The sequence below is a fragment of the Bradyrhizobium sp. USDA 3315 genome (assembly GCF_054056795.1).
This window is the reverse complement of record NZ_JBSRYP010000001.1, coordinates 7578734-7807541: the sequence shown is the minus strand read 5'-3', so window position 1 is coordinate 7807541 and position 228808 is coordinate 7578734. Positions and strand designations below refer to the sequence as shown.

Annotated in this window: 205 protein-coding genes, 1 tRNA gene and 6 pseudogenes (2 of these 212 cut by a window edge); 111 read left to right on the top strand and 101 right to left on the bottom strand. The window is 63.6% G+C overall.

Annotation, left to right across the window (positions count from 1 at the left end; translation table 11 throughout):
* Both ACVIYL_RS36715 and ACVIYL_RS36710 read left to right on the top strand, forming a co-directional pair.
* Window positions 1–186: the 3' portion of a thiamine pyrophosphate-binding protein gene (locus ACVIYL_RS36715; RefSeq protein ID WP_253587145.1), read on the top strand. The gene continues 1476 nt to the left of window position 1, outside the view; the window shows 186 of its 1662 coding nt (coding positions 1477–1662); the start codon falls outside the window, past its left edge; the stop codon is at window positions 184–186.
* A gap of 42 nt (window positions 187–228) precedes the next feature.
* Window positions 229–1500, top strand: a complete 1272-nt coding sequence (locus tag ACVIYL_RS36710; protein WP_456780873.1) for an NAD(P)/FAD-dependent oxidoreductase — start codon at window positions 229–231, stop codon at window positions 1498–1500.
* Between the two features lie 20 nt (window positions 1501–1520).
* Here the strand turns inward: ACVIYL_RS36710 and ACVIYL_RS36705 are convergent, their stop codons facing one another.
* Window positions 1521–1754 carry a hypothetical protein gene (locus ACVIYL_RS36705; RefSeq protein WP_057019701.1) on the bottom strand — a complete coding sequence of 78 codons (234 nt, stop codon included), beginning with the start codon at window positions 1752–1754 and terminating at the stop codon, window positions 1521–1523.
* Between the two features lie 42 nt (window positions 1755–1796).
* On the opposite strand from ACVIYL_RS36705, the gene ACVIYL_RS36700 reads away from it, so the two are divergent.
* Complete coding sequence (locus ACVIYL_RS36700; RefSeq protein WP_229189756.1) at window positions 1797–2108, top strand: hypothetical protein; 312 nt, start codon at window positions 1797–1799, stop codon at window positions 2106–2108.
* A gap of 6 nt (window positions 2109–2114) precedes the next feature.
* On the opposite strand, the gene ACVIYL_RS36695 is transcribed toward ACVIYL_RS36700, so the two are convergent.
* Together ACVIYL_RS36695 and ACVIYL_RS36690 are read right to left on the bottom strand one after the other, a co-directional pair.
* Window positions 2115–2303 carry a hypothetical protein gene (locus ACVIYL_RS36695; protein WP_016848414.1) on the bottom strand — a complete coding sequence of 63 codons (189 nt, stop codon included), beginning with the start codon at window positions 2301–2303 and terminating at the stop codon, window positions 2115–2117.
* 293 nt (window positions 2304–2596) lie between these two features.
* Window positions 2597–3577 carry an NADPH:quinone oxidoreductase family protein gene (locus tag ACVIYL_RS36690; RefSeq protein ID WP_456780872.1) on the bottom strand — a complete coding sequence of 327 codons (981 nt, stop codon included), beginning with the start codon at window positions 3575–3577 and terminating at the stop codon, window positions 2597–2599.
* A gap of 374 nt (window positions 3578–3951) precedes the next feature.
* On the opposite strand from ACVIYL_RS36690, the gene ACVIYL_RS36685 reads away from it, so the two are divergent.
* The 7 genes from ACVIYL_RS36685 (at window position 3952) to ACVIYL_RS36655 (ending at window position 12436) form a co-directional block, all read left to right on the top strand.
* On the top strand, window positions 3952–4725 hold the full coding sequence (locus tag ACVIYL_RS36685) for a motility protein A (protein WP_016848416.1): 774 nt from the start codon (window positions 3952–3954) through the stop codon (window positions 4723–4725).
* Between the two features lie 28 nt (window positions 4726–4753).
* Window positions 4754–5584 carry an OmpA/MotB family protein gene (locus ACVIYL_RS36680; protein WP_016848417.1) on the top strand — a complete coding sequence of 277 codons (831 nt, stop codon included), beginning with the start codon at window positions 4754–4756 and terminating at the stop codon, window positions 5582–5584.
* Between the two features lie 112 nt (window positions 5585–5696).
* Entirely contained in the window at window positions 5697–7595 is a 1899-nt protein-coding gene (locus ACVIYL_RS36675) for a potassium transporter Kup (protein ID WP_057019703.1), read from the top strand.
* Window positions 7596–7750: 155 nt separating this feature from the next.
* Complete coding sequence (locus ACVIYL_RS36670; RefSeq protein ID WP_456780871.1) at window positions 7751–9676, top strand: potassium transporter Kup; 1926 nt, start codon at window positions 7751–7753, stop codon at window positions 9674–9676.
* A gap of 136 nt (window positions 9677–9812) precedes the next feature.
* Window positions 9813–10142: a rhodanese-like domain-containing protein gene (locus ACVIYL_RS36665; RefSeq protein WP_016848419.1), complete on the top strand. Its 330-nt coding sequence runs from the start codon at window positions 9813–9815 to the stop codon at window positions 10140–10142.
* 8 nt (window positions 10143–10150) lie between these two features.
* Window positions 10151–11320, top strand: coding sequence for an aminotransferase (locus ACVIYL_RS36660; protein ID WP_253609156.1), 1170 nt, complete (start codon window positions 10151–10153; stop codon window positions 11318–11320).
* Between the two features lie 6 nt (window positions 11321–11326).
* Window positions 11327–12436: a polyamine ABC transporter substrate-binding protein gene (locus tag ACVIYL_RS36655; RefSeq protein ID WP_253609155.1), complete on the top strand. Its 1110-nt coding sequence runs from the start codon at window positions 11327–11329 to the stop codon at window positions 12434–12436.
* 122 nt (window positions 12437–12558) lie between these two features.
* On the opposite strand, the gene ACVIYL_RS36650 is transcribed toward ACVIYL_RS36655, so the two are convergent.
* From ACVIYL_RS36650 to ACVIYL_RS36625, 6 genes are all read right to left on the bottom strand, one after another.
* Window positions 12559–13494 (bottom strand): lipid A biosynthesis lauroyl acyltransferase, encoded by a 936-nt coding sequence (locus ACVIYL_RS36650; protein ID WP_057019707.1) that lies wholly within the window; start codon window positions 13492–13494, stop codon window positions 12559–12561.
* A 17-nt stretch (window positions 13495–13511) separates the two neighbouring features.
* Window positions 13512–14789 (bottom strand): beta-ketoacyl-ACP synthase, encoded by a 1278-nt coding sequence (locus ACVIYL_RS36645; RefSeq protein WP_253609154.1) that lies wholly within the window; start codon window positions 14787–14789, stop codon window positions 13512–13514.
* Between the two features lie 106 nt (window positions 14790–14895).
* Window positions 14896–16080, bottom strand: coding sequence for a beta-ketoacyl-ACP synthase (locus ACVIYL_RS36640; protein ID WP_141340565.1), 1185 nt, complete (start codon window positions 16078–16080; stop codon window positions 14896–14898).
* Window positions 16073–16549 carry a 3-hydroxyacyl-ACP dehydratase FabZ family protein gene (locus ACVIYL_RS36635; RefSeq protein WP_141340566.1) on the bottom strand — a complete coding sequence of 159 codons (477 nt, stop codon included), beginning with the start codon at window positions 16547–16549 and terminating at the stop codon, window positions 16073–16075. Before ACVIYL_RS36635 ends, ACVIYL_RS36640 begins: the two co-directional genes overlap by 8 nt.
* 9 nt (window positions 16550–16558) lie before the next feature.
* Window positions 16559–16858 (bottom strand): acyl carrier protein, encoded by a 300-nt coding sequence (locus tag ACVIYL_RS36630; RefSeq protein ID WP_028334296.1) that lies wholly within the window; start codon window positions 16856–16858, stop codon window positions 16559–16561.
* A 181-nt stretch (window positions 16859–17039) separates the two neighbouring features.
* On the bottom strand, window positions 17040–17381 hold the full coding sequence (locus tag ACVIYL_RS36625; protein WP_253610036.1) for a hypothetical protein: 342 nt from the start codon (window positions 17379–17381) through the stop codon (window positions 17040–17042).
* 439 nt (window positions 17382–17820) lie between these two features.
* On the opposite strand from ACVIYL_RS36625, the gene ACVIYL_RS36620 reads away from it, so the two are divergent.
* On the top strand, window positions 17821–18447 hold the full coding sequence (locus ACVIYL_RS36620) for a ParB-like protein (RefSeq protein WP_057019711.1): 627 nt from the start codon (window positions 17821–17823) through the stop codon (window positions 18445–18447).
* Here the strand turns inward: ACVIYL_RS36620 and ACVIYL_RS36615 are convergent.
* The 3 genes from ACVIYL_RS36615 to ACVIYL_RS36605 form a co-directional block, all read right to left on the bottom strand.
* Complete coding sequence (locus ACVIYL_RS36615) at window positions 18408–18920, bottom strand: MgtC/SapB family protein (RefSeq protein ID WP_310880421.1); 513 nt, start codon at window positions 18918–18920, stop codon at window positions 18408–18410. The two genes, ACVIYL_RS36620 and ACVIYL_RS36615, sit on opposite strands and share 40 nt — an antisense overlap.
* A gap of 8 nt (window positions 18921–18928) precedes the next feature.
* Window positions 18929–19507, bottom strand: coding sequence for a peroxidase-related enzyme (locus tag ACVIYL_RS36610; RefSeq protein WP_310880422.1), 579 nt, complete (start codon window positions 19505–19507; stop codon window positions 18929–18931).
* Window positions 19508–19605: 98 nt separating this feature from the next.
* Window positions 19606–21354 carry an ATP-binding protein gene (locus ACVIYL_RS36605; RefSeq protein WP_253609153.1) on the bottom strand — a complete coding sequence of 583 codons (1749 nt, stop codon included), beginning with the start codon at window positions 21352–21354 and terminating at the stop codon, window positions 19606–19608.
* Between the two features lie 500 nt (window positions 21355–21854).
* Here ACVIYL_RS36605 and ACVIYL_RS36600 point away from each other — a divergent pair.
* From ACVIYL_RS36600 to ggt, 8 genes and pseudogenes are all read left to right on the top strand, one after another.
* A pseudogene (locus ACVIYL_RS36600) lies at window positions 21855–23645 on the top strand (putative bifunctional diguanylate cyclase/phosphodiesterase); the annotation flags it as partial.
* Window positions 23646–23826: 181 nt separating this feature from the next.
* The gene (locus ACVIYL_RS36595) at window positions 23827–24783 is read left to right on the top strand and encodes a catechol 2,3-dioxygenase (RefSeq protein ID WP_456780870.1); all 957 of its coding nucleotides are present in this window, start codon (window positions 23827–23829) and stop codon (window positions 24781–24783) included.
* A 157-nt stretch (window positions 24784–24940) separates the two neighbouring features.
* A complete protein-coding gene (locus ACVIYL_RS36590; protein WP_253609151.1) occupies window positions 24941–25411 on the top strand; it encodes a DUF1801 domain-containing protein in 471 nt (156 codons plus the stop codon).
* 221 nt (window positions 25412–25632) lie between these two features.
* Complete coding sequence (soxC, locus tag ACVIYL_RS36585; protein ID WP_253609150.1) at window positions 25633–26910, top strand: sulfite dehydrogenase; 1278 nt, start codon at window positions 25633–25635, stop codon at window positions 26908–26910.
* A gap of 34 nt (window positions 26911–26944) precedes the next feature.
* Window positions 26945–27442: a c-type cytochrome gene (locus tag ACVIYL_RS36580; protein ID WP_253610035.1), complete on the top strand. Its 498-nt coding sequence runs from the start codon at window positions 26945–26947 to the stop codon at window positions 27440–27442.
* Window positions 27443–27579: 137 nt separating this feature from the next.
* Window positions 27580–27888, top strand: coding sequence for a BA14K family protein (locus ACVIYL_RS36575; protein ID WP_253609149.1), 309 nt, complete (start codon window positions 27580–27582; stop codon window positions 27886–27888).
* 146 nt (window positions 27889–28034) lie between these two features.
* On the top strand, window positions 28035–29534 hold the full coding sequence (locus tag ACVIYL_RS36570) for an amino acid permease (RefSeq protein ID WP_456781924.1): 1500 nt from the start codon (window positions 28035–28037) through the stop codon (window positions 29532–29534).
* A gap of 84 nt (window positions 29535–29618) precedes the next feature.
* Window positions 29619–31355: a gamma-glutamyltransferase gene (gene ggt / locus ACVIYL_RS36565; protein WP_253609147.1), complete on the top strand. Its 1737-nt coding sequence runs from the start codon at window positions 29619–29621 to the stop codon at window positions 31353–31355.
* A 122-nt stretch (window positions 31356–31477) separates the two neighbouring features.
* Here the strand turns inward: ggt and ACVIYL_RS36560 are convergent, their stop codons facing one another.
* Entirely contained in the window at window positions 31478–31813 is a 336-nt protein-coding gene (locus ACVIYL_RS36560) for a hypothetical protein (protein ID WP_456780869.1), read from the bottom strand.
* A gap of 559 nt (window positions 31814–32372) precedes the next feature.
* On the opposite strand from ACVIYL_RS36560, the gene ACVIYL_RS36555 reads away from it, so the two are divergent.
* The 3 genes from ACVIYL_RS36555 to ACVIYL_RS36545 all read left to right on the top strand — a co-directional run bounded on the left by ACVIYL_RS36555 (window position 32373) and on the right by ACVIYL_RS36545 (window position 35691).
* On the top strand, window positions 32373–34853 hold the full coding sequence (locus ACVIYL_RS36555) for a penicillin-binding protein 1A (protein WP_456780868.1): 2481 nt from the start codon (window positions 32373–32375) through the stop codon (window positions 34851–34853).
* 181 nt (window positions 34854–35034) lie between these two features.
* Window positions 35035–35108, top strand: a tRNA-Gln gene (locus ACVIYL_RS36550).
* Window positions 35109–35283: 175 nt separating this feature from the next.
* Entirely contained in the window at window positions 35284–35691 is a 408-nt protein-coding gene (locus ACVIYL_RS36545) for a GNAT family N-acetyltransferase (protein WP_018271115.1), read from the top strand.
* Window positions 35692–35701: 10 nt separating this feature from the next.
* Here ACVIYL_RS36545 and ACVIYL_RS36540 read toward each other — a convergent pair whose 3' ends face one another.
* The 3 genes from ACVIYL_RS36540 to ACVIYL_RS36530 are packed head-to-tail and all read right to left on the bottom strand — an operon-like array spanning window position 35702 to window position 40632.
* A complete protein-coding gene (locus tag ACVIYL_RS36540) occupies window positions 35702–36256 on the bottom strand; it encodes an invasion associated locus B family protein (RefSeq protein WP_253609144.1) in 555 nt (184 codons plus the stop codon).
* A gap of 57 nt (window positions 36257–36313) precedes the next feature.
* Window positions 36314–39466: an efflux RND transporter permease subunit gene (locus ACVIYL_RS36535; RefSeq protein WP_456780867.1), complete on the bottom strand. Its 3153-nt coding sequence runs from the start codon at window positions 39464–39466 to the stop codon at window positions 36314–36316.
* A complete protein-coding gene (locus tag ACVIYL_RS36530; RefSeq protein ID WP_456780866.1) occupies window positions 39463–40632 on the bottom strand; it encodes an efflux RND transporter periplasmic adaptor subunit in 1170 nt (389 codons plus the stop codon). The genes ACVIYL_RS36535 and ACVIYL_RS36530 overlap by 4 nt, the downstream gene beginning before the upstream one ends.
* Before the next feature lie 182 nt (window positions 40633–40814).
* On the opposite strand from ACVIYL_RS36530, the gene ACVIYL_RS36525 reads away from it, so the two are divergent.
* From ACVIYL_RS36525 to ACVIYL_RS36495, 7 genes and pseudogenes are all read left to right on the top strand, one after another.
* The gene (locus ACVIYL_RS36525; RefSeq protein ID WP_016841339.1) at window positions 40815–41276 is read left to right on the top strand and encodes a MarR family winged helix-turn-helix transcriptional regulator; all 462 of its coding nucleotides are present in this window, start codon (window positions 40815–40817) and stop codon (window positions 41274–41276) included.
* A gap of 121 nt (window positions 41277–41397) precedes the next feature.
* The gene (locus ACVIYL_RS36520) at window positions 41398–41637 is read left to right on the top strand and encodes a hypothetical protein (RefSeq protein ID WP_456780865.1); all 240 of its coding nucleotides are present in this window, start codon (window positions 41398–41400) and stop codon (window positions 41635–41637) included.
* 259 nt (window positions 41638–41896) lie between these two features.
* Window positions 41897–44464 (top strand): TonB-dependent receptor, encoded by a 2568-nt coding sequence (locus tag ACVIYL_RS36515; protein WP_456780864.1) that lies wholly within the window; start codon window positions 41897–41899, stop codon window positions 44462–44464.
* A 20-nt stretch (window positions 44465–44484) separates the two neighbouring features.
* Window positions 44485–45174 (top strand): Fe2+-dependent dioxygenase, encoded by a 690-nt coding sequence (locus ACVIYL_RS36510; protein WP_253609141.1) that lies wholly within the window; start codon window positions 44485–44487, stop codon window positions 45172–45174.
* 3 nt (window positions 45175–45177) lie between these two features.
* On the top strand, window positions 45178–46224 hold the full coding sequence (gene exbB, locus ACVIYL_RS36505) for a tonB-system energizer ExbB (protein ID WP_456780863.1): 1047 nt from the start codon (window positions 45178–45180) through the stop codon (window positions 46222–46224).
* A 3-nt stretch (window positions 46225–46227) separates the two neighbouring features.
* Window positions 46228–46692, top strand: coding sequence for a TonB system transport protein ExbD (gene exbD, locus ACVIYL_RS36500; protein ID WP_076826519.1), 465 nt, complete (start codon window positions 46228–46230; stop codon window positions 46690–46692).
* A gap of 11 nt (window positions 46693–46703) precedes the next feature.
* Window positions 46704–47499 (top strand): annotated as a pseudogene (locus tag ACVIYL_RS36495) (energy transducer TonB).
* Window positions 47500–47639: 140 nt separating this feature from the next.
* On the opposite strand, the gene ACVIYL_RS36490 reads toward ACVIYL_RS36495, so the two are convergent.
* From ACVIYL_RS36490 to ACVIYL_RS36475, 4 genes are all read right to left on the bottom strand, one after another.
* Window positions 47640–48875: an ABC transporter substrate-binding protein gene (locus ACVIYL_RS36490; RefSeq protein WP_225160636.1), complete on the bottom strand. Its 1236-nt coding sequence runs from the start codon at window positions 48873–48875 to the stop codon at window positions 47640–47642.
* A gap of 196 nt (window positions 48876–49071) precedes the next feature.
* Window positions 49072–49479: a hypothetical protein gene (locus ACVIYL_RS36485; protein ID WP_026192644.1), complete on the bottom strand. Its 408-nt coding sequence runs from the start codon at window positions 49477–49479 to the stop codon at window positions 49072–49074.
* A 103-nt stretch (window positions 49480–49582) separates the two neighbouring features.
* Window positions 49583–50263 carry a site-2 protease family protein gene (locus ACVIYL_RS36480; RefSeq protein ID WP_038384092.1) on the bottom strand — a complete coding sequence of 227 codons (681 nt, stop codon included), beginning with the start codon at window positions 50261–50263 and terminating at the stop codon, window positions 49583–49585.
* An 85-nt stretch (window positions 50264–50348) separates the two neighbouring features.
* On the bottom strand, window positions 50349–51251 hold the full coding sequence (locus ACVIYL_RS36475) for a DMT family transporter (protein WP_253609138.1): 903 nt from the start codon (window positions 51249–51251) through the stop codon (window positions 50349–50351).
* Window positions 51252–51343: 92 nt separating this feature from the next.
* On the opposite strand from ACVIYL_RS36475, the gene ACVIYL_RS36470 reads away from it, so the two are divergent.
* A complete protein-coding gene (locus tag ACVIYL_RS36470) occupies window positions 51344–52216 on the top strand; it encodes a LysR substrate-binding domain-containing protein (protein WP_253609137.1) in 873 nt (290 codons plus the stop codon).
* Here ACVIYL_RS36470 and ACVIYL_RS36465 read toward each other — a convergent pair.
* The 4 genes from ACVIYL_RS36465 to gntR all read right to left on the bottom strand — a co-directional run bounded on the left by ACVIYL_RS36465 (window position 52213) and on the right by gntR (window position 56896).
* Window positions 52213–52959, bottom strand: a complete 747-nt coding sequence (locus ACVIYL_RS36465) for an SDR family NAD(P)-dependent oxidoreductase (protein WP_253609136.1) — start codon at window positions 52957–52959, stop codon at window positions 52213–52215. The two genes, ACVIYL_RS36470 and ACVIYL_RS36465, sit on opposite strands and share 4 nt — an antisense overlap.
* Window positions 52960–52971: 12 nt before the next feature.
* A complete protein-coding gene (locus ACVIYL_RS36460; RefSeq protein WP_253609135.1) occupies window positions 52972–53706 on the bottom strand; it encodes an SDR family oxidoreductase in 735 nt (244 codons plus the stop codon).
* Between the two features lie 112 nt (window positions 53707–53818).
* Window positions 53819–55657 (bottom strand): IlvD/Edd family dehydratase, encoded by a 1839-nt coding sequence (locus ACVIYL_RS36455; protein ID WP_253609134.1) that lies wholly within the window; start codon window positions 55655–55657, stop codon window positions 53819–53821.
* A gap of 210 nt (window positions 55658–55867) precedes the next feature.
* Window positions 55868–56896 (bottom strand): HTH-type transcriptional regulator GntR, encoded by a 1029-nt coding sequence (gene gntR, locus ACVIYL_RS36450; protein WP_168855702.1) that lies wholly within the window; start codon window positions 56894–56896, stop codon window positions 55868–55870.
* Window positions 56897–57104: 208 nt separating this feature from the next.
* Here gntR and ACVIYL_RS36445 point away from each other — a divergent pair, with 208 nt between their 5' ends.
* From ACVIYL_RS36445 to ACVIYL_RS36375, 15 genes are all read left to right on the top strand, one after another.
* Window positions 57105–58172: an ABC transporter ATP-binding protein gene (locus ACVIYL_RS36445; RefSeq protein ID WP_028334988.1), complete on the top strand. Its 1068-nt coding sequence runs from the start codon at window positions 57105–57107 to the stop codon at window positions 58170–58172.
* A 76-nt stretch (window positions 58173–58248) separates the two neighbouring features.
* Window positions 58249–59568, top strand: a complete 1320-nt coding sequence (locus ACVIYL_RS36440) for an ABC transporter substrate-binding protein (protein ID WP_057019733.1) — start codon at window positions 58249–58251, stop codon at window positions 59566–59568.
* Window positions 59569–59677: 109 nt separating this feature from the next.
* Entirely contained in the window at window positions 59678–60637 is a 960-nt protein-coding gene (locus ACVIYL_RS36435) for a carbohydrate ABC transporter permease (RefSeq protein ID WP_018271134.1), read from the top strand.
* Window positions 60630–61553 (top strand): carbohydrate ABC transporter permease, encoded by a 924-nt coding sequence (locus ACVIYL_RS36430; protein ID WP_016847193.1) that lies wholly within the window; start codon window positions 60630–60632, stop codon window positions 61551–61553. The genes ACVIYL_RS36435 and ACVIYL_RS36430 overlap by 8 nt, the downstream gene beginning before the upstream one ends.
* A 52-nt stretch (window positions 61554–61605) precedes the next feature.
* Window positions 61606–62592, top strand: a complete 987-nt coding sequence (denD, locus tag ACVIYL_RS36425) for a D-erythronate dehydrogenase (protein ID WP_253609133.1) — start codon at window positions 61606–61608, stop codon at window positions 62590–62592.
* A 156-nt stretch (window positions 62593–62748) separates the two neighbouring features.
* Window positions 62749–63705, top strand: a complete 957-nt coding sequence (locus ACVIYL_RS36420) for a sugar kinase (RefSeq protein ID WP_057019736.1) — start codon at window positions 62749–62751, stop codon at window positions 63703–63705.
* Window positions 63702–64352: a bifunctional 4-hydroxy-2-oxoglutarate aldolase/2-dehydro-3-deoxy-phosphogluconate aldolase gene (gene eda / locus ACVIYL_RS36415; protein ID WP_253609132.1), complete on the top strand. Its 651-nt coding sequence runs from the start codon at window positions 63702–63704 to the stop codon at window positions 64350–64352. The genes ACVIYL_RS36420 and eda overlap by 4 nt, the downstream gene beginning before the upstream one ends.
* Before the next feature lie 45 nt (window positions 64353–64397).
* Window positions 64398–65567: an acetyl-CoA acetyltransferase gene (locus ACVIYL_RS36410; RefSeq protein WP_253609131.1), complete on the top strand. Its 1170-nt coding sequence runs from the start codon at window positions 64398–64400 to the stop codon at window positions 65565–65567.
* A gap of 1 nt (window position 65568) precedes the next feature.
* Window positions 65569–67107: a class I adenylate-forming enzyme family protein gene (locus ACVIYL_RS36405; RefSeq protein WP_253609130.1), complete on the top strand. Its 1539-nt coding sequence runs from the start codon at window positions 65569–65571 to the stop codon at window positions 67105–67107.
* Between the two features lie 143 nt (window positions 67108–67250).
* Window positions 67251–67460 (top strand): hypothetical protein, encoded by a 210-nt coding sequence (locus ACVIYL_RS36400; RefSeq protein ID WP_253609129.1) that lies wholly within the window; start codon window positions 67251–67253, stop codon window positions 67458–67460.
* A gap of 163 nt (window positions 67461–67623) precedes the next feature.
* Window positions 67624–68823, top strand: a complete 1200-nt coding sequence (locus ACVIYL_RS36395) for a CaiB/BaiF CoA transferase family protein (RefSeq protein WP_456780862.1) — start codon at window positions 67624–67626, stop codon at window positions 68821–68823.
* Window positions 68824–68834: 11 nt separating this feature from the next.
* The gene (locus tag ACVIYL_RS36390) at window positions 68835–70001 is read left to right on the top strand and encodes an acyl-CoA dehydrogenase family protein (protein ID WP_253609127.1); all 1167 of its coding nucleotides are present in this window, start codon (window positions 68835–68837) and stop codon (window positions 69999–70001) included.
* Window positions 70002–70122: 121 nt separating this feature from the next.
* Window positions 70123–71259, top strand: coding sequence for a thiolase family protein (locus tag ACVIYL_RS36385; RefSeq protein WP_253609126.1), 1137 nt, complete (start codon window positions 70123–70125; stop codon window positions 71257–71259).
* Window positions 71256–71615: a Zn-ribbon domain-containing OB-fold protein gene (locus ACVIYL_RS36380; protein ID WP_092085482.1), complete on the top strand. Its 360-nt coding sequence runs from the start codon at window positions 71256–71258 to the stop codon at window positions 71613–71615. The genes ACVIYL_RS36385 and ACVIYL_RS36380 overlap by 4 nt, the downstream gene beginning before the upstream one ends.
* A 577-nt stretch (window positions 71616–72192) precedes the next feature.
* Window positions 72193–72720 (top strand): carboxymuconolactone decarboxylase family protein, encoded by a 528-nt coding sequence (locus ACVIYL_RS36375; RefSeq protein ID WP_253609125.1) that lies wholly within the window; start codon window positions 72193–72195, stop codon window positions 72718–72720.
* A 189-nt stretch (window positions 72721–72909) separates the two neighbouring features.
* Here the strand turns inward: ACVIYL_RS36375 and glsA are convergent, their stop codons facing one another.
* A complete protein-coding gene (gene glsA, locus ACVIYL_RS36370; protein WP_253609124.1) occupies window positions 72910–74769 on the bottom strand; it encodes a glutaminase A in 1860 nt (619 codons plus the stop codon).
* 22 nt (window positions 74770–74791) lie between these two features.
* Window positions 74792–76855 (bottom strand): TRAP transporter permease, encoded by a 2064-nt coding sequence (locus ACVIYL_RS36365; protein ID WP_253609123.1) that lies wholly within the window; start codon window positions 76853–76855, stop codon window positions 74792–74794.
* A 108-nt stretch (window positions 76856–76963) separates the two neighbouring features.
* Here ACVIYL_RS36365 and ACVIYL_RS36360 point away from each other — a divergent pair.
* Window positions 76964–77727, top strand: a protein-coding gene (locus ACVIYL_RS36360; protein ID WP_092083899.1) for an IS5 family transposase whose coding sequence is annotated in 2 segments (ribosomal slippage) — window positions 76964–77299 and window positions 77302–77727 — 762 coding nt in all. Because the reading frame shifts where the segments join, the coding sequence is not laid out codon by codon here.
* Between the two features lie 120 nt (window positions 77728–77847).
* On the opposite strand, the gene ACVIYL_RS36355 is transcribed toward ACVIYL_RS36360, so the two are convergent.
* Both ACVIYL_RS36355 and ACVIYL_RS36350 read right to left on the bottom strand, forming a co-directional pair.
* Window positions 77848–79011, bottom strand: a complete 1164-nt coding sequence (locus ACVIYL_RS36355) for a TAXI family TRAP transporter solute-binding subunit (RefSeq protein ID WP_310880450.1) — start codon at window positions 79009–79011, stop codon at window positions 77848–77850.
* A gap of 153 nt (window positions 79012–79164) precedes the next feature.
* Window positions 79165–79386, bottom strand: a complete 222-nt coding sequence (locus ACVIYL_RS36350) for an acetyl-CoA carboxylase biotin carboxyl carrier protein subunit (protein ID WP_016847177.1) — start codon at window positions 79384–79386, stop codon at window positions 79165–79167.
* 129 nt (window positions 79387–79515) lie between these two features.
* On the opposite strand from ACVIYL_RS36350, the gene ACVIYL_RS36345 reads away from it, so the two are divergent.
* The gene (locus tag ACVIYL_RS36345; RefSeq protein WP_310880451.1) at window positions 79516–80490 is read left to right on the top strand and encodes an IclR family transcriptional regulator; all 975 of its coding nucleotides are present in this window, start codon (window positions 79516–79518) and stop codon (window positions 80488–80490) included.
* Window positions 80420–81979 (top strand): acyl-CoA carboxylase subunit beta, encoded by a 1560-nt coding sequence (locus ACVIYL_RS36340; protein WP_456780861.1) that lies wholly within the window; start codon window positions 80420–80422, stop codon window positions 81977–81979. Before ACVIYL_RS36345 ends, ACVIYL_RS36340 begins: the two co-directional genes overlap by 71 nt.
* 105 nt (window positions 81980–82084) lie before the next feature.
* Here ACVIYL_RS36340 and ACVIYL_RS36335 read toward each other — a convergent pair whose 3' ends face one another.
* On the bottom strand, window positions 82085–83248 hold the full coding sequence (locus ACVIYL_RS36335) for a patatin-like phospholipase family protein (protein ID WP_456780860.1): 1164 nt from the start codon (window positions 83246–83248) through the stop codon (window positions 82085–82087).
* Between the two features lie 239 nt (window positions 83249–83487).
* On the opposite strand from ACVIYL_RS36335, the gene ACVIYL_RS36330 reads away from it, so the two are divergent.
* The 3 genes from ACVIYL_RS36330 to ACVIYL_RS36320 all read left to right on the top strand — a co-directional run bounded on the left by ACVIYL_RS36330 (window position 83488) and on the right by ACVIYL_RS36320 (window position 86797).
* A complete protein-coding gene (locus ACVIYL_RS36330) occupies window positions 83488–84270 on the top strand; it encodes an acetoacetate decarboxylase (RefSeq protein WP_456780859.1) in 783 nt (260 codons plus the stop codon).
* 142 nt (window positions 84271–84412) lie between these two features.
* Window positions 84413–85432, top strand: a complete 1020-nt coding sequence (locus ACVIYL_RS36325; RefSeq protein ID WP_057019751.1) for a transporter — start codon at window positions 84413–84415, stop codon at window positions 85430–85432.
* A gap of 48 nt (window positions 85433–85480) precedes the next feature.
* Window positions 85481–86797, top strand: coding sequence for a carbohydrate porin (locus ACVIYL_RS36320; RefSeq protein WP_456780858.1), 1317 nt, complete (start codon window positions 85481–85483; stop codon window positions 86795–86797).
* A gap of 28 nt (window positions 86798–86825) precedes the next feature.
* On the opposite strand, the gene ACVIYL_RS36315 is transcribed toward ACVIYL_RS36320, so the two are convergent.
* The 3 genes from ACVIYL_RS36315 to ACVIYL_RS36305 all read right to left on the bottom strand — a co-directional run bounded on the left by ACVIYL_RS36315 (window position 86826) and on the right by ACVIYL_RS36305 (window position 90446).
* The gene (locus ACVIYL_RS36315; RefSeq protein ID WP_456780857.1) at window positions 86826–88130 is read right to left on the bottom strand and encodes an MFS transporter; all 1305 of its coding nucleotides are present in this window, start codon (window positions 88128–88130) and stop codon (window positions 86826–86828) included.
* 316 nt (window positions 88131–88446) lie between these two features.
* Window positions 88447–89643 (bottom strand): acetyl-CoA C-acyltransferase, encoded by a 1197-nt coding sequence (locus tag ACVIYL_RS36310; RefSeq protein WP_456780856.1) that lies wholly within the window; start codon window positions 89641–89643, stop codon window positions 88447–88449.
* Between the two features lie 635 nt (window positions 89644–90278).
* Window positions 90279–90446 carry a hypothetical protein gene (locus ACVIYL_RS36305; protein WP_253609117.1) on the bottom strand — a complete coding sequence of 56 codons (168 nt, stop codon included), beginning with the start codon at window positions 90444–90446 and terminating at the stop codon, window positions 90279–90281.
* A gap of 162 nt (window positions 90447–90608) precedes the next feature.
* On the opposite strand from ACVIYL_RS36305, the gene ACVIYL_RS36300 reads away from it, so the two are divergent.
* The 4 genes from ACVIYL_RS36300 (at window position 90609) to ACVIYL_RS36285 (ending at window position 94868) form a co-directional block, all read left to right on the top strand.
* Entirely contained in the window at window positions 90609–91271 is a 663-nt protein-coding gene (locus tag ACVIYL_RS36300; protein WP_456780855.1) for a hypothetical protein, read from the top strand.
* A gap of 228 nt (window positions 91272–91499) precedes the next feature.
* Window positions 91500–92759: an MFS transporter gene (locus tag ACVIYL_RS36295; protein WP_431017260.1), complete on the top strand. Its 1260-nt coding sequence runs from the start codon at window positions 91500–91502 to the stop codon at window positions 92757–92759.
* A gap of 141 nt (window positions 92760–92900) precedes the next feature.
* Window positions 92901–94313, top strand: coding sequence for a sensor histidine kinase (locus ACVIYL_RS36290; protein WP_253609114.1), 1413 nt, complete (start codon window positions 92901–92903; stop codon window positions 94311–94313).
* A gap of 174 nt (window positions 94314–94487) precedes the next feature.
* Entirely contained in the window at window positions 94488–94868 is a 381-nt protein-coding gene (locus ACVIYL_RS36285) for a DUF5071 domain-containing protein (protein ID WP_456780854.1), read from the top strand.
* Between the two features lie 149 nt (window positions 94869–95017).
* Here the strand turns inward: ACVIYL_RS36285 and ACVIYL_RS36280 are convergent, their stop codons facing one another.
* The gene (locus ACVIYL_RS36280; protein WP_253609112.1) at window positions 95018–95788 is read right to left on the bottom strand and encodes an enoyl-CoA hydratase; all 771 of its coding nucleotides are present in this window, start codon (window positions 95786–95788) and stop codon (window positions 95018–95020) included.
* Between the two features lie 221 nt (window positions 95789–96009).
* Here ACVIYL_RS36280 and ACVIYL_RS36275 point away from each other — a divergent pair, with 221 nt between their 5' ends.
* Complete coding sequence (locus ACVIYL_RS36275) at window positions 96010–96561, top strand: PaaI family thioesterase (RefSeq protein WP_253609111.1); 552 nt, start codon at window positions 96010–96012, stop codon at window positions 96559–96561.
* 60 nt (window positions 96562–96621) lie between these two features.
* Window positions 96622–97233 carry a TetR/AcrR family transcriptional regulator gene (locus ACVIYL_RS36270; RefSeq protein WP_253609110.1) on the top strand — a complete coding sequence of 204 codons (612 nt, stop codon included), beginning with the start codon at window positions 96622–96624 and terminating at the stop codon, window positions 97231–97233.
* Window positions 97234–97397: 164 nt separating this feature from the next.
* On the opposite strand, the gene ACVIYL_RS36265 is transcribed toward ACVIYL_RS36270, so the two are convergent.
* Entirely contained in the window at window positions 97398–98312 is a 915-nt protein-coding gene (locus ACVIYL_RS36265) for a LysR family transcriptional regulator (protein ID WP_456780853.1), read from the bottom strand.
* Between the two features lie 121 nt (window positions 98313–98433).
* Here ACVIYL_RS36265 and ACVIYL_RS36260 point away from each other — a divergent pair, with 121 nt between their 5' ends.
* From ACVIYL_RS36260 to ACVIYL_RS36220, 9 genes are all read left to right on the top strand, one after another.
* Window positions 98434–99930 carry a CoA-acylating methylmalonate-semialdehyde dehydrogenase gene (locus tag ACVIYL_RS36260; protein ID WP_253609109.1) on the top strand — a complete coding sequence of 499 codons (1497 nt, stop codon included), beginning with the start codon at window positions 98434–98436 and terminating at the stop codon, window positions 99928–99930.
* Between the two features lie 120 nt (window positions 99931–100050).
* Complete coding sequence (locus ACVIYL_RS36255; RefSeq protein ID WP_456780852.1) at window positions 100051–101196, top strand: isobutyryl-CoA dehydrogenase; 1146 nt, start codon at window positions 100051–100053, stop codon at window positions 101194–101196.
* Window positions 101193–102275: an enoyl-CoA hydratase/isomerase family protein gene (locus ACVIYL_RS36250; RefSeq protein WP_456780851.1), complete on the top strand. Its 1083-nt coding sequence runs from the start codon at window positions 101193–101195 to the stop codon at window positions 102273–102275. The genes ACVIYL_RS36255 and ACVIYL_RS36250 overlap by 4 nt, the downstream gene beginning before the upstream one ends.
* A gap of 25 nt (window positions 102276–102300) precedes the next feature.
* The gene (gene mmsB, locus ACVIYL_RS36245; protein WP_076826580.1) at window positions 102301–103188 is read left to right on the top strand and encodes a 3-hydroxyisobutyrate dehydrogenase; all 888 of its coding nucleotides are present in this window, start codon (window positions 102301–102303) and stop codon (window positions 103186–103188) included.
* A gap of 130 nt (window positions 103189–103318) precedes the next feature.
* Complete coding sequence (locus tag ACVIYL_RS36240; protein ID WP_456780850.1) at window positions 103319–105043, top strand: AMP-binding protein; 1725 nt, start codon at window positions 103319–103321, stop codon at window positions 105041–105043.
* Window positions 105044–105056: 13 nt separating this feature from the next.
* On the top strand, window positions 105057–105536 hold the full coding sequence (locus ACVIYL_RS36235; RefSeq protein ID WP_016846543.1) for a MaoC family dehydratase: 480 nt from the start codon (window positions 105057–105059) through the stop codon (window positions 105534–105536).
* A gap of 195 nt (window positions 105537–105731) precedes the next feature.
* Window positions 105732–105878 (top strand): hypothetical protein, encoded by a 147-nt coding sequence (locus ACVIYL_RS36230; protein ID WP_225159189.1) that lies wholly within the window; start codon window positions 105732–105734, stop codon window positions 105876–105878.
* 259 nt (window positions 105879–106137) lie between these two features.
* Window positions 106138–107055, top strand: coding sequence for an SDR family NAD(P)-dependent oxidoreductase (locus ACVIYL_RS36225; protein ID WP_456780849.1), 918 nt, complete (start codon window positions 106138–106140; stop codon window positions 107053–107055).
* 2 nt (window positions 107056–107057) lie between these two features.
* On the top strand, window positions 107058–108278 hold the full coding sequence (locus ACVIYL_RS36220; protein WP_456780848.1) for an NAD(P)/FAD-dependent oxidoreductase: 1221 nt from the start codon (window positions 107058–107060) through the stop codon (window positions 108276–108278).
* Window positions 108279–108355: 77 nt separating this feature from the next.
* Here ACVIYL_RS36220 and ACVIYL_RS36215 read toward each other — a convergent pair whose 3' ends face one another.
* The gene (locus ACVIYL_RS36215) at window positions 108356–109573 is read right to left on the bottom strand and encodes an MFS transporter (RefSeq protein ID WP_310882388.1); all 1218 of its coding nucleotides are present in this window, start codon (window positions 109571–109573) and stop codon (window positions 108356–108358) included.
* Between the two features lie 93 nt (window positions 109574–109666).
* Between ACVIYL_RS36215 and ACVIYL_RS36210 the strand changes: the two genes are divergently transcribed.
* Window positions 109667–110569 carry a LysR family transcriptional regulator gene (locus tag ACVIYL_RS36210; protein WP_092081807.1) on the top strand — a complete coding sequence of 301 codons (903 nt, stop codon included), beginning with the start codon at window positions 109667–109669 and terminating at the stop codon, window positions 110567–110569.
* A gap of 111 nt (window positions 110570–110680) precedes the next feature.
* Here ACVIYL_RS36210 and ACVIYL_RS36205 read toward each other — a convergent pair whose 3' ends face one another.
* From ACVIYL_RS36205 to ACVIYL_RS36195, 3 genes are all read right to left on the bottom strand, one after another.
* Window positions 110681–111760, bottom strand: coding sequence for a D-TA family PLP-dependent enzyme (locus ACVIYL_RS36205; protein WP_225641319.1), 1080 nt, complete (start codon window positions 111758–111760; stop codon window positions 110681–110683).
* A 127-nt stretch (window positions 111761–111887) separates the two neighbouring features.
* Window positions 111888–113705: an ABC-F family ATP-binding cassette domain-containing protein gene (locus ACVIYL_RS36200; protein ID WP_456780847.1), complete on the bottom strand. Its 1818-nt coding sequence runs from the start codon at window positions 113703–113705 to the stop codon at window positions 111888–111890.
* Between the two features lie 4 nt (window positions 113706–113709).
* Window positions 113710–114210 (bottom strand): YaiI/YqxD family protein, encoded by a 501-nt coding sequence (locus ACVIYL_RS36195; protein WP_456780846.1) that lies wholly within the window; start codon window positions 114208–114210, stop codon window positions 113710–113712.
* Between the two features lie 135 nt (window positions 114211–114345).
* On the opposite strand from ACVIYL_RS36195, the gene ACVIYL_RS36190 reads away from it, so the two are divergent.
* The gene (locus ACVIYL_RS36190; RefSeq protein ID WP_456780845.1) at window positions 114346–115149 is read left to right on the top strand and encodes a hypothetical protein; all 804 of its coding nucleotides are present in this window, start codon (window positions 114346–114348) and stop codon (window positions 115147–115149) included.
* Window positions 115150–115316: 167 nt separating this feature from the next.
* Here the strand turns inward: ACVIYL_RS36190 and ACVIYL_RS36185 are convergent, their stop codons facing one another.
* Window positions 115317–117689 (bottom strand): xanthine dehydrogenase family protein molybdopterin-binding subunit, encoded by a 2373-nt coding sequence (locus ACVIYL_RS36185; RefSeq protein ID WP_456780844.1) that lies wholly within the window; start codon window positions 117687–117689, stop codon window positions 115317–115319.
* Between the two features lie 217 nt (window positions 117690–117906).
* Here ACVIYL_RS36185 and ACVIYL_RS36180 point away from each other — a divergent pair, with 217 nt between their 5' ends.
* The 3 genes from ACVIYL_RS36180 to ACVIYL_RS36170 all read left to right on the top strand — a co-directional run bounded on the left by ACVIYL_RS36180 (window position 117907) and on the right by ACVIYL_RS36170 (window position 120888).
* Window positions 117907–118950 carry a Ppx/GppA phosphatase family protein gene (locus ACVIYL_RS36180; protein ID WP_456780843.1) on the top strand — a complete coding sequence of 348 codons (1044 nt, stop codon included), beginning with the start codon at window positions 117907–117909 and terminating at the stop codon, window positions 118948–118950.
* Window positions 118951–119116: 166 nt separating this feature from the next.
* On the top strand, window positions 119117–119818 hold the full coding sequence (locus ACVIYL_RS36175; RefSeq protein ID WP_456780842.1) for an RlmE family RNA methyltransferase: 702 nt from the start codon (window positions 119117–119119) through the stop codon (window positions 119816–119818).
* A 233-nt stretch (window positions 119819–120051) separates the two neighbouring features.
* Entirely contained in the window at window positions 120052–120888 is an 837-nt protein-coding gene (locus ACVIYL_RS36170; protein WP_456781923.1) for a Crp/Fnr family transcriptional regulator, read from the top strand.
* Between the two features lie 338 nt (window positions 120889–121226).
* On the opposite strand, the gene ACVIYL_RS36165 is transcribed toward ACVIYL_RS36170, so the two are convergent.
* A complete protein-coding gene (locus ACVIYL_RS36165) occupies window positions 121227–121808 on the bottom strand; it encodes a phasin (protein ID WP_456780841.1) in 582 nt (193 codons plus the stop codon).
* 694 nt (window positions 121809–122502) lie between these two features.
* Window positions 122503–123990, bottom strand: a complete 1488-nt coding sequence (locus ACVIYL_RS36160; protein ID WP_456780840.1) for a DHA2 family efflux MFS transporter permease subunit — start codon at window positions 123988–123990, stop codon at window positions 122503–122505.
* Between the two features lie 139 nt (window positions 123991–124129).
* On the opposite strand from ACVIYL_RS36160, the gene ACVIYL_RS36155 reads away from it, so the two are divergent.
* Window positions 124130–124381, top strand: coding sequence for a hypothetical protein (locus ACVIYL_RS36155; protein ID WP_456780839.1), 252 nt, complete (start codon window positions 124130–124132; stop codon window positions 124379–124381).
* Between the two features lie 182 nt (window positions 124382–124563).
* Window positions 124564–126054: an IMP dehydrogenase gene (gene guaB, locus ACVIYL_RS36150; RefSeq protein ID WP_028335041.1), complete on the top strand. Its 1491-nt coding sequence runs from the start codon at window positions 124564–124566 to the stop codon at window positions 126052–126054.
* 75 nt (window positions 126055–126129) lie between these two features.
* Here the strand turns inward: guaB and ACVIYL_RS36145 are convergent, their stop codons facing one another.
* The 6 genes from ACVIYL_RS36145 to ACVIYL_RS36120 form a co-directional block, all read right to left on the bottom strand.
* A complete protein-coding gene (locus ACVIYL_RS36145; protein ID WP_456780838.1) occupies window positions 126130–126972 on the bottom strand; it encodes an ABC transporter ATP-binding protein in 843 nt (280 codons plus the stop codon).
* 74 nt (window positions 126973–127046) lie between these two features.
* A complete protein-coding gene (locus tag ACVIYL_RS36140) occupies window positions 127047–128372 on the bottom strand; it encodes an ABC transporter substrate-binding protein (RefSeq protein ID WP_456780837.1) in 1326 nt (441 codons plus the stop codon).
* Window positions 128373–128455: 83 nt separating this feature from the next.
* Window positions 128456–129583: a branched-chain amino acid ABC transporter permease gene (locus ACVIYL_RS36135; RefSeq protein ID WP_456780836.1), complete on the bottom strand. Its 1128-nt coding sequence runs from the start codon at window positions 129581–129583 to the stop codon at window positions 128456–128458.
* Window positions 129584–129598: 15 nt separating this feature from the next.
* Window positions 129599–130528 (bottom strand): branched-chain amino acid ABC transporter permease, encoded by a 930-nt coding sequence (locus ACVIYL_RS36130; RefSeq protein WP_080667122.1) that lies wholly within the window; start codon window positions 130526–130528, stop codon window positions 129599–129601.
* Window positions 130529–130537: 9 nt separating this feature from the next.
* Entirely contained in the window at window positions 130538–131323 is a 786-nt protein-coding gene (locus tag ACVIYL_RS36125) for an ABC transporter ATP-binding protein (protein ID WP_456780835.1), read from the bottom strand.
* On the bottom strand, window positions 131320–133290 hold the full coding sequence (locus tag ACVIYL_RS36120; protein WP_456780834.1) for an AMP-binding protein: 1971 nt from the start codon (window positions 133288–133290) through the stop codon (window positions 131320–131322). Before ACVIYL_RS36120 ends, ACVIYL_RS36125 begins: the two co-directional genes overlap by 4 nt.
* 703 nt (window positions 133291–133993) lie before the next feature.
* Between ACVIYL_RS36120 and ACVIYL_RS36115 the strand changes: the two genes are divergently transcribed.
* Window positions 133994–135016, top strand: a complete 1023-nt coding sequence (locus ACVIYL_RS36115; RefSeq protein ID WP_076826615.1) for an NADP-dependent oxidoreductase — start codon at window positions 133994–133996, stop codon at window positions 135014–135016.
* Window positions 135017–135160: 144 nt separating this feature from the next.
* Window positions 135161–135418 (top strand): hypothetical protein, encoded by a 258-nt coding sequence (locus ACVIYL_RS36110; RefSeq protein ID WP_310882417.1) that lies wholly within the window; start codon window positions 135161–135163, stop codon window positions 135416–135418.
* Between the two features lie 6 nt (window positions 135419–135424).
* Here the strand turns inward: ACVIYL_RS36110 and ACVIYL_RS36105 are convergent, their stop codons facing one another.
* The gene (locus tag ACVIYL_RS36105) at window positions 135425–136261 is read right to left on the bottom strand and encodes a metallophosphoesterase family protein (protein ID WP_456780833.1); all 837 of its coding nucleotides are present in this window, start codon (window positions 136259–136261) and stop codon (window positions 135425–135427) included.
* Window positions 136262–136650: 389 nt separating this feature from the next.
* Between ACVIYL_RS36105 and ACVIYL_RS36100 the strand changes: the two genes are divergently transcribed.
* Together ACVIYL_RS36100 and ACVIYL_RS36095 are read left to right on the top strand one after the other, a co-directional pair.
* Window positions 136651–137073, top strand: coding sequence for an MAPEG family protein (locus tag ACVIYL_RS36100; protein ID WP_456780832.1), 423 nt, complete (start codon window positions 136651–136653; stop codon window positions 137071–137073).
* Window positions 137074–137095: 22 nt separating this feature from the next.
* On the top strand, window positions 137096–138394 hold the full coding sequence (locus ACVIYL_RS36095) for an RsmB/NOP family class I SAM-dependent RNA methyltransferase (RefSeq protein ID WP_456780831.1): 1299 nt from the start codon (window positions 137096–137098) through the stop codon (window positions 138392–138394).
* A gap of 97 nt (window positions 138395–138491) precedes the next feature.
* On the opposite strand, the gene ACVIYL_RS36090 is transcribed toward ACVIYL_RS36095, so the two are convergent.
* Complete coding sequence (locus ACVIYL_RS36090) at window positions 138492–139775, bottom strand: MFS transporter (RefSeq protein WP_456780830.1); 1284 nt, start codon at window positions 139773–139775, stop codon at window positions 138492–138494.
* A gap of 115 nt (window positions 139776–139890) precedes the next feature.
* Between ACVIYL_RS36090 and ACVIYL_RS36085 the strand changes: the two genes are divergently transcribed.
* Window positions 139891–140340, top strand: coding sequence for a winged helix-turn-helix transcriptional regulator (locus tag ACVIYL_RS36085; RefSeq protein ID WP_456780829.1), 450 nt, complete (start codon window positions 139891–139893; stop codon window positions 140338–140340).
* Between the two features lie 200 nt (window positions 140341–140540).
* On the opposite strand, the gene ACVIYL_RS36080 is transcribed toward ACVIYL_RS36085, so the two are convergent.
* A complete protein-coding gene (locus ACVIYL_RS36080; protein ID WP_456780828.1) occupies window positions 140541–140873 on the bottom strand; it encodes a DHCW motif cupin fold protein in 333 nt (110 codons plus the stop codon).
* A gap of 222 nt (window positions 140874–141095) precedes the next feature.
* Complete coding sequence (locus ACVIYL_RS36075; RefSeq protein WP_456780827.1) at window positions 141096–141467, bottom strand: nuclear transport factor 2 family protein; 372 nt, start codon at window positions 141465–141467, stop codon at window positions 141096–141098.
* 137 nt (window positions 141468–141604) lie between these two features.
* On the opposite strand from ACVIYL_RS36075, the gene guaA reads away from it, so the two are divergent.
* Entirely contained in the window at window positions 141605–143215 is a 1611-nt protein-coding gene (gene guaA, locus ACVIYL_RS36070) for a glutamine-hydrolyzing GMP synthase (RefSeq protein WP_456780826.1), read from the top strand.
* A 442-nt stretch (window positions 143216–143657) separates the two neighbouring features.
* Here the strand turns inward: guaA and ACVIYL_RS36065 are convergent, their stop codons facing one another.
* The 5 genes from ACVIYL_RS36065 to ACVIYL_RS36045 form a co-directional block, all read right to left on the bottom strand.
* Window positions 143658–144455, bottom strand: coding sequence for a hypothetical protein (locus tag ACVIYL_RS36065; RefSeq protein ID WP_456780825.1), 798 nt, complete (start codon window positions 144453–144455; stop codon window positions 143658–143660).
* A gap of 53 nt (window positions 144456–144508) precedes the next feature.
* On the bottom strand, window positions 144509–144772 hold the full coding sequence (locus ACVIYL_RS36060) for a hypothetical protein (protein ID WP_456780824.1): 264 nt from the start codon (window positions 144770–144772) through the stop codon (window positions 144509–144511).
* 434 nt (window positions 144773–145206) lie between these two features.
* On the bottom strand, window positions 145207–145626 hold the full coding sequence (locus tag ACVIYL_RS36055) for a cupin domain-containing protein (RefSeq protein WP_456780823.1): 420 nt from the start codon (window positions 145624–145626) through the stop codon (window positions 145207–145209).
* 89 nt (window positions 145627–145715) lie between these two features.
* A complete protein-coding gene (locus ACVIYL_RS36050) occupies window positions 145716–147152 on the bottom strand; it encodes an MFS transporter (protein WP_456780822.1) in 1437 nt (478 codons plus the stop codon).
* A gap of 244 nt (window positions 147153–147396) precedes the next feature.
* Window positions 147397–147798, bottom strand: a complete 402-nt coding sequence (locus tag ACVIYL_RS36045) for an SPW repeat domain-containing protein (RefSeq protein ID WP_316396936.1) — start codon at window positions 147796–147798, stop codon at window positions 147397–147399.
* A 362-nt stretch (window positions 147799–148160) separates the two neighbouring features.
* On the opposite strand from ACVIYL_RS36045, the gene ACVIYL_RS36040 reads away from it, so the two are divergent.
* Both ACVIYL_RS36040 and msrA (ACVIYL_RS36035) read left to right on the top strand, forming a co-directional pair.
* The gene (locus tag ACVIYL_RS36040) at window positions 148161–148607 is read left to right on the top strand and encodes a DUF983 domain-containing protein (RefSeq protein ID WP_456780821.1); all 447 of its coding nucleotides are present in this window, start codon (window positions 148161–148163) and stop codon (window positions 148605–148607) included.
* A 76-nt stretch (window positions 148608–148683) separates the two neighbouring features.
* Complete coding sequence (msrA, locus tag ACVIYL_RS36035) at window positions 148684–149214, top strand: peptide-methionine (S)-S-oxide reductase MsrA (RefSeq protein WP_456780820.1); 531 nt, start codon at window positions 148684–148686, stop codon at window positions 149212–149214.
* Between the two features lie 7 nt (window positions 149215–149221).
* Here the strand turns inward: msrA (ACVIYL_RS36035) and ACVIYL_RS36030 are convergent, their stop codons facing one another.
* The 4 genes from ACVIYL_RS36030 to ACVIYL_RS36015 all read right to left on the bottom strand — a co-directional run bounded on the left by ACVIYL_RS36030 (window position 149222) and on the right by ACVIYL_RS36015 (window position 152475).
* Window positions 149222–149782, bottom strand: a complete 561-nt coding sequence (locus ACVIYL_RS36030; RefSeq protein WP_456780819.1) for a hypothetical protein — start codon at window positions 149780–149782, stop codon at window positions 149222–149224.
* Between the two features lie 69 nt (window positions 149783–149851).
* Window positions 149852–150385 carry a DUF1993 domain-containing protein gene (locus tag ACVIYL_RS36025; protein ID WP_456780818.1) on the bottom strand — a complete coding sequence of 178 codons (534 nt, stop codon included), beginning with the start codon at window positions 150383–150385 and terminating at the stop codon, window positions 149852–149854.
* A gap of 178 nt (window positions 150386–150563) precedes the next feature.
* Window positions 150564–151115, bottom strand: a complete 552-nt coding sequence (locus tag ACVIYL_RS36020; RefSeq protein ID WP_456780817.1) for a cytochrome P460 family protein — start codon at window positions 151113–151115, stop codon at window positions 150564–150566.
* Window positions 151116–151437: 322 nt separating this feature from the next.
* Complete coding sequence (locus ACVIYL_RS36015; RefSeq protein WP_456780816.1) at window positions 151438–152475, bottom strand: hypothetical protein; 1038 nt, start codon at window positions 152473–152475, stop codon at window positions 151438–151440.
* Between the two features lie 275 nt (window positions 152476–152750).
* Here ACVIYL_RS36015 and ACVIYL_RS36010 point away from each other — a divergent pair, with 275 nt between their 5' ends.
* The 5 genes from ACVIYL_RS36010 (at window position 152751) to ACVIYL_RS35990 (ending at window position 161088) form a co-directional block, all read left to right on the top strand.
* Window positions 152751–154445 carry a GMC family oxidoreductase gene (locus ACVIYL_RS36010; RefSeq protein ID WP_456780815.1) on the top strand — a complete coding sequence of 565 codons (1695 nt, stop codon included), beginning with the start codon at window positions 152751–152753 and terminating at the stop codon, window positions 154443–154445.
* An 89-nt stretch (window positions 154446–154534) separates the two neighbouring features.
* Complete coding sequence (locus ACVIYL_RS36005) at window positions 154535–155662, top strand: efflux RND transporter periplasmic adaptor subunit (RefSeq protein WP_456781922.1); 1128 nt, start codon at window positions 154535–154537, stop codon at window positions 155660–155662.
* On the top strand, window positions 155659–158838 hold the full coding sequence (locus ACVIYL_RS36000) for an efflux RND transporter permease subunit (protein WP_456780814.1): 3180 nt from the start codon (window positions 155659–155661) through the stop codon (window positions 158836–158838). Before ACVIYL_RS36005 ends, ACVIYL_RS36000 begins: the two co-directional genes overlap by 4 nt.
* 70 nt (window positions 158839–158908) lie before the next feature.
* Window positions 158909–159358 carry a DUF983 domain-containing protein gene (locus ACVIYL_RS35995; protein ID WP_456780813.1) on the top strand — a complete coding sequence of 150 codons (450 nt, stop codon included), beginning with the start codon at window positions 158909–158911 and terminating at the stop codon, window positions 159356–159358.
* An 8-nt stretch (window positions 159359–159366) separates the two neighbouring features.
* Window positions 159367–161088, top strand: a complete 1722-nt coding sequence (locus ACVIYL_RS35990) for a glutamine--tRNA ligase/YqeY domain fusion protein (protein WP_456780812.1) — start codon at window positions 159367–159369, stop codon at window positions 161086–161088.
* Window positions 161089–161202: 114 nt separating this feature from the next.
* Here the strand turns inward: ACVIYL_RS35990 and ACVIYL_RS35985 are convergent, their stop codons facing one another.
* From ACVIYL_RS35985 to ACVIYL_RS35935, 11 genes are all read right to left on the bottom strand, one after another.
* Window positions 161203–163410 carry a molybdopterin cofactor-binding domain-containing protein gene (locus tag ACVIYL_RS35985; protein WP_456780811.1) on the bottom strand — a complete coding sequence of 736 codons (2208 nt, stop codon included), beginning with the start codon at window positions 163408–163410 and terminating at the stop codon, window positions 161203–161205.
* Window positions 163411–163415: 5 nt separating this feature from the next.
* A complete protein-coding gene (locus ACVIYL_RS35980) occupies window positions 163416–163871 on the bottom strand; it encodes a (2Fe-2S)-binding protein (RefSeq protein ID WP_456780810.1) in 456 nt (151 codons plus the stop codon).
* Between the two features lie 91 nt (window positions 163872–163962).
* Window positions 163963–164880, bottom strand: coding sequence for an NADP-dependent oxidoreductase (locus tag ACVIYL_RS35975; protein WP_456780809.1), 918 nt, complete (start codon window positions 164878–164880; stop codon window positions 163963–163965).
* Between the two features lie 64 nt (window positions 164881–164944).
* On the bottom strand, window positions 164945–165862 hold the full coding sequence (locus ACVIYL_RS35970) for an NADP-dependent oxidoreductase (RefSeq protein ID WP_456780808.1): 918 nt from the start codon (window positions 165860–165862) through the stop codon (window positions 164945–164947).
* 470 nt (window positions 165863–166332) lie between these two features.
* Window positions 166333–166878, bottom strand: coding sequence for a carboxymuconolactone decarboxylase family protein (locus ACVIYL_RS35965; protein ID WP_456780807.1), 546 nt, complete (start codon window positions 166876–166878; stop codon window positions 166333–166335).
* A 35-nt stretch (window positions 166879–166913) separates the two neighbouring features.
* Window positions 166914–167549: a nitroreductase family protein gene (locus tag ACVIYL_RS35960; protein ID WP_456780806.1), complete on the bottom strand. Its 636-nt coding sequence runs from the start codon at window positions 167547–167549 to the stop codon at window positions 166914–166916.
* Window positions 167550–168261: 712 nt separating this feature from the next.
* The gene (locus ACVIYL_RS35955; protein WP_456780805.1) at window positions 168262–168639 is read right to left on the bottom strand and encodes a c-type cytochrome; all 378 of its coding nucleotides are present in this window, start codon (window positions 168637–168639) and stop codon (window positions 168262–168264) included.
* A 25-nt stretch (window positions 168640–168664) separates the two neighbouring features.
* The gene (locus ACVIYL_RS35950; protein WP_456780804.1) at window positions 168665–170425 is read right to left on the bottom strand and encodes a GMC family oxidoreductase; all 1761 of its coding nucleotides are present in this window, start codon (window positions 170423–170425) and stop codon (window positions 168665–168667) included.
* 11 nt (window positions 170426–170436) lie between these two features.
* Window positions 170437–171231 carry a gluconate 2-dehydrogenase subunit 3 family protein gene (locus ACVIYL_RS35945; RefSeq protein WP_456780803.1) on the bottom strand — a complete coding sequence of 265 codons (795 nt, stop codon included), beginning with the start codon at window positions 171229–171231 and terminating at the stop codon, window positions 170437–170439.
* A gap of 351 nt (window positions 171232–171582) precedes the next feature.
* Complete coding sequence (locus tag ACVIYL_RS35940) at window positions 171583–171879, bottom strand: GNAT family N-acetyltransferase (protein ID WP_456780802.1); 297 nt, start codon at window positions 171877–171879, stop codon at window positions 171583–171585.
* Window positions 171857–172177, bottom strand: coding sequence for a hypothetical protein (locus ACVIYL_RS35935; protein WP_456780801.1), 321 nt, complete (start codon window positions 172175–172177; stop codon window positions 171857–171859). The genes ACVIYL_RS35940 and ACVIYL_RS35935 overlap by 23 nt, the downstream gene beginning before the upstream one ends.
* A gap of 631 nt (window positions 172178–172808) precedes the next feature.
* Between ACVIYL_RS35935 and ACVIYL_RS35930 the strand changes: the two genes are divergently transcribed.
* Window positions 172809–174182: a helix-turn-helix domain-containing protein gene (locus tag ACVIYL_RS35930; RefSeq protein ID WP_456780800.1), complete on the top strand. Its 1374-nt coding sequence runs from the start codon at window positions 172809–172811 to the stop codon at window positions 174180–174182.
* Between the two features lie 256 nt (window positions 174183–174438).
* Here ACVIYL_RS35930 and ACVIYL_RS35925 read toward each other — a convergent pair whose 3' ends face one another.
* From ACVIYL_RS35925 to msrB, 4 genes are all read right to left on the bottom strand, one after another.
* Window positions 174439–175467, bottom strand: coding sequence for a transaldolase (locus ACVIYL_RS35925; protein WP_456781921.1), 1029 nt, complete (start codon window positions 175465–175467; stop codon window positions 174439–174441).
* A gap of 123 nt (window positions 175468–175590) precedes the next feature.
* Window positions 175591–175845, bottom strand: coding sequence for a DUF2171 domain-containing protein (locus ACVIYL_RS35920; RefSeq protein ID WP_456780799.1), 255 nt, complete (start codon window positions 175843–175845; stop codon window positions 175591–175593).
* 309 nt (window positions 175846–176154) lie between these two features.
* Complete coding sequence (msrA, locus tag ACVIYL_RS35915) at window positions 176155–176667, bottom strand: peptide-methionine (S)-S-oxide reductase MsrA (protein WP_456780798.1); 513 nt, start codon at window positions 176665–176667, stop codon at window positions 176155–176157.
* A 2-nt stretch (window positions 176668–176669) separates the two neighbouring features.
* Complete coding sequence (gene msrB, locus ACVIYL_RS35910) at window positions 176670–177122, bottom strand: peptide-methionine (R)-S-oxide reductase MsrB (RefSeq protein ID WP_456780797.1); 453 nt, start codon at window positions 177120–177122, stop codon at window positions 176670–176672.
* A gap of 298 nt (window positions 177123–177420) precedes the next feature.
* On the opposite strand from msrB, the gene ACVIYL_RS35905 reads away from it, so the two are divergent.
* Window positions 177421–178107 carry a redoxin domain-containing protein gene (locus ACVIYL_RS35905; RefSeq protein WP_456780796.1) on the top strand — a complete coding sequence of 229 codons (687 nt, stop codon included), beginning with the start codon at window positions 177421–177423 and terminating at the stop codon, window positions 178105–178107.
* Window positions 178108–178188: 81 nt separating this feature from the next.
* Here ACVIYL_RS35905 and ACVIYL_RS35900 read toward each other — a convergent pair whose 3' ends face one another.
* A complete protein-coding gene (locus ACVIYL_RS35900; protein ID WP_456780795.1) occupies window positions 178189–179247 on the bottom strand; it encodes a LysR family transcriptional regulator in 1059 nt (352 codons plus the stop codon).
* Window positions 179248–179725: 478 nt separating this feature from the next.
* Here ACVIYL_RS35900 and ACVIYL_RS35895 point away from each other — a divergent pair, with 478 nt between their 5' ends.
* The 3 genes and pseudogenes from ACVIYL_RS35895 to ACVIYL_RS35885 all read left to right on the top strand — a co-directional run bounded on the left by ACVIYL_RS35895 (window position 179726) and on the right by ACVIYL_RS35885 (window position 181872).
* On the top strand, window positions 179726–180730 hold the full coding sequence (locus ACVIYL_RS35895; RefSeq protein ID WP_456780794.1) for a helix-turn-helix domain-containing protein: 1005 nt from the start codon (window positions 179726–179728) through the stop codon (window positions 180728–180730).
* A 200-nt stretch (window positions 180731–180930) separates the two neighbouring features.
* Entirely contained in the window at window positions 180931–181476 is a 546-nt protein-coding gene (locus tag ACVIYL_RS35890) for a carboxymuconolactone decarboxylase family protein (RefSeq protein WP_456780793.1), read from the top strand.
* Between the two features lie 43 nt (window positions 181477–181519).
* A pseudogene (locus ACVIYL_RS35885) lies at window positions 181520–181872 on the top strand (DUF488 domain-containing protein).
* Here ACVIYL_RS35885 and ACVIYL_RS35880 read toward each other — a convergent pair.
* From ACVIYL_RS35880 to ACVIYL_RS35845, 8 genes are all read right to left on the bottom strand, one after another.
* Entirely contained in the window at window positions 181869–182366 is a 498-nt protein-coding gene (locus tag ACVIYL_RS35880; protein ID WP_456780792.1) for an OsmC family protein, read from the bottom strand. The pseudogene ACVIYL_RS35885 and the gene ACVIYL_RS35880 overlap by 4 nt on opposite strands.
* Before the next feature lie 19 nt (window positions 182367–182385).
* Complete coding sequence (locus tag ACVIYL_RS35875; protein WP_456780791.1) at window positions 182386–183072, bottom strand: antibiotic biosynthesis monooxygenase family protein; 687 nt, start codon at window positions 183070–183072, stop codon at window positions 182386–182388.
* Between the two features lie 250 nt (window positions 183073–183322).
* Window positions 183323–184069 (bottom strand): ferredoxin reductase, encoded by a 747-nt coding sequence (locus ACVIYL_RS35870; protein WP_456780790.1) that lies wholly within the window; start codon window positions 184067–184069, stop codon window positions 183323–183325.
* Window positions 184062–184667, bottom strand: coding sequence for a sulfite oxidase-like oxidoreductase (locus ACVIYL_RS35865; RefSeq protein ID WP_456780789.1), 606 nt, complete (start codon window positions 184665–184667; stop codon window positions 184062–184064). Before ACVIYL_RS35865 ends, ACVIYL_RS35870 begins: the two co-directional genes overlap by 8 nt.
* Window positions 184668–184778: 111 nt before the next feature.
* Window positions 184779–185192 (bottom strand): cupin domain-containing protein, encoded by a 414-nt coding sequence (locus ACVIYL_RS35860; protein ID WP_456780788.1) that lies wholly within the window; start codon window positions 185190–185192, stop codon window positions 184779–184781.
* Between the two features lie 139 nt (window positions 185193–185331).
* A complete protein-coding gene (locus ACVIYL_RS35855; RefSeq protein ID WP_456780787.1) occupies window positions 185332–185718 on the bottom strand; it encodes a DUF1003 domain-containing protein in 387 nt (128 codons plus the stop codon).
* Window positions 185719–186065: 347 nt separating this feature from the next.
* The gene (locus ACVIYL_RS35850) at window positions 186066–186347 is read right to left on the bottom strand and encodes a DUF427 domain-containing protein (RefSeq protein ID WP_456780786.1); all 282 of its coding nucleotides are present in this window, start codon (window positions 186345–186347) and stop codon (window positions 186066–186068) included.
* Window positions 186348–186579: 232 nt separating this feature from the next.
* Complete coding sequence (locus ACVIYL_RS35845; protein WP_456780785.1) at window positions 186580–187464, bottom strand: LysR family transcriptional regulator; 885 nt, start codon at window positions 187462–187464, stop codon at window positions 186580–186582.
* Between the two features lie 253 nt (window positions 187465–187717).
* On the opposite strand from ACVIYL_RS35845, the gene ACVIYL_RS35840 reads away from it, so the two are divergent.
* The gene (locus ACVIYL_RS35840; protein WP_456780784.1) at window positions 187718–194146 is read left to right on the top strand and encodes an AAA family ATPase; all 6429 of its coding nucleotides are present in this window, start codon (window positions 187718–187720) and stop codon (window positions 194144–194146) included.
* On the opposite strand, the gene ACVIYL_RS35835 is transcribed toward ACVIYL_RS35840, so the two are convergent.
* On the bottom strand, window positions 194112–194501 hold the full coding sequence (locus ACVIYL_RS35835; protein ID WP_456781920.1) for a response regulator transcription factor: 390 nt from the start codon (window positions 194499–194501) through the stop codon (window positions 194112–194114). The genes ACVIYL_RS35840 and ACVIYL_RS35835 overlap by 35 nt on opposite strands.
* A gap of 590 nt (window positions 194502–195091) precedes the next feature.
* Here ACVIYL_RS35835 and ACVIYL_RS35830 point away from each other — a divergent pair.
* From ACVIYL_RS35830 to ACVIYL_RS35790, 9 genes are all read left to right on the top strand, one after another.
* Window positions 195092–195286: a hypothetical protein gene (locus ACVIYL_RS35830; protein ID WP_456780783.1), complete on the top strand. Its 195-nt coding sequence runs from the start codon at window positions 195092–195094 to the stop codon at window positions 195284–195286.
* A gap of 266 nt (window positions 195287–195552) precedes the next feature.
* Complete coding sequence (locus tag ACVIYL_RS35825) at window positions 195553–196188, top strand: response regulator transcription factor (RefSeq protein WP_456780782.1); 636 nt, start codon at window positions 195553–195555, stop codon at window positions 196186–196188.
* Window positions 196189–196534: 346 nt separating this feature from the next.
* On the top strand, window positions 196535–196996 hold the full coding sequence (locus tag ACVIYL_RS35820) for a winged helix-turn-helix domain-containing protein (protein WP_456780781.1): 462 nt from the start codon (window positions 196535–196537) through the stop codon (window positions 196994–196996).
* A gap of 282 nt (window positions 196997–197278) precedes the next feature.
* Window positions 197279–197587, top strand: a complete 309-nt coding sequence (locus ACVIYL_RS35815; protein ID WP_456780780.1) for a hypothetical protein — start codon at window positions 197279–197281, stop codon at window positions 197585–197587.
* 289 nt (window positions 197588–197876) lie between these two features.
* Window positions 197877–198065 (top strand): hypothetical protein, encoded by a 189-nt coding sequence (locus ACVIYL_RS35810; RefSeq protein ID WP_456780779.1) that lies wholly within the window; start codon window positions 197877–197879, stop codon window positions 198063–198065.
* On the top strand, window positions 198062–198271 hold the full coding sequence (locus ACVIYL_RS35805; RefSeq protein WP_456780778.1) for a hypothetical protein: 210 nt from the start codon (window positions 198062–198064) through the stop codon (window positions 198269–198271). The genes ACVIYL_RS35810 and ACVIYL_RS35805 overlap by 4 nt, the downstream gene beginning before the upstream one ends.
* Before the next feature lie 689 nt (window positions 198272–198960).
* Window positions 198961–200028: a sensor histidine kinase gene (locus tag ACVIYL_RS35800; RefSeq protein WP_456780777.1), complete on the top strand. Its 1068-nt coding sequence runs from the start codon at window positions 198961–198963 to the stop codon at window positions 200026–200028.
* 30 nt (window positions 200029–200058) lie between these two features.
* Entirely contained in the window at window positions 200059–201927 is a 1869-nt protein-coding gene (gene nhaA, locus ACVIYL_RS35795; protein ID WP_456780776.1) for a Na+/H+ antiporter NhaA, read from the top strand.
* Between the two features lie 44 nt (window positions 201928–201971).
* A complete protein-coding gene (locus ACVIYL_RS35790) occupies window positions 201972–202373 on the top strand; it encodes a host attachment family protein (RefSeq protein ID WP_456780775.1) in 402 nt (133 codons plus the stop codon).
* A 1411-nt stretch (window positions 202374–203784) separates the two neighbouring features.
* On the opposite strand, the gene ACVIYL_RS35785 is transcribed toward ACVIYL_RS35790, so the two are convergent.
* The 5 genes from ACVIYL_RS35785 to ACVIYL_RS35765 are packed head-to-tail and all read right to left on the bottom strand — an operon-like array spanning window position 203785 to window position 209134.
* Window positions 203785–204927, bottom strand: a complete 1143-nt coding sequence (locus ACVIYL_RS35785) for a CaiB/BaiF CoA transferase family protein (protein WP_456780774.1) — start codon at window positions 204925–204927, stop codon at window positions 203785–203787.
* Window positions 204924–205940 carry an NADPH:quinone oxidoreductase family protein gene (locus tag ACVIYL_RS35780; RefSeq protein ID WP_456780773.1) on the bottom strand — a complete coding sequence of 339 codons (1017 nt, stop codon included), beginning with the start codon at window positions 205938–205940 and terminating at the stop codon, window positions 204924–204926. Before ACVIYL_RS35780 ends, ACVIYL_RS35785 begins: the two co-directional genes overlap by 4 nt.
* On the bottom strand, window positions 205940–206713 hold the full coding sequence (locus ACVIYL_RS35775; protein WP_456780772.1) for a crotonase/enoyl-CoA hydratase family protein: 774 nt from the start codon (window positions 206711–206713) through the stop codon (window positions 205940–205942). Before ACVIYL_RS35775 ends, ACVIYL_RS35780 begins: the two co-directional genes overlap by 1 nt.
* A gap of 16 nt (window positions 206714–206729) precedes the next feature.
* Complete coding sequence (locus ACVIYL_RS35770) at window positions 206730–207947, bottom strand: ABC transporter substrate-binding protein (RefSeq protein ID WP_253609035.1); 1218 nt, start codon at window positions 207945–207947, stop codon at window positions 206730–206732.
* Window positions 207944–209134 carry a CaiB/BaiF CoA transferase family protein gene (locus tag ACVIYL_RS35765; protein ID WP_456780771.1) on the bottom strand — a complete coding sequence of 397 codons (1191 nt, stop codon included), beginning with the start codon at window positions 209132–209134 and terminating at the stop codon, window positions 207944–207946. Before ACVIYL_RS35765 ends, ACVIYL_RS35770 begins: the two co-directional genes overlap by 4 nt.
* Before the next feature lie 89 nt (window positions 209135–209223).
* On the opposite strand from ACVIYL_RS35765, the gene ACVIYL_RS35760 reads away from it, so the two are divergent.
* From ACVIYL_RS35760 to ACVIYL_RS35750, 3 genes are all read left to right on the top strand, one after another.
* Window positions 209224–209865, top strand: coding sequence for a TetR/AcrR family transcriptional regulator (locus tag ACVIYL_RS35760; protein WP_253609033.1), 642 nt, complete (start codon window positions 209224–209226; stop codon window positions 209863–209865).
* Window positions 209862–210131 (top strand): hypothetical protein, encoded by a 270-nt coding sequence (locus ACVIYL_RS35755; RefSeq protein WP_456780770.1) that lies wholly within the window; start codon window positions 209862–209864, stop codon window positions 210129–210131. The genes ACVIYL_RS35760 and ACVIYL_RS35755 overlap by 4 nt, the downstream gene beginning before the upstream one ends.
* A gap of 111 nt (window positions 210132–210242) precedes the next feature.
* Window positions 210243–210914 (top strand): hypothetical protein, encoded by a 672-nt coding sequence (locus ACVIYL_RS35750; protein WP_456780769.1) that lies wholly within the window; start codon window positions 210243–210245, stop codon window positions 210912–210914.
* Window positions 210915–210924: 10 nt separating this feature from the next.
* On the opposite strand, the gene ACVIYL_RS35745 is transcribed toward ACVIYL_RS35750, so the two are convergent.
* Window positions 210925–212103 carry a class I adenylate-forming enzyme family protein gene (locus ACVIYL_RS35745; protein ID WP_456780768.1) on the bottom strand — a complete coding sequence of 393 codons (1179 nt, stop codon included), beginning with the start codon at window positions 212101–212103 and terminating at the stop codon, window positions 210925–210927.
* A gap of 64 nt (window positions 212104–212167) precedes the next feature.
* Window positions 212168–212401, bottom strand: a pseudogene (locus tag ACVIYL_RS35740) (AMP-binding protein); the annotation flags it as partial.
* Between the two features lie 118 nt (window positions 212402–212519).
* Here ACVIYL_RS35740 and ACVIYL_RS35735 point away from each other — a divergent pair.
* From ACVIYL_RS35735 to ACVIYL_RS35715, 5 genes and pseudogenes are all read left to right on the top strand, one after another.
* Window positions 212520–213251, top strand: a pseudogene (locus tag ACVIYL_RS35735) (MFS transporter); the annotation flags it as partial.
* A 907-nt stretch (window positions 213252–214158) separates the two neighbouring features.
* Window positions 214159–215601, top strand: coding sequence for an FAD-binding oxidoreductase (locus ACVIYL_RS35730; RefSeq protein ID WP_253609031.1), 1443 nt, complete (start codon window positions 214159–214161; stop codon window positions 215599–215601).
* Window positions 215602–215647: 46 nt separating this feature from the next.
* Window positions 215648–215758 (top strand): annotated as a pseudogene (locus ACVIYL_RS35725) (SAM domain-containing protein); the annotation flags it as partial.
* A 46-nt stretch (window positions 215759–215804) separates the two neighbouring features.
* Window positions 215805–216143 carry an adenylate/guanylate cyclase domain-containing protein gene (locus ACVIYL_RS35720; protein ID WP_253609030.1) on the top strand — a complete coding sequence of 113 codons (339 nt, stop codon included), beginning with the start codon at window positions 215805–215807 and terminating at the stop codon, window positions 216141–216143.
* Window positions 216140–216442, top strand: a complete 303-nt coding sequence (locus ACVIYL_RS35715) for a hypothetical protein (protein WP_253610088.1) — start codon at window positions 216140–216142, stop codon at window positions 216440–216442. Before ACVIYL_RS35720 ends, ACVIYL_RS35715 begins: the two co-directional genes overlap by 4 nt.
* A 228-nt stretch (window positions 216443–216670) precedes the next feature.
* On the opposite strand, the gene ACVIYL_RS35710 is transcribed toward ACVIYL_RS35715, so the two are convergent.
* Window positions 216671–217417 (bottom strand): molybdate ABC transporter substrate-binding protein, encoded by a 747-nt coding sequence (locus ACVIYL_RS35710; RefSeq protein ID WP_456780767.1) that lies wholly within the window; start codon window positions 217415–217417, stop codon window positions 216671–216673.
* Between the two features lie 133 nt (window positions 217418–217550).
* Window positions 217551–218990 (bottom strand): IS1182 family transposase, encoded by a 1440-nt coding sequence (locus tag ACVIYL_RS35705; protein WP_253607763.1) that lies wholly within the window; start codon window positions 218988–218990, stop codon window positions 217551–217553.
* Window positions 218991–219262: 272 nt separating this feature from the next.
* Between ACVIYL_RS35705 and ACVIYL_RS35700 the strand changes: the two genes are divergently transcribed.
* On the top strand, window positions 219263–219463 hold the full coding sequence (locus tag ACVIYL_RS35700; RefSeq protein WP_456780766.1) for a DUF6494 family protein: 201 nt from the start codon (window positions 219263–219265) through the stop codon (window positions 219461–219463).
* Window positions 219464–219693: 230 nt separating this feature from the next.
* On the opposite strand, the gene ACVIYL_RS35695 is transcribed toward ACVIYL_RS35700, so the two are convergent.
* The 7 genes from ACVIYL_RS35695 to ACVIYL_RS35665 form a co-directional block, all read right to left on the bottom strand.
* Window positions 219694–220116, bottom strand: a complete 423-nt coding sequence (locus ACVIYL_RS35695; RefSeq protein ID WP_456780765.1) for a hypothetical protein — start codon at window positions 220114–220116, stop codon at window positions 219694–219696.
* Window positions 220117–220506: 390 nt separating this feature from the next.
* A complete protein-coding gene (locus ACVIYL_RS35690; protein WP_253609027.1) occupies window positions 220507–220839 on the bottom strand; it encodes a hypothetical protein in 333 nt (110 codons plus the stop codon).
* A gap of 262 nt (window positions 220840–221101) precedes the next feature.
* On the bottom strand, window positions 221102–221941 hold the full coding sequence (locus ACVIYL_RS35685; protein ID WP_456780764.1) for a universal stress protein: 840 nt from the start codon (window positions 221939–221941) through the stop codon (window positions 221102–221104).
* A 412-nt stretch (window positions 221942–222353) separates the two neighbouring features.
* Entirely contained in the window at window positions 222354–222776 is a 423-nt protein-coding gene (locus ACVIYL_RS35680) for a hypothetical protein (protein WP_253609025.1), read from the bottom strand.
* A gap of 256 nt (window positions 222777–223032) precedes the next feature.
* A complete protein-coding gene (locus ACVIYL_RS35675) occupies window positions 223033–223206 on the bottom strand; it encodes a hypothetical protein (protein ID WP_253609024.1) in 174 nt (57 codons plus the stop codon).
* Entirely contained in the window at window positions 223203–223757 is a 555-nt protein-coding gene (locus tag ACVIYL_RS35670) for a thioredoxin family protein (protein WP_253609023.1), read from the bottom strand. The genes ACVIYL_RS35675 and ACVIYL_RS35670 overlap by 4 nt, the downstream gene beginning before the upstream one ends.
* Window positions 223758–224027: 270 nt before the next feature.
* Window positions 224028–224870, bottom strand: coding sequence for a DUF1194 domain-containing protein (locus ACVIYL_RS35665; RefSeq protein WP_253609022.1), 843 nt, complete (start codon window positions 224868–224870; stop codon window positions 224028–224030).
* A 1129-nt stretch (window positions 224871–225999) separates the two neighbouring features.
* Here ACVIYL_RS35665 and ACVIYL_RS35660 point away from each other — a divergent pair.
* On the top strand, window positions 226000–228808 hold the 5' portion of the coding sequence (locus tag ACVIYL_RS35660) for an alpha/beta fold hydrolase (protein WP_456780763.1). The gene runs 407 nt beyond the window's last position; 2809 of the gene's 3216 nt are visible here — the first part of the coding sequence; it begins with the start codon at window positions 226000–226002; its stop codon lies beyond the right edge, outside the window.

Below are 228808 nucleotides of genomic sequence, written 5' to 3'. Positions count from 1 at the left end.
AACCCGGACTTCGCGCTTTACGCCAAGGCGTTCGGCGGCCATGGCGAGCGGGTCGAGCGCACCGAAGACTTCGCGCCCGCGTTCGAGCGCGCGCTGGCCTCCGGCAAGCCCGCGATCCTGCACTGCCTGGTCGATCAGCGTGCGCTGTCGGTCGGCAAGGATTTTGCGCCGCAGGCCACGCGCTAGGACATGATCCGGAAAAGTGCGAAGCGGTTTTCCGAGGAGATCATGCCCAAACAAAAGTCCCGTCACGTCGCGATCATCGGGGCCGGCGCGGTCGGCGTGATCAGCGCCATCGAGGCGCTGCGTGCGGGCCACAGCGTAACCTTGATCGATCCGGGCGAGCCCGGCGGCACCCAGGCGGCGAGCTACGGCAATGCCGGTTGGCTGTCGTCGCATTCGGTGATCCCGCCGGCCGAGCCGGGCACCTGGAAGAAGGTGCCGGGCTATCTGATGGATCCGCTCGGGCCGCTGGCGATCCGCTGGTCGTATCTGCCGAAGGCCTTGCCGTGGCTGGTCAAGTATCTGCTGTCGAGCCGGACCGAGGCGCGGGTCGAGGCCACCGCGCGGGCGATGCGCGATCTCCTGAAGGATGCACCGCTGCTGCACCGGCAGCTCGCCGAGGAAGCCGGCGTGGGCGAATTGATCGAGCGGCGCGGGGTGATGCATGTGTTTCCCTCACGCGCGCCGTTCGACCGCGATCTCGGCTGGCGCATCCGCAAGCGCGTCGGCATCGAATGGCTGGAGCTCGATGAAGACGAGATGCGCCAGCGCGAGCCCGATCTGCATCCGCGCTACAAATTCGGCGTCGTGGTGGAGGAGGCGGGCCGCTGCCGCGATCCCGGCGCCTATGTCGCGGCGCTTGCCGCGCACGCCGTCGCGAACGGCGCCGAACGCGTCGCCGCCAAGGCAACGGGCCTCAGGCTTGCCGGTGACAGGCTGGTCGCTGTGATCACCGAGAGCGGCGAGATCGCCTGCGACGCCGCCGTCGTCGCCGCGGGCGCGCGCTCCAGGCAATTGACCGCCTCGATCGGCGATCCGCTGCCGCTGGAGACTGAGCGCGGCTATCACGTCATGATCGAAAATCCGGAATCCGGCCCGCGCAATTCGATGATGGCCTCCGATGCCAAGATGGTCGTCAACTGGACCGACAAGGGCCTGCGCGCCGCCGGCACGGTGGAGATCGCGGGGCTTGACGCCGCGCCGAACTGGAAGCGCGCCGAAATCCTGCGCGAGCACCTCTTCAGTATGTTCCCGAAGCTGCCGACGGATATTCCGCCATCGCGGATCAAGACCTGGTTCGGCCATCGGCCGAGCATGCCGGACGGGCGCCCCTGCATCGGTTATGCCCGTGCCACGCGCGATGTGGTCTACGCCTTCGGCCACGGCCATGTCGGCCTGGTCGGATCGGCCCGGACCGGCCGGCTGGTCGCGCAACTCCTGAGCGGCAAGGCGCCGGAGATTCCGCTCGCCCCGTTTGCGCCCTCGCGCTTCCTGTAGGAAGCAACGGCGGCGAAGCCTCAGCTGTCGCCGGCCCAGGCCGTGATCGCGGCCGGTGCGATCACGCGTCGCGGTGCGTGCGGATTGATCGTTCCGGCGCTGACGTCCTGCGTCTGAACGAGCAGCGTGCGCGCAAACGCCTTGGCGTCCTGCTCGGTCGTGAAGGTACGGGTCTGGCGCGCGAAGCGGTGATGTCCGGCGTCAGGATTTCGCATGGCGAACGAGACGTACCAGATGGCCTTGTCGGTCTTCATCGCGCCTCTTTGGTGGTAATCCGCCCGCGCGATCGCGACGTGATGCTCGATGCTCGATGTGCAAAAAGTGCCAAGACAAAGAATCCTGAAATACAACACATTGCGGCGAATAGGCTCCTCGGCGAACCAGCAATGCTACAGCATCGGCACGTCTACCGATACTGGCGGCATATTACCTGTCAACCGATGGGTGAAATGACAATGCGCCGTTGCGACGTTGGTTCCATCCGGCAAATTGCCATGTCGGACGAGGCGCTGGTCGCGGTCCGCGAGGGCGAAGCGGCGGCCCTGAAGCCCGTGAACTGGTGGCGAGCCGTCACGACAAGTGTCGATACTTTCGAACGCTCGACGTAGGCCTCGCTAGATGACTTGGTCCTCCTTGCGGGCTGCGTTGATGGTTTCCTCCACCTCGGCGGCAAGGGCCGTGAGATGTTCGGCGAGCTTGCTGAACAACTCGCGCTTGCGCATGTCAGTCGCCAGGTCTCGGATCAACGCACATTCCGCCGCGTCGCGGCGAAGCTTTTCGAGATGCGTCAGCATGTCCTGCATTTTTCGTCCCCGAATGCCGTACTCCGCAACGCTAAGGCGGCACAGAACCGCGTAACAATAACCTGTGATAATTTTCGCGAACCTTGGCGAGGGTCGCGTATTTTTCTGACCCTCAAGGCAAGCTTGGCTTGCGACATTCAGTGTCGTCCCTGCGAAAGCAGGGACCCATAACCACAAGCGCTGATTGGTGTGCTTCGCTGGAATGACGAGCCCTGTTCACGACGTCCGCCGCGGCGTATGGGTCCCTGCTTTCGCAGGGACGCAGCGAGGATGAGGCGATAGCGCTGCCTCTCTCACGACCCGATCCGCACCACCATCTTGCCGAGCGCCGCGCGGGTCTGCATGGTGGTGAAGGCCGCGCGAAAATCGTCGAATGCGAACACCTTACCGACAACAGGCGTCAGTTGGCCATCGTTCAGCCATGCCGACAATTGCGTCATCACGCGCGCCTGCGCCTCGGGCTCGCGCCGCGCGATCTGGGCGGCATCGACGCCGATCAGGAGGCCGCCTTTCAGGAGCGGCAGATTGAACGGCAATGCGGGAATGCTGCCGGCCGCGAAGCCGACCACGACATGGCGGCCGTTCCAGGCGATCGAGCGGAACGCCTGCAGCGAGACCTCGCCGCCGACCGGATCGAAGATCACGTCGGGGCCATGGCCGCCGGTCGCGTCCTTCAGCGCGTCGCGCCAGTCGGGTCGCGTGTAGTCGACGACCGCGTCGGCACCGAAGCTTGCGGCGAAGTTGCGCTTCTCCTCCGTCGAGGCCGCGGCGACGACGCGCGCGCCGAGCAGCTTGCCGATTTGAATGGCGGCGATGCCGGTGCCGCCGGCGGCGCCGAGCACCAGCAACTGCTCGCCGGCCTTGAGCGAGCCGCGCTCGCCGAGCGCATAGAGCGCGGTGAGGTAATTGGTGCGAAAGGCCGCGGCGGCCTCCATCGACAGTCCGTCGGGCATGATCTCGACGGCGTCGGGCGGCACCACGATGTGCTCGGCCAGCGCGCCCGAGCGCGCCGCGCCCATCACCCGCATGCCCGGCGCGATGCCGGCGACGTCGCCTGCGACCGCATCGACCACGCCGGCGAATTCCGCGCCCGGCGTAAAGGGCAGGGCATCCTTGGTTTGGTAGCGGCCCTCGACCTTCAGCCCATCGACGAAGCCGATGCTCGCGGCGTGGACCTGGACTCGGATCTGTCCGGGGCCGGGTTCGGGGGTGGCGATCTCCCTCAGCCCGATCTGATCGATGGGCGCGTATTGCTCGACGACGACGGCCTTCATCCTGTCCCGCTCATTGGTTGGTTTCCTCGAGAGCCTTTTCCGCTCCGATTGAATCGGAATGGGGCCCCGGATTCTTGTGTTGACGCGTCTTCTTCACGCGAGCCGGTAGCCAGTTCGCGCGAATACGCTTCCGGCAAACCTATCCCATGTCCGTTGTTCTACGGGGAGGGGATTTGCGCATGCGACGGCAGGCTCGCATGCGGAAAGCCAGCATCTTCAACGACATCGCGAAAAGACCGGCGTTTACCCGTTGTTATCCCTACCAAATTCGGTAACGCGTCCTTAATGGCGTTAACGTTAGGGTTTTCCACGCGGCCCGCCTTGGGCTGCGCGCCGTCCAGGACGGGCAGGTTGCGTACGCGTTGGAGTCTCCTATGGATATCATGACTGGCGCCGGGCTGTTGGCTGGCATCATCGTCATCGCGGTGATGATGTTCATGGGCGGCGACCTGCACATGTTCATCTCCGAACACGCCATGATCATCATCTTCGGCGGCTCGATCGCGGCGACGATGATCCGTTTCCCGCTGGGCGTGATGCTGCATGGGCTGCCGCTCGGCGCCAAATTCGCCTTCACGATGAGCCGGCTGTCGGCCCGCGACCTCGTCGACGAGCTCGCCCGCATCGCCGAGATCGCCCGCAAGCAGGGGCCGGTCGGCCTGGAAAAGGTCGAGACCGACGAGCCGTTCCTCGCCAAGGGCATCCGTTACGTCGCCGACGGTTACGACCTCGAATTCATCCGCGACAACATGGAGCGCGACCGCGACAACTTCCTGATGCACCTCGACGAGGGCAGCAAGATCTATCGCGCGATCGGCGACTGCGCTCCGGCGTTTGGCATGATCGGCACGCTGATCGGCATGGTGCAGATGTTCGCCAACATGACCGACCCCTCCAAGCTCGGCCCGTTCATGGCGACCGCGCTGCTCGCGACGCTGTACGGCGCGCTGGTCGCCAATTTGTTCTGCCTGCCGATTGCCGACAAGTTGCATGGCAAGCTGCTCGACGAGGAGACCAACCGCACGCTGATCATCGACGGCATCCTGATGATCCGCGACTCCAAGAGCCCGGCGCTGGTGCGCGAGATGCTGCTGGCCTATCTGCCGGAGAAGCATCGCCAGGAGGAAGGCGAGCCGGTTCCGGCCTGACCGGACCGCGCTTTCGGGAAACGCAGCGATGGCCAAGAAAAAGCGCGGCGACGCCCATACCGGAGGTCACGGCTGGTTCGTGACCTTCGCCGACCTGATGGGCCTGATGATGAGCTTCTTCGTGATGCTCGTCGCGTTCTCCACCATGGACAACAACAAGCTGAAGATCGTCGCCGGCTCGATGCGCGATGCCTTCGGCGTGCAGACCAATGTGCGCTATTCCGGCATCGTCGAATCCGACGGCCTGCCGACCCGGCCGAAGCTGAAGAACGTCGAGCACATCTCGCCGGAGGACTCCTCGGCCAATCCGACGCCGGACGAGAAGGAGCGCAGCCAGATCAACGGCGCGCGGCTGAAGATCGACCGCGAATTCGCGCTCGCCTCGGCCTCGCTTCGCCAGGCGCTGCAGGACATGCCGGAGCTGACCGAGATCTCCAAGAACATCATGTTCGAGGAGACCAAGGAGGGACTCAACCTCGAGATCGTCGACCAGGACGGCCGCTCGATGTTCGCGGACGGCTCCAGGGAGCCGTATGACCGCACCCGCCGGCTGATCCAGAAGCTGGCCGCGCCGCTGAAGGCGACGCCGCTGCGGGTCGCGATCGTGGGGCATACGGCCGCAGGCTTCGTGCCGGCGCGCAGTGATTATGACGGCTTCGACCTGTCCGCGGACCGCGCCAACGCGGTGCGGCAGATCTTGGAGCGGGAAGGGCTGCCGCCGTCGCATATTTTCGCGGTTTCCGGCAAGGCCGACGGCCAGCCGCTGTTTCCCGACGATCCGACGCTGCCGGCCAACCGTCGCGTGACCATCACGTTGATGCGGGAAAATCCGCCGCTGCCGCCGGATCTGAAGCCGTAGCTCTGGGTTACCATACTACCGTCAACTACCATTGTTGCGCGGTTGACACGCGATGCGGAAGCGTCGATAGCCGCGCGGATCAAATCAACCGATCGGGCGTTCCAACCTCGCCATGGCTGTCAGCGTCTCATCTACCGAAGCTCAGGAAGGACAACCGACCTCCAGCTTCTGGGCCCTGACACTCGGCAGCATCGGGGTGGTGTTCGGCGATATCGGAACTTCGCCGCTCTACGCATTCCGTGAGGCGGTCGGCGGCGCCGCGCACGGCCAGCCGGTCACCCGCATCATGGTGCTGGGCGTGCTCAGCCTGATCCTGTGGGCGCTGTTCACCGTCGTCACCGCGAAATACGTGCTGTTGCTGCTGCGCGCCGACAACAATGGCGAGGGCGGCACGCTCTCGCTGATGGCGCTCGGCCAGCGCGCGATCGGTCGGCGCAGCTGGCCGCTGCTCGCGCTCGGCGTGGTCGGCGCCTCGATGTTCATCGGCGATTCCATGATCACGCCGGCGATCTCGGTGCTGTCGGCGGTCGAAGGCCTCAAGCTCGCCACCCCGCATCTCGAGCACTATGTGGTGCCGCTGACGATCCTGATCCTGGTCGTGCTGTTCTCTGTGCAGAGTTCTGGCACCGCGCGCGTCGCTTCCGCCTTCGGTCCGGTGATGGTGGTGTGGTTCGCCTCGCTGGCGGTGATGGGGCTCGTTCACATCATGGACGACCCGTCGGTGCTGGCGGCGATCAATCCCTATTACGCGCTCCAGTTCATGCTGACCCACGGCACCATCGGCCTGGTGACGCTGGGCGCGGTGTTCCTCGCGGTGACCGGCGGCGAGGCGCTGTATGCCGATCTCGGGCATTTCGGCCGCAAGCCGATCCAGTCCGGCTGGTTGTTCTTCGTGCTGCCGTCGCTGCTGCTGAACTATTTCGGGCAGGGCGCGCTGGTGCTGTCCGATCCCAGCGCGATCGAGAACTCGTTCTACCGCATGGTGCCCGACGTGCTGCTGCTGCCCCTGGTCGGGCTCGCCACCGCCGCGACGGTGATCGCGAGCCAGGCAGTGATCACCGGCGCCTATTCGCTGATCAGCCAGGCGGTGCAACTTGGGCTCTTGCCGCGCTTCGAGGTCCGCTACACCTCGGAGACCCATGCCGGTCAGATCTATCTGCCGCGCGTCAACCGGCTGCTGCTGATCGGCGTGCTGCTGCTGGTGCTGCTGTTCCGCACCTCGAGCGGGCTGGCGTCGGCCTACGGCATCGCCGTCTCTACCACCATGGTCGCCGACGGCATCATGGGCTTCATCGTGATCTGGAAGCTGTGGAACTGGCGCATGGCGTCGGCGGCGGCATTGATCCTGCCGTTCGTGATCGTCGACATGACCTTCTTCAGCGCCAATCTCCTGAAGCTGTTCGAGGGCGCGTGGGTGCCGCTTCTGTTCGGCGTCGTGATGGCGACGATGATCTGGACCTGGCGCCGCGGCGCCGCCATCCTGGTCGCCAAGACCCGACGCATCGAGGTGCCGCTGCGCGACCTGATCCACAGTCTGGAGAAGCGGCCGCCGCATATCGTCAAGGGCACCGCGGTGTTCCTGACCAGCGATCCGAGCTTCGTGCCGACCGCGTTGCTGCACAATCTCAAGCACAACAAGGTGCTGCACGAGCACAACGTGATCCTGACCATCGAGACCGCACCGACGCCGCGCGTCGATCTATCCGAGCGCGTCAACATGGAGAAGGTGAGCGACAAGTTCACCGCGGTGCGGCTGCGCTTCGGCTACATGGAATCGCCGAACGTGCCCAAGGCGCTGGCGGTCGCGCGCAAGCTCGGCTGGCAGTTCGACATCATGTCGACCTCGTTCTTCGTGTCGCGCCGCTCGCTGAAGCCGTCGGCCCAGTCCGGCATGCCGCAATGGCAGGACCACCTGTTCATCGCGATGAGCCGGTCCGCCAATGATGCCACCGACTATTTCCAGATCCCGACCGGCCGGGTGGTTGAAGTGGGTACCCAGGTAACTATCTGACCGGGCGCAGGATTCTGACATTGATCGGCCGTGACCCATGCGTGATGTGCATGGCGGAGGCCTGAATCCGGGCTAACCTATGCATTCCTGCCGGGAGTATAGCGCTGCGACCCGGCATTGTGCGGTGCGGCAGAAGACAGAGGCACAGCTTCCCCATGTCATCCGAGAGTGCGATCACCGCGGCGGAAACGCCGGCGGCAAACGGCAATGGTGAGGCGCATTCAACCGCCACCTTCAAGGCCCTGATGCTCGGCAGCATCGGTGTCGTCTATGGCGACATCGGCACCAGCCCGCTTTACGCCTTGCGCGAGGCCGTCGTTGCCGCCGCCGGCGGCGAGGGCGCGGTGACGGCGCATGCGGTGCTCGGCGTGCTCTCGCTGATCCTCTGGGCTTTGATCGTCGTCGTCACGCTGAAATACGTCGTGATCCTGCTGCGCGCGGACAACAATGGCGAGGGCGGCACACTGGCGCTGATGGCGCTGGCGCAGCGCGCGGCGACCAAGGGCGGCGCCGCGATCGTGCTGCTCGGCATCATCAGCGGCGCGCTGTTCTATGGCGACGCCGTCATCACGCCGGCGCTCTCGGTGCTGTCGGCAATCGAGGGCATCAAGCTCGTCACCTCGACATTCGATCCCTATGTCGTGCCGCTCACGGTGGTGATCCTTGTCGTCCTGTTCGCGGTGCAGTCGCGCGGCACCGCGCGCGTCGCGGCCTTCTTCGGCCCGGTGATGTGCGTATGGTTCGCCCTGATCGCGGTCGCGGCGCTGCCGCAGATCGCGCGGCATCCCGAAGTGCTATTCGCGCTCAATCCGATCCTCGCGGTGTCGTTCATGCTGCATCACGGCGTGATCGGCTTCATCACGCTCGGTGCGGTCTTCCTCGCGGTGACCGGCGCCGAGGCGCTCTATGCCGACCTCGGCCATTTCGGCAAACGCCCTATCCAGACCGCGTGGCTGTTCATCGTGCTGCCGTCGCTGGCGCTGAACTATCTGGGGCAGGGCGCGCTCCTGATCGGCAATCCCAAGGGCATCGAGAACCCGTTCTTCCTGATGTTCCCGGACTGGGCGCTGATCCCGATGGTAGCGCTGGCGACCATGGCGACCGTGATCGCGAGCCAGGCCGTCATCACCGGTGCGTATTCGCTGACGCGGCAGGCGATCCAGCTCGGCCTGTTGCCGCGGTTCGAGATCCGCCACACCTCGGAAGCGCATTCCGGGCAGATCTACATGCCGCGCATCAACCGCTTCCTGTTCATCGCGGTCATCGTGCTGGTGCTGATGTTCCGTTCGTCGAGCGCACTGGCCTCGGCTTACGGCATCTCGGTGACCGGCACCATGGTGGTGACGGCGATGATGGGCTTTGTCGTGATCTGGAAGGTCTGGCGCTGGTCGCCGATCGCGGCCGCCGCGCTGGTCGCGCCCTTCCTGTTCCTCGACATCACCTTCCTGGCCGCCAACCTGCTCAAGGTGTTCGAGGGCGGCTGGGTGCCACTCGCGCTTGGCGGCGCCATGATCGTGGTGATGTACACTTGGCGGCGCGGCAGCCGGCTGTTGTTCGAGAAGTCGCGCAAGCTGGAATTCCCGCTCGCCGATCTCGTCGCGATGCTGGAGAAGCGGCCGCCGCAACGGGTCTCCGGCACCGCGGTGTTCCTGACCAGCGATCCCGTCAGCGCGCCGACCGCGCTGATGCATAGCCTCAAGCACTACAAGGTGCTGCACGAGAAGAACGTCATCCTGACCATCGAGACCGCGCCGACGCCGCGCATCGATCCGTCCGAGCGGGTGCGGATGGAGCAGCTGAGTGAGACCTTCTCCAAGGTGACGCTGAAGTTCGGCTTCATGGAACAGCCGAACGTGCCGAAGACGCTGGCGATCGCCCGCAAGCTCGGCTGGCAGTTCGACATCATGTCGACCTCGTTCTTCCTGTCCCGCCGTGCGCTGAAGCCGGCGGCGCATTCGGGCATGCCGAGTTGGCAGGACCATCTGTTCATCGCGCTGAGCCGCTCGTCGAACGATGCCACCGACTATTTCCAGATCCCGACCGGGCGGGTGGTCGAGGTCGGCACGCAGGTCACGATCTAGGACTACGATCCGGCGATTCCGCGTGGCATCTAACCCGTTTCGGACGCTTGATTTTCTCCGCGCAAGAGGCGACTTTGCGGCCCGGAACGGTGAGCCGCGCGATGCTCGCCAAAGATCATGTCGGGAGGATATTTCCGTGGCGGACCACAAGGTGGAAGATTTGTTTCCGGACGAGGTGTCGAAGGGCATAGCGGAAGGCCGCTATCTCCTGGTCGACGTCCGTGAGCCGAACGAGGTCGCCGTCGAGGCCTATCCCGATGGCGTTGTGGTGCCACTGTCGACGTTCGACCCGGCGGCGATTCCGGATCCGCAGGGCAAGCAGGTGGTGTTCGCCTGCCGCTCCGGTAAGCGCTCGGTGACGGCCTCGCTGGCCGCCCAAGCCGCGGGCCTGCCCTATGACAAGCATCTGGCGGGCGGCATCATCGGCTGGAAGGCGGCGGGACTGCCGACCAAGACCGGCGGCTGATCCCTGACATGACCTCCATGAACAAGGTCTTCGCGGACCTTCCTGTCACTATCTTCGAGGCGATGTCGCAGGCCGCGCGCGACAACAACGCCATCAATCTCGGCCAGGGCTTTCCCGACGATCCCGGTCCGGAGGACATCCGCCGCGCCGCCGCGGACGCCTCGATCAACGGCTATAATCAATATCCGTCGATGATGGGCATCCCGGAACTCCGTCAGGCGATCGCATCGCATTACGGCCACTGGCACGGACTCAAGCTCGATCCGATGACCGAGGTGATGGTCACCTCGGGCGGCACCGAGGCGCTGACCGCCTCGATCCTCTCCGTGGTCGAGCCCGGTGACGAGGTGGTGTGCTTCCAGCCGGTCTATGATTCCTATCTGCCGATCATCCGCCAGGCTGGCGGCATTCCGCGGCTGCTGCGGCTCGAACCGCCGGAGTGGCGGCTGAGCGAGGAGATGCTGCGCAGCGTCTTCAACCACAAGACCAAGGCGGTGCTGTTCAACAATCCGCTCAATCCGGCGGCGGTGGTCTATCCGCGCGAGGACCTCGAACTGCTGGCGCGGTTCTGCCAGGAATTCGACGCGGTCGCGATCTGCGACGAGGTCTGGGAACACGTGGTGTTCGACGGCCGCGAGCACATCCCGCTGATCACGATCCCGGGCATGCGCGACCGCACCATCAAGGTCGGCAGCGCCGGCAAGATCTTCTCGCTGACCGGATGGAAGATCGGCTTCGTCTGCGCCGCGCCGCCGCTGCTGCGCGTCGCTGCGAAGGTGCACCAGTTCCTCACCTTCACGACGGCGCCCAATTTGCAAGCGGCGGTGGCATTTGGCCTCGGCAAGCCCGACGACTATTTCCTCGACATGCGCAAGGACATGGCGCGGAGCCGTGACCGCCTGACCAAGGGGTTGGAGAGCATCGGCTTTCCGGTGCTGAAGTCGCAGGGGACCTACTTCCTCACCGTGGACCTGTCGCCGCTCGGGCTCAACGAGACCGATGCGGAGTTTTGCTGGCGGATCGTGCAGGACTACAAGGTTGCGGCGATCCCGGTGTCGGCGTTCTACGAGCAGGATGCGGTGACGTCGGTCGTGCGTTTTTGTTTCGCCAAGAAGGACTCGACACTCGACGCCGCGCTGGAGCGGTTGTCGGATGCCGTTCACCACCGCAAGAGGTAGGCCAGAATGCGAGAGCAGAATCGTCGTCTCGTCAGCTTCGTCGGCGCGGTCGCGACGGTCCTGCTGCTCTCGGCGTCCGCTGACGCCGAGGAGCGCACGGTCAACTTCTACAACTGGTCGAACTACATGGCGCCAGGAGTCCTCGAGGACTTCACCAAGGAAACCGGCATCAAGGTGGTCTACGATACGTTCGACGCCAACGAGACGCTGGAGACGCGGCTGCTCGCCGGCAAGTCGGGCTATGACGTCGTGGTGCCGACCGGCTACTTCCTGCAGCGCCAGATCACCGCGAAGGTGTTCCTCAAGCTCGACAAGTCGAAGCTGCCGAACCTCGCCAATGCATGGCCCGTGGTGACGAGCCAACTTGCGACTTACGATCCCGGCAATAGCTACGGCGCCAACTACATGTGGGGCACCACCGGCATCGGCTACAACGTCAAGATCGCGCAGAAGATACTCGGTCCGGACGCGAAGATCGACAGCTGGGACATGGTGTTCAAGCCGGAGAACCTCGCGAAATTCAAGGATTGCGGCATCCACATGCTGGATTCCGCCGACGACATCCTGCCGGCGGCGCTGAGCTATCTCGGCCTCGATCCGAACTCGACCAAGCAGGCCGACCTCGAGAAGGCCGCCGATCTCGTCATCAAGATCCGGCCCTATGTGCGCAAATTCCACTCGTCCGAATATCTCAGCGCGCTGGCCTCGGGTGAGATCTGCTTCGTGGTCGGATGGTCGGGCGACATCATGCAGGCGCGCAGCCGGGCGGCGGAAGCCAACACCGGCGTCGAGATCGGTTACACGATCCCGAAGGAGGGTGCGCAGATGTTCTTCGACAATCTCGCGATCCCCGCGGATGCGAAGAACGTCGCTGAGGCCTATGAGCTGATCAACTACCTGTACCGTCCCGAGATCGCGGCGAAGAACTCGAACTTCCTGTCCTACGCCAACGGCAATCTGGCGAGCCAGAAGCTGATCGATCCGAAGATCTTCAACGACAAGAACATCTATCCCGATGAGGCGATGCAGAAGAAGCTGTTCGTGATCACGGCGCGCGATCCCGCGACGCAGCGGATCATCAATCGCCTGTGGACGAGAGTGAAGACCGGGAAATGACATACTCGTCGCAGTAGCGTGCCGTTATTGCGAGGTGCGTCAGCGACGAAGCAATCCATGGCTCCGCAAGTGGCGAGATGGATTGCTTCGCTTCGCTCGCAATGACGAATGACAGTCTCCGTCTACCGCCAGCGCCGGTGCAGCCAGAGCCATTGATCGGGATACTCACGGACCCAGCCCTCGACGACGTCGGTGATCGCCTGCATGGTGCCCTGGATATCGATCTGGCCGGATGCGTCGAACACCGGCTTGACTTCCTCGGTGACCTCACCGCGGAAGCGGCCGTCGGGCAGGCGGATGATCCGCGTGCCGTGGATGGGGCAATCGATCTGCCGGCGCAGGCGCGCCAGCAGCGGATTTGCGGTGGTCTTGCGGCCGAAGAAGGTGACGGGAACGCCGTTGGTCAAATACTGATCGACCAGCATCGCGACGTGCTGGCCGTTCTTCAGCGCCTGCGCCAGCTTGAGCGGCGCGTCACGGCCGGCCGGCACCAGCGTGCCCAGATTGACCGCGCGGATGCGTTCGATGGCGCGGTCGGCGGCTTCGATGTTCGGCCGGCGAAACAGGATGGTGGCGTCGAGCCCATGCGCTGCGGCGGCAATTGGAGAGAGCTCCCAGTTGCCGAGATGTGCGGCGAAGAACAGTGCCGGCTTGCCGTCGTCACGCAACTGATCGAACAGCTGCTTGCTGCGCGCCGAGAATTCGACGCGACCCGGCTTGTCGGGATTCTGGGGATCGTGGTCCCAGATGCGGTCGATGTGCGCGAATTCAGCGCCGATGCGTCCGAGGTTGTGCCAGACGCCCGTCAGGATCTCCTCGATCTCCTCCGGTGACTTTTCCGGGAAGGCGGCCTTGAGGTTCTCGCGGCCGATGCGATCCTCGCGCAGCCGGCGGCCGATGAAATGCGCGGCGCGGCCGAAGAATCTTGCGGTCTTCTCGGGATCGAAGTAGCGCGTCGTACGCAGCAGGCCGATCGTCAGCCCGCCGATCGCCGCGTCGGTCACGGGCTTCGCGGCGTCACGCAGGTGCGCCCTGGTGCGAAGGAGCAGGCGTTTCATCTGATGAGGCGAGGGCGCTAGGCCGGCTCGCGCGTCAGGATCAGTGAGGCGTTCTGCCCGCCGAACCCGAACGAGTTCGACATCACGGCGGTCACCTTGGCATCGCGCGCCTTGTTGCCGACCACGTCGAACGGGATCGCGGGATCGGGCACCTCGTAGTTGATCGTCGGTGGAATCCGCTGATGCTCGAGCGTGAGCAGCGAGAAGATCGCCTCGACCGCACCGGCGGCCGAGATGGTGTGGCCGACCATCGACTTGTTCGACGACACCGGAATGTTTTTGGTGTGTTCGCCAAACACGGCCGACGTCGCAAGATACTCCATCTTGTCGTTTTCCGGCGTCGAGGTGCCGTGCGCGTTGATGTGATCGATTTGCTCGGGCTCCATTCCGGCATCGGCGAGCGTCTTGCGCACGCAGCCGATCGCCGGCTTGCCGTCCGGGCTCGAGCGGGTGCGGTGGAAGGAATCGGTGAGCTCGCCGCAGCCGGCAACGACGCCGAGGATGCGCGCGCCGCGCGCCATCGCGGCGTCGTAGCTCTCGAGCACCAGCGCACCGGCGCCCTCGGCCATCACGAAGCCGTCGCGGTTCTTCGAGAACGGTTTCGAAGCGGCCTGCGGCGGGTCGTTCTGGGTGGAGAGAGCCGACAGCAGCGAGAAGCGCACCATGGCTTCGGGATTGACCGAGCCGTCGGTCGCGATGCACAGCGTTGCATCGGTTTCGCCGCGGCGGATCGCCTCGACGCCGAGCTGGATCGCGGTCGCGCCGGAGGCGCAAGCCGTCGACAGCGAAATCGGCGACCCTTTGGTGCCGAAGGTCTCGGCGAGGTTGAGCGCGACGGAGCCGAAGGTGAAGCGCCGGTGAAAGTGCGCGAACTTCCCGCCGCTACAGGTCGCAAGGTATTCAATGATTCCAAAGTCCTTGGTCGGAACCTCGCGCGCGACTTCGAGCCGCTGCGGCCACTCGGTCTCGATCGGGGCGACTGCCAGAAACAGCGGGCCGGGAAAGTCGCCCTTGCTGCCGATGCCGGCTTGCTCGAGCGCTTCTTCGGTCGCGATCTCCGCCAGACGCTGCGACAGGCTGGTGGAGGAGAACGGGTCGACGGTGACGAAATCGACGGCGCCGGCCATCGTCGTCTTCATACTGTCGAGCGGGAAGCGTGTCACGGTCTTGATGCCGGACTCACCCGCGGTGAGGCGCTTCCAATTGTCGGTCTTGCCGCCGCCGAGCGACGTCACGATTCCCATGCCGGTCACGACAACGATCGGTCGGCCGAATTTATCGCGTGGTGCTGTCATGGTGTCCCCGTCGGTGCTTGCGCCGGACTTAAAGTGCGATGAGCTTCATCGCACCCTAGTTGTTTGTTCGAGCATGATGTTCGGAAACAATTGTCCGGATCATGCTCTAACTGACGGCCTCGACCAGTGCCATGCCTTCGCCCTGCCAGTGGCCGACCCCCAACACCACAATCTGGGTTGGCGCTTCGGTCTTTTCAACCTCCAGCCCGGTCGGGTCGTTGGCCGGATAGAGCGCGCCGCGCGAGATCGACAACGCGGCCAGCGCGAGCCCAAGCGGGAATTGCGCCTCCATAGTGTGGCCGAAGGTCGTTCCGGTGGCGCGGACGGCAAAGTCGGCATGCTGGCTGAGGAATGCGCGCTCTTCGGCGGTCGCAGGCTCGGCGCCGGTCGCGCCCGTGATCAGGATACCGTTGTCGCCGCTGACACCGAGCTGCGGCCACAACGCCTGCAGCGATTTCGTCACGGCGCCCGGCTCCTTGCGTCGGGCAAGGTCGGCGACAACCTTGGTCAGCTTGGCGTACGGCTTTGCGCCGCGGGCCTCGGCATGTTCGCGCGATTCCATCACGAGGAAGGCGCCGGCGGAGCCGATGGCAAAGCCCGGGTTGTTCCTGCGGGCCCAGACCGAGCTATGCTGGTCCTTGAGGGCGAGATCGCCGAATGCATAGAGCATCAAGAGGTCGCCGCGATCGCCGTTATGAGCGGCGCCGACCAAGGCGATGTCACTCTGGCCGGCTCCAATGCGCGCGACCGCGATCCGTGCCGCGTCGATGCTTGAGGCTTCCTCGCCCATGAAGGTGCGCGAGGTCCCGCACACGCCGTGAACGATCGCGATGTTGCCGGCGAGCAGGTTGGAGAGCTGCGCCAGGAACAGCGTCGGGCGCAGCTCGTTCATCAGCTTCTCGTTGAGGAGGGCTGGCGGCAGCTTGCCCTGTGCGTCGGCGTTCATGATCGCGAGGTCGACAGTGAGGTCACGCTCGCCGCCACCGGCTGCGATGATCATGTCCATCCGCGACAGGATTTCCTGATTGCCTTTGACGCCGGCGGAATCGAGCGCCAGCCCGGCGGCATAGGTGCCGATCCGCTGCCAGGTTTCCATCTGACGCTGATCGCCCTTCTTCGGGATCTGGGCGTCGAAGCTGACGGGAGCGATCGGATGGATCACGTATGGCGCGAGACGCTTCTCGTCGGCATTGACGCGCCGGGCGCCGAGCGCCTCCCAATGCGCATCCAGTCCCTCGCCAAGCGAGGAGAGCAGGCCTACGCCGGTGATCCAGACTTCCTTCTCAGCCATTACTCAGTGCCTGCTGCGGAAACCCGATCTTGGCGGCCATCGCATCCATGTGCACGCGCAAGTCCGGGCTGGGGAAGGGGATGTGACGGAAGGTCAGCTCGGCATTGCACTTGAGCTCCTTGCCGACGCGAACCTTCGCCGAGGTCACGGCGAAGCCTGAACCTTCGTGCTCGATCTTGGCCTCGATGGTCAGGACCGAGCCGGGGCTGACGAAGCCGCGCATCTTGGCTTCCTTGACCATGGCAAGGAAGGGCATCCGCTCGAACTTGGTCAGACCAAGGATCAGCCAGCCCGAGCTCTGGGCCATTGCTTCGGTCAGCAGCACGCCGGGCATGATCGGATAGCCCGGGAAGTGCCCCGCGAACACCGAATGGCTGTCGGGCGGGACATCCGCCTCGACGACAATGGTCCTTGCGTCGAGGTTGAGGTCGACGATCCGATCAATCAGCTGAAAGATCTCGAGCTGCATGATGGGCGATTACGAGCCCGAGCCCGTGCCCGCGTTCTTGGCTGCAACCAGCTCGTCGATGCGGTCGGCGAGATTCTTCAACACGAAATACTGCTCGGTCGTGGCCTTGCCGTCGTTGACCTCCTGGGTCCACTTTTCGAGCGGCATCTTGATCCCGAAGGCCTTGTCGATGGCAAACGCGATGTCGAGGAAGTCGAGGCTGTCGATCCCCAGATCGTCGATCGCGTGGCTCTCCGGCTTGATCGTGTCGCGCGGGATGTCGCAGGTCTCCGCGATAATGTTGGCGATCTGCTCGAATGTGGAGGACATCATTAAGCCTTTGATATATTGAAGGTAATTCCGGGTCGGCTCAGAGGAGGCGGGCGCGTTGCCCCGGAATGCCCGATTGCTGGTGCCGGAGTCGTGTGCCCGTATATCGGAGCAGGGCCGTTAGTTCAATGGAGCTTGGCCGGCCTCGCAAGGACGGTTTTTGGGCAGGGTTCCGGCCAGCCTAGCTGCGCGGCATCACCGTAATCTTCGCGCAATCCCGGCGGCCCATCAGCACGCAATCCTGGGTCTTGCGCAAATCGGCGATGCTCATGGCAAGCCAGATGCCGATCGCGGTGAGCGCCACCGTGAAGGCGAAGGCGGCGATGTTGGCGAGCATGCGCTGGCGGAAATCGTCCGGCTCCTCGCGCGGCTTCTCATAGCGAGAGAGATCGCTGGCAACGGAAGCCGGGCGCGTCGTTCGGTGCGGCTCCTCGCGCTTGCCGGGCGGCTGCGCCGAGGTACGCGGCCGGAATTTGAGCACCACGTGCTCGGCATCCGAGGAGATTGGCCGCTGCGTCTTCACTGTTGTCAGTCCGGTCGCGTCGCCGATTATGTTTAGCATGTTCGCTGCACTTCACACCTAAAATCTTGGTGCGCGCAGAGGTGGTATTCATGCGTCGATCACCTCCAGGAACTGGCTTGCCGTCGAGGCGGCTGCTGCGGCGCGCGGGATGCTCGGCGATGACCATGTCGACATATTCGTTCGACCTTCGCGCATGCACAGTTTGCGCTGCAACGCCGTCACGGAGGTTGAGGCTGCGCGCCCGGGCATTGACAGCCCGGGCATTGACAGCCCGGGCATTGACAGCCCGGGAGCATCGACAGCCGAGGCCGGACCATCCGGCCATCGGCCCCCACCGCTTCGTGAAGCCATTCCGGCGCACCGGACTCTTTCACCCGCCTGCGGGCTCATGACATAGTGGAACCCGTTCCGGAGTGCCGGTCAAAAGGGAGCATAAATCATGGCCCACACGCGCGAGCCTTACGTCAAACCGGTCCCGATCCTGTCGCTGCGGCCGACCCAGATGACGGTCGGCATGCAGGAGGTGACGGAGAAGCGGAAGCGCTGGCGCGAGCACAAGTCGGACAAGAAGCGCGCCGAACTGCTGGGCAAGCACATGATCCCGGTCGTCCATGGTCCCGACGATCGCTACTACGTGGTCGATCACCATCACATGGCGCGGGCGCTGCACGACGAGGGCGTCAAGGACATCCTGGTCACGGTGATCGGCGATCTCACGATGGTCGAGCGTGACGTGTTCTGGGGCGTGATGGACAACAAGCGCTGGGTCTATCCCTACGATTCCAAGGGCGAGCGCCGCCACTTCAAAGACATTCCGAAATCGATCAAGGACCTCAGGGACGATCCGTTCCGCAGCCTCGCCGGCGAGATGCGCCGGGCGGGCGGCTTTGCCAAGGACACGACGCCATTCAGCGAATTCCTGTGGGCCGATTTCCTGCGCCGCCACATCCCGCGCAAGACGGTGGAGAATAATTTCGCCAAGGCGCTGGAGAAGGGACTGGCGCTCGGCCGCAGCAAGGACGCGGTCTATTTGCCCGGCTGGTGCGGGCCGGCATCTGACGACTGATCTGCCGCCTCCGCCGGCCCGTGCTGATCCTCCCTGCCGCCGAGCGCGTAGTGCAGCCACCGCTCGGTCCGCTTGCCGAAGGTCAACAGCAGGAACGCCAGCGCGACGGCGGTGACGACGATCGGCCAATGTCCGGCGCCGCAGACGATGCCGACGCAAGCGGCGAAGAAAGCGCATGCGGCGCTGGTCAGTCCGCGGACCTGGAAGCGGTCGCCCTGCCGCACGATCACGCCGGCGCCGAGAAATCCGATGCCGGTCAGCACGCCCTGGATCACGCGGCTCACCGCGTCGGTGAACTTGCCGGGCTCGACGGCCTGCAATGCCAGCAGCACGACCATGGCTGTCGAGAGGCTGACGAGACCCAGCGTCTTCAGGCCGATCGGCTTGCCGCGCAGGTCACGGTCGAGCCCGATCGCGCAGCCGGCAAGGGTGGCCGCGCCGAGACGCAGGACGATCTCGCTCCAGTCCGCCAAGGCGTCCTCTATTTCGGCTGCCGGCCGAGCATGTAGAACTCGCCGTTCGGCCGCATGCCGGTGACGTTGGCGAGCCGGTTCGACAGCGCGAAGAATGCCGCAACCGCGGCGATGTCCCAGACGTCGTCGTCGCTGAAGCCGTGGGCGGCAAGCGCGGCGAAGTCCGCCTCCGAGACTTCCTCGGCGGCGCGGCTCACCTTCATGGCGAAGTCGAGCATCGCGCGCTGCCGCGGCGTGATGTCGGCCTTGCGGTAGTTGACCGCGATCTGGTCGGCGATCTCGGGATTCTTGGCGCGGATGCGCAGGATCGCGCCGTGGGCGATCACACAATACTGGCACTGGTTGGCGGCGCTGGTCGCCACCACGATCATCTCGCGCTCGGCCTTCGAGAGGCCGGAGTCCTTTTCCATCAGCGCGTCGTGATAGGCGAAGAAGGCGCGAAACTCGTCGGGGCGATAGGCCAAGGTGAGGAAGACGTTCGGCACGAAGCCGGATTTCTCCTGCACCGCCAGGATGCGGGCGCGGATGTCCTCGGGGAGCTTGTCGAGAGCGGGCGTCGGGAAGCGTTTTACGGTCGGCTGCGTCATGAGATGGTTCCGGCGTGCCGCCTGGATGCGGCGTCACGCGAGACCATAGTGGATGACGCCTTGGGCGCAAGGCGCATCGGCGCCTTGGCGGAATTCGGCTAACGCAGCGGCCTCTTCAGCAGCGAGAAGCGGTCCGGATCGAGGCCGAGCGAGGGCTGCAGCATCGGCGCCTCGGCCGGCGCCATGCTGCGCGCCGGCGCCGCAGAGTTGAAGTTGGCGTCGCTGCTCGGGCTATCGCGATGCGAGGTGGCGCCGCGCCAGCGCTCCAGCACGGCGCTGACGAAATGCATGTCATGGCCGGCGGTGACCGACGGTACCGTGGCGATGGTGGCCTCGCCGCGCGGCAGCTGGTGCGGCGGCACCTCCTTGAAGCGCAGCCGGGTCGGCAGCGCCACGCCTTCGCCGAACGCCAGCACCTCGCGGGTGCCGAGCGAGGGCACGAAGGACAGCAGGTTGGCGGCGGCGTCCGAGACGGCGGAGCGCAGCAGCGCCTGGTCGCGGTCGTTGGCGAGGCGCATCGTGAACAGCGTGTTGCACTGAGAGATGATGGTCGCGTCGAGCTCGGCCGGACGCTGGGTGATCAGGCCGAGATAGACGCCGTATTTGCGGCCTTCCTTGGCGATGCGCGACACCGCCTTGCGGGTCGGCCCGAAGCCGATATTGCGGTCGGCCGAGGCGTAGCGGTGCGCTTCCTCGCAGACGAACAGCATCGGCGAGACGCCGTCGCTCCACAGCCCGAAATCGAACGCCATGCGGCACAGCACCGACACCACGGAGTCGACGACTTCGGCGGGGAAGCCGGCGAGCTGCATGATCGTCATCGGCTTGCCGTTGGCGGGCAGGCGGAACAGATGGCTGATCACCTCGGCCATGGTATCGCCGCCGACATTGGCATTGTCGAACATGAAGGCGTAGCGCGGATCGTTGCGCACCGCGTCGATGCGCGAGATCAGCTTGTGATAGATGATGCGCGAGGAGCGGTTCTCCAGCTTGCCCATGCGCTCGTCGATCAGCGAGATCAGGTCGACCAGACGATAGGGCACCGGCGTATCGACGGTGTAGCCGACCTGCTTGGGGTCAATGCGCTTCAGCCCGAGACCGACCCGGTCGGAGTTCTGGTACTGGGTGTAGATGCCCTTCGCCATCGGGATCACTTCGGCGAGAATGTCGAGCTCCTCGGGCACGCCGGGCCGGCCGCCGAACAGCACGTCGACGATCTCTTCGAAGTTGAACAGCCAGAACGGCAGCTTCAGGTTCCGCGGGTTGAGCACCTGCGCGCGCTCGCCGAAGCAGCGGCCGTATTCGTTGTGCACGTCGAGCAGGAAGATGCGCAGGTTCGGCCGCGACTTCAGGATCTCGTTGAGCAGCAGCGACACGCCGGTCGACTTGCCGACGCCGGTCGAGCCGAGCACCGCGAAGTGCTTGGACAGCATCTCCTCGACGTCGACATAGGCGATGACAGAACGATCCTGCTGCAGCGTGCCGACATTGATCTGGTCCGAGCCGCTCGGCGCATAGACCGTGCGCAGCTCCTGGTTCGTGATCAGATCGGTGCTGTCGCCGATGGTCGGATAGTGGGTGACACCGCGCTGGAATTTCGGGCGGTCGCCGCCCAGGATCTCGCCCAGCAGGTCGACCGAGGCGGTCGCCATGTATTCGTCGGACGCCGGCAGGTTCTCGCACGTCACTTCGGTGATCATGGCGACGATGACCGAGCTCGCGCAGCGGATACTGACGAACCGGCCGACGGTCGCTCGCATCTCTGAAAGTTGCATCTGGCCGCCCGCCAGCAGCCCAACCCGGGCCTGCGAGCCGCGCACAGAGATCACACGTCCGAAGGGTGTCACAGTTCCAGCCTGGCTCGTTCTCAAAATCTAAATGTCCGGACCAATATGCCCGCCCGGGATTGGAAAAACCGTTAAATCGCCGGGGTTCCGCATCGGCTAAATCTACACCTTCCCGGTGACGATTTGTTTCTGTCGTACCGGGAGATTATGCGCTGTCGCGCGCATCGGCGGTGGAATCGTCGCTTTCCGGCACAGCCGCGTTTGTTTCCCGGTTTTTCCGTTAAGGCGGGATTCACCATCTCTGAGGAGTGCATCGGCAGCTCCGTAGGTTTACGGGGCAATGGGCGCGATTTGTCATACGCTGTCGCCCGGTATCGCGTAACCGATTGCTAACTGCGAGTTGTAACGACCTTTCCATTTGTGCTGCGTAACGATGCCGCGCCCTGGGAGAGATCAGCGTGCGCATCGAACACCGCAATTCATCGTCAGGAAATGCCGATGCTGGCTCGACCAAGGGGCTGGCGTTCTGTGCCGGCCTGTTGGTCGGCAGCCTGCTCGGAAGCGCGACCGCGCAATGGAGTGAGCGCGAAGGCCTGCTGATGGCGGCATTCGCGATCATGGCCGTGATCGTCTTCCTGTTGCTCAAGCGGCACGAAATCTCCGACGAGCGGCTCGCCACCGAACGTCGCAATCTCATGACCGCCGTGAACAACATTCCGCAGGGCCTCGTGCTCTACGATGCATCGGCGCGCATCATCATCTGCAACCGCCCCTACATCGAGATGTTCGGGCTTTCGCCCGACGTCGCCAAGCCCGGCTGCACGATGCACCGGCTGATTGCGCATAGACAGGAGACGGGCTCGTTCGACGGCGATGTCGACGACTTCTGCGACGCCATCATCGGCAACGTGAAGCTTGGCCGCGCCACGCGTCAGCTGACGCAGGCGCCGGGCGGGCGCGCGATCGAGATCGTCAACAAGCCGCTGCCGGAAGGCGGCTGGGTGGCGACCATCCAGGATGTCACCGAGCGTGCGCGCACCGAGAACAAGATCGCCCACATGGCGCACTATGATGCGCTGACCGACCTGCCGAACCGCGTGCTGTTCCGCGAACGCCTGGAGCGGGCGCTGAAGGCGATCCGGCCGGATCAGCAGCTCGCGGTCATGTATATCGACATCGACGAGTTCAAGGCCGTCAACGACGCGCTCGGCCATCAGATCGGCGACGAATTGCTCAGGGCGATCGCCGACCGCCTGCGCGGCTGCGTTGGGGACACCGACGTCGCGGCGCGGCTCGGCGGCGACGAGTTTGCCGTGATCCAGACCGCCGTCCGCGATCAGACCGAGACCATGCAGCTCCTCGCTGCGATCTATCAGGCGATCCGCCGGCCGATCGACTGCAGCGGGCATCTGATCACCACCGATGCCAGCATCGGCATCGCCGTTGCGCCCGCCGACGGCCTCGACATCGATCAATTGCTGCGCAATGCCGACCTCGCGCTCTACGGAGCCAAGAGCGACGGCCGCCGCACCTACCGGTTCTTCGAGACCGGCATGGATGCACGCGCCAAGGCGCGGCGCAGCCTCGAGCTCGAGCTGCGCCAGGCGATCGCCGACGGCAGCTTCGAGCTGCACTATCAGCCGCTGCTCCATCTCGAGGAGGGCCAGGTCAGTTGCTGCGAGGCGCTGGTGCGCTGGCGTCATCCCGAACGCGGCACCATCTCGCCGGCGGATTTCATCCCGATCGCCGAGGACACCGGCCTGATCAACGATCTCGGTCACTGGGTACTCAACACCGCGTGCCGCGAGGCGATGAACTGGCCGGAGCATGTTCATGTCGCGGTCAACGTGTCTCCGATCCAGTTCAAGAGCCAGACGCTGGCACTCAACGTCGCCGCCGCGCTCGCCGCGACAGGTCTGGCACCTTCGCGGCTCGAGCTCGAGATCACCGAGGCGGTGCTGATCCGCGACGACGAGGCTGCGCTCGATATCCTGCATCAGCTGCGCGAACTCGGCGTCCGTATCGCGCTCGACGATTTCGGCACCGGCTATTCCTCGCTGAGCTATCTGCAGCGCTTCCCCTTCGACAAGATCAAGATCGATCGCGCCTTCATCAAGGATCTCGCCGGGACCGGCGCGTCGTCCACGATCGTCCAGGCCGTCGTCAACATCGCCGCTGCCAGCGACATGACCACGACCGCGGAGGGCGTCGAGACCGAGCAGCAGCGCAACCTGCTGCGCATCCTCGGCTGCACCGAGATGCAGGGCTATCTGTTCAGCCGGCCGGTGTCATCGGCTGAAATCCGCAAGCTCCTGTCGTCGGATCACGAGAAGGCTGTCTCGGTCGCCTGACGCCTGCCTTGACCGCTTTCACGAGGTGATTCCGGCCACGGAATGCCCTGCGAGCGCAATTGCCGTCGCCAGTAATTTGTTGACGGGACCTAATCATTTGTACACTAGTACAAATCGGCGCGCCGCTCACCTGTCCAACCGCAAGTCGTCGATCCGGCGTCGTCGCGGAGGGAGACCGTCCATGCAGCCGGAACCGATCTTCGATCTCGCGCATCTCGGGCACATGGAGCTTTTGACGCCGAAGCCGGACGAGAGCCTGAAATTCTTTGTCGACGTCATGGGCATGACCGTCAGCGGCCGCAAGGGCGAGTCGGTCTATCTGCGCGGCTGGGACGATTACGAGCGCTATTCGCTGAAGCTGACGGCGTCGAAGACTTCGGGGATGGAGCACATGGCGCTGCGGGCGCGCAGCCCGCAGGCGCTCGAACGCCGCGTTGCCGCGCTGAAGGGCTCGGGCTTCGATATCGGCTGGATCGACGGTGACATGGGGCAGGGGCCGGCATTCCGCTGCCGCGATCCCGACGGCCATGTCATCGAGCTCTATTACGAGACCGAGTGGTACGAGGCGCCGGCCGAGCTGAAGCCCGCGCTGAAAAACCAGGCGCAGCGCTTTCCGGCGCGCGGCGTCAATGTCCGCCGGCTTGACCATCTCAATTGCCTTGCGGTCGACATCAAGGCCAACCGTCTGTTCTTCGAAGACTACCTCGGCTGCCGCACCACCGAGCAGATCGTGCTCAACGACGGCACGGAAGCCGCGATGTGGATGACGATGTCGAACAAGAGCTACGACTTCGCCTATACGCGCGACCATTACGGCAAGCCCGGCCGGTTTCACCATGTTACCTACGCGCTCGACAGCCGCGAGGAGATCCTGCGGGCCGCGGATATTTTTCTCGAGCACGGGGTGCATATCGAGACCGGGCCGCACAAGCACGCGATCCAGCAGACCTTCTTCCTCTATGTCTATGAACCCGGCGGCAACCGCGTCGAGGTCGCCAACGCCGGCGCACGCCTGATCCTCGCGCCGGACTGGAAGCCGATCGTGTGGACCGAGGAAGAGCGCAGGAAGGGACAGGCGTGGGGGTTGAAGACGATCGAGTCGTTTCACACCCACGGCACCCCGCCCGTGATCGACTAGATGCGAGACCGCCGCACGAAGGCCGCCCGAGCGCGTCGATACGCCGCCGCGAACACCCGCGGTCGCTGACGACAGCGCCGACGCGCAACCGATATGATCCGGTTCGCGGCGGCGGACGCTGCGCCGCGCGAAATTTGAACCGGTGAGAGCGGGCACAATGGCTGGCAAGACGCGAAAGACGTCGGCGAAGGGGGCGAAAAAGAGCGCCGCGAAGCGTGGCTCTGCAAAGCCGCGTCTGCTCGCGGGCAGCAATCCGCAGATCGCAAAAGGCTATGGCGATGCTCCGGTGCAAGCCTATATCGCCGCGATGCCCGGGTGGAAGCGCGACGTCGGGCGCAAGCTTGACGCGCTCATCGTGCGTGCCGTCCCCGGCGTGCACAAGGCGGTGAAGTGGAACTCGCCGCTCTACGGCATGGAAGGCGACGGCTGGTTCCTCGGCATCCATGTCTTCACGCGCTACGTCAAGGTGGCTTTCTTTCGCGGTGCGTCGCTGCATCCGGTGCCGCCGGGCGAGTCCAAGCAGCAGCACACGCGCTATCTCGACATTCACGAGAACGACGAGCTCGACGAAGCCCAGTTCACCGCGTGGGTGAAGCAAGCCAGTCAATTGCCCGGCGAACGGATGTGAGTGGCAACGCAGGTCAGGACCGGTAAGCAGCGGCCACGACGCGCTGTCGATGCAGCTCTGCGCGATAGAGCATTGCCTCGCCTCAGCCCTTTGGTGTTAGGCTGCACCAAAGCCCGATGAATCCCCATCGCGCTTTGGATTGTTGTCCTGGCATGATCTTTTCGGAAAACCGCTTCGCACTTTTCCGGATCATGCTCTGGTAACGTCAGAGGAAAACGTCGATGAGCGAACACACGACGGACAAGCGCGTGCGAGAGGCGTCTCGCAGGCGATTCCTTCAGGCCGGCGCAGCACTGGCCGGTGGCTCCGCCATATCGGGAGTTGCCGGTTCTACCGCGCTTGCCGAACAGGGGAATAATCTTCCGCCCAATGTGCCGGAATGGATGAAAGCGCCCGGCGACCCGATGGGAAGCCAGCCCTATGGCACGCCGTCGGTTCACGAGAAGGCTGTCGTCAAGAACATCTCGAAGACGCTGCCGCAATACATCTCCGCTTCGGGCCGCACGCCGCTGCAGGAGCTCGACGGCATCATCACGCCGAACGGTTTGTTCTACGAACGCCACCATGGCGGCGTGCCGACCATCGACCCGGCCGAGCACCGGCTGGTGCTGCATGGCATGGTCGATCGCCCGCTGGTGTTCACGATGGAGGACATCCGCCGCTTTCCGTCGCAGTCGCGCATCCACTTCCTCGAGTGCTCCGGCAATCCGGTCTACACCAAGCCGTACGGCAAGACGGCCTCCGACCTCGTCGGCCTGCTGAGCTGTGCGGAATGGACCGGCGTGCCGCTCAAGACGGTGCTGGACGAGGCGGGCCTGCAGGCGGGTGCCAAATGGATCGTGGCCGAAGGCGCCGACGCGGCGGCGTTGACGCGCTCGATCCCGATCGAGAAATGCCTCGACGACGCCATGCTGGTCTACAGCCAGAATGGCGAGCGGCTGCGCCCGCAGCAGGGCTATCCGCTGCGCCTGTTGCTGCCCGGCTTCGAGGGCAACATGAACGTGAAGTGGCTGCGCCGGCTCAAGGTCGTCGCCGAGCCGGCCTATTCGCGCGAGGAGACCTCGAAATACACCGACCCGATGCCCGACGGCACGTCGCGCGAATTCACCTTCTATATGGAAGCCAAGTCGATCATCACGCGGCCGTCCGGCGGGCAGAAGCTGACCGCGCAGGGCTTTCACGAGATTACCGGCATCGCCTGGAGCGGTCACGGCAAGGTCAAGAGCGTCGAGGTCTCGCTCGACGAGGGCAAGAGCTGGCAGCAGGCCGAATTGCAGGAGCCGGTGTTGACGCGCGCGCTCACGCGTTTCCGCTTGCCCTGGCATTGGGACGGCAAACCCGCCGTGATCCAGAGCCGCGCCGTCGACGAGACCGGATACGTCCAGCCGACGCTGGCGGAATTGGTCAAGGTGCGCGGTCTCAACTCGTTCTACCACAACAACGCGATCTGGCCCTGGCGCATCGATGCGAATGGTGAGGTGACCAATGGCCAGGCGTAAGCTCAAGGCGGCGTTCCTCGTGAGTGCGATCGCGATGCTCGCGACTGCCGGGCAGGCCGAGGATCGCTTTGGCATCGGGCGTGCGGCAACGCCTGTCGAGATCGGCGGCTGGAACATCGATATCGGCCGTGACGGCTCCAACCTGCCGCCGGGCAACGGCAGCGTCGAGCGCGGCCGCACGGTGTTCAGCGAGCAATGCGCGGCGTGCCACGGCGACAACGGGCAGGGCGGCGTCGGCGACCGCCTGGTCGGCGGACAGGGCACGCTGGCGAGTCTCAAGCCGATCCGCACCGTCGGCAGCTATTGGCCCTATGCGCCGACGCTGTTCGACTACATCCGCCGCGCGATGCCGCAGAACGCGCCGCAGTCGCTGAGCAATGAGGACGTCTACGCGGTTTCCGCCTACATCCTCAGCCTGAACGGCATCGTGCCGGCCAATGCGGTGCTCGACGCCAAGTCGCTCGCCGCCGTCAAGATGCCGAACCGCGACGGCTTCGTCTCCGATCCGCGGCCGGACGTGCACAACCACTGAGCGGCAGGCACGGCCGGCTGGCTCGCAGCATCGTGACGTCGTGGCCCCTGTGCCTGGAGGATTGCCGTCCCTATCTCCGTTTGGGGGCGGCTCGGCCGTCATCCGGCACACGTTTATTGATCGATAGGAGAGGCCGCATGACCAGGTCATGGGCAGTCGCAGCCGCTGTGCTGCTCGTGGGAATGACGTTTACGCCGGTCGCGGCCCAGATGTCGGAGCCGGCATATTTCGACGCGCAAAATCCCGGGCGCAGCGCGATCAACGGCGGCGCCCTGACGCCATGGGGCGAGGCCCAGGAGGCCGCGCAGCGCGGCAGCAATCCGGCGAACGCCTACGGCGCCATGTCCGCGGCGGAGCCATCTTCCGCCTGCGCGCGCTACCGTTCATTCGATCCGGCGTCCGGTACCTTCCTTGGCCGCGACGGCCGCCGCCATCCCTGCCGATAAGGCCCTGTACCGCGCTTGGCGGTGGATAAGGGCGCCGGCATTCGCCCGGCGCCCGAACGACTGGACGTTAGGCGCGTTATAGTCCGCCGATCGTGTCGGGTCCCGCCGGACCCGAGCGGCGGAGGACACCCGGCGTGACAGATGCTCTGGCCGGTTTCTGGGACCGAAAGTCGACCTCGGACCTGTTGCGGGAGGCGGCGCGGGCCGATGGCGACGCGGAGACGCCGATCTTCAGGCGGTCGCTGTCGGCGTTGCAACTGGTCACGCTCGGTATCGGCGGCATCATCGGCGCCGGCATCTTCGTGCTGACGGGCCACGCGGCCGCCGCCAATGCCGGTCCCGCGGTCACGCTCTCCTTCATGATTGGTGCGGTGGCCTGCGCCTTCGCCGGCCTGTGCTACGCCGAGATGTCGTCGACGGTGCCGATCTGCGGCAGCGCCTACACCTATGCCTATGCCACGCTCGGCGAACTGATCGCCTGGATCATCGGCTGGGATCTGATCCTCGAATACGCGGTCGGCGCGATCGCGGTCTCGGTCGGGTGGTCCGGCTATTTCGTCAGTCTGATGCGCGATTTTGGCATCGACCTGCCGCCGCAATTCACCTCGGCGCCGCTCGCCTACGACGTCAACACCGGCGCGTGGTCGTCGACCGGTGCGGTCATCAACATCCCGTCGATGGCGATCATCGCCTTCGTGACCACGCTGCTGGTGGTCGGCATTCGCGAGTCCGCGCGCTTCACCAGCTTCGTCGTCGTGGTCAAGCTCGTCGTGATCGCGCTGTTTCTCGCCACCGCGGCTTCCTCGGTGACGCTGGCGAACTGGGTGACGGCGAGCAACCCGGAGGGCGCGCTGATCCCGCCGAATGCCGGTCCTGGCGTGTTCGGCTGGTCCGGCGTGGTCCGCGGCGCGGCGGTGGTGTTCTTCGCCTATATCGGCTTCGACGCGATCTCGACCGCGGCGCAGGAAGCGAAGACGCCGGAGCGCGACATGCCGATCGGCATTCTCGGCTCGCTCGTGATCTGCGCCGCGCTCTATGTCGCGGTCGGATTCGTGCTGACCGGCATCGTGCCCTATGACCGGCTCAGCGTGCCCGATCCGATCGCGGTCGGCATCGATGCGATCGGTATCGGCTGGCTCGGTCCGTTCATCAAGCTCGGCATCCTGTTCGGATTGACATCGGTGATCCTCATCATGCTGCTGGCGCAACCGCGGATCTTTCGCGCCATGGCGCATGACGGATTGCTGCCGGGCTTTGCCGCTAAGATCCATCCGCGCTTCCAGACCCCCTATGTCTCGACCATCTTCGCCGGCACCGTGGCCGCTCTTCTCGGTGGGCTGTTGCCGATCGGGCTGGTCGGCGAACTGGTCTCGATCGGCACGCTGTTCGCGTTCACGGTGGTCTCGATCGGCACGCTGGTGCTGCGCGTGCGCGATCCGGAATTGCCGCGTCCGTTCAAGGCGCCGGCGATCTGGCTGGTGGCCCCCGCCGCCGCTGCAACCTCGCTGTTCCTGATGTTCGGCCTGCCGCTCGACACTTGGATCAGGCTCGCGGTGTGGCTAATGATCGGGCTTGTGATCTATGCGGCCTATGGCAGACGGCACAGCCGGCTGCGGGCAGGCGGCGGGGACCGCGCGGGCCTATAGTGCGCGCGCGTGCGGCCTGCTAGATGTACGCGTTGAGATAGCACCGCAAGCCGCGACAGGCCGGCATTCCCCGGGGAGACTTCCATGCAAAATCCAACGGCAGGCGCGCGATGGATGGTCGCCGCGCTCGTCTCGATCAGCATCGCGTCGGCTGCGCCCGGTCGCGCAGCCTCGGTTGCGCCGGCCGCTGCCGAGAACGGCATGGTGGTCTCCGCGCAGCATCTCGCGACCCAGGTCGGCGTCGAGGTGTTGAAGCGGGGCGGCAATGCGGTCGATGCGGCGGTCGCCGTTGGTTACGCGCTTGCGGTGGCCTATCCCGCCGCCGGCAATCTCGGTGGCGGCGGGTTCATGACCATCCAGTTCGCCGATGGCCGCAAGACCTTCCTGGATTTCCGCGAGACCGCGCCGAAAGGCGCCACAGCCGACATGTATCTCGACAAGGACGGCAACGTTATCCCCGGCCTTTCGACCAAGGGGCATCTCGCTGTCGGCGTACCGGGCTCGGTGGCCGGGATGGAGTATGCGCGCGAGAAATACGGCACAATGAAGCGCGCTGACGTCATCGCGCCGGCGCTGCAACTGGCGGAGGATGGTTTTGTGCTCGACCAGGGCGACGTCAGCATGCTGCAGACCTCGACCAAGGACTTTCAGGACGATCCGGCCTCGGCCGCGATCTTCCTCAACAACGGCAAGCCGTTCCAGGTCGGCGAACGGCTGACGCAGCATGAGCTCGCCGAGACGCTGCGCGAGATCAGCAAGCGCGGCAGTGATGGCTTCTACAAGGGCTGGGTTGGTGCTGCGATCGTCGCCGCGAGCCAGGCCGGCAAGGGACTGCTGACGCAGGAGGATCTGGACAACTACAGGGTTCGCGAGCTGGCGCCGGTCGAATGTGACTATCGCGGTTACCACGTGGTCTCGGCGCCGCCGCCCAGTTCGGGCGGTGTGGTGATCTGCGAGATGCTCAACATCCTCGAGGGCTATCCGCTGAAGGAGCTCGGCTACCACTCGGCGCAAGCGGTGCACTACCAGATCGAGGCGATGCGCCACGCTTACGTCGATCGCAACAGCTATCTCGGCGATCCGGACTTCGTGAAAAATCCGCTCGAGCGCCTGCTCGACAAGACCTACGCCGCGAAGATCCGTGCCGCGATCGACCCGGCCAAGGCCGGTGTGTCCAGGGACATCAAGCCCGGCGTTCCGCCGCATGAGGGCAGCAACACCACGCACTATTCGATTGCCGACAAGGACGGCAACGCGGTGTCGGTCACCTACACGCTGAACGACTGGTTCGGTGCCAAGGTGACGGCGGCCAGGACCGGCGTGCTGCTGAACGACGAGATGGACGACTTCACCGCCAAGGTCGGCGTGCCGAACCTGTATGGGCTGGTGCAGGGGGAGGCCAACGCGATCGTCCCCGGCAAGCGTCCGCTGTCCTCGATGAGCCCGACCATCGTCTCCAAGGACGGCAAGCCGGTCATCGTGATGGGCACCCCGGGCGGCAGCCGCATCATCACCGCCGTGCTGCTGACGATGATCAACGCCATCGACTACGGCATGAACGCGCAGGAGGCCGTGGACATGCCGCGCTTCCACCAGCAGTGGCTCCCCGAGGCGACCAACCTCGAGGACTACACGCTGTCGCCGGATACGCGGAAGATCCTGGAGGGCATGGGCCACAAATTCGGCCCGCCGCATCCGGCCAACCACCTCGCGGTGATTATCATCGGCGCGCCGTCGCTGGGCGGCAAGCCGGTCGGCAGCAACCGCTTCTATGGCGCGAACGACCCGCGCCGCAATTCGGGGCTCGCCGCGGGCTATTGATGGTGACGGCTAGCTAGCGACAATCCGTAGCCCGGATGAGCGAAGCGACATCCGGGTCTTGTTGAGCTCCCGCATGTCGCTCCGCTCGTGCGGGCTGCCGCTCCAATTGATCCGTGCTGCGGTCAGGCGACGGCGGTCGACCTGCCGTCCTTTTGCCCGCTGGTCAGCAGCAGGCGCCGGCGGATCGCGTCTTCGATCAGAGCCAGGGATTGCTTGGCTTCGCGCGCCTCGGCTTCGGCGGCCTGGGCGCGGAATTCGGCCGCATCGAGTTGCTCCTGTTGGGACTCGATGCGCCGTCGGGCTTCCTCAAGCGCCCGCGACGCATCCCTCAATTTGCGCTCGGTGGCGGCAATGATTTCGAGCTGCGCCTGTTCGGCGGCCTCGGCGCGCGCTTCGCCGGCGCGAGCCCTGTCCTCGATGCTGCGGAACAAATCCGCCGCCTGGTAGACGAGGTCCAAGGCTTCTGTGCCCATGGCCGATGCGGGTGGTCTTGGAAATCCAAGAACGTTAGGGTCGGCCGTAAATGGCCGTTTAAATCCGCGCAGTGCCATCCAAATCAGCCCGTCGCGAGTCGGTGTATGCCAACAACTTGCGGTAGTTATAGTTAACAAATCCTTAATGTGATTGGCGCGCCGGCGCTGTCCACCGGTTTCTGATGTCGCAGCACCCAAATCGTCGGCCGGATCGGGGAATCGATCCGTCCGGCCCGCGCTTTTCTTTCGGAACGTGCTCTCCGCGCAAGCGTATCGAGACCGCAGCGCTATCAGGCGCGGTGCGCGAAGCGCGCAGCGCTGCAGCGGAGATCGATGCAGCCTCCGCGGGGCGCTGCCAGTCGGCGAGGTCTGCCGATTTGGCTGCGGGCGCGAGCCGGGCTCTATGGCATAAGTTTGACGCCTGGCTTGCTTTAATTCTCCGGTGTTGAATTGCAGGTCCATGGAGCGACCGATATACCGGGCGGCCTAAGTGGCACGCAGCGCGCTCAGAACGAGCGACGTATTCGCCACGGAAATCTGGTCGATGAAATTTCTGTTGCGGTTCTTCGGGTTCCTGTTCACCGCAGGCACCATCCTGTTCCTGGCTGGTTTGGCCGCGGTCGCAGGGCTGTTCTGGCATTTCTCCAAGGACCTGCCCGAGTATTCGCAGCTCCAGAACTACGAGCCGCCGGTGATGACCCGCGTGCACGCGGCCGACGGCTCGCTGCTCGGCGAATACGCCAAGGAGCGCAGGCTTTATCTGCCGATCCAGGCGGTGCCGAAGCTCGTGATCAACGCGTTCCTCGCCGCCGAGGACAAGAATTTCTACGAGCATGGCGGCGTCGACTACACCGGCATGGCGCGCGCCGGTGTCGCCTACATCCAGAACTTCGGTTCCAACCGGCGGCCGCAGGGCGCCTCGACGATCACCCAGCAGGTCGCCAAGAACTTCCTTTTGACCAACGAGGTGTCGTTCACCCGCAAGATCAAGGAAGCCTTGCTGGCGATGCGAATCGAGCGGGCTTACTCCAAGGACAAGATCCTCGAGCTCTATCTCAACGAAATCTATCTCGGCCTTGGCGCCTACGGCATCGCGGCGGCCTCGCTGGTGTATTTCGACAAGTCCGTCAATGAGCTGACGGTCGCGGAAGCGGCCTATCTGGCGGCGCTGCCGAAAATGCCGGCCAGCCTGCATCCGGTGCGCAACCGCGCGCGCGCCGTCGAGCGCCGCAACTACGTGATCGATCGCCTGCAGGAGAACGGCTGGATCACCGCGGCCGACGCCGACAAGGCGCGCAAGGAGCCGCTGACCGTCACCAACCGCAGCAATGGCGCGCACACCTTCGCCGGCGAATACTTCTCGGAAGAAGTCCGCCGCGACATCTTCGAGCGCTATGGCGAGAAGAAGCTCTATGAGGGCGGCCTATCGGTGCGCACCACGCTCGATCCCAAGATCCAGGTGATGGCGCGCAAGGCCATGGTGGCTGGGCTCGTGAACTATGACGAGCAGCAGGGCTATCGCGGTGCGATCCAGAAGCTCGACCTGACCAGTGACTGGGGCGTGCCGCTCGCCGAGATCAAGTCGCTGTCCGACATCTCGCCGTGGCGGATGGCGGTGGTGCTGGAGAGCAACGACCAGTCGGCGCGGATCGGCTTCCAGCCGGGCCGCGAGCTCGGCGGCGCCATTAGCAAGCAGCGCGATACCGGCATCATCACGATGGACGGCGTGCGCTGGGCCAAGAGCAAGGGCAAGACGCCGACATCGGTGGCGCAGGTGCTGCAGCCCGGCGACGTGATCTACGCCGACCCGCTCTTCAGCAAGGACGGCCAGCGCATCGAAGGCCAGTACCGGCTGCGCCAGATCCCCGAACTGTCGGGTGCGATGGTGGCGATGGATCCGCACACCGGCCGCGTGCTGGCGATGGTCGGCGGCTTCTCGTTCGACCAGAGCCAGTTCAACCGCGCGACGCAGGCCTATCGGCAGCCCGGCTCGACCTTCAAGCCGATCGTCTATTCGTCGGCGCTCGACAACGGCTACACCGGATCGACCATGATGATCGACGCCCCGATCGAGATCGACCAGGGGCAGGGCAACATCTGGCGGCCCGAAAACTTCTCGACCGGCAAGTATCAGGGCCAGGTGACGCTGCGCAACGCGCTGCGGCTCTCGCTCAACACGGTGACCGTGCGGCTGGCGCAGGAAATCGGCATGCCGCTGATCGGCGAATATGCAAAGCGCTTCGGCGTCTATGACGAGTTGCCGAACTATCTCGCCTACGCGCTCGGCGCCGGCGAAACCACGGTGATGCGGATGGCCACGGCCTATTCGATGATCGCCAATGGCGGCGTCCGCGTGAAGCCGACCTTGATCGACCGCATCCAGGACCGCTACGGCCACACCATCTTCAAGCACGATCAGCGCGAATGTCGCGGCTGCGACGCGCCGGAGGGCTGGAAGAACCAGCCGGAGCCGCAGCTCGTCGACCGCCGCGAGCGGGTGCTCGACGCGATGTCCGCCTACCAGATCACCTCGCTGATGGAGGGCGTGATTCAGGCCGGTACCGGCACCGCGCTGAAGGACGTCGGCAAGCCGCTCGCCGGCAAGACCGGCACCTCGAACGAGGCCAAGGATCTCTGGTTCGTCGGCTTCTCGCCGGACCTCGTGGTCGGTCTCTATGTCGGCTACGACAAGCCGCGCTCGCTCGGCCGCAACGCGCAGGCCGGCCACACCGCGGCGCCGATCGCGCGCGACTTCCTCAAGCTCGCGCTGGCCGACAAGCCCGCCACCCCGTTCAAGCAGCCGGTCGGCATCCGGCTGGTCCTGGTCGATGCCAAGACCGGCCAGCGCGCCGCGCCCGGTCAGAACAGGGGCGTGGTGCTCGAAGCCTTCAAGCCGGGCCAGGCGCCGCCGGTCAATGATCCCGGGATGGTCGCCGGTACCGATGTGATCGACGGCACCCAGCAGGGCATTTCGCCGGACGCCGATCGGGCCGTGATGCGGTCAGGGACGGGCGGGCTGTACTGAGGCTTGGTGGGCAGGCCTTCGGGCCGCGATTTTCACGCCCATTCCTCGCCAACAATGCTTGCCAAGCGTGGGACCAAGCGGGTAGAAGGTCGCTCTCGCGCGGGCGCTGATTTGGCAGGCGAACCCGCTGCACCGAGATGTCCAGTCATCCAGCTAAGCTGTTGATACCACGGACTATTCTTGGGGAATGGTGTAACGGTAGCACAACAGACTCTGACTCTGTTTGTCTTGGTTCGAATCCAGGTTCCCCAGCCAATCCGCCTCGGTGGCGTGAATCAGCCTCTCAAATCCCGACGAGATTGCCGGCTGCAGCTGCCGACGGAGGTCCAGTCGTATGTGTGCCATCACGGCATGAGGGTGGATTGGTCCGGCGTAATCCACCATGGTCTCGCGCGTGTGGTCCGGCTCGTTGCACCAGAGGTTTAGGCTGATGGACGAAATTCTCTATGCCCGCGAAGCGTCGATCGGCGTCGATGAGTTCATCGAGGTGCTGCGGCAGTCGGGCCTCGGCGAGCGGCGACCGCTGGCGGATACCGACCGGATGGAGCGCATGATCGCCAATGCGAATCTGATCGTGACGGCGCGGAAGGCGGGCAAGTTGGTCGGCGTGTCGCGCGCGCTGACCGATTTCGCCTATTGCTGCTATTTGTCGGACCTTGCGGTCGATCGCGGGTACCAGGGACATGGCATCGGCAAGCGTCTGATCGCGGAAACGCGGCGCCTCGCCGGACCTGAATCGATGTGCCTGCTGTTGTCGGCGCCGGACTCGATTGGGTTCTACAAGACCATCGGCATGCCGCAGCCGGACAACGCGTTCCTCTACAAGCGGGAGCGATAACTGCGCGGCGTTACTTGATCTTGTCGTAGACCGTCGCGAAATCGGCGAGCGGCATCGGGATGGAGATGGTTTCCTTGCCGAGATTCTGGAACGACACCTTCAGCTGCTTGCCCGATTTCAGCTGGGTCAGGACATCGGCGGCGATCGGCGTATTGATGTAGCAGCCGCGCGCCTCGCAAGTCTGGATCGGCACGTCGACGGCCTTGCCGTCGTCGACCTGCAGCTTGGCGCCGACAGGCAGGTTCAATCCGAGTGGAAGCTGGATCAGCGCCACCGGCGTGCGGGTGTCGCCGGGAACGCGGATATTGACCAGCACGATGAGCTGGCCGGTCTTGGTGAGCACCGCGGTCTGTTCCATCGCGCATTCGAGCGGAGCGTCGCGGCTCGCACTGGTACAGCGCGCGACCCAGCCGGAGTTGTTGGGGGCTGCTGTATCACCCTGAGGAGCCGCGGGCGCAGCTGCCGGAGTGGGCGCGTTCTTGCTCTTGGCCGTCTGGGCGTGGCCGGAGTGGGCTATGCCGAACACGGTGAACAGGACGAAGAGCGACTTTGCGACAATCTTCACGGTACCGGCTCCGAAATGGACATCTTTCGGATGTGCCGGGATGCCGGCAAAGTCAAGTCACTCGGCGGCCTCCTTGACCGATCCATGCTCGCTGTCGTCAGCGTCGTGGTCGGCGGGCGGCGAGCGGCCCCAGTTGGCAAACGCGTTGGAGAGCCTGTCGAGATAGAGATAGACGACCGGCGTCGTGAACAGCGTCAGCGCCTGGCTGACGATCAGGCCGCCGACCATGGCGTAGCCGAGCGGCTGGCGGATTTCCGAGCCGGTGCCGGTCCCTAGCATCAGCGGCACGCCGCCGAGCAAAGCGGCCATCGTCGTCATCATGATCGGGCGGAAGCGGAGCAGGGCGGCCTGGCGGATCGCCGCCACCGGCTCCATGTGCTGGTCGCGCTCGGCCGCGATCGCGAAGTCGACCATCATGATGCCGTTCTTCTTCACGATGCCGATCAACAGGATGATGCCGATCAGCGCGATCAGCGAGAAGTCGAAGCCGGCCGCCATCAGGATCGCGAGCGCGCCGACGCCGGCCGACGGCAGCGTCGACAGAATCGTGATCGGGTGGATGTAGCTCTCATAGAGAATGCCGAGGATCAGGTAGACGACCACGAGCGCCGCGAGGATCAACAGCGGGACGGTCGACAGCGATTGCTGGAACGCCTGCGCGGTACCCTGGAAGCTCGAGCTCAGTGTCGGCGGCGCGCCAAGGTCGACCATCGCCTTCTGCACCGCTTCCGTCGCCTGGCCGAGCGCAACACCCTGCGCCAGGTTGAACGAGATGGTGATCGCCGGGAACTGGCCCTGGTGGCTGATCGAGAGCGGCCGTACCGGCACGCTGGTCCAGGTCGCGAAGGTCGAGATCGGCACCTGTTCGCCGGTCAGCGGAGACTTGATGTAGATCTTGTTCAGCGTGTCGATCGCGCCCTGGAGCTCCGGCAACACCTCGAGGATGACGTGGTAGCTGTTGAGCTGGGTGAAGTACTGCGTCACCTGGCGCTGGCCGAACGCGTCATAGAGCGTGTCGTCGATCAGCTGCGGCTGGATGCCATAGCGCGAGGCGGTGTCGCGGTTGATCTTCAATTCGAGCGTGGTGCCGTTGGTCTGCTGGTCGGTGGCGACGTCGCGCAGCTGCGGCAGCGTCTGCATCTTGCCGAGAATCTTCGGCGCCCATTCGTTCAATTCGGCGAGGTTGGCATCCTGCAGCGTGAATTCGAACTGGGTGCGGGTCGGGCGGCCGCCGAGGCGGACGTCCTGCGCCGCCTGCATGAACAGCCGGGCACCCTCGACCTTCTCCAGCTTCGGCCGCAGCCGGGCGATGACCTGCTGCGCGTTGGCGTCGCGATCCTTCAGCGGCTTCAGCGTGATGTACATCGCGCCGTTGTTGCCGGCGCGGCCGCTGCCGCCGATCGCCATCGCCACCGTCGCCACCGCGGGATCCTGCTGCACGATCTTGCCGAGTTCCTCCTGCTTCCGCTTCATGTCGGCGAAGGAGATGTCCTGGTTGGCTTCCGAGGTCGCGGTGATCAGGCCGACGTCCTGCTGCGGGAAGAAGCCCTTCGGGATGACGACGAACAGGTAGACTGACAGCGCCAGCGTCCCGAAGAAGATCATCAACGTCGTGAACTTCCAGCGCAAAGCGAGGTCGAGCACGCTCTGATAGCCGCGCAGCATGGCGTCGAAGCCGCGCTCGCTGAGCTGGTAGAACCGGCCGTGCTTCTCGTCATTGTGGGCGCGCAGGAAGCGCGAGGCCATCATCGGGGTCAGCGTCAGCGACACGAACATCGAGACGAAGATGGTCATCGCCAGCACGACCGCGAATTCGCGGAACAGGCGGCCGATGATGCCGCCCATCAGCAGCAGCGGGATCAGCACCGCGACCAGCGAGATGCTGATCGAAACGATGGTGAAGCCGATTTCCTGCGAGCCCCTGAAGGCGGCAGCCATCGGCTTCTCGCCCTCTTCGATGTAGCGGCTGATGTTCTCCAGCATCACGATGGCGTCGTCGACCACGAAGCCGACCGCGATCGTCAGCGCCATCAGCGACAGATTGTCGAGCGTGTAGCCGAACACCCACATCAGCGCGCAGGCGCCGAGCAGCGCCAATGGCACCGTGACTGTCGGGATCACGGTCGCCCAGAAACTGCGCAGGAAGACGAAGATCACCATCACGACCAGGAAGATGGTCAGCAGCAGGGTGAACTGGACGTCCTCGACCGCCGCGCGGATCGTGGTGGTGCGGTCGCTGATGACGTCGATCTTGATCGCCGGCGGGATCGCGGCGACCAGCCGGGGCAGCGTCGCCTTGATCTTGTCGACGGTGTCGATGACGTTGGCGCCGGGCTGCTTGAAGATGACGAGGAATACGCCGCGCTTGCCGTTGGCCCAGGCGGCCTGCTTGGCGTCCTCGGGCCCGGTGACGGCCTGGCCGATGTCACGGATCCGCAGCGGCCCGCCGTTGCGGTAGGCGATGATGACGTCGTTCCACGGGCTTGCCGTCAGCAACTGGTCGTTGGCGTAGATGGTATAGGCGCGGGTGGCGCCGTCGATATTGCCCTTCGGACTGTCGACGGTGGCGATGTTGATCGCGGCGCGGACGTCCTCCAGCGACAGGCCCTTGGCGACGAGCTTGGCCGGGTCGATCTGGACGCGAACCGACGGCTTCTGCTGGCCGCCGATGATGACCTGCGCAACGCCCGAGATCTGGCTGATCTGCTGCGCCAGCTGGGCGTCGACGGCATCGCTGACCGTCGTCAGCGGCAGCGTGTCCGATGTCGCCGACAGCAGCATGATCGGCGAGTCCGCCGGGTTGACCTTGCGGTAGGTCGGCGGCGAGGGAAGGGTTTTCGGCAACTGGCCGCTGGCCGCGTTGATGGCGGCCTGCACGTCATTGGCGGCGCCGTCGATGCTGCGGTTGAGGTCGAACTGGATGGTGACCGCCGCCGTGCCGAGATAGCTCGTCGAGGTCATCTGCGCGATGCCCGGGATCTGCGCGAACTGGCGTTCCAGCGGCTGGGCGACCGATGTCGCCATCGTTTCCGGGCTGGCGCCGGGCAGGGTCGCGGTGATCTGGATGGTGGGGAAGTCGACCTGCGGCAGCGGCGCGACCGGCAGCAGGGGATAGGCGACGAGACCGACGAACAGGATGCCTGCCATCAGCAGCGAGGTGCCGATGGGGAAACGAATGAATGGTGCGGAAATTCCGGCGCCGACGCTCATTCCTGCGCAACCTTCGACTGGGACGGATCCGAGCTCGCCACCGCCGTTGTCACCAGGGTTCCCGGCGAGACCTTGTACTGGCCCGCGGTGATCACCTGCTGTCCCGGCGACAGGCCCTCGTCGATCACCGACTTGCCGTCGATCGACTGACTGACCTTGATCTTGCGAAGCTCGGCCTTGTTCTCCTGATTGACTGAATACGCGTAGAGGCCATCGGTGCCATGCTGCACCGCGTCATCCGGGACGACGGTGGCATCCTTCAAGGTTCTGACCAGAAGGCGGGTCGAGACCGACTGGCCCGGCCACAGCGCGTGGTCCTTGTTATCAAACACCGCCTTCAGCCGGACAGTCCCGCTTGACGTGTCGACCTGATTGTTGATCAGCGCCAGGGTTCCCGTGGATAGCACCCGCTTGCCGTCGGTGGTCAGGGCAATGGTCTTGGGCGGCGCCACGGCCAGCGCCGCCTTGATATCCGGCAGCTGGTCTTCCGGCGCGGTGAAGATCACCGTGATCGGCTCGATCTGGGTGATCGTGACAATGCCAGTCTGGGCCGAGGCATTGACGATGTTGCCGATATCGACCAGTCGCAGGCCGACAATGCCGTCGATCGGGGACTTGACGGTGGTGTAGTCCACCTGGGTCTGGGCGTTGAAGATGGCGGCCTCGTCAGCCGAGATCTGGGCGGTCAGCTGCGCCACCGTGGAGCGCTGGGTGTCGAGCTGCTGGCGTGTCGCGAACTCGCCGAGCCTGGTGGTGCGCTGCAGGTCGAGATTGGCGTTGGCGAGATTGGCTTCGTCCTGGGCCTTCTTGGCCTTGGCCTGGTCGAGCGTTGCCTGATAGGGCCGCGGATCGATCTCGACCAGCGTGTCCCCGGCCTTGACGAACTGGCCTTCCTTGAAAGCGATCCTGGTGATCTGGCCGTCGACCCGGGTGCGGACCTGGACGGTGTTGAATGCCTGCACGGTGCCGAGACCCGTGAGATAGACCGGGAAGTCGGCCTTCTCGACCGGCGAGATCTTGACCGGGACGGCCGGGCGTTGGGCGGAGCGCTTCTGGGCGGCTTCGGCCGCCTGTTGGTTGCTCGTGTGTTTCTGCCAGCCGAAATAACCGGCGGCGCCGACCGCAGCGATCACTAAAACCCAACCGATGGTGCGTGACTTTGACATACGGACTCTTGGGTTCGACGTAACAATAAAGGCTGATCGAAACGGTTCACAGAGCTTGCGGATATAATATGCGTGCACTTAATGTGTAAACACACCAAGGCTTGAGAATCCTAAACATTTGGAAAGGTTTAGGTCAGAAACGAGCAGAAACAATTCGCCTGGGAAACGCACCGAGGACCCCTATGTCGCTCGATCTCAAACGCCAGTTTATCGCGCAGCTTGTCGAGAGTTCCCGGCTGCTGCGCAATTATATCGATCATCGCGCCAAGGCGCGAGGCACCACGCGTGCGCAATGGATCGTGCTCTTCCGCCTGCGCGAGCAGGAGGGACTTTCCCAGGTCGATCTCGCCGACGTCCTCGAATTGCAACCGATCTCGCTGGTGCGGCTGCTCGACCGCCTCGTCGAGCATGGCCTGCTCGAACGCCGGCCCGATCCCAGGGATCGCCGTGCCAATCGCCTGTTCCTGACCCGGAGCGGGCGTCGTCTCGTCGACGATCTCGACAGTTTGCGCGACGCGATCGCCGGCGACGTGTTGCGCGACGTCTCCGACAAGCACGTCGAAAGCGGCCTCGCCACGCTGCGCGAGGTCAAGGATCGCATCAAGGCGCTCGGCGAGGAGGCGGAGCGCATCGCTGCGAAATAGCGCATCTCATCGCGCGCAGATTCCTTCGCTTTATCCATTCACCCGTTGCAGCGTGCCGGTTGAATCGTCGCGGGATGTCGTTCATATCGCGCGGCAACGATGCGAGAGGACGAGGGCTGCGATGGATGAGTTGAACGGGCGCATGATGGCATGCCAGATCCTGGTCACCGGATTGATCGCGCGCGTCGCCAACGAGCAGCGGGATCCGCTGCGCTTTCTCACCGACTTCCGCGACGAGATCAAAGCGGTCGTCAACGGCGTCAACATCGCCGGCCTCGAGAACAGCGACCGCGTGCGGCAGGTCGCGCAGCGGACGATCGACGAGCTGTTTTCGCTGATGAAGCCGCCAGGCGCCGAGTAATCGCGTGGACGCATGGACAGCGCCCGCAAGCCGCGATCAATGACGGGCAGCTCTGATTTAGAACGATTATTAGAACGCTTAAAAACTTTACTTTAGAACGATTTCAAACCGTAGATTAGAATCGCTTTGAATTGGGGCGATTCAAGCCGACTGTTGCGCTCGTCGCATTGATAAAGAAGGTCACGCTCGATAACCGATGGAGACAGTTCGTCGCAGCTTCATTTCGCGAACGAGCTGATTTTTCTGGGGCGAGCAAGACATGAGCAATGTGAAGGCGCCGAGATCGCTGCGCTTCGATGCAGCGATCGGTTCGGCTGATGACACCGGTTATTCCGCCACGAAGGTCTCCGCAGTCGCGAGCCTAATCGCGGTGGCGTCGTTTTCGGGGGCCGAAGCGCAGCAATCCAACCTGCCGCCGGTGAATGTCGATGCCCCGGTCGCTCGCCCGCGGCCCGTGACGTCAAAGCCCACGTCGGACCAGGTCCGCGCCCGCAACGCGCTGCGCCGCGCCGCGCGCCGCAACAACCAGCAAGCACTGCAGGCGCCGGTGCCGTTTCCCAACGCCGGCGGTCTTCCCGCCGACCGCGATCCGTACGCGGATCCGGCCGCGCCGTACAAGGGCGACCGTTTGCAGTCGTCCGGGAAATATCCCGAGCCGATCCTGAACACGCCGAAATCGGTCACGGTGCTGACCAAGGACGTGCTCGAAGACAAGAACGCCACCTCGCTGAAGTCGGCGATCCTGTCGACGGCCGGCGTCACGCTCGGCACGGGCGAGGGCGGCAATGCCTTCGGCGACCGCTTCTTCATCCGCGGTTTCGATGCGCGCAACGACATCTTCATCGACGGCGTGCGCGACTCCGGCGTCAGCGTCCGCGAGAACTTCTTCACCGAGCAGGTCGAGATCCTGCGCGGCCCGGGCTCGTCCTTTGCCGGCCGCGGCACCACCGGCGGCGCGATCAACATCGTCACCAAGCAGGCGACGACGCAGAACAGCTTCTACAACATGGACACCACGTTCGGCACCGATCGCACCAAGCGCGTGACGCTCGACGTCAACCAGGTGATCAGCCCGACGCTGGCGATCCGCGCCGGCGGCCTGTTCCAGGATGCCGGCGTCGCCGGCCGCAGCTATGTCACCGACGACCGCAACGGCGCGTTCGTCGCCGGAACATGGAAGCCGGTTGATGCGGTGAAGATCGCCGGCAACTACATCCACACTGAACTGACCGGACTCCCGGATTTCGGCGTGCCGTATTACCGGCCGAGCACCGCGAGCACGGCCGGCGGCCCGTTCCCGGATTTCGGCGTCAACCGCAACAATTGGTACGGTTTCGTCAACCGCGACTTCTTCAGGACCGGGCAGGACATCGGCACCATCAACGCCGAAGTGCAGATCACGCCGGACCTCGTGGTCAGCAACAAGATCCGGGAATCGCGTTCGACCCAGAACTACATCGGCACGCTGCCGGAAGCGCCGACGCTTGCCGCCGGCGCTCCGTTCACGGCGTATACGCTGAGCGCCAATCCGCAAAGCCGCTACCAGGTCACCGACGTGTTCGCCAACCAGACCGAGGCGACCTACAAATCGGTCGACGGCCTCGGCTTCAAGCACACGACGACGGCCGGCGTCGAATACGACAACGAGCGGTCCTCGATCGACAGATATCTCGGCCTGAGCTCGGAAATAACGACCGGCACATCGGCTTTCACGGGAAGCGGATCGCTCTCCGGCGTCAGCGTGTTCAATCCGCAATACACCAACATTCCGTTCCCGATTCCGTCGGGGTTGTCCGGGATGCCGACCAAGATCGGGATCGACACCACCAGCGGCTACATCATGGATACCGCGAACTATAATGACTTCGTGATCCTCAATGGCGGCATCCGCTACGACGACTACAAGATCAACACGTCAGGATATCTGACGTCGGGCAATAGGACCACATTCGGCAGTCAGTCGGCTGACTTCGGGATGCCGAACTTCAACCTCGGCCTTACCTTGAAGCCGCTGCCGAACGGCAGCGTCTATGCGGCCTATGCGACCTCGTCGAACCCTGTCGGCGCCGAGTTCGACGGTACCAGCACTGCGTATGGCGGCCTGTCTCCGGTGTTGAACGGCGGCAATACCCAGATTTTCGGGCCGGAAAAGAACAAGGCGATCGAAGTCGGCACCAAGTGGGAATTGTTCGATCGTCATCTGCTGGTGACGGCGGCGCTGTTCCAGACCGAGAAGGAAAATGCGCGCGAATCGCAGAACGTGAACAACGCAACCGCGGCCGCGGCGCTCGGCTGCTCCTATCCGACCGGGACGACCGGCAATATTTCCTGCATCACCGCGGGCGCGGCCTACCGCATCCGCGGCATCGATCTCGGTGTCGGCGGCAAGATCACCGACAAATGGAGCGTGTTCGGCGGTCTCGTGCTGATGCAGTCGGCAGTGACGAGGTCGCTGGCGCCGCCGGCCAACACCATCCTGTACTCCAGCAATGTCGGACTGCCGCTCGCCAACGTCGCGCACCAGTCGTTCAGCATGCTGACCAAGTATCAGCTCACCGACATGTGGGAGCTTGGCGGGCAGGCGGTGTATCGCTCGAAGGTCTATGGCGGCACGCTGCTGGCGGCCAACCAGGGTACCTCGATCCCGAGCTACTGGCGCTTCGACGCCTTTGCCGAAGCAAAGATCGACAAGCACTGGACGATGAAGCTGTTCGTCAACAACATCTTCGACAAGCGCTACTACGACGCGCTGTACCAGAGCGCGGCGCCGTTCGTGCTCGAAGCGCCGGGACGCGCCGCGTATCTGGTTGTTTCTGCGCGTTACTGACGGAGGCTTCGCGGCACGAGATGCTGATCTGTGTTCCCAACGTATTGAGCAAGGCTGATGTGGCGGACTTCCGCCGCATCATGGCGCAAGCCGAATGGGAGGACGGCCGCTCGACCGCCGGCGCCGCGTCCGCGATGGTCAAGCGCAACGAGCAGCTGCCGCCCGACAGCGAGGTCGGGCGGCAGCTCGGCAATCGCATTTTGTCGGCGCTGTCGGCGAGCCCGCGCTTCATCTCGGCGGCGATCCCGCTTAGAATCTTTCCACCCTTGTTCAACCGCTATGCCGCCAGCGACGGGCACCATTTCGGCCTGCACGTCGACAATGCGGTGCGCGGCGACAGGCTGACCGGCATGAGGATCCGCACCGACCTCTCGGTCACGCTGTTTTTATCGGAGCCGGAGGACTACGACGGCGGCGAGCTCGTCATCGAAGACCTCTACGGATCCCATGAAATCAAGCTGCCGGCGGGCGATCTCGTAGTTTATCCTGCTTCCAGTTTGCATCTGGTCACGCCGGTCACGCGGGGGACCCGGGTAGCGTCTTTTTTCTGGCTGCAGAGCATGGTACGGGATGCACACGCGCGCAGCCTGATCTTTGATCTCGATACCGCGATCCAGGCTCTGGTGGAGCGGCTGGGGCGCGATGACCCCGAAACGGTCAAATTGACCGGGATTTATCACAACCTGATCCGTCACTGGGCTGAAGTGTAACTGATGATGACATTCAAGTTCCCCGCTGCATCCGCCATGATCGCCTCGCTGGCGATGCTGATGCTGGCCGCGCCGTCTTCGGCGCAGCAGCAAACGGCGCCCGTAGCGCAGCCCGCACCCGTGACCCGGCCTCAGGCCGCACCCGCAGCCCAGCCGGCGGCTGCCCAGCCCGCGCCGGCCGCCCAGGCCGCGCCGGTGGCCGCCCAGCCGGCACAAGCGGCGCCGCAGGCTCAGGCCGCGCCGGCCCCTGCGGTGGCGGCTCCGGCTCCGACGGCGAACGAGGCGTCCCTGGCTGCGCCCGCGAGCGGCGACAGCAAGTCGCTGAAGTCGACCTCGACCGGCCTGCACGAATTGTCGCCGTGGAATATGTTCTTGAACGCCGACATCATCGTGAAGGCGGTGATGCTCGGTCTCGCTTTCGCGTCGCTCGTGACCTGGACCGTATTCATCGCCAAGATGGTCGAGCTGACCGTGGCGCAGCGCAAGCTGCGCGGCGCGCTGGCCAAGATCGCTGAATCGCGCTCGCTGGCCGAAGCGCAGTTCGCGCTCGGCGCCAAGGGCAGCGTGCTGTCGTCATTCATCGCAGCTGCGATGCGCGAGGGGCGCCTGTCGGCGGGCATCTCGAGCGACAGCGGCATCAAGGAGCGCGCGGCGTCGAGCTTCGCCGAGATCGTGCGCGCCGAAGCCCGCAAGATCCGCATCGGCATGGGCCTGCTCGCGACCATCGGCGCGACGTCGCCCTTCGTCGGCCTGTTCGGCACCGTCTGGGGCATCATGAACAGCTTCATCGGCATTTCGAAGTCGCAGACGACCAACCTTGCCGTGGTGGCGCCGGGCATTGCGGAAGCGCTGCTCGCGACCGCGATCGGCCTCGTCGCGGCGATCCCCGCGGTCATCATCTACAACCATTTCTCGCGCGTCACGAAGGTCTATCTCGAGCTCGTCAACCGCGCCTCGGGCGCCGCGGGACGGCTGTTGTCGCGCGATCTCGACCGCACCCATGGCGACGTTCCGCGTAACGCGCATGCGCGCGCCGCGGCGGCGGAGTAGGCGATGGCAGTCTCGATCTCCGAGAACGATGGCGACGACGATTTCGCGGAATCCCACGAGATCAACGTCACGCCGTTCATCGACGTCATGCTGGTGCTGCTGATCATCTTCATGGTGGCAGCACCGCTCTCGACCGTCGATCTTCCGATCGATCTGCCGACCTCCAGCGCGACGCCGCAGAAGAAGCCGGACAAGCCGACCTATCTCAGCATCAAGCCGGATCTGACGCTGGCGATCGGGGAGAACGCGGTGAAGCGCGTCGACCTGGTCAATTCGCTGGATGCCGTGCCCGACATGACCCGGGACAAATACGTGTTCCTGCGGGCTGATCGGATGGTACCCTATGGCGAGCTGATGGGCGTGATGGAGCTGCTGCGCGCCGGCGGCTACACGCACGTGAAGCTGGTCGCGCTCGAGGGCGTTCCGGGAGCGCCCGCGGCGGCGCAGGCCGATCCTGCCAAACCCTGACGGCGAACGCGATGTCCACCAACCCCGATCTCGATCTGCGGACCTCGAAGCGGCTCTGGGTGATCGCTGCCGTGACGGCAGTCGGGATGCATCTGGGCGGTGCCGCGCTGGCGCTGACCAATTTGCGCGGCGACGACGGCGACGAGGGGCTCGGCGCTGCCGGCGCGGAGTACGCCGTCGAGCTGGCTTCCGCGGATGCGACCGAGGAGGCCCTACCGCCCGGACCGCTGGCTGACGAGCAGCAGGCTGTGCAGGAAATGGCGCAGCAGAAGGCCGAGGTGAAGGACACCGACCTGCCTCAGGAAAAGCCGGTGGAGTCCGACGACCCCGATCGCATCGTGACGGAAGACACTGCCAAGAAGCAGAAGGAGGAGGAGGCCAAGGTCGCCAAGGTCGAGACCAACGCGCAGGAAGCGCAGCAGGCCTCGGAGGCGGCCGCGCCGACCAAGCTGGAGGACGCGCGTCAGTCGGAAACCACCAAGGCACCCAACCCAGGCATCGGCAAGGACAAGCTGCTGCTGACCGCCAAGTGGGGCAAAGAAGATCAGCGCCTATCTCGACCTGCACAAGAAATTCCCGGAGAAGGGCAAGGCCAAGGAGGCCAAGGTGAAGGTCGCCCTGGTGCTGAATCGTCTGGGCAAGGTGCTGTCGGTTGCCGTGCTGGAATCGTCCGGAGATGCCGCCTTTGACGACGCGGCGATCTCGATGGTCCACCGGTCCGATCCGGTCCCGGCGCCGCCGGCCGACCTGACCGACGATCAGTTCTCCTTCAGCCTCGACGTCAATTACAACAAGCCGAAGAAGTAGCGAGCCGCGGCTGCCTGCGATCAGACGCCGGTGTCATTCCGGGGCGCGACAAGTCGCGAACCCGGAAATCATTTCTCCATTGAATGAGCCGCTGGTCGATTCCTGATTCGCCGTTTCACGCGGCCCGGAACGACGTTGCCTCAGCTCTTCTTCACCAGCGGGCAGACGCTCTTCTCGAGCGGGAGGAAGGCCTCGTCCGCGGGGATGGTGGCGACCAGCTTGTAATAGTCCCACGGATATTTCGACTCGGACGGCTTCTTCACCTCGAACAGATAGGCCGGGTGGATCTTGCGGCCGTCGACGCGAATCGAGCCCTTGCCGAACAGGGGATCGTCGGTCGGCATCTCCTTCATCTTGGCGACCACGGCGCGGCCGTCATGCGGATTGCCGCCGAGCGCTTCCAGCGCCTTGAAATAGTGGATCAGCGAGGAATAGACGCCGGCCTGCACCATGGTCGGCGGGTTCTTCTTGAAGCGCTCCATGAAGCGCTTGGAGAAGGCGCGGGTCTGGTCGTTCATGTCCCAATAGAATGTCTCGGTGAAGTTCAGCCCCTGCGCGACGTTGAGGCCGAGCGCGTTGATGTCGGTGATGAACAGCAGCATGCCCGCAAGCCGCTGGCCGCCCGAGACGATGCCGAATTCCGCGGCCTGCTTGATCGCGTTGGTGGTGTCGCCGCCGGCATTGGCAAGGCCGACGATCTTGGCCTTCGAGCTTTGCGCCTGCAGCAGGAAGGACGAGAAGTCGGCATTGTTGAGCGGATGCTTGACGCTGCCGAGCACCTTGCCGCCATTCGCGGTGACCACCGCCGAGGTGTCGCGCTCGAGCGCCTGGCCGAACGCATAGTCCGCGGTGAGGAAGAACCAGGTGTCGCCGCCGGATTTGACCAGCGCTTTGCCGGTGCCGTTGGCGAGCATGTAGGTGTCATAGACCCAGTGCACCGTGTTCGGCGAACATTGCGCGCCCGTGAGGTCGGACGAGGCCGAGCCCGAGTTCAGGTTGACGACGTTCTTCTCCTTCGAGAGGTTGGCAATCGCGAGCCCGACATTGGAGGCCGCGAGATCGACGAACACGTCGACCTTCTCGACGTCGATCCACTGCTTGCCGATATTGACCGCGACATCGGGCTTGTTCTGGTGATCGGCCGAGATCAGATCGATCTTCCAGCCCTTCGCCAGCAGCCCGGAATCCTCGATCGCCATCTGCGCCGCCACCGTCGAGCCGGGACCGCCGATATCCTGATAGAGGCCGGACTGATCGCCGAGCGCGCCGACCTTGGCGACCTTGTCCATCGTCTGCGCCGACGCACCGCCGCAGAACACGAGACTCGTGGTCATGACCAAGGCCGTCGTGACCGAGGCTGCAATGGAACGCTTCATCTTCCCTCCAATATGATTTTGTTTTTTTGAGTTCCGGATTATGCCCGGCATCGGGCGCATCGCCTAGAGCGCCGGCGCGATCGCTCGCGCGCGATATTCCACGCCACGGCGATTGCGCAGCCGGTAACGCGCGACGGGATGCCGCGGTGTGCGTAGTTCGATCATCAGACGCGGATAGGGTGAAGCGGGGACGGCACTATTTCCAGTAGTACCGGATCGCGACGTAGACCACGACGAGGCAGGCGAAGATCAGTGCCACCGGCATCGAACGCTTGGCGTTCGGGTCGGAGGTGCTCGTCTTCTTGGGGGGCAGGCGGCGGAACGTCGTGACGTTGCCGCTGTCGGCGACCGGCTCGCGCGCGCGCGCTGGAACCTCCGGCGCTTTGCCGGCGCCGCCCATCTCGACATAGTAAGTGCGGTACATCTCTTGGATGGTCGCCTCGCCGGCGTCGGCTTCGCTCATCTGTCCCAGCAGCTTGTTGTAAATGGCCAGGAAATTCTGCGCCTCAGGCGGCAAGGCGGAGGCGCCGTTCAGCTTGGCCATCATCTTCCAGGTCGCAAAGTCGGCCCGCGCGCGGGTGTCGGCGCGTCGTGCAATCAGCATATCGGCAGCTTTGATCACCATGGCCTCGAAGCGTTCCCGTCCTCAACGCGCGACCCGGAAAAATGGCTACCGGTTTTTCGGTCGGGTCGTGCGCAGATCAAGGCTATGTGTTTCCGGTAATGAGGAGAAGGGCGTTGATTACATAGCCGGTCAGAGTTCGCAGTATCGTTGAAATAACATCAAGATTTAGGCCGACTTGCTGGCCAATCACCGGCAGCAGGATCAACAGCCCGATGAGGATCAGCATGCCGTAGGGCTCCAGCCGGGCGAGCGGGATCGCCAGCGGCCTTGGCAGCAGCCCGACCGCGACCCGGCCACCGTCCAGCGGCGGGATCGGCATCATGTTGAAGATCGCGAGCACGATGTTGATCAGGAAGGCGTTTTTCAGATTGTCCGCGGTCCATTTTGCGGCATCGGCCGGCACCAATGGCAGCGCGTGGAATGCCAGCGCCGCGGCGATCGCCAGGATGATGTTGGTGGCCGGGCCGGCCAGCGCCACCCACACCATGTCGAGCTTGGGATGATTGAGCTTGCGGAAGTTCACCGGCACCGGCTTGGCGTAGCCGAACAGGAACGGCGAATGCGCGAACAGCAGCACTGCAGGCAGGATCAGCGTGCCGAACGGATCGATGTGCTTCAGCGGGTTGAAGCTGACGCGGCCGAGCTGCCAGGCGGTGTCGTCGCCGAGCCGATGAGCGACGAAGCCGTGCGCGGCTTCGTGAAACGTGATCGCAATGACGACCGGCAATACCCAGACGGAGATGTCATAGAGGGAGATGTTCAATGGCGTGCCGCCTCGGGTTCGCTGGGACCGGACCTTAGGCTAGCACGGATTCGCGGAAGGCCTTGCTGGCGAGCGTTGCCGCAGGTCAGCGCATGTCGGGGGCGACCGCGTGCGCCAGAGGCGGGTGGGTGGTCGCGATCCAGATGCCGGCGAACACGGTGACGATGCCGGCCACCAGATTCCAGCTCAGCGGCTCGCCGAGCAGGGCTGCGCCGACCAGCGATGCCGCGATCGGATTGACGGTGACCGAGATCGCCACCCGGGTCGGCGTCGTCCGCTCCAGCGCGAAGGCCCAGAGATAGAAGGTGAGCGCAGCGCCGAAGGCGCCGAGATAGATCGCGCCGAACCATTGCGGCGCGCCGAAATCGGCAACCGGCGCAAAACTGCCGCGCAGCAGCGAGGCGACAATGAGCACCACCGCCCCGGCGGCCATCGCGAGCGTGGTGAAGGGGATCGGGCCGGCGCGGCGGATATAGGGTTTTGACCAGATGCTGTAGAGCGCCATGCACAGCGCGGCTGCGATCATCAGGAGGTCGCCGCGCCAGGCACCAGGCGGCGCCGTGGCGAGGCCTGAGAGCAGCGCCATCGAGACGCCGAGGATGGTGATCAGGACGCCTGTGGTCTTGCGCGCGGTGAGCGCTTCGGCGCCCAGCACCGCGCCGACCAGCATGGTCAGCAGCGGCAGTGTCGACAGCGCGAGTGCGCCGCGCGCGGCGGTGGTGAAGATCAATGAGGCGTTGAACAGGACCGGAAACGCCGCAAAGAACAGCAGGCCGAGGCCGGCAACGCCGAGCCAGTCGCGCCGCGTCGGCCAGCTCCGGCGTTGCAGCAGTGCCAGCGGCAGCAGCAGCAGGACGCCGATGCCGAAGCGGAACGCGCCGATCGCCAGCGGGTCGATGGCGCCGACCAGAAACCGCGTCGCGCCGATCGAAGTGCCGCCGAGCGCGCTCGAGGCCACCGCCGCCAACACCCCCCAGATCTCGCCCATTCCGTTGGCCCCTTGGTTTTGCTTGCGCAATCTAGGGAAGGGAACATAATCAGGGAATGGAATAGATGTGATTGACTAAATCACAGATCGTTATGAGTGCGCCCATCCTGGACCCGGATCTTCTGCAGGCCTTTGTCGCGGTGGCGGAGCATCGTTCCTTCACCCGCGCGGCCTCGGCGCTGAACCGGACCCAATCCGCCGTCAGCATGCAGGTGAAGCGGCTGGAAGAGCGGCTGCAGGCCGAACTGTTTCACCGCAGCACGTCCAGTGTCGACCTGACTGCGGCAGGCGAGGGATTGCTCGGCTATGCCCGCCGCATTTTGAGCCTCAACGCGGAAGCGGTCGGCCGGGTGCGCGCGCACGGCACGGATGGACGGGTTCGCCTCGGCGTGATGGACGACTATGGGACGATGATCGTCCCGCCGCTGCTCAAGGACTTCATCGCCAGCTATCCGCTGATCCATGTCGAGATGGAGACCGGGCTGACGTCGACAATGACCGATCGGCTCGGCGAAGCCTATGACCTCGTGATCGCGATGCACCCCGAGGGACGCGGCGAGGGCGAGTTGCTGCGCACCGAGCAGGCGGTGTGGGCCGCGAGCGCCGCACATCGCGTCGAGGAACTCGATCCGCTGCCGGTCGCGCTCTATCCGCAGGGCTGCCTGTTCCGGAGCTGGGCGATGCAGGCGCTGGACGAGGCGAACCGGCCGTGGCGGCTCGCCTTTGTCAGCCACAGCCTGTCCGCGGTCGAGGCGATCGCGGCGCAGGGCCTCGCCGTGACCGTGGTCAAGTCGGGGACGTTTCCGCCGACGCTGCGTCGGCTGACCGCGCGCGACGGCATGCCGCGGCTGCCGCGGGCCGAGATACGGCTGCATCGCGCGCAAAACCTGTCGCACGCGGCGTCACTCCTGGCCGATCATCTCGTCGCGGCGCTGCGGCAGCCGGCGAGGCGAGCGGCGATCTAATAGGTCGCGCGGCCGCCGGAAATGTCGAACACCGCGCCGGTGGAGAAGGCACAATCCTCCGAGGCCAGCCATGCCACCATCGAGGCGAGCTCCTCGACCTGCACAAAGCGGGCCTTCGGGATCTTCGACAGCATGAAGTCGATGTGCGCTTGCGTCATCTGGTCGAAGATCGCGGTCTTCGCTGCGGCCGGCGTCACCGCATTGACCAGGATGTCGTGCTGCGCGAGCTCCTTGCCGAGCGATTTGGTGAGCGCGATCAGGCCCGCCTTCGACGACGAATAATGCGCGGCGTTCGGATTGCCCTCCTTGCCGGCGATCGAGGCGATGTTGACGATGCGGCCGTACTTCCGGCCGATCATGGTCGGCACGATCGCCTTGCAGCAGATGAAGGGCCCCTCGAGATTGATGCGCATCACCCGGCGCCAGTCCTCGAGATCGGTTTCCCATACCGGCTTGTTGGCTCCGGTGATGCCGGCGTTGTTGACGAGAATGTCGATCTTGCCGAACGCCCGCAGCGTTTGATCGCGCGCGGCGTCGACCGCGTCGGGATTGGTGACGTCGGTCTTGATCGCGATCACGTTCTCGCCGATCGCCCGCGCGGTCTTCTCGGCCAGCGGCTGGTCGAAATCCCAGATCGCGACCTTGGCGCCCGACGCGACAAAGCGCTCGGTGATGGCGCGGCCAAATCCCTGCGCGCCGCCGGTGACGACGGCACAGCGGCCGTTGAGATCGATCTTGTTCATGTTGCCTCCCGATTAGAGTGTCCAGCCGCCGTCGATGACATGCGCGACACCTGTCGTGAACGAGCTTTCGTTGCTGGCAAGATAGACGGCGAGCGCGGCGATTTCCTCGGCGGTGCCGAGCCGGCCCATCGGCTGGCGCGCAACGAACATCTCGCGTCCCTGCGGGCCGGCAGCCGCCGCACGCTCAAGCATCGAAGGTGTCTCGATAGTGCCGGGGCAGATGCAGTTGCAGCGGATGCCCTTGGTGATGAAGTCGGCCGCGACCGAGCGCGTCAGTGCCGCGACCGCGGCCTTGGTGGCGCTATAGACGTAGCGGTTCGGCGCCGCCTTCACCGCGCCGGCGGCGGAGGCGATGTTGACGATGGCGCCACCGCCCTGCGCCAGCATGCCGGGCAGGAAAGCGCGCGTGGTGCGGTGCATCGACTTGACGTTGAGGTCGAAGGAGAAATCCCAGTCGTCGTCCGAGCACTCCAGCACTGTGCCGTGATGCACAAAGCCCGCGGCATTGAGCAGGATGTCGGTCTTGCCCGCGCGTTTTGCCATTGCCTCGACGGCTGCGGTGTCGCGCACGTCGAGCTTCGCAACCTCGGCGACGCCTTCCTGCTTGAGCAGCGCAAGTTTGCCTTCGTCGATATCGGTCGCGAACACGCTCGCGCCCTCGCGGGCAAAGGCCAGCGCGCAGGCGCGGCCGATGCCGACGGCCGCTGCGGTTACGAATGCGCGCTTGCCCTTCAGGCGGTCTGACATGCGTTTCTTCCTTCTTTGACGATTTGCAGTGTCATGCGCGGGCTTGACCCGCGCATCCATCTTCGAGGAGCGATGGATTGCCGGGTCGCGCCCGGCAATGACGGTTTGCGTCCTAGTGATTGTCGCGCGCCACGCCGACCTTGCCGGCGATGTCGTGGTAGCGCGTCGCGAGCTCGAGGCAGGCGCCGGTCGCGTGCTGGCCGACGGTCTTGCGGTAGAGCTCCTGCCACGGCGTCTGGTTGGCCGGATGCGGGAAGCCGCCCTTGGCCTTCAGCTCGGCGCGGCGGGTGCGCAGCTCATCCTCCGAGATCATGATGTTGGCGCTGCCCTTGTTGAGGTCGATGCGCACCTTGTCGCCGGTCCTCAGGATCGCGAGCCCGCCATCGGCGGCGGCCTCCGGCGAGGCGTTGAGGATCGAGGGCGAGCCCGAAGTGCCGGACTGCCTTCCGTCGCCGATGCAGGGCAGGGATAGGATGCCGCGTTTGATCAGCGCGGCGGGCGGCTGCATGTTCACCACCTCGGCGCCGCCGGGATAGCCGATCGGGCCGGTGCCGCGGACGAACAGGACGCAGTGCTCATCGATGTCGAGCGCGGGATCCTCGATACGGTTGTGATAATCCTCCGGCCCCTCGAACACGATGGCGCGGCCCTCGAAGGCATTGAGGTCCTTCGGGTTGGACAGATAGCGGTCGCGGAATTCCTTCGAGATCACGCTGGTCTTCATGATCGCGGAGTCGAACAGATTGCCGCGCAGCACGATGAAGCCGGCGTCCTTCACCAGCGGCTTGTCGTAGCCCCAGATCACGTCGCCGTCGGGCGCAGGTGCTTCCTTGCAGTTCTCGCCCATGGTGCGGCCGTTGACGGTGAGGGCGCCTTCGTGGATGCGCTTGTGCTTGATCAGCTCGCGCACCACCGAGGGCACGCCGCCGGCGCGGTGATATTCCTCGCCGAGATAGAAGCCGGCCGGCTGCATGTTCACCAGCAGCGGGACGTCATGGCCGTATTTCTGCCAGTCGTCGATCGACAGCTCGACGCCGACATGGCGCGCCAGCGCATTGATGTGGATCGGCGCATTGGTCGAGCCGCCGATCGCGGAGTTGACCACGATGCAGTTCTCGAACGCCTCGCGCGTCAGGAAGTCCGACGGCTTCAAATCCTCCCAGACCATGTCGACGATGCGCTTGCCGGTCTCGTAGGCGATCTGGCCGCGCTCGCGATACGGCGCCGGGATCGCCGCGCAGCCCGGCAGCGAGAAGCCGAGCGCTTCCGCGAGCGAGTTCATGGTGGAGGCGGTGCCCATCGTGTTGCAATGGCCGACCGAGGGGGCCGAGGAGGCCACGATCTCGATGAATTGCTCATAGTCGATCTCGCCGGCGGCGAGCCGCTCGCGCGCCTTCCACACCACGGTGCCGGAGCCGGTGCGCTGGCCCTCGTGCCAGCCGTTCAGCATCGGGCCGCCCGACAGCACGATCGCCGGCAGGTTGACGGTCGCCGCCGCCATCATGCAGGCCGGCGTGGTCTTGTCGCAGCCGGTGGTCAGCACCACGCCGTCGAGTGGATAGCCGAACAGCACCTCGACGAGGCCGAGATAGGCGAGGTTGCGGTCGAGCGCCGCGGTCGGGCGCTTGCCGGTCTCCTGGATCGGATGGGTGGGAAACTCCATGGCGATGCCGCCGGCGGCGCGGATGCCCTCGCGGACGCGGTGTGCGAGCTCGAGGTGATGCCGATTGCAGGGCGACAGGTCGTTGCCGGTCTGCGCGATGCCGATGATCGGCTTGCCCGACTGCAATTCCTCCCGCGTCAGGCCGTAGTTGAGATAGCGCTCGAGATAGAGCGCGGTCATGCCCGGATTGTGCGGGTTGTCGAACCATTCCTGGGAGCGGAGCCTGCGGCCCTTGCCCTTGCTGGTCGCGCCTGCGGCGTCGTGCCCGTTGGTGGGGGATTTTGTCATTGGTTTCTCCCGCAATGCAAACTGGTGGGCCCATTCAAGGGCTCTGGTTCAACGTCGTTGCTACCTTGCGCAAATCGTCGTGCATTACAAACCCGACCGATCACGCACAGGTGTTTCGTGTGATGGATTGGACCTTAGTTGAAGGGTCTTGGTTGCGCTATCATTTTATCATTTTTCGCGTCTCCTATGACGGGCAGCTGCCGGGCGACCTCAATTGCGTCGCGCCGAGCTTTGCCGTTCCATGACACTGAAGCCGAGATCGACGACGGGTTCGGCGGGCCGGCGCCCTTCCAGCGTCTCGATCACCATCACGGCAGCGTTTCTGCCCATTTCGTAACGATTGGTGCGCACGCTGCTCAAGGTCGGCTCGCTCGACGCCATGAATTCGAGGTCATTGAAGCCGACGATCGCCATCTGCTCTGGCACCGCCACGTGCCGGCGCTTGCATTCGAACAGCGCGCCGAGCGCAAGGTCGTCATTGACGCAGAACACGGCGTCGATGTCGGGCGCCTTGGCGAGCAGGTCGGCAAACAGCGTCCCGCCGAGCGTGACCGAGGTCGGGATCGCCGTTGTCACAATAAGCTGTGGATCGAACAGCGCAGCGTCGGTCATCGCGGAGCGATAGCCGTCGAGCCGACGCTGCACCCGCGGGTCCATCCGCGCGCCGAGGAAGCCGATCCGCCGGTAGCCCTGCGCGAGCAGGTGGGCAATGGCCGCTTTTGCGGCGTCAAAATGCGAGAATCCGATCATCATGTCGATCGGGGAGGGACCGACCTCCATGATCTGGACGATCGGACAATCGACCGTCTCCATGATGCGGCGGGAATCGGCGGTCTGGTTGATGCCGGTAATAATCAGCCCGGCGGGCTTCTGTGCCAGAAACAGACGCAGCAGGCGCTCTTCCTGCAGGATGCTGTAGCGGGTGTTGGCGAGCTGAATGCTGTAGCGGCTGCCGTCGAGCGCGTCATAGATGCCGCGCAGCACGTCGGAGAACACGTTGTTGGTCAGCGACGGGATCAGGACACCGATCACCTCGGTGCGCTGCGACGCAAGCGCGCGTGCCGCGAGATTGGGCACGTAACCGAGTTCTTTTGCCGCACTATCGACCCGCGCGCGCTTGCCGGCCGAAAGTGCTTCCGGATTTCTGAAGAACCGTGAGGCCGTAATCGGACTGACACCGGCGAGCTTCGCGACTTCGGCGAGCCGGATCTTGCCTGGCGTGATGCGCTTTCGGGCCATTTGCCGCTCATATCACGACGTTCGTCGCAGACAAACTGATATTGACAGCGCTACCAAGCGATTGCTAATCGAACGATTGCCAAAACCGGATAAACTGCGGACAATAACGCCAGTCCAACAGCGCCGCGCACCCAGCGCGGCCGGAACACAAAACAGAGCGGTGGCGGCACTCGTCGTACGTCGTCGGGAACTTGAGGGAGGGAAGTGGATGTCGTCGGTCCAGATTCGCGACGTGCGGAAATCGTTCGGCAATTTTGAGGTCCTGCACGGCGTGTCGATCCCGATCGAGGACGGCGAGTTCGTCGTTCTGGTCGGCCCCTCCGGCTGCGGCAAGTCGACCCTGCTGCGCATGCTGGCGGGGCTCGAGAACATCACCTCCGGCACGATCTCGATCGGCGACCGCGTCGTCAACAATGTCCAGCCCAAAGAGCGCGACATTGCGATGGTGTTCCAGAACTACGCGCTCTATCCGCATATGACCGTCGCCGACAATATGGGCTTCTCGCTCAAGCTGCGCGGCGCCAAGCCCGAGGAGATCTCGACCGGCGTCAAGCGCGCCGCGGAAATCCTTGCGCTGACGCCGCTGCTCGAGCGCTATCCTCGCCAGCTCTCCGGCGGCCAGCGCCAGCGCGTCGCGATGGGCCGCGCCATCGTGCGCGATCCCCAGGTGTTCCTGTTCGACGAGCCGCTGTCGAACCTCGACGCCAAGCTGCGTGTTGCGATGCGCACCGAAATCAAGGAGCTGCACCAGCGGCTGAAGACCACGACCGTCTACGTCACCCACGACCAGATCGAGGCCATGACCATGGCCGACAAGATCGTCGTGATGCATGACGGCATCGTCGAGCAGATGGGCTCGCCGCTCGAACTCTATGACACGCCGGCGAACCAGTTCGTGGCCGGTTTCATCGGCTCGCCGGCGATGAATTTCCTCAAGGGCAATGTGAAGGTGAACGGCGCCGCCTATTTCGAGGGACCGAACGGCGTCAAGCTGCCGCTGAAATCGGCGCCGGCCAATTCCGACGGCCAACCCGCGGTCTACGGCGTGCGGCCCGAGCATTTCACCATCGCCGATGACGGCGCCGAGGCCGAGATCGTGGTGGTCGAGCCGACCGGCTCGGAGACCCAGGTGTTCGCCAAGCTCGGCGGCGAGCAGGTCGTCGCCGTGTTCCGCGAGCGCCATCTGTTCAACCCGGGCGACAAGGTTCGGCTCAAGCCGGATCCGTCGCTGGTCCATCTGTTCGACGATTCGACGGGGAAGCGACTGAACAGCTGACGGACCGATCGATCTTAATGGCCGACCAACAGGCCAGATCAAAAACAACAAAAACACAATCATAGGGAGAAGGACGATGCACGATTTTACTCGCCGCTCGCTACTTCAGGGCGGCACGGCGCTGGCTGCAACCGGCATGCTCACCGGGCCGGCGCTGTTTGACTTCGCCAAGGCCTGGGCGCAGAGCGCGCCCTGGAAGGCGGAGCCCGGCGCCAAGCTCACCGTGATGCGCTGGAAGCGCTTCGTGCCCGCGGAAGACGATGCATTCAACGCCATGGTCGCGGCCTTCAAGTCGGCAACCGGCACCGAGATGAACGTGTTCAGCGAGTCCTTCGAGGACGTGCAGCCGAAGGCCTCGGTCGCCGCCAACACCGGCTCGGGTCTCGACCTCGCCTGGGGCCTGCACACGCTGCCGCAGCTGTTCCCGACCAAGGTTCTCAAGATGAACGACGTTGCCGACTATCTCGGCAACAAATATGGCGGCTGGACCGAAGCCGCGGCCAAGACCTGCAAGCAGGGCAATGACTGGCTCGGCATTCCCGTCGCGACCATCGGCGGCTATTTGACCTATCGCAAGTCGGCGGTCGAGAAGGCCGGCTTCAAGCAGGTGCCGTCCGATTTCCCGGCCTATCTTGAACTGTGCAAAGCGCTGAAGAAGAACAACACGCCGGCCGGCTTCGCGCTCGGCCACGCCACCGGCGACGCCAATGCCTGGGTGCACAACATCCTCTGGGGCCACAACGCCTGGACCGTCGACAAGGACGACAAGGTCATCATCAATTCGCCGGAGACGATGAAGGCGCTGGAGTATGCCAAGGCGCTGTCGGAGACCTTCATTCCGGGTGTCGCGTCCTGGAACGATTCCTCCAACAACAAGGCCTTCCTGTCGGGCGAGCTGTTCCTGACCTCGAACGGCATCTCGATCTACGTCGCGGCCAAGGACGATCCGAGCAAGAAGGAGCTCGCCGAGGACATCGACCACGCATTGTGGCCGGTCGGCTCGATCGGCAAGCCGACCGAATTGCAACTCGCGGTTCCGATCCTCGCCTTCAACTTCTGCAAATATCCGAACGCGGCGAAGGCCTTCATCGCCTTCATGCTGGAGAAGGAGAATTTCGAGAAGTGGCTGTCGGGCGCGCGGGGTTATCTCACCCACACGCTCAACGCCTACGACTCGGCTCCGGTGTGGACCGCCGATCCGAAGAACGCGGTGTTCGGCCAGGCCTCGAAGCGCGCGCTGCCGGCCTCCGGCATCGGCACGCCCGGCGAGAAGGCCGCGACCGCGATCGCCGACTTCATCGTGGTCGACATGTTCGCGAACTACTGCACCGGTGCCAAGGACGGCAAGGCCGCGATGGCGGAAGCCGAACGGCAGCTGAAGCGTATCTATCGCTGATGTGATGGCCGCGGGCGGCGGAGCGCCGCCGCCCGCGTCATCATTGGAATGCCATCATTGGAATATTGCGTAGTCATGCTCAATCCGTTGAGCAATCGGGACATCGCCTATGGCTGACATCGCCCTCGCGCCGCGACGTGCGAAAACCGAAATCCGCGAAGCGACCGCATGGGATCAGCTCCGCCACAACAAGAACTGGCTCGGCTTCTGGTTCATGTTGCCGGCGATGGCGTTCCTGATCTTCTTCCTGGCCTATCCGCTTGGGCTCGGCATCTGGCTGTCCTTCACCGACACCCGCATCGGCCGCGTCGGTCATTTCATCGGCACTGAGAACTATGAATGGTTGTGGGACGATGCCATCTTCTGGCTGTCGGTCTTCAACACGCTGCTCTACACTTTCATCGCGAGCGCCGTGAAGTTCGCGGTCGGGCTCTATCTGGCGCTGCTGCTCAACGAGCGCATGCCGTTCAAGGCGCTGTTGCGGGCCGCGGTGCTGATCCCCTTCATCGTGCCGACCGTGCTGTCGGCGCTGGCGTTCTGGTGGATCTTCGATTCCCAGTTCTCGATCATCTCCTGGTCGCTCAAGCATCTCGGCCTGATCACCCAGAACATCAATTTCCTCGGCGACACCACCTGGGCCCGGATCTGCGTGATCTTCGCCAATATCTGGCGCGGCGTACCGTTCGTGGCGATCACGCTGCTGGCGGGCCTGCAGACCGTGCAGCCGTCGCTGTACGAGGCGGCGACGTTGGATGGCGCCTCGCGCTGGCAGATGTTCCGCTACATCACCTATCCCTTGCTGACGCCGATCATCGCCGTCGTGATGACGTTCTCGGTGCTGTTCACCTTCACCGATTTCCAGCTGATCTGGGCGATGACCCGTGGCGGCCCGGTCAACGCCACTCATTTGATGGCGACGCTGTCGTATCAGCGCGCGATCATCGCGGGGCAGTTGGGCGAGGGCGCCGCGATTTCGAGCGCGATGATCCCGTTCCTGCTCGCCGCGATCATGGTGTCATGGTTCGGGCTGCAACGCAGGAAGTGGCAGCAGGGAGAGAGCAATGACTGATCTTCCCGCCTCCAAGGTCGACCTCAAGAGCATCCTGTCGACGCCGTCGCGCGTCGACAACAGCGAGGGCATGAGCTACCTGCAGTCGGTGCCGCGGCGCATCGTGACGCTCTACATCCCGCTGTCGATCATCGTGATCATCCTGCTGTTCCCGTTCTATTGGATGGGGCTGACGGCGATCAAGCCGGACGAGCAACTGCTCGATCTCGACAAGTACAATCCGTTCTGGACCTGGAATCCGACCTTCAAGCACATCCACAAGCTGCTGTTCGAGAGCTACTATCCGCATTGGCTCTGGAACACGATGTATGTGGCGGTGGGCGCCACCGTGCTGTCGATCATCGCGAGCGTGCTCGCGGCCTATGCGATCGTGCGGCTGCGCTACAAGGGCGCCAACGTCGTCGGCGGCCTGATCTTCCTGGCCTATCTGGTGCCGCCGTCGATCCTGTTCATTCCGCTCGCGACCGTCGTGTTTCAGTACGGCCTGTTCGACTCGCCCCTGGCGCTGATCCTGACCTATCCGACGATCCTGATTCCGTTCTCGACCTGGCTGTTGATGGGCTATTTCAAGACCATCCCGTTCGAGCTCGAGGAATGCGCACTGATCGACGGCGCCAGCCGCTGGCAAATCCTGATCAAGATCGTGCTGCCGCTCGCTGTCCCCGGCCTGATCTCGGCCTTCATCTTCTGCTTCACCCTGTGCTGGAACGAGTTCATCTATGCGCTGACGTTCCTGCAATCGACCCCGAACAAGACCGTCCCGGTCGCCATCGTCAACGAATTCGTTGACGGTGACATCTATCGCTGGGGGTCCCTGATGGCAGGGGCGCTATGCGGCTCGCTGCCGCTGGTTATTCTTTACGCGTTCTTCGTTGAGCATTATGTCTCGGCGATGACGGGTGCCGTGAAGGAATGAGCGCGCAAGGCCCGCAGCTGAATTCGAACAAGACAAGAAAAGGAGCAGGGTCGTGCACATTCTGATTCTGGGCGCCGCCGGCATGGTCGGCCGCAAGCTGACCGAGCGTCTCTTGCGCGAGGGCCGCCTCGGCAAGCAAGAGATCACCCGGATGACGCTGCAGGACGTGGTCGCGCCGGCCAAGCCCGCGAATGCCTTGATCCCGGTCAATGTGGTCGCATCCGATTTCGCCGATGCCGGCGCCGCGGCGCCCTTGATCGCCGAGCGTCCCGAGGTGATCTTCCATCTTGCCGCGATCGTCTCGGGCGAGGCCGAGGCCGAGTTCGACAAGGGCTACCGGATCAACCTCGACGGCACCCGCTATCTGATCGACGCCATCCGTGCCGTCGGCGGCGGCTACAAGCCGCGGCTGGTGTTCACGTCCTCGATCGCGGTGTTCGGCGCGCCGTTCCCCGAGAAGATCGGCGACGAATTCTTCCATACGCCGCTGACGAGCTACGGTACGCAGAAGTCGATCTGCGAGCTCCTGATCAACGACTACACCCGCAAGGGTCTGCTCGACGGGATCTCGATCCGCCTGCCGACAATCTGCGTGCGTCCGGGCAAGCCGAACAAGGCGGCGTCCGGCTTCTTCTCCAATATCATCCGCGAGCCGCTGGCGGGCGAGGAGGCGGTGCTGCCGGTCTCCGAGGACGTCCGGCACTGGCACGCCTCGCCGAAATCGGCGGTCGGCTTTCTGGTTCACGCCGGCACGATGGATCTCAACGCGATGGGGCCGCGGCGCAATCTCAGCATGCCGGGGATGTCCGTCACCGTCGGCGAGCAGATCGCGTCGCTGGAGCGCGTCGCCGGCAAGAACGTCACCGCGCGCATCAAGCGGGTGCCCGATCCGACCATCATCAGCATCGTCTCGGGCTGGCCGCGCGATTTCGCTACTGACCGCGCGCTGAAGCTCGGCTTCACCACGGCCGAGAAGACGTTCGACGACATCATCCGGATCCATATCGAGGACGAACTCGGCGGCAAGTTCGCCGCCTGAGCAACGTCCGGGCTAAAGCATGATCCGGAAAAGTGCGAGGCGGTTTCCCTCGCGACAAACGCGGAACGCGTTTGCGCGAAGATCATGCTCAGACAAGGGGCTAAGGCGCGATGATGATTCAACCAGGCTTCATCGCGCTTTAGCGCGGCGCTCGAGATGACCAGAGTTGCCAGCATCGGCGAATGCATGATCGAGCTGCGCCAGGCCCCTGGCGGGCAGCTCGGCGGGCTGTATTCGCGCTCCTATGGCGGCGACACGCTCAACACCGCGGTCTATCTGTCCCGGCTCGGCATCCACGTCGATTACTTCACGGCGCTCGGCGATGATGCGCTGAGCGATGAGATGATCGCGGGCTGGGCGAGCGAGGGCATCGGCACCAAGCATGTCGCGCGATCGGCGGGCAAGCTGCCCGGCCTCTATCTGATCCAGACCGACGACAAGGGCGAGCGGCGCTTCTTCCACTGGCGTGACAGCGCCGCCGCCCGCGACCTGATGGATCTGCCCGAAACGGAAGACATCCTGAATTCGCTCGCGACCTATGACGTCGTCTATCTCTCGGCGATCACGCTCTCGATCCTGCGCGAGGACGGGCAGGAGCGATTGCTGGCGGCGCTGAAGCGTGCGCGGCTGTTGGGGACGCGGTTTGCGTTCGACACAAATTTCCGCGCCCGCGGCTGGCCGGACCTGAACGTCGCGCGGAAGGTCTTCAGCAGCGCGTTCGAGACGGCCGATATCGTGCTTGCCTCGACCGAGGATCTGGCACCGCTTTATCCCGGCGAGAGCAACACGGCGCTGCTGGCCGGCATCTCGAGCCCCGAGGTGGTGCTGAAGCTCGCCGAGCCGGCCTGCATCGTGCGCTCGGCCGGCGGAACGCGCGAGGTGAAGGCGGAGCAGCTTACCAAGCCGGTCGTCGATACCACCGCGGCCGGCGACAGCTTTGCCGCCGCCTATCTCGCCGCGCGGCTCGGCGGCGCCGAGCCAGAGGAGGCGGCGCGCGCCGGCCATCGGCTGGCCGGTGTCGTGGTGTGCTATCCCGGCGCGATCATTCCGCGTTACGCCATGCCGCCGAAAAAGGCGCTTCGTCTCCCACCATCCCGCAAGGCCTCGCAATGACAACGACATCGAAGCAGGACCGGATCGCCGAGCTGATCCGCCAGGCCACCGTGATTCCGGTGCTGACCATCGAGCGGCTCGAGGACGCGGTGCCGCTGGCGAAGGCGTTGGTCGCCGGCGGCGTGCGGACGCTCGAGGTGACGCTGCGGACGGCGGTCGCGGTCGACGCGGCCAGGGCCATCATCGCCGGTGTGCCGGAGGCGATCGTCGGGATCGGCACGATCCTCAATGGTGACGACCTGGTGCGCGCCGAGGCACTGGGCGCCAAATTCGGCATCAGCCCCGGTGCGACGCCCGAGCTGTTGACGGCGGCAGCCGCCAGCCGGTTGCCCTTCGCGCCGGGGATCGCGACCGCCTCCGAGTTGATGCAGGCGCTGGCCCACGGCTTCGACGTCGTCAAATTCTTCCCGGCCGAGCAGGCGGGCGGTATCAAGGCACTGCGGGCTCTGGCCGGGCCATTTCCGCAGGTCAGGGTGTGCCCGACCGGCGGGGTCAGTGAGGCCAATGCGGCGACCTGGCTCGCCGAGCCGAATGTGCTGGCAGTCGGCGGTTCCTGGCTATGCCCCGCGGCCGATATCCGCGCCGGCAATTGGGCCGGCATAACCGCCATGTGCGCGAAGGCGATGAAAACGCTGAAAGCCGCCTGAAGATACGCTACATAACTCTCCGAACAGGAACAGGGAGATACGGCCATGACCGCCAGCATCGTGGGTTGGGCGCACACGCCATTCGGAAAGTTCGACGCGGAGACCGTCGAGGGTCTCGTGGTCAAGGTCGCCAACGAGGCGCTGGCTGACGCCGGCATCGCCGCGTCCGATGTCGACGAGATCATGCTCGGCCATTTCAACGCCGGCTTCTCGCCGCAGGATTTCACGGCCTCGCTGGTGCTGCAGGCCAATCCGGCGCTGCGCTTCAAGCCGACCACCCGGGTTGAGAATGCCTGCGCCACCGGATCGGCCGCCGTGCATCAGGGCATTCGCGCCATCGAAGCCGGCGCCGCGAAGATCGTGCTGGTGGTCGGCGTCGAGCAGATGACGAAGACGCCGGGCCCGGAGATCGGCAAGAACCTGCTCAAGGCGTCGTATCTGCCCGAGGACGGCGACACGGTCGGCGGCTTTGCCGGCGTGTTCGGCAAGATCGCGCAGGCCTATTTCCAGAAATACGGCGACCAGTCGGATGCGCTGGCGATGATCGCCGCCAAGAACCACAAGAACGGCGTCGCCAATCCCTATGCGCAGATGCGCAAGGATTTCGGCTTCGAGTTCTGCCGCGCCGAGAGCGACAAAAACCCGTTCGTCGCCGGTCCCTTGAAGCGCACCGACTGCTCGCTGGTCTCGGACGGCGCCGCCGCGCTGGTGCTGACCGATGCCGTGACCGCCAAGACCATGGGCAAGGCGGTGAACATCCGCGCCACCGCGCATGCGCAGGATTTCCTGCCGATGTCCAAGCGCGACATCCTGCAGTTCGAAGGCTGCACCACCGCCTGGCAGCGCGCGCTGCAGAAGGCCGGCCTCCAGCTCTCCGACCTGTCCTTCGTCGAGACCCATGACTGCTTCACCGTAGCCGAGCTGATCGAATACGAAGCGATGGGCCTGACGCCGAAGGGACAGGGCGCGCGCGCGATCATGGAAGGCTGGACCCAGAAGGACGGCAAGCTGCCGGTCAATCCGTCCGGCGGCCTCAAGGCCAAGGGCCATCCGATCGGCGCCACCGGTGTCTCCATGCATGTGATGAGCGCGATGCAGCTCACGGGGCAGGCGCCCGAGGGCATGCAGCTCAAGAACCCGCAGATCGGCGGCATCTTCAACATGGGCGGCGCCGCGGTCGCCAACTACGTCTCGATCCTCGAGCCGGCGAAGTAGCTTGAACATTGCCGAATGGCTGGCGGCGACGGCACGGGCGCGTCCCGACGCGCCGGCGCTGCTGACCGGTTTCGATCTCGACGCCGACTATGCCACCTTTGCCCGCCGCGCCGCCTCAATCGGGGCGGCGCTGGCGCGCGATCACGGCATTGCCGCCGGCGACCGCATCGCGCTGTTTGCGTCGAACTGCACGCAATATCTCGAATGCCTCTACGGCATCTGGTGGATCGGCGCTGCCGCGATCCCGATCAATGCCAAGCTGCACGGCCGCGAGGCGGCATGGATCTGCGGCAATGGCGGTGCCAAGCTCGCCTTCGTCTCCGACGATACGATCGGTGCGTTGACCGAGGCGAAGGCGGATGCTCCCGCCGGCATGACCATGCTGTCGGTCGACAGCGACGCTTACAAAACGATGCGAAGCGGCGAGGGCCCACCTGCGCCGCTGCCGCGCGAGAGCAACGATCTCGCCTGGCTGTTCTACACATCGGGCACCACCGGCCGTCCCAAGGGCGTGATGCTCAGCTACGGCAATCTGGTCGCGATGTCGCTGTGCTATCTCGCCGACGTCGATCCGGCGACGCCGCACGATGCCTCGCTCTATGCCGCACCGATCTCGCATGGCGCCGGCCTCTACAATTTCCCGCATGTCCGGATGGGCGGCCGCCACGTCGTGCCGGAGTCCGGCGGCTTCGATCCGGACGAGGTGCTCAACCTCGGCCGCCAGCTCGACAATGTCGTGATGTTCGCGGCCCCCACGATGGTGCGCCGCCTGGTCGATGCCGCGAAGAAGCGCGGCGAGAACGGCGAAGGGCTGCGCACCATCATCTATGGCGGCGGTCCGATGTACACGGCCGACATCACCGATGCGATGGCGACGATGGGCCAGCGCTTCGTGCAGATCTACGGCCAGGGCGAGTCGCCGATGACCATCACGGCGCTGTCGCGCGGCTGGCACGCCCGGAGCGATCACCCGCGCTATCTCGAACGGCTGGCTTCGGTCGGGCTGGCGCAGAGCGTCGTCACCGTGCGCATCACCGACAGGGACGGCAAGCCGCTGCCTGCCGGGGAGACCGGCGAGATCGAGGTCAAGGGCGCGACCGTGATGCTCGGCTACTGGAACAATCCGAAGGCCAATGCCGAGACGCTGAAGGACGGCTGGCTGCGCACCGGCGATGTCGGCCGCCTCGACGCCGACGGCTTCCTCACGCTGTCGGACCGCTCCAAGGACGTGATCATCTCCGGCGGCACCAACATCTATCCGCGCGAGGTCGAGGAAGCCCTGCTGACCCATCCCGATGTCCGCGAGGTCTCGGCCGTCGGTGTGCCGGATCCGGAATGGGGCGAGATCGTCGTCGCCTGCGTCGTGCTGACGGAGGGCACTGCCGCCGACGACGGCAAGCTCGACGCGCATTGCCTTGCCTCGATCGCCCGCTTCAAGCGGCCGAAGCGCTATGTCTATCTCGATGCCCTGCCGAAGAACAATTACGGCAAGGTGCTGAAGACCGCGCTGCGGGAGATGCTGGCCAAAGGCATGGGCTAAAGCGGGGCGAGGCTGGGTTGAATCGAAAACATCGAAAACAACCCCATGCACAGTAGGGATTGGGGTCACTAAGGCGGTTAGGGGATATGCCCGGACCTCCCGCCGCGCTAAGCTGCCTGTGCTTGTCACCGGGAGAACGGACCATGGGAATCGAGACGTCTCTGTCGCTGTCGGAAGTGAACGATCGTATCGCGATCCTCCGGGACAATATCAGGCAGCTGATCGAGCAGGCCGCAGGCGCTGCCGGCGCCGAAGTCGAGGAGCGCATCGCCGAGCGGCTCGAGCAGCAGAATGCGGAACTGGAGAAGCTCCTGAAGGCGCGCGAGGTGATGACGGGGCAGTCGCTGGCATAAGGGCGGCGGTGAATCCGCTTCGTTTTGCCCACCCTGCGTTCCGCCGCACGGAAGCGGCCCGGCCGCGGCCATGCATACGCCCATACGCCCGGCGCAGCTTGATCTCTTGGAATAGCTCCCGTTACTAGCTCCATAACCACGACATCCGGGAGCGAACAGGACGATGGGACCACTGCAGGGTATCAAGGTCGTCGACATGACGACCGTGCTGATGGGACCCTACGCCACGCAGATGCTTGGCGATTACGGCGCCGACGTCATCAAGGTGGAATCGCCCGACGGCGACGTGACGCGGCAGATCGGCCCAACGCGGCATCCCGGCATGGGACCGGTGTTCCTCAACACCAACCGCAGCAAGCGCTCGGTCTGCCTCGATCTGAAGAAGCCGGCGGGGCGCGAGGCGGTGCTGCGGCTGATCGCGAAGGCCGACGTGCTGGTCTACAATGTGCGCCCGCAGGCGATGGCGCGGCTGCAGCTCGGCTATGACGTCGTTTCCGAGGTCAACCCGCGGCTGATCTATGCCGGCGTGTTCGGCTTCGGCCAGGAGGGACCTTATGCCGCCAAGCCCGCCTATGACGATCTGATCCAGGGCGCGACCGCGCTGCCGGCGCTGATGGCGCAAACCTCGGACGGCGTGCCGCGCTATGTGCCGAACGCGCTGGTGGACCGCATCGTCGGCCTCACCGCGGTCGGCGCGATCTGTGCGAGCCTCGTGCATCGCGACCGCACCGGGCAGGGCCAGCGCGTCGACATTCCGATGTTCGAGACCATGGCCGGCTTCGTCATGGGCGACCACATGGGCGGGTTGACCTACGATCCGCCGCTCGACAAGGGCGGCTATGCGCGCCATCTGTCGCCGGACCGGCGGCCGTACAAGACGCTCGACGGCTATATCTGCGTGATCGTCTACAACGACAAGCAGTGGGAGAACTTCTTCAAGGCAACCGGCCGCGACGATCTGCGCAGCGATCCGAAATTCGCGACCTTCGCCGGCCGTGCCACCAATATCGATGTCGTCTACGCCGAGCTCGCGCGTATTCTCCAGACCAAGACCACCGCCGCGTGGAACGAGATCCTCGAAAAGGCCGACGTGCCGGTGATGCCGATGCACGATCTCGAAAGCCTGCTGGAGGATCCGCATATGGTCGCGACCGGCGTCTTCCCCGTGGTCGATCATCCGACCGAGGGCCGGATCCGCAGCATGACGCCGTCCGCGCGGTGGTCGGAGACCAAGGTCGAGCCGAGTCGGCTGGCGCCCCGGCTCGGCGAGCACAGCGCGGAGATTTTGCAGGAGGCAGGTTTCTCCACCGAGGAGATCGCGGCAATGGTGCGCGACGGCGCGGCCAAAGCGGTGCAGGCATAGGAGCACGACAGATGGATTTCGCACTCTCCGCCAACCAGGAATCGATCCGCGATGCCGTCGCCAAGATCTGCTCGCGCTTCGACGAGGCCTACTGGCTGAAGAAGGACAAGGAGGGCGGCTATCCGGCCGACTTCCACCGCGCGCTGGCCGATGCCGGCTGGCTCGGCATCTGCATCCCCGAGGAGTACGGCGGCTCCGGGCTCGGCATCACCGATGCCGCGATCATGATGCGCACGATCTCCGAATCCGGCGCCGGCATGTCCGGCGCGTCCGCGGTGCATATGAACGTGTTCGGCCTCAATCCGGTGGTGGTCTTCGGCACCAAGGAGCAGTGCCAGCGCATGCTGCCGCCGATCATCGACGGCCGCGACAAGTCCTGCTTCGCGGTGACCGAGCCGAACACCGGCCTCAACACCACGCAGCTCAAGACCCGCGCGGTGCGCCAAGGCGACAAATACATCGTCAACGGCCAGAAGGTGTGGATCTCGACCGCCCAAGTCGCCAACAAGATCCTGCTGCTCGCGCGCACCACGCCGCTGGAGGAGGTGCGCAGCCCGACCCATGGCCTCAGCCTGTTCTACACCGATTTCGACCGCAAGCGCGTCACCGTGCACGAAATCGAGAAGATGGGCCGCAAGCCGGTCGATTCCAACGAGCTGTTCTTCGAGAATTTCGAGATCCCGGTCGAAGACCGCATCGGCGAGCAGGGCCGCGGCTTCGAATACATCCTGCACGGCATGAATCCCGAGCGCATCCTGATCGCGGCCGAAGCGGTCGGCCTCGGCCAGATCGCGCTGAAGCGGGCGTCGGAATATGCCAAGGGCCGCATCGTGTTCAACCGTCCGATCGGCATGAACCAGGCGATCCAGCATCCGCTGGCGAAGTGCTGGATGGAACTGGAGGCTGCCTGGCTGATGGTGCTGCGCGCCGGCTGGCAGTATGACCAGAACCTGCCCTGCGGCCCCGCGGCGAACTCCGCAAAATATCTCGCGGCGGAAGCCGGCTTCCATGCCTGCGAGCAGGCGGTGATGACCCATGGCGGCTTCGGCTACGCCAAGGAGTATCACGTCGAGCGCTACTTGCGGGAATCGCTGATCCCGCGCATCGCGCCGATCAGTCCACAGCTGATCCTCAGCTTCATCGGCGAGAAGGTGCTCGGCCTTCCGAAGTCGTATTGATGACAGGAAGTTCCCACAGCGTCATTCCGGGGCGATGCGAAGCATCGAACCCGGAATCTCGAGATTCCGGGAATGGTCCTTCGGACCACCCCGGAATGACGATGGAGAGGGCAGAGACACGATGAGCTTCGTGACCGGCGTCGGCCTCACGTCCTACGGCAAGCATGAGGGCTTGTCCTCGCTCGACCTGATGAGCAAGGCGGCCGAGCTTGCGATCTCGGATGCCGGGCTGAAGCGCTCCGAGATCGACGGCATCCTCTGCGGCTACTCCACGGTCTCGCCGCATATCATGCTGGCCACGGTGTTCGCCGAGCACTTCGGCATTCGCCCGGCTTACGCGCACGCCGTGCAGGTCGGCGGCGCCACCGGGCTTGCGATGACCATGCTGGCGCATCACCTGGTCGATGCCGGTGTTGCAAAACACGTGCTGGTGGTCGGCGGCGAGAACCGGCTGACCGGGCAGAGCCGCGACGCCTCGATCCAGGCGCTGGCCCAGGTCGGCCATCCCGATTACGAGGTGACGCTGGGGCCGACGATCCCGGCCTACTACGGCCTGGTCGCAACGCGCTACATGCATGAATACGGCCTCACGCAGGCAGACCTCGCCGAGTTCGCGGTGCTGATGCGCAAGCACGCGCTGACGCATCCCGGCGCGCAATTCCACGAGCCGATCACGGTTGCCGACGTGATGGCCTCCAAGCCGGTGGCGATGCCGCTCAAATTGCTCGACTGCTGCCCGGTGTCGGACGGCGGTGCGGCCTGTGTGATCAGCCGCGAGCCGACCGGCGAGCGGCAGGTCCGCGTCCGCGGCTGCGCCCAGGCACACACCCATCAGCACGTCACCGCAGCACCTGCGCTGAGCGAACTCGGCGCCGAGATTTCGATCGCAAAAGCGAAGCAGGCGGCGGGCGTCGCGATCCCGGACGTGCGCTACGCCGCGGTCTATGACAGCTTCACGATCACGCTCGCGATGCTGCTGGAGGATCTCGGCCTTGCCGGACGCGGCGAGGCGGCGGCGCGGGTGCGCGCCGGCTATTTCAATCAGGATGGCGAGATGCCGCTCAACACCCATGGCGGCCTGCTCAGCTACGGCCATTGCGGCGTCGGCGGCGCGATGGCGCATCTGATCGAGACCCATCTGCAGATGACCGGCCGCGCCGAAAATCGTCAGGTGCGCGACGCCTCGGTGGCGCTGCTGCACGGCGATGGCGGCGTGCTGTCGTCGCATGTCAGCATGTTCCTGGAGCGCGTGCGATGAGCGGACCGATCGTGGACTGGACCAAGGGCACTGAAGCCATCGTCTACCAGACCTGCAACGGCTGCGGCGCGCGGCAATATTTCCGCCGCAGCTTTTGCGCCGCCTGCGGCTCGCCCGATCTTGCCGAGCATCGCGCGAGCGGGGCAGGGACGGTGTATGCGACCTCGCTGGTCTGCCGCGCCGCGACGCCCGAGACGCGGGCGCATGTGCCGTACAACATCGTGCTTGTCGATGCCGACGAGGGCTTTCGCATGATGGCTCATGGCGACAATGACCTTGCCATCGGCGACAAGGTCGCGGCGCGCTTCACGCAATTCGCGGGGAGGCTGGTTCCATATTTCGCAAAGGCGAAATGAGGGGCTGAACGATCCAGTCAGAACGCAAGACCAGGCTAAACTGGTTCGCTCTTGCCCCTCATAGTTTGCGGATCATTTTGGGCATGATCTTTCGGAAAACCGCTACACACTTTTCCGGATCATGCCTCAGTGCCAATAAAAGATGAAGCTGGCGATGACGAGCATTGCCGTCACCGCCAGCATTTGCGCAAGCGCTTCCGAGGCCGCCCTCTTGGTGGCTTCCTTCATGCGTTTCCCCTAGACTTGGGCGTGACTCATCGTTGCGCAAATTGCGCGCAAGACGGCCGGATTTTTTACTCGGAACACCCCGCGTCGAGTATTCGCTTTTGACGAGTCCCCACTCAGCGAATATCGACTGTGACAGCGTTGTCTGGGAATGCGGCGGCAATTTGACTCGCGCGTGTTGCTCCTGCGACAGCAGCTCGTACAGAGCGTTTTCGAGCGAAGTTGATACCGGTTCGCGTCAAGAAAACGCGTCAAAACAAGGATCTAGGGCCCCGTTCCGATTTCATCGGAACGGAAAAAGCTCTAGTGTTTCGGAACCCGACAGAAACGACAGCAAGATCAAGGTTAGGAAATGGCCCGTATCGACTACTCCGATCCCGCGAAGGCAAGCCCGCGGACCCGCGAGATCCTCGACAAGAACCGCAACGCCAATATCTTCCGCATGATGGCGCATTCGCCAAGTTACTTTGAACAGTACTGCCGGCTCGGCGGCGCGATCCGCCACAAGGGCGAGCTCGATCCCGTCGTCCGCGAGCTTGCGATCACGCGCACCGGCATTCTCTGCGAGGCGCCCTACGAGATCGTCGCGCACAAGCGCATCGGCAAGAATGTCGGCGTCACCGACGAGCAGAACGCCGCGCTCGAGGACTGGCAGTCCGCGACCTGCTTCAACGAGGTGCAGCGCGCGGCGCTCGCCTTTACCGACGAGATCGTCAAGCTGAAGAAGCCGACCGACGAGACCTTCAAGACGATCGCGGCGAAGCTGACGCCGGCCGCGCTGATCGAGCTGCAGCTCTCGGTCGGGTTCTACATCATGACGTCGAAATTTCTCGAGACCTTCGAGATCGACATGCAGCCGGTCACGGAAGTGGTGAGCTGAGCGGATCGCGTCGCGGAGTCCTTCGCCTCGCCCCGCCTGCGGGGAGAGGCCGGAGCGCATGCAGCGAAGCGGAATGCGGTCCGGGTGAGGGGGAATCTCCGCGAGTCTAACTCGAAGTTATTTTGCGGATGCAGCCCCTCACCCTGACCCTCTCCCCGCGAAGGGCGGGGAGAGGGAGAACAGAGAGACCTACCCCGACGTCAGCAGATCCACCTTGGCATTCGCCACGATCAGCCGATCGGCGAGGATCTGCGCGAGGTTGCGCATGATCCGCTCGCCGGCGCGCGGGTGCTGCTCGCGGAAGCGTTCGAAATCCTTGATCGTGACCTCATAGGCGGTCGCCGACATGTCAGCGAGCACATCCGCCGAGCGCGTCGGCTCCAAGAGCGCCATCTCGCCGAACGCCATGCCGGCAGTCAGCGTCGCAAGCCGGATGCCGTCGGGCAGAGTGACGTGGACCACGCCGCTGCGCAGGAAGAACAGCGAGGCCGCCTCACTGCCCGCGGCGATGACCTTCTCGTTCTGCTGGTAGGTTCGGACCGTACAAAGCGCGGTGAGATCGGCAATCTCGGCTTCGCTCAATCCGGCGAGCAGCGGCTGCTCGGAAAGCTCCGTGGTCTCGAGGAAGTCGATCGAGCCGCCGTAGCGGTAGACGATCTGGTCCTCGGCCCACTCGATCGCGGTGTCGAGCAGGTAGAAATCCCTGATATTGCCGAGCCGCCTGGTCCACTCGCTGATCGTGGCCCATTCGCGCGAGGTCCGCTTGATGCCGGACAGGATCACGGTGACGCCGAGCTCGGCGAGTTCCTGGAACGCTTCGGCCACCAGCCTTGCGCCGGCGCGGGTCGTCGCCGTGACACGGCGCAGATCGAAGATCACGAATTCCGGCCGCGGGCTGCCGGCGAGGCGGCGCGAGACATAGTCGACATTGGAAAGCGACAGCGTACCGACCAGCTCGATCACGCGCACCTCCTGGAAGTGCTTTGCCAGGGTCTCCTGCTCTTGCGGCCGGCGCACCCGCCGCGACGGGTTCTTGCCGATATTGTAGTCGGCAATGATGCTGTGGCGGGCGTCGTCGCTGCGGTTCAGTATATGCAGGTCGTAATGCGCCGACAGCGTCTCGCACACCTTGATGCCGCGCACGCTGTTGCCGTGCTTGTCGAGTTTTGGCGAATAGCTGCCGAGCCCGAGCCGCGCCGGCAGTGCCGCGAGAATGCCGCCGCCGACGCCGCTCTTGGCGGGAATGCCGACGCGGTAGATCCATTCGCCGGCATAGTCGTACATGCCCGACGAGGTCATCACCGATAGCGTGCGCGCGATGGCGTAGGGCGTCACCACCTGCTCCTCGGTCAGCGGGTTGATGCCGCGATTGGCGAGCGTAGCCGCCATCACGGCGGTGTCGCGCGCGGTGACCAGGATGGAGCATTGCCGGAAATAGACATCGAGCACCGCAGGCACGTTCTCGGTGATCACGCTGTTGGTGCGCAGGAGATAACCGATCGCCCGGTTGCGGTCGCCGGTGGCGCTCTCAGAGGCGTAGACCGCCTCGTCGACATCGAGCTCACGCCCGGCGAAGCGGCCGAGCGCCTGGCGGATATAGTCGAACGCGCCGTCGCCCTTGTCGGCGTGGAGCAGGCCGGAGCAGGCGATCGCGCCGGCATTGACCATCGCATTGAACGGATGGTTCTCGGCATTGAGCCGGATCGAGTTGAAGGGGTCGCCGGATGGCTCGACGCCGATCACGCTTTCCACTCGTTCGGCGCCCAGCGTGTCCAGCGCCAGCGCGAACACGAACGGCTTCGACATCGACTGGATGGTGAACGGCACCCTGGTGTCGCCGACCTCGTAGACGTGGCCGTCGAGCGTCGCCAGGCTGATGCCAAAATGGGCAGGGTCGGCCTTGCCGAGCTCGGGGATGTAGTCGGCCACCGCGCCGGCGGTCTCCGGCAGGAAGTCTGCGTAACAGGTGTGCAGAAACCGCAGCAGCGGCGGCTTCGAGCTGGACCAGGCCGTGGTGGTGGCGGTGACGGGAGGAGGCGATCGTTTCATCGCCTCCTGTTGTGCATCGCAATCAGGGCGCGCGCAACTGGTTCGGAACCAGCGCCTGACGGCGGACCAGCAGCAACGCGATCAACAGCGTCGGGGCGAGGATCGCGACCCCCAGCAGCGACACCTGCAGCTGCGACAGCGGGTTGATGCCGCCGCCGGGCGTCGCGAGCACGAAGCCGCCGATCACCAGCAGCACCCGGAGCGGCCATTCCAGGGCACCGGCGCCGCGGAGGTCGCCGACGAAGGCCTGATAGCCCTGGATGCCGCCGCAGATGAACAGCGTGCCGCACGCCGCGAGCGCCATCAGGCCGAGGCCGGCGAGATAGGGGCTCGGTCCCTGCATCACCAGCGCCGGGTTCAGCACGAAGAAGAACGGGATGAAATAGATGATGCTGCCGACCCACATCGATTCCCATCCGGTCTTCATCGCGGGCGAGCCGGCGATGCCGGCCGCAGCGAAGGAGGCGATCGCCACCGGCGGGGTGATCGACGACAGCATGCCCCAATAGAAGATGAACATGTGCACCGCCATCCGGTTCAGCCCGAGCTTCTCCAGCGCGGGCGCGACCAGGATGGCGAGAAAGATGTAGCAGGCGGTGGTGGTCAGCCCGAGGCCGAGGATCAGGCTGGTGAAGGCGCACATCACGAGCAGCAGGAACGCGTTGTCGCCCGCAAGCGTCAACAGATCGTTGGCGAGGCTCGAGACCACGCCGGTCATCGAGAACGCCCCGATCAGCAGACCGCAACCGGCGAGGATGCCGACCAGCTCGACGAAGGTGCGGCCATTGACCTCGAGGAATTTTCCGATCGTCCCGAGCGTCCAGCGGCTCTCCTTGGAGAAGATCTGGTTGAGCACCAGCAGCAGCGCGGTGGCGTAGAACGGCGCGTGGCTTTCGCGCTTGAAATACAGCAGCATCACGATCAGGAGCGCAATGACGAAGACGTAATACCAGCCGTTCTTGATCGTATCCATCACGCGCGGCAGCTCGGCGCGCGGAATGCCCTTCAGCCCGTGGCGTGCGGCGTAGGAGTCGACCTGCATGAACAGGCCGACATAGTAGAGCGCCGCAGGAATGATCGCGGCCACCGCGACCTCCGCGTAGCTGATATTGAGGAACTGCGCGATCACGAACGCGGTGGCGCCCATCACCGGCGGCGCCAGCACGGCGCCGGTGGAGGCGCAGGCCTCGATCGCGCCGGCATAGGAGGCGCGGAAGCCGCTCTTCTTCATGACCGGGATCGTCATCGTGCCGGCGGTCAGCACGTTGGAGACGATCGAGCCCGACATCATGCCGAGCAGGCCGGACGCGAAGATGCAGACCTTGGCGGCGCCGCCGCGGAACGTGCCGCACAGCGCGAAGGCGAGGTTAATGAAGAATTTTCCGGCGCCGGTCATCATCAGCGCGGTGCCGAACACCAGGAAGCCGATCACGGTATCGGCGAAGGCCTGGATCGGAATGCCGAGCAGGCTCTCGCCGGACAACACGTGATAGGCGGTGGTCTGGTCGAGCGTGAGCTGCGAGCCGCGGAACGGCCCGAGCCAGCTGGCCTCGGCGAACAGCGGATAGACGGTGAAGGGCAGCACGCTGAGCAGGAGGCTCCAGCCGCCGGTCCGGCGCAGCGCCTCCATCAGCATCACCCACATCACGAGGCCGGCGATGATGACGTTCCTCGGGGCGCCGTCGGACTCCCAGCCATATTGCGCCGCCTTGCGCACGTTCAGCATCAGCCAGATCGAGGCGGCGAAGGTCGCGACGGCGAGCGCGAGATCATACCAGGGAATGCGGTTCAGCGGCGCGCGCTCCGATCCGGGGAAGATCAGGAACGTGAAGGGCAGCATCAGCGCGATCAAGAGATAGAAATATTCGGTGTTGAGCTGGGTGTAGTCGATGAAGAAGCGCAGCGAGAATTGCTGGTTGATGCAGAGCAGGATGGTTGCGGCGGTTGCGACCACCAGTGCCCAGCGCCACACCCCGCGCAGGGTGCGCACGCGCGTGACCTCGGCCTCCTGCAGATTGTCGAGACCGGCATGCGGATCTTCAAACTCGATTCTTTTCGCAGGCGCAGCCGCGGCGTTCTCGGGCATTACGCATCCCCCAATGTTGTCCGTTTTGCCCGTAGCCTAGGCGGTGTGGACTCTAAGGATTCCCTTTTAGGAGCAAATCAGATTCAAGGCTGCTTTTGGGAGGCAGTCTTGGGTGTGATGGATCGTCTGGTGTTGAGCGATGCGGCTTGGGAGCGGATGGCGCCGCTGATCATAGGCCGGCCTGACCAGAAGGGCTCGACCGGGCGCGACAATCGGATGTTCGTGGAAGGTGTGCTGTGGATCGTTCGCACGGGCTCTCCCTGGCGTGATCTTCCGGAAGCGTTCGGGGATTGGAACAGCGCGTTCCGGCGCTTCAGCCGATGGAGTGCCAAAGGCGTCTGGTGGCGGATCTTCGAGGCAATGTCCGACGATCCGGACTTCGAATATCTGATTGTCGATTCCACCATTGTTCGAGCCCATCAGCATGCTGCCGGGGCCAAAAAAGGGGGTCTGAAGATCAGGCGCTTGGCCGTTCGCGCGGCGGCCTGAGCACCAAGATACATATGGCCGTTCGCGGCTTGGGATGTCCGGTACGGTTCACGATCACCGCAGGCCAGAAGGGCGATGCACCGCAAGCCGCCACATTGATCGAGGGATTGCCTGCCGAGGTTTTCATGGCCGATACGGCTTATGACGCCGATCACCTGCGCCAGGACATTGCAGCCAAGGGCGCGCTCGCCGTCATCCCCAACAACCCGTCACGCGCGCTCAAGTATCCGCTCGACAAGCATCTCTATGCCCAGCGCCATCTCGTCGAATGCTGCTTCTCAAAGCTCAAGCAATTCCGCCGCGTCGCAACCCGCTTCGAAAAGACCGCCCGAAATTACCTTGCCGTCATCACTCTCGCAGCCATCGTCCTATGGCTGCGATAACTGTCCACACCGCCTAGAGCATGATCCGGAAAAGTGCGAAGCGGTTTTCCGGAAGCACCATGCTCGAACGGGCGCAAGCGCGATGACGACTAACCCGATCTCATCGCGCGTTGGCGGGTCTCACTCAAAGCCATTGGGCATATTGGCTTTCGCAAGCGCGGCAGCGCGCGCCTTCATCCAGCCATCGAGGAAGGCCTTGTCGTCCGACGGCGGGCTCGACTTGCCGTAATCCGTCCAGGCGGCGGCCAGCACCTCCTGGCGCTTGTAAAGCGTGTTGTTGTGCGCCTCCTGCTCGTCGCTCCAGTGGCCGGTTTCCTTGAGCGCCTTCACCGCGCCGGGATGCACGGGGACGACCCAGTTCTTGGTCTGCCGGTCGGCACCGAGCCCGGCGGCGCCGGGCGCCGAATCCTTGTAGGCGTCGTAGTTGACGATCATCGCCTTGGTGATCGCATAGATCTGGTCGACCGGCTGCGCGGCATAGGCGACGAAGATCGGGTAAGGGTAATTGCCGAGCTGGATCGGCTTGTCCGGCGAGATGCCGGCGCCGCAGGTTGCGGTTTGCGGGAAGAAGAACGAGCCGACCTTTTTCACCCGTGCCCAGCCTTCCTTGTCGTCGGCGGGTAGCGGTGGCCACATCAGGCCGCGCGGCGAGGTCTCGGCTTCCTTGGCCGGGCCGGTGATCGTGGTGCCGAACGCGGCATCGGTGTCGTTGTTGATCAGGCCTTTCCACATCGCGCCGTAGCTTGCGAACTCGACGATCTTGACGTCCTTCTGGGTGAGGCCGCCGAACGCGAGCATCGCGAGCGAGTTCTGGTTCAGCGCCGGCGAGCCGACCACGAAGCCGACGCGCTTGCCGCGAAGGTCCTTCATTTCCTTGACGCCGGCATCGGCTGCCACGCCGAGCGCGCCGCAATTGCAGTCCACCGACGACAGCATGAGCTGCAGCGGCTGCGGGCCCCACTCCTTGGCGCCGAACTCGAACACGCCTTCCTGCGCGAAATAGGTCCCCGATCCCATCGCCGAGGAGACCGCGCGCTTGGCGCGCAGCGGCGCGAGCCGCGCGACGTCGTTGCCGGCCGGCAGCACGCGGACGTCGGTGCCGTATTTGTCCTTCATCATCTTGCCGACGCCGACCGCGATGTTGAAGCCGGCGGTGCCGGTATCGTAGGCGGTCACCGCCATGGTCGGCGGCAGCTTGACGTCCTCGGCCGAGGCGGGCAGGGCAGCGAAGATCGAAATGCCGGCGAGAGCGGCAGGCGCGAGCGCCATCAGCCGATGGATCATAATTCCTCCCTTTGTTTCGCTGTGCGAAACTTTTCCGGGCGGAATGATTGCATCGTGATCCGGCGATGGCAACGCTACCTCCGGCGCAAGCCGGCGATTTCGGCCGCTGCATCACCGGACAGATTGTCGCGGCCGGACTGGAAGGACGGGATCTCAGGTCTCGACGATCGCGACCGCCTGGCCTTCGGCGATGACATCGTCGATCTTGACCAGAATCGACTTGATTTTGCCTGCTGCCGTCGACGTGACCGGTATTTCCATCTTCATCGCTTCGACGAACGCAATCTCGTCGCCATTGCCGATGCTGCTGCCGGTCTCGACAGGAAGCGCGCAAACGCGTCCGGCAACTTCGGTCACAACCTTGATCTCTGGCATTCCACTCTCCGATACCGTCTTGCGGAAATTTCATCCGGCGAACGGCTTTTTGTTGTGGCGGCAGATTGCCTGAGGTAGCTTCTTCTGCAAGTGGAATTTTATTCCGCAGGACGGAATGGAGCCAAACAGATGGGAAGGCGCTCGGAACGGCTTAGCAGGCAGGGAATGCTCGCCAGCGAGACAGGCGATGGCGATGTCATCCAGGTGGTGTCGCGCGCCTTCGATGTGTTGCGGTGCTTCGAGGGACACGAGGCCCGGCTCGGCAATCTCGAGATCTCGAACCGCTGCGGTCTGCCGCGTTCGACGGTGTCGCGGCTGACGCACACGCTGACGCGGATGGGACAGCTGGTCTATCTGCCGCGCGACCAGAAATATCGCATCGGCCCGAGCGCGGTCGCGATGAGCACCACGATGATGAAGGGGCTGCAGCTGCGCAATCTGATCCGGCTGCGCCTGCAGGATGTCGCCGATCAGTTGCCCGGCACGGTGGGCTTCGTCATCCCCGACCGCTTTCACCTGGTCTATCTGGAGTTCGCCCGCGCGGCGAACGCGCTCGGCCTGCATGAGGCCACCGGCAGCCGGATTTCGATGGCGACCACCGCGGCCGGCCACGCCTACACGGCCGCGCTCGATCCCGCGGTCGGCGACGCGCTGATCGCGGAGATGGAGGGCGAGCTGCCCGACAGCGCCAAGATGCTGACGCCGCGCATCGAGGCCAACCGCCGGCATTTGCAGGAGCACGGCTACGTCGTCGCCTGCGGCCTGTGGAGCCCGCATATCAACGGCGTCGCGGTGCCGCTGTGGTCGCCGCAGTATCAGACCTATGTGGTCACCACGATCGGCCTGCTCTCGGCGATGTATGACGAGGCGCGGCTGCATCGCGAGGTCGCGCCGCAAATGGTCGAGCTCGCCGCCGCGCTCGGCAGCCTGCTCGAAGGCGCCGACGGCGACATCTTCAGCAATCGGATCGAGCGCAAGACGCTTCCGGTGACCGCCCATAACAACAACAAAATCATCAAGACGGGAGCAGTGAATGAACTGGAAGCCGGAACTCGACGACCTCGCCCGCCGCGAAGCGTTCGCGCGGGAGATGGGAGGCGTTGACAAGGTCAAGCGGCAACGCGACCAGGGCCGGCTCACGGTTCGTGAGCGCATCGACAAGCTCGTCGACCAGAGCAGCTTCCATGAGGTCGGTGCCATCTCCGGCATCGCCGAATATGACGAGAGCAACGAACTCAAGCACCTGACGCCGGCGAACTGCGTGTTCGGCCGCGCCAGGGTCGACGGCCGCACCGTCGTTGTGGTCGGCGACGACTTCACCGTGCGCGGCGGCTCGGCGGATGCATCGATTTCCGCCAAGCCGTTGATGGCGGAGGAGATGGCGCACGACTTCCGCCTGCCGATCGTTCGCGTGATCGAGGGCTCCGGCGGCGGCGGCTCGGTGAAGACGATCGAGACCAGGGGCGCCGCCAATCTGCCCGGCGGCGTCGGCGGCACGCGCTGGTACTGGTACACGACCGCCAATTTGGCGCGCGTGCCGGTGGTCGGTCTCGGGCTCGGCTCGGTCGCGGGCCTCGGTGCCGCACGGCTTGCCGCCACGCATTACTCGGTGATGACCAAGAGCTCCGCGATGTTCGTCGCCGGCCCGCCGGTGGTGAAGCGCCTGGGGCAGGATCTGACCAAGCAGGAGCTCGGCGGCGCCGACATCCAGACCCGCGCCGGCGCGATCGATCAGGCCGTCGAGACCGAAGAGGAGGCGTTCGACTACGCGCGGCGCTTCCTGTCCTATCTGCCGTCGTCGGTCTACGATCTGCCGCCGACCATTCCCTGCACCGACGATCCGGAGCGTGCCGAGCAATCGCTGCTCAAGGCCGTGCCGCGCAACCGCCGGCAGGTCTACAAGATGCGGCCGATCATCGATGCCGTCGTCGACAAGGGCTCGTTCTTCGAGGTCGGCACCAATTTCGGCCGCCCGATCATCACCGGATTGGCGCGGATCGAGGGCAGGGCGGTGCTGCTGCTCGCCAGCGATCCGTTCCACTATGGCGGCTCGTGGACCGCTGACGCCTGCCAGAAGGTGGTGCGCTGGGTCGACTTCGCCGAGACCTTCCATCTGCCGGTGGTCTATCTGATGGACTGCCCGGGCTTCATGATCGGGCTCGAGGCGGAGAAGACGGCGACCATCCGCCACGGCGTGCGGGCGATGGCGGCGGTCAACCAGAGCACGGTGCCGTGGTGCACCATCATCATCCGCAACGCCTTCGGCGTCGCCGGCGTGGTGCATCAGCCGGCCAACCGCTTCTCGATGCGCTATGCGTGGCCGTCGGCCTATTGGGGCTCGCTGCCGCTCGAAGGCGGTATCGAGGCGGCCTATCGCGCCGAGATCGATGCGGCCGCCGATCCCGCCGCCAAGCTGCGCGAGATCGAGGATCGCCTCAACAAGCTGCGCTCGCCGTTCCGCTCGGCCGAGAAGTTCTGGGTCGAGGAGGTGATCGATCCGCGCAAGACGCGCTCGCTGCTCTGCGAGTTCGCGCGCCTCGCCGAACCGATCCGCAAGGCTGGTCCGCCGAGCAACATGTCGACGCGGCCGTAAGCGGCGCCTCAATCGTCATTGCGAGCGCAGCGAAGCAATCCATATAACCATGTGCTGAGGTATGGATTGCTTCGTCGCTGCGCTCCTCGCAACGACGACACGTATTTACTCCGCTTCGCGATGCACGTCGTGGATCACGATGCCCATGCCGTTCTCGGGCATCTTGATCCATTCGCGCCGCTTCAGCGAGCGCTTGGTGTCCTCGTGCCCGCTCACCCAGTGCTCGCGCATCGAGGTGCCGGAGAATTCGTGATCCTTGGCGTCGCCCTCATAGGCCTTCTGCTGATAGATCAGCTGCAATAGCGTGATGCCCGGCAACCGGGCGTTTGCCTTCTTGAGCTGGCGCTCCTCGTCCGACAGCTGATCGTCGGGGATTTTTCCCAGCGCATTGTGCAGGGCGGTGCGCAGATTGTAGGTCTTGCGATAGACGTCGGTGTTGTAGCGGGTGCGCGACGAATACATGATGTCCTTGTGCCGGGCCATCACGTCCTGGATGTCCCGCGGCAGCGCGCCGCGCGCCGAGAACAGGTCGACCTGGAACACCAGCGAATTCATGTTGTCTTCCTGGTCGAGCAGATGCTGCAGCGGCGTGTTGGACACGATGCCGCCGTCCCAGAAATGATCGGTGCCGACCTTCACCATCGGCAGCGCCGGCGGCAGCGCGCCGCTCGCCATGATGTGCTCGGGAATGATCTCGTCATGGGCATTGTCGAAATAGATGAAGTTGCCGGAGAGCACGTTCACTGCGCCGACCGCGAAGCGTATCTTCTTGGAATTGATGCGGTCGAAATCAACCAGCTCGAGCAAGGACTCGCGCAGCGGCGTGGTGTCGTAGTAGCTGGTGGCGGTGCGCGCGCCGGCCGGGCTGAACCACGGATTGGCCTGGTGCGGGGTGAAGAAGCCGGGTTGTCCGAGCGTGGTCGTCAGCCATGAGCTGGTGAAATTGCGCGCCTTGCGGAAGACGTCGCCGTCCGGAGTGTAGTGCCAGATCTTGCGGCTGGTGATGCGATCCCAGAATGTGTGCAGCCGCTCCAGCCGCTTTTCGGGCGGATTGCCGGCGATGATCGCCGAGTTGATCGCGCCGATCGAGACGCCGCAGACCCAGTTCGGCTCGATGTTGGATTCATGCAGCGCCTGATAGACGCCGGCCTGATAGGCGCCGAGCGCGCCGCCGCCCTGCAGGACCAGGGCCACACGATCGCAGCCTTCTGGACGCCAGCCCGGCGTCGCGTGTTCGATGTCGTCGAAATGCGGGGTTCGCGCGTCCATATCAGACACTCCAGAAATTCGCGGCGAGAATTCAGCGCGCCGATGACGCCGTGATGACAATTGCGGCGGCCGCGCAAGGCGCATCCGGCATGGCTGCCTGCATGGTTAGCATTGGCCCCAGTAGCGCGACGCGGGTCACGACGCGTAACCGCGGTCATGCGCCTGACGGAAATTCCTCACATCGCTGTCAATCTCGGCCGTTAGCTTCCGCGCAAACTTTTCAAACAGGGGTTATTGCGATGCGCAGGGAAGATCTGCTCAAGCTTCCGTCGATGCCGGCCGCCGGCCCGAGCTATCCCGCCGGTCCGTATCGCTTCATCGATCGCGAATTCCTCGTCATCACCTATGAGACCGATCCGGAGTTGATCCGCGCCGGCCTGCCCGAGCCGCTGGAGTCGATCGAGCAGGCGATCGTGCATTACGAATGGATCAAGATGCCCGACAGCTTCGGCTTCGGCAGCTACATCGAGTCCGGCCTCGTGATCCCCGCGCGCCTGCATGGCGAAGAGGTCAACTTCGTCTGCCAGATGTATCTCGACGATGATCCGCCGATCGCGGCCGGCCGCGAGATCTGGGGCTTTCCGAAGAAGTACGCTCATCCCAAGCTCGAGATCGTCAAGGACACGCTGACCGGCACGCTGGAATATGCCGGCCAGCTCGTTGCGATGGGCACGATGGGCTACAAGCACGAGAGCATGGCGGGCAATGGCGACGTCACCCGCGCGACGCTGTCGAAGACGCAAGTTAATCTGAAGATGATCCCCGGCGTCGACGGCCATCTCGAGGTCTGCCAGCTGGTCGCGATCAACTTGACCGACATCGTCGTCAAGGGCTCCTGGATCGGACCCGGCCGGCTTCACCTGGTGCCGCATGTCAATGCACCGGTCGCCGATTTCCCGGTCAAGCGTGTCGTCGGCGCGCACCACTTCCTCGCCGATCTGACGCTGCCGTTCGGCCGCGTCGTGCATGACTACAACAAGGAGGCTGCGGAGGCGGCGCCGACCGGCCTGGCCGCGGAGTAGGGCGGTCGCTGACATAAAACTGTAACAGGCGCGTCCTCCTATGTTGCGTCGAAGGGACGCGCTTGCTCAGCGTTGCGCGTGGGCGAGGTCTTGAACATGTCATTTCGCGCGGTTGCGTTATCGATTGCCTTGGGGGCGGGCCATGCTGGCTGATCCACCTCCCGCTCCGGTCGGGTCGCTGCTGACCCGCGAGGCGGTCCCCGGTCTGGTCTGGGCGTTCCGCCTGCATCACGACGGCCGTGCCGAGGCGCTTCCGATCGATGCGCCGATCGAACCGAGCCATGACGGAAGGCTGTGGCTGCACTTCAACCTGACCGACGTTCGCACCCGGGCATGGCTCGCCAACATGCACATCCCGCAGCTGGCGCGGGACCTGCTGCTGTCGAATGACAATTTCCAGCAGATCCACGTCGTCGACAATTGCGTCTACGGCGTGTTTTCCGATCTGGTGCGGGATATCGACGCCGCGACCCGGGAGACCGGCTTTCTCCGCTTTGCGATGACCGAACGCCTCCTGGTCAGCGGCCGCCATCAGGCGCTGTGCTCCGCCGATGCGACACGCCGCGTGCTCGAGGGCGGCCATCGCGTCGGCAGCGTCGCGGCGCTGCTGGAGAAGATCGTCGACGAGATCGCCGACACCATGGACCGCATGGCCGACAAAATCGGCACCGATATCGATGCGATCGAGGAGCGGGTGCTCGCCGAGGATACCGGATCGGAGCTGCGCAAGAATCTGAGCCGGATGCGCCGCACCTGCGTGCGCCTGCATCGCCAGCTCGCCGGCCTGCGCGTGCTGTTTCACCGGCTCGAGCAGAAGAACACCGACAATCTCAGTCCGGCGCTGCGGCTGCAGGCCGGCAAGCTCGCGCAGCGGCTCGACGGCCTCGACCACGACATCGTGGAACTGCACGAGCGCAGCCGCCTGCTCGAGGAGGAGCTGCGCTTCAAGCTCGAGGAGGAGAGCAACAAGCACCTCCACGCGTTGTCCGTCGTCACCATGATGCTGCTGCCGCCGACGCTCGTCACCGGCATCTTCGGCATGAACACCAAGGGATTGCCGTTGACCGACGTCGACAGCGGGTTCCTGGTCGCGGCCGGCCTTCTGATCGGGTCGGCGCTGCTGGCTTATCTGCTGATGCGGCGGCTCGGCATCGTCAAATAGCGCGAGCGCACCGCGGTATTCCCGATGTGCAGAGTTCTTTCCCGCGCGATGTTGGTGGCCGCGGCCCTCGCGCTCGGCGCGCCGGCGCATGCGGAGGACAAGCCGGCCGCCGACCGGATTGCGGATACGCGGGCTGCGCTCGAGGAGGCCGGCTACCAGTTCAGCCTGACCTATATCGGGGAGGGTTTTGCTAACGTCTCCGGCGGCGTCAGCAATGGCGCGGCCTTTACCGGCCGTCTCGATCTCGGCACCACCATCGACCTCGAGAAGGCGATCGGCTGGACCGGCGCGACCTTCCACGCCAACATGTACCAGATCCACGGCGACGGGCTGTCGCGGAGCTATGTCGGCAACCTGTTCCTGGTGTCCGGCGTCGAGTCGTTGCCGGCGACGAGGCTCTATGAATTCTGGATCGAGCAGAAGCTGCTCGGCGGCAAACTCTCGGTGCGCGTCGGCCAGCAGGGCTCGGACGTCGAGTTCATCGACAGCCAGTACGACGACATCTTCATCAATTCGGCGCTGGGCTGGCCCGGCATTGTCGGCACCATTCTGCCGGCCGGCGGACCGTCGCCGCCACTCGCCGTGCCCGGCATCCGGATCAAGGCCAATCTGTCCGACCGCATCACCGCCTATCTGGCGCTGTTCGACGGTTCGGCTTCGCCGCCGCAGGGGACGGACGATCCGCAGATCTTGAACGCCCACGGGCTGAATTTCCGGGCCAACGATCCGCCGTGGTGGATCGGCCAGCTCAAATACAAGTTCGAGATCGGCGAGAGCCGGCTGCCGGCGACCATCACCGGCGGCGCCTGGTATCACATGGGCTCGTTCGCCGACCAGCGCTTCTCGGCCGACGGGCTGTCGCTCGCCGATCCCGACAGCTCCGGCGACACGCGCTGGCTGCGGCGGGACAACGGCATCTTCATGGTCTACGAGCAGTTGCTTGCGCGCGCCAGGCCGGACGCTGACAAGGGCGTCGCGTTCTTCATGCGCGCCTCGGTCAGCCCATCGGACCGCAACCTGATCAGCACCTATGTCGACGGCGGCTTCCTGTTCACCGGCTTCAGCGAGACATATCCGGACGATCGGTTCGGCATCGCCGCGATCTATGCCAGGATTTCGGACGCCGCGCGTGCGCTCGACCGCGACACCCAGATCTTCACGGGCACGCCGTATCCGATCCGCGACTACGAGGCGATTCTCGAGATCACCTACCAGCACGTGGTGAACCAGAATTTCACCATGCAGCCGATGTTTCAATACATTGCCCATCCCGGCGGCGGCGCCGTCGATCCCAACGATCCGACGCAAACGCATCGGATCAAGGACAGCGTGGTGTTCGGGATGCGCACTATCCTGTCGTACTGACCCGGCGCACGTCGCGCGGGAAGCGGCCTCAGGCCGCGACCGGCTTCGGCTCGGCCACGGACTTCGGCTGCGGCCGCGCGATCGCCAGCGCGATCAGCGCGGCAAAGATGCACAGCGCCCCGGCAATGAAGAACGCCGGCAGGTAGCTCTGATAGATCGTGCGCGACAGTCCGGCACCGAAAGCGGCGGCGCCTGCGCCGAGCTGGTGGCCGGCGAAGATCCATCCGAACACCAGATTGGCGCGCTCGGCGCCGAAGCGCTGCGCGGTGAGGCGCACCGTCGGCGGCACCGTCGCGATCCAGTCGAGGCCATAGAACATCGCGAACAGCGACAGTCCGTAGAACGTGAAGTCGGAGAACGGCAGGAACAGCAGCGACAGCCCGCGCAGGCCGTAATACCAGAACAACAGATAGCGGTTGTCGTAGCGGTCCGACAGCCAGCCCGAGACGATGGTGCCGAAGAAATCGAAGATCCCCATCGCGGCGAGCAGGCTCGCCGCCTGCACCTGCGGGATGCCGTAATCGAGGCACATCGGGATCAAATGAACCTGGACCAGGCCGTTGGTCGAGGCGCCGCAGACGAAGAAGGTCGCGAACAGGATCCAGAACACCGACGACTTCGCGGAGGCCCGCAGCGTGCCCAGCGCGGCGGCCACGATCGGCGCATTGGCCGGCGGCGGCGCGGCAAGCGGCGCCGTGCCCTCGTCGCCGAACGGACGCAGGCCGACGTCGCTCGGCCGGTCGCGCATCACCATCAGCACGGCAAAGGCGGCGACGCCGAGCATGACGCAGACCAGCCCAAGCGCGACACGCCAGCCGTAGCGCTCGGTCAGTGTCGCGAGCAGCGGCAGGAAGGCGAGCTGTCCCGTCGCGACGCTTGCGGTGAGGATGCCGACCACGAGGCCGCGCCGCGCCACGAACCAGCGCGCCGCGATGGTCGCGCCGAGCACCAGCGCGGTCATCCCGGTGCCGATTCCGATCACGACGCCCCACAGCAGGATGAGCTGCCAGACCTGGGTCATGGCGAGCGAGGCCAATAGTCCGCAGACCACGATCAACTGCGCCGCCAGCGTCACGTTGCGCAGGCCGTAGCGGTTCATCAGCGCGGCGGCGAACGGCGCCATCAGCCCGAACAGGATGAAGCGGATCGACAGCGCCGAGGAAATCTCGGCGGTGGACCAGCCGAACTCCTTCTGCAGGGGCACGATGAACACGCCGGGCGCGCCGACGGTGCCGGCGGAGATCAGGGCGGCAAGGAAAGTCACGGCCACCATCACCCAGCCGTAGTGGATGTTGCGGCGGGCGAGGGCGGAAGCAAGCCAGTTCGAGATCATTGTGTTCCGGATCGATTGCGGTGAAAGCTTTGCGTGATGCGCAATATGGCACGAGGGAGCTATGGCTAAAATGCCATAGTTCCCTCGTTTTCGGACTCGTGTTGGAGAACGATAGGATTGAGCCGCGGTCGCAACCGCGAACACGCCGCGCTCCCTCTCCCGCTTGCGGGGGAGGGCTGGGGTGGGGGCTCTCTCCGCGAGTCACATCGTGGGGAGAGCCCCCACCCGCCGCGCGCTACGCGCGCCGCGGCCTCCCCCGCACGCGGGAGAGGCGGAGTGAGCCTGCGGCCAGGGTGATCCACAAGAAGCATTAAGATTACCGAGCGACCCGCTCGACCGCGATCGCGGTTGCTTCACCGCCGCCGATGCATAGCGCGGCAACGCCGCGCTTCAGGTTCTGCGCCTCCAGCGCGTGCAGCAGCGTCACGATCAGCCGCGCGCCGGTGGCGCCGATCGGATGGCCGAGCGCGCAGGCGCCGCCGTTGATGTTCAGCCTGTCCCTGGGAATGCCGAGGTCGCGCTGCGCCGCCATCGCGACCACCGCAAACGCCTCGTTGATCTCGAACAGGTCGACATCGCCGACGCTCCAGCCGACCTTGTCGAGCAGTTTTCTGATCGCCGGGATCGGCGCTGTCGTGAACCACTGCGGCTCCTGGCTGTGGGTGGCGTGGCCCTTGATCTCGGCGAGAACGGGCAGTCCATCGCGATCGGCGAGCGAGCGCCGGCTGAGGATCAGTGCTGCGGCGCCGTCGGCATTGGCCGATGAGGCGGCCGGCGTGATGGTGCCGCCCGCTCGGAACGCCGGCTTCAGGCCGGGGATTTTTGCCGGATCGACCTTCAGCGGGTGCTCGTCATTGGCGACGATGCGCGGGCCGGCCTTCTCGGCGAGCGTGATCGGGGCGATCTCGGCCTTGAAGGCGCCGCCCTCGACCGCCTTGCGGGCGCGGCTCAACGTCTCCATCGCGAACGCGTCCTGGTCGGCGCGGGTGAACTGATAGGCCTCCGCGGTCGCCTCGCCGAAATCGCCCATCGAGCGACCGGTCTCGTAGGCGTCCTCGAGCCCGTCCAGCATCATGTGATCGATGATGCGGTCGTGGCCGGCGCGATAGCCGCCGCGCGCCTTCTGCAACAGATACGGCGCATTGCTCATGCTCTCCATGCCGCCGGACAGCACGATCTCGGCCGAGCCGGCCTTGATGATGTCGTGGGCCAGCATGGTCGCCTTCATGCCGGAACCGCAGACCTTGTTGACGGTGGTGGCGCCGGTGGCATCCGGCAGTCCGGCGCCGCGCGCGGCCTGGCGGGCAGGGGCCTGGCCTTGGCCGGCGGGCAGCACGTTGCCCATGAACACCTCGTCGATGCGCTCGGGCGCAAGTTTTGCGCGTTCGAGCGCAGCCCCGATCACATGCGAGCCGAGCTTGTGCGCCGGCAGCGGCGCGAGCTCGCCCATGAAGCGGCCGAGCGGGGTGCGGGCGGCGGAGAGGATGACGACGGGATCGGTGCTGGTTGCCATGGCAGGAGTCCCTTCAATGCCGGGAATTTGATTGAATTATTGTCATCATATAATGCAATGCAAAAAATGCAACTGCGGCTCTCATGACAAAATGTCGTGTTCGCATGAGTTGGGGATGGGATCGTTCCGCCATCACCAATGTCGTCCTGGCGAAAGCCAGGACCAATAACCACCGACTTGTGTTGTTGGAGGGTAGCGGCCCCAGCATAGCGAGGCAATTCGCATTCGGGGTAATGGGTCCTGGCCTTCGCCAGGACGACGAGGATGGTCCTCGATTCATGATGATGCCGGGGAGAATGAGAGCGCACGGTTGCTTCCCAGGCGTCGTCTCTGCGAAAGCCAGGACCCATACTCCGCAGCGGATATTGTGAATGGGACTCGTCGTTCGGGCGTCGCTCAACGATGACGGCCTGTGGTTATGGGTCCCTGCTCCCGTGCGCAATTGCGCACTAGGCAGGGACGACACCGAATAGGTGTCCGCATCTCGACCCACGTTCGTGACGATCGCGATTCGCCCCTCGATCGGGTGAGACGGACAAACCATACACTGGCTTGGTCTTCGCTTGCGTCGTCGGGCAAATCAGTGATTGAGAATTTCGCAGGGCGGCGGCATCCGAGCTTGTCTGCGAGCTGATCTAATCAAACCGCCAGGCGCCGAGCAGAAATCGTCGCTTCGGCGCGGAGCCCGCTTGTTTCTGCACGTCCGGCAGGTCGACGGCATAACGCCGCATCAGCAGCCGGATTGCGATCGCGATGATTACAAAGGGCATCAGGTAGATCGCGAAAACTTCGAAGGCGTTCATGTCGTCCTCCGCAGGCATGCTAGCACGACCACCTCGCGGGCAGCTAAAACTGTACCGGCGCCGCTGAGTTGGCGTTAACCGAATTCCCGAGCGCCGATCAATTCAAGGTTGCGGAATACGGGTCTGTTTACCGATCCGGCGCTAGGGCTGGCGGATTGTGCAATGGAAAGTCCCACCGCAATGTCCGTGATCGCCGTCGAGCAGCCGTCCGCCCGCATTCCGCTCTCCGTCAAGATCGGCTTCAGCGCCTTCATGGCTGTCCTGGTGCCGGTGTACACCTACTGCTACGGGCCGACCAACTTTCTGTATTTCTGCGATGTCTGCCTGATCCTCACCTTGGTCGGGGTCTGGACCGAGAGCGCGCTGTTGATTTCGATGTGTGCCGTCGGACTCCTTGTGCCGCAAACATTTTGGGTGATCGACTTTCTCGCCCATGTCGCCGGCTACTCGCTCACCGGAATGACCGACTACATGTTCGACCAGAACCTGTCGCTGTTCCTGCGGTTCCTGTCGGGCTTCCACGGCTGGCTGCCGTTCCTGCTGCTGTTCCTGGTCTGGCGGCTCGGCTATGACCAGCGCGCGCTGATCGCCTGGGGCGTGCTGGCATGGGCGCTGCTGCTGATCTGCTACTTTGTGATGCCGGGACCGCGGCCGGACCCGGGCATGACCCCGGTCAACATCAACTACGTCTTCGGCACCAGCGACAGGGCGGCGCAAGGCTTCGTGCCGCCGCTGGTGTGGCTGGCCGGCCTGATGATCGGCCTGCCACTGCTCGCCTTCATACCCACCCATTTCATGCTGCGGCGCGCCGCGCCGCCGATGTAGGGCCTGCGCTTCGCGAGGCTACGCCATCACGTCGCTGCGGATACCATCGTGCATGGCCGCATGCGGCGGCCTCGATTGACACCAATCGACTCGGCGCTACGCTGACGGAACAGAGCGTTTTCCCAAGCGACTCGAGACGAATTCAAAGCGCCGCAAGCACGACCAAGAAGCAAGACCCAGAAGAACAAGGAAAAGGGCAGGACACGCCGTGACACGCGTCATCGCGTCTTGAGCGGGACCACGCGGACCTCCGCGCTCGCGCCATTTCGCATCCGCAGCTATCGCTTTCAATGGCCGTCCGATCTGCTCACCTCCTGGGCGTTCGAGGTCGAGACGCTGGTGCTCGGCTGGTACATCATGGTCGAGACCGGCTCGGTGCTGCTGCTGACCGTGCTGGCGTCGCTGCAATATGTCGGCACCCTGGTCGCGCCGGTCGTCGGCATGATCGGCGACCGCATGGGGCACCGCGATCTGCTCGCCGTGATGCGCTTTGCCTATACGGTGCTCGCCGGCACCATCATGACGCTGGCGCTGACCGGGCATCTCGCCCCGCTGAACGTCATGATCATCGTCGCGATCATGGGTGTGATCCGCCCGTCGGATCTCGGCGTGCGCGGCGCGCTGCTCGCCGACATCATGCCGCCGGAGCAGTTGGTCGGCGCCATCAGCCTGGCGCGCACCACGCAGGACTCGGCGCGTATCGCAGGAGCCCTGACCGGGGCCGGATTGTTCGCGGCGCTCGGCATCGGCTATGTCTATGTCGGGATCGCCGGCTTCTATTTCGTCGCCGCCATCCTGATGCTCTGCATGAGCCGCCCCAAGTCGCATGGCACGACCGATCTCGCGGCGGGCGACGCGCCGGGTTCAAAGCTGCTGCGCGACCTCAAGGAGGGCATCGTCTATGCGTGGAGCGGCCCGGGCATGCGCGCCGCCCTCTGCGTCGCGTTCCTCGCCAACCTCACGGCGTTCCCGCTCACCAACGGTCTGTTGCCCTATGTCGCGCGCGACATCTTCCATACCGACCAGACCGGGCTCGGCTATCTCTCGGCCAGCTTTGCGGTGGGCTCGCTGATCGGCTCGATCACGCTCAGCATGGCCGGCGGGGTACGCATCGCGCGGCTTCTGATCGGCGCGACGCTCGCCTGGTACGCCATGCTCCTGGTGTTCGTCGAGCTCCGGACCATGCCGGTCGCGATGGCTTGCCTGCTGCTCGCCGGCATCGCGCAAAGCATGTCGATGATCTCGGCCGCCGTGATGCTGATGCGCAATGCCAGCGCGCATCTGCGCGGCCGCGTCATGGGCGTGCGCATGATGGTGATCTACGGCCTGCCGCTCGGGCTGCTCGCCGCCGGCAGCCTGATCGACCTGATCGGCTACACCGCGACCGGCACGCTGCTCGCCGCCGCCGGCTTCATCGCCATGCTGGCGATTGCGCTGCACTGGCGCGCCGACCTCTGGCCGACCCACGCCCCGGCCAACGCCCGGTGAGGGGCGCGGCGCGATGCCGCGCCGCGGTCGCCGATGCGCCAAAAGGACGCGACAGCGCGGGCAAGCTGTCGTAGATCATTCTCTACGCTCCCATTTCCAGTGCCAAGTTCCAGTGCCAGGCCTTTTTCGTTTGATATTGTAATGCTCCGTCTTTTGACCCGCCTTGGACTGCGCTTCGACGACATCGTCGAGGAGCGCCGATTTGTAGACCAGTACGTGCGGGGCAATATCGGCTGGACGCAGGTCGCGATGCTGCTCGGCGCCTTCACCTATGCCGGATATGCGTTCTGGGATTGGGTGCTCTATCCCGACGTCGTGGCGACCACGCTAGCGATCCGCGGCGGGGTCGCCGTGCTGGTCCTGCTGCCGCTCACCGCCTTGCTCTCGGTGCCGGCGATGAAGCCGTGGGCCGAGACGATCTTCCTCGTCTATTGCGTCGTTCCAGGCTGCGTGTTGCCGAGCGTCTACCTCGTGCTGCCCTCCGGATTCACCTATGCGGCACCCGGCGTGATGATGGTAATCCTGTTCGTCTCGACCATGCTGCCGCTGCGGATCGGGCCGCTGGCCGTGTTCTGTCTCACGACGTGGATTGCGCTGTGCATCGCTGAATCGCTCGGGCCGGCGTTGCCGCCGGGGCTGCGCTTCATCAATCATTCCCTGGTCCTCAACGCCTTTGCGCTGTCGCTTTACGCCGTCGCCGCCCGCGAGTTCCGCGCGCGCCGGCAGTTTCGGACGGCGCAGGCGCTGAAGCAGGAGAAGGAGCGCTCGGAAGCCTCGTTGCGCGATCTGCACGCGACGCAATCGCAGCTCGTGCAGGCCGAGAAGCTGGCCTCGCTCGGGCAGCTCGTCGCCGGTGTCGCACACGAGGTCAGCACGCCGCTTGGCCTGGCGCTGACCACGTCGACGACGATGGAGGCGGACCTTCGCGCGATGGGCGAGGCGCTGAACGGCGCAGCCGTCCGGCGCTCCGACCTGACAAGGGGCATTGCACGGATCGAGAACGGCCTTCGACTGACCTCGGAAAACCTGCATCGGGCATCCGAGATGGTGCACAGCTTCAAGCAGGTCGCCATCCACCAAGCCGACGAGGAGCGCCATACATTTGAGCTCGGCGGATGGCTCTCCGAGCTGATCGCAAAGCTCGGGCCGCTGCTGTCCCGTCAGGGATTGATCGTCGAACTCGACTGCCCGCAAGGCATCGTTCTGAACAGCTATCCCGGCGCGCTGGCGCAGGTGATCAGCAACCTGGCGTTCAACGCGGCGGCGCACGCTTATCCCGACGGCCGCGGCGGACGCTTCACCATGACGGTGACGCAGCCGGATCAGGCGCTCGCCCGGATCGCCTGCGCCGACCAAGGCGTCGGCATCCGCGAGGATCTGCAGGCCCGCGTGTTCGATCCGTTCTTCACCACCGGGCGGGAGCGGGGCAATATCGGCCTCGGCCTGCACATCGCCTTCAATACCGTGGTGTCGTCGCTCAGCGGCCGGATCGCGCTGGAGAGCGAACCGGGCCGCGGCACGCTGGTGCTGATCGAGATCCCCGTCTCGAGCTGAGCGGGCGGGCCGACCTCGGGCCGGTGCAGGTGCCTGCGAACGCGCGGCGAAGGTCACCCGCAGCAGCGTAGCCCGGATGAGCGAAGCAATATCCGGGGCATCCGGCCCCGCGTGTGTCGGCGCTCATGCGGGCTACAGGTGCTACAAGCTTCAGCAACTCATGGGGAGTGGACGATGTGTTCCGACTTGGCAGCGCTGCTACCAAGAGACAAATTCGATACGGAGAGGGCCGAGGCCATCGTCGCCTCGGGTTTCCCAGCTGTCGAGCCGATCGTTCCGGCCCTGCTTGAATGGATGCAGGACATGAACTGGCCGGTCGCTCGAGTGCTGCAGCCATTTTTGGCGGGGATCGGTACGCCGCTCTATCCGCACCTTCGACGCATTCTGCAAACAGATGACGACGTTTGGAAGAATTGGACGCTGCGCTTCATCGTTGCGCAATCAGCAGAGCTGCAAGCAAAGCTTAGGACGGACCTTGAACGCCTTGCCACCAGCCCGACGGCAGGTGAACAGGCAGAAGAACTTGATATCGTCGCCAAGGACCTCTTGAGTTGACAGGCGCTGCTAAGCTAGTCGCATTCAGTTACCCGTAGCCCGGATGAGCGAAGCGAGATCCGGGGCATCCGGCCCCCGCATGTCGCTTCGCTCATGCGGGCTACAGATGACATGTCGCGGCGCTCATACGGGCCACAGGTGCTGAACCGCTACCGCTTCCGGTCCAAAAACCCCTGCAGCAGGCGCTGCGGCTCGCCGGTCTGGAACGACTTTCCGAACACGCCGACGCTGAGGTTCACCGACTCGGTCAACGGCAGCTCTTCCCATTGCCGCAACAGGTCCTTCTGGATCCGCAGCGCCTCGGGGCCGCACTCCAGCAGTGCATTGACGGTGTGCTCGACGGCGTCGTCGAGGCCGCCGGGTTTTGCCACGGTGTCGACCAGGCCCCAGGCGAGCGCAGTTTTGGCGTCGATGTTCTCCGCGGTCATCATCAGCCAGCGGGCGCGGCCCCAGCCGATCAAGCGCGGCAGCAGTGCGGCGTGGATCACCGAGGGGATGCCGACGCGCACCTCGGGCATGCCGAACATCGCGTCATGCGCGGCGACGCGGACGTCGCAGGCGGCCGCGACCTCGAGGCCGCCGCCGAGGCACCAGCCGGGCAGGCGGGCGATCACCGGCGCCGGGAATCTGCGCACGGCCTCGCAGAGGTCGCGCAGCCGGCTGATGAATGCTTCGGCGGATGTCTGGTCGAGCGTCGCCATTTCCTTGATGTCGGCGCCGCCGATCATGCTGCGCTCGCTTTCGCCGGCCAGGATCACCGCGCGGATGCTCGGATCGGCGGCCAGATGCTCAAAACCCTCGCGCACGCCGTTGGTGACCGCGGAACTCACGATGTTCAGCTTGCCGGCGTTGCAGATGGTGAGGCGGACGACGCCTCTGTCGTCGCGGGCGATGCCGCAGTGGGGATTGAGCATGTCCATGGAAAAGCCCCGGCGCAGGAATGGATCGACAAGTCATTTCGGGATGGTGCGCAAGCACCAGACCCGGAATCTCGAGATTCCGGGTCTGGTGCTTGCGTCGCCCCGGAATGACTTGCGCCATGTCCCGGACAAAGCATGGCTCTGTCAAGGGACCGGGTGCGGCGGTTGCGCCGAGGGATGCGGATCTATAGAATTATATGCGTCATATAAATGGAGCCGTCATGACCGCCGCCGAAAGCATCGATCTTCGTTCGCCCGATCTAACGCGCACCCGCGTGGTGGAATGGCAGGCGCCCGGACCGGTGGCGAAAGCGGCGCTGCCGATGTCCGGGATCGAGGCGATGCGCGCGATCCGCGACGGCCGGTTGCCGCCGCCGCCGATGGCCAAGCTGATCGGCTTCCGCATGGCCGTGGTCGAGCAGGGGCGCATCGTGATGGAACTCGAGCCGCATGAGAGCCTGGAAAACACCATCGGCCTGCTGCACGGCGCCACCGCCGCGGCGCTGCTCGATACCGCGATGGGCTGTGCGATCTCGACCATGCTGCCGGCGGGGCAGACTTCGGTGACGCTCGACCTCAAGCTGACCTATCTGCGGCCGCTGTCGGCACGGTCGGGCACCATCAGCGCCGAAGGCAAGGTGATCAAGCTCGGGCGCCAGACCAGCTACACCGAGGGCTTCGTCCGCGACGACAAGGGCAATCTTGCGGTGCACGCGACCGCGATGTTTTCGATGCTCGGCGGGGAACCGAAAGTGGCCGACAAGGCGAAATAACTGCAGCATTCCGGCCGCAAATCTGCTATTATATGATTAGAAACATTCCATGAGACCGGCATGCGCTATTCGAAAGAACACAAGCAGGAGACCCACGCGCGGATCGTCAAGAAGGCCGCGACGCGGCTGCGCGAGCGGGGCGCCCACGGCATCGGCGTCGCCGACCTGATGAAGGACGCCGGCCTGACCCATGGCGGCTTCTACGCGCATTTCGACTCGCGCGAGGCGCTGGTGATCGAGGCCTTCAGCTACGCGATGGACCGCGCCATAGAGCGCTGGCGCAAGGTCGCCGCGGACACGCCGCCGGAGAAGCGGCTTTCGACCATCATCGACGGCTATCTTTCGGCGGTGCACCGCGACGATCCCGGCCAGGGCTGCGCGATCCCGGCGCTCGGCGCCGAGATCGCCCGCGAGAGCCCGAAGACCCGCAAGGCGTTTGCCCTCAAGCTCGACCAGATGATCGACATGATGGCCGACCAGATCATCGACGTGCCGCGCAAGACCGCCCGCAAGCAGGCGATGGCGACGCTGGCGACCATGATGGGCACCATCGTGATGTCGCGCATCGCCGGCAGCGGCGAAATGTCCGACGAGATCCTGTCGGCGGGCCGCGAGGCGGTGCTGGGGCGCGCCGCTGGGGCCAAGGCACCGGCGAAGAAGAAGGTGAATTAGCGCTTTAAGCGCCAACTGGCGCGGCGCGCCTAATACTCGGTCCGTCACCCTGAGGAGCGCGCATCGCGCGCGTCTCGAAGGGTCGACGGCCACCAGCCGGGCCGTGCATCCATCGAGACGCGCTACGCGCTCCTCAGGATGACGGGAATAACACGGTGTCCGCCTCACACCCCGCTGAACAGCGCGCGCTCGGCTTCCACCGTCTCGTAGATGTAGTCCGCCACCGCGCGGATGCGGGCGAGGTCCTTGCTGTCGGCGTGCATCAGCAGCCAGAAGGTGCGGGAGATCCGCAAGTCGTCCGGCAGCACCGGCTGCAACTCGGGGTGGGCCGTTGCCATGAAGTGCGGCAGCACGGCGATGCCGAAGCCGGCGATGGTGGCGTTGAGCTGCGCGATCAGATTGGCGCTGCGGAATTTCGCCGAGATCTTCGGCGAGACCTGCGGCAGATAGTCGAGCTCCGGCGTGAACAGGAGCTCCTCAATGTAGCCGACGAAGCGGTGCCGCGGCAGGTCGGCGCGCGCAACAATTGCCGGCGCCTGGGCGAGATAGGCGGGTGCGGCATAAAGCCCGAGCGTGTAGTCTAGGAGCTTGCGGCCGACGATGCGGCCTTCCTTCGGCATGGTCAGGCTGATCGCGATGTCGGCCTCGCGCTTGGAGAGCGAGAACAGCCGCGCGGTGGCGACGAGCTGCAGATCGAGATCGGGATACCGCTCGGTGAACTTGACCAGCCGCGAGGCCAAAAAGTGGCTGCCGAAGCCGTCGGGCGCGCCGATCCGCACCGTGCCGGTGAGGTGGGCGCGCGAGCCGCCGACCGCCTCCTGGTTGGCGACGATGGTGGATTCCATCGCCTCCGCGCTGTCGGCGACGCGCTGGCCGGCCTCGGTCAGCAGATAGCCGGTCTTGCGCCGATCAAACAGTTTTGCGGAGAGGTGGCGCTCCAGCCGGTCGACACGGCGGATCACTGTGGCATGATCGACGCCGAGCTGCTTGGCGGCAGCCGAAACCGACCCGCCGCGCACGATGGCAAGCACGAAACGGAAGTCGTCCCAGTCGATTGTGCCGCCGCCTTGATCCAGCATTTCCGCACATCTATGGTGCAATTTATCGGACTTGAATCCCATAAAATGCAGGGTCAATAGGGTTTGTAAAGCGATCCCGCCGCGAGGAGCGGCGATTCAGGTGCTTCAGGGAGGTTTTTCCATGCGCTCAATCGGACATTTCATCGGTGGCAAGGAGGTCAAGGGCACGTCGGGCCGTACGGCTGACGTCTTCGAGCCGATGACCGGCGACGTCCAGGCCAAGGTGGCGCTGGCCTCCAAGGCCGAGCTCCGCGCCGCGGTCGAGAACGCCAAGGCCGCGCAGCCGGAATGGGCCGCCACCAACCCGCAGCGCCGCGCCCGCGTCATGATGCGGTTCCTCGAGCTGGTGCAGCGCGACTACGACAAGCTCGCCGAGCTGCTGGCGCGCGAGCATGGCAAGACCGTTCCCGACGCCAAGGGCGACATCCAGCGCGGCCTCGAGGTCGCCGAGTTCGCCTGCGGCATCCCGCATCTGATGAAGGGCGAGTACACCGAGGGCGCCGGCCCCGGCATCGACATCTATTCGATGCGCCAGCCGCTCGGCGTGGTCGCCGGCATCACGCCGTTCAACTTCCCGGCGATGATCCCGATGTGGAAGTTCGCGCCGGCGATCGCCTGCGGCAACGCCTTCATCCTCAAGCCGTCGGAGCGCGATCCCGGCGTGCCGATGATGCTCGCCGAACTGATGATCGAGGCGGGCCTGCCGGCCGGCATCCTCAACGTCGTCAACGGCGACAAGGAGGCGGTCGACGCCATCCTCGACGATCCCGATATCAAGGCGATCGGCTTCGTCGGCTCGACCCCGATCGCGCAGTACATCTACGAGCGCGCCGCGCAGACCGGCAAGCGCTGCCAGTGCTTCGGCGGCGCCAAGAACCACGCCATCGTGATGCCGGATGCCGACATGGACCAGACGGTCGATGCGCTGATCGGCGCCGGCTACGGCTCCGCCGGTGAGCGCTGCATGGCCGTCTCGGTCGCGGTGCCGGTCGGCAAGACCACCGCCGACCGCCTGATGGAGAAGCTGATCCCGCGCGTCGAGTCGCTCAAGATCGGCACCTCGGTCGATCCGTCGGCCGATTACGGCCCGCTGGTGACCCGCGAGGCGGTCGAGAAGGTCAAGAGCTACATCGACATCGGCATCAAGGAAGGCGCGACGCTCGCGGTCGACGGCCGCGGCTTCAAGATGCAGGGCTACGAGAAGGGCTTCTATCTCGGCGGTTCGCTGTTCGACAACGTCACCAAGGACATGCGGATCTACAAGGAAGAGATCTTCGGCCCGGTGCTCTCGGTGGTGCGCGCCCACGACTATCACGAGGCGCTGGCGCTGCCGTCCGACCATGACTACGGCAACGGTGTCGCGATCTTCACCCGCGACGGCGACGCCGCGCGCGACTTCGCCGCCAAGGTCAATGTCGGCATGGTCGGCATCAACGTGCCGATCCCGGTGCCGATCGCCTATTACACCTTCGGCGGCTGGAAGAAGTCCGGCTTCGGCGACCTCAACCAGCACGGTCCGGACTCGATCCGCTTCTACACCAAGACCAAGACGGTGACCTCGCGCTGGCCGTCCGGCGTCAAGGAAGGCGCGGAGTTCTCGATCCCGACGATGAAGTGATTTCCGGGAACGTCATTGCGAGCGCAGCGAAGCAATCCATCTATCCCCCGCGTGGAAGATTGCTTCGTCGCTTCGCTCCTCGCAATGACGGTGGGGTAACCTTCAGGGCTAGGCGGCGAGATGCAGTTCGCTCTCAACGAGGACCAGATCGCGGTTCGCGACATGGCGCGGGCGTTTGCGGCGGAGAAGATCGCGCCGCACGCGCTCGAATGGGACGAGACAAAGCACTTTCCAGTCGACGTGATGCGCGAGGCGGCAGGCCTCGGCATCGGCGGCATCTATATCAAGGACGATGTCGGCGGCTCGGCGATGACGCGGTTCGACGCGGCGCTGATCTTCGAGGCGCTGGCGACGGGGTGCCCGACCACGTCGGCCTTCATCTCGATCCACAACATGGCGTCCTGGATGATCGATGCCTACGGCAACGACATCCAGCGCCACACATGGCTGCCGAAGCTCTGCACCATGGAGCTGATCGCGAGCTACTGCCTGACCGAGCCGGGCGCCGGCTCCGACGCGGCCGCGCTGCGCACCCGCGCGGTGCGCGACGGCGATCATTACGTGCTCAACGGCCAGAAGCAGTTCATCTCCGGCGCCGGCAGCACCGACCTGCTGGTGGCGATGGTGCGCACCGGCGGCGACGGTCCGGGCGGCGTCTCGACGCTGGTGATCGACGGCAAGACGCCGGGCGTGTCGTTCGGCGCTAACGAGCGCAAGATGGGCTGGAATGCACAGCCGACCCGCGCTGTGATGTTCGAGAACGCGCGCGTGCCGGTCGCGAACCGGCTCGGGGAGGAGGGCATCGGCTTCAAGATCGCGATGGCCGGCCTCGACGGCGGCCGCCTCAACATCGCGGCGTGCTCGCTCGGCGGCGCGCGGGCGGCGCTCGACAAGGCGTTGGCCTACATGAAGGACCGCAAGGCATTCGGCAAACGCCTCGACGAATTCCAGGCGCTGCAATTCAAGATCGCCGACATGGCGACCGAGCTGGAAGCCGCACGCACCTTCCTGTGGCGGGCGGCCGCCGCGCTCGACCGCAAGGATCCGGACGCTTCCATGCTGTGCGCGATGGCAAAACGGTTTGGCACCGATGTCGGCTTCGAGGTCGCCAACCAGGCGCTGCAGCTGCATGGTGGCTACGGCTACCTCAGCGAATACGGCGTCGAGAAGATCGTGCGCGATCTGCGCGTGCACCAGATCCTCGAAGGCACCAATGAAATCATGCGGCTGATCGTGTCGCGCAAGTTGATCGAGGGCGCGCGATGAATGATGCGGCAGCAGCCGAGGGCGACCTGATCGCGCGCAAGGAAGGTTCTGCCGGCATTATCCGGCTCAACCGGCCGAAGGCGATCAATGCCGTGACGCTGGAGATGTTCCACGACATCGACAGGGCGCTCGATGCGTTCGAGGCCGATCCCGATGTCGCTGTCATCGTGCTGGAGGGCGCGGGCGAGCGTGGCCTGTGCGCCGGCGGCGACATCCGCGCGCTCTGGGAGAGCTCGAAGGTCAAGGGCGATCTCGGCAAGATCCTGTGGCGCGACGAATACATCCTCAACGCGCGGATCAAGAAGTTCCCAAAGCCCTATGTCGCCTTCATGGACGGCATCGTGATGGGCGGCGGCGTCGGGCTGTCGGCGCATAGCCGCCACCGCGTGGTGACGGAGCGGACCAAGCTCGCGATGCCCGAGGTCGGCCTCGGTTTCTTCCCCGATGTCGGCGGCACCTATCTGCTGTCGCGCTCGCCGGGTGAGATCGGCACCTATTTCGGGCTCACCGGCACCACCATGAACGGACCCGATGCGATCTACGCCAAATTCGCCGACGCCGTGGTGCCGAGCGCAAAGCTGCCGGCGCTGCGCGAGGCGCTGACCAAGGTTACGCCGGGTACGAGTTCGGCCGAGATTGATCGGCTGATCGGAGGCTTCGCCACTAGCGAGAGGGCTGGCCCTGTCGCCGCGATGCAGGCCAAAATCGACGGCTGGTTCGCACACGGCCGGATGGAGGACGTCGTCGCCGCGCTGACGGCCGACGGATCGGATATGGCGCAGGCCACGCTAAAGACGCTCAGTGAGAAGTCGCCGCGCGGCATGGTGGTGACGCTGAAACTGCTGCGGCTGGCGCGCGCGACCGCGACGCTGGAAGAGTGCCTGAAGCGCGAATATCGCGCCGCGCTCGAGGTGTTCGCCAGCGACGATTTCCGCGAGGGCGTGCGCGCAGCCGTCATCGACAAGGATCGCAATCCGACATGGTCGCCGGCCGGGATCGAACAGGTGACGCCGGAGATGCTCACGCCTTACTTCGCCGAGATCGGCGCTGACGCATTGAAATTTCCCGACAGCAAATAGAAACGTCGCAAGCGGAGGACTTCCCATGGCAAACGTCGCATTCATCGGGCTCGGCAATATGGGCGGGCCGATGGCCGCCAATCTGGTCAAGGCCGGCCACAAGGTGACCGCGTTCGATCTGGTCGCAGCGTCTCGCGATCAGGCCAGGAGTGATGGCGCCGCGATCGCCGAGAGCAGCGTTGCTGCGGTGAAGGGCGCCGATGTCGTCATCACCATGCTGCCGGCCGGCAAGCACGTGCTCGGTGTCTGGAACGAGGTGCTGCCCGCGATGGCCAACGGCGCGCTGATCATCGACTGCTCGACCATCGACGTCGAAAGCGCAAAGCAGGCGCATGTGCTGGCTGCCAAGCACGGCATGGCCTCGGTCGATGCGCCGGTCTCCGGCGGCACCGGTGGCGCCAAGGGCGCGACGCTGACCTTCATGTGCGGCGGCGAGCCGAAGGCATTCGCGGCGGCCCAGCCGATGTTGGCAAACATGGGCAAGAAGATCGTGCATTGCGGCGCGGGCGGTGCAGGGCAGGCAGCCAAGATCTGCAATAATATGATCCTCGGTATTTCCATGATCGCGGTCGGCGAGGCTTTCGTGCTCGCCGAAAAGCTCGGCCTGTCGCACCAGGCGCTGTTCGACGTCGCCTCGACCTCGTCGGGACAGTGCTGGTCGCTGACGACCTATTGCCCGGTTCCCGGCCCGGTGCCGACGTCGCCGGCCAACAACGATTACAAGCCGGGTTTTGCTTCGAACCTGATGGTCAAGGACCTGACCCTGGCGCAGGACGCCGCCAATGCCGCCGGCGCGGTCACGCCGCTCGGCAAGCACGCGCAGGAGATCTATAAGACCTTCGACGCGTCGGGCCACGGCGGGGTCGACTTTTCCGGAATTATCCAGCACGTTAGGGCCCTTGCCCCGAAGTAAATCGCCGTCATCCTGAGATGCGAGCGGAGCGAGCCTCGAAGGATGGAAAGATGGTGTCCGTGGCCATCCTTCGAGACGCCGCGCAATGCGCGGCTCCTCAGGATGACGACAGAATACGTGGTGAAGCCGGATGACCACATTTCAGGACGCACGCGCCTTTCTGCTCAAGCACCGCACCGACTACGACGCCGCGGTGAAGGGATTTCGCTGGCCCGATCCGGTGCCGTTCAACTGGGCGCTCGATTGGTTCGATGCCGAACTGGCGCGAAATCTTGACAGCCGCGACCGGCCGGCGCTGTGGATCGTCGATGCCGCCAGCGGCAACGAGACCAAGCTGTCCTTCGCCGAGCTGTCGCGCCGCTCAAGCCAGGTTGCAAATTTCCTGCGCGCGCAGGGGCTGAAGCGCGGCGATCATCTGTTGCTGTTGCTCGGCAATGTCGTGCCGCTGTGGGAGACCATGCTGGCGGCGATGAAGCTCGGCGTCGTCGTGATCCCCGCCACCACGCTCTTGACCGCGGATGAATTGCGCGACCGGCTCGACCGCGGCAAGGCGAGGGCGGTGGTCGCCACGCAGGATCAGGTCGCGAAGTTCGTCGGCCTCGGCAGCGACAAGCTCGCCCGTATCGTGGTCGGCGCGACGCAGCCGCAGGACGGCTGGCTGCCGTTCGAGGATGCGGCGAAGGCGCCCGAGGCGTTCACGCCCGATGGCCCGACCAAGGCCGACGATCCGATGCTGCTCTATTTCACCTCGGGCACCACGGCAAAGCCGAAGCTGGTGCGGCACAGCCAGCGCAGCTATCCGGTCGGCCATCTCTCGACCATGTACTGGATCGGCCTGCAGCCCGGCGACATCCATCTCAACATCTCCTCGCCCGGCTGGGCCAAGCATGCCTGGAGCTGCTTCTTCGCGCCGTGGAATGCCGGCGCAACGATCTTTATCGCGAATCAGCCACGCTTCGAGGCGAAGGGACTGCTCTCGATCATCGGCCGCTGCGGAGTGACCACGCTGTGCGCGCCGCCCACGGTGTGGCGGATGTTCATCCAGGAGGACCTTGCGAGCTTCAAGGTCTCGCTGCGCGAGGTGTGCGGCGCCGGCGAGCCGCTCAATCCCGAGATCATCGACCAGGTCAAATCGGCCTGGGGGCTGACCATCCGCGACGGCTACGGCCAGACCGAAACCACCGCGCTGGCCGGCAACTCGCCGGGACAGAAGGTGAAGGTCGGCTCGATGGGCCGGCCGCTGCCGGGCTATCGCGTGCAGGTCACCGACAATGACGGCCACCCCGCGAAGGAAGGCGAGGTGACCTTGCTGCTCGGCGCAGACCGGCCGGCGGGCCTGATGCAGGGCTATCAGGGCGACGACGGCAAGCTGATCGGCACCGACGGCGAGATCTATCGCAGCGGCGACGTCGTGTTCACCGATGACGAGGGTTATCTGACCTTCGTGGGTCGCACCGACGACGTCTTCAAATCCTCCGACTACCGCATCTCACCGTTCGAGCTGGAGAGCGTGCTGCTCGAGCACGACGCGGTGGCCGAAGCCGCCGTGGTGCCGAGCCCGGACCCGATCCGGCTGGCGGTCCCGAAGGCCTATGTGCTGCTGGTATCAGGCGTCGAACGAACGCCGGAGACCGCGCTGTCGATCTTCAAACATTTGCACACGCGGCTCGCACCGTTTAAACGCATCCGCAAGCTCGAGCTGGTCACCGAACTGCCGAAGACGATTTCTGGAAAAATCCGTCGCGTGCAGTTGCGCCGGCTCGAACACGACGATGTCAGAAGCGATGCGTTGCGCGGGGTCGAGTTCCGCGAGGAAGAATTTCCGGAGCTGCAGAAGGTGCGGACCTCCGGTTAGCAGAGGTTAGCCAATGAACGAAGTCTGGAAGAAGCCGCCGGTGTCGCTGGAAACCTACCAGGGCATGGTCGGCAAGGAGATCGGCGTGTCCTCGTGGCACCTGCTCGATCAGGGCCGCATCGACACCTATGCCGACGTGATCGAGGATCACCAGTTCATTCACGTCGATCCCGAGCGCGCCAGGAAGGAGACCGCCTTCGGCACCACGATCGCGCATGGCTTCCTGACGATGTCGCTGATGTCGATCATGTCCTACGAGGTGATGCCGGTGCTCGAGGGCACCGCGATGGGCGTCAATTACGGCTTCGACAAGCTGCGCTTCATCTCGCCGGTGCGCTCGGGCAAGCGCGTCCGCGGCCGCTTCGTGCTGGCCGAAGCCACGCTGCGCAAGCCGAAGGAGTTGTTGTCGCGCACCAACGTCACGGTCGAGATCGAGGGCGAGGAAAAGCCCGCGCTGGTCGCCGACTGGCTCGGACTGATCTATTTCAGCTGAGGGTCACAAGACGCGGTTGTGTTGCAACCGCGAAGAGTTGCGCCACCTCTCCCGCAAGCGGGGGAGGTGCAGCGAGCCACCCCAATCTGATTTTTTTGGCGATGCTCTGCTCTGGCCCATGTGGCGCATTGACGGCTGTGTTCCCTGGTGTCCATGATGCCCGCTTTAGGCGGTGCGGTCCCGGGAGTGGCAGCCATGGTGCAAAACATCGTCGCCGGAATTGTCGTAGTCGCTTTGATTGTGATCGGTGCGATTAGCTACGCTCAAGAGCATCACGAGTGCTGGAGCGGACATCTGCTCAAAAGCCTGAAACCCTGCGGATCGATGACCCCTTCGGTCTAGCGCGCCCGCTGGCCGTCCTTGGCTGCCCCGGCCGGGCTTGACCCGGCCATCCATCGCTGCTCAAAAGCTGCCAATCGCGAGCGTCTCCACCCTCTCCCCTGTGGGAGAGGGTGGCTTCGCGGCACGCGAAGCCGGGTGAGGGGTCTGTCTCCACGCAAAGACTCTCGCTTGAGCTCGCGGAGACAGACCCCTCATCCGGCGCGCTGGCGCGCGCCACCTTCTCCCACAAGGGGAGAAGGGAAGAACAGGAATTTACGGCATGGCAATCAGGTTTGACGGACGCGTCGCTATCGTCACCGGCGCGGGCAATGGTCTCGGACGGGCGCATGCGCTGGGGCTCGCCAGCCGCGGCGCCAAGGTGGTGGTCAACGATTTCGGCGGCGCGCGCGACGGCACCGGTGGGTCGCTGTCGCCGGCCGAGACCGTGGTCGAGGAGATCCGGAAAGCCGGCGGCACCGCGATGGCCGACGGCGTCGACGTCTCGAACTTCGAGCAGGTCACCGCGATGGTCGAGCGCGCCACCAAGGAGTGGGGCAGCGTGGATCTCTTGTGCGCCAATGCCGGCATCCTGCGCGACAAGTCGTTCACCAAGCTCGAGGTCGCCGACTGGGCCAAGGTGCTCGACGTGCATCTCACCGGCACCTTCTACTGCTGCAAGGCGGTGTGGGCCGGCATGCGCGAGCGCAACTACGGCCGCATCGTGCTGACGACCTCGTCGTCCGGCCTGTTCGGCAATTTCGGCCAGGCCAATTACGGCGCGGCGAAGGCCGGCATGGTCGGCCTGATGAACGTGCTCGCCGAAGAGGGCCGCAAGAACAACATCAAGGTCAACACCATCTCGCCGACGGCGGCGACCCGCATGACCGAGGAACTGCTGCCGCCGCAGGCGCTGGCGCTGATGAAGCCGGAAGCGATCACGCCCGCGGTCGAATTCCTGCTCTCGGAGGACGCACCGACCCGCACCATCATGGGCGCCGGCGCCGGCTCGTTTGCCGTGATCCGCGTGCTGGAGACCGAAGGCGTCAACCTGCCGCAGTCCGAATGGACGCCGGACGGCGTCGCCGCTCACTTCAACGCGATCAGCGACATGTCGACCGCGACGGCGCTGCAGGGCGCGTTCGAGCAGACGCAGAAGTACGTCGCCCAGGCCGCCGCGCGGGCCGGGATCAAGCTCTGAGCATGAGCGTCGCCGTCATCGGAGCCGGACCTGCCGGCCTGATGGCGGCGGAGGTGCTCGCGCAAGGTGGCGCACAGGTCACCGTCTACGACGCGATGCCGTCGGCCGGCCGCAAGTTCCTGATGGCCGGCCGTGGCGGGCTCAATCTCACCCACTCCGAGCCGCTGCCGGATTTCCTTGCGCGCTATCGCGAGGCGATGCCGCATCTGAAGGCTGCGGTCGAGGCATTTCCGCCCGATGCCTTACGCGCCTGGAGCGATGCGCTGGGGCAGCCGACATTCGTCGGCAGCAGCGGCCGCGTATTCCCTGAGGCGTTCAAGGCATCGCCTCTCTTGCGCGCTTGGCTGCGGCGGCTCGATGCCGCCGGCGTTGCGTTCGCATTCCGGCATCGCTGGGCCGGATGGGACGCGCGCGGCGGACTGCTGTTCGAGACGCCGGACGGCCAGCGCACAGTCAATGCCGATGCAACCTTGCTGGCACTCGGCGGCGCGAGCTGGCCGCGGCTCGGCTCGGACGGCGCCTGGGCGGAGATCCTCACCGCGAAGGGCGTTGCCGTGGCGCCGATCAAGCCAGCCAATTCCGGCTTCACGGTTGCCTGGTCGAATATCTTCCGCGACCGGTTCGAGGGCCAGCCGCTCAAGGGCGTCGCGCTCACGATCGGCTCGCATACGGTGCGCGGCGAGGCCATCGTCACCGATGCCGGCATCGAAGGCGGTGCGATCTATGCGCTGTCGGCGGAATTGCGCGAGGCGGTGCTCGCGAAGGGAACGGCGACACTGACGGCGGCGTTGCGGCCCGATGCTGCGGGCGACGAACTGGTCGCGCGTCTGTCGGCGCCGAAGGGCAAGCAATCCCTTTCCAATTTCCTGCGCAAGGCCGCGCAGCTCTCGCCGGTCGGCATCGGGCTGTTGCAGGAGGCGACCGTCGCCGCCGGCCGTTCGCTGACCGCGCTGCCGCCGGCGGAATTGGCCGAGCTGATCAATGCGGTGCCGATCAAGGTCACCGGCGTGGCGCCGATCGCTCGCGCGATCTCGAGCGCCGGCGGGATCAGGTTCGACGAACTCGACACGCAGTTCATGCTGCGGCGGCTGCCCGGCGTCTTCGTGGCCGGCGAGATGCTCGATTGGGAAGCGCCGACCGGCGGCTATCTGTTGCAGGCGTCGTTTGCAACCGGCGTCGCAGCTGGGAGGGGCGTGTTACGATGGTTCGTGCAGAAATCGTAGCTCTGTAGGATGGGTAGAGCCAACGGGGCCGCGCTTTGCGCGGACCCGTTGGCTCTACCCATCCTACGCGATGCCGCTCATTCCGAGCCCGTCTTCGTCGCGATGTCCGTGATCAAGCCGAGCACACCGAACGCCGCAGCCACTGCGCACACAGCTGTCCAGCCACCAAAGCTCCACGCCGCGGATGCCGCTGCCGCGCCGACGGCGCCGCCGATGAAGAACAGCGCCACGAACAGGCCGTTGATGCGGCCGCGCGCCTCGGGGCGCAGCAGGTTGACGGCGCGGCGGCCGAGCGTCTGGTCGGTGGTGATGCCGAGATCGAGCAGGATGGTGCCGGCGCTCAGCACGACGAGTGCTGCGATCCGCGACTCCATCACCCCGGCCCACGCGCACAGCGCCAGCGATGCCGATATCAGGAGGTGCGAGCCGATCAGCATCGGCCGTGCCAGGCCACGGTCGCCCCAGCGGCCGGCCAGCGGTGTCGCGACAGCGCCGGCAACGCCGATCAGCGCGAACAGCGCGATCCCCCTGGCGTCGAGCTTGAACGGCGCATCCGGCAGGCGCAGCGCCACGGCGGCCCAGAACGCGGTGAACGAGGCCATCACCAGCGCCGCGGTCCAGGAGCGGACGCGCAGCACCGGCTCCTCGCGCAGCAGTGTCGGGAACGAACGCAGCAGCGCGCCGTAGCTGACCTTCGCTGCCGGCTGCAGCGTCGGCAGGGTGCGCGCCAGTGCGCCGGCGAGCACCGTCATCAGCACGGCCGAGGTGACATAGTAGCCGCGCCAGTTCCAGCTGTCCGCGATCAGGCTCGCCATCGGCCGCGACAGCAGGATGCCGATCATCAGGCCGCTCATCACATCGCCGATCGCCTGTCCCCGGCGCTCCGGCGGCACCATCGACGCCACCAGCGGCACCACCATCTGGATCGCGGCGCACGACGCGCCAAGGATGAAGGTGGCGGCCAGCAGGATCAGCGGCGTCGGCGCCATCGCGGTGCCGATCGCCGCGACGATAGCGCAGGCCAACGTGCGCAGGATCAGCCGCTTGTTCTCGACGAGGTCGACCAGCGGCACCAGCAGCAGCAGCCCGAGCGCGTAGCCGAGCAGGGTCAACGTCGAGATCAGGCCGGCCTCTAGCGCGGTCATGCCGAGCGAGCGGCCCATCAGGCCAACGAGGATCTGCGGCGCAAAGAGATTGGTGACGACGGTGCCGGTCGTGATGGCGCCGATCCAGATCAGCGGACGCACGGCGACGGTGCGCGCCGGGGAGAGTTTGGTGGCTTCGGAGATGGTCATGGGACCTCGCGATGGAGTGGCGAGGCCCCCTTTAGGGGATCGGGATAATATGCTACAATTCAAATAAGATGATGAAGAATATGCGAGATTATTATGAACACCCATGACCTCGTGGCGTTCGTCGCCGTCGTCGAGACCGGATCGATCGTCGCGGCCTCGGCGCGGCTGAACCTGACCCAGCCCGGCGTGACGCGGCGGATCCAGAATCTCGAGGAGATGCTCGGCGCGCAGCTGCTCGACCGGCTATCGAAGCCGCTGAAGCCGACGGCGGCGGGAATCGAGGCCTATGAGCAGGGCCGCCGGCTGCTGCGCATGCTCGACGACCTCAAGTCAGGCGTCGCCAATGACGGCGTGGTGCGCGGTGAGTTCAGGCTCGGCCTGACGCCGTTTTTGTCGGAGGCGGGGCTCACCGGTCCGCTCGACGCGGTGCGCGGCGAATTTCCGGCGCTGGCGGTGCGTGTCGTCTCGGGCTGGTCGCCCAACCACATGGAGCGGGTCAGCCGCAACGAGCTCGATGCCGCGGCGATCTGCCTTCCTGACGGCACGGCGCCGCCCGACGATCTCGCGGCCTGCGATCTCGGCGCGCAGCCGGTGGTGTTCGTCGTCGCGCGCGACATGAAGACGCCGAAGTCGGTCGATCTCGAATGGCTGTCGCGGACCGGATGGGTGATCAACCAGGACGGCTGCGGCTTTCGCCAGACGCTGAAGCGTCAATTCGATGCGGCGCATCTGCCGTTCAACATCGCGGTCGAGGCGCTCGACAGCGAGCTGCGGCTGTCGCTGGTGGCGCGCGGGCTCGGCATCGGCCTCGTGACGCCGGTGGCGCTGAAACGAAGCCCGATCCGTAGCCGGCTGAAGGCCGTGAAGATCGCGGATTTCAATCCCGCAGTCCGCGCCTGGATCGTGCATCGCCCGCCCGCCGGCCGCCTGGCGCGGCCGATCGAAGTGTTTCGCGCGGCGCTGGACCGCGAGCTGCAGGCGCTGATGCGGGAGTAAATGCGGAGTTCGTAGGATGGGTAGAGCGAAGCGAAACCCATCAACTTCGATCCGCAGTGACATGATGGGTTTCGCTACGCTCTACCCATCCTACAAGGTCTGTGTACGCGGCTACCGCAATTTCCCCCGCGCCGTCACCGGCAGCGCACCGATGATCTCGTCGCCGCGAACCATCACGACCTCGTCCATCATGTTGACGACGACGCAGACGTGATTGGGCACGATCCGCACCACGTCGCCGACATTGGGCCGCGTGTTGCTGCGAGACAGATCGAGGAAGCCGTGCTCCTCGGCGAAGCGCGCGATCCTGGCCTCCGGATGTTCGAGGATCAGGCCGTGGCCTTCGAGGCCGCCGGTGTCCGAGGTCAGCGTCTTGGAGCCGGCATCGAGGATGCCGCGCTCGGGGCCGGCGCGGCTGACGACGGTGGAATAAATATGCAGCGCGCAATCGTCCCAGGTCGCGACGCCGGCCGCGACCTGCATGCGGTCGTTGTAGATGTAAGTACCGAAGCGATGCTCGGTGCCGCCCTTCAGCTTGCCGAGGTTCTTCAGGTTCGGCGTGCCGCCGGTGGAGACGATGGTCGCGTCGAGGCCGTGGGCGCGAACGCCGGCCAGCGCCTCGTCGTAGAATTTCTGCGCATCGGCCCAGCCGGTCTCGGTCGGATACAGCATGAAGCCCGCGAAGCTGAGGCCTTTGGAGGCTGCGATCTCGCGCGCCAGCGCGATCGCCTCGGCCGGCGTCTCGACGCCGGCGCGCTTGCGGCCGGTGTCGCATTCGACCACGACCGAGAGCGGGCGGCCGGAGGCGGCGGCGGCCTTCGGCAGGTCGCCGACGACGACGGAATTGTCGGCGGCGACGGTGACGTTGGCCTTGCCTTGCAGCGCGCCGAGCCGTGCCATCTTCTCGTCGCCGAGCAGATTGTAGCTGATCAGGATGTTGTCGATGCCGGCGTCCGCCATGATCTCGGCCTCGCCGAGCTTCTGGCAGGTAATGCCTTTGGCGCCGGCCTTGATCTGCAGCTGCGCCAGCATCGGGTTCTTGTGTGTCTTGATGTGCGGGCGGTTGGCGACGCCGGCCTCATCGCAGGCCTTCTGGATGCGCGCGATGTTGCGCTCGACCCGGTCCATGTCGATCACGGCGCAGGGCGTGCCGTATTCCTTGGCGATCTTGGCGGCGAGGGGCGTGGTCATCGGGGCGGCTCCATTGCAGAGTTTCTGTCATTGCGAGCGGAGCGAAGCAATCCATCTGCCCGCATCTGCGGTTGCATGGATTGCTTCGTCGCTCCGCTCCTCGCAATGACGGCAAGAATCATTGTGTTCATGCCTGCTCGATCTCTTCGCGCAGCACCTCTAACTCGAGCCAGCGGTCCTCGGCGGCAGCGAGCTCTTGCTGTGCCTTTGCGATCGCGGCCGAGGCGGCGTCGAATTTCTTGCGATCCTTTGTATAGAGATCGGGATCGTCGAGCAGCTTCTGCTGCTTGGCGATCTCGTTGTGCAGCTTGTCGATCGTCTTCGGCAAGGTCTCCAGCGCGTGCTTCTCGTTGAAGCTCAGCCGGCGCCTCGGTGCTGCCTCGGGCGCCGCGGCTTTGGCTTCCTTCTTCTCTTCGGTCGCGGCTTCCGCCTTCACCGTCTCGCGCTTCACGTCGGCGCCGCGCTGCGCCAGCATGTCGGAATAGCCGCCGGCATATTCGATCCAGCGTCCCTGGCCTTCGGGCACGATCACCGAGGTCACGACGCGGTCGAGGAAGTCGCGGTCGTGGCTGATCAGGATCACGGTGCCCTCGTAATCGCCGAGCATGTCCTCGAGCACGTCGAGGGTTTCGAGGTCGAGGTCGTTGGTCGGCTCGTCCAGGATCAAGAGGTTCGACGGCTTGGCCAGCGCGCGCGCCAGCATCAGCCGGCCGCGCTCGCCGCCGGAGAGCGCTTCTAGCGGCGTGCCGCGCTGCTCTTGCGCGAACAGGAAGTCTTTCATATAGCCGATGACGTGCTTCGACTTGTCGCCGACCATGACGTGGTCGCCGCGGCCGCCGGTCAGCGCCTCGGCCAGCGTCAGCTTCGGGTCGAGGCTCTCGCGGTGCTGGTCGAGGGTTGCCATCTCGATATTGGCCCCGAGTCGCACCGAACCGGAGTCGGGCGGATCGTTGCCGATCAACAGATGCACCAATGTGGTCTTGCCGGCGCCGTTCGGGCCGACGATACCGAGCCGGTCGCCGCGCTGGATCCGGGTCGAGAAGCCGTCGACGATCTTGCGCTCGCCGAACGCCTTCGCGATGTTCTTGGCCTCGATCACCAGGCGGCCGGACTTCTCGGCTTCGGCGGCGGCGAGCGTGGCATTGCCGGTGGCGCCGCGATAGTTGCGGCGCTGGTCGCGCAGCGCAAAGAGATTGCCGAGCCGCTTGACGTTGCGCTTGCGGCGGCCGGAGACGCCGTAGCGCAGCCAGTGCTCCTCGTTGACGATCTTGCGGTCGAGCTTGTGCTGCTCGCGCTCTTCCTCCGCCAGCACCTCGTCGCGCCACGCCTCGAAGGCGCCGAAGCCGCGCTCGATCTGCCGGATCTGGCCACGGTCGAGCCAGGCCGTGGTGCGCGACAGATTGGTGAGGAAGCGGCGGTCGTGGCTGATCAGCACCAGCGCGCAGCGCCGGCTTTCCAGTTCGGCCTCGAGCCATTCGATGGTCGGCAGGTCGAGATGGTTGGTCGGCTCGTCCAGCAGCAGGATATCGGGCGAGGGCGCCAGCACGCGCGCCAGCGCCGCGCGGCGCGCCTCGCCGCCGGAGACATGCGCGGGATCTTCCTCGCCTGTGAGGCCGAGCTGCTCAAGCAGATAGCGTGCCTGGTAATGGTCGTCGCCGGGCCCGAGGCCGGCCTCGACATAGGCGAGCGTCGTCTTGTGCTCGCCGAAATCCGGCTCCTGCGGCAGATAGCGGATGGTGGCGCCGGGCTGCACGAAGCGGCTGCCGGCGTCAGGCTCGACCAGGCCGGCCGCGATCCGCAGCAGGGTCGACTTGCCGGAACCGTTGCGGCCGATCAGGCAGACGCGCTCGCCGGCGGAGACCGACAGCTCGACGCCCGTCAGCAGCGGCGTGCCGCCGAAGGTCAGGCTGATGTCCTTGAGCTGGATCAGAGGAGGCGGAGCCATCGCGCTAACCCGGCTGGCTCGCCTGCGCCTGCTCGGCGCGACGGCGCTGGATACGGCGGATGGTCTGGTCGAGCGTCGACAGGAAGGTCGAGCGGTCGCGCGGCGAATATGATTTCGGCCCGCCGGTGATCTCGCCCGACGAGCGCAGATCGGTCATCAGATTGCGCACCGCGAGCGTCATGCCGATCGACTGTTCGGTGAACGGCTTGCCGTTCGGCGCGATCACATCGGCGCCGGCCTTGACGCAGCGGCTCGCCAGCGGGATGTCCGCCGTGATCACGACGTCGCCTTCATGCACGCGTTCCGCGATCCAGTCGTCGGCGGCATCCATGCCGGAACCGGCGGCAATGCGCTCGATCAGCGGATCCTGCGGCACGCGGATGAAATTGCCCGCGACCACGCTGACGGGCACGCCGAGCCGGATCGCGACGCGATAGATCTCGTCCTTCACCGGGCAGGCGTCGGCGTCGACATAGATGCGGGTGGGAGCAGGGGTTTCAGTCATCGATTCCAGGGTTGGCAGGCGCGGCCTGCGTGTACTCCATCGGGCGGAAAATTGCGAGCAAAACGAGAGGCTTGTCAGGCTGACCGGTTCGACTACGATTGCCTGAGAAAAACAACGGAAATAAGGGGAAACCCCATGGATTCGAAGACGGCTTCGCTGACCTACCGCGTCTCGGCGTACAACACCTCGAAACTGTCGGAGAACAAGATCCACGACGACACGGTGGCCCGCAAGTTCGGCTTTTCCGGCGGGCTGGTGCCCGGCGTCGACGTGATGGCCTACATGATGCACCTGCCGGTCGAGAAATGGGGCCGCGACTTCCTCGCGCGCGGCCTGATCGAGGCGCGCTTCGTCAAGCCGGTCTATGACGGCGAGATCGCGGAATTGACCGGCCAGGAGACCGGCAATGGGCTGACGATCGAACTCCACAGCCGCGGCGAGCTCTGCGCGACCGGCACCGCATCGCTGCCGCCGTCGGCGCCGAAATTCGTGCTCGACGACTACAAGCAGGTCGCAGCGGTCGCCGAGCGCAAGCCGGTCAGCGCGTCGTCCTATGAAGAGGGCAAGTGGCTCGGCACCATCCCGCGCGACTGGTCGGGCGATGCCGCGAAGGAGTATCTCGCCGATATCAGGGAGACCGACCCGATCTACTTGCGCGAAGGTCTCGGCCATCCCGGCCTGCTGCCGCGGGTGATGAACAAGTTGCTGGTCGACAATGCGATCCTCGGGCCCTGGATCCATGTCGGCACCCGCATGCAGCTGCTGTCGGCGGGCAAGATCGGCGACGAATTGACCGCGCGCGCCAAGGTGACGGGCAATTACGACAAGAAGGGCCACCGCTTCGTCGAGCTCGACGCGCTGGTGCTCGGCAACGGTGTGCCGCTGGCGCATTGCTGGCACATCGCGATCACCCAGCCGCGCGAGCAGGCCGCGGCGTAACTTTCCACCTCTCCCCGTTCTTCACGGGGAGAGGTCGGATCGCATCGCAGATGCGATCCGGGTGAGGGGCAAGGCACAATTCCAGTTACAACGACCTTGCTCGCCGGATGGAGCCCCTCACCCCAGCCCTCTCCCCGCAAGAGCGGGGCGAGGGAGCAGGAGAGCCCTTATGCCGCGCTCGCCTTGGCGTCCTGGATCGCGCGCCAGACGCGTTCGGGCGTCAGCGGCATGTTGATGTGCTTGATGCCGTACTCCGACAGCGCGTCGACCACGGCGTTGACGATGCAGACGAGGCTGCCGGCGCAGCCGGCCTCGCCGCAGCCCTTGGTGCCGAGCGGGTTGGATTTCGCCGGCGAGGGATGATCGCCGACCAGCATCGACGGCACGTCGCCGGCACGCGGCAGCGCGTAGTCCATGAACGAGCCGGTGATCGGCTGGCCTGATGCGTCGTAGCTGACTTCCTCCATCAGCGCCTGGCCGATGCCCTGCGCGACGCCGCCATGCAGCTGGCCCGCGACGATCATCGGATTGACCACGACGCCGAAATCGTTGACCGCCGAGTAGCGCACGATCCGCGTCACGCCGGTGTCGGGATCGATCTCGACCTCGGCGACGTGGCAGCCGTTCGGGAACGTCGACGCCGTCTCCTTGGTGGCGTGATCGACGTCGAGCGTGTCCGGCGTGCCTTCCGGCATCTTGCCGGCACGCATCCGCTCGGCGAGCTCCATGATGCCGATCGAGCGGTCGGTGCCGGCGATGGTGAAGCGGCCGGCGCCGAATTCGATGTCGGCCTCGGAGGCCTCCAGCATGTGCGCGGCGGCCTTCTTGCCCTTCTCGACCACCAGCGCGGAAGCCTCGACGATCGCTTGCCCCGTCGCGGTGATCGAGCGCGAGCCGCCGGTGCCGTTGCCGAACCGCACCAGATCGCTGTCGCCCTGTTCGAGCGTGATCTTCTCGAAGGGCACCCCGAGCTGGTCGGACAGCACCTGTGCGAACGGCGTGGCGTGGCCCTGGCCGTAATCCAGCGTGCCGGTGGTGAGCTTCACCGCCCCGTCGGGCTCGAAGCTGATCTTGCCGAGCTCGCCGCTCGGCGGCGCGGTGACCTCGAGATAGGAGCCGACGGCGATGCCGCGCAGCTTGCCGCTCTTCTTGCTCTCCTTCTTGCGCTTGGCGAAGTTGTCGTAGTCGGAGATCTCCAGCGCCTTCTGGAACACGCCGGCGAAATCGCCGCTGTCATAGGTGACGCCGGACGCCGCCGGGAAGGGCAGCTGCGACGGCTTGATGAAATTGCGCTTGCGCAGCGTGAAGCGGTTGATGCCCATCTCGTCGGCGGCGGCATCGATCAGCCGCTCCATGTAGTAGTTGGCCTCGGGCCGGCCGGCGCCGCGATAGGCGCCCATCAGCGTGGTGTTGGTCAGGACCGTCTTGATGTCGACGCCGAGCAGCGGCGTGCGATAGACGCTGGCGAGGTTCTTGCCGGTGTTGAGCGACAGCGGGCCCGGCGCGACGCCGGTGATGTAGGCGCCGAGATTGCCGTAGCCGGACAGCCGCACCGCGAGGAACTTGCCGGCGGCATCGAGCGCGAGTTCGGCGTGGATCAGCTGCGCGCGGCCCTGGCTGTCGGAGAGGAAGCTGGTCGAGCGCTCGTCCAGCCACTTCACCGGACGGCCGAGCTCGCGCGCCGCATGCGCGATGCAGGTATATTCGGGATAGTTGAGGTTCTTCATCCCGAACGAGCCGCCGACATTGCCGGTGAGGATGCGGACGTTGTCGGCGGGCACGTTGAGCAGGCGCGCCAGGATCGTCTTGTTGCCGGAGACGCCCTGGGTCGGCACCTGCAGCGTGAAGCGTTCGGTTTTCTTGTCGTAATGCGCGAGGGCGACGCGCGGCTCCATCGAGACCACGGCGACGCGGGTGTTGACGATATCGAGCTTGGTGACGTGCGCCGCGCCGGCGAACGCCGCCTCGATCTTGGCGGTGTCGCCATAGTGATAGTCGAGCGCGACGTTATCAGGGATGTCGTCATAGAGCTGCGGCGCGCCGGGCGTGGCGGCTTCAGCTGCGTCGGTCACCGCGGGCAGCGGCTCGATATCGACCTCGACGGCCTCGGCGGCATCGCGCGCCTGCGCCGCGGTCTCCGCGACCACGAAGGCGACGGGATCGCCGACGAAGCGCACCTTGTCGGTCACGAGCGCGGGGCGGTTGGTCTGCTTGAGCGGGGAGCCATCGCGGTTCTTCAGCGGCAGGCCGCAGGTGAAGGGGTTGTAGCCGGCGGCCGCAAGGTCAGCGCCGGTCCAGACCCCGAGCACGCCCGGCATCGCCCCGGCCGCCGCCGTATCGATGCCCTTGATGATTCCGTGGGCATGCGAGGAGCGAACCATCCAGCAATAGGCCTGGCCGGGCAGCGAGAAATCGTCGGTGTATTTGCCCTTGCCGCGCACCAGGGTGTCGTCCTCCTTTCGTCGAACAGGCTGTCCGACACCGTATTTTTGCAGTGCGATAGCGTTTTCGAGGGAGGCAGGCGGCGTGTGATCTTGCATCGAAAATGACCTGAAATGCCCGGATTTGCTGGAGTTTGGGGGCGCTGAGGAGATAACGCACACCCCCCTTAACGACAACGCCCGATTGGGCATGGACCCAATGTGAACGGAGTTTGCGTAGGGCTTTGACGCTGCTAAAGTTTCCGTGAACGATAATTATTCGGCGGGCCTAAAGGATCCTACGGATCCCCTGGGGTCCCGCGGAAAGACAGTTTTGATGAACGACCATGTGCGGCTTTGCGACGGCCCCCCGGCCAGCGAAGCCCCGCCAGGGTTGGTTGCGGCAGCGGCGGAAAGTGGCGTCTACGCCGCGCTGGACCTTGGCACCAACAATTGCCGGCTGTTGATCGCCTGTCCCACCGGCGACGGGTTCCGCGTGGTCGATTCATTCTCGCGGATCATCAGGCTCGGCGAGGGCATCGCCGCCACGGGCTCGATCAGCGAGGCCGCGATTGAGCGGGCGATTGCCGCACTGGCCATCTGCAGCGACAAGATTCGCTATCGCAAGGCGCGCCGGCTCCGCCTGATCGCCACCGAGGCCTGCCGCGCCGCCGGCAATGCCGAGAGCTTCCGCGCGCGGGTGGCGGCCGAGACCGGCATCAAGCTCGAGGTGATCGATCGTGAGACCGAGGCGACGCTCGCGGTGATCGGCTGCTCGCCGCTGCTCGATCCGAAGGGGCGGGGCGCCATCCTGTTCGATATCGGCGGCGGCTCGACCGAGCTGGTGCGGATCGAGCGCGACCCCAACGCGCCCGACGCGGCGCCACGCATCAAGGCATGGATGTCGATCCCGCTCGGCGTCGTCACGCTGGCCGAACATTTCGGCGGCAAGAACGTCACCAGGGATCTGTATGCGCGGATGATCGATGAGGTTGCGCGGCACGTCGCGCCGTTCGCGGCCGAGCACGGCAAGGATCTGCGCGACATGCACATGCTCGGCACCTCCGGCACCGTGACCACGCTCGCCGGCGTGTTCCTCAATCTGTCGCGCTACGACCGCCGCCGCATCGACGGCATCTGGATGAACGATTGCGACGTTACCGCGACGATCCAGAAGCTGCTCGGCATGAGCTATGAGGCGCGCGTCAACAACAACTGCATCAGCGTCGAGCGCGCCGATCTGGTGCTCGCCGGCTGCGCGATCCTAGATGCGATCCGCAACGCGTTCCCGATGCCGCGGCTCCGCGTCGCTGATCGCGGCCTGCGCGAGGGCATGCTGGTCGAGATGATGCGCGAGGACGGCGCGCTGCGGGCGTGCTAGAGGTTCTCTTGCCTCGCCCCGCTTGCGGGGAGAGGCCGGATTGCATGTCAATGCAATCCGGGTGAGGGGGACTTTCCACGAGCGCAACTCTCACCTTCATTGCGGAACCAGCCCCTCACCCCAACCCTCTCCCCGCAAGAGCGGGGCGAGGGAGTAGAGAAGCAGTATGGCGAAAGACACCACCGGGCGGCTGCACGTCACGGTCAAGAGCGCCGGCAAGCGCAAGCTGTCGTCAAAACTCTGGCTCGAGCGCCAGCTGAACGATCCCTATGTCGCCAAGGCCAAGGCGATGGGCTACCGCTCCCGCGCAGCTTTCAAGCTGCTCGAGATCGACGACAAATACCGTCTGCTCAAGCCGGGCATGACCGTGGTCGACCTCGGCGCGGCGCCCGGCGGCTGGAGCCAGATTGCGGCCAAGCGGACCGGTGCTGTCGACGGCAAGGGCAAGGTGGTCGCAATCGATCTGCTGGAGATGGGCGAGATTCCCGGCGTCACCTTCGCGCAGCTCGACTTCCTCGACCACGACGCGCCGGAAAAACTGATCGCGATGATGGGCGGCCGCGCCGACATCGTGATGTCCGACATGGCCGCCAACACCACCGGCCATCGCAAGACCGATCAGCTGCGCATCATCGGCCTGGTCGAGACCGCCGCGCATTTCGCCGGCGAGGTGCTCAATCCCGGCGGCACGTTCCTGGCAAAGGTGTTCCAGAGCGGCGCCGACGCCGAGTTGGTGGCGCAGCTGAAGCGCGATTTCGCGACCGTCCGCCACGTCAAGCCGGCCGCCAGCCGGCAGGATTCGTCGGAGCGCTACGTGCTGGCGACGGGATTTCGCGGGCAGCAACAGCCGTCATTGCGCGGGGCGTAGCGGCGACGCGTTCGCCGAAGCCTCCGCGAAGGCAATCCAGATCCCTCATAGGGCCCGGCCGGAGCGCTGCCCGGTACGCGAGCGCGTCGCGAGCTGACCTGAATCCATTGGAACTCTTTCCGTTACGGCGTATTCTATCTTCCCGGCGCGGTCAGTTCGTTGCGTGTTTCGGCCTGGCGCCATGACAGGTTTGTGCAGCGAGCCGCGCCTCCGTCTTGCGGAGCTCTTCCGTGATGGAACGCAGGTCGAGCATAGGTAATCGCCTTCTGGCGGCCTTGCCGCCCGCCGACCTTGATTTGCTTGCGCCTCATCTCCGCAAGATATCGCTCGAACGCGACGCCGTGCTGGTGCGGTCGGGCGACCTCGTCGAACAGATCTATTTTCCCTGCACGGCATTGATCGCGTTCGTTATGGACATGCCGAACGGACAGGCCGTTGCGACGACAATGATCGGCAACGAGGGCGCCGCCGGCATCCTGTCGACACTCAGGTCGATACGCTCGCCGATGACCGCGGTGGTTCGCGTCGCGGGCACGACGTGGCAGATTTCGCCGGCACGATTTCACGCCGCGCTCGCGCACAGTCACGCGCTTGGCAGCGCGGTGCAGCTCCATATGCGGTCGCTGCTGGTTCAGTTCCAGCATATCGCGGCGTGCAATGCGCTCCATTCCGTGGAGGCCCGTCTGGCCCGGTGGTTGTTGCAGGTTCACGATCAGATCGGCGACGACACGCTGCCGTTGACGCAGGAGACGCTGTCGGAATTGCTCGGCGTGCGACGAACGACCGTGACCCACGTCGTGCACAAGCTTCGCGCCTCGGGCGCAATCCGCTCCAACCGGCGGAGCTCGATCGAGGTTGACAGGCCGCGGCTCGAAACCGCGGCCTGCGAGTGCTACGAGATCATGCGCGGCAGGATCGACCGCATCGTATCCGCGGAAGGGATGAGGTCGTCCGGTCACGGCGGGCCGCCACACGGACATCGGCGTTCGCACGCCGGACCGTGGACCAATGGCGACAAGGTTCATGCACATACCCGCGGCGCGGGTGCTGAGCGATCACGAAGCCATTGAATGCGGTTGCAACGCAGACGCGGGTGTCAGGACGCCTTGCGCAATTCGTGCTCGGGTTCGTGCACCCACGCGTCCCTGGCGAACCATTCGTGATTGGTCCGACAGCTCGTGCAATAGCTGCGCGAAAAGAACACGGTGCTGCACCGGAACGTCTCACGGTCGGATTTCATGCCGGTATTGATCGCACGTCCCGTCCGCGGGCATTTGATCATGATGACGCCCACCTTGGTCCTCCTCCAATGTCAGGAATTGCTGGTCCCGCGCACCGTCGGCTGGACCGTGCCTCTTCTGACGGAGACCCTTGGTCCAGCCGGCCTGGGAGCGGGGGGGGGGGCTCCTCAGGAAGGTGTTTTCAGGGCCTTGGCAAAGCTCTTCTTGATCGGCTCGGAGGTCTCGGTCGCGACTTTCTTCGCGATCTCCCAGAGCTCCTTGTTCTGCGCGGTCGTCGCTTCGAAATTCTTGCGGCCGTGATCGGCCGAAAGCTGGATGGCCTCCGACAGCGACCTGGTGCCGGCGAGTTCGGATATGAAAGCGAGGGCCGAACTGGCGTTGGAATGCGAGATCTCGATCACCTTGGCTGCGTAATCCGCAGCGCCCTTGGCGTTGACCGCATATGCCTCCTTGAGCAGGACGGAGATTTCCTCCGAGGCTTCCTTGACCTTCTCGAACTGCTCCCGTGCGCGTGTCGCATTTTGTTCGGCGATGCCCTGAAAGGCCTGGGGCAGCGCGAACAGGGGCAGGCTGAAGCCGCCGGCTTTCGGATTGTCGCTCACTTCATTCGTCTGGACGTCACTCACTGGCTCTGATCCTTTCAAGCGAAACAAAATCAAGGAAAATCGGCGCCTCGCAGTGCACGGACGCTGGGGAAGCGTAGCTGGAGCGCTCCCTTCCACCTGGTTTTTTTGCTGATGCCGGGTCACCGCGTGCTCGCTTGAGCAGGACTATGCAGGATCGGCGGTGCAGCTTCCGTTCGCTTTCTGACTCTCGCGGAGATTTTTTTCCGGGACGAAACGACCGTCGTATGGTGGCACTGTGGGGCGTTCGGCCACCGATCGCGGCGGAGGCGCAGCCGATGCGGCTGGACATCCCGACCGCTTGCCTCAGGAGGGTGGGTAGTCGGGTGTCATCCCGATCTGAAGGCGCGCAGCACGACATTTCGACGCGACTGCTTGGAACCTCGGTGCGCGGCTGGAGTCGACTCCTTTGCTCCCGGCCAATGCCCCCCAAGCCCACCGGGAGAAAACCCCAACTGGGTTGGCGGCCTTGGTGCAGCGTCAGGTTTCGCGCACTGGGGCCGTTTCTTGCAGGACTGGAAAATCGGGCGACGCAAGCGCATATTTCCCAGATGGCGACCATTGTTCAATGCAATTGCGGCGCCGAGTACAGACGCACCGAAGAGAAGTTCTTGGTGCCGCATACGGGTGATGCGATCTGCACGGTCTGCGGAGCTGCGCTGGAATCGTGGTTGGAAGCGACCCACGTTCCTACATACGAACTAATCGAACGTCCGGATCGAGGACAGCCAGGCGGAATGACCGGCCACCCCTGATGGCCTGGTCGTGACCTGACGGCGACTCGCGGTGTCCGTGCTTCGGAGACGGCTCGTTCGATCGACTAGCCGAGCCGCTGATCGCGTGCGTTCTGGGTGTCCTCGGTGGCGACCTTGACGGCTTCCGTCGCGGCGCGCTTCTCGGCGCCCTTGCGGCTCGAGATGTCGATCGCCTTGCGGCCGGCGATCTCGTTGCCGGCCTCAGCCGGCATCTGCCAGAAGAACCAGGCCGAGGCCGCCGAGATCAGCGAGACCACGATGAAGGCCGGCGCGAACACGTCGGCGGAGAGCTCGGTCTGGTGGTGCAGCGCCAGCGTGGTTTCAACCGAGAACGCGCCGACCGCGACGCCCGCGGACACCGCGAGCTGCTGGTTGACGCTGACGAGGGTGGTGGCCCGGCTCATCTGCGGCGCCTCGACCTCGGCATAGGCCACCGTGTTGATCGCGGTGAACTGCAGCGAGCGGAAGAAGCCGCCGACCACCAGGATGGTGAAGATCAGCATCAGCGGCGTCGAGATCGTGAACAGGGCGCAGGCGGCGAGGAAGGCCGAACTGACCACCGCGTTGACGGTCATCATGTTGCGGAAGCCGAAGGCGCGGATGATGCGCGCCGCCAGCGTCTTCATGCCCATGGCGCCGACCGCCGACGCAAAGGTGACGAGACCGGACTGGAACGGCGACAGGCCGAAGCCGACCTGCATCAACAGCGGCAGCAGGAATGGCAGCGCGCCGATGCCGAGCCGGAACATGAAGCCGCCGACGATCGACGCGCGCATGGTCGGCAGCCGCAGCAAGCCGAAATCGAGCACCGGCGAACCGGTCCGCCGTGCGTGGATGACGTAAAGCGTCATCGAGACCGTGCCGACACCGACCAGCACGGCGACGATCGGCCACGGCAGCAGATTGAGCCCGGCCACCGACAGCCCGAAGGCGATGCCGGCGAGGCCGATCCCGGCCAGCACCAGTCCCACGAGATCGAAGCGCTCGGGATCCTCGCTCTTGATCGGATCGATGTATTTCAGCGCCAGGAAGATGCCGAGCAGCCCGATCGGGATGTTGATCAGGAAGATCCAGTGCCAGGAGAAATAGGTGGTGATGAAGCCGCCGAGCGGCGGCCCGATCACCGGGCCGATCAGCGCCGGGACCGTCACCCAGGCCATCGCGTTGACCAGCGCACTCTTGTCGACCGAGCGCAGCAGCACCAGCCGCCCGACCGGGGTCATCATCGCCCCGCCGAGGCCCTGCAGGATGCGGGCGAACACGAAATCGGTCACCGAGGACGACAGTGCGCAGCCGATCGAGCCCAGCATGAACACGCCGACGGCGCCGGCAAACACGATGCGGGCGCCGAAGCGGTCCGCGGTCCAGCCGCTCGCCGGGATGAACACCGCGAGCGACAGCAGATAGGAGGTGATGGCCAGTTTCAACGTCAGCGGGCTGGTGCCGATATCGGCGGCGATCGCCGGCAGCGAGGTCGCGATCACCGTGGAGTCCATGTTCTCCATAAACAGGGCGGTGGCCACGATGAGCGGGATCAGGCGTTGCTTGTTCATCAAAACAGGACAGCTGTGCTGAAAAGGCGGGCGAGCGGGCCATATCATCCCGCCCAGGGCCACGCTATTGCGGAACCGGCCAAACGCCCTAAATCCTGCGTGACGCTGGTATGCATCCGCCCGTGTCCAAAGGTTCGCCGTGATCTACGTCCTTGCCGCCCTCTTGCCGCCGATCGGACTGCTCCTGAACGGACAGCCGTTTTCGGCCATCTTTAATCTGGTCCTGATCGTGTTTTGCGCGATTTTAGGGCTGTTTTTCCACGTGTTGCTGCTGGTGCCGTCGGCCCATGCCGTGATCGCGGTCCACATGAAGCGCGAGGACCGGCGCCATCGCGAAATGGTCGAGGCGATCCGCCGCCATGGGCCGCCGCCGGGTTACCGGGCGCCCTGAACCGGACCCTAAAAAGGCCTGTGCATGGCTGGCAAACACTTTGATTCGTCATGCCGCCATGCTATCGACCAGCGTCAACCCCACCGATGGGCGCCGATTCGACGGTGACGCAGCGAGCGTCGCCGCAGGTAGCGTTCATCCGTAAGACCATCGCGGCTGGGCCGCAGATAAAGGAGTTGGCAATGGCCACGGGATTTCCGGCTATCCGCGAAGCCTTCACGTTCGACGATGTGCTGCTGAAGCCCGGTTTGTCCGACGTGCTTCCCTCGGAAGTCGATATTCGCTCGCGCGTCACCCGCGCGATCTCGCTCAACATCCCGATCATGGCGTCCGCGATGGACACCGTCACCGAGGCGCGCATGGCGATCGCGATGGCGCAGGCCGGCGGTCTCGGCGTCATCCACCGCAACTTCGATCCGGAAGGGCAGGCCGCGCAGGTGCGGCAGGTCAAGAAGTTCGAGTCCGGCATGGTGGTCAATCCGCTGACCATCGGCCCCGACGCCACGCTGGCCGATGCGCTGACCCTGATGAAGGAGAACGGCATCTCGGGCATTCCGGTCGTCACCGGTGCCGCCAAGAACGTGCCGGGCAAGCTGGTCGGCATCCTGACCAACCGCGACGTGCGCTTCGCCAGCGATCCCCGGCAGAAGGTCTCGGAGCTGATGACGCACGAGAACCTCGTCACGGTGCGCGAGGGCGTCGGCCAGGACGAGGCGAAGCGGATGCTGCACAAGCATCGCATCGAGAAGCTGCTCGTCGTCGACGACCAGTATCGCTGCGTCGGCCTGATCACCGTCAAGGACATCGAGAAGGCGGTCGCCCATCCGCTCGCCTGTAAGGACGAGCACGGCCGCCTGCGCGTCGCCGCCGCCACCACGGTCGGCGAGACCGGCTATGAACGCACCGAGCGGCTGATCGATGCCGGCGTCGACGTCGTCGTGGTCGATACCGCGCACGGCCATTCGCGCCACGTGCTCAACGCCGTCAACCGCATCAAGCGGCTCTCCAACGCGGTGCAGGTGGTGGCCGGCAACGTCGCGACCGAGGGCGGCGCGCAGGCGCTGATCGATGCCGGCGCCGACTGCATCAAGGTCGGCATCGGCCCCGGCTCGATCTGCACCACGCGCATCGTCGCCGGCGTCGGCGTGCCGCAGCTCACCGCGATCATGGACGCGGTCGCGGCCGCGAAGAAGGCCGACGTGCCCGTGATCGCCGACGGCGGCATCAAATATTCCGGCGACCTCGCCAAGGCGCTCGCCGCCGGTGCCGACATCGCCATGGTCGGCTCGCTGCTCGCCGGCACCGACGAGACGCCGGGCGAAGTCTTCCTGTGGCAGGGCCGCTCCTACAAGGCCTATCGCGGCATGGGCTCGGTCGGCGCGATGGCGCGCGGCTCGGCCGACCGCTACTTCCAGCAGGACATCAAGGACACGCTGAAGCTCGTCCCCGAAGGCATCGAGGGCCAGGTGCCCTACAAGGGCCCGGTCGGCAATGTGATGCATCAGCTCGCCGGCGGTCTCAGGGCGGCGATGGGCTATGTCGGCGCCAAGGACATCAGGGATTTCCACGACAAGGCCGAATTCGTCCGCATCACCGGCGCCGGCCTGCGCGAGAGCCACGTCCATGACGTCACCATCACGCGCGAAGCCCCGAACTATCCGGGCGGGGTGTAAGCACAAGCACCGTCATTCCGGGGCGGTCCGAAGGGCCGAACCCGGAGTCCCGGGAGTCCGGGACGCCATCATCCGCTAGGCGAGCCAGCGCTTGCGTCGCTTGTAGTGCTTCACATCGCGGTATGATTTTCGCTTCTCTCCGGCGACGCCAAGATAGAACTCCTTGACGTCCTCATTTGCGGCGAGCGCGTGCGCTTCGCCGTCCATCACCACGCGGCCGTTTTCGAGGATGTAGCCGTGGCTCGCATATCTGAGCGCCATATTGGTGTTCTGCTCGGCGAGAAGAAACGACACACCTTCCCTGGCGTTGAGATCCTTCACGATCTCGAAGATCTCTTCGACGATCTGCGGCGCGAGGCCCATCGATGGTTCGTCGAGCAGGATCATCTTCGGGCGCGACATCAGCGCGCGGCCAATCACGCACATCTGCTGTTCGCCGCCCGACGTATAGCCGGCGGTGGAATTGCGTCGCTCCTTGAGGCGGGGGAAATACGCGTAGACACGTTCAAGGTCCTGCGCGATCGCGAGCTTTCCGTCCGTCCGCGTAAAGGCGCCGGTCAGGATGTTCTCCTCGACCGTCAGATGAGGGAAGGCGCGCCGCCCCTCCATCACCTGGATGCAGCCGCGTCGCACCACGTCGTTTGGCGACAGGGACTTCACCTCGACGCCGTTGAACAGGATCGAGCCCTTGGTGACCTCGCCGCGCTCTGCGTGCAGCAGATTGGAGACCGCCTTCAGCGTCGTCGTCTTGCCGGCGCCGTTGGCGCCGAGAAGCGCAACAATGCCGCCTCGCGGGACCTCCAGCGAGACGCCCTTCAACACGAGAATGACGTGATCGTAGACAACCTCGATATTGTTGACCGATAAAATCAGCGCTGCCGCTTCCGTCGCAGCGGTGACGACCTTGGCGATTGACATGCGCAGACCTCCAAACTGAGCAGGGGCTGGGATCCGGGAGCAGGCAATCCTGCCTCCCGGATCACTCGCACGGGTCAGGTTTCCTTTGCGCAGTCGCGCGGCTTGATCTTCTTCTCCGCGGCATACTTCGCGGACACATCGGCGACGAGTGGTTCGATCAGCGATTCGTCAGCCGTGTACCAGTCGGAGATCACTTTCCAACCCTTGCCATCCCATTGCTGGACGCGCCCGTAGCGCGCGCCTTCGTGGTCGGAGCAGGAAATGCTGACCGGCTTCAACATACCCTCAAAGCCGAGCTCCTTGATTCGTGCATCGGTGAGTATGAGGTTCTCAAGCCCCCAACGGACCTGCTCGCCCGTCAGCGGTTGCTTGCCGAATTTTTCTTGCGCCTTGCGGATCGCCTCTACGCCGAGCATGGCATTCGTGATGCCGCGGTTGTAGAGGACTTCGCCGATCTTGCCGGGTTCTGTCGAACCCTTTCCCTTGGCGTAGACGTACTTCTCTATGTCGGCGTGCACGGGGAATTTTCCTGCGCCATGCTGAAGCATCAACGATTTGTAACCGCTGGCTTGATCGCCCGCCGGCGTCACATCCGGCTCCGCGCCTGACCACCAAACACCGATCATCTTGTCGCGCGGATAGGCGACGGCGGCGGCCTCCTTGATTGCCGTGCTGTTCATGACGCCCCAGCCCCAGACCAGGACATAGTCCGGCCGATTCTGGCGGATCGCCAGCCATTGCGACTTCTGCTCGACGCCGGGATGCGTGACGGGGATCGGCGTGAACTCAAAGCCGTACTTCTGCGCCAGCACCTGCAGCATCGGAATTGGCTCTTTGCCATAGGGGCTGTCATGGTACAGCAGCGAAATCTTCCTGCCTTTCAGCTTGTCGAAGCCGCCAAGTTCCTTGGCGACGTGCTGGATCGCGATATCGGCCGCGGACCAATACGTGCCGAGCAATGGAAAATTATATGCGAACACGGCGCCGTTCTTGGAATCGGCACGGCCATACCCCATCGTAATGATCGGGATTTTGTCAGCCGCGGTCTTTTCGGTGAGTGCGAAGGTGATCCCGGTCGACAGCGGATTGATGAAGGCCGCGCCGGTTGGTCCTTTGCTCTTGAGACGCTCGTAACACTCCACTCCCTTGTCGGTCGCGTAGCCCGTCTCGCATTCCTCGATCAGAATCCTGACGCCGTTGATGCCGCCGTCACGTTCATTGATCAGGTTGTAGTAGTCTACCACGCCGTTTGCGTAGGGCGCGCCGTTCACAGCGTACGGTCCGGTCCGGTAGGACAGAATTGGGATGAACTGTTCGTTTTGCGCTGCGGCCGGTGCGCTAAGCGCCGCGCCGGCCAAGGCGGTCGCGAGTATCAGTAACCTGCGTGGAATACTTGCCATATTGATATCCTCCTTGCGGTACTTCCTTCCTCTTCGTTGTCAGCGGCCGCCATTTCCATTGCGATCAAGGCACGATCGCTCCCTCAGTAGGGAAACGGCCAAAGTCTGAGCTTCTCCTTGCCGATCGATATCAGCCGGGCGAAGCCATGGGGTTCCTTGATGAGCAGATAGCAGATCAAGGATCCGAAGATGATGAACTGGAGGTGAGTGATCGTTTGCGTCGACAGTGGCAGGCCGAGCTTGGTCGGAATCACATTCAGCATGATCGGCACGATGAGGATGAACGCTGCTCCGATGAACGAACCCATGATCGAGCCGAGCCCGCCGATGATGACCATGAACAGAAGCTCAAGCGAGCGGTCGATCGAGAACGCAAGCGGCTCCCATGAACCGAGGTAGACGAACGCCCAGAGCGCACCCGCCACCCCGATGATGAACGAAGAGACCGCGAAAGCCGTTAGTTTTGCATAGAGCGGCCTGATGCCGATCAGCTCGGCGGCGATATCCATGTCGCGGATCGCCATCCACTGCCTGCCGAGATTGCCGCGCACGAGATTTTTCGCCAACACCGCCATAACGGTCACGAAGAGCAGGCACAGCAGGTAACGCTCGACCGGCGAGCGAACGACCATGCCGAAGAAATCCAGTTCCGGCGCATTCACTGATCCCGACGGGGCGTAGTTGGTGAACCACGGGATCCGCAGGAACGCCCAATCGAAGAAGAACTGCGCGGCGAGCGTTGCGACCGCCAGGTAGAGACCCTTGATCCGGAGACTGGGAATGCCGAACAGGAGTCCGGCACCCGCCGCCATGAACCCGCCAAGCAGAATGGATGCCAGCACGGGCAACGGTGGGATCGCGATCGCGAAGCCAAGCCAGGCAAGCGGGATATGAACGCCGGTCGCCAGCTTGTAGGCGGAATAGGCGCCGATGGCCATGAACGCGCCACTGCCGAGCGAAATCTGGCCGCAATAGCCGACGAGAATGTTTGTCCCGATGGCGGCGAGCGCCAGGATGAGGAAGGGCAGCAGGATGGCCCACAACAGATAGTCGGTGCCGAACGGCCAGATCCGGAAGGTGGCCAACAGCGGCACGCCAATGAAAGCAATCGCGAGCAAGACGGCGAGGGCAATACGATCCTGCCGGATCGGGAAGATCGCCATGTCCTCCGCATAGGTCACCTTGAACTGGCCAGCTTCGCGATAGAGCACAACGACCTCCTTGCCTCAGACACGTTCGATGATCCGCTCGCCGAACAGGCCCTGCGGCCGCAAGAGCAGCACCGCCAACGCCAGCACATAGGCAAACCAATATTCGATGCCGCCGCCGATGGATGGCCCGAGATATACCTCTGCGAGCTTCTCACCGGCCCCGACAATGAGCCCGCCGACGATGGCTCCGGGAATGGAGGTGAGGCCGCCGATGATCAGGACCGGCAAAGCCTTCAGCGCGAGAAACGTGATGGAGAACTGCACGCCAAGCTTGGTCCCCCACACGGTCGCCGCGACGAGCGCAACGAGGCCGGCAACGAGCCAGACCACGAACCAAATCCAGCTGATTGGAATCCCGATCGAGTGCGCGGCCAAATGGTCGTCGGCCACGGCTCTGAGCGCGCGACCGGTCTTGGTGCGCTGAAAGAAGACCGCGAGGCCGGCGACTAGGACGCCCGCGATCAATGCGCCCCAGACATCCAGCTTGTTGACCAGAATCCCGCCCGGGAACAGGCCTTCAAACAAGAACCAGGCGTCGGTCGGGAACAGCCGCAGCGGGTAGACATCCGATCCGAAGATCATCTCCGCGGCGCCCTCGATAACGAATGTCACGCCGATCGTCGACATGAACAGCGTCAAGCCATCCTGATTGACCAGAGGTCCGATCACGAACCGCTCGATGAGCCAGGCGGTTGCTGCCATGATCACGGCGGCAAAGCCGATAGCGAGGATGACCGCGACCCAAAGCGGAAGGCCGTTGGCGACCAGGAGGTCGAGGGCGCGAACCAGCGCCAATCCCGCGAGCAACACCATTGCTCCCTGCGCATAGTTGAATACGCCGGATGCCTTGAAGATCAGCACGAAGCCGAGCGCGACCAGCGAATAGAGCACGCCGGACATCAATCCGCCGATCAGGACCTCGAGAAACTGACCCAGTGCGATCATGGACGCACCTCAATGCGCGACGCCAAGATATGCGTCGATGACAGCTTGGCTTCTCTTCACTTCATCAGGCGTGCCGTCGGCGATCTTCACGCCGTGATCAAGCACCGCTACGCGATCCGACAGATCCATGACCACGGCCATGTCGTGCTCGATCAGGGCGATGGTCGTGCCGTAATGGTTGTTCACATCAATGATGAACCGCGACATGTCCTCCTTCTCCTCGAGGTTCATGCCTGCCATCGGCTCGTCCAGGAGCAGAAGGTCGGGCTCCATCGCCAGGGCGCGACCGAGTTCGACACGCTTCTGCAAGCCGTATGGCAGACGCCCGACGGGTACCTTGCGGATTGTCTCGATCTCCAGGAAGTCGATGATCTCCTCGACCTTGCGCCGATGCTCGATCTCCTCTGCGAGGGCAGGGCCATAACGCAGCAGCTGCCACAACAGCCCCCGGCGCACCTTCAAGGTGCGGCCTGCCATGATGTTGTCGAGCGCGCTCATGCCCTTGAACAGGGCGACATTCTGAAAGGTGCGCGCGATGCCGCAGCGCGCCGCCTCGAACGGCTGCATTTTGGACCGGGTGCTTCCCTTGAAGGTGATGGCGCCATGGTTGGGGTGATAGAACCCGTTGACGACGTTCAGCATTGAGGTTTTGCCGGCGCCGTTGGGGCCAATGATGGCGCGAATTTCGCCTTTTTTGACGTTGAACGAGACGTCCCGCAGCGCCTTGACGCCGCCGAAGGCCAGTGCCACGCCCTCGACCTGCAGCAGGATTTCGTTGGCGTTTGGCGCTCTCATGCCGCTCTTCCCAGCGATTCTGCCGGACCGATGATTTGCATGTCGCGAATCTCGACTCGTGCCGCGATCGTGCCCTTCCGGCCATCCTCAAACGTCACTTCCGTGGAAATGTCGGCGTCATGCGCTCCGTTGTAGAGTGCCGTGACCAGCGACGCATAGCGTTCGGCAATGAAGCGGCGGCGCACTTTCTGCGTGCGGGTCAGCTCGCCGTCGTCCGCGTCGAGCTCCTTGTGCAGAATGAGGAAGCGGCGAATCTGGGCGCCCGCAAGCACCGTTTCCCCTGCCAGGGAGCGGTTCACCGCGGCAACGTCTCTGGCGACCATGTCGTAGACCAGCGGATGCCCGGCAAGCTCCTGATAGGACCCGTAGGCGACGTTGTTGCGTTCCGCCCAATTCGCGACCGCGACCGGGTCGATGTTGAGCATGGCGCATACGAACTCTCTGGAGTCACCGAACGTGATCGCTTCCTTGATATTGGGATAGAACTTCAGCTTGTTCTCAAGGTACTTGGGAGCAAACATCGTGCCGTCAGCCAATCGACCGACGTCCTTCGCACGATCGATGATCTTCAGATGCCCGGTCTTCTCGTCGAAAAAGCCCGCATCGCCGGTCCTGACATATCCGTCGGACGTCGTCGCTTCCGCGGTCTTTGCCTGATCCTTGAAATATCCGAGGAACATGCCGGGCGAGCGAAACTGCACTTCGCCCGAGTCCGCGATGCGGATGTCGACGTTGGGCGCCGGCGGACCAACCGTATCCGGATAGATCTCGCCATCGGGCTGACACGTTACATAGAGGAACGCTTCGGTCTGGCCGTAGAGCTGTTTCAGGTTCAGTCCGATCGCGCGGTAGAACGCGAACAGATCCGGACCGATAGCTTCGCCTCCAGTGTATGCGACGCGCACCTGAGACAGGCCAAGAACGTTCTTGAGAGGTTCGTAGACCAGCCAGCGTCCGAGCGCATAGAGCAATCGGCCTGACAGCGGCACCGGACGTCCCGTCAAGACTTGCTCGCCATACCGCCGCGCGACGTCCAGAAAGTAGCTGAACAATCGCCGCTTGATCGGCGCCGCGTCCTCCATCCGGACCATCAGCCGCGTCAGCATGGCCTCGTAACCGCGTGGCGGGGCCAGGTAGAAGGTTGGTCCTATCTCATGCCGATCCTGCTCGATTGTGTTGCTGCTCTCGGGGCACGCCATGCAGAATCCGGCCACCAAGCCTTGCGCATAGCTGACGTAATGATCGCCCGCCCAAGCCAGCGGCAGATAGGCCAGCACCACGTCCTTGTCGGTCAACTTGTCGAACCGCGTGGTGTCGGTTGCAGCATCGATGCAGCCTCGTGCCGACAGCATGACGCCCTTGGGTGCGCCGGTCGTTCCCGAGGTGTAGAGGATGATCGCGATGTCCGAACCGTTGCCGGCCCGAATGGATTCATCGATCCGTTCGCCAAGTGCTGCGTCGGCTGCAAGCGCGGCGCGGCCGTCATTGATGATATCGCCGATTGCGATCAGTCGACCGTGGTCGTAGCCGTCGATTCCGCGCGGTTCGTCGTAGATAATCCTGTTGAGTTGCGGCAGTCGGTCGGACACCGACAGGACCTTGTCGACCTGCTCCTGGTCCTGCGCCGCGACCAGCGTCACCTCGGCGTGAGCGAGAACAAAAGCAAGCTCATCAGCCACTGCATCGGAGTAGACCGGAACGGGGATTGCGCGCAGCGTCTGCGCTGCCATCATGGTCCAGTAAAGCTTGGGCCGATTGGAGCCGACGACCGCGATTGTCTCACCTGGCCGCAAGCCAAGGCGATGCAAGCCGGCAGCGTAGCTACGTATGATCTCGGCAACCTCAGCCCAGGTCCAGCTCTGCCAGATGCCGAGATCCTTATGTCGGAACGCTGGCCGCGTGCCAAATTGTGCCGTGTTTCGCAGCAGCAATTTGGGAAACGTATCATACGATCCGTCGCCGGCCATGTCGGTCTCGATCCAAAAACCGAAGCGTTGGTTCGCTCCTGTTATGGTGATGCCTGCCCCATTTTTGGGTAGCAGACATGCGAGTGCCGCATGGTCCGAGATTACAGCGAATCGAAAGTCCGACAAGTGCCAGATTGATAGGTCGCGTTTTTGCCGCGGGCGCGCCCGGCAGAGATAGGTCTACCGGCTGCCAATTCGCCGAAGGTGAATCCGGCCGCCACCAGACGGACATTGCGGCGCGAAGACGCTGATCGGCTCTCAAGAGGTAACCCCAATGCTTCGGAGAGCCTCACGTCCATCGGACGGTCCCGCGAAGCTGACCGGAGTCCTGCGCCATCAGGTTTCGAGGGCGACCGGAAACCGGTTGCCGATCAGCTGGGCGGCCGCCCTCGTTGCGACCATGGAGGGCCGCCTGACCGCCTTGGCTCCGCCGTGCCGGATCGCGAGGTCGGATGAGGCGACTTGACTACGGCCGCTTCGTCTGCCGGTGGCGCGCCGTGACAAACTGCCGCCACCAGGGGGCCCTGCGAACCGCCGCGACGTGACGGTATCGCGTTGGCGCCAATGTGCCTGGCATGATGGCTGTCATTTCAAACAACATTTCAAACAACGCAACGCGAAGACAGCAAATCCATTTCCCTTGCGGGGAGGTGGATTGCATGACTACGTGTGCGCCACGAACCAATCATCCCAAGAGGAAATCATGTCCCAAGGAAAGCGCATCGTTCTGGCTTCGCGCCCGCACGGCGAGCCCACGTCGGCCAATTTCAGGCTCGAGGACTACACGCCGCCGGCACCGGGTGCGGGCGAGGTGCTGCTCCGCACCATCTGGCTGTCGCTCGATCCCTATATGCGCGGCCGCATGGCCGACGGTCCGTCCTATGCCGCACCGGTGCCGGTCGGAGGCGTGATGGAAGGCGGCACGGTGAGCGAGGTGATCGCCTCCAACAATCCCGGCTTTGCCAAGGGCGATATCGTACTGTCGCGCGCGGGCTGGCAGACGCATGTGCTGTCCGACGGCAAGGGCCTTGCCAAGATCGATCCGAAGATCGCGCCGATCTCGACCGCGGTCGGTGTACTCGGGATGCCCGGCATGACCGCCTATACCGGCCTGCTCGAGATCGGCAAGCCGCAGGCGGGCGAGACGGTGGTGGTCGCGGCGGCGTCCGGCGCGGTCGGCTCGGCGGTCGGCCAGATCGCCAAGATCAAGGGCGCGCGGGCGATCGGCATCGCCGGTGGCAAGGACAAGTGTGCCTACGTCAAGAACGAGCTTGGCTTCGACGAGTGCCTTGACCACCGCGATCCCAATCTCGCGGCGAAGCTGAAGGAAGCCTGCCCGAAGGGCATCGACGTCTATTTCGAGAATGTCGGCGGTGCAGTGTTTGACGCGGTGTTTCCGCTGCTCAACGCGTTCGCGCGCATCCCGGTCTGCGGTCTGATCGCGCATTACAACGACACCGAAGCGCATGCCCCGAAATGGGCCGGCGCGATGATGCGCAACATCCTGACCAAGCGGCTGACCTTCCGCGGCTTCATCGTCAGCGACTTCGCCGCCATGCATGGCGACTTCCTCCGCGACATGTCGCAGTGGGTGCGCGAGGGCAAGGTCAAGTACAAGGAGTTCGTGACCGAGGGCCTGGACAGCGCGCCAGAGGCCTTCATGGGCCTGCTCAAGGGCGCCAATTTCGGCAAGCAGTTGGTCCGGGTCGGGCCGGACAAGGCCTGAGTTACAGGCCCCGGAAGCTCCCATTCCGCGCAACAAAGTATCAAATGCGCCACAATGGCGGGGATTTGGGGGCCTTTCGGCCCCCATTTGCTTGACGGAGACCCGCAGCAGTTGATTCAATATGGCTATATTTCAGGTGTAGCCATGATTTTTGAAGCTATTGTTGTCGGGGTCATTCTCCTCGCCGTCGGCTATTGGGCGACGATGTTCGTCATGGGCCGCCGCGACGACGTCCTGCATGGAAAATTCGTCGAGGAGCAGCCGGATACGACGCCGGTCCGCTTCATGCCGCACGTATCTCGCGTACGGCCCGCGCAGGCGGCACCACAGCCCGACAGGGACTCGCTTCAGGCGCTGCTCACCGTGATCAAGCAGGACCTGCACGACGCGGCGCGGAGCTGACGCGGCTCAGGCCGGCTGCTTGCCGAGCAGCATGTCCAGGTCGACATCGACCTGGCCCTTCGCCCTGACGTGGCGGACCTCGAAACTGTCGGGCTGGAAGCGGTACTCGACGAGACCGGTTTCCTTGATGCCGATCACCTCCTGCCGCGCGTCGGAGATGATGAAGCCGGCCGAGGGCGCCCAGATGTGTCTGACATGCTCGAACGTATAGTCGCGACGCTGGTGCACATGGCCGCTGCCGACCAGACGCCAATCGACCTTGCCGAGCATCTCGATCAGGCGGCGACGCGCCGGTTGCGGCACGAACCGGATCGCGGTCTCGGCGCGCTCGGCATCGTAGGGCAGGTCGAGATAGAGCGGCTTGTGCAGGAACAGCGCGACCGGCCTGCCGACCGCCTTGTCGAGCGCGCCTGCGAGCCAGTCGAACTGCTCGGCCTCGCTGTCGAGGCCGGTGTTCATGATCAGCGAATTCAGCCCGATGAAGCACCAGCCAGCAGCGTCGAAATGCCAGCGGTCCTCGCCGAGCACCGAGGTGAAGGCGCCGCGCGTCTCCTCGGTCGGCAATTGTGAAGGCGTGGGGCCGACCGCGGTCGGATTGTCGCCGATGTCGTGATTGCCCGGCAGATAGAGGCAATCGACCGGCAGCGCGTTGTGCAGCTCCTTGGCGAATGCGAGGTCGTCGCGGCTGGTCGGCCCGTCGAACGAGACGTCGCCGGAGTTGAGCACGAGATCGGGACGCGTCGCGTCGATGTGCTCGCTGACGCGATGAAAGTTGTCGATCAGCGGCTTGAAGCGGCGCGCGAGATGGGTGTCGGAGATCTGTGTCAGGCGAAATTGGGGCATGCATCGCTCCTTTCGGCCGGAGCATAGGTCGGCGCGAAGTCGGAACGATGACGATTTTGCCGTCTTGTTGGATGCCTCGTTTGAAGCCCTGTTTGATGTGTTGTTTGGTTTTGCGCCTTGGCGGTCGCTCGATCGCCAGTTGCCGCACCGACGCCGGCGAGTCCTGCCGTCACCATGCCGGGCACGCCGCTGCCCGGGCCGCGCTGTCGAGGATCGGGGTGATGACGCTGATCGCGTCAACCGTGCGGGGCTGAAACCGCCATTGGTCCTGGGAGTTGGTCACCCGGGCTCGGATCATGGTTCAACGGGTTACCGCGCACGCTTCATTGTGTTGGGGGCGAGTGGCGGCTAAGAGGGCGGCGGGCGCCCGCGGCTGAGGGAGATTTTTGATGTCGGTTCAAATGGTTCTGTTACCGGTCTTCATCCAGATCGGGATCACCTTCGCGCTGTTGTTCGCCATGGCGACGACGCGCACGAGGGCGCTGACGAGCGGTGAGACCAAGATCGCCGACATCGCGCTGCGCGAGCCGAACTGGCCGGCCCAGGCCACCAAGTTCGGCAACTGCTTCGCCAACCAGTTCGAGCTGCCGATCCTGTTCTATGTCCTGATCGCTATTGCGCTGCCGCTGCGCCGTGCCGATCTGTTCATCGTGCTGATGTCCTGGGTGTTCGTGGTGACGCGGTTTGCCCATGCCGGCGTGTTCGTCACCTCCAACGACGTGCGGCCGCGCTCGCTCGTCTGGCTCGCCGGCGCGCTGGTGCTGGCGGCCATGTGGCTGTATTTCGCGCTCAGACTGCTGCTGCTGATCTGATGCGCCCAACCGAAAGAGATCAATGACCCCCGCTGCCCGGCTTTCCGCCGCGATCGAGCTGATCGCCACCATCGACGCACAGCGCATTCCCGCTGCGAAAGCGCTGAAGGAATGGGGCACCGCGCACCGTTATGCCGGCTCCGGCGATCGCGCCGCGATCTCCGGCCTGATCTGGGACGTGCTGCGTCGGCAATCCTCCGCGGCCTGGTTGATGGATGACGCCAGCGCCCGGTCGCGCCTGCTCGGCATGCTCAAGCTCGAACGCGGCATGGACATCGCCACGATCCAGGCTCTGTGCGACGGCGGCCGGTTCGCGCCGGATCCGCTGACCGCGACCGAGGAGGCCGCATTGGCCTCACGCTCGCTCGAGGATGCGCCGGCGCATGTCGCGGGCGATTATCCGGACTGGCTCGACCCGCATCTGGCAAGGGTATTCGGCGACGACCGCGCCGCGGAAGCGACCGCGATGGCGAGCCGCGCGCCGCTCGATCTGCGCGTCAACACGCTGCGCGGCAAGCGCGAGAAGGTGCTGCCGCGGCTTTCGCATCTCGGCGCCAGGGAAACGCCGTGGTCGCCGCTCGGCCTGCGCATCGAGCTCGGCGCCGACGCGCGCAATCCGGGCATCCATGCCGAGGAGGATTTCATCAAGGGCGCCATCGAGATCCAGGACGAGGGCTCGCAGCTCGCCGCGCTGTTCTCGGCGGCCAAGCCCGGCGAGCAGGTGATCGACCTCTGCGCCGGCGCCGGCGGCAAGACGCTGGCGGTGGCGGCGATGATGCAGGGCAAGGGCCGGCTGATCGCGACCGACAGCGACAAGCGGCAGCTCGCGCCGATCCATGAGCGGCTGTCGCGCGCCGGCGTGCACAATTGCGATGTACGCACGCCGCGCGGCGAGGAGGAGGTGCTGTCCGACATCAAGGCGTCCGCCGACCTCGTGCTGATCGACGCGCCCTGCACCGGCACCGGCACCTGGCGCCGCAATCCCGACGCCAAATGGCGCATGCGCCCCGGCGCGCTCGAGGTGCGGCTGAAGGATCAGGCCGAGGTGCTGGAGCGCGCCGCGCCGCTGGTGAAGGGCGGCGGCCGGATCGCCTACATCACCTGCTCGGTGCTCTCGGAGGAGAACGGCGAGCAGGTCAGGGCCTTCATCGCGCGGCATCCGGAGTTTTCCGTGCAGCCGCCGGAGCAGACCGCAGCGGTGCTGTGGGACAAGGCCGAGCAATTTGCGGAGGCCGCATTGCTGTCGCCGGAGGGCCTGCTGATGACGCCGCGCCGCACCGGCACGGATGGGTTCTTCGTCTCGGTACTGAGGAAGGCGTAACAGCGATCGTCATTCCGGGGCGTCCGTAGGACGAACCCGGAATCCCGAGGTTCCGGGTTCAATGCTTACGCATTGCCCCGGAATGACGAAATCCACGTCATGAGTGCCCGCAATCATACGCCGCACCAACTGCCGCCGGCATCCGGCTCACCACGATCACCCAGTACAGCAGCGCGCAGGCGCTGATCGCGGCACCCAGCACGCAGACGCCGGGCCAGCCGGCGGCCGCATAGGCCATTGTCGAGCTGATCGCGCCAAAACCTGTTCCGATCGAATAGAACACCATGTAGCCGCCGACCAGCCGGCTCGCCGCGTCGGGGCGTGCGGCGACGATCAGGCTCTGGTTGGTGACATGGATCGCCTGCACCGCGAAGTCGATCATCAGGACGCCGGCCACGACCAGCCATAGCGAGGTGTTGAGGCAGGCGATCGGCACCCAGCCGGCGAGCATCAGCAGCAGCGACAAGCCGGTGGTGCGCTGCCCCCAGCCGCGGTCGGCGAGCTGACCGGAATTGCGTGCCGCCAGCGCGCCGGCGAGGCCTGCGATCCCGAGCATCCCGATCGTGGTATGCGACAACGAGAGCGGGGGTGCCGCGAGCGGCAGCACGACCGAGCTCCAGAACACGCTGAAGCTCGCGAAGATCAAAAGCGCGAACACCGCGCGCTCGCGCAAGACCTGCTCCTCGACGAACAGCGCGAGCGTCGAGCGCAACAGCTTGGCGTAGGACGATCCGGCCATCGCCTGCGGCGCATGCTGCGGCAGCGCGCGTGCCAATAGCGCCGCCAGCACCAGCGTCAGCGCGGCCGAGGTGAGGTAGACCACGCGCCAACCGCCGAGATCGGCCAGCGCGCCGGCGGCAAACCGTGCCAGCAGGATGCCCGAAACCACGCCGCTGGTGACGGTGCCGATGGTGCGGCCGCGGTCGGCCGGCGCCGCCAGCGTCGCGGCGTAGGCGACCAGCACCTGGATCACGACGGCAAGCAGCCCGACCAGCACCATGCCGACCAGCAGCACCGCGGCGTTCGGCGCGGTGCCGACGATGGTGAGCGCGATCGCCGACAGCACGGTCTGGCCGACGATCAGCCTGCGGCGGTCCCAGAGGTCGCCGAGCGGCACGATCAGCATCAAGCCGAAGGCGTAGCCGACCTGGGTCAGCGTCACGACGCCGCCGATCACCGCCGGCGTGATGGAGAGATCCTGCGCCATGGTGTCGAGCAGCGGCTGCGCGAAATAGATGTTGGCGACGCTGAGGCCGCAGGCGACGGCGAACAGCAGCACGACGGCGGGCGACAGAGCGCGCGGCGTTGCGTCGCCGGTCTTGTCGTTTGTCTTGTGATGGTCCTCGGCCGGCCGGGCCTCAGCCATGGTCTGGTTCGTCATCTTGCCTCCGCTGCAATTCGCAATCTGGTCTCATCATGAGACCAGTTGCGTCGGACGCTGTCTAGTCCTATTTTAAGACCAGTTCGGAATCGTGATCGAGGGAGGCGGGAGCGCGATGAAGCGGACCGCATTTGCAAAAGCGGAATGCCCGGTGGCGCGCGCGCTGGACGCGATCGGGGACTGGTGGTCGCTGTTGATCGTGCGCGACGCGTTTGACGGCCTGCGCCGGTTCGGCGACTTCCAGAAGAATCTCGGCATCGCCAAGGGCATGCTGACGACACGGCTGCGCACGCTGATCGAGCTCGGCGTGCTCGAGCAGGTCGCGGCCTCCGACGGCAGCGCCTATCAGGAATATGTGCTGACCAGGCGGGGCCACGACCTGTTCCCGATCGTGGTCGGCTTGCGGCAATGGGGCGAGGCGCATCTCTTTGCGCGCGGCGAGCCGCATTCGGTGCTGCTCGACCAGGCCGGCCAGGCGGTCGGGCAGCTCGTGCTGCCGTCGAAGAACGGCAAGCCGCTGGGCTGGGCGGATACGAAGGTGAGGAAGGTGGCGCGGCGGCGGTGAGCGAAGGGCGAACTCTCTCCACGTCATTGCGAGGAGCGAAGCGACGAAGCAATCCATGTCTCGGCAAGCGGCGCGATGGATTGCTTCGCTACGCTCGCAATGACGGGGATTGAGCCAGGCCGTCGCCCTTCGAGACGCGCTACGCGCTCCTCCAGCGACAAAGGCGAAGCCTTTGCGCGGGGGTGACGGATGACGTGTGATCAATCCACGATGAACAGCGTCGCACCTGTCTTGGTCGACGAACGGTGCGCGGCGTCGCCGAAATCGGAGACCTGGTAGCTCATGCCGGGCATCAGCGTGAATGTGCGGCCGTCGCGCAGCTCGGTGTCGAGCTCGCCGCTGACAACAAACAGCACATGGCCGCGATCGCACCAGTGATCGGCGAGGTAGCCGGGCGAATACTCGACCATCCGCACCCGCAGCTCGCCGATGTTGAGCGTGCGCCACAACGCCTGTCCGGTCTCGCCGGGATGCACTGAAGGTTCGAGCTTGCTCCAGTCGGTGACGGTGAAGGGCAGGGACGGGATTTTCATGGGGGTGGTTCCTGACGTTCTGTGACTCTACGCGTCTGCATCTCCAAATGCCGGCGTCATCCCCGCGCAACGGCGAAGCCGTTGTCGCTGGAGGTGCGCGTCGAGCGGTGCGCCAGCAGCGCTCGGCGGGCCTCGAAGGATGGGGATGGAGCCGGGCCGTCGCCCTTCGAGACGGTCGCTTCGCGACCTCCTCAGGGTGACGGATTACTGCATGCGGCAACCTCAACCCACCAGATGGTTCGCCGAGCCTTGCCTGATCTTGCCCTGATCATCCAGCCGCAAATACTCGCAGATCTTCTTGCCGCGTTCGTTCTGGTAGAACACGACGACGCTGTCGGGCGAGACATAGAGGTCGATCAGCTCGAAATGCAGCTCGGGCAATTTCGCCAGCGCCGCGCTCCAATAGGCCCGCAGCTGCGCCTTGCCGCGCACGGTTCCCGACGCGCCGAAGCCGAGCGGCGGGATCCGGTCCGAGGTCATCTCGGCATCCTCGGCATACATCGCCAGCACCCGCTCGAGATCGCGCGCGTTCCAGGCGGCGATCCAGTCGCGGCCGAGCGCCGCAAGGCGGGGCGGCTCGTGAAAATCCGGCATTGGTTTCCTCCATGTGGCTTATGGCCAAATTAGGTCAATAATACTGACCTATACGGATTTGTCCATGCCCAAAGAAGAATGTGGGCGCCCCTTCGAGCGCGGTTGCGGGGGCGGGCGCCGTCGCGTATCTGCTTGCCATGACAGCCCAGCACACAGCCCAAGACACAGCTCAAGCGCCGTCGACGCCCTCCGTGGCCTCGGCGCATGACAAGATTCTGATTGTCGATTTCGGCAGCCAGGTGACGCAACTGATCGCCCGCCGCGTCCGCGAGATGGGCGTCTATTCCGAGATCGTGCCGTTCCAGAAGGCGGAGGCCGCTTTCAACGAGATGAAGCCGAAAGCGGTGATCCTCTCCGGCGGTCCTGAGTCCGTGCACGAGACCGGCTCGCCGCGCGCGCCGCAGCTGATCTTCGAGTCGGGCGTTCCCGTGCTCGGCATCTGCTATGGCCAGATGACCTTGGCGGCCCAGCTCGGCGGCGAGGTCGAGGGCGGGCATCATCGCGAGTTCGGCCGCGCCGATGTCGAGGTGAAGACCGACAGCCAGCTGTTCGACGGCATCTGGGGCCATGGTGAGAAGCACCAGGTGTGGATGAGCCATGGCGACCGCATCACAAAAATGCCGCCGGGCTTCTCCGTCGCCGGCACCTCGCCGAATGCGCCGTTCGCGATCATCCAGGACGAGACGCGCAAATATTACGGCCTGATGTTCCATCCCGAGGTGGTGCACACGCCCGACGGCGCCAAGCTGCTGCGCAACTTCGTGCGCAAGGTCGCAGGGCTCACCGGCGACTGGACCATGCGCGCGTTCCGCGAGGAGGCGATCGAGAAGATCCGCGCCCAGGTCGGCAAGGGCAAGGTGATCTGCGGCCTGTCCGGCGGCGTCGATTCCGCCGTGGCGGCGGTCTTGATCCATGAGGCGATCGGCGACCAGCTCACCTGCGTGTTCGTCGATCACGGCCTGCTGCGGCTCGACGAGGCCAAGACCGTGGTCGACCTGTTCCGCAACCACTACAACATCCCGCTGGTCCATGTGGACGCGTCGAAGCAGTTTCTGGGCGAGCTCGGGGGCGTCACCGACCCCGAGGTGAAGCGCAAGACCATCGGACGACTGTTCATCGACGTGTTCGAGGCGGAAGCCAAGAAGATTGGCGGCGCGGAATTTCTGGCGCAGGGCACGCTCTATCCCGACGTGATTGAAAGCGTCTCCTTCACCGGCGGCCCGTCGGTGACCATCAAGTCGCACCACAATGTCGGCGGCCTCCCGGCGCGCATGAACATGAAGCTGGTCGAACCGCTGCGCGAGCTGTTCAAGGACGAGGTGCGCGTGCTCGGCCGCGAGCTCGGCCTGCCCGAAGTGTTCGTCGGCCGCCACCCGTTCCCGGGCCCAGGCCTTGCCATCCGCTGCCCCGGCGACATCACCAGGGAAAAGCTCGACATCCTGCGCAACGCCGATGCCGTCTATATCGATCAGATCCGCAAGCACGGCCTTTACGACGCGATCTGGCAGGCTTTTGCGGTGCTGCTGCCGGTCAAGACCGTCGGCGTGATGGGCGATGGCCGCACCTACGAATACGTCGTCGGCCTGCGCGCCGTCACCTCGACCGACGGCATGACCGCGGACTTCTACCAGTTCGACATGAAGTTCTTAGGCGAGACCGCGACGCGCATCATCAACGAGGTGAAGGGCGTGAACCGCGTGGTGTACGACGTGACCAGCAAGCCGCCGGGGACGATCGAGTGGGAGTAGTGCGGCCTGCTGGCATCGCGTGGTTTAGCGTGGTCTCGTCGAGTTGTTCTCGCTTCCTTCGCATTGAGAATTCTGACCGAAGTGGTGAGCTTGGCTTATCCCGGTAGAAGTCCAAAATCCATTGCGTGTTCACTAATGGAGTATCGCAGCGCGTTGGATCGTATAGAAGGGCCGGAGGCCCAAACCTTAGCTTCGAGCACCGGCAGGGTTTTGGCGCAAAGCGGCCCAAATTTGCTTGTTTAATGCTGTTCTTGGCCGTTGTTAGAAACGGGCCCATTGGCGCGAGTTTGCAAGATCCTGTTCTGAGATCCCGCTTCGAAATGACCTGGCGAAGTCCATACTGAGGGGAAAGCGGACGCGGAGCGGGCAACTCAAGACGTTCCCGTTTCTGACACTTAGGAAACAGCGTTGCCCTTTGACATTTCTGGAGGCGAACTACTCGCTACTCTTGCCCAGCGGAGGCCGCCGCTGCAGTGCTTACGAACAGACCTTGTAGCGATTTGGGCGTCAACTCGACCACCGCTGCAGTGGGGCTGCCCAGCTCAGCAACTTTGTCGGTAGTGATGAGATTAGTGACTCGCAATTCTTCCCTGGACAGTTCATGTAAATCTTCCCATGGCGGAACGTTTAGCGATAGTGACAACAGATCACCCGCGCCGCCCATATCGAAGGTGTATTTGGCGAGACTTCCGATATCGCGCTCAACGGTCATGAGATCATATGCGCTGTAGCTCGCGGCCCGGGCATTCTCAGCGCGGTCGCCCATCCAGATCTGATGTACGCGGACATGCGCCTGTCCAGGCACGTAACGCGACTTGCCCGACAGCAGCAGAAAAACGCACATGGATTCGCAGTAGGCCTCCGGCGACACGTGGGCGCGCTCGCCGCTACGTGCGCTGGGGGTAAGCACGCTCACCCCGACGGTCGTGACCATTTCGAGCGCCCGAAACCGCCGTCCGAGCGCGATCGCGTCGTTGACCGATCCGCCGCTGGAATCCAGCACGACAGTTTCGCCCTTGAGCTGATGATCGCGCGCGAAAGCATCGAAATCGCTTGGAGTGTCGGCGGTGACGATGCCGACTGCGCTGATCCAGCCTCGGCAATTCGGCTGGCAAGCGACCCAGCTGAACTTCATCGGCAATCTGCGTTCTTCGAGGGCGACGCCGGCATACGCCGAGCAGCCCAGCATGGCTACCAAGCCGAGCAATGCGATGCGAAGGGTGGGGGCGCTGAGCAACATCCAAGCTCGGGTGGTCGCCCAGTGAGCGAGCATGACTACATAACCTCGGCCGACTATCGGGTGGTGTTAGTCGCGTTAGGACCGCGTATATGCACCGGCGACAGCTGGCGCTGCCCGTCCAGCGTTACAGCTTCAGAACCGAATCTCAGCCAACTCTGATTCTTGGCGAGCCATTTCGGGCCGGGGCCGCGCATGTAGTGCAGCTCGGGTCGGTAGCTGTCGCGCACGTCCATAGTCAGGTTGCGAACGACACTGGCGAAGTCGGAGACAAACTCAGCCGTCCTACGAGCAAAACCCGAAAATGCGGTTGCACCCATTGTTATCATCGATAAACCTCTCCTATTCCTGATGCCGCTCAACACATCAGCCGCTATGCCGAAGCGTAGCCTCCGAGAGATGGGCCAAGCCATTGCACAGAGGTTGATCCTCATCGGATCTTTGGCTGAGAGGACCACACCAAGGTTTAGGCCCTGCCCACGAGGGCCTTGCGACTGATGGGAAGGTCGCACCTCCTTCATGGCGCATTATCGCTTTCAGACGCTGCCTCAAATTTGCGAGGTGCGGTAGTGGCAGGCGACAAGCCGAGTGAAATGGAAACCGGAGGGGCAGTGATGGAGACCACACCGAATGCGCGGTCCGCCCAGAGATGCAGCCAGTAACGCATGACCCGAATGAGCCTCGTCGGGTACCGGCGGAGCGAGAGCCTTTCATGGCTTCCGGATACTCGTTCTTTTTCAATCCGTCTGAAGGTTTACTTGATGGGCTTGGTCAGAGGGGCGTCATTGGTGTCGAGGACGAAGACAGCGAGCAGCTTTGCCGGCTCGGTCTTGCTCGCGTTTCGGCTGATCGAATGGGTAGCGCCCGGCGGTTCGGACCAGCTCTCGCCTGCCCGATAGATGCGCGTCTCTCCGTCGTTCACCTTCGACTTGATGGCGCCGGAAACCACATAGGCGTAGATGAAAGCCGAATTCGCGTGAGTGTGGGGTGCGGAGGCCGCGCCGGGCGCGTAAACGACTTCCACGGCGATTAGCGACTTGCCAGCGATATTGGGAATGGTCGCCTCGAAGTTCTTCGTGACGGTTTCGGCGTCACTGTCATGGGCGAGCATGGGGCTGGCCATCGAGAAGGTGAGGGCGGCGCAGGTGGCGGAGATGACGGTTCGGATCTTCATGGACTTTCTCCTTCTGCCTATAGGTTGGTCTTCGTTCTTCATTGCTTCCTCCCGCCTCGCCGGCTTGCTGATTGCGGACACCGAACGGGTCAGTCTGGTGGGATGAAGTCGATGTGGGGCCCCGGCTCGATAATGAACACCGCGAGCGTGGCGAGAACGCACGCGACCGCGGCGACAGCCATCGCTATGTGAAATCCCGAGAACAGCGCAGAACCGCCCTGCTGCAGGACGCCGCCGAGCAGGGCGATGGCGAAGAGGGACCCGGCGCGTGAGACCGCGCTGTTGACACCGGATGCGGTCCCGGCGCGATCGGACTCGACGGAGGTGAGGACGAGGGTCGTCAACGGTGCGATTGCCAGGCTCATGCCCAGCGACAGCAACAGGATTGGCGGGAAGATGTCCGCCCAATAGGTCGCGTTCGAACCGACACGTAGCGTCAGGGCGCATCCCAAGGCGACGACGGCGCCGCCGGCGAACAATGGCAAGCGCCGGCCGAACCCGCGGTAGAGTATGCCGGCGAGTGGCGAGACGACCGTAATCAGCACTTGCAGGGGAATGAAGGCCAGCCCCGCCATCAGCGTCGGCAGGTGTGCGCCCCGGATCATCACGAACGGGATCAAGGTTAGCATGACCGTGAGCGCTCCGTAGAGGAGCGCGGTGAACAGGTTCGCGCCGACGACCGACCGCGAGGTGATGAGGGACGGGGGCAGCATGGCGTTCTCGCCCAATCGCTGTTCGGTCACGATGAGGCAGGCTAAGCCGCCCAGACCGATGATCAGGGTGACGAGCACCCAAAGGGTCAGACCGGAACCGTTGGTGAGGCTGGTCAGGCCCGCGCCCAGCCCGCCGAGGCCGGCTGTCGAAGAGATCGCCCCGCCGACGTCGACCCGGGCGTGGCTGGTCGGGGAGTCCGTGGGTATCCACACAATGCCGGCGGCCAGCGCGCCGGCGACCACGGGCAGGAGCATTAGAAAGGTCATCCGCCACGACCCGTGATCCAGGATCGCGCCGGCGATTGCGGGCGCGACTGCGCTGGCGACAGCCGCGGCGGCGGACCAGATGCCGACCGCGCGGGCTTTCTTCTCTGAGGGAAAGGCCCGCCCGAGCACGGAAAGGCCGTTGGGCAGGATCAAGGCTTCGCCCAAGCCTTGCAGGAACCGGCTGGCGATGAGCAGGGCGAAACTCGGCGCGAAACCAATCGCGGTCGCGCCGAGGCCATAGAGAGCAATCCCCGCGAGGAAGATCCGCTTCTGTCCAAACCGGTCACCCAGAGCGCCGGCGACCAAGGTCAGGGCCGCGAGCGGCAGGAGTTCGGCGTTCATCACCCACTGCAGGTCGAGCGGCGACAGGCGCATGTCTCGGCCAATCGCCGCGAGCGCGACCGTGACGACGGCGCCGCTGACGAACACGAGGCAGCTGCCCAGGCTCGACGCGGCGAGCACCTTTGTGCTGCCCTGCGCGCCGACGGCCTTAGGCTCAGAGAGCGCCAGGCTGCGGTCGGTCAGGATTAGAGACGCGCTGCTCACGACCTAATCTCTCAGGTCAGGTCGCGCGATTCGCGGCGCGCGCGCTCATTGGCCAGCAGCCAGAAGCCGCGCCGCCGTGTCCGTTCGCGGAACACTCCTCGCAACATCAATTTGACCTCAAGCAGCCTCTCGCTAAGCCACCGTCACTTCCGGCCCGCGCGGCGCCGCCGGACGCGCGACACCACGGTTGAGGCACGCCTGCACGTCAAGAAAGCGGTCGAAGCCGACGAGCTCTTTGCCGCCTTCAACCCGCCGTGCGCGTGTCCAATCCCGAACGCATCGCGACTGGCTTCTCAGGCGCGTTGAAAACCGACGTCGTGAGTAGGACAGCGGCAGCGAGGACCCAGTAGTACCAGGCGTCGAGTCCGAAGAATTTGAAGGCAAACGGGGCGACGACAAACACCACCCCGACCGCGCGATCGACCCAAAGGTGCAGCCAGTAGGGAATGATGCGGACGAGCCCGGTGGGATGGTCGGTCAGGGCGGCCAAGAGTAGCGCCGCGACACCGACAACAACCGAAAGCCACATTGCGACCGGTCCGCTCTGGCCGAGCTTCAGCGCGAACGGCGCTGCGATCAAAACGATCGCGACGGGATAATCGATCAGGTAGGCGTGGATGGACTTGGTGATGAAGCGGAACGACATCGGCGATACTCCCATGTGCTTGGTTGTTCGAGCGGATCCTTGCGACGCGGAGGACCAGCCACCCACGAGGACGATCACGCCGTCCTTTGCTGGCGAGCACTCCGTACGACCGCCACGGGTCAGCCCGGCTGGACGCACAGAAAGGCTATGCCGATACGCCGACCATTAGAAATGCCCGGTCGTTATTGTTTCTATTCCGCTCGCCCGGCGCGGCGCGCCGTCGATCGCGCCGCGCGCAGTTGACGCACGACCCGCGCAGGCCATCGCGATCACGCCGGGTTATCGACTACATGCCCTATCTTCATGACGTTTGCGCGCCGTCGCCGAATACTGTGTTGCGGTGTGAAGCAGGAGGACTGGCGATGGCCACGACGGTTGCAGGCCCTGCTGGAAGTAACAACGACTGGAGGTCTGCAGAGACTGCTGCCGGGCGCAACGTCGGCCTCTCCCTTTGGAGGGGCGTTCGAGGAAGGTGCCCGCGCTGCGGGCGCGGTCGTCTGTTTTGCGCATTTCTCAAGGTCGACGACCACTGCTCTATCTGCAGCCTCGATTTCATCGGACACCGGGCCGACGACCTGCCGGCCTACCTGGTGATCGTCATCGTCGGACACGTCTTGGTTCCGATAATACTCTGGATCGAGGTGGACTATGCGCCGTCGCTAGCGTTTCAGCTTGGCGTCTACCTTCCGATTACGGCCTTGGCCTCGATAGCTCTCTTGCAGCCGGTCAAGGGCGCCGTCGTGGCGCTGCAATGGTCACTCAGGATGCACGGCTTCGACGAGCATCCGTCCGACGAATTCCAGACTTGAGGGGGAAGGTGCCTCAACAGAATTGGCAGCCGCTACTCTCGCGCAGCGGCGTTTGGCCGGTCGGAGGAATCCTGACATGACGACTGAGAAGGCGGTGTTGGCCGGCGGATGCTTCTGGGGCATGCAGGATATGTTCCGCCGACTGCGAGGCGTGGTCTCGACGCGAGTCGGCTATACTGGCGGCGATCTCCCCAATCCGAGCTACTGCAACCACCAGGGGCACGCCGAGGCAATCGAGATCGTCTTCGATCCCACGGTCGTAACCTACCGGGCCATCCTTGAATGCTTCTTCCAGGTCCACGACCCGACAACGTACGAGCAGCAGGGGAGTGACTTTGGGCCGAGCTACCGTTCCGCCATCTTCTACACGGACGAGCAGCAGAAGGACACGGCGCTCGCGACGATTGACGAAATCGAAGCCTCTGGTTTGTGGCCCGGTCCCTTGGTGACTGAAATCAACCCCGAGGAACTGTTCTGGCAGGCGGAGCCCGAGCATCAGGACTATCTGCAACGACACCCGGGCGGCTACAGCTGCCACTTCTTCCGACCGAACTGGCGACTGCCGTCAGCTAAAGCATTCCAGAAGTCGCGAACCGACGGAAACTGACCTGCAACTAGCGGCGATGCTGAGTCAGGGTGAGGCTCGTTGCTAGGGCTGATGGCGTCGCGAACACGTCGGCTCCGCGGTGCCGGCGCATAATAGCGGTAGCGGCCTCGAACTGTTCTGCACTGGCGGGGTGGACGATCACCACGATGCCGCCGTTGAGTATCTGGCTCTCGGTCCACTCATGCACCTGGGCTTCGTGTCGCTGCCCGAACAAGGCCGCGAGCCCGCCCACACCACCCCCGGCAGCCAACCCAGCTAGCATAGCCGGCGCGGCCGCTCCGCCCGTTGTTGCCAAGACGGCACCGGCGCCGGCGAACGACGCGACAGTGGCCGCGAGCGAGGTCGCAAGCGTGCGAACCTGCTGGCGGTCATCGCTCAAGCCGATCTCGATGCGAGGCAGCTGCTTGATGTCGCAGCCAACAGCGCCCGCACAAGACGCTGCGATCTCTTCCTGCGCGAGGAAGCTTATGCGAGCGCGGTCGATCCCCGCGGCTCCCAACTCTCTTACAGCAGCCTCGAATTCAACTTCACTTTGCAGCGCGCCAATGACCTCTCGCAAATCGCTCACAATGTCATCCCCTGAGCTTGCTTTCCTGTCTTGAGGGCCTCGGCGCGTGCCGCGCACCGCGCCCGGCTCTCACGAGTAGTCACCGCCGCTTTGCTGAGTGAGGTTGCCGAGGTAGGCACGCTTCCCGATCTTCGCTCCGAGGTGACGGAGGATCGCGTGCGCAATCGAGATGTGGAAGAAGAAGTCGGGCAGCACCAGGTGGCGGATGTAGTCTTCGCCGCCAAACCACCCGCGCACTATAGGCGGCGTCAGCTCGTATGTGTGGGACTGGGCGCCAGAAATCTCGTCCGGCTGCACGCTTTGCAGGAATCCGCGAGTCTCAAGGAGCCGCCCTTTCAACGCCGGATACATCATCGGGGTGTTACTGGGTGCTGGCGGATCGTGCTGCATCAACTTTGCCATGTGCGCCTCGACCTTGTTGCAGCTTACGGAGAACTGTTCTCCGAAAGTGAGCATGTCGAGCGCGAGCCGTTCAGCAAGGATCCTCCCAGGCTCAAATCCCTTGGTCCGCTCGAGCGCTTGGGCGTGATCAAGATAGTCGTCCATCACGTTCAAGCCATGCAGCATGACAGGGACTGTGATGTCATATACCGAGAAGGACATGCCGACCTCCATGCGCTCGTTTGTAATCTGAACGTCGGACGGACCCGAAAGGTCGCGGACCGAAGCAAATCGTCACAATAAGCTCTTCAATCTTCTGGCTCGCCGCACCAACTCGCCAGACACGACACTGGCCTCCGCGAAACCGCTGCAAGAGGAGAACGCCTGCGTATGCGGCCGCCTAGCGACGCAGGACGGGATATCCATTCACGTAAATCCAGTCGGTGTCCTTGGCGGGCACGTGGCATCCTTGGCAATCGGTGTGGTAGTCGGTCGAGGTAGTCTTGAGCGGCTTGTCCGAGTCGAACCACGACCATCCCCACCCGTCGCCCCACAGCGGATTGCCGGGATGCGTTCCCTTGCTGTCTTTCACCATGACGAACCAGCCCTTAAGCTTGTCGGCGTGGCTTACTGTGCCGGTGGTCATCTCGTTCGTCGAGGTCGCGAAGACCTCTTTCACCAGAACGGCGCCGTCCGGGAAATGCCCCGTCTTCCGGTAGGCGTCGATCGCCCCCGGGGATGCGTAGACGGCGTGCATTTCCTTCGAACCTTGACCGCTGTCGGCGGCAATCGCCCAGCTCCCGAGCGCTTGGTAGAGGGTTCGGTAGTCGGCCGGCACGCGAAGGTGTCCGGCAGCGTCCACCACGTTCGCAGTAGGGCCTGCCGGTGCCGCGCCGCTATACTGAGCGAGCGCCGCCACGGTGCCGGCGGCCAGCGAGATGGCGACAGCCAAGCCGACTTTCCTCGATAATTTCACGGGGGTCTCCTTTGCTGCCTGCGCGCGGCACGGCGACTCGGCGCAATGCCTTCAATCGATGTCGAGGCGGTCGCGTGTTCGGCCAGCCCAGTGGGCTTCAGAATCGGACGGAGACGGCGAAATTGGAAATTCCGTTTGGACATGCATTCGATAAGCGTGGGTATCGTCGTCCAAAAGCGCTGCGGGGCGTCGGCGGCCGGCCATCTGCGATCAGCCGTCGAGGAGTGCGCCGTACTCGGGAATTCCCGCGCGTCTTAGGCAGAACGGCGTATGCGACCGCGATAATCACGTTCGCTAGTCACGAAGCCAATGCACCGATCCTGACGCCGCACATTCCCGCGATGATCGCGGCCGCGACGATGGCGCTCATCGCGACACAGACACCCCAAAGGCGATCGGCATTACGTTGGTCGACACCGTGCGTGATCAGCACCACTCTCAGCCCTGAAGCAAGGTGGCTCAGGACAAAGAAGGCGCCGAGCGCGTAGTGAGGCAGCAGACGGATATTCCATGCGTCATGAATGAGCCCAGTCGGGGCTCCGATCGCGAAATTCCAATCTGTCGGTATGCCGAGGAAGCTTCGGGCGTAGACGAAGACCGAGTTCATGTGGCCGAGAATGTACACTGAGAGATAGGCTCCCGAAGCGACCTGGTAGGTCCGCTGGAAGTCATGCGTTGCGGCGCTCCAGCGCCACGCCAGAAAGAGGCCGGTACCGATCTGGAAAAGCATGGCCGCCACCAACAACGGTTCACCTACGGCAGAGCGATAAACCACGCGTCCGATTTTCATGACGGCCGCATGCGCATCCGGCCCTATAAGGCCGAACAGATGATTGGTGAGATGAAACACCACATATAGGGACAGGACCACAGCCGTTACCCCGTGGACCACGCGCCAGGTCCCGACTGCAGGCACAGCTGCAGCGACCGGATCTCGGGCAGACTGCGACCAGATCGCAATTGCGAGCCAAATTGCGCACCAGACGACCTCGTCGGGAATGGGACTCTTGATCAAGGTCTGGACAACGCCGAGAAAGACATAGAGCGTTGGCGATACCACGCTGGCATAGGCGAGGCGTCTTGAACCGGGATTGGACGTCGGACGACAAGCCAGAGCGATCCCAAGAAACGGCACGATAAACGCAACGACCAGGATGGAGGTCGCGCTGGCGATTGCGAGCGGTGGCAGGCTTACGGCCTGCGTGTCGACGATGGCATGAAAAGCATTGAGCAGAAATGGATAACAAATCGCCGCCGCTGCGGGAACCAGAGCCACGTAATCAACGTGCTTCTCAAGAAAACTTCTGCGGTTCTGAGGGCGAACGAGTGCTTCCATCATAGACACCTATAAAGCCACAACAAAGAAACCGGTGTGCGAGACGACTTCCAAGGCAGGTTTGAAAAGTTGCCTTCGCGTATCACGCTGCGCGGCAAGCGGCAATAACAAGCGTCTATCGACTCCATGGCGAGAGGTGATTTCCCTTGCCGGCATTGCAAAGTCATTTTCCAAAAGTTGGTCCAACTAATCTCAGCATCCGGCGCAGCGATCTTGCTGCGCCAGCTCCTGTTGTTGATTGAACGATACAAATATCGCGAAACAGAAAGAAATTGATGTCCCAGGAACAATACGACGTCGTCATTGTTGGTGCGGGCGCGGCCGGCTGCGTCGTTGCGAGTTATCTCGCCGTACACACCGATGCTTCGATCGCGCTGATCGAAGCGGGCGACACGGATCGCGATCCGTTCATCCACATTCCTGCCGGCTTCGCCAAAATACTGGCCCACGACCGGCATGTCTGGAAATATGAGACGGTTCCCCAGCACGGCACCAAGCGAGCATATCGCTCGGGCAAGGTGCTCGGCGGCGGCTCCTCGATCAACGCGATGGCCTACGTCCGGGGTCAGATGCGCGACTACGCCGCGTGGCAGGACGCGGTCGGCGACACTGGCAAGTGGTCGTATGAAGACCTGCTTCCCGTCTTCGTGGCGCAGGAAGACAACGACACCTTCCACGACGAATATCACGGCATCAATGGTGGTCTGGCGGTTCAGTTGCCCAAGGGCATCAACGAGCTGAATCAATACTGCCTCAAGGCCTTCCAGGAATATGGGATCCCCTATAATCCCGACTATAACGGCAAGAGCCAGATCGGCGTCTCGCCGGTGCAATCGACAGTCGGGAACCAGCGGCGGTGCAGCGCGGTCGACGCTTATCTGCGTCCACACCTCGCCTCGGGCCGCGTTACTCTTCTCACCGGCAAGATGGTCCTTCGCATTCTCGTCGAGAACAAGCGGGCTGTCGGCGTCGAGCTCGTGGACAACGGTCTGCGGAGGATCATGGCCGGCGAGGTTGTGCTGTCGGCCGGCACGGTCCATAGCCCAACGATCCTCATGCACTCGGGCATCGGGCCAGCCGAGCAACTTCGCCAGCACGGTATCGCGGTGATCATCGATTCTCCGGAGGTCGGCGAAAATCTCCACGACCACGCGATCGTGCCAGTCCGTGCCTATGTGAAGGGCGATCTCGGCTATCAGGCTGCCGCGCAGGGCCTCGGCAGCGTGAAGGCGGGCCTGCGCTATTTCGTCACCAAGGATGGCCCGGCGTCGGGCAACGGCATCGAGACGGTTTCTCACTGGAATCCGTCCGACTTCACCGCCGAACCCACGATCCAATGCTATCACGTGCCAATCATCGCGGCCGATGGAATCAGCCCGACGGGCGACCGCTCGGGCATCACCTTCGAACTCGTGGTGCTTCAGCCCAAGAGCCGTGGCTGGGTGCGGCTGGCCGACAGCGACCCCACGTCGATGCCGCTCATCAACCCGAACTTCGTCGGCGAGGAAGAAGACTTGAGGGCCGCGGTGGAATCGGTGCGCGCGATCCGCAAGGTAATGGCGCAGGAGTCGCTGGCGCTGGTGATCACGGAAGAGATCGAGCCCGGCCCGCGCATCCAGTCGGATGCCGAGATCGGCGAATGGGTGAAGCGTGCCGTCACGACGATGTTTCATCCGGTGGGCACGTGCCGGATGGGCCAGGATGCGCGAGCGGTGGTTGACGCAAGGCTCAGGGTCCGCGGGGCCGAGGGCCTCCGGGTGATTGACGCCTCTATCATGCCAAACATCACTAGCGGCAACACGAACGCCCCGACCCAGGCGCTCGCGCGCCACGCCGCGGCAATGCTGGTCGAGGATATGAACCGGTCTTGGGAAGCTCCGGCGCAAGCTGGCGACGGCGCTGGCAGTTTCCCAGCCCGTCGATCTCTCCTTCAATTGCAACATTCTAGGTCCTCGGGGATGCGGAAGTGAGTGCGACTGACAAAACGGAGTACCCGGCTCCGGCGCCCCGGCTCGATCGCGGTTCGTTTCGCCGCTTTGCACGATGCGGCGGCGCTCCGATCGGTCTGCTGTTCGCGCTCGCGCTTGCTGGCTGCCACGAGAGGGCGCAATCGCAGGCGGCCGCGCCTCCGCCGCCGCGGGTGATGGTGGCACAACCGGTCAAACGGACCGTCACAGACTGGGACGAGTTCACCGGCCGCTTCGAGGCGATCCAGGAGGTTCAGGTCCGTGCCCGCGTCGGCGGCTTCGTCAATAGTGTAGAGTTCAAGGATGGTGCGACCGTCCGCGCTGGCGATCTGCTTTATATCATCGATCCGCGCCCGTTCGAGGCGGTTAAGCTGCAAGCCGAAGGGCAACTCGCCGACGCGCGCGCCAAAGGGGAGCTTGCCAAGCGCGATTTCGAGCGCGGCCTGACCCTCGTGCAGACCAGCGCGGTCTCCGAACAAGTCGTCGATCAGCGCCGCCAGCAGCTGCAGGCGGCGCGTGCCGCCGAGACCCAGGCCGACGGCGCGTTGAAGGCCGCACAGCTCAATGTCGAATTCACGCATGTGGTGGCGCCGATCACCGGCCGCGTCAGCCGCCATCTGGTGACCGAGGGCAATCTCGTGCAGGGCAGCGAGGGCAGCGCGACGCTATTGACCTCGATCGTATCGCTCGATCCGATCTACATCTATTTCGACCTGGACGAGGCGACCTATCTGAAGAACAACAAGCTGTGGTTCGAGGGCAGGCGGCCGAGCTCGCGCGACACGGCCAACCCCGTGCAGGTGACGCTCACCGGCGAGACCAAACCCTCGCATGAAGGAAAGATGGATTTCCTCGACAACCGGCTGGACGCGTCGACCGGCACGCTGCGCAACCGCGCGATCATCCCCAACCACGATCTGTCCATTCTGCCCGGACAATTCGGTCGCGTGCGGCTGATCGGCTCCTCGCCCTATGAAGCGCTGCTGTTGCCGGATGCGGCTATCGCGACTGACCAGTCGCGCAAGATCGTATTCGTGGTGAAGGATGACGACACGGTGGAAGCGCGCGCGGTCGAGCTCGGACCGATCAACGAGGGCCTGCGCGTGATCCGCACGGGCCTCAAACCCGAAGACCGCGTCATCATCGACGGCATCCAGCGTGCCCGCGTCGGCGCCAAGGTTAACCCGCACATGATCGAAATTGGCGGGAGCAAGACATGAATCTCGGGCGTCTTTCCGTCAACCAGCCCATCCTGGCGATGGTGCTGTCGATCGTGCTCCTGATCGTGGGCGCGATCGCCTATCGGACGCTACCGGTCGCCGAATATCCGGAAGTGGTGCCGCCGACCGTGGTGATAACCGCGCAATATCCGGGCGCCTCCGCGCAGACCATCTCGGATACCGTGGCCGCTCCCATCGAGCAACAGATCAACGGCGTCGAGGATATGCTGTATATGTACAGCCAGGCGACCTCGAATGGCCAGCTCACCATCACCATCACCTTCAAGCTCGGAACTGACCTCGACAAGGCGCAGGTGCTGGTGCAGAACCGCGTCGCAATCGCCCAGCCGCAATTGCCGGAGGAAGTGCAGCGCAACGGCGTCGTCACCAAGAAGGACTCGCCCGACATCCTCATGGTCGTGTTCATGCTGTCGCCCGACGACTCGCTCGACCAGCTCTACATCTCCAACTATGCGTTGCTGCAGGTGCGCGACCAGTTGCTGCGGCTTGACGGCATCGGCGACATCCAGATCTTCGGCGCGCGCGATTATTCGATGCGGCTCTGGCTCGATCCCGACAAGATCGCCAATCTCGGCCTGACTTCGAACGACGTGGTTGCGGCGGTCCGCACCCAGAACCTGCAGATCGCGGGCGGCCAGCTTGCGAGCCCACCGATTGCTGACCGCGCCTTCCAGCCGAACCTTACCTTCGTTGGCCGGCTGAAGGATCCATCCCAATTCGAGGACATCGTTGTCAAGTCGGGCCAGGACGGCCGCATCGTTCGCCTGCGCGACGTGGCGCGGATCGACCTCGGCGCGCTCGACTATTCCACCAACAGCTTCCTGTTCCGCAAGTCAGCGGTGGCGTTGCGGGTGACACAGCGGCCAGGATCGAACGCGCTTGCGACCGCCAAGGGCATTAAGGACACGATGGAGAAGCTGAAGGTCGGCTTCCCCAAGGGGCTCGACTACAATATCGGCTACAACCCGACCGAGTTCATCCGGCAGTCCATCAGCGAGCTGATCAAGACGATCTATGAAGCGATGGCACTGGTTGTCGTCGTGGTGCTGGTGTTCCTGCAAGGCTGGCGTCCGGCGATCATCCCGATCGTGGCGATCCCGGTATCGCTGGTTGGTACCTTTGCGGCCATGGCAGCCCTCGGCTACGGCATCAACAATCTCACGCTGTTCGGCCTCGTGCTCGCGGTGGGCATCGTGGTCGACGACGCCATTGTCGTGGTCGAAAATGTTGAGCGGCATCTCGCGCGCGGCTTGAGCCGGCGCGAAGCCGCGCTGAAGACCATGGAGGAAGTCGGCGGCGCACTGGTCTCGATTGCGCTGGTGCTGTGCGCGGTGTTCGTGCCGACCGCGTTTCTCGGTGGCATTACCGGGCAGTTCTTCCAGCAGTTCGCGGTCACCATCGCGGTCGCGACAGCAATTTCCTGCTTCTGTTCGCTGACCCTGTCGCCGGCACTGGCTTCGCAGATCCTCCTTCCGCACGAGGAGAAGCGGCCGTCGGCCGGCTGGAATCTGATCGCGCGCGGCTGGGAATGGTTCATCAGGCTGTTCAACCGCGGCTTCGACTGGCTGTCGCGTTATTATGCTGACGTTGCAGGCTTCGTGATCCGGCATCGCGTGGTGATGCTGCTCGTCTATGTGGTCCTGATCGGCAGCGCCGGCTGGCTGCTTGTCACCACGCCCCAGGGCTACATTCCGGCACAGGATCGCGGCTACGTGATCATATCCGCGCAACTGCCGGGCGCGGCCTCGCTGGCGCGGACCACTGAGATCGTTCGCAGGATCGAGAGCATCGCGCTCGATACGCCCGGAATTTCGCATATCGCGGTCTTTGCAGGTCTGTCGGGAGCGACCCGCACACAGGCAAGCAACTCGGCGGCGCTGTTTCCAGTGTTCGAAGAACCGGAGGTGCGCCGCAAGAAGGGGCTGAACGCGCAGGTGATAACGGCAAATCTGCGCAAGCGGCTATCGGCCATTGAAGGTGCGTTCATCATCGTGATCCCGCCACCGCCGATCCCCGGCATCGGCACCGGCGGCGGCTTCACCATGCGCATCCAGGACCGGCAAGGCCGTGGTCCGAAGCTGTTGGCGGCTGCGACTGACGAACTCGTCGCAGCGGCGCGCAAGTCGCCTCTGCTCCTCGCCCCCACTGTGTTCTCGCCGTTCTCCTCGAACACCCCGCAGGTCTTCGTCGACATCGATCAAGTCAAAGCGCAGAAGCTCGGCGTTCCCATCCAGAACATCACCGACACGATCCAGACCTATTTCGGCTCGACTTATGTCAACGACTTCAACTTATTCGGCCGTACCTATCATGTCACCGCGCAGGCCGATCTGCCGTTCCGGAAGGAGCGTCCTGATCTTGCGCGACTACGGACCCGCAACGCCAATGCCGACACGGTGATGCTCGGCAGCGTCGTAGAGTTCAAGGACGTCTCGGGCCCCGATCGCGTCGCCCGCTACAATCTCTATCCGACGGCCGAGCTACAAGGCGAAGGCTTGCCGGGGACGAGTTCGGCGACCGTGATCGCCGCTATGAAGAAGCTCGCCGAGGACAAATTGCCGAGTGGCTTTTCCTTCGAATGGACCGACCTGTCCTATCAGCAGGTTACCGGCGGCAACACCGGATTGTTCGTGTTCCCGATTTGCGTGCTGTTCGTCTATCTGGTTCTGGCCGCGCAATACAGGAGCTGGAGCTTGCCGTTTTCCGTCATCCTGATCGTGCCAATGTGCTTGCTTGCCGCCACTATCGGGGTCCGCATCATGGGCCAGGACGTCAACATTCTCACCCAGATCGGGTTCATTGTGCTGGTGGGATTGGCCGCCAAGAACGCGATCCTGATCGTCGAGTTCGCGCGGGACATTGAGCTTGAGGGTAAACCGCGGCTGGAGGCGGTGATCGAGGCCTGCCGGTTGCGACTGCGGCCGATCCTGATGACCTCGTTCGCCTTCATCCTCGGCGTGCTGCCGCTCGTGATCTCCACCGGCTCCGGATCGGAAATGCGCCAGGCGGTCGGCGTCGCCGTGTTTTTCGGTATGCTCGGCGTCACGCTGTTTGGGCTGATCTTCACGCCGATCTTTTACATGGTGGTGCGCAATCTCGCGGAAGGCAACAACGAGGGCAAGCCGACCCAGACGACAGCGGTCGCGGCGGAGTGAGTTGCGGTGACGCCGATGCGCGATGAAGCCGGAACAACTCATGCTGCCGTGTAAGGCAGGAGGACGGGCGATGGCCACGACGGTTGAAGGCAATGTTGGAAGTCACGACCATGACTGGACGTCAGCAGAAACTGCCGCCGGGCGCAAAGTTAGCCTCTCCCTTTGGAGGGGCATTCGAGGAAGGTGCGCGCGCTGCGGGCGGGGTCGCCTGTTTTGTGCGTTTCTCAAGGTCGATAACCACTGCTCTGTCTGCCACCTCGATTTCACCGGCCACCGGGCCGACGACCTGCCGGCATACTTGGTGATCGTCATCGTCGGACACGTCTTGGTTCCGGTAATTCTCTGGATCGAGGTGGACTATGCACCGTCGCTGACGTTTCAGCTTGGCGTCTACCTTCCGAGTACGGCCTTGGCCTCGATAGCTCTCCTGCAGCCGGTCAAGGGCGCCGTCGTGGCGCTGCAATGGGCGCTCAGGATGCACGGATTCGGCGTGCACCCGCCCGACGAACTCCAGGCTTGAGGCGGAAGGTGTCTCAGCAGAACGACTTCGGAGAAGCGGGCGCGAGCGCCAGCAATTTCATTCGCGGCATCATAGCGTCTGACGTCGAGACCGGCCGCACGCGTGTCGTGGTCACGCGCTTTCCACCCGAGCCGAACGGCTTCCTCCACCTGGGGCACGCGAAGTCGATCGTGCTGAATTACGAGCTTGCGAAGGAATTCGGTGGCCGCTGCAACTTGCGCCTCGACGATACGAACCCGGCAAAGGAGAGGGTGGAGTACATCGACGCGATCAAGCGCGACGTCCAGTGGCTCGGATTCGATTGGGCGCAGGGCCTCCACTTCGCCTCCGACTACTTCGAGCAGCTCTACGCTTGGGCCTGCCATCTCATTCGCATCGGCAAGGCCTACGTGGACGACCAGTCCGCACACGATATCAGAGAGGGCAGGGGGACATTGACGAGCCATGGCCGGAACAGCCCGTTTCGCGACCGCAGCGTGAAGGAAAATGCTGAGTTGTTCGCGCGGATGCGCGCCGGCGAGTTCAGGAACGGCGAGCGGGTTCTCCGCGCGAAAATCGACATGGCGTCAGCGAACGTCAACCTGCGCGACCCCGTCATCTACCGTATTCTCAACGCCAGCCATCCGCGCACCGGCACGGCCTGGCACATCTACCCGAGCTATGACTTCGCGCACGGCCAGTGCGACGCCATCGAAGGGGTGAGCCACTCGCTGTGCACCCTCGAGTTCGAGGATCACCGACCTCTTTACGACTGGTTCCTCGACAACCTCCCGATGCCATCGCGACCCCGACAGTATGAGTTCGCTCGCCTGGGTATTACGCATACCGTCCTCTCAAAACGCGTGCTGACGGAGCTAGTGCGCGACGGCCGCGTGGCGGGCCGGGATGCCCCGAGAATGCCGACGCTTGCAGGCCTGCGCCGACGCGGCGTGCCTCCCGAGGCGGTGCGTCGGTTCATACGCGGCATCGGAGTTTCGAAGGCCAACAGCACGGTCGACGACGGTGTCCTGGACGCAGCGATCCGGGATGTCCTTAATGAGCGGGCTCCCCGACGACTGGCGGTGCTCAAGCCGCTCAAATTGACAATCGAGAACTACTATGCGGGCCGGATAGAGGAGTTTGATGCGCCAAACCACCCGGCGGACCCGGCCTTCGGGACGAGAGTCGTCCGGTTCTCCCGCGAGGTGTACATCGAGCAAGACGACTTCCACGAGGCGCCACCACACGGTTTCCGGCGCCTGGCGCCGGGCCGCGAGGTGAGGCTCCGCTACGCCTACCTCATCACTTGCCGTGATGTCGTGAAGGACGCGGCGGGCCGTGTGGTCGAGCTACGCTGCACCTACGACCCCGACAGCAGGGGGGGCGCCGGCGGGCGAAAAGTCGGGGCGACAATCCACTGGATCAGCGCCGTGGATGCGTTGCCAGCAGAGGTCAGGCTCTACGGCCGGCTCTTCTTAGCAGCGAGGCCGAGCCCGACGGACCTCGCAGCCGACCTCGACCCACATTCCATGCATACGCTACGCGGCTGCCTCGTCGAGCGCGCAACCGCCTCCGATCCCCATGGCGAGGCGTTGCAGTTTGAGCGCCAAGGCTATTTCAGCCACGATGATGATTCCCGCCCCGAACGGCTGGTCTTCAATCGAACCGCCTCGTTGCGCGAGAGCCCGAGAAAGCTACAGCACCCACGGAGCAACTCCTTGCTACGACCCTCGCAGAGCCATACCATCTGAGGCCAGTCCCTCGAGTGGTGCGTCTCGCGGAATCGTCCCAGTCGGGCCAGTCGGCTCCGGACAGTCATCGCGTGCGCGCTGCGACGGGCAGGGATGACGGATGATGGGCAAGGACTATGACGACGACTTCAGCGAATTCGTATCGATCGGCAGGCTGCGCAGGCGCTTGCCGGTGGCGGCGAAGATCGCATTTGTCACTGCAGCACTGACAATGGCTGTCGGAGCTTCACCAATTCCACCTGGAGCCTCTGCGCTCTTAATCAAGTGCGTCTCCACCACCGGCACCTCGTCGATACGCATCGGCAGATAGCTGTCGAAATTGCTCTGCTCGACGCGTCCATCCTTGAAAGTGATTGACCCATGGAGCGCAGCGGTCAGCCCGAAAAGCGTTCCACCCTCAACCTGTGCTTCGATCGTATCCGGATTGACGTACATGCCGCAATCAACCGCACAGACGATCCGCTTGACCTTGACAGAGCCATCGGCCGCCACTTCGACCTCAGCGACCTGCGACAGGTAGCTTCCGAATGCGAATTGTACCGAAATCCCGCGGCCATGCCGTGCGGGAAGTGGTGATCCCCACCTTGATTTTTCCGCGGCAAGGGACAGAACAGCAAGCGCTCGCGGATTGTGACCCAGCAATCCCTTGCGATAAGCGACAGGATCCTGCTTTGCGGCATGCGCGAGCTCATCCATGAAGCTTTCGACCACAAAAACATTGTGAGTTGGTCCGACGCCGCGCCAGAAAGCCGTCCGGACACCAGGGGGCTCGACCCGGACATAGTCGACGTGGATATTGGGCAGCGCATATGGCGGCTTGGCCGCCGCTTCTACGGCATCGAGATCCAATCCGTCCTTGAACCAATAGGGAATATAGCGAGCGGCGATTGAGGAGCCGGCGATCCGATGCGTCCAGGCAACCGGCTCGCCGACCGCATCAAGTCCGGCCGACAGTCGATCGAAGTAGTACGGCCGATACATATCGTGCTGGATGTCTTCCTCGCGGCTCCAGATCACCTTCACCGGGCCATCGACGTGCTTGGCGATCTTGACGGCCAGCACCGTGCCATCGGCCTCCAGCCTTCGGCCGAAGCCACCGCCAATCAGATGATTGTGAATTTTGATCGCATCCCTTGGCAGACCGCTGAGTTCGGCGACCAGAGACCGCGTGAGCGACATCGCCTGCGTCCCGACCCAAACGTCGCAACGATCCTTCTGCAGATGAACGGTGCAGTTCATCGGCTCCATCGCCGCATGGGCCAGGAAAGGCACCTGATAGACGGCTTCGAGCCGTTGCGCCGCTTGGGAAAGAGCTTTCCCTGCATCACCATCGTTACGGGCAACCGCACCCGGCTTCTTGGAGTTCTCCTCCAATTGCTTGACGATATCGGCGTTGCTAACCTTGCCGTTCGGCCCGTCGTCCCACGTGATGGCCGCCGCCGCGAGGCCCTTCTTCGCCGCACCCATGTGATCCGCCACGACGGCAACCGCTTCATCGATATTGACCACCTGCCGGACGCCCTTCACTGCCAGCGCAGCCCTCTCGTCCACCGTTTTCGCCTTGCCGCCGAGCACAGGCGAAATAGCAACCGCGGCGAACTTCATTCCCGGCAATAGCGTATCGATGCCGTAGAGCGCGCGCCCATCGACCTTTATCGATGAATCCACGCGCTTGGCACGCGTGCCGATCAGTGTGAAAGCCTTCGGATCCTTCAATTTGGCGTTTGCTGCAGGCGGCACAGGCAATTTCGCCGCAGCCTTCGCAAGTTCGCCGTAGCTCAGATGCTTCGATCCGGACGCATTGAACACGACGCCGTTCTTGGCATGGCAAGTCTTTGAATCGACGTTCCACTGCTTGGCAGCAGCCGCAATCAGCAGATCACGACCCATTGCCCCTGCCTGACGCAGGGGCGTCCAGAAGGCTCGTACAGAGGAGGAAGCACCTGTAGTTTGAATGTGCAGGAACGTGTTGGCGTAAAGCGCATCATTTGCCGGCGCATGCAGAACCTGAATCTGGTCAAGCCCCACTTCCAGTTCTTCGGCCAGAAGCATCGAGAGCGCGGTGTAAACCCCCTGACCCATCTCGGCCATCGGCATGACCAGGGCCACGGTGCCGGTTGGATTGATCCGTATAAATCCATTCGGGGCGAAAGTACCCATGACCTCGTTTTCAACCACCCGCGAAGCGGGCGCCGCGAACACGGAGTCCGTGCTTGCACCGGTCAGCGCAAAACCAAGCAGCAAACCTGTGCCCTGAAGAACGGCGCGCCGTGACACCGCTGTTTCATCGGCAATCTGCTGTCTCAGAATAAGCTCATCCATGAATCTCAGACTCCCGCCGCGTGTTTGATCGCAGCGCGGATGCGCTGATACGTGCCGCATCGGCACACATTGCCCGACATGGCGGCGTCGATGTCGTCATCCGTCGGCTTCGGCGTGTCCTTCAGCAGCGCCGCCGCCGACATGATCTGGCCGGACTGGCAGTAGCCGCATTGCACCACCTCCAGCTCCAGCCACGCCTTCTGCAAGGCCGCGCCCTGCGGCGCTTGGCCGATCGCCTCGATCGTGGTGATCGGACTATCGCCGACGCTGTCGACCGGGGTCTGGCAGGAGCGGACCGGCCGGCCGTCGAGATGCACGGTGCAGGCGCCGCAAAGCGCTTGGCCGCAACCGAACTTGGTTCCCGTCATGCCGAGCACGTCGCGCAACACCCACAAAAGCGGGGTGTCGCCGTCGACATCGACCTCATGAGGTGTGCCGTTGATCTTCAACGTGAAAGCCATGCGTGCCTCTTGGTGGCTGGGGCTGATAGGACACAGCCAGCCGACCTGGATTGCAATCGTCCGGCTGCACGGATCACTGGGCGCGCGTTGCTCATCGACGAACGCGGATGACCGTCTTCCCCGCGCGTCGCTCGGTCGCGTTGAAGGTGGCGACGGCATCGTCGAGGCTCGAGACGGTGCCGATGTTCGTCCGCAGTCGTCCATCCCGCACCCGCTGGACGATCTCAGTTAGTTGGGCACGATCGGAGTCGACAACGAAGTCGACCGCCCGGCCGTCGGCGGGCCGCGCCTCGGCCGGTCCGACGACGGTCACCAGCGTTCCTCCGGCTCGAATCAGGCCCGCGGACCGCTTCTGGATGTCGCCGCCGATGACATCAAACACCAGATCGACTTTGCCGACGTCTTCCAGGGCGTCGTTCTCGAGGACGACGAACTCTTTCGCGCCGAAGTCGAGCGCCTTCTGACGGTCGGCGGTGCGTCCGGTGCCGATGACGTGGGCGCCGGCCTCTCGTGCGAGTTGCGTCACCATCGACCCGACTGCGCCGGCCGCGCCGTGCGCGAGCACGCTCTGCCCCGCCTGAAGACGGCCGTGCTCGAACAGTCCCTGCCACGCGGTTAGGCCTGAGATCGGCAGGCTCGCGCCCACCGTGAAGTCGACGTCGCCCGGCAGCGGCGCGAGTTTGCGTGCCTCGATGGCTACATACTCCGCCAGGGTGCCGTCGCGATACCAGTCGGCGAGGCCGAACACCCGCTGACCGACCGACAGTCCCGTCGTGCCGTAGCCGAGAGAGGTGACCACTCCGGCCAGCTCGTGGCCAGGGATCGACGGTGTTCGGTCACGGTCGCGGCGATCGGTCCAGGTCGGGAGCCACGTCAGCTCAGTCGGGACGAATCCCGACGCATGAATCTGAACGACGACGTCATTTATCGCTGCCTGCGGCTCGGGCCGCTCCGCCAGCTTCATCCCGGCCGTTCCCGCGGCCTGGTCCATCACAACGATCGCCTTCATGTGAATTGTCTCCTTGGTTATTTGTCTCTTTGGTCGAAATGTCGCAGTGACAGGCGCATGTCGCTCACGGACGAACGCGGATGATCGTCTTCCCGCTGATCCGCTTGGTCAGATTGAAAGCGGCGACGGCATCGTCGAGGGTCGCGATGTTGCCGATGTTCGTCCGCAGTCGCCCGTCACGCACTCGCTGGACGATCTCACTCAGTTGGGCGCGATCGGACACGAGAACAAAGTCGATCGTCAGGCCATTGGCCGGCCGCGCCTCGGTTGGCCCGGCGATGGTCACCAGTGTTCCTCCGGCTCGAATCAAGCCTGTGGACCGCTTCCCGATGTCGCCGCCGATGACATCGAACACCAGATCGACGCCGCCGACGTCTTCCAGCGCGTCGTTGTTGAGGTCGACGAACTCCTGCGCGCCGAAGTCGAGCGCCTTCTGACGGTCGGGGGCGCGTCCGGTGCCGATGACGTAAGCGCCGGCCTCTCGTGCGAGCTGCGTCACCATCGAACCGACTGCACCGGCCGCGCCGTGCACGAGGACGCTCTGCCCCGCCTGAAGACGGCCATGCTGGAACAGCCCTTGCCATGCGGTCAGGCCCGGCATCGCCACGCTCGCGCCCACTGTGAAGTCGACGTCGCCCGGCAGTGGCGCGAGGTTGCGTGCCTCGACGGCCACGTATTCCGCCAGGGTGCCGCCGCGATATGAGTCCGAGAGGCCGAATACCCGCTGTCCGACCGACAGCCCCGTCGTGCCGTAGCCGAGAGCGGTGACCACTCCGGCCAGCTCCTGCCCGGGGATCGACGGCGTTCGGTCACGGTCGAGGCGATCGGTCCAGGTCGAGGGCCATGTCAGCTCACCCGAGGTGAATCCCGATGCGTGAACCTCAACGACGACGTCGTTTATCGCTGCCTGCGGCTCGGGCCGCTCCGCCAGCTTCATCCCGGACGTTCCCGCAGCCTGGTCCGTTACCACGATCGCCTTCATCGTCTACCTCCCGATGTGTGGGATGCCGTCATTTTCAGAATTACCTTGCAGATGAGCGCAAATAGAACGGAGAAAGTCGATGGTCCAATGACCTTCGGGTATGGAATCGATGCCACCGGCTCGGCGCGCAGAAATCAACGGTGCGAAACAAGCATCTGCTTCTCACGCCATAGGGCCGGCCATCACAATGACGATCGGCCGCTCGTCACCTTTAACTTGGAAAAAATATCCACGGCGGGAGACTCTCTTTGATTTCGCCTTCGATCCTCCGGAGCTGCATATGGTTTTTCATGCTCGGCCGCGGAGATAATCGTGGAATTTTGGTGTGGTGCTAAATCATCCTAGCCTTGTCGATACATACGAAAAGCCCAGACTCGTTCCCGGGAAACTTTCCCGGTTGCATCTGGGCTTTGGCGTTACGCTCGCATCACGCGACGCCTGCAGGCACCCTCGGAGAAACTCGGTGCGGTTCAGGTCGAGCCAGCCCGCGCAACGGCAGGAAAGTCCTTCTCGGGATCGAACACGTTATTGAAAAAGTTCGTCAGGGAGTACATAGCCACCAGCGCGACGATCTCTATGACGTTCGCATCCGTGTAGCCTGCATCGCGAACGGCTTTCAGATCGGCGTCACTGACTTTACCGCGGGTCTCGATGACTTTGCGCGCAAACTGTACGGCGGCATCCCGCTTCGGGTCGCTGGCATGGCCCTTCCGAGCGAGAATGATTTCATCGGCCGGCAGCTTGGCCATATGCTCGGCCGTAAAGCTGTGAACCGTCAGGCAATAGTTGCAGCCATTCACTTCCGAGACGGCGAGGCCGATGCTGTCACGCGTCTTCACGTCCAGCGCCTTGCTCAAGGAGCCGAGCAGGGCGGCCCACGCGTTGAACGCGATCGGGCTCTGCGCGAAGATCGCCATCATATTTGGGGTGAACCCGATGTTCTTGGTGATCGTATCGAGGGTCAGTTTCGAATCGGCCGGCACCTGTTCCGGCTTTAGAGCTGCACTTCTTTGCATCGTCTTCTTCCGCAAGTTTCGGGCTTTACTAATACTTATACGAGATCCAGCACGTCTGCGACCGGACGGCGCGGCTTCTGCGCCCAGTTTCCCGGACGCTCCGGCCCCACGGACAACAGCATGACCGGTACTTCGTCCTCGGCCAGTCCGAACTCGCGGTGCACCGCTTCGGCGTCGAAACCGATCATCGGCGTCGAACCCAGGCCCAGCGAGCGGGCCGCATAGATCATCGCCGCCGCGCCGAACGTGCCGGTGCGTACTGCCTCGTCGCGCTGGCGCTGCGGGTATTCCATGTACAGATTGCGTGCGGGGATTTCCCATTCAGGCACCATCGTTGCCGGCATGATGCCCGCTTCCACCAGCGGTGCCAGACGCTCTGGTACAACGCTGGAATCGGCCAACACACCGCAGACGATGAAGGTAACGGCTGCTTCGGTGATCGCGGGCTGATCCCAAGCGAGCGGACGCAACCGAGCCTTGGCTTCAGGCGTGCGTACGGCGATGAAGCGCCAGTTCTGCAGGTGGAAGGACGTCGGCGCGGTGGTGCCGATTCTCACCAGCTCGCGGATTTGTTCGTCGCTCAAGGTGGCGGCAGGGTCGAAGTACTTGGTGGCGCTGCGGCTCAGGATGCATTCGATGACGCCGTTGGTCATGGTGATTCCGTCGGTCATGGCGATTCCTATGGGTGAAGGGATAGGTTGAGGTACGAGAGTGCTTTCGCTTTCTCTGTTGAAAATGCTGCGGCGATGGGTCCGTTCGACATCTAATGCCAGGAACCACGGGTAGTTTTCCGAAAACGAAGGCAGAACAGTGTGACCTCGCTTCCAGAACTGCTTGGTGTAGGGCGGCGGCTTGACCAGTCACATATCAGCGTCCACCACGTTCGCGGTCGGACCGGCTGGAGCGGCTTCGCTCATCTACGCGAGCGCCGCCTTGGTGGCCGCGACCAGGGAGACCGCAACAGCTGGGCCGACGGTCTTCGGTAATTTCATGGGGGTCTCCTTTGTTGCCCGCGCGCGGCGCGGTGGCCCGGTGCAATGGCTTCATGCGATGTCGAGGCGGCCGCGTGCTCGGCCGACCCAGTGGTCCTCAGGATCGGACGCAGCCGGCGAAATTAGAAATTCCGTTTGGTCATGCATTCGATAAGCGCGGGGTATCGTTCCTAAAAGCGCTGTGCGCGTGCGCCCCTTCGGTCTTTTCAGGGAACCGCATCGCGTATCGCCGCTGCTCTCGAAGCGCACAGGCAGCACGCCCAGAACGCATGGCGGTGAGGATTTCAGACACAGCATCACGCAATTCCGACGCCCGCACACATTGGTCGGCGGCATCGATGTTTAGCGTGCGAATGGATGGCGTCTTGCTGACGCCTCGCTCAATGAGCCGTTACTTCAACGTAGCAAGATAGGCAACGAGGTCCGTTCGGTCCGTCGGGTTCTTCAGCCCTGCGTAGGGCATCCTGTTTCCGGGAACCACTTGCTGTGGCGATTCCAGATACGCATCGAGGGTCTTCGTATCCCAGACAATGTCGGACTTCTTCATCGCGTTACTATAGCTGAAGCCGGGAACCGTACCCGCCTTCCTGCCAATGAGTCCCCCCAGGCCCGGCCCGGCGCGACTGGCATGATCTGTCGCATGGCAAGCTGCGCAAGCTTTGAAGATGGGTTTTCCGTGCTCGGCGTCCTGTGCGTAGCCGCGATTCGCGGTTGCTCCCGCAAGTACGAGCACCGCGATAAACGCGCCAATCTTTCCCGCGCTTTTCATAGGGAACGTCCTTTTTAGGTCGGGATCAGAGGTGGCGCGGGCGCGCGACATAATCGTTGAGGTCGTCGCCGAGTCGAAGCGCGAGAGCCCCTAGCGGGCCTGTCGGGTTGTAGCCTGCATTGAAGGGGTAGACGGATGCACCGACGACAAACAGGTTTTGCGCATTCCAGTGCTGCAGGTGAGGGGAGACGACGCTCGTCGCAGGATCGCTTCCCATAATCGTGCCACCAGTGACATGGGTGGTCTGATACACGCGACTATCGTACGGCCCCTTGCGGGGGGCTGTCGGCGGTGCGATGTCAGCACCGGTCGCTTTGGCGATCTCGTCGATCTTTTTCGACAGATATACCGACATCTTGCGCTCGTTCTCGCGAACGTCGAACGTCATGCGCAAGAGCGGTTGCCCATAGGCGTCGACATAGGTCGGGTCGAGGTCGACATAGTTCTCCCGATGCGGATACCAGCTGCCATGGGCAGTTATGCTGAAATTATGTGCGTACCAATCCGCGTTGGCTTTTTTCCACTCCGCGCCCCATTTCGGCGTGCCGGGCGGCACAGCCCGGCTCGTAATCGGCCGTCCGTTCGTCACGTTGGCGTAGATGTAGCCGCCTCCGAAGAAGCCAAGACTGCTGTGGTCGAAATTGTCCCCGTTGAACTCGTCGATCACGGTCTGTGACGCACCGGATGCCAGGAACGGGTTGATCCAGCGGTCCTTGAAGAAGACACGCGTGCCGAACATCGTCTGGTGGCAGAAATTCTTGCCGACCAGCCCGTGACCAGTCTTGGGATTGTAAGGCGTCCCGATCCCCGCCATCAGCAGAAACTTGATATTCGACATCGTGAAGGAAGAAAGTACGACGACGTCGGCCGGCTGTTCATACTCCTCGCCGGTTACGCGATCGATGTAGCGAACGCCTCTCACGCGTTTTGCCTTACGATCATAAAGAATATCGAGAACATGCGTTTCCAGACGCAATTCGAAGCTCTCGCGCTTTCTCAGCATCGGATAAAGCAGAACTTCGGGGCTCGCCTTGGCGTTGGCTTCGCAGATGAAGCGCTCGCAATGGCCGCAGAACTGGCACTGACCAAGCTGCATACCATCGGGATTGGTGTAGGCCTCCGGCGAATTTGCTGCCGGCAAGGGAAAAGGTTTGTAGCCTAGCTTCTTGGTTGCCTCGCTGAAGATCACGCCCGCTTCGGTGATAGGCAGAGGGTTTTGCGGAAACTCGCTCTGCCGTGGTCCCTCGAACGGATTTCCGCCTTCCTGCACCTTTCCACGCAGATTTCCTGCCTTGCCGGCAATGCCGAACAGCTTTTCGAACTGATCGTGATAGGACTCCATCTCTGCATAGGTGACGCCCCAATCCTGGATCGCCATTTCAGCTGGAATGGCCTTCTTTCCATACCGGTTCTCAAGGTGGGTGCGCAAAACAGGGTCAGACTCGCTCCAGCGCCAGGTCTGCCCGTTCCAGTGATTGGCCGCACCGCCCATTCCCTCGCCGGGCTTGAAGGCCTGGAGACGTCGTATCGGCAGAGCCGCTTCGCCATCATTATGGCGAAGCGTGTAGGTCTGGACGGACCAATCCTGAAAGAGATCACCATGCACGTCCCAGCGCAGTTCGTCGCGCTGCGATGGCAGGCTTGTTGCGGCAGTGTGGGTGCGGTCGATTCCACGTTCAAGGACGAGGACATCGACGCCCTTGGCTGTTAGCTGGCGAGCAGCCAGCGCCGCCGTAAATCCGCCGCCAACGAAAACGACGGTGCGATGTTTCAAGCGTGTAGCCATGATTTCTACCCTTACGCGAAGTCGGCGATGGATTTCGGATTGGCGGCATCCGGGAAGGGCTTGCCACGGAAATCGACCATGTCCTGGGAATGAACCGCGGGGAGACCTGGATAGCCGATCGCCTTCCAAAACACCTTGCCGACATTGCCGCCGTAAACGGGATCGGCGAAACAAGCTTGCTCAAATAGCGGATAGACGAGTTCGTTGAACCACGAGGCGAGCTGGACGCGCTCGTCCGTCACCTTGCCGTCGGCAATTTCATGGAGAAATCGGTCGGCACCAATCTCATCTAATTCACTAAAGGCCTTTCCATTGCGTTTCCGGCAGGCCGCATCCGCGGCAGCGAGTCCCGCCTTGAAAAACTGCTCAGGTGTGAGCGGCAATTGATAACCCAGTTCTGGCTTACCCTCTCGCCAGGGGCCGCGCATATAAAGGCGTGCGCCCTTACCGAAACCGCCTGCCAGTTGTCGGTCGACGTAGGCCGCAAGCCCGCAATCGACGCCGCCGGGTGTCAGCGCATCCGCGGGACACATCACGTTGACCATCACTTCGACGAAGACGGCTTCGTCCGGGCCGAAAGACAGATAGCCGGGCACTGGCGACGGCAACTTGGCAGCGATAGTACTCGCGGAAGCATCGACGGATTGGGAGGAGGCCGGTTCGGGTGCTTCCGCGCGCGCCGCGGTTGTCACGACGGTTCCTATCAGGACACCCGGAGCCAGCGAAGCGGCGCCCGTGGCGGCGGCAACGCCGAGAAAGCCTCGACGATTCGGATGGAGGGTTTTGTCGCTTTGGTCATTGGTCATCGGAGTTGCAGTCCACTTTTTTGTCGCGGCGTAATCGCGTGATCATCCATGTGCGAGGCGTCCCTCTGTGCGGCGGAAGCGTGGGTCGCCTCATGCGGAGCTCAGTCTGCCTGACGCGCGTTCGCGGTCGGGCCGGTCGGAGCCGCTGCGCTGATCTACGCGAGCGCCGCCAAAGTGGTGGCGAGCAGCGAGACGGCAACAGCCAGGCCAACAGTCGTCGGTTACTTCATGGAGGCTCCTTTACCGCCCACGCGTGGCACGGTGACTCGCCGCAATGCTTTCGATTAGTGGAGGCGACCGCGTGTGCTCGGCCGGCCCAGCAGACCCAAAGATCGGACGCAGCCGACGAAATTAGAAATTACCTTTGGTCATGCATTCGATAGGCGGAGGTATCCTCATCCAGAAGCGTTGTGCGCGCGTGCGTCCCGTCCGTCTTCGATCAGCATCGAGGAGCGCGCCATACTCAAGGTGTCGGGCGGCGTAGGAAGACATTAAGGGGCACCTCGCGATCACCCTTTTTCCATCGCATCGCAACGCTTCGAAAAAGCCTTGTGCCAGCCGCGATCCGTACCCTTGGCCGGACAGCTCTTGCGGCACCTCCGTGTGGAGCAGGGCGAGGCGGCTTTTAGTAGGCGACTGCGAGCGCACCGTCGCCGAAGGGCATTTCAAGCCGGTTCATTGCCGGATTGTCCAGGATACCGCCGCAGCAAGCGGGGCGAGCCGTGTGTCTGGACGGACGGCGACGGATGCGCGGTTCTTCGCGCATGCCGCTCATTGCTTCCACGGCGTTGATAGTCAAATTGAGGATTACTTGCTGTAGTTGCACCTGATCTTCTTGGACAGTCGGCGAGCGCGCTGCGAAGTGGGTCAGCACTGATACGCCGTTTTTCGTTACCTCGTCACGCGTCTGTTTGAGCACGTCGCGGATCGCTCCATTGATCTCCACGCGCTCCTTCCTCGGTGGTGCCTCCTTGAAGGGGCCGCAGCCCGCGGACCCGGTAGATCACGTCACTGGCTCGATAAGCGTCCCTCACGATGCAATCGAGCGCTTGTCGTATCTCGTCTAGGTCCGGCGGCCGATAATCCAGAAGGTGCCGAGCGGCCCGAGCGTTAGCGACTATCGTCGCGATGCGCTGCGTCGCTTCAGCAATATTGTCTGCCGCGGCGCCCACATGTCCAGTGTCGATCATAGCGTTCTCCTTTGGATGTTCGGAGCGGAACACAAGACCGCGAAGGTCTGGTCCGATGGCTGACCATCCAACAAATGATCTAGCCATTCTTGGAGGGATTTGATCCGGACCGGAGGCCCTTGCTTTTTTACTTGGAACTCTGGCCTACGGCGCGCCGTCAGGCTCGCTGTTCCATAGCCGAAAGCAGTACCGTCAGCTGCCCCTGCGGAGATTGCGAGGGTACTCCGCGCGGTATACCTTGATGCAGCTTCGAGGATGATATTTTAGGTGTCCGTGGTGTCTTGAGGACCTGCGGCGCCGCGTGCCGCGATAGCGCGTTTTGCCACGGGCAGAAGATGGACGGCGCGCCATTGCTGTAAGCCTGTCCATCGTGAACCAGGTGCGGTGATGGGACTCCTGGAACGGTCTGCAAGCTCGCTCGACACTTTCGCTGGGCACGTCGAACACGTTTGTTCGGTTGCACAGGGGGCGGCGCCTCCGCCGGGGGTGGAAGCAGTATCAAGCTCCTGGCAAAGATCAGTAAAAAAATACGGACTTGATCCAGTCGATAGCACGGCGCCGCGCATCCTTACGCCGGCTGAATTGAAGCATTTTCGCGAACCGCTGGATAAGCTCACCTTTAGTGCCCAAGAGGAGATAGATGAATTATATAGGGTGGTTCGTGAAGCTGGTTATGCCATCTTGTTCTGTGATAGCGCGGGAATCGTAGTCGCCCATCGCGGTGAAGATATGCGGGCAAGCGAGTTCAAATATTGGGGAACTTGGCTTGGGGGAGTGTGGTCCGAGGAGTTGGAGGGTACAAACGGCATCGGCACCTGCATCATAGAAGAGCGGCCTGTCACGGTCCACAGAAGCCAGCATTTTAGGTCCAGACACATTAATCTGAGCTGCTCTGGTGCGCCGATCTTCGGGGTTGATGGGCGATTGATGGCAGTGTTGGACGTCTCTGCCGTCGATCCTGAACTCTCGGAACGAGCGCACGCGCTCACTGGTGCGCTCACACTGCGATCGGCATGCGCGATAGAAGAGCGATTTTTTCGTGAGCACTTCCGTCGAGAGTGGATCGTCGCCATAGCGCCGCCGGAGAGAGGCGCTCAAGGCATGTTGCTGGCGATTGACGGCAACCAACGTATCATGGGCGCAAACCGGTTCGCGCGCACGTCCCTTATGCTCGATGATCGTGGACTCCGGGCAGGTACCAGCTTGTGGTCGATCTTCGAGCGAAACGTCGACATTTTCCGGCACCGGGACCGGACCGATTTCTCTGTGCGGTTACCGATCGCCGGCAGCAATGATAGTCGGCCCGCGCTTGTCACTCCACCCGATCGCCCTGTGACTGCCTCAAACAATCCAACGAGCCATGACCTGCACACGCGGCCGCGCCTGGGCTCAATTGATGTTTCGACCCTGCCGCCAGCACCGCAAGCATGGGGCGGATTGTCGCCGGGCGCAATGCGTCGGGTGCGGGAGTACGTGGAAGTGCATTTGGGCGAAACTATCGATCTCTCGATGCTGGCTGGAGTTGCCGGACTATCAGTGCATCATTTTGCACGACAGTTTAAGCAATCCGCCGGGGTGACGCCGCATGTCTACCTCACGCAAAAGCGCGTTGAGCGCGCCCAGGAGATGTTGGTTCGGACGGATCTTCCGTTAGCAGAAATTGCGTTCGCTGTTGGCTTTTTCGACCAGGGTCATCTAGCACGTCATTTCCGTCATTTGCTCGGTGAGACCCCTCGAGAGTTTCGGTGGTCGCAACGCTAGAAGCAAAGAACGTTTGCATCGCCGAAGATTTCGCTGAGGAGCAGGTCTGCCGTATGGCCCACCACGCCGAGCGAAGATGCGATCGAGGAATCCGATTCGGCCTGACGCCGGCCTTCACTCCGCGAGATACGCTGGACGGACCTGCAGCCCGAGCTCCTCGAGCAGCCATGGGATCTTTGAGACCTCAAGTTGTTCAGGTGGTGCATCACGATGATCACGGCTCTGCGTTCGCTGTCGGCCGTGGCGACGTCGCGGCTCACAGGAGGCGTTCTGCAGTCCTGCGGCGGAGCGTCTTCAGGTCGTTCGCGAGCACGCGAATGCCCTCGGACAGCTTCTCGGTCGCCATCGCGTCCTCGTTCATGATCCACCGGAAGGTTGTTTCGTCCATCGGACCCGCGGGGTCCAGGTGCTTAATGTCGACGGCGTCTTCGCTCACGAACCAGTGGCAGATCCCGTCTTCCGCCGTGCGAAGGGAGCGTGGCTCCACGGCGGTCGGCGCCAAGACCCGCTTGAGCTCGCCCCCCTCGGACGCAAGCGCGTCTATGAGGGCTGGCGCGATCGCCAGCCGATCGCATCCGGCCAGCGCCTCGATCTGGCCGGTGTTGCGAAATGACGCCCCCATGACGATCGTCTCGATGCCGTTCGACTTGTAGTATCCGTAAATGTCCCGCACGGACCGGACCCCTGGATCCTCGGCGGGGTCGAAGTCCTCTCCACCAGACTTCTTGTGCCAGTCATAGATGCGGCCCACGAACGGCGAGATCAGGAAGCTGCCAGCTTCGGCGCTGGCAATCGCCTGCGCCCGGTTCAACAGCAACGTCATGTTGCACTTCAGGCCCTCCCTTTGGAGGATCTCTGCAGCGCGTATTCCTTCCCACGTCGATGCGAGCTTGATGAGCAGGCGGTCGGGTCCGACGCCGCGCTGCTTGTAGGCGTCGATAATCTGGCGCGCCCTCGCGACCAATGCTCCGATATTGAACGACAGGTTGGCGTCCACCTCTGCGGACACAAAGCCTGGCACGAGTTGCAAGAGCTCGACGCCGACGGAGACTGCGAGTCGGTCGGCAGTCGCGGCGGCGACGCGTGCAGCGTCGCCGCTCAGTTTTCGTCCCCATGTCAGCGCTTCTTCGACAACATCCCTGTACTCGGGATTGTCGATAGCTTTCAGGACGATCGTTGGATTCGTCGTGCAGTCTACCGGCTTGAGACGCGCCACCGCACCGAGATCGCCCGTGTCGGCGACCACCGTTGTCATTGCGCGTAGTTGATCCAGCTTAGACACCAAGGCCTTTTCCTCTCGATGTCGGCTCAAGTCGTGCATGCACCATGCCCGCGAAACCGGTTTCCTGTCGTCGGTTCGCGGCTTTTTATGCCTCGCGCGTGGCCAGGGTCGTCGGGTTTTCTTTCGTCAAACGGGCTTTCCCGATTGCTCCTCTTCGAACGTGACCGCTACCGCCGCGTTTGCCGAGAGGCGAACCCTTTTCCCCTCGACGTCGGCGATCAGCCCGAGGTCGATGAAATGCGCGTGGCCCTTGTGCTGGCCCTCGCCGCTGTCGCCCTTGGCGAGCCTGATGCGACCGTTGGCGACACCGTCGACAGTGCCGACGTGAACACCGTCCGCGCCGATCACTTCCATGTTCTGGACGATCTTGTTCGTGGTCATCTCATCTCTCCTTGTGATTTCGCCAACTGTGGCGAAGCGAAGCGTGCTCCGCCAGCCAGAGACCCGCGAATTGCCAACGCGTGTGCGCCGGCGAAAAATTCTGGTAGCTCGCGCGGACGTGGCCCGGCGGTGTCACGCACGAACCGTCCGGGAGCACGAACTGGCCGGACATGAATGTTGCCGTTGCACTCGCCGACCGCTCCCTCGACCGCGCGGAAGTGCGGGTATTGGCGAGGGTGCGTCGCAACCCTCGTTTCACGAAGCGAAGTAAGCTGTGTCCGGCGCCGTCCACACGTCCCCGCGCCGCACTCAGGCGGCGCTTCTGCGCGGAAGCTTCCACTGCGGGCGGACGAAGTGGCAGGTGTAGCCATTCGGGTAGCGTTCCAGGTAGTCCTGGTGCTCGGGCTCGGCCTCCCAGAAATCGCCAGCGGGCGAAACCTCCGTCACCACCTTGTCCGGCCACAGCCCTGAGGCGTCCACGTCGGCGATGGTGTCCTCGGCGACGCGGCGTTGTTCCTCGCTCGTGTAGAAAATCGCCGACCTGTAGCTCGCGCCTCGGTCGTTTCCCTGCCGGTTGGGCGTCGTCGGGTCGTGGATCTGGAAGAAGAACTCCAGCAGGTCGCGGAAGCTCGTCTGACTCGGGTCGAACGTGATCTCGATCGCTTCTGCGTGCGTGCCGTGGTTGCTGTACGTGGCGTTCTTGACGTTGCCGCCCGAGTACCCGACCCGCGTTGAGACGACACCGGGCAGGCGTCGCATCAGTTGCTGCATTCCCCAAAAGCAACCCCCTGCCAGGATTGCGCGTTCTGTAGTCGCTGCCATCGTCAGGCCTCCTGCTTTGCGAAGAGCTTTGCATACGCGCCGTAACCCTCGCGCTCCAATTGGTCGCGGTGGATGAATCTCAAGGAGGCCGAGTTCATGCAGTACCTCAACCCGCCCTTGTCGCGCGGCCCATCTGGGAAAACGTGGCCAAGGTGGCTGTCGCCGTGCTTGGAGCGAACCTCCGTCCGGGCCATGCCGTGCGAGCTGTCAACGTTCTCGACGACGTTTGCAGCCTCCAGGGGCCGCGTGAAACTCGGCCATCCCGTCCCGCTGTCGAACTTGTCGAAGGATGCGAAGAGCGGCTCGCCGGAAACTACGTCGACGTAGAGGCCAGGCTCCTTGTTGTCCCAGTATTCGTTGGCGAAGGGGCGCTCGGTCCCGGCGGTCTGCGTGACGCGGTACTGCTCGGGAGTCAACTTCGAGACGGCTTCGAGGTTTTTCCTATAGATCGCCATTCGCCGTACTCCTCGTTGTTCAGCATTGAGGATACGCACCGGGTGGTCGACCGTCCAATCACCTCCGGCTATAGAAACGATGCCATGCGGATCGACACCAGGAGGTGTTTCAATCTGCCGGGACCGATTTATCGGCCCAGGCGACGGGTCTGAGACGCTCGCCCGACTATTCCTAAAGATAATTCGTCAACGACTTCCATTCCAAAGTTGAATTTTAGTTTCCCGGAACGCACGGTCACCATGCAAGAAACATACGCGGACAGGTACTGCGAGGGGCCCCCGTTGGGGGAGAACCAGAATGGACGACGAAGTTTCGAAGGGGCGCCCGGTTAGTAAGACGATCGACCCCGCCGCGGAGACCTTGAGCGGTTTTCGCACGCTGGATATCCGAACCGACCGGCTGATTTCATCATGGCTGAGAGAGGCGGGGGTTCCTGACGGCGCCCTGAAGGTGAACGAATCTGCGCCCGATTTCCTTCTCCCCGAGGCAAATGGAAAGCTCGTTTTATCTTTGGAATTGCGACAAACTGCACCGTTGATCGTCACCTTCGTTTACGGGACTTGGTCCCCATTGTGCGCAGCTGGACTACGGGTTCTTCACGGGGCCACCCCCAGAATCCGCGCTGCCGGCGCCAGAGCAATTGCCATAACGCCCGAGACTGGAGACTTGCCACGCAATCTCAAATGCGATCACCGACTGGATCTGGAAATCCTCTCAGACCTAGATCTTGGGGTGAGCCTTTCGTTCGGCCTGGTGTCCGTGGTGCCAGCCGAGATAAAGAGCCGTCTCTTGCAGCGCGGCCTTGATCTCTCCGCTCCCCATGGCTTCTCCTTTTGGATGTTGCCAATGCCGGCCACATATGTCCTCGACCAACGAGGGATCATCCGTCGAGCGTGTGTCGGGCCGGACTCCATCACGGGAGCGACGACCGAAACCGTGCTTGCTGCCCTGTCCGAATTGGATGGGCCTAAGCCTCGCCCTTAGGCTAACCGGAAACGAGACGAGTCAATTCAAGAGGCTACGCGTGGGTAACTGCAACTGCGTCGTGGGCTTGTCCCTCGACCATCAACGACTTCGTGCCACTTTAGCAACGACGGTTGATGCCCGCGACAAGCTCGGGCGTGAGGAGGCGGGACCGGGACCTGTGATCTGGAACAAGGAGCCTGCACCTTGTGCGTCAACCTTGCGAACATTGACATTGCTTGAGGTAGGGGCAGACGCGCAGCGGAGTTTGTCCAGTGCAGTCGTCCAGTTACGAACACGAGCGACCTTGATAAAGGCGTCAAGCGCGGGCGAATACTGCCTCCCCGCCACGGCCAGAAGCTGCACCTCGCGCCGGACGGGGTCGCCCTCAATTGGCATAGCGGCGAGCGACGGCAGCCTTGGAGCGTGCTCTGGCGCCAGGATGGCCCCAAAACCGGCGGACGCCATTTCCTGAAGATGGCTTTCCTGATCGCTCCTGTGCACAACCTTAGGGCCTGGCTGGTCGGCAAAACAAGCCTGTTTGAATCGGCCGGCGACGTCGCATCCGACCCTCTCGAGAAATTCCACCTCATGCAAGTCTTTGAGCCGGATAACGGTTTGCCTCGCCATCGGATGTCTCAGAGACAGGACGAGCACGTACCGCTCCTCGAACAGCCGCCAGCGATCGATACGCTCAGGTAGCTCCACGGCGTCACCGACGAGTGCGGCATTGATCTCGCCATCCAAAAGCATCGCAATGAGCCCGTTGGCATCCGCCTCGCGCAGATCGACTCGCAGGTCAGGGATAATCCTGGCGACTTCCAGGAGCAATTCCGTAACGAGTGCGGCGGAGACTGACGGCACCAACCCGATCTTGAGCGGGGCGATTGTCTTCTTTTGATAGCCTCGCGCCTGAAGCCGTACCGCCTCGGCGGCGGCAAATATCTTCTCCAGTGTGGGCAAAACCATCTTGCCCAGCTCGGTGAGCTGGGTGAGGTGACGCTCACGGTGAATCAACGCGCCACCGAGTTCTTGCTCTAACTTTTGTACTGCCTTTGTCAGCGCCGGCTGCGTCACATTGCATTGCTCCGCAGCCCGCGTAAAATTGAGTGTCCTTGCTAGAGCTAAGAAATATCGCACCTGATAAAACTGGAGCTGCATACTCATACTCGAAAGACTTGCCCTCGTTCGGACCGTTCCAGTTCGTTGCCGTAGCAGGCAGAGCCGATGGCAAAGCGGTTTGTCGCGGAGTTTCCGCGGAAACCGATATTGTGCGCCGGCTCGGAATTGTCGATCCGCGTCTTGCGCAAAGTGTTCTCACCGACGCTGTTTCCTATTAACGCAGCGGTTGCGTGCAACATCATAGGCGAGACCAGTCATATGTCAGGGTTTGCGTCGGGATCGGCTCGGTCGTCTTTTTCATCAAGTGCTTTTTGTTCATTAGGATCTCCTAAGGTCTCAGTTCTGAAACGTCGGAATGAGGGGCGCGGCAAGCCCACGTTCGTCAAGGAGGTTCCAGGCTTCCACCCAGGCTGTCAGGGCGCAGGCACGCACCGTGTTAGCCATAAAGCAGTACCAAGATTTGCAATTGTCCTGTTCCAAGAATAGGACATCAGCTCACCCCGAGAGTCCGAAACAAATGTCCGATCGTCCAAATCTTGCATTGCCTCGATCCGATCTCGATGTACTGATGGCAACTTTCGATGTCGAAGTCATTGGTCTTATCGAGTGTTTGGTCAGTCCAGGTTGGCGCCTGTCATTCGAGAGCGCGGACGCGCCGGCTATCCACTACAATCTTTCCGGGACCGGACGAATGATCGTGAGTGGTTTCTCCGCATTTCCTCTGGTACCTCACACCCTTGTCATCACACCGCCCAAGAAGCCGTTTCACATCGAGGTTGATGACCGCACAGCGGCCAAAACAGTGAATGTGGTCGAAGCTCAATGGGATTCCCGCTTCGGCGAGGGTATCCAGCGATTTGTCGCCGGGAACGTCGACCCGGCGGTGATGCTGATCTGCGGGTACTTTCGCGCCACCTACGGCTCGTCGATCGACCTCTTTGCTGACCTTTCCACGCCGATTGTCGAGCGCTTCGAACCCGACGACGAACTGGGGTCAAAGTTGCAGGCTGCGTTGGCAGAAATTAGCGGCCGGCAGGTTGGAATGCGGGCGATGACTACCGCCATCCTGAAGCAGGTGCTCGTCACGCTCATCCGTCGGAGTTTGAATTCGACCAGCGTTTGGCTCGAGCGCTTTTCTATCCTGAGTGACCGTCAAATCGCCCATGCGTTCGCCGATATGGTGGCGCGGCCATCGGCCGATCACTCCGTCATGGCCTTGGCGCAGAAAGCTGGCTTGAGCCGATCCGCATTCATGGCGCGGTTTGTGCGCGCAATCGGAAGTTCACCGATGGTCGCGCTCCGGCAAATGCGGATGAAGCGCGCAGCCGATATGCTCGCCGCGAAGACATTTTCAGTTGAGCAGATCGCGCGGGCGGTCGGTTATAGGAGCTGCAGCAGCTTTCTCCGTGCTTTTCGCCAAGTGCATGGATACGTCCCGGCAGAATCCGAGGGTAAGGGGCGCTCCGCGCATGGTCAGCGCGGCGGGGCAGGCGCAGCTGAGGACGAAGGCCGGGACACGTGACATTGGTGCGCCGGTCGGTGCTCAGTCGATGACCTGCTGTTATCGATTGCATGATCAAGAAACATGCCCGCCGCGGCGTGACGCGCGCTAGCTTTCGAGGCACTCCAGTGGCGAACACTGGCTGAGACGGTCGGGCGTCAGTGACGGCCCGCATCGTCACGAACCGAATAATCGTTCGCGGTCTACGGTAGGAGGATCAAATGCCGCGTATTGCCATTCCGAAACGTGAGGACGCCCCCGCGGAGTCCAAGCCGATCCTCGACAACGTTGACAAGATGCTGGGCTTCGTGCCCAACCTGCACCGCCTCATGTCGATCAGCCCTAACGCGCTCTCCGGCTGGGCTACCCTGATGGGATCGCTCACGAAGACCCTGGACGTCAAGACGAGAGACGGGATCTCGCTGGCGGTGTCGGAGGCGGACGGGTGCGACTACTGCCTGGCCGCGCACAGCTTCATCGCGGGCAACCTGGCCAAAATCCCGGCGGACGAAATCGGGCTGAACAGGGAGGGCCGCTCGAGCGATCCCAAGCGCCAGGCTGCGGTCGCCTTCGCGAAGGCGCTCATCGAGACGCGCGGCAAAGTTTCCGACGCCCAGTTTGCGGCGGTCAGGGATGCTGGGTGGACAGACGCCAACATCGTCGAGATGATTGCGCTGACTGCCCAGTTCCTGTTGACCAACTTCATGAACAATGCGGTGCAGACCCCGATCGATTTTCCCAAGGTCAGTCCCGCGAAGGCAGGCTAACGCGAGGCACCTTCCTTTGGAGAGGGGAGGGCTGGTGAATCCGATGTCTCGACGATGCCCGCGGCCTGGTGTCAAGCGCGTCTACCAGCCGCCCGAGGCCTCGGACGGCATGAGGGGCGCTCGTCGACCGCATCTGGCCGCGCGGGCTCACGAAGGAGCATGCCAGCGTTGACGGGTGGAAGGACATCGCCCCGAGCGCAAGCCTCAGGACCTGGTTTGGCCATGACCCGACGCGAGTTTCACAGGCGATACTTCGAGGAACTCCGCGCCAATCACGCCGCAGTCGCGCACCTGACGGATCTTGTATCGACGGGCGAAGTCACGCTGCTCTTCGGCGCGCACGATACCGAGCGCAACAACGCCGTGGCGCTCGCGGACTATCTCGCGGCACACTAGTCGGGGTCGATGTACGGGATCGAAAGCTCGCTCAAGTCGTCGTCATAGCTTGCCGCTGGCGCGACGTCGACGTTATCGTTCGTGCGGATGTCGGCGCTAAGGCCGAGCGTCCGCCCGACGGGACACATGTTCGCAGCCTGCATCAGTTGCGCGCGCGCCTCGTTGCCAAGGTTTCCTTCGAGCCTGATGGAGCGCTCGAAGGAATCGCGGCCGCCATCCCCGCCATGGTGGTACGACACGGCTACCTCGACGTGGGATAACGGGATTCTCCGCCTTCGCGCCTGCAGCCGTATCGTCATCGCTGTGCACGCGGCGAGCGAAGCGCTTAACAACTCGTAGGGGTTAGCTGCCGCCGCCGTGCCGCCCCTGCCGTCGGGGCCGCCGATCGAAAACACCGATGCGCCGGCACGGCCGTTAAGGGTGCCAGGACCGTCAAGGTCCCCGGCCACCTCAGCCTGTGGGCGAGGGGCTCTATCGTCGTTCGAATTCGTCATCGTGCTTTCCGGAGCGGTGTCAGGCGTGGAGGGTCTCGCCGCCTTTGGCGTCTGCGTAGTACTGAGGCGCCTCGCGACGGTCGTATTTCCCGTAGTCGCGCACGATCCGCACTCTACGGACCCTTGCCTTATCATTCGGCCCGGAAGCGTCCTCGTAGGCCTGCGCTGCATCGGCGTCCTTCCAGGACACGAGGAGAATCAGCTCGCCGGGCGTAAGTATGGCGTCGAAGACGTCCCAGGACGTGCTGTCGGCGGCCCACGGATTCAAGCCGAGCCACTCGGCGCAATCGTAAGGGTTGTTGGTCTGCTTCCACTCCGCGGGGCGAGTCGCGTTGATCAGCGTGACCGTCGTTCCGTCTCCGACTTCGGTCTCGTCGAGCCTCTGCTCCGTGAGGGCGTACCCCGGAGGCACTTGATTGTCAGCAGTGATCTGGCCGACTCGCAGGTGGTAGTCAGCGAGGATTTCGTCGCGGCCCTTCTGCTGAACCTCGTGATGGCGCATGCGGGTGCGCCAGCGGACGAGCGACTTTTCGTCCCGCCAGTTCGAAACCGAAAGGATCCAGCCCTCGCGGGTCAGGCTCTTGTAGCGGACGTTGTCGACGAAGCCCTCGACCTGCTCCAGATCGGGGCGCAGCATCTTGGCGTTGTCGAGGTAGTCATTGCAGTTCACTTTATTGGGGAGGACTTCAAAAATCACTGAAAACATGTTCGTATCCCGCTCTTAGAGTGTGCGACGCAGTCGATTTCGATGTCGAATTGCCCAAGCTAGGCGCGCTCTTCACGGCAGAAGACCTTCAAGCTGTCATCATCGATCGTTTTGGCCAGCATCCACGCGGCTCCCGTTTCGTTCGCTGTTGCGTCTTCTTGCATTCGGCGCGACCGTGATCGCCACAGGCCGCGCGGATAATCTGGCCTTTGCGAAAACTATCCTCTCGCAAAGCGAGAGGAGTCGTCTCTCAAGCGCCGTAGCGTTCGGTCTTGATCGCCCTCGCTTCCAGTCCCAAGGCGAGGGCGGCGTCCGCCGCGATGTCGACGAAGGCGTTCGACCCGCACACGAAGGCGCAGCCGGGAGACATAGGCAGCCGTGCCGCGACGTCAGCGACCATTCTGGCGTCGATCCGCCTGCTGAAGTCGGTGCGGCGCGTCGCAGGCTCGCGTGTCAGCGCCAAGGCGAGCGCGAAATCGGGAAGCGAGCTCTCGAGCTCGAGGAGTTCGTCCCTGAACAGCACGTCACCCCAGGTCCTGGAGGAGAGCGACAGCGCGACAGGCACCGGCTCGCCGCTGGCCTTCCGATACCGGATCATGGCCATGAGCGGCACGACGCCGGAGCCGGCGCCGATCAAGAGCACTGGCTTGTTGGAAGGCCCCGGCCAGAGAAAGTGTCCGCCGAGCGGCCCGCGAAGCTCGATCATGTCGCCTACTTGGGCGACGTCGTGGAAGAACGGGGAGACCTCGCCGTCCGGGAGGCGCTCGATCGCCAGCTCGATCACCTCGGAATCGCTCGGGGCCGAGGCGATCGAGTAGCTGCGCATGGCAGTGTAGCCGTTGGGCGCGGTCAGCCGCACGTCAACATGCTGTCCGGCCGTATGGTCGAACGTTTCGGAGAGGCGGAGAAAGAAGCTTTTGATAGCCGGCGTCCTCGTCGCAATCTTGACAATCGCGCAGCTCTGCCATTGCGCGGTTGCGGCAATCGCTTCAGTCATTCGTGTATCGCTGCTCATGCCACGGATCGCCGTACATGTGGTACCCTCGCAACTCCCAGAAGCCGGCCTCGTCACGCTCCGTGAACTGAAGCCCGTTCACCCACTTCGCCGACTTCCAGAAGTAGAGATGTGGCACGAGCAGGCGCGCCGGTCCCCCGTGGTCGCGCGGCAGCGGCTGGCCTTCGTATTTGAGCGCGACCATAGCCTTCCCCGTCGTGAGGTCCGCGAGTGGCACGTTGGTGGAGTATCCGTCGTAGCAATGTGCGAGCGCAAAAGGAGTGGGTGCGGTAAGGCCAGCGTCGGCGAGGATGTCGTCGACGGCCACGCCCTCCCAGGCGGTGTTGAGCTTCGACCACGAGGTCACACAGTGGATGTCTCGCGTCATCCTGGTTCGAGGGAGCGCGTTGAACTCCGACCAGCTCCACGCTTTGGCCGGACGAGGGCCGACCTTTAGCGTGAAAGTCCAGTCCGCGGGCTCGATCTGCGGCGTGGGGCCGGCCGTAAGCACCGGGAAATTGTCGACGAGGTGCTGCCCCGGGGGAATCCGGTCCGATGGTTCGGATCCGGATTGGCGGCCTGTGAAACCGCGAGTGACCATGGTGGATTTCCTCCGTGCCGGCGCGTGACATCAATCATCCGGCGGTCGCGAGCGGTCGGCGCCCGGACCCGCGCGCGCGGTCACGAACGCCGCGCGCCGCGGTCGCCGCCCCTAGGGGAACGTCAGGCCGAAAGCGGCCGGATCGGGCTGCTCGCCTTTCCGTGGGACCAAGAAACGCTCCAGCCCACCCGGCACGAAGCTGAGCAACAGGGTCGCCTGGTCGCCGACCACCTCGATCGTATGCGGCACACCGCGGGGAAGAGCTGCGTAGGCGCCCGGTCCCACCTCGACACGGGCATCGCCGACCCGCGCGATGAGCTTGCCCTGCACCACGTAGAGCAGCTCGTCCTCGCGCGAGTGGGTGTGCAGCGGCGGCTCCTCTCCGGCCCGCACCGTCCACATGACAGCGCCATATTCGCCTCCGGACTGGCTGCTCTCCACTTTCATCTCGATGCTCGAGCCTCCGCTCGAGGTCACTGTCTCGCCGCCGTGTGGCGGCGTGAGGACCGGCTGCTGGACTGACATTTGTAGACTCCTGATTGTTGGACCCTTATTCGACTTCGCAGTGGCGGCGAAGGGTCGCCGCTCACAACGTACCGTGAAACATGGTATTCCGTGCGGCGAATGGGAAATGACGTCACGCCATGAAGTCGATAGCCGCGCGTTATGACGGCCGTCCGCCTTCCGCATCGGGCTCGCGTGCACCCAACGCCGACCGCTCCAGCAGCGCGGTTAGCGTCCTGACGGCCTCCGTTAGCTTCAGGACTTCGCGCTCACGCAGTTGGTCGATCTTCTCGTGCGGCAACTCTATCTCGTGCTCTGCCCTCACATTGATCCGGTAGTCGTTCTCCGCAGCCTTGCGATCAATGTCCTGCTGCCGGTTCTGACTCATCATGATGATCGGCGCGGCGTAGGCCGACTGGAACGAAAGCACGAGATTGAGAAGAATGAACGGGTAGGGGTCCCAGCCCCTCGTCGCGCCGACCAGGTTGCCGGTTACCCAGGCGAAAAGGATCGCACTCGGGACGATGATGAAGCTCCACGATCCCATGACGGTGGCGACCGCGTCCGCTATCCTCTGCCCAGTGTCAGGCGCGCAACCGCCGCGGGCTCATCCAGGTCCTGAAGCCGAAGCGAGCGGCGTGCTCGCCGTAGGTCGGCGAGCAGGTCGTGCTCGGCCTGTTCCATGCTGCCCTGGTCTTCCGCCTTATTTTCCACGCTACGAGGACCCGGTCCGCTCGATTGCGGGGTCGACGCGGCCAGTGCCCTGCCGCGTTCTGATCGCCTCGTTCTGCCGTGGCGGCGGTCTCCGCGATGGCGCCCCTGGTACCAGGCGCCGGCAAGCTCGTTCTCGCTCAGCTGCTGCCACGCGTCGAGCCTGGCGGTCGCCATCGCGCACTACCTGACGTCAACCCCGTTCCAGAAAGCCACGTAGTCCTTGATGTTCGCGGCCGCCGTCGACGGCTCCGGGTAGTACCACGCGGCGTCCTCGTTGGTCTTTCCGTCCACCACCAACGAGTAGTACCTCGCCGTACCCTTCCACGGACAGCGGCTCGTCCTCGAACTCCGCTGTAGGAATTCCTTGCGGATGCTCCCGGGCGGGAAGTAGTGGTTTCCCTCGACGACGACCGTCTTATCCGACTCCGCGATCATCGCGCCGTTCCAAGTCGCCGTTGTCATTTCCTGTTCCTCGTCCTGCTACGTTGTCGCGATGGCTCCGACGCTATCGCACGCCGCGGCCTCCGCGAAATAACGATCGGGAATGGATTGCATAGCGCTACGCTTCGCCGGGCCACTCCAGTGTGACGCAAGTGCCCCGGCCGGTGGCTGAAGCGGTTGTCCGCCGGCGTGCGCGTCGTGGTTATGCGGGCGCGCTCGCCACCTCCGAAAGCGTTGCATGCAGCATGCCCTTCTAGGGGACATCGACCGACCAGTCGCGAAGCCGCGCGACCTTGACGAAAGCGTCCAGCGCGGGCGAGTAGCGGCGCCCCTGCACAGCCAGCAGCCGCACCTCCCGCGAAACCGGGGCGCCTTCGAGCGGAATGGTCTTGAGCGTCGGAAGGTGTGGCATGTGCTCGGGTGCGAGTATCACGCCGAAGCCAGCCGCGGCCATGTGCTGCAGGTGCAAGTCGTGACCGCTGCAATAGCCGAGCCGGAGCGGTTCCTCGGGGAAATACGACCGTTGGATCTTCGGGGCGACGTCGCATCCGGCGCGTTCCAGCAAGACGGTCTCGCGGAGGTCGTCGATGCCGATCGAGGGACGGTTTGCGAGCCGGTGTGTCGGCGCGAGAACCACGACGTAGCGCTCCTCGAACAGTAACCAGTCATCGATGCGGGCAGGCATGTCCTGCACGTCCCCGACCATTGCGGCGTTGATGTCCCCCTCAAGCAAGAGGTCGACGAGCTTCTCCGCTGCGCCCTCACGCAGCTCGACGTGAAGCCCAGGGACTAACTTTGCGATTTCCGCGATCGGATCGAGGACGAGCGACGCCGAGATGGAGGGGGCGAGGCCGATCTTCAGTGGCGCGACCTCCTTGCGTTGGAACTCCTGGGCTCTGCGACGCACCGCCTCTTCCGAGGCCAATGTGCGCTCCAGCATCGGAAGGACTTCCTTCCCAAGGTCCGTGAGCTGCGTCAACTGGCGCTCGCGGTAGATCAGCTGGCCGCCTAGTTCCTGCTCGAGCTTCTGCACCCCCTTGGTCAGGGCGGGCTGCGTGACATTGCACTGCTCGGCTGCGCGGGTGAAATTGAGTGTGGACGCGACGGCGAGGAAGTAGCGAACTTGATGAAGCTCCATGGGTTGTTCTCTTTCCTTCCGGGTCGCGGTTGCGCTCCGAGTTCCCTTGGAACCAGCGGGCAGGGCGCTTATTGACTCGTGTGCGCCGCCGTAGCGAGTAAAGCCCGGCAAATCGCTCCAAATTGCTGCTAAAGAGAAGGAAGATCTCCGTCCGCGCATCCGGCAAGACTAAGGGACGGGAGGCCGCGCGTGTGGCGCACGAAGAGCTTGATCAGCCGACTTCAAGCCGAAGCCCGACGTCGGAGTCTGACAGATGGTGCAGCAGTCGCTGAACGTCGCGTACTCGGACGGTAGCTCTCAGGTGTTGTGGGAGGACGGCGAGCGCGTGTTGAGCCGTGGCTGGCGACTGGACGACAATGGCAACCGGCTTGCCGTGCTGCTTGATGCCCGTGCCATCGACCAACCGTCCCGCTCAAGACTCGATCGCCTCGCTCACGAATTGAGCTTGAAGGATGAGCTGGACGCAGCCTGGGCTGTGCGACCGCTCAAGGTGGAGCGCGGCAGCGGCCGCACCATGCTGCTGGTGCTCGAGGATCCGGGCGGCGAGCCGCTCGCTAGGCTGCTCGGGTCACCGATGGATGTGGGAGGCTTCTTGGCCCTCGCGATCGGTGCTGCAACGGCTATAGGCAAGCTCCACCAGCGCGGCCTCATCCACAAGGACATCAAGCCAGCTAACATTGTGGTGCACTGCGCCGATGGACACGTACGGCTCACCGGATTTGGCATCGCATCGCGCCTGTCCCGCGAGCGGCAGGCGCCTGAGCCGCCCGAAACCATCGCCGGTACGCTCGCCTACATGGCACCCGAACAAACCGGGCGGATGAACCGCTCGATCGACGCCCGCAGCGATCTGTACGCCCTCGGCGTCACGCTGTACCAGATGCTCACGGGCGTTCTGCCCTTAACGGCGGCCGATCCCATGGAGTGGGTGCACTGCCATATTGCCAGAAAGCCGATGCCGCCAAGGGAGCGGTTGGAGATTGTCCCGGCGCCCGTCTCGGCGATCATCATGAAACTGCTCGCCAAGACACCCGAGGATCGTTACCAGACCGCCGGCGGTATCGAGCGCGATCTGCGACGCTGCCTGGCGGAATGGGAAGCGCGCCGCCGCATCGATGACTTCCCGCTGGGCCTGCAGGACACGCCGAATGAGCTGCTGATCCCCGAAAAGCTGTACGGACGAGATCGTGAGATCGCGACGTTGCTTTCGTGCTTCGATCGCATCATCAAGACCGGTATGCCGGAGTTGGTGCTGGTCTCAGGATATTCCGGCATCGGCAAGTCCTCAGTCGTCGATGAACTACACATGGCGCTCGTGCCGCAGCGCAGCCTGTTCGCGTCTGGCAAATTCGACCAGTACAAGCGCGATATTCCTTACGCGACACTGGTGCAGGCTTTTCAAAGTCTCGTCCGGTCTCTCCTCAGCAAGGGCGACACCGAGTTGGCAAGCTGGCGGCACGTGCTTTTAGAGGCGCTTGGATCGAACGGGCGACTCATGATCGACCTCATACCCGAACTCAAGCTAGTCATCGGAGACCAGCCACCGGTTCCTGAGTTGCCGCCACAGCAGGCACAAAGCCGTTTTCGACTCGTATTTCGGCGCTTCATTGGCGCACTTGCCCGCTCGAACCGGCCACTGGCGCTCTTCCTCGACGACCTGCAGTGGGTCGACGCGGCGACGCTTGATCTGCTGGAGGACCTGTTGCGGCCAGATTCGGAGCACCTCATGCTTATCGGTGCCTATCGCGACAACGAAGTCACTGCGGCCCATCCGCTAACGAGAAAACTCGACGCCATCAAGACCGCTGGCGGAAAGGTCGCGGAGATCAAGCTGTCGCCGCTCGCCCAAGAGCACCTTGGGCAGTTGGTTGCGGACGCACTTCGCTGCGAGTTAGAGCGCGCAAAGCCGCTTGCGAAGCTGGTACAACTGAAGACCGGCGGAAATCCGTTTTTCGCCGTTCAGTTCCTGTCTTCGCTCGTCGAGGAAGGACTACTCAAATTCGATCATGATGGCGCGCGCTGGTCCTGGGATATCGACCGCATTGAAGCCAAGGGCTACACCGATAATGTCGCTGATCTTATGGTCGGGAAGCTAACCCGCCTGCCGACCGAGGCGCAGAATGCATTGCAGCAGCTGGCTTGTCTTGGAAACATTGCCGAGAGCACAGTCCTTTCGATGGTACTCGGGATTTCGGAGGAGCAACTCGATACGAGTCTATGGCCGGCCCTCCATCAGGAGTTGGTCGAGCGTGTGGCAGGCGCTTATCGGTTCGTCCACGATCGCGTTCAGGAGGCCGCCTATGGGCTGATCCCGGAGCAGCTGCGCGGCGAGGCGCACCTCCGGATAGGGAGACTGCTCGCGGCACGGACATCTCCGGAGAAGCGAGACGAAGCGACCTTTGAAATTGTTAATCAGCTCAACCGAGGTCTTGGTTTGATCACATCGGTCGATGAACGCGAGCAGGCCGCGGAATGGAACTTGGCAGCAGGCCGGCGCGCCAAAGCATCGGCTGCCTACGTTTCGGCGCTCAGTTACTTTATCACCGGTCGAGGCCTATTGGCGGAGGGGTGCTGGGAGCACCGGCGGGAGCTCATCTTCGCACTCGACCTCCATCGCGCCGAATGCGAGCTCTTGACTGGCGCGCTCTCGGACGCAGAAAACCACTTGGCAGCATTATCTGCTCGCGTCACGGATATGGCTGATCGGGCGGGTGTGGCACGCCTCGGAATCGACCTTTACCTCACGCTCAATCAGCCCAGCCGCTCGGTCGCCGTCGGTCTCGAGTACCTAAGGTACCTCGGCATCAGCTGGTCGCCGCATCCGACGGATGAGGAGGCGCGCCAAGCGTATCAGCGTGTCTGGTCGGAGCTCGGCCAGCGCGCGACCGAGGAGCTGATCGCCCTTCCCTTGATGACCGACCCGGCATCCCTCGCCGAGCTAGATGTCCTGAACCGGCTCTCTTCGCCGGCGCAATACACCGACCTCAACCTCTACACGCTCGTCGTCTGCCAAATGCTGCGTCTTACCTTGGATCGTGGCAACAGCGACGCGTCTGCCGTCGCCTATGGTCGGCTTGGAATGATCGCCGGGCTGCGGTTCGGCGATTACGAGGGCGCGTACCGCGTCGGGCAACTCGCTTGTGAGCTCGTCGAGCAGCGTGGACTATGGCGTTTCCAGGCGGGTGTATATCTGAACTTCGGAAATATGGTCATGCCTTGGACAAGGGATATCAGAACATGCTGTGAACTCATCGGCCGCGCATTTGATGCGGCGCAGAAAACCGGCGACCTCGTGTATGCAGGGATCTGCTCCGGGCTGAGGGTCCTGAATCTTCTTGCGGTCGGTGATGCGCTTGCCGACATCGAACGTGAAGCTGAAAGGGTACACTTGGGCCACATACAGCTTGGCACAAACCTTGAAATCGTCGGTGTGGCACTCGCTATCGTGCGAATGCTGCGCGGCGCAACGGCAAGATTCGGCTCCTTGGATGGCGGGCAGTTTGATGAGCAGCGAATCGAACGCGATTTCGCGAACACTTCGGACGTGACGGCCGCCCAATGCTTGTATTGGATCTGCAAGTTGCAGGCCCGCTTTTTGGCTGGTGACTATGCGACGGCGGTTGATGCTGCATCGAAGGCGCAGCCGCTTCTGAGCATGTCCCTCACGATCATGGAGGCGGCCGACTATCACTTCTACGGCGCCTTGTCGTACGCGGCGTTTTGCGATTCGATGCCCGCCAGCCAGCGGACGCCGTCTCTGGAGGCCTTGGCCCCTCATCACCGTCAGCTCGCCAGCTGGGCCGCAGCCTGTCCGGAAAACTTCGAGAACCGCGCTGCGTTGGTTGATGCGGAGATTGCCAGGATTGATGGCCGCGCGTTCGATGCCATGAACTTTTACGAACAAGCCATCCTTTCGTCACGGGCAAACGGCTTTGTCCACAACGAGGCGCTCGCCAATGAGTTGGCGGCGCGCTTTTACACCGCGTGCGGCTTCGAGCAAATCGCGCACCTGTATCTGCGAAACGCCCGCGACTGCTATCTGCGCTGGGGCGCGGACGGCAAGGTGCGCCAACTGGATGCGATGTATCCGCGCCTCAGGATGGAAGAGCCCGCACCTGCTTCGACAAACACGATCGCAGCGTGTGTCGAGCAACTCGACCTCGCAACGGTGATCAAGGTGTCGCAGGCCGTCTCGGCCGAGATCGTGCTGGAGAAGCTGCTCGAAATGCTTATGCGCACGGCGCTCGAACAGGCTGGCGCCGAACGAGGCTTGTTGCTTCTTTCACGCGGAGCTGAGCAACGGATCGCCGCCGAAGCCACGACGGACGGCGATTCGGTGACCGTGCATCTGCGCGACGAGGAGGTGGCTGCGACAGTGCTGCCGGAGTCGGTGATCCACTATGTTCTGCGCACCCGGGAAAGCGTTATTCTCGACGACGCGTCATCTCGCAATCCATATTCTGACGATCCCTACATCGTTGAGAATCATCTCCGTTCTATTCTCTGTTTTCCGTTAATCAACCAGGGAAGGCTTACGGGCATCCTCTACCTGGAGAACAATCTGACGCCCATGGCCTTTACGCCCGACCGCGTCGCCCTGTTGACGGTGCTTGCGTCGCAGGCGGCGATCTCACTCGAAAATTCGCGGCTTTATCGCGACGTCGCAGACCGCGAAGGGAAGATTCGGCGTTTGGTCGACGCGAACATCATTGGGATCATCATTGCCGACCGCGAAGGTCGAATTCTCGAGGCCAATGACGCGTTTCTCCGTATCGTGGGATATGACCGTGAAGACCTGGTTTCGGGCCGCGTGCGCTGGACCGAGCTGTCGCCGCCGGAATGGCGCGAGCGCGACATGTTGACTCGGGCGGAACTGAACTCAACCGGGATAGTTCAGCCCTTCGAGAAGGAGTATATTCGGAAAGACGGCAGCCGCGTTCCTGTGCTTATTGGCGTCGCTCTGTTCAGAGAAGGAGGCGACGAGGGCCTAGCATTCGTGCTCGATTTGACAGAGCGCAAGCGTGCGGAGGACCGCCTCCGCGTGCAGCACACCGTCGCGCAGGTCTTGGCGGAAGCGGCCACGATCGAGGAGGTCACTCCGAGAATACTGCGGGCCATGGGCGAGTGTCTGGGATGGGACGTAGGCGCGCTCTGGCGTGTGGACCGGGAGGCCGAGGCGCTGCGCTGTGTCGAGCTTTGGCATAAAGCGTCGATAGAAATCCCCGAATTTGAAAGAGCCGATTGGCAGTTCACCTTCAATCCGGGGGTGGGACTACCGGGCCGGGTGTGGTCCAGCCTTAAGCCCGTATACATTCCGGATGTCGTTCCTGATAAAAATTTGCCGCGCGGACCCATCGCCGAACGCGAAGGACTACACGCGGCCATCGGCTTTCCTATCCTGCTCGGGAGCGAAGTCTTGGGCGTGATCGAGTTTTTCAGCCGCGAGATCAAGCAACCCGATCAAGAGCTGCTCGACATGGTGGCCACCATCGGCAGCCAGATCGGTCAGTTCATTGAACGCAAGCGCGCCGAGGAAGCTCTGATGCGAAGTAAGGATTATTTGGCCGAAGCGCAGAAGCTGACGCATACAGGCAGTTGGGCTTGGGATCCCCGCACGGAACAGGTGCTGTATTGTTCCGAGGAAATGTTCCACATTTACGGCCTGGATCCACGGTCGAGCCTACCTTCTCGAGAAAATTTTCGACTGCAGATCCACCCCGAGGACCGCGAGTGGGTAAAGGAGAGATTTGAGGAGTCGCTTCGCAAAAAAACTGACACCTATGCCGAGTACAGGGTTGTGCTGCCAGACGGAACAGTTAGGCACATCAGTGCCTCAGGTCATCCGGTTCTCAACGAAGACGGCGAGCTCATCCAGTTTGTCGGTACCGCTGTAGATGTGACAAAGCGCAAACAAGCTGAGGAATCATTGCGGGAAAGCGAGGCGAATCTCGCCCACATGAACCGCGTGAGCACGATGGGAGAGTTAGCAGCCTCGCTGTCGCACGAAATCGCGCAACCGATCGCCAGCGCACGTAACAACGCGCGGGCGGCCCAGAATTTTCTGAAGATGCAGTCGCCGGACCTAGGTGAGGTAAGGGAAGCACTTTCCTGTGTCGTCGGAGATGCTGATCGGGCAGGAGAAATCATCGATCGCATCCGAGAGCAAATCAAGAAAGCGCCGCCGCGAAAAGAGTGCTTTGACCTCAACGTGGCAATCAACGAAGTGATCGTATTGGCTCGAAGCGTGACCCTCAGGAATGGCGTTTCGGTCCAGGCCCGGCTTGCAGAGGGGCTAGTTTCGGTTCTGGGGGATCGCGTTCAGCTGCAACAGGTCTTGCTGAATCTGATTCTGAATGCGGCTGAAGCAATGGGTTCGATGGAGGAGGGGGCGAGAGAGTTGTTGATCAGCGCAGAGGAAGGCCAAGCAGGCGCCGTCGTGGCCGTGCGCGATTCTGGGCCGGGCATTGATCCGGAACATCTCGACCGGGTCTTTGACGCCTTCTACACCACGAAGTCCAATGGAACCGGCATGGGGCTGTCGATCTGCCGGTCTATCATCCGCGCTCATGGCGGCAAGCTATGGGCGGAGGCGAACGAACCCCGCGGCGCCGTGTTCCAGTTCACACTGCCGAGGGCGGAACGGGAGCTCACGACCCCTTCTCAGGCGAGCCTGCCGACCTGAGAGCCGCGCAAACACATCGTGTGAGATGGTCCTCATCCACCGGCTTACGCAGGTAACACAAGACCCCATCGTTCAGGGCGCAAGCCCGATCAGCATCATTGGGAAAGGCCGTCACGAGGATTGTCGGTATCGCGTTGCCCGTGTCGACAAGATGCCGGTGGAGTTCGAGCCCGGTCATAGCAGGCATATGGATGTCGGCGATCAGGCAAGCTGTTTCGGTAAGCCGCGGGGAGGCGAGAAAATCCGCCGCAGACGCGAAAATTTCGACCGTATAACCCAGCGATCTCATGAGCCTGTACATGGACTCACGAAGGAACCGATCATCTTCGACGACCGAAACTAGTACCTTCTTCATCATACCGCCCATGGCCGTTCGCTGGACGCGTCTGCGGGCAGATAACTATCCAATTATAGTAACACTCACATTGCTTGATATCTGAGAGAATGCCACCAGTGTGCCGCCTGTGCCCCGTAAACTTTGGTTTATCTGGACGATGATTGCGAAGCCTATCCGGCATGACTTGCAAATCGAGGCTTTCGCCGGACGAAAGCAGTCGCGGGATCGTAGCGGGCGAACTCTAGGACTCGCCCGAGCGCCCTAAGCCTTCGTATCACCGTCCCGCCCCCCTTGGATGTCCGAGCTCAACCTGCGCTCAATTGAGCCGTTGGTGACAATCCTCTTAGTTTTAGTGCATCCGAAATGCGCACAGGCCAAGAGGAGAAAACAATGCCTTACCACTTGAAAAGCCACGGGTCTGACAAGGCCATTCGATGCGCGGTCTGTGGGGGCAAGTTTGGTCTCGTCCGCCATTATTCGTGGCGAACGCCGCTTTGCTCCAGGAAGTGCGTCGATGGCTTCAAGGCGCGCCGCCAAGGTGACCACAATTGGATGGGCTGGTTCCCATTCGCTTTCGACCAGTCGCCCAAAAACCGTGCGAGAGCGTCGTGACGCTTCAGATCTCACAGCGAGGCAAGGAATATTTGAAGACAGCGCAGACTTTGCTTCGCACTGCCAAAAGCATGACGGACCAAGCCATTGCGGCTCAGCTTAAGGCTCTTGCCGACGACTACGAGCGGCGAGCCGAGAGGGCTACGTTCGACGATGCAGCCAAGGCGTCGGCTCGATCCGCCGAGCGCTGAATACGCGAGGCATACAAGTGCCGATGGGCAGCTTCCCTCAGCAGCTATCGGTCCGACCAGAGATCGAACTTCAGACGAAAGTCGACCCGAGGGTCCGGAGGAAACGAGTTGTGTCAGTGCTCGCAAGCGTTGGTGTTCCCGGCGCGCATCCTTCAGAAAAAAGGGGCTGTTCAGGTTCCGGGATTGGGACTAGAAATGCGCGGTGTTGTCGGACCTGCAAAAGCAAGATGCAGGCTGATTTTCGCGATCTCTTCCGAGTGGCAGCGATGTCTGACGCAACCTCCACCGTGTTGGTCATCGACGACGATCCGGATCTCCGCGCGTCGGTCGGGCGCCTGCTGCGATCGCTCGGCATCAACGTTCAGCTATTTGCCTCCATTTCCGACTTCCTCAAATCCGATCCACCGGATTGCCCTACCTGCCTGGTGCTCGACGTCAGATTGCCCGGCCAAAGCGGCCTCGATTTCCAGCGCGAGCTGGCTGCGGCGAACAGGGAGATCCCGATCATCTTCGTCACGGGCCACGGCGACATACCGATGTCTGTGCAGGCAATGAAGCGGGGTGCGATCGAGTTCCTGACCAAGCCGTACCGCGATCAGGATCTTCTCGATGCCATTCAGCTTGGCTTGGCCCGCGATCGAGCGCGGCGGGAGAATGACAAGGATTTGGTCTCCCTACGGCAGCGTTTCGCCTCCCTAAGCCCGCGGGAGCGCGAGATCGTAATTCAGGTGGCGCGCGGTCGCCTGAGCAAACAGATTGCCCACGATATCGGCATCGCCGAAGCCACGGTGAAGGTGCATCGCAGCAGGGCGATGCAGAAGATGCAGGCCGGTTCGCTTCCAGAACTTGGTCGGATGGCTGACAAGCTCAAGCTGGTGCCTAACACGCCGCAAAGCGCTTAAGGTGTGCGTTCTTGCTCGATGTGCTATTCGCGCGGCCGGACGAGTTGAGCCTTCGCGCAATCTGCAAAGCAAACCAAGAGAAAGGGCCGGCGGGCGCCAAGCCGCCGACCTTATCTTGCAACTGCCGGCTCGCGGGTCCGGTTCCGCTGTGATCCCGCCATTGCACTTGCAATCTGCCGCCCGATCGAAGCCGCCTCCCGGCTTGTAAATCTAGGTTTAGGCAACGCAGCCAAATCTGTCATTGCGCGCCACCTGCGCGGAATAGCTCGCAGCGCTCCAACCTGTCAGATTACAAGTCACCAACATCTGTGCGGGGATTAGCCCTGTCGAAGCAAGCGAGGTCATTATGCGATCGACTGCAGCTTTCCGACGCTTGGAGAGGTTTCATCTCGAACCGGAGCGTTTCGTCGGACGTGTCGTTCAGTGTCCGAATGCAGCCAGTCCACTCTTCGAGAAACGAACCGAACCAGCCGGCGCAACGCCAATAGAAGCTTCGTTCGGACCGTTTCGCCTGCTTCGAGCGCAGTACCTTTTGCTGGAAGGCGACGAGCCCGTGCCTCTTGGAAGTCGTGCTCTGGAAGTCCTGATTGCCTTGCTTGAACGCCACGGAGAGTTGGTTAGCAAGCAGGATTTGATGGCTCGCGTTTGGCCCAATGTTTTCGTTGAGCCCGCTAACCTCACGGTTCATATGTCAGCGCTGCGTCGCGCGTTGCGTGATGGTCAGGATGGGAATCGCTTCATCATCAACATTCCCGGACGCGGTTACTGTTTCGTCGCCTCAGTCGCTGTATCCGCTCACGAGAATTGAGCGCGACTGGCGAAGCACCAGGAAATTCGGGTGAGGCATTCACTGTACGGGTGAGGCATTCACTGTAGCGAACATTCTCGTCAACTCCTGGAGCCCGTCAAATTGCTAGGAGGGTGAGGGCGGCGGCCCCTCGGCTGGCACCCGAAACCGTCACTCGCCTCTTCTAAGCCAAGGTTTATGTGGCGCAACTACAGCCGCACCCTGAACAACCCATGTGCAATAGAAGATGGACCGGCAGAAATGTAAGTCTCCTCGCAACAACTCGCGCTCTGGAGTCCGCTCATGAGGAGAGTCACTGTTCTCATCGTTTCTGCTCTGATCAATGCATCTACAATTCCCGGGCTTGCGGCGGAGTCCACGTTAAACAAGAATGTTCACGCCGCTCGCGCGGTCTCGGCGACTGTACACAACAAACCCGATAATGCGACCGACAACGAGAAGACTTGTCGCACCTACGCCGCCTCATCGTATGAGACCGTGATGCGGCAGCAAGTCGCTGCGGGCCGCGTCGACGGCGCGCGGGTGTTAACTGCGATCGATTCCGTGATTGACGCTTTCAAACATCTGTCCGCGACGAAATGCGTCAGCTGACCCTCACTATTCTCTGACAATGCGATGCACGAGGTCTGCAGGTGATTATCTTCCCGCTCATAACCACCTGGATGTGGTTTCAAATCATCACCGCGTCACCGCTCCCATCTTCGGGCCGTCCGGTTGAGGACAGCTCTGACGCTAACGCCTCGTTGAGTCCCGTCGGAGTGTTGTTGAACGAGGTTGAACATGACCTAGGTCGATTTCACCGCTCCAACACGAAGAAGGTTTTCGCAGATCGCTGCGGCGCCGGATGAAATGAGTAGCGTAGTATAACAGGAGTGAAAACGTGGGTGAGGTTATTCGATTTGTCTCAAAGTCCGAGCGGGAGCGAGCTCGCCTTATTCGAGAAGCCCGAGCGATCTACGACAGTGTCTTTCCGCCATCTGAGCCCGTCCGCGAGCAGCTGGACGAGGCATCCGCGAGCCATATGCGCAGCGGCGCAGACGTTCATCACGGCGAGGGGGGCCTATCATGATCGCGATCATCGCCGTGCTCTGCAGTTTGTCTTCTCCGGAAAATTGCCACGAGCAGACCGTCACCACCTCTGACTTCGCTGACGTCTCGATGCAATCCTGCCTGATGGGCGCACCGCAGCTTGCCAACTGGATGAATCAGCATCCGACTGAGCGTCTTGCGACATGGCGCTGCGTGATCGGTCAAAAGAATGGCCGGGCTACTTAAGGTGAAATGTCGACGAGCTCGCAAACTCGGAGCGCAGTATATCATGGCGCGAGTGTTGGAAGATCGTCGCTTGGGTTAAGGACGGGCTTGCAGCTTGGTTGATCAGTATTGTCGACAGGTGGGACTCAACCTCGAAGATATTGCGGCTGACTGTTGGCAGCGGCGTTTTCAATTGGCGCGCCGCGGCCGAAAGGCTGTCGATCTCGATCGATATCAGCGGCCTCGCTGGCGTACGCATTCGGCAAGAGTTGTTGAGATTTGGATTGCTTCACTCGCACCGACGTTCCTCGTCGGATACCACTTTGCCTCACGGAGGCAGGCAGCTTCCCAAGTGCTCGGCGCACGGCGATCGCCCCTTCGCCGTGGTTCGCCCGCGGCCGGTCCTTTCTCTCCCGAGGACCGGCCGCCCCTCCTTAGGGCCGACCGGCAACGGCGCTGGATCGGATGGGCGTAGTGCACTCGACGAGTGCGGGAAGCCCAGTCGATGAGCAAAAGACGGATGGAGAGTCGTCGAAGCGCGCGCCAAGCGTCTCTCAGTCATCCCGATAACGGTCGGCTATCGACTCCATGGCGAGAGGTGATTTTCCTTTCGACTGTCATAGACTCAATCTCCGAGCCGTCGTCGCCCGCCCTCGAGTAGGGGCCGAAGTCGGCGTTCCATTGAACGATCCCAAGCCAGGAGGTCCGACATGCAGATCAAAGAGACAACCGACGTTTCCTTCTTCGGCGTGGTCAAGAGCCCTCCGTTGGAGGATGTCGTCGTGCTCGCGGACAGCGCCGGCGTCGTGCTTGGAGTGCAGCGCGCATTCAGCGCAAGGGTGTGGAGCGTCTGCGATGACGGCAGTGATCTCATCGCGTCCAGGTGCGTCGAGATCCCGCTCGTCGGGCGCGATGGCGAGATCTCCGGGGTTCTGCGCCGGCCCCTCCCACGGTCCGATACGCGCGGCGTGTTCTCCTCCCGCAGGCCGGAGGGAACGAGGGCGATCGGAGACGTGGCGCAGTTCGCGGTCCACGACATCAACAACCTTCTCGCCGTGATTGACTGCGGCCTGCGGCTGCTCGAGTGCCAGAGCGACGCCGCACACCGAAAGGCCATCATCAGCAAGATGCAGCACGCGATCACGCGAGCAGCGTTGCTCAGTCGTCAGCTCCTCGACGTTGCGCGACCATACCCCGAGTCGATCGGCGGGTTCGTCGCAGGCAACCGCCTCGCAGCGCTGGCGGGTTCGCTGGACCAGGCGTTGCGTTCCGACATCACGGTCCGCACCGATATCGCCCCTGATTTGTGGGACTTCGACGCTGACCCGGAGGAGCTGTACTTCTCGCTGCTGAACCTCTGCCGAAACTCGACCGATGCCATGCCTGGAGGCGGCGCGATCACCGTCGCGGCGCGGAACGTCGAACCTTCCGCTGGCACGGCCTGGGGATTCGTCGAGATCGTCGTCGCCGACGACGGGGAGGGCATGCCCGACGAGGTTCTCTCGCAGGCATTCACCCCGTACTTCACGACAAAGGCCGCGGGCCGCGGCACCGGCCTCGGGCTCCTCCAGGTCAAGCGCTTCGCCGAGGGACGAGGCGGCGCGGTCTGTATTGAGAGCGAGCGGGGCGGCGGCACGCTGGTGCGCCTCTTCCTCCCGCGCGTGCACGCAGCTGGGCTCCCCGGCCGTATCGTCGGCGCGGAGATCGCGTACACGCCGTCACCCAACGGCGGCGTATTCCACGTCGTCAACCCAGCAGCGGCTGCGCCGACTTCGTAGCCGGCGCTAACACCTGAGATCGGTTCAGCGATGCAGCTCATGATCCCGCCCGGCCGCCTCGACCGTCCGGTCGACCACGAGAGGGACCACGTGCTCGGTCCCACCGATGCCGAGATCACGCTCGTCGAGTACGGCAGCTACGCGTGCCCGCACTGCAGGGCTGCCAACGAGCGCATCGCGCAAGCACGCGACCAACTTGGCGACCGCGTCTGCTACGCCTTCCGCCATAGGCCGCTCACGGACAACAGCCTTTCGTTTCGGGCCGCCGAGCTCGCCGAGCTTGCCCAGACGCCAGAGGCGTTCTGGTCCGCGCACATCAAGCTGATGACGAGGTCGATGCAGCTCACAGAGGATGACCTCGTCGCGGTGGCCGCCGATCTTGGCGTGAACGCCAACTTCGCGCTCGGCGACAGCGACGCCGTGCGGCGCGCGAGAGCAAGGGTGGAGGCGGACGTCGCAAGCTCACGTGCGAGCGGGGTGAGATTCACGCCGACCTTCTACATCAACCGCCGGCGCTACGACGGACCGTGGGACGAGAGCTCTCTCGTCGACGCGATGCTTGGCACGCTCGGCCACCGCGTCCGTACGGCAGCCCTGGATTTCGCGAGCTGGGGCCCGTCCGCCGGCATTTTGCTGGTCCTCGCGACCGTGGCGGCGGTGGTCTTGACGAACTCGCCGGTCGGGCCGTCGTTCGAGGCGCTCTGGCGCCAAGAGCTCGGCGTGAGCTTGGGTGACGCAGCCTTTCAGATGTCCATTCTCCATTGGGTCAACGACGGCCTACTGACGGTGTTCTTCCTCGTCGTGGGATTGGAAGTGAAGCGCGAGATGACAGTTGGTCATCTCGCAAGCCGCCGCTCCGCAGCGCTTCCGATCGCCGCCGCGCTCGGCGGCATGGTCGTGCCGGCGCTTCTGTTCGCGCTGGTCATCCCTGCGGGGCCGTGGTCGTACGGGTGGGGCGTTCCAATGGCGACCGACACTGCGTTCGCGATTGCTTTAATCGCCGTGATGGGCGCCCGCGTTCCCGTCGAGTTGCGCATCTTCCTCACCGCGGCGGCCATCGTCGACGACATCGGTGCGATCGTCGTCGTCGCTGTGTTCTACTCCGGCGATATCCATCCGGCATACTTGGCCGCCGCCGCGGCGGTCGTCGTCGCGTTGGCGCTGCTGAGCCGGTCAAGAGTCTACCTTCTCTCGCCTTACATCCTGTTGGGCATCGCGTTGTGGACATTCGTCTACGCGGGCGGTCTCCACGCGACGCTGGCCGGCGTGGTACTGGCGCTGTTCGTTCCCACGCGCCCGCCCGCCAACCTGGCTGCCCTGATGACGCAGGCCAGCACCATCATCGCCTCCGAGGCCCGGCACGAGGGTGAGGTTCTCAGGCACGGCCCCTCCACCCCGGCGCTGCACGCGCTCGATGCAATCTTCGACAGACTTGAATCGCCGGCCGATCGGCTGCTGCGGCACGCCGGCGCGCGATCGAGCTACGCTGTCCTCCCAATCTTCGCACTGGCGAATGCGGGCGTGGCGATCAATCCGGGCGTCTTTGTTGGGCATGGCCGGCTCATGGCCGCGATCGTTGCTGGCCTCGTCATAGGAAAGCCGCTCGGCGTGTTCCTCATGGCTGCTGCGGCCGTGCGCGCAGGCATAGCCGTCAAGCCGGCAGAGTACACGTGGCGGCAGTTGGCCGGGGCGGGAGCCCTCGCTGGTATCGGCTTCACGATGTCGCTCTTTATCGCCGGGCAGGCGTTTCCAAGCGCTTCCGACTTCTCGGCCGCCAAGATCGCCGTGTTCGCTGCGTCGATTCTTTCGGCCGTCGTTGGGACTGCCCTGCTCTGGGGAGCTTCGCGTCAGGAGCTTATCGAAGAGGCGCAGCAGGCCGCCAGTATGCAAGTATCATAGCCCCGCCGGGCGTTTATGCAGGATCGTGAACAGGAGATCTTTCGATGATTCTACCTACCGGTACGACAGTAGCAGTCGCTGACGGCGAGACAGTCCGTCTGTTCCGCAATACGGGCGTGAAACCTGGGGTGCATCTGGTCGAGATCACGGCGGCTCCGCCTGCGCCCGCCCACTCAGGCTCGGGTGTGCGCCACGCCGGCTCCGCCAACCCCGATGGCAGGCGGCTTGACGAGGACGACTTCGCGGCAGCTACGGCCGCGTACCTTAACAAGCTCAGCCTGGACGGGACCATAAAACACCTGGTCGTCGTCTCCGACCCCAGGACCCTGGGGGAGATGCGCAAGCACTTCCACCGCGACCTGAGAGGCAAGATCATGGGCGAGTTCGCGAAGGACTTCAGCCGGCGTCCGCTCGAGGACATCGCCTCATTGATCGCTGACGCCTGACGCGCCTCTGGAAGCGGCTGCTGGCGCAAGTCAGTCCAGTCATAACCCGCGCGAATAACTCAAAGTTACCGGCGACGACTAATGCTCTCGACCAATCTGAACCAACCCAAACCCTCTAAATGGATCAACAATGGACAAGATAATAAAAGTGGCCTCTGGCATTCTAAGCAGCATCAAGAGGAAGCAAGGTTCTGCTGACTGCTCGGTGTCACGCTCCAATCTCTCGACTAACCGGCATCTCGCATTAGGAGGCGCCTCCGCATGACTTATTACCTAATCGCCTCACGCGCCGCGATCATCTTCTGGACGAGCCTTGCAATGGTGCCAACCGAGATCCTCTTTGACGCGTTAAAGACCGAATTGGAGCGCCGCGGCGTGGAGCCATAGGGCTCCCTGCTTGGTCTCGCGGCACGTGCCAGAGAGAAAGATCGTGGGCGCCTGAAATGACAAAGCGCATTGCACCGTTACCGAATCCCGATGGATCGTTGCTTCTTCGTGAGTGGAACCACAGAGTAAATAACGAGCTCACTAGCACTATCTGCACGATTTCAGCCAAAGCGGTGGAGTCGGATGACGTGGCAGTCAAGGCCGCGCTCCCTTCACCGCGTGGTTGCAAAGCACCGGCGCTTCGAACCGCTTCGCAGAAGCGGCCTCGGCAGGTCTTGGCGGAAAGCGGACCTGCTTCGATAGCGCGCAGTAGTGGGGGTGAGCGGTGTAGGGGACCATCGGACGACCAAACCAGCGCCTTCCCGATCTCTGACGGTATATGAACCGACGACGTGCCAGTACGAGCAGTGTCGATTTCCGCTACGTATGCAGAGCTATTCAGTCGATTGACTCCGATAGGTAGCGGAATCGCCAATATTCCGAGCGGCACAAATTATTCTGTGAATTCAAGACCGAAAAAATGCGGCGGGTATACCGTCGGCATTTGTCCGTCAAACTTGAAGAGTTGTTCTTGGAAATCAACGACGAAACGTCGTCCTTAATGATTGAGTGGGAGTAGTGGAAACGGCCGCTACAGCGTGCTTTAGCGTAGAGTTTAGTTGGGCACGCCGCATTTACGTTCATAGCCGGGCACTCTCCAGAGTCGTGACCTCACTTAACCTGATCGCATCAAGCTGTCATTCTACTTTCGCTAAGCCAGTAACGTTGCGCATTCCAGCGTGTATTCGGCGTGGTTCTGGAAAGGCGGGCGGCCAGTCGCCGCGGCGGACGCCAATCCATGGAAAAACGTTGGCGAGGTGGCTCGAATGCTTGTTCAAGGAAAGACAATCAAGAGAGTGGTTCTCGTAGACGGCGCGGTCGCATCGATGCCCCTCAGCGGAAAGCAGGTCTCCGAACACCTAGGCTCCCGCTCGTGAAGCTTTCCCGCGGCCGCGTTTGTGTCGTGGAGGTATCACGGCAAAGCTCAACTCCAGCCGCTCAAAAGGATGGTAGCGGAGTCCTGTCCGACATCTGGAGCCGGACGCAGATCCCCCTCGAGGTCGGCCGCCTTTCCTGGGGTTCGTGCCGCCACAACGCCTCCGACGTTAGGAGTTTCTGTGCGCAGCGCGCCGCGGGTGGCCTCGACCTGTTCGTTGGCTACCCATTCAGAAGGGTTCAGAATCCGGTCCGCGATGAGATCCGACGCATGAAGTCTTTTGAGCCATGACGCCGTGGTGTCGGTCGGGAAGACCTTCTGAAGTTCGGCGGCGAGTTCGTCGGCACAATCGGCGCGCAGCGCGAAGCTGGCGAACCGCGGATCCCTGGCAAGGTCCTCCCGCTGCAGGGCGGAGCACAGCCGGCCGTACTGCGCTTCCGTCACAAGAGTGACCATGATCCAACCGTCGCTCGTCCGGTAGCTGCCGGCTGGCACGTTGAGGAGGCGAGGCGCGCCGCCTTCGAGAACGTGTTCCGCGAACTTGTGACCAAGCAGCGCTGCGGTCGATTGCGAGAGGCTGACGTCGATGTGCCGGCCATTGCCGACCGCATTGCGGGCAAACAGCGCGGTCGAAATGGCCTGAAATCCATATAGACCGGTGCAGACGTCGGAAAGCGTGGCCCCGACCCGATGCGGGATCCCGTCGGCGCCCACGTTGACCGCGACAAGGCCGGCGAACGCCTGGCCGACGGAGTCGGAGCAGGGGCGCTGCGCGTAGGGGCCGTCCTGTCCGAAGCCGCTGATCGAGAGATAGATGAGGCGGGAATTGTCGCGGCTCAGCGCATCGTATCCGAGGCCGAGGCGATCCATCACCCCCGGACGGAAGCCCTCGACCAACACGTCAGCTGTTGCCGCCAGCTTGCGCGCGGTGGCGATTGCCTCGGGCTTCTTGAGGTCGAGAACGAGGCTGCGCTTGCCACGGTTGTAGACGGCCGACAATGCCGAATGACTGCCGTAGGTCGTACCCAGACGACGCGACCAATCGCCTTCAGGAGGTTCGACCTTGATCACGTCGGCGCCGTTGGCGGCGAGGAGATAGCCCGCGTACGGCGAAGCCACGCCCTGACCGAAGTCGAGGACGCGCAGTCCGCGAAACGGGGCTTCGTGGGTTGGCTGCAAGGACGCGGTCATGCTCGTTGCTCCGGTATCAGGACGATCTTGCCGACGACCTCCCGGCTTTCGACGCGGCGCATCGCTGTAGCGAAGTCCGCCAGCGGCAGCGAACCGTCGACGGGCGCGCGTAATTTTCCGGCTTCGAAGAGGTCAAACATCTCTCCGTAAAGGATGCGGACCTTCTCACGCAGCGCGGCATCCGCCTTAGTCTTGCCCCACGCCATATAGAATCCCCAGTATAGACCGATCACGGTGAGGTTCTTCACCAGGACTATGTTCGCGGGAATCTCCGGAATGCGGCCCGCGGCGAAGCCCATCGGAATCAACCGCCCGAGCGGAGCGACGCAGCGCAGGGACTCGTCGAAAACGTCGCCGCCCACCGGATCGAACACGACGTCAGCGCCCCGGCCGCCGGTGATCTCCAGCACGCGATCCCGGAATCCGCCTCTGCGGTAGTCGATGGCGTGATCGGCACCGTACCGCTTCACCGCTTCGATCTTCCGTTCGCCTCCAGCGGTCGCGATGACCGTTGCTCCCAAAGCGCGCCCGACCTCGACGGCGGCCAAACCGCTGGCGCCGGCCGCGCCGTGGACGAGCAGGGTCTCGCTGGATTGAAGGTTCGCGCGCCACTTAAGGCCGGCATAAGCCGTCGCGTAGATGGTCGGGAAAAGTGTCGAGCCTTCGAAGCTCAAGGAATCGGGGATGCGGAAGACATTGGCCGCATCAACGATCGCTTCTTCGGCGAACCCGCCGGATGGAAGACCAGCGCAGACGCGGTCGCCGACCTTGAGATCGGTCCGGACGTCGGACGCGATCTCGCTGACGACGCCGCCGATCTCGGTGCCGGGTACGAACGGAATACTCGGCCGGTTTTGATGCTTGCCGGCGATGAACAGGAGGTTCGCGAAGCTCACGCCCGCGGCTCGCACCGAAACCCGGATAGTACCGGGCTCGATTGCCGGTGAGGTTGTATCGTCGTAGACGAGGTCGTCGATCCCGCCGAAGCGATGTCCTATCACCGCGCGCATCATCAATTCTTTCCTACCTGACCGTGGCGGCCGGATCCGGAGGCGAAGCGACCGGCCCCGGCCTGCGCTTCCTTGGCGCGAGCTTCAACGGAGAGCTCGGTCTCCAGAGCAATGGCGTCCTTCTCCGAGAGGTTCCACTGACGGATGGCCGACATACGGTCGGACCGCATTGCGATCTGCGGAAACGCAGCAATCTGACGCGCGAGCTCCACCGCCGCGCTCAGAGCCTTGCCTGTCGGGACAAGCCGGTCGGCCAGCCCCATCGCAAGTGCTTCCGTCCCGGAGACCTTTCGTGCCGTCAGAAGCAGGTCGAGCGCTCGGCCGGCGCCGATGAGGCGCGGTAAACGAACGGTCGTTCCATCGCTCATCGGAACACCCCATCGCCGGGAAAGAACGGCGAAGGTGGCGGTCTCCTCGGCGACGCGGAGATCGCATCTAAGGGCGACCCCGAGGCCTCCCGCGCAGGCGTAGCCCGCAACGGCGGCGATCACGGGCTTCGACATGATGCCATGGCATGGGCCGTCCGGATCGCCGGCCCATGGCTTGTATTCGTGGCCCGCAGCGAGCTCCTTCAGATCCGCGCCCGCGCAGAAATGCCCACCGGCGCCGGTCAGGACTGCGACGGCCTGGCTCTCGTCGCGGTCGAAGCCCCGCAGCGCCTTCGCAAGCGCCGCGGCAGTCTCGTTGTCGAGAGCGTTGCGGACCGCCGGACGATTGATGGTGATGATCGTGACCAGGCCGTCGTTCTCGACCAACAGCTTCGGATCGTCCGCCATGCTCAACCTCCTTGGGTCAGTGGGTCTTGAGCAACGGGCATTTGCTCTCCTCGACCGGCCGCCAGGCCTTATCGCCCGGGATTGTCGCAACGATCTTCCAATAATCCCAAGGCCCCTTTGATTCCTCGGGCTTCTTGACCTCGGTCACGTAGAGATCGCGTAGCAGGCGACCGTCGGCTCGGATTTTTGCGCCGTGGGTGAATCCGTCTTCGACGGGCATCTCGCGCATCTTCGCAGCGACCTTGTCTGCGTCATCCGTGTTTGTCGCCGCGATCGCCTTCAGGTAGTGCAGGACCGAGCTGTAGACGCCGGCTTGAACGATGGACGGCGGCCGGCCCATCTTGTCCCAGAAGCGCTTTGCGAACTTTCGGCTACCGTCGTCGAGATCGTGATAGTAGGTCGTCGACGAGATCAAGCCTTGTCCGTCCTTCAGACCCATGGCGTTTACGTCGTTGATGAACATCAGGAACGTGACGACCTGCGTGTTCGGGCCGATAACCTTGTATTCCTGCGCCTGCTTGATGGCATTGCTGGTGTCGCTGCCCGCGGTCGCCAGCGCCATGACCTTGGCGTCAGATCCCTGCGCCTGAAGCAGATACGATGAGAAGTCGGGCGTATCCAGCGGTGCACGGACGCCGCCTACGATTTTGCCGCCGCCGGCCTGGATCCGCTTCGTCGCTTCAGCTTCCATCGACTTGCCGAAGGCGTAGTCGGCCGTGATGAAGAACCAGGTGTCTCCGCCGCGCTTCAGGACGCCCTCCGGGGGCGCCGCAGCGAGTGCGTAGGTGTCGTACATCCAGTGAAAGCTGTAAGGCGAGCAAGCCTTGCCGGTGATCTCCGCCGTCGCCGGGCCCGACAGCAAGATGATCTTCTTCTTCTCGCGCGAGACGTTCTGCATCGCCAGAGCCGCCGCGGACGAGCCGCCGTCCGCGATTACATCGACTCCTTCGGCGTCATAGGCCTTTCTTGCAAGGTTCGATGCGATATCGGGTTTGTTGGCGTGGTCACCTGAAACGACCTCGATCATCGCGCCGGCGACCTTACCGCCGAAGTCTTCCGCAGCGAGTTCGGCAGCGACGATGGATCCCTTGCCCCCCGCATCGGCATAGATTCCCGTCATGTCGTTGAGAATGCTGATGCGAACGACATTGTCCGATACCTGGGCGAGAGCCGAGGACGACATGAAGCCTGCGACCAAGGCAGCCCCCAATGCGGCGATTGATTTTCTTTTCATTGTCTTCTCCCTTCGGTTTTTGCCTGAACGATCGTGCCGTCTTCGATGAAACGATCGATCTCTGATTGCGAATATCCGTGCTCCGCGAGCACCTCCGTGGTGTGTTCGCCCAGCCGGGGCGGAGCGGGCAGGCGGGTGCCTGCGGCCGACGTGCCGGGGAGCAGCGTAAGGGGCAGCCCTTCGAATGCGCCGCCCTGCAGCGTCGCCTGCAGCCCCGAACCACGGACGTGCGGATCGTCGAGAAACTCTCGATAGCCCTGCACGGGACCGCACAGCACGTCGTGCCGTTCGAACGCCTCGATCCAGTACACGCTCGGCCTGGTATGGAGGATACGCGCGACTTCCGCCGTGATCTCGCCTGCATGGTCGAGACGTCCAGCTTCCGTCACGAATCTCGGGTCCAAGATCCAATCCGCCTTGCCTAGCGCCTTGCAGATGCCATGGAACATCGCGTTTGACACGCAGGAGAGATTGATGTGCCCGTCCGCAGTCGCGAAAGTTCCGATCGGCACACTCAAGGGCACATTCGGCTGGCCGCGGCGGCGCAGCGCGTCGTCGACGATCGGCATGGCTTGAAAGGCCGCGGCGACCTCGACCAGCGAAATTTTGACGTGCTGCCCGCCTCGCTTCGTGAGGCGGCGATAGAGGGCCGCGCCTACCTGTTGCGCTGCATAGACGCCGGCAGCCGTGTCGACGGCCAACATTCCGATGCGTCGCGGCGTGTCTTGCGAGTCGCGATTCATTTCCATCATTCCGGTAAAGCCTTGAATGATGGTGTCGGTGGCTGGTCGCTTTTCGTAGGGGCCGGCCCCGAAACCGAGAATCGAGACGTAGATGAGATCCGGATTGTCGGGCCGCAACTGGTGGTCAGCGATCTGAAGACGATCGACGACGCCCGGCCGGAAATTTTGGATGACGATGTCGGTGCTCTTGGCGAGCCTCACCAGGAGGGCGCGCCCTTGCTCTCTGATTCCATCAATGCAGACGGCGCGCTTGCCGATATTCGGAACCAGACTGAAAGCCGTGTGCCCGTCAACGGCGCCGCCGATTGCGCGCGCCCAGTCGCCCGACGGAGGCTCGACCTTGATCACCGACGCACCACCTCGCGCGAGGATCGCGCCGCAATAAGGGCCAGCAAAGCCCTGGCTGACGTCAAGCACGCGTACGCCGGCGTAGTCGTCCAGCATGGCGGCACCTCCTTAGATACCCAGTAGTATGTTGCAGGATACTGAGTAGTATGTTTGACTGTCAACCTCGTTCAGGGGAGAGCAGATCATTGAGCAAGATCGGCAAGGTCGAGGTAGGGGAACCGCTAGGCGACCGACGCGTCGAACTTCTGGACGCGGCCGCGCGCGCGTTCATGAGGCAGGGATTTGCCGCGACTTCGCTTGACCGGGTGAGCGACGAGATCGGCTCGACCAAGGGCGCTATCTATTACTACTACCGGAGCAAATCCGAGCTGTTCTTTGCGGTCCATCGCCGTGGGATGGAGTTGACCAACGCGGCAATCCGCCCGCCCTTCGAATTGCAGGTCGCCCCGCGAGAGCGGCTGCACGGCATGGCTTTCGCGCACACGCTGCTAGTTATCGATCACCTTCCGTACCTCCGCGTGATCGCCCAGGGACTGGAAATGCATCTGCTCGAGCGCACCAACGAAAGCGAACGAGCGGAACTCGCGGAAGTGGCCGCGCTGCGAGAAGCCAACGAGAATCTCTACATTCGCGTCATCAAGGAAGGCGTGGCGTCCGGAGATTTCCGCAGCGTCGATGCGAAGCTCGCGGCCAAGCCGCTGCTCGGAGCGTTGAACTGGACGTCGCGTTGGTATCAACCTCGCGACGGCGAGACGCAGGCAAACAAGAAGAAGCTGGCTCAATCGATCGCCGATTTCGTCACGGCTGGCCTGGAGGCGAAGAAGTGAAGACAAAGAGCCACGAAACAGCCGCTGATGTCGCAGCGTATCGCGCCATAGACTTGATTTATCACTCCTACCTGACTGGCCTCATTCTCAAGGTGTCGTCGCAAGCGGGGCCGCAGCGCGCGGCAGAAATCGTTTTCCGTACCTTCCGCCGTCAACAACTGGCCCGCTTCCTTCCCGGTCTGAAGAAACTCGGACTTGACGGTTTGCCGAACGCATTGGCCTGCGCACAGTATCACTACCTGTCCAATCAGGTCGGCGGCGTGTAGGTCGAATACGTCTACGAAAGCGACAAAAAGGCGTGGGTCCGGTACCCGCCGCCGCGATGGATCTGGTCGGGTACGGCGATCTGCGGGATCCCTTCCGACGTATCGCGCGCCATGCTACGGGGATGGCACGCCAACAACGGCGTCGTTCTCGGCAATCCGCGACTGGGTTTCGTCTGCACCGGCCAGACCGTCGATGGGCAGCCCGGGTTGGAGGGTTACTACAAGGAGTGGGATCACGACCTGGCTCCCGAGGAGCGGCTGCAGTTCTCGCCGGGAGAGCGTTGCCCGGCCTTCGATCCGGAGCGTGCGCCCAAACTTCCCGAAAATACCTGGCCCGAAGAACGGCTGCTCAAGGTGCTACGCAACTACTCGATGGAGTACATTACTTCGATCGTCCCGGAGGCCGTCGTTACTCTCGGTCCGGACGAGGGCGGGCATCTAGCTGGCGCAGCGGCCAGGCTGATCGGTATGCATACTTTCGACGAAGTCGTGACGCACCTCGGCGGCGTCGAGCCGGGCGCTGCCGGCTTCGCGAACGCGTTCGCGCGGATCGCGCGCGGGCAGGGCGACGACGCCGAACTGAGCCAGGACGGAAACGCCTTCACCGTCCGTCAGACGTCGTGGCGTCTGATGTCGGAACGAGAGAACCTCTCGCCGTCGGTGTTCGATGCCTGGAACGAACTCTGGGTCGGCGCCGCGCTGGCGCACGACCGCTTCATGAGGATCGACGTCACTGAGCGGCGGGATCGGGGCGACGCATACTGGGCGTGGCGCTTCCGCTGAAGGTCGTTCGCTAATCCAGTTTGTCGAGCGTGCCGGCGGCCAACGCCTCTCGCAGCCTGAATTTCTGGACCTTGCCGGACGCAGTCAGCGGAAACTCGGTACAGGCGAACCAGAGCGTCGGCGATTTGTGGTGCGCCATCGCCCCGCGGCAGTGCTCGATCAGCTTCTCCGCGCATCCGTACGCGTTCGGTGACAGGCGGACGGCGGCCGCTACGACCTCTCCCCACTTTTCGTCCGGAGCCCCGAACACTGCGACATCGGCGACGTCGGGATGCCGCAGAAGGCAGGCTTCGACCTCGACCGGATAGATGTTCTCTCCGCCGCGGATGATCATGTCCTTCAGCCGGCCGGTGACGCGCAGGTACCCGCGCTCATCAAGCGTCCCAAGGTCACCTGTGCGCAGCCACCCGTCCGTCGCGATGGCCTGGCGCGTGTCCTCGGGCGCTTCGAAATAGCCAATCATCGTCTGATAGCCGCGGACCTGAATCTCGCCCTCGCTGCCGATCGGCCGCACCCGTAGATCGATCGGATCAGCGATCCGCACCTCGACATTCCAGAGCGGCTTTCCGACGGTGTGGACAAGCTCCGTCTCGGGGTCGTCGACGCTTGTCTGGGCGACAATCGGGCTGAGTTCAGTCTGGCCGAAGACCGTAAGGACGGGAAGACCAAGCGCTTCCTTCACCCGCCGATGTATCTCCGGGGAGACCGGAGCGCCTCCGGACAGCGCGACGCGCAACGACGAAAGGTCGCGCGGTGCGGTCTTCATAGCGTCGATCAGCGCGAGCAACATCGTCGGAACGCCGAACATGATCTCGGCTTTTCTCGCTTCGATAGCCTGCAGGACCGTAGGCGGATCGAAGAACAGCGGTAGAATTAGTGTCGCGCGCGATGTCATGCATCCGAGAACGCTCATCACAGATCCCGCCGTGTGAAAGAGCGGCATCGGGCTGAGCAAGACGCCGTTTTCCAGTCCGGCCTTGGCCGCAATGTAGCTCGCGTTCGTCACCAGGCCGCGGTGATGGAGCAGGGCGCCCTTGGGACGGCCTGTGGTTCCAGACGTGTACTGGATCTGCGCAGCATGTCCCGGGTCGATCTCGGTTCGTAGCCGGCGCGCTCCGGATCTCCTCGAGCCACCCTTCGAAGGAGTAGCACTTGAGGCCGATCTTCTCCATTTCGCGGGCGACGGCACCGGTGTCGACGCCGCGGAAGCTCGACAGATGGAAGAGGGCGGAGGCCTTGGACTGACGCAGGACGAACTCCAGCTCGCTCGGCTTGAATGCCGGATTGGCTGTCACAAGGATCACGCCAGCGAGCGCGGCGCCGTACTGCAACACAACCCACTCGGGCACGTTCGGTGCCCAGACGCAGATGCGGTCGCCCGTGTTGAACTTCCCCACCGGCCAGCTCGCGCAGCGGCTCGCGTCGTCCTGCAACTGAGCGTACGTCCAGCGCCGATCGGTTTGTGCGGCGCCCGCCGGCGAAGGCACAGATGCCGGCACGACCTCGATCAGCGCGATGCGATCTGGAGCCTCAGCGGCCGTCGTGGCGAGCGCAGTCCCGATGCTGGCGTCGATAATGGCCCGCGTCTTATCCGCAGGCCAATAGGCAAATCGCTGGGGTTGGCGGGTCGCTTTCTACAGCACGGGCATCGGTCCCATCGCGATGGTGATCGCATGTCTTCTGATCGAGGGGCGTCGGCCCGCTCCGAAGGCAGGGCGGCTGTTGAATTTCGGGCCCGCTTTCTCAAACCGCGAGGCTCTCGGTTACATCTTCGGTTATGGAGCCCACTGCTTCGAGCTGTACGGCATTCGTACCTGGCTGGTCGGATTCTGGACCTTCGTCGTCGCTCATCAAAGCGCACCCTCGTGGTTGACGCCCGTGCTAATGAGCTTCTGCTTCGCGGTGATCTCGATGCCGGCCAGCATCCTCGGCAACGAGACCGCATTAAAATTCGGACGACATCGCGCCATCACGATTGTGATGATTGCATCAGCGTGCATTGCGATCATCATCGGTCTCAACGCGACCGCGCCTGCGTGGGTGCTCGCGTTGCTGCTGCTGATTTATGGCCTGACAGTACCGGCGGATTCCGGCGCGTTAACGGCCGGCATGTCCGCTGCGGCCGTCTCCGAGCATCGTGGTGCGACGCTGGCTCTGCACTCCACCGTCGGCTTCGGGCTCTCAGCCGTCGGTGCTTGGGGGACGGGCGTCGCGCTCGACGCTGCGGGCGGACCGCAGAGTGCGCGCGGTTGGCTGCTGGTGTTCACCGTTCTCGCAGCCGGGATTCTGTTGGGTCCATTAGCGCTGCTATGGGCGGGGGGGGACGCAATCCAATAGGTCGGTATCCGTGGAGTAGAAAGTCGGTGCGGAGGGACACTGCGTATGCCCAACAAACGCCTCGCTTTGTCGATCGACTCCGATAGTTGCCGAAGTAGCCACTCCTCCGGCCCGTGCAAATTTTCCTGTGAATTCAAGACCGAAAAATTGCGGCGGGTATACCGTCGGGATTTGTCCGTCAGACCTCCAAGATTTGTCCTTGCAACGGCGAAACGTCGATCGAAATGATAGAGTGGGGAGTAGTGGGAACGGCTGCTACCGCGTGGTTTGGCGTAGGTTTGGGTGGGGCAGTTCTCCGCTTCCTTTCATAGCCGGGCACTCTCCAAAGTTGTGACCATCCACTTATCCTGAATCGCGGTCAGACTTTCATCCTGCTTCTGCCAGGTGACTATTGTGGCGCATTGCAGCGTGCAGAAAGGTCGGAGCCGGGTAGGCCCAAGCCTCACAGTCGAAGGAAGGCAGCTCTTGGCACAAACCGGACGTTCAGCCGGCCCCGCATGTCTCAGAAGGCCATGAGCTGACTTGCGAGAAGTGGTAGCTGCTGGCGCGCAAAGCGGACATCGGCCGGCGAATTGACTTCAGCGATCGGGGCCAGAGCGGATACCATCCGTTCCGATACCCCGAAGTTCCCTCTGCGGACCGGATTTTCTGGGTTTCGTTTGCCGGTACCTGCGCGGGGTTGTAGGCGCTCCTCATCCGCGAGACATTCTGTCGCAGAACCATTCGTTTGCCGGAGGACTAACCTCCAGGCGGAAATCTGTCGTTCGCAATTCGAGCGGCATGCAACGGGCGATCCTGCGCCGTCAAGGTTGCAAGAGCCGTGGGCGGTGGTCGCCCCTTTGCCGATCTGTCCAAGAGCATGAAGCGGACTGCTGCAATACTGACCACTAGTCACGGAGGAGATGCCATGACGGAGATCCGGTTGGCCTCGCTGCAGGGCGGGGCGACTACGCTTGAAAGCGATGCAATTGCCGCCTTTCGCCAAACCTTGCGAGGCAACGTTTGTCTGGCCGAGGAGCCGGGCTACGATGAAGCACGCACGATCTGGAATGCGATGATAGATCGCCGCCCAGGCGCGGTCGTGCGCTGCAGAGGGGCCGCAGACATCATTCGTGCCGTACGGCTTGCGCGTGAGCACGGCCTCTTGGTCGCCGTGCGCGGCGGCGGCCATAACATTGCGGGCAATGCCGTTTGTGACGGCGGGCTCTTGATTGATCTTTCGCTGATGCGCTCCGTCCGGGTTGATCCATTTCACCGCACCGCGCGCGTGGACCCGGGGGCAACGCTTGGCGACTTCGACAAGGAGGCGCAAGCTTTCGGCCTCGCCACCCCGCTCGGGATCAACTCGACGACCGGCGTTGCGGGATTGACGCTGGGCGGCGGCTTCGGGTGGCTTAGCCGCAAGTTCGGGCTTGCCGCCGACAACCTGATCTTGGCCGACGTGGTGACGGCCGAAGGCGAGCTCGTCCGGGCAAGCATCGCCGAGAATACCGACCTGTTCTGGGCGCTGCGCGGAGGCGGAGCCAATTTCGGGGTGGTGAGTTCGTTCGAGTTCCGCCTGCATCCTGTTGGTCCGATGGTTCTGGCCGGACTCATCGTCCACCCCTTTGCGCGGGCGAAGGAGCTGCTCGCGGGCTATCGCGACGTCGCCGCCAAGGCGCCCGACGAACTGACGGTGTGGGTGGTGCTCAGGCAGGCGCCGCCGCTGCCGTTCTTGCCCGCCGAGGTTCACGGCAAGAAGATCGTCGCGTTCGCCGTCTGCTATGCGGGAGATGAGAACGAGGGCAAGCATGCATTAGAGCCGCTGCGCGCGCTCGGAGAGCCGATCGCTGACGTGATCGGCATGCAGCCCTTCGCGGCTTGGCAGACCGCGTTTGACCCACTGCTCACGCCCGGCGCCTGTAATTACTGGAAGTCGCACAATTTCGTTGAGCTCAACGACGGTCTTCTCGACACGCTGGTGAGCCATACGACAAGCCTGCCGACCGGGGAGTGCGAGATTTTCATGGGTCAGCTTGGTGGCGCCACCGGTCGTAAGGCCGTCGACGCCACGGCGTTCCCCCACCGCGATGCGAAGTTTGTCATGAACGTTCACACGCGATGGCGCGATCCGGCGGATGAGCAACGTTCGATCGCCTGGGCGCGCAGGCTCTTTACTGAGACCGCGCCTCACGCAACCGGCGGCGTCTACGTCAATTTCATGCCGGAGGACGAGACCGATCGCGTAGTCGGCGCCTACGGCCCGAACTACGCTCGTCTTGCCGCGCTGAAGGCCAAGTACGATCCCGGCAACCTGTTCCGGCTAAACCAGAACATCAGGCCGTCCGCCGCACAGCGACCGGCCGCCTGACAAGAAGAGGAGGGGATCCGCAATCGAGGGGACTACGGAGACGAAGTTGGACATCGGAGAATGGCTGCGCAGCCTGCGTCTGCAATCCTATGAGCAGACGTTCCGCGACAACGGAATTGACCTTGAGATCCTGCCCCACCTGACGGTTGAAGATCTCAAGGAGATTGGAGTCCAGGCCGTCGGCCACCGGCGGAAGCTTTTCGATGCAATCGGCCTGCTACCAGCGGACCTGGCGGCGGGCGCGGCCCGTCGCGTCGGTGGAGCGCCGACAGCTCACGCTCATGTTCGTCGACCTCGTCGGCTTGACCGACCTCAGCCGCCGTCTAGATCCCGAGGAGCTGCGCGAGGTGATGCGGGCCTACTCGAACACGGTGGCGGGAGAGATTGCGCGACTGGAGGGCCACGTCGCGAAGTTTCTGGGAGACGGAGTGCAGGCCTATTTCGGCTGGCCGCGCGCAAGCGAAGATGCGGCAGAGCAAGCTGTCCGGGCGGGACTTGCGGTGGCAACAGCGTTCAGCGGCATGTCGTCAGGCGCAGGATGAACAAGGACGCGCTGATTTCACGGCTTGCCGTCGAGATCGACGAAGTCAGCGACCATAGCGCCGCGTTGTCTGACGAGGAGAGGCAGCGCAAAATGGCCGAGCTATCTGCCAGTCGGCTGGCAGCGCAGCGGTTAGAGGCGGAATTGACCTGGCGGACGATGCACGATGGCGCGGCGATCATACCTCGAGCCGACCTTGCGCCGGCGGCTGTGCTCGGCGTCAAGCTGGTTTCGGCGGCCCCCGCTGTCCCTCGCGAGGACGAGGGTCAAGCCGGCATTGTCCACCGCGTCGGCCCATAACGCTTTCCGATGCGCCGCTGCACGGCATGGTCTGGCGGCGCGGCTCGGCGGGTGGGCATTCCTGACGCGGCCCACCCGCCGGGAGCCGTTCTCAACACCACAAGGCGCTCGCGATGTCCGCTGTGCCTCTGACAGCGGCGCAACGGCGGACATCATCGGAGGTCCGAGTTGGGCCATAGGCGGACGTTCGGTCGGAAGGCATCAACCTGTACAGTCTAGTCGAAAGCTTCAGCCAGGCTCCATGCCGTATGCCTTGATGACAGTTGCGGCGTTCGGAGCTGTCAGTGCCTTGACCAGAGCCTTCGCGGCCTCCGGTTCTTTTGCGCCAGTGTGGAGGCCGGCTGAAAACACCGTAATCTTCTGAAGCTCTGAGGGCAGCGGACCAAGATAGTCGATGCCTTTTTCGTGGATCAGTTCACTGATCTGCTGAAAACCGATTTCCGCTTCACCACTTTCGATCATCGTGCTGATCCGGCTGCCAGAGGGGACCTGTTTCATTTTTGACTTAACCTGATCGGCGATACCCATACGCTCAACCAAGTTGAGCACATGATCCCCGCTTGGTCCGCTTGAATAGCCGATGGACTTGGCTGCGAGCAGCGTCTTTTTCAGCGCTTCGCTCGATCCGATATCTGGTTTCGATGCGCCTGCCCGCACTGCGACACCAACACCTGATTTCATCAAATCCGTCCGAGTGCCGGACGCTATTTTGCCTTGCTGTGCGAACGCATCAATTACCGGTGCCCCGACGATAACTAGATCGTACGTTTCTCCAGCCGCTATGTGCCTTTTAATATTGGCGGTGCCTGCAAATGTGATTGCAACTTTGTGACCAGAATCTTTCTCGAAAGCGGGAAGTATTTCATTGATGATTTCCTTTGTCGCGCCCGAGGCGAGCACTTTGATTTCCGCGGCGCTCGCAGCGCCGGATACAAGTAGGAACACTGCCGTAGCGACTATAAATCCAGACTTCATGTCAGCCCCTAGTTGTTGGACTTCGACACTCGAAGCTAGCATGCAGTAAATGAAAACGGGGAATTCTGTCGTCCGCATCGGGTCTTGGTCGTGTAAAAACGCCAGTCCCGAGGCAGTCGGGACTGGATTGGTGTCATGCCGCGATCGCAGCCATCAGCGGCTTGATCCCGACGATGTTCATGACCCGTGTCAGATTGTAGGCCAGGACGGAGAGCGCCATTTCGGCCGCCACTTTCGGAAGCGTTTTGGTGAGGAAGTGTGTCGCTCCCATGCGGGCCTTCATGGTGCCGAACGGATGCTCGACAGTTTCGCGGCGCTGACGCATGGCGTGCGGGCTTGCATCAAGGCGCTGCTGCACAGCCTCGAGCAGATGCTCATGCTCCCATCGCGTAATCCGCCGTTCTGACCCAGGCGTGCATTGGGTCTTGAGCGAACAGCTTTGACAGGCCGTGGTCCAGTAGCGCCGCAGCACCTTGCTGTCTTCTTCATTCGTATAGCGATATGATAGCCGCTCCCCGGCCGGGCAGCGATAGACGTCCTCCTCTGGCAAATAGGCAAAGTCCTGTTTACCGAAGCGTCCGTCTGCCTTAGCGCCGGACGTTAGCGGTTTGGGCAGAGTTACCGTGATGCCCGCTTCGTGGCACGCAAGGATCTCTGGGCTGTTGAAGTAGCCGCGATCGGCTACAGCTTCGAGCGTCTCAGTCTTCAGAACAGCCTTCGCCCGCTTGGCCATATTGGCAAGTTGTGCCCGATCCGAGCCGCTGTTCGTCACCTCGTGCGTCACAATCAGATGGTGTTCGGTGTCTACGGCGACCTGTACGTTGTAGCCGACAACACCAGAGCCGCGCCCGCTCGTCGCCATCGAGCGGCTGTCGGGGTCGGTCAGGGAGATTTGCTGGTCGGGTGACGCAAGCATCTGCTTCTCGTAGACGGCAAGCTTGCCCATTTCCTCCTTCAGTTTCGTCAGCTTCTCGGTAAGCCTCGTCACCTTCGTGGCCAGGGCCTCGGTCGGCTCCTGGCGGTCGGCCGTGTCAAGTTGGCTCAGATAGCGCGCGACGCTCTCCTCCAACTGAGCACGCCGTCGCTCCATCTTCGCGCGCGTGAAGTTCCTGTCCCGGTTGTTCACGGCCTTGAACTTGCTGCCATCGATGGCGACGCTCGCCGTCGCCAGCAGACCCATCTCTCGGCAGAGTTCGACGAAGCGCGCACATACCCTGCGCAGCGCCAGGCCGTTGTCCTTGCGGAAGTCCGCAATCGTCTTGTGATCGGGAGCGAGCCGACCCAGCAGCCACATCACCTCGACGTTGCGCCCGGCCTCTCGTTCCAGCCGCCGGCTCGACTGTACCCGGTTCAGATAACCGTAAATGTAAAGCTTCAGGAGCACCGAGGGATGGTACGACGGCCGACCGGTGGCCGCCGGCTCCACACCCTCAAAGCCCATCTCAGCCAAACCGAGCGCATCGACAAATACGTCGATCACGCGAACAGGGTTGCTCTCGTCAATGAAGTCATCGAGGCATTCGGGCAACAGCGACCGCTGTCCACGATCCGCCTCTTCAACGAAGCGCCTCATCGATTCCCCCAAAGAATCACAGGAGAATCATAACAGCAGCCCAGCGTTTTCACACAGCCAGGGTCACAAGCGGCGGTCGGGGACAGCGCCAGCCGTGTCCGGTCCACCTCAAACGGCCGACCTTGCAGCCTCAGGTGTAGTCTTCAGCTCCGGGCCGGCGTTGTAGGCAATCAGGTTGACGAGGAGGTCGGCGGCGACGCGAGTTGGGTCTCGATGTTTGGTTTTTGCTCGCCTCATGTTAGACTTCGCCTGCCCGACTAGGGAGAACAGCCATGATCGCCGAGTTCGATGAAGACCGCTTCAATATGGCTATCCGTAAATTTCTGAAGCATGTCGGAGTTACATCGCAGCGTGAAATTGAGAACCTGGTGCGTAGCGGGGCGGTGAAAGGTGGCAAGCTCAAACTGCGGATGACCCTGTCCGCTGAGGGGACGCCGCTGAAACATGTAGTCGAGGAAACAATCGCACTCTGACGATGTCCCGGCTGCCCCGGCATTGCCGCCCTCTTGGTGGAGCATTCAATCCAGTTGATTTCTAGCAACAGACTGCTTTGGGTCATTCGCGACCGACCCAACCGATCCTGCCTGCCGTTTGATGTCTGCTTTTTCCCCGAAAGCGCCCCACTACTGCGCGGCGACGAAATGACGTGATGAGCCCATGAGCCGACATCGCTCCAATCAAGTAGCGATACTTGTCAGGCTCCCTAGCGGCCGTAGGGGAAGCAGCGGTCGCGATTGAGTGTGAGACCGAAATGCGCTCCCAGCGCAGCGATGGCCGCGCCTTGCTGGGGATAAGGATCGGCATTGGATGCGGCAACGATAATCATCCGGAACCCGTCGCGATCATTTCCACCCGGTGGCAACATCGCTGTAGTCAGTGCATTGCCCTCCCTGTCGCGCAACGTGAGGAAAAGCGGCATCTCTCGCTGCACATGGGCCTCGAGGCCGATGTTGCGCTCGATCGCATTGGGCCGCTCCGGACGCCAGGACTGGACTGCCTTCTCCCGCTCGCGGCGGAAATATTTCTCGACTGTGTGGCTCATCAGGCGTGACTCGTGCGCCGCTTCACCTTCCGTCTCGATACGGAACCGGGTCTTTCCGTTCGGCGCGTCGCGAACATACTGCATTTCGCCCGTCCTGCGATCGCCGCAATTTTAGGGCGACGGGCCTGTAAAGCCAATATGAGTTTCGCTCCCGTATAACGCTGCACGATCGTATAATCGGGAGTTCGGCTGCAACACCGCGCGACTATTGCCTGAGAGGCGATGGTGGAACTCAGATCTGATGAACCAAACGCAACCGGCACCGCCGTTCCTACGCATCCATCGGACTTCCGCTATACGCCCTTAGCGACCAAAGCCGCGCGGCGCTGCAATATGTCGCGAAGGGCCATTCTGCGAATCGGGAGGAGGACCGCTCCTGGCGCAAAGCGGACATATGTTTGGAGCGCTACGTCAGCAACGGCCAACGGCCGACATCGCAGGTGCAGTCCTCTAAGCACCTTCCTGTGTGACGACCTAGCGTTCACGCGCTGGATGAGCCTTCACGAATGATGACGCATCCGCCTCTATATCCACCAGAACCTCCCCGGCGAGAATTTCGGGGTCTCCAAGATCAAGGTCATGCAAGCTTGCTTGAACAAATGCCAGTACTCTATCGTTCGCCGCGATGGCGCTTTCTCGGTCGTCGAATATCATCACAGCGACGCCGACGCCTTCGCCCCCGTCCAATACATAATAAGATCTGAAGCCGTGCGATTCCCTTAAGATCTGACCGATGCCACTTTTCGCGCGGCGAGCAGCATCCGCGACCGAACGAACCTTGGTGTACTTTCGAATGACCATGTACATGAGGCCACCTACGCGTTTCCGGCTCCTCGCATCAAAGCATATCGAGCCATCACTGGACTAGGGTCTTGTGGCGCAAACCGGACCTAGTCAGGGATGGATCTCTTATCGGTCAGAGATAAAGCCAAAGGCCCCAAGGAATTGCCGCGGGCTGACAGGGCGCGAGGAAGGCGCACTCCTGCGTTGGGCAAGCTGCGATAGAAAGCAATTCTATGCTTGCTCGCGCCGCACTGCGTCGGAGGCGGAGCGAATTGTACGCGCAGTTCTAATGCGCCATTAGGACGGGTAAATCCGCGTGCTCCATGATGTAACTGGTTGCGCCACCGAATATCATTTGCCGCAGCCTGTTGCGGGTAAAGGCTCCTTTTATCAACAGATCGCAGCCTTGTACTCTGGCGGCATCAAGAACCGCCTCACCTGTGTCGCGGTCTTCCAGTTCTATGCTCACTAGCTTGGCGGCAATGTCGTTGTACCGCAATTGTCGGACTATCTGATCGGCAGATGGGCCTGGTACGTCTTGTCCGCCAATCACGGTCAGCACCGTTACCCGTTCTGCCAGACGAAGCAGCGGCATGGCAAAAGCGTTGACCCGAGCCTGCTCGGTACTACCGTTCCAGTGGATCACAATGTTTGTCGCGATGCTTCCTGGCGCGTCTGGTGGCGCCAGTAGAACGGGTCTACCGCTCTCAAACAGTGCGGATTCAATGGCGCGCCGGTTCGGGCCGGCAGCATCAACGTCCGACCGCGGCATTACAATGACGTCGAAAGCACGCCCATAACTTCCAACAAAGTCTTCACCCTCAGGCGCGGTTTCCAGCCAGCCGAAGCATGGTCGGCTCGAGCCGGCAGTGGCTGGAGGAATATCGTGCGTTAGCATGAACGCTTCGAACAAACGGTGCATTTCGGCTAACTCTTCCTGGCTCTTCGCATAGTAGGAATCCAAAGGGATGCCAGTAGCCAATTCTGCGACTAAGTATTGAGGGATACCGAACCGGAGCGGAAAGCCTTCGATGTAGGCGCCGGTACGTTGCGCGAGACGTGCGGCGGCCTCGAGTGTGGATGCCATGGTCGCAATGTTTTGGATCGGGACCAAGATCGTCTTCATTCTCAACCCCCGTGTTTCAGGTGAACATTGACAACGTCTAGTTGCCCTTGAAGGCTAACGGCTTGCGACTGAGGCCGATAGAATCTTCCGGTCGCTGTGCAGATCGTTATCAAAATGCCGAGCGATTAGCCCTCCATGTTAGCACTGCCCGGCGGTCTGTTCGACATCAGCCAAAACGCGATCACGTCGCCAGCGAGCAAACCGGCGGACGCCAGTCCGCGCTTTCGTGGGTTACGATCCACGTAATCCTGCAAGCTGCTGCAATTCTGGGCGTTCTTAACGCGCGCGGAAGGTCAGGCCGGCGCGCTCCTGCAGACGCTCGCGCGCGGACAGCTCCCGGGCCGCTTGGCATGTCCCAAACGGGGCCATGAGCCGACGTCGCTCCAATCCCGCGCGATACTTGTCAGGCTTCTTAGCGGCCATAAGGGAAGCAGCGGTGACGATCGAGTGTGAGACCGAAATGCGCTCCCAGCGCAGCGATGGCCGCTTCCTGCTCAGGATAAGGATCGGCATTGGATGCGGCAACGATGATGATCCGGAACCTGCCGCGATCCTTGCCACCCGGTGGCAGCATCGCTGTAGCCAGTGCATTGCCCTCCCTGTCGCGCAACGTGAGGAAAACCGGCATCTCTCGTCGTACATGGGCCTCGAGGCCGATGTCGCGCTCGATCGCGTTGGGCCGCTCCGGACGCCAGGACTGGAGTGCCTTCTCCCGCTCGTTGCGGAAATATTTCTCGACGTTGTGGTTCATCAGGCGCGACTCATGCGCCGCTTCACCTTCCGTCTCGATACGGAACCAGGTCTTACCCTTCGGCGCGTCGCAAACATACTGCATTTCGCTCGTCCTGCGATCGCCACGATTCTAGGGCGTCGGGCCTGCAAAGCCAACATGAGATTCGCACCCGTGAATAACGCTGCACGATCGTATAATCGGAAGTTTGGCTGCAACACCGCGCGACTATTGCCTGAGAGGCGATGGCAGAGCTCCGATCTGCTGCGGCTTCGCAAAACGGTTCGGTACGTCCAGCCTGGTAAATCTGTTCACTGAAACGTCCGCTGTGGGTCATGGTCGACGGGCTTAACCGGGTATCTCACCGGTTGATGTCCGTGTTGCCCCGGAAGCAGACCTGGAGAAGGGGGCGAAGCGACGCCGGCAGCAGCCGCAGCGCCCTCGTGATGCCGCCAGTCAAATCGCACATGTGCAGCAAATGCTGCCGCACGCGGCGGTCTCGGATACGAAACCCGTTGACAGCGATCGGCTTCATTCGTCCTTCCATTTGATCGAACAGCCAATGGACGACTTTTGGTCAGCCGGCGCCAGACCGGTGGTCGCAATCGCGCGCATGGCCTCGACAAGCTCTCGGGGCGCCCCGGCGCGAGGCGGGGTTGTGCGCCCTTCGTCGAGCCGGCCGCGATACTTGAGCTTGCGGTCGGCATTGTAACCGAAGAAGTCCGGCGTACAGACCGCCCCATACGCCCGAGCGACTGTCTGGGTCTCGTCGTGGAGATATGGAAACGGGAATTCATGAGCCTTCGCGAAACGCTTCATATTCTCAAATGAATCTTCAGGATAGCTCGCCGCATCGTTCGAGCAAATCGCCGCAAAGCCTACGCTCTCCGACATCAGCACGCGGGCGTCCGCAACCATGCGGTCGATCACCGCCTTAACGTAGGGACAATGGTTGCAGATGAAGACGACGACCGTGCCTTTTTTCCCCGCAACGTCGTCCAGTGCGTAGGTCTTGTCGTCGGTGGCCGGAAGCCGGAACCCCGCCGCCGGCGTATCAAGAACGAGTTGGGTAGCTGGTGTCGCCATATCGCACCTCCTCGTGCCCCAATATACGCTGATGACGGCCTGCTGGGGCACAGTTTCCAAAACCTTTTCGCCAGTCGCGCCGTTTTGACCGTACGTCGACCCTTCCCGGGCGACCCTTAACAGCCGCGATTTGGACGAGCGCGGGAATTCGTCGGTGTGGACCGCGAACGGACATTAGCACCTCCAATGCCCGGCGCGTGGGGCGGCGACCATAATATGCTGCTGTCTAAAGTTTGTTCGTCCGGCGCCTCTGAATGATTGCCTCGACACTCACCGCCGGCCGCGCTCCTGCGATCGTTTTTCGCCGATCAGACAGGGCACCCGGGGCTCTTTCTCCGCGGCTGGCACGATCCCGCTCTCTTGCGTGAGGCCCGCAACTTCGCGAACAAGCTTGGTCCGGATCGCTTCCTGAAATTTTTCGCGATCTTTGATCGTCATGATGAAGGCGCCCGGCCCCCCGATCACGCAGTCCTCGTAATAGAGATCGAGATTCTCGATATCGGTCGTCGAGAGGGATGGCTCCTTCACCATGATCGGGAGGCCGTTGATAATGATGCCCTTCTCCAGGGCAGCGTCGCGGGCGCCGGTTACGGGGGCTCCGTCGTTGTTCGGCCCATCGCCGGAAATATCGATGACGCGCCGCAACCCGCGATAGGGGTTCTCTTCGAACAGCTGCACCGCAAAATCAATCGCGCCGGAAATCGAGGTACTCGAGCCGCGACGAACCGGCGCTTTCATGATCTCGGCGGCCACGGCATCCGCCGATTCCGGGCCGTCGATCACGCGCCAGGGAATGATGATCTTTTCGTCGCCCGACATCGACCACTCGAAATAGGTCACGGCCACCTTGCTGCCCGGAACGGCCCTCAGCGCCTGAAGGAAGTCTTTCGACATGATGGCCTGTGCATAGCCCTCGCGCTGAATGGCGAGTTCGTCCATATCCATCGAATAGGAGACGTCGACTGCGATAACGAGCTCGACATTGACGGGCTGTACACTGCGGTTGGTGTCGGCGAATCGAGAGTTCGGGGTCGGCGCGGCAATGCCCGCAACGTCACCTCCCACGATCGCCCCCGCAACAAGCACCGCCCCGACCGAGACACACCTGCGCATGGTGGCTCTCCCGTCCTTTCACGAGCATGGTGACACCCAGAACGCAGTCCGAAAAGCGGAAACATGCAATTGCCCGGAGCCCGCTTGGATCTCCGCTGGAGATTCTGTGCTGGCTGCGCCCTTCGGATCGCAATGCCTTACGCCAGGACACGATGAACCCCTCGCCGGAGGCACTCGGTCACGCATTTGCCTGCGGCATCGCTATCACTAATGCGCGCGCCGGGTGCCGTTATTGACCGGTCTCGGGGCTGCACTCGTTCGCGCGTCTGCCTGCGGCACCGCTATCACCTGACACGCGACCGGGTGCGTTTTCTCTGGCCTCCGCGTTGCTCCAGCGTTTGACCGTTCAGCCATTCCGGGACTGATAACAATTCTCTTATGCAGCCACACCAGACCGGTCGCTTCAAGGCCAAGCCCTACGAGCGCTTCGCGGCCTTGACCCGTCCGTTCTGGCGCGGCATGGGGCTTGGCATGGATCTCGGGCACCCGAGAACCAGCACCAAGCGATCGTTGAGAGGCTCGCTGTCTGCGATTTGCTTCGGTCTTTTTTGCTAGTGCATCGGGAGAAAATGCTCTCCGTCGCTCAATAAAGCCATGCAGCCCAGCTGGCTGCTCGCTTCTGCAGGTCTGCGACTGCTACGCATGGCTGTTGCGAGTTGCCCCAACGAGCTGTCCTGGGGAAAGAAGCCGAGCAGGTCCGGGCTCCCGACCATGGTCGGCATGGGGGGCCCAGAGCTCCAGGCTGGCGGTCTCGGATGAGAAAGGAAGGCAGGACGCAGGCGAACCCTCAGTTCAAGGAAGGTAACTCTTGGCCCAAACCGAACGTTATGCCGGTGCCGCATGTCTCGGAAGGGCCAAGCACCGACTTGGCGGGGAGGGCAGCCCTTGGCGCAAAGCGGTCATTCTGCCGGACCCGCACGTCTCTGCAGGGCCAAAGGCTGACGTTACGCTCGGCTCTCCGGCGGGGTCACAATAGGTTGGGCAGGACGATGACTGGGATTGCGCTGGCACTCCGGGCGGTGCAGACCGCGGCCGTTCCTTGCCGGCAAGCGGGGGATCACGATTGTGTACGGTCGTAGGCGGCGCTAGACTCCTCCGGCTAAGGATCGGCGCTCTCTGGGAGGTCGATATGGAGCTGGCGGACTGGCTGCGACGCCTGGGGTTAGACCAGTACGAAAGCGCATTTCGTGAGAACGACGTGGACACGGAGACGCTGCTCAGCTTGACGGCAGAGGATTTGCGTGAGCTCGGCGTCACGTCACTGGGACATCGCAAGAGGCTCCTCTCGGCGATCGCCGCCTTATCCCAGCCGCGTGACGGAGCGGTGGAGGACGATCGCGGGCTGCCGGTGGCGGAAGTCAGTTCCTCGCCGCCGTCGAGGAAAATGGAGCGCGCCGAGCGCCGTCATCTGACAGTGATGTTCGCCGACCTTGTCGGGTCGACTGCCCTCTCGGTGCGTCTAGACCCCGAGGACATGAGAGAGATCCTTGCGGCCTACCACCAGGCGGTTGCAGCAGCGGTGGCGCGCTTCGAGGGATACATCGCCAAGCTTATGGGCGACGGCGTACTCGTCTATTTCGGCTGGCCGCAGGCACATGAGGACGAGGCCGAACGTGCCGTGCGCGCCGGGCTTGCAATCGTGGAAGCCGTAGGGAGGCTAGACAAACGAGCGGGTGTCGCCCTTTCCACGCGTGTCGGGATCGCAACCGGGCCGGTCGTCGTTGGCGACCTCATCGGGGAAGGGGCTGCCCAGGAAGAGGGAGTTGTTGGGGCCACGCCCAACTTCGCAGCGCGTTTGGAGCAGCTCGCAGAACCCGGTGCTGTGGTGATCTCCGAAAGCACACGGCGCCTCCTTGGCAGCTGGTTCACACTCACCGATCTGGGCCTGCAGCAGATCCGAGGGATCGAAGCCCCGCTACCGGCGTTCCGCGTTCTTGGCGAAGCGGCAGCCGAGGGTCGGTTCGAGGCCTTGCGACGCGCCGATGTTGGCCCGCTGATCGGACGCGAACACGAACTCGCTCTCCTCCTCGACCGCTGGGAGATGGCCAAAAGCGGCGAGGGTCAGGTCGTGCTGCTATCCGGCGAGGCCGGCATCGGCAAGTCTCGGATCGTCCTTGCACTCCGTGAGCGTCTCCGAAACGAACCTCGCTTCCGCATCGGGTATTACTGTTCGCCCCATCATGCCAACAGTGCGCTCTGGCCCGTGGTCACCCAGCTCCAGAGGGCGGCCGGGTATCTCCGAGAGGATGCACCCTCATTAAAGCTCGAAAAGCTGGAGCGGCTTCTCGGCACGGCCGGCGAGTTCGGGGAAGACGCGGCGCTGTTGCTCGCCGAGCTGATGGGGCTGCCGCTCAGTGGAGGCTACGCGGCGCCAGGAGGGACGCCGCAAGAGAAGAAGGCGCGGCTCTTTGGCATACTCTTGGCACAGATGGAGGGGCTTTCGCGGCAGCGGCCGATGCTCGTCGTCCTGGAGGACGCGCATTGGCTCGATCCCACGTCGGCGGAGCTGTTCGAGCGAATTGTGGACAGGATCCGGGTTCTGCCAATCCTTCTCGTCACAACCTTGCGGCCTGACGTGCCGACGTCTTGGACGAATTTTCCGCACGTCACATTACTCAGTCTCAACCGCCTCGGGCGGCCAGCATCCCGAACGCTCATCCAGATGGCGGCGGGTGAACGGTCGCTTCCGCCAATCGTGATCGAAGCCATTCTCTCCCGTACGGAGGGTGTGCCTCTGTTCGTCGAGGAATTGACGAAAGCGGTCATCGAATCGGCGATCTGGAAGACAACGGCTGGCGGCAGCGATCTCGAGCTCGCCGGACCACTTCCGCCGCCGGCCATTCCGGCGACGCTGCAGGATTCGCTCATGGCGCGTCTCGACCGCCTGGCTCCGGCACGCGAGGTAGCACAGATCGCCGCCTGCATCGGTCGGGAGTTCGATGAGGACGTCGTCAGGGCGGTCGCCGGATATCCCGAGGCGCAGCTGGCGGCGGCGCTTGGTCAGCTCTGCCAGGCGGGACTCATCCAACGACGTGGGACGCCGCCCCATCATACGTACAGCTTCAAGCACGCGCTTGTCTGCGACGCGGCCTACGCCACCTTGCTCAAATCGTCCCGTCAGCAGCTGCATGCGCGCGTCGCACAAGCGATCGAGCGGTTGCGGCCAGAGATCGCGGTGGGCCAGCCCGAGATCGTCGCCCATCATTTTATTGAAGGCGCACTGCCCGACCAGGGGGCAATTTATCTGATGGCCGCCGGTCGGCTGGCAAAGGCGCGGCATGCTGTCAAAGAAGCTGTATCCCAACTTGAAACGTGCCTGCAGCTTACGACCCGTCCTCGAGGGGATGCAGCGCCGCCCGCCCGGCGCATCGAGCACGAGTGCCTCCTGATGCTCGGTGACTTGGCCGGCGTCGACGACGACCTTGATGGAGCGAACGCCTACTACGAGCGCGCCATGGCGCTTGGCGAGACCGACGCTGACCGCGACCGCGCGCGCAAGTGCATTCATCGTGCCAAGTACGCAGTACGGGAGGGTGCACGCCTCGTCTTCTACGAGCACGGCAGCGGCGAGCCGACCGTCGTTTTCATAAATCCGATCGTATACGGGCTTGCGACCTTTGAGCCGATTCTCGAGCAGCTTTGCCAGGAATTCCGTGTCATCACGGTCGACTGCCGGGGTGCCGGACGATCCGGCCCTCTCGTGCGTCCTTACTCAACCCTCCAACACATGGAGGACCTCCGCGCGATCATCCACGCGGTCGCCGCCGCCCCAATCATCGGCGTTGACATCTCGCGCGGCTCAAACCTGCTCATCCAGCTTACTCATAGGCACCCGGAACTCGTCGGAAAGATCGTGACGGTGGGCACGCCGATGATTGGAACGCTGCCGAACGGGCGTCCGGTTTTTAACCCGGATTACACAGCGCTTCGTCAGGACG

Bases quoted from the DNA above. Each gene is read 5' to 3' on its own strand.
- ACVIYL_RS36545 (WP_018271115.1), top strand. From the start codon at position 35,284: ATGGACGAAATTCTCTATGCCCGCGAAGCGTCGATCGGCGTCGATGAG.
- ACVIYL_RS35835 (WP_456781920.1), bottom strand. From the start codon at position 194,501: ATGAAGAAGGTACTAGTTTCGGTCGTCGAAGATGATCGGTTCCTTCGT.
- ACVIYL_RS36710 (WP_456780873.1), top strand. From the start codon at position 229: ATGCCCAAACAAAAGTCCCGTCACGTCGCGATCATCGGGGCCGGCGCG.
- ACVIYL_RS35845 (WP_456780785.1), bottom strand. From the start codon at position 187,464: ATGGAGCTTCATCAAGTTCGCTACTTCCTCGCCGTCGCGTCCACACTC.
- ACVIYL_RS36210 (WP_092081807.1), top strand. From the start codon at position 109,667: ATGAACACCCATGACCTCGTGGCGTTCGTCGCCGTCGTCGAGACCGGA.
- ACVIYL_RS36105 (WP_456780833.1), bottom strand. From the start codon at position 136,261: ATGCCCCAATTTCGCCTGACACAGATCTCCGACACCCATCTCGCGCGC.
- ACVIYL_RS36250 (WP_456780851.1), top strand. From the start codon at position 101,193: ATGAATGATGCGGCAGCAGCCGAGGGCGACCTGATCGCGCGCAAGGAA.
- ACVIYL_RS36530 (WP_456780866.1), bottom strand. From the start codon at position 40,632: ATGTCAAAGTCACGCACCATCGGTTGGGTTTTAGTGATCGCTGCGGTC.
- ACVIYL_RS36410 (WP_253609131.1), top strand. From the start codon at position 64,398: ATGACCGCCAGCATCGTGGGTTGGGCGCACACGCCATTCGGAAAGTTC.
- ACVIYL_RS36140 (WP_456780837.1), bottom strand. From the start codon at position 128,372: ATGGCAAGTATTCCACGCAGGTTACTGATACTCGCGACCGCCTTGGCC.
- ACVIYL_RS36260 (WP_253609109.1), top strand. From the start codon at position 98,434: ATGCGCTCAATCGGACATTTCATCGGTGGCAAGGAGGTCAAGGGCACG.
- ACVIYL_RS35820 (WP_456780781.1), top strand. From the start codon at position 196,535: ATGCGATCGACTGCAGCTTTCCGACGCTTGGAGAGGTTTCATCTCGAA.
- ACVIYL_RS36460 (WP_253609135.1), bottom strand. From the start codon at position 53,706: ATGTCAGACCGCCTGAAGGGCAAGCGCGCATTCGTAACCGCAGCGGCC.
- ACVIYL_RS36145 (WP_456780838.1), bottom strand. From the start codon at position 126,972: ATGTCAATCGCCAAGGTCGTCACCGCTGCGACGGAAGCGGCAGCGCTG.
- ACVIYL_RS36515 (WP_456780864.1), top strand. From the start codon at position 41,897: ATGAGCAATGTGAAGGCGCCGAGATCGCTGCGCTTCGATGCAGCGATC.
- ACVIYL_RS36380 (WP_092085482.1), top strand. From the start codon at position 71,256: ATGAGCGGACCGATCGTGGACTGGACCAAGGGCACTGAAGCCATCGTC.
- ACVIYL_RS36125 (WP_456780835.1), bottom strand. From the start codon at position 131,323: ATGAGAGCGCCAAACGCCAACGAAATCCTGCTGCAGGTCGAGGGCGTG.
- ACVIYL_RS36635 (WP_141340566.1), bottom strand. From the start codon at position 16,549: ATGCAGCTCGAGATCTTTCAGCTGATTGATCGGATCGTCGACCTCAAC.
- ACVIYL_RS36300 (WP_456780855.1), top strand. From the start codon at position 90,609: ATGGAAAGTCCCACCGCAATGTCCGTGATCGCCGTCGAGCAGCCGTCC.
- ACVIYL_RS35895 (WP_456780794.1), top strand. From the start codon at position 179,726: ATGTCCGATCGTCCAAATCTTGCATTGCCTCGATCCGATCTCGATGTA.
- ACVIYL_RS36160 (WP_456780840.1), bottom strand. From the start codon at position 123,990: ATGAACAAGCAACGCCTGATCCCGCTCATCGTGGCCACCGCCCTGTTT.
- ACVIYL_RS36645 (WP_253609154.1), bottom strand. From the start codon at position 14,789: ATGACAGCACCACGCGATAAATTCGGCCGACCGATCGTTGTCGTGACC.
- soxC (WP_253609150.1), top strand. From the start codon at position 25,633: ATGAGCGAACACACGACGGACAAGCGCGTGCGAGAGGCGTCTCGCAGG.
- ACVIYL_RS35875 (WP_456780791.1), bottom strand. From the start codon at position 183,072: ATGTTTTCAGTGATTTTTGAAGTCCTCCCCAATAAAGTGAACTGCAAT.
- ACVIYL_RS35690 (WP_253609027.1), bottom strand. From the start codon at position 220,839: ATGTACATGGTCATTCGAAAGTACACCAAGGTTCGTTCGGTCGCGGAT.
- ACVIYL_RS35765 (WP_456780771.1), bottom strand. From the start codon at position 209,134: ATGCTGGACGACTACGCCGGCGTACGCGTGCTTGACGTCAGCCAGGGC.
- ACVIYL_RS35775 (WP_456780772.1), bottom strand. From the start codon at position 206,713: ATGGCGGACGATCCGAAGCTGTTGGTCGAGAACGACGGCCTGGTCACG.
- ACVIYL_RS36640 (WP_141340565.1), bottom strand. From the start codon at position 16,080: ATGGCTGAGAAGGAAGTCTGGATCACCGGCGTAGGCCTGCTCTCCTCG.
- ACVIYL_RS36490 (WP_225160636.1), bottom strand. From the start codon at position 48,875: ATGAAGCGTTCCATTGCAGCCTCGGTCACGACGGCCTTGGTCATGACC.
- ACVIYL_RS36650 (WP_057019707.1), bottom strand. From the start codon at position 13,494: ATGAAACGCCTGCTCCTTCGCACCAGGGCGCACCTGCGTGACGCCGCG.
- ACVIYL_RS36470 (WP_253609137.1), top strand. From the start codon at position 51,344: ATGAGTGCGCCCATCCTGGACCCGGATCTTCTGCAGGCCTTTGTCGCG.
- ACVIYL_RS35800 (WP_456780777.1), top strand. From the start codon at position 198,961: ATGCAGATCAAAGAGACAACCGACGTTTCCTTCTTCGGCGTGGTCAAG.
- msrA (WP_456780798.1), bottom strand. From the start codon at position 176,667: ATGGCAGCGACTACAGAACGCGCAATCCTGGCAGGGGGTTGCTTTTGG.
- ACVIYL_RS36280 (WP_253609112.1), bottom strand. From the start codon at position 95,788: ATGGACATGCTCAATCCCCACTGCGGCATCGCCCGCGACGACAGAGGC.
- ACVIYL_RS36180 (WP_456780843.1), top strand. From the start codon at position 117,907: ATGAACGACCATGTGCGGCTTTGCGACGGCCCCCCGGCCAGCGAAGCC.
- mmsB (WP_076826580.1), top strand. From the start codon at position 102,301: ATGGCAAACGTCGCATTCATCGGGCTCGGCAATATGGGCGGGCCGATG.
- ACVIYL_RS35805 (WP_456780778.1), top strand. From the start codon at position 198,062: ATGATCGCGATCATCGCCGTGCTCTGCAGTTTGTCTTCTCCGGAAAAT.
- ACVIYL_RS36275 (WP_253609111.1), top strand. From the start codon at position 96,010: ATGACCGCCGCCGAAAGCATCGATCTTCGTTCGCCCGATCTAACGCGC.
- ACVIYL_RS36375 (WP_253609125.1), top strand. From the start codon at position 72,193: ATGGCCCGTATCGACTACTCCGATCCCGCGAAGGCAAGCCCGCGGACC.
- ACVIYL_RS36060 (WP_456780824.1), bottom strand. From the start codon at position 144,772: ATGGGTGCAACCGCATTTTCGGGTTTTGCTCGTAGGACGGCTGAGTTT.
- ACVIYL_RS35995 (WP_456780813.1), top strand. From the start codon at position 158,909: ATGGCCACGACGGTTGAAGGCAATGTTGGAAGTCACGACCATGACTGG.
- ACVIYL_RS36190 (WP_456780845.1), top strand. From the start codon at position 114,346: ATGGATTCGAAGACGGCTTCGCTGACCTACCGCGTCTCGGCGTACAAC.
- ACVIYL_RS35855 (WP_456780787.1), bottom strand. From the start codon at position 185,718: ATGGGATCGTGGAGCTTCATCATCGTCCCGAGTGCGATCCTTTTCGCC.
- ACVIYL_RS35850 (WP_456780786.1), bottom strand. From the start codon at position 186,347: ATGACAACGGCGACTTGGAACGGCGCGATGATCGCGGAGTCGGATAAG.
- ACVIYL_RS36320 (WP_456780858.1), top strand. From the start codon at position 85,481: ATGTTGGTGGCCGCGGCCCTCGCGCTCGGCGCGCCGGCGCATGCGGAG.
- ACVIYL_RS36685 (WP_016848416.1), top strand. From the start codon at position 3,952: ATGGATATCATGACTGGCGCCGGGCTGTTGGCTGGCATCATCGTCATC.
- ACVIYL_RS36385 (WP_253609126.1), top strand. From the start codon at position 70,123: ATGAGCTTCGTGACCGGCGTCGGCCTCACGTCCTACGGCAAGCATGAG.
- ACVIYL_RS35710 (WP_456780767.1), bottom strand. From the start codon at position 217,417: ATGAAGTCTGGATTTATAGTCGCTACGGCAGTGTTCCTACTTGTATCC.
- ACVIYL_RS35980 (WP_456780810.1), bottom strand. From the start codon at position 163,871: ATGGCTTTCACGTTGAAGATCAACGGCACACCTCATGAGGTCGATGTC.
- ACVIYL_RS36235 (WP_016846543.1), top strand. From the start codon at position 105,057: ATGAACGAAGTCTGGAAGAAGCCGCCGGTGTCGCTGGAAACCTACCAG.
- eda (WP_253609132.1), top strand. From the start codon at position 63,702: ATGACAACGACATCGAAGCAGGACCGGATCGCCGAGCTGATCCGCCAG.
- ACVIYL_RS36220 (WP_456780848.1), top strand. From the start codon at position 107,058: ATGAGCGTCGCCGTCATCGGAGCCGGACCTGCCGGCCTGATGGCGGCG.
- ACVIYL_RS36265 (WP_456780853.1), bottom strand. From the start codon at position 98,312: ATGCTGGATCAAGGCGGCGGCACAATCGACTGGGACGACTTCCGTTTC.
- ACVIYL_RS36535 (WP_456780867.1), bottom strand. From the start codon at position 39,466: ATGAGCGTCGGCGCCGGAATTTCCGCACCATTCATTCGTTTCCCCATC.
- ACVIYL_RS35750 (WP_456780769.1), top strand. From the start codon at position 210,243: ATGCTACGGGGATGGCACGCCAACAACGGCGTCGTTCTCGGCAATCCG.
- ACVIYL_RS35720 (WP_253609030.1), top strand. From the start codon at position 215,805: ATGCAATCGGCCTGCTACCAGCGGACCTGGCGGCGGGCGCGGCCCGTC.
- ACVIYL_RS36225 (WP_456780849.1), top strand. From the start codon at position 106,138: ATGGCAATCAGGTTTGACGGACGCGTCGCTATCGTCACCGGCGCGGGC.
- ACVIYL_RS36115 (WP_076826615.1), top strand. From the start codon at position 133,994: ATGTCCCAAGGAAAGCGCATCGTTCTGGCTTCGCGCCCGCACGGCGAG.
- ACVIYL_RS36240 (WP_456780850.1), top strand. From the start codon at position 103,319: ATGACCACATTTCAGGACGCACGCGCCTTTCTGCTCAAGCACCGCACC.
- ACVIYL_RS36285 (WP_456780854.1), top strand. From the start codon at position 94,488: ATGTGTTCCGACTTGGCAGCGCTGCTACCAAGAGACAAATTCGATACG.
- ACVIYL_RS35785 (WP_456780774.1), bottom strand. From the start codon at position 204,927: ATGACCGCGTCCTTGCAGCCAACCCACGAAGCCCCGTTTCGCGGACTG.
- ACVIYL_RS36430 (WP_016847193.1), top strand. From the start codon at position 60,630: ATGACTGATCTTCCCGCCTCCAAGGTCGACCTCAAGAGCATCCTGTCG.
- ACVIYL_RS36440 (WP_057019733.1), top strand. From the start codon at position 58,249: ATGCACGATTTTACTCGCCGCTCGCTACTTCAGGGCGGCACGGCGCTG.
- ACVIYL_RS36015 (WP_456780816.1), bottom strand. From the start codon at position 152,475: ATGGAAGCACTCGTTCGCCCTCAGAACCGCAGAAGTTTTCTTGAGAAG.
- ACVIYL_RS35970 (WP_456780808.1), bottom strand. From the start codon at position 165,862: ATGAAGGCGATCGTGGTAACGGACCAGGCTGCGGGAACGTCCGGGATG.
- ACVIYL_RS35920 (WP_456780799.1), bottom strand. From the start codon at position 175,845: ATGACCACGAACAAGATCGTCCAGAACATGGAAGTGATCGGCGCGGAC.
- ACVIYL_RS36390 (WP_253609127.1), top strand. From the start codon at position 68,835: ATGGATTTCGCACTCTCCGCCAACCAGGAATCGATCCGCGATGCCGTC.
- ACVIYL_RS35945 (WP_456780803.1), bottom strand. From the start codon at position 171,231: ATGACCAATGACCAAAGCGACAAAACCCTCCATCCGAATCGTCGAGGC.
- ACVIYL_RS36340 (WP_456780861.1), top strand. From the start codon at position 80,420: ATGAACTGGAAGCCGGAACTCGACGACCTCGCCCGCCGCGAAGCGTTC.
- ACVIYL_RS35730 (WP_253609031.1), top strand. From the start codon at position 214,159: ATGACGGAGATCCGGTTGGCCTCGCTGCAGGGCGGGGCGACTACGCTT.
- ACVIYL_RS36040 (WP_456780821.1), top strand. From the start codon at position 148,161: ATGGCCACGACGGTTGCAGGCCCTGCTGGAAGTAACAACGACTGGAGG.
- ACVIYL_RS35965 (WP_456780807.1), bottom strand. From the start codon at position 166,878: ATGCAAAGAAGTGCAGCTCTAAAGCCGGAACAGGTGCCGGCCGATTCG.
- ACVIYL_RS36700 (WP_229189756.1), top strand. From the start codon at position 1,797: ATGCTCGATGCTCGATGTGCAAAAAGTGCCAAGACAAAGAATCCTGAA.
- ACVIYL_RS36215 (WP_310882388.1), bottom strand. From the start codon at position 109,573: ATGACCATCTCCGAAGCCACCAAACTCTCCCCGGCGCGCACCGTCGCC.
- ACVIYL_RS36090 (WP_456780830.1), bottom strand. From the start codon at position 139,775: ATGACGAACCAGACCATGGCTGAGGCCCGGCCGGCCGAGGACCATCAC.
- ACVIYL_RS36290 (WP_253609114.1), top strand. From the start codon at position 92,901: ATGCTCCGTCTTTTGACCCGCCTTGGACTGCGCTTCGACGACATCGTC.
- ACVIYL_RS35715 (WP_253610088.1), top strand. From the start codon at position 216,140: ATGAACAAGGACGCGCTGATTTCACGGCTTGCCGTCGAGATCGACGAA.
- ACVIYL_RS36310 (WP_456780856.1), bottom strand. From the start codon at position 89,643: ATGGCAACCAGCACCGATCCCGTCGTCATCCTCTCCGCCGCCCGCACC.
- ACVIYL_RS35675 (WP_253609024.1), bottom strand. From the start codon at position 223,206: ATGAAGCCGATCGCTGTCAACGGGTTTCGTATCCGAGACCGCCGCGTG.
- ACVIYL_RS35955 (WP_456780805.1), bottom strand. From the start codon at position 168,639: ATGAAAAGCGCGGGAAAGATTGGCGCGTTTATCGCGGTGCTCGTACTT.
- ACVIYL_RS35670 (WP_253609023.1), bottom strand. From the start codon at position 223,757: ATGGCGACACCAGCTACCCAACTCGTTCTTGATACGCCGGCGGCGGGG.
- ACVIYL_RS36510 (WP_253609141.1), top strand. From the start codon at position 44,485: ATGCTGATCTGTGTTCCCAACGTATTGAGCAAGGCTGATGTGGCGGAC.
- ACVIYL_RS36095 (WP_456780831.1), top strand. From the start codon at position 137,096: ATGACCCCCGCTGCCCGGCTTTCCGCCGCGATCGAGCTGATCGCCACC.
- ACVIYL_RS35860 (WP_456780788.1), bottom strand. From the start codon at position 185,192: ATGTCAGTCCAGCAGCCGGTCCTCACGCCGCCACACGGCGGCGAGACA.
- ACVIYL_RS36080 (WP_456780828.1), bottom strand. From the start codon at position 140,873: ATGAAAATCCCGTCCCTGCCCTTCACCGTCACCGACTGGAGCAAGCTC.
- ACVIYL_RS35870 (WP_456780790.1), bottom strand. From the start codon at position 184,069: ATGACTGAAGCGATTGCCGCAACCGCGCAATGGCAGAGCTGCGCGATT.
- ACVIYL_RS36045 (WP_316396936.1), bottom strand. From the start codon at position 147,798: ATGTCGTTCCGCTTCATCACCAAGTCCATCCACGCCTACCTGATCGAT.
- ggt (WP_253609147.1), top strand. From the start codon at position 29,619: ATGCAAAATCCAACGGCAGGCGCGCGATGGATGGTCGCCGCGCTCGTC.
- ACVIYL_RS36485 (WP_026192644.1), bottom strand. From the start codon at position 49,479: ATGCTGATTGCACGACGCGCCGACACCCGCGCGCGGGCCGACTTTGCG.
- ACVIYL_RS36655 (WP_253609155.1), top strand. From the start codon at position 11,327: ATGCGAGAGCAGAATCGTCGTCTCGTCAGCTTCGTCGGCGCGGTCGCG.
- ACVIYL_RS36325 (WP_057019751.1), top strand. From the start codon at position 84,413: ATGCTGGCTGATCCACCTCCCGCTCCGGTCGGGTCGCTGCTGACCCGC.
- guaA (WP_456780826.1), top strand. From the start codon at position 141,605: ATGACAGCCCAGCACACAGCCCAAGACACAGCTCAAGCGCCGTCGACG.
- ACVIYL_RS36270 (WP_253609110.1), top strand. From the start codon at position 96,622: ATGCGCTATTCGAAAGAACACAAGCAGGAGACCCACGCGCGGATCGTC.
- ACVIYL_RS36355 (WP_310880450.1), bottom strand. From the start codon at position 79,011: ATGATCCATCGGCTGATGGCGCTCGCGCCTGCCGCTCTCGCCGGCATT.
- ACVIYL_RS36475 (WP_253609138.1), bottom strand. From the start codon at position 51,251: ATGGGCGAGATCTGGGGGGTGTTGGCGGCGGTGGCCTCGAGCGCGCTC.
- exbD (WP_076826519.1), top strand. From the start codon at position 46,228: ATGGCAGTCTCGATCTCCGAGAACGATGGCGACGACGATTTCGCGGAA.
- ACVIYL_RS35890 (WP_456780793.1), top strand. From the start codon at position 180,931: ATGCCGCGTATTGCCATTCCGAAACGTGAGGACGCCCCCGCGGAGTCC.
- ACVIYL_RS36130 (WP_080667122.1), bottom strand. From the start codon at position 130,528: ATGATCGCACTGGGTCAGTTTCTCGAGGTCCTGATCGGCGGATTGATG.
- ACVIYL_RS36255 (WP_456780852.1), top strand. From the start codon at position 100,051: ATGCAGTTCGCTCTCAACGAGGACCAGATCGCGGTTCGCGACATGGCG.
- ACVIYL_RS36100 (WP_456780832.1), top strand. From the start codon at position 136,651: ATGTCGGTTCAAATGGTTCTGTTACCGGTCTTCATCCAGATCGGGATC.
- ACVIYL_RS36205 (WP_225641319.1), bottom strand. From the start codon at position 111,760: ATGACCACGCCCCTCGCCGCCAAGATCGCCAAGGAATACGGCACGCCC.
- ACVIYL_RS36075 (WP_456780827.1), bottom strand. From the start codon at position 141,467: ATGCCGGATTTTCACGAGCCGCCCCGCCTTGCGGCGCTCGGCCGCGAC.
- ACVIYL_RS35950 (WP_456780804.1), bottom strand. From the start codon at position 170,425: ATGGCTACACGCTTGAAACATCGCACCGTCGTTTTCGTTGGCGGCGGA.
- ACVIYL_RS36170 (WP_456781923.1), top strand. From the start codon at position 120,052: ATGGAACGCAGGTCGAGCATAGGTAATCGCCTTCTGGCGGCCTTGCCG.
- ACVIYL_RS36555 (WP_456780868.1), top strand. From the start codon at position 32,373: ATGAAATTTCTGTTGCGGTTCTTCGGGTTCCTGTTCACCGCAGGCACC.
- ACVIYL_RS35790 (WP_456780775.1), top strand. From the start codon at position 201,972: ATGATTCTACCTACCGGTACGACAGTAGCAGTCGCTGACGGCGAGACA.
- ACVIYL_RS36330 (WP_456780859.1), top strand. From the start codon at position 83,488: ATGCGCAGGGAAGATCTGCTCAAGCTTCCGTCGATGCCGGCCGCCGGC.
- ACVIYL_RS35975 (WP_456780809.1), bottom strand. From the start codon at position 164,880: ATGAAGGCGATCGTTGTGATGGACCAGGCCGCGGGAACGGCCGGGATG.
- nhaA (WP_456780776.1), top strand. From the start codon at position 200,059: ATGCAGCTCATGATCCCGCCCGGCCGCCTCGACCGTCCGGTCGACCAC.
- ACVIYL_RS35665 (WP_253609022.1), bottom strand. From the start codon at position 224,870: ATGCGCAGGTGTGTCTCGGTCGGGGCGGTGCTTGTTGCGGGGGCGATC.
- ACVIYL_RS36065 (WP_456780825.1), bottom strand. From the start codon at position 144,455: ATGTTGCTCAGCGCCCCCACCCTTCGCATCGCATTGCTCGGCTTGGTA.
- ACVIYL_RS36185 (WP_456780844.1), bottom strand. From the start codon at position 117,689: ATGCAAGATCACACGCCGCCTGCCTCCCTCGAAAACGCTATCGCACTG.
- ACVIYL_RS36620 (WP_057019711.1), top strand. From the start codon at position 17,821: ATGGCCCACACGCGCGAGCCTTACGTCAAACCGGTCCCGATCCTGTCG.
- ACVIYL_RS36445 (WP_028334988.1), top strand. From the start codon at position 57,105: ATGTCGTCGGTCCAGATTCGCGACGTGCGGAAATCGTTCGGCAATTTT.
- ACVIYL_RS36395 (WP_456780862.1), top strand. From the start codon at position 67,624: ATGGGACCACTGCAGGGTATCAAGGTCGTCGACATGACGACCGTGCTG.
- ACVIYL_RS36230 (WP_225159189.1), top strand. From the start codon at position 105,732: ATGGTGCAAAACATCGTCGCCGGAATTGTCGTAGTCGCTTTGATTGTG.
- gntR (WP_168855702.1), bottom strand. From the start codon at position 56,896: ATGGCCCGAAAGCGCATCACGCCAGGCAAGATCCGGCTCGCCGAAGTC.
- ACVIYL_RS35840 (WP_456780784.1), top strand. From the start codon at position 187,718: ATGGTGCAGCAGTCGCTGAACGTCGCGTACTCGGACGGTAGCTCTCAG.
- ACVIYL_RS36315 (WP_456780857.1), bottom strand. From the start codon at position 88,130: ATGATCTCGAACTGGCTTGCTTCCGCCCTCGCCCGCCGCAACATCCAC.
- ACVIYL_RS35905 (WP_456780796.1), top strand. From the start codon at position 177,421: ATGGACGACGAAGTTTCGAAGGGGCGCCCGGTTAGTAAGACGATCGAC.
- ACVIYL_RS35825 (WP_456780782.1), top strand. From the start codon at position 195,553: ATGTCTGACGCAACCTCCACCGTGTTGGTCATCGACGACGATCCGGAT.
- ACVIYL_RS36610 (WP_310880422.1), bottom strand. From the start codon at position 19,507: ATGACGCAGCCGACCGTAAAACGCTTCCCGACGCCCGCTCTCGACAAG.
- ACVIYL_RS36110 (WP_310882417.1), top strand. From the start codon at position 135,161: ATGATTTTTGAAGCTATTGTTGTCGGGGTCATTCTCCTCGCCGTCGGC.
- ACVIYL_RS35680 (WP_253609025.1), bottom strand. From the start codon at position 222,776: ATGCAGTATGTTTGCGACGCGCCGAAGGGTAAGACCTGGTTCCGTATC.
- ACVIYL_RS36660 (WP_253609156.1), top strand. From the start codon at position 10,151: ATGACCTCCATGAACAAGGTCTTCGCGGACCTTCCTGTCACTATCTTC.
- ACVIYL_RS36695 (WP_016848414.1), bottom strand. From the start codon at position 2,303: ATGCAGGACATGCTGACGCATCTCGAAAAGCTTCGCCGCGACGCGGCG.
- ACVIYL_RS36675 (WP_057019703.1), top strand. From the start codon at position 5,697: ATGGCTGTCAGCGTCTCATCTACCGAAGCTCAGGAAGGACAACCGACC.
- ACVIYL_RS35780 (WP_456780773.1), bottom strand. From the start codon at position 205,940: ATGATGCGCGCGGTGATAGGACATCGCTTCGGCGGGATCGACGACCTC.
- ACVIYL_RS36455 (WP_253609134.1), bottom strand. From the start codon at position 55,657: ATGACAAAATCCCCCACCAACGGGCACGACGCCGCAGGCGCGACCAGC.
- ACVIYL_RS36400 (WP_253609129.1), top strand. From the start codon at position 67,251: ATGGGAATCGAGACGTCTCTGTCGCTGTCGGAAGTGAACGATCGTATC.
- ACVIYL_RS35930 (WP_456780800.1), top strand. From the start codon at position 172,809: ATGGGACTCCTGGAACGGTCTGCAAGCTCGCTCGACACTTTCGCTGGG.
- ACVIYL_RS36435 (WP_018271134.1), top strand. From the start codon at position 59,678: ATGGCTGACATCGCCCTCGCGCCGCGACGTGCGAAAACCGAAATCCGC.
- ACVIYL_RS36630 (WP_028334296.1), bottom strand. From the start codon at position 16,858: ATGTCCTCCACATTCGAGCAGATCGCCAACATTATCGCGGAGACCTGC.
- ACVIYL_RS36575 (WP_253609149.1), top strand. From the start codon at position 27,580: ATGACCAGGTCATGGGCAGTCGCAGCCGCTGTGCTGCTCGTGGGAATG.
- ACVIYL_RS36520 (WP_456780865.1), top strand. From the start codon at position 41,398: ATGGATGAGTTGAACGGGCGCATGATGGCATGCCAGATCCTGGTCACC.
- ACVIYL_RS36120 (WP_456780834.1), bottom strand. From the start codon at position 133,290: ATGGCCGGCGACGGATCGTATGATACGTTTCCCAAATTGCTGCTGCGA.
- ACVIYL_RS35815 (WP_456780780.1), top strand. From the start codon at position 197,279: ATGAGGAGAGTCACTGTTCTCATCGTTTCTGCTCTGATCAATGCATCT.
- ACVIYL_RS36590 (WP_253609151.1), top strand. From the start codon at position 24,941: ATGGCTGGCAAGACGCGAAAGACGTCGGCGAAGGGGGCGAAAAAGAGC.
- ACVIYL_RS35685 (WP_456780764.1), bottom strand. From the start codon at position 221,941: ATGAAGACGATCTTGGTCCCGATCCAAAACATTGCGACCATGGCATCC.
- ACVIYL_RS36175 (WP_456780842.1), top strand. From the start codon at position 119,117: ATGGCGAAAGACACCACCGGGCGGCTGCACGTCACGGTCAAGAGCGCC.
- ACVIYL_RS36085 (WP_456780829.1), top strand. From the start codon at position 139,891: ATGAAGCGGACCGCATTTGCAAAAGCGGAATGCCCGGTGGCGCGCGCG.
- msrB (WP_456780797.1), bottom strand. From the start codon at position 177,122: ATGGCGATCTATAGGAAAAACCTCGAAGCCGTCTCGAAGTTGACTCCC.
- ACVIYL_RS36420 (WP_057019736.1), top strand. From the start codon at position 62,749: ATGACCAGAGTTGCCAGCATCGGCGAATGCATGATCGAGCTGCGCCAG.
- ACVIYL_RS36000 (WP_456780814.1), top strand. From the start codon at position 155,659: ATGAATCTCGGGCGTCTTTCCGTCAACCAGCCCATCCTGGCGATGGTG.
- ACVIYL_RS36200 (WP_456780847.1), bottom strand. From the start codon at position 113,705: ATGGCTCCGCCTCCTCTGATCCAGCTCAAGGACATCAGCCTGACCTTC.
- ACVIYL_RS36680 (WP_016848417.1), top strand. From the start codon at position 4,754: ATGGCCAAGAAAAAGCGCGGCGACGCCCATACCGGAGGTCACGGCTGG.
- ACVIYL_RS36690 (WP_456780872.1), bottom strand. From the start codon at position 3,577: ATGAAGGCCGTCGTCGTCGAGCAATACGCGCCCATCGATCAGATCGGG.
- ACVIYL_RS35770 (WP_253609035.1), bottom strand. From the start codon at position 207,947: ATGAAAAGAAAATCAATCGCCGCATTGGGGGCTGCCTTGGTCGCAGGC.
- ACVIYL_RS36335 (WP_456780860.1), bottom strand. From the start codon at position 83,248: ATGGACGCGCGAACCCCGCATTTCGACGACATCGAACACGCGACGCCG.
- glsA (WP_253609124.1), bottom strand. From the start codon at position 74,769: ATGAAACGATCGCCTCCTCCCGTCACCGCCACCACCACGGCCTGGTCC.
- ACVIYL_RS35700 (WP_456780766.1), top strand. From the start codon at position 219,263: ATGATCGCCGAGTTCGATGAAGACCGCTTCAATATGGCTATCCGTAAA.
- ACVIYL_RS36365 (WP_253609123.1), bottom strand. From the start codon at position 76,855: ATGCCCGAGAACGCCGCGGCTGCGCCTGCGAAAAGAATCGAGTTTGAA.
- msrA (WP_456780820.1), top strand. From the start codon at position 148,684: ATGACGACTGAGAAGGCGGTGTTGGCCGGCGGATGCTTCTGGGGCATG.
- ACVIYL_RS36345 (WP_310880451.1), top strand. From the start codon at position 79,516: ATGGGAAGGCGCTCGGAACGGCTTAGCAGGCAGGGAATGCTCGCCAGC.
- ACVIYL_RS36465 (WP_253609136.1), bottom strand. From the start codon at position 52,959: ATGAACAAGATCGATCTCAACGGCCGCTGTGCCGTCGTCACCGGCGGC.
- ACVIYL_RS36705 (WP_057019701.1), bottom strand. From the start codon at position 1,754: ATGAAGACCGACAAGGCCATCTGGTACGTCTCGTTCGCCATGCGAAAT.
- ACVIYL_RS36305 (WP_253609117.1), bottom strand. From the start codon at position 90,446: ATGAACGCCTTCGAAGTTTTCGCGATCTACCTGATGCCCTTTGTAATC.
- ACVIYL_RS36350 (WP_016847177.1), bottom strand. From the start codon at position 79,386: ATGCCAGAGATCAAGGTTGTGACCGAAGTTGCCGGACGCGTTTGCGCG.
- ACVIYL_RS36525 (WP_016841339.1), top strand. From the start codon at position 40,815: ATGTCGCTCGATCTCAAACGCCAGTTTATCGCGCAGCTTGTCGAGAGT.
- ACVIYL_RS36595 (WP_456780870.1), top strand. From the start codon at position 23,827: ATGCAGCCGGAACCGATCTTCGATCTCGCGCATCTCGGGCACATGGAG.
- guaB (WP_028335041.1), top strand. From the start codon at position 124,564: ATGGCCACGGGATTTCCGGCTATCCGCGAAGCCTTCACGTTCGACGAT.
- ACVIYL_RS35865 (WP_456780789.1), bottom strand. From the start codon at position 184,667: ATGGTCACTCGCGGTTTCACAGGCCGCCAATCCGGATCCGAACCATCG.
- ACVIYL_RS35695 (WP_456780765.1), bottom strand. From the start codon at position 220,116: ATGCAGTATGTTCGCGACGCGCCGAACGGAAAGACCCGGTTCCGTATC.
- ACVIYL_RS36025 (WP_456780818.1), bottom strand. From the start codon at position 150,385: ATGTCCTTCTCGGTATATGACATCACAGTCCCTGTCATGCTGCATGGC.
- ACVIYL_RS36670 (WP_456780871.1), top strand. From the start codon at position 7,751: ATGTCATCCGAGAGTGCGATCACCGCGGCGGAAACGCCGGCGGCAAAC.
- ACVIYL_RS35985 (WP_456780811.1), bottom strand. From the start codon at position 163,410: ATGGATGAGCTTATTCTGAGACAGCAGATTGCCGATGAAACAGCGGTG.
- ACVIYL_RS36580 (WP_253610035.1), top strand. From the start codon at position 26,945: ATGCTCGCGACTGCCGGGCAGGCCGAGGATCGCTTTGGCATCGGGCGT.
- ACVIYL_RS35880 (WP_456780792.1), bottom strand. From the start codon at position 182,366: ATGACGAATTCGAACGACGATAGAGCCCCTCGCCCACAGGCTGAGGTG.
- ACVIYL_RS36010 (WP_456780815.1), top strand. From the start codon at position 152,751: ATGTCCCAGGAACAATACGACGTCGTCATTGTTGGTGCGGGCGCGGCC.
- ACVIYL_RS36055 (WP_456780823.1), bottom strand. From the start codon at position 145,626: ATGAAGATCCGAACCGTCATCTCCGCCACCTGCGCCGCCCTCACCTTC.
- exbB (WP_456780863.1), top strand. From the start codon at position 45,178: ATGATGACATTCAAGTTCCCCGCTGCATCCGCCATGATCGCCTCGCTG.
- ACVIYL_RS35960 (WP_456780806.1), bottom strand. From the start codon at position 167,549: ATGACCGACGGAATCACCATGACCAACGGCGTCATCGAATGCATCCTG.
- ACVIYL_RS35900 (WP_456780795.1), bottom strand. From the start codon at position 179,247: ATGCAGCTCCAGTTTTATCAGGTGCGATATTTCTTAGCTCTAGCAAGG.
- ACVIYL_RS35705 (WP_253607763.1), bottom strand. From the start codon at position 218,990: ATGAGGCGCTTCGTTGAAGAGGCGGATCGTGGACAGCGGTCGCTGTTG.
- ACVIYL_RS36195 (WP_456780846.1), bottom strand. From the start codon at position 114,210: ATGACTGAAACCCCTGCTCCCACCCGCATCTATGTCGACGCCGACGCC.